Below are 230686 nucleotides of genomic sequence, written 5' to 3' on the forward strand. Positions count from 1 at the left end.
TCGAACCGGCGTCAGGCTTGGCGTCCGACGAGGAATCACCCTCAGAGGACCCGTAGAAAGAGTCCTCCTCTCCGGAAGGCCGCTCGTCACCCTTCGAGCCGGCGTCCTCGTAGGACCCGTAGGGGGAATCCCCGTCCCTGGGAGACCGCTCGTCACCCTTGGAACCGGCATCGGGCTTGGCGTCGGGACCCGAATGGCCGCCTCTCGGCGAACGCTCGTCATCCTTGGAGGCGTTGTCCGGCTTCGTGTCGGAACGCTCGTCCCCCTTGGAACCCGCGTCGTGCTTGGTGTCGGGACCCGGATGCCCGTCCCTAGGAGACCGCTCGTCACCCTTGGAACCCGTGTCGTGCTTGGCATCCGGTTTCGCGTCAGGTTTGGCCTCGGGCTTGGTGTCGGGACCCGGATGCCCGTCCCTCGGAGACCGCTCATCACCCTTGGAACCCGCGTCGGGCTTGGCGTCGGAGTCCGTACGACCACCGGAAGAGGACGAATGCCCCTCTCTGGGGGAACGTTCGTCGCCCTTGGAGCCCGCGTCGGGCTTGGGGTCGGGTTTGGTGTCGGAGCCCGAGTGTCCGTCCTTCGGTCCCGCGTCCGGCTTGTGCTTCTGGTCGTCGTCCGGCCGTACGGCGGGCTTGAGATCCTCCGCCTTGGGGGCGGCCGGCTTCGCGTGATCCTTCGCGTCGGCGCCCTTGGCGTCCGTCTCCTTGGAGGCCTCGCCCCTGGCGTCCGCGACCCCGGACGTCTTCTCCTTGTGGTCTTCGGCCTTCTCTCCGCTCGACACCGGTTGTCCCGCCGGGGAGCCGCCCTCCTGCTTGACCCTCTTCTCCAGGAGTTCGACCCGGGAGGAGACGTCGCGGACCATGATGTCGCATGACTCCGCGACCTGGACGGGACGGTGCGTGGACTGCGCGGACAGCCCCGCGGCGCTCATCATGCGAGCGACCCGGCCCTCCGTCGTCCGCATGCGCTCCGCCGCCTGTCGGACCTCGGACAGCAGATCACGGACCAGCTTGGGGTCCATTCCGTCTAACTTGCCCATGGACGTCTCCCGGAAGTGTCGGCCACCTCAAGGTACCGGCGGGGCAGCCCGGCGTCACGATCATAATCAGACTGTATGGATCACGATATGGAGCGCGGATCCACCGTTCAGTCGCGGGAATCCGGCTTCGCCTCGGCCCCGGCTTCGGGCTTCGCCTCCGGCTCCGGGTCTGGCTTGACCTCCGGCTTCGGTGCCGCGTCCGGCTCGGAGTCCGGCTCAGGGTCCCCGTCCGTGGCCACGTAGCCGACCACGCCGCGCAGCCGTCCCACCGGGATGGCGCCCCTGCGCAGCAGCCTGGGCACCGCCGTGGTCAGGTCGAGGATCGTGGAGGGGATGTTGTCCTCGGTCGGGCCGCCGTCGAGGTAGACCCCGACGGAGTCGCCCAGCTGCGCCTCGGCCTCGGCGGCCGTGGTCGCCGCGGGGGCTCCGGAGCGGTTGGCGCTGGAGACCGCGAGCGGACCGGTCTGCTTGAGGAGTTCGAGGGCCAGGGGGTGCTGCGGCATCCTGATGGCCACGGTGCCCTTGGTGTCGCCCAGGTCCCAGGAAAGGGACCGGTTGGCGCGGCAGATCAGCGTGAGCGGGCCGGGCCAGAAGGCGTCGATGAGGTCCTGGCCGTACGGGCCGAGGCTGTCCACCAGGGCCGTGGCCGCGCGCACGGTTCCGACCAGCACCGGCGGGGGCATGTCGCGCCCGCGCCCCTTCGCCTCCAGCAGCTTCGTGACGGCCGGCGGGATGAAGGCGTCAACCCCGACCCCGTAGACGGTGTCGGTCGGGAAGACTATGAGCTCGTACTTCGGGATGGCTATTACCGCGTCGGCCAGCCCCATAGCCCGCTGATCAGGGTCTGAGCAGTCATAACGTCGACTCACGGCAAACCATCCTATTCTTGCCTATTCTTGGCCGAAACGGGCGGTAACGAAGCGGTCCCTGCGGGTCAGGTCTTGGCGGCTACGCACATCACGCCAGCCGTTGTCCTCGGGGAAGAGCAGATATACCGCGGTTCCCTGCTCGTCGGCGTGCTCGACGGCGACGAACCCGCCGGGACGCAGCAGCCGCCTCGCGGTCCGCTCGACGGCCCTGACCTCGTCGAGGCCGTCGCTGCCCGAGCCGTACAGCGCGCGGCGCGGGTCGTAGTCACGCACCTCGGGATCCCTGGGGATCGCACCCGGCGGAATGTACGGCGGGTTGGAGATGACCAGGTCGACCTGCCCGTTGAGTTCGGGCAGCGCGTCGGCCAGGTCTTCGGGGTGCAGGTGGACCCGGCCCTGGCCGTGTTCGAGGATGTTGCGCTTGGCCCAGCGGTAGGCGTCGGGATCGACCTCGACGGCGTGCACGATGGCCAGCGCGATCTCCTGCGCGATGGACAGCGCAATGGCGCCGGAGCCCGTGCCGAGGTCGACGACCACCGGCGAGGCGACGTCCATCTCCCGCAGCCGCTCGATCGCCCATCCCGCGACGACCTCGGTCTCCGGACGCGGGACGAACACCCCGGGCCCCACTTCAAGGGACAGGTAGCGGAAGTAGGCGCGGCCGGTGATGTGCTGGAGTGGCTCGCGGGCCTCACGCCGGGCGATGCCCTCCCAGAACAGCGCGTCGAAATCCGCGTCGGTCACGTTGTGCAGCTCGCTGCGCCGTACTCCGTGGACAAAGGCGGCGATCTCCTCGGCGTCCGTGCGTGGCGACGGCACACCTGCCTCGGCGAGCCGGGCGGTGGCGAGGGCGATCTCGTCCAGCAGAAAGGTCATGGGCGCGTTCTATGAGTGGTCTGCGAGCTTCTCCGCCATCTCGGCGTCGAGCAGGGACTGAATCACAGCCGTGAGGTCGCCGTCCAGCACCTGGTCGAGGTTGTAAGCCTTGAAACCGACGCGGTGATCGGAGATGCGGTTCTCGGGGAAGTTGTAGGTGCGGATGCGCTCGGAGCGGTCGACGGTACGGATCTGGGACTTGCGCTCGGCCATGGCGGCGGCGTTGGCCTCCTCCTCCGCGATGGCCTGGAGACGGGCACGCAGGATGCGCATGGCCGACTCCTTGTTCTGCAGCTGGCTCTTCTCGTTCTGGCAGGAGGCGACCACACCGGTCGGGATGTGCGTGATCCGTACGGCGGAGTCGGTGGTGTTGACGCTCTGGCCGCCGGGGCCGCTGGAACGGTAGACGTCGATCCTGAGGTCGTTCGGGTCGACCTGCACGTCGACCTCCTCGGCCTCCGGGTAGACGAGGACGCCCGCGGCGCTGGTGTGGATGCGCCCCTGCGACTCGGTCACCGGCACCCGCTGGACCCGGTGCACGCCGCCCTCGAACTTCAGCTTCGACCACACGCCGTCGTCGCCCCTGGCCTTGACCGCCACGGTGACGTCCTTGTATCCGCCCAGGTCGGAATGGGTGGCGTCGATCAGCTCGGTCTTCCAGCCGACCCGCTCCGCGTACCTGAGGTACATCCGCAGGAGGTCTCCGGCGAACAGCGCCGACTCCTCACCGCCCTCGCCCGCCTTGATCTCCATGATGATGTCCTTGTCATCGTTGGGATCACGCGGGATCAGCAGGTGCCTGAGCTTCTCCTCAAGCTCGGGGACACGGGCCTCAAGCTCCTTGGCCTCCTCGGCGAACGCCTCGTCCTCCGAGGCCAGCTCCCTGGCGGTCTCCAGGTCGTTGTGGACCCCCTGGAGCTCACGGTAGGTGTTGATGATGGGAGTCAGCTCGGCGTAGCGCCTGCCGAACGTACGCGCCTGCGTGGGGTTGGCGTGCACGGTGGGATCGGCGAGCTTGAGTTCCAGCTCGGCGTACTCACTGAGCAGCTCGTCGAGATTCACCGTGCGTCCTCCTCGAAGTCCTGACGAAACCTGCCTCATCACCACGAACGCCGACCCGGGGTACTCCTCGCGGGCGAGGAGCGTTCCGGGCCGGCGTCGGGATGAGAGCTACTGGCCCGTGGTCTTCTTGCCGAAGCGCTTCTCGAAGCGCGCCACCCGGCCGCCGGTGTCCAGGATCTTCTGCTTGCCCGTGTAGAACGGGTGGCAGGCGGAGCACACGTCGGCGTGGATCACGCCGGACTTCGCGGTGCTGCGGGTGGTGAAGGTGTTACCACAGGTGCAGGTCACCTCGGTGGTGACGTACTCCGGGTGAATGTCGGGCTTCATGTCCTTCGGTTCCTCTCCAATGCGCGGTCGCCGGGTCGCCACTGTCTTTCGCCTGTTCGAGGCTTACGCGCTGTAGCACACCGAGGTGCGCGCGGGCGGGAACCGGAACCGCTGCGGTTCGGCTACCAGTGTGCCAGATGCTCCAACCATCCCAGGCCACGGGACATTCCCGGAGACCATGATCGGGTTCGTATGGACGGGTCCCATTCGTACCACTAGGCTCCGGTGCCCAAACCGTAACTTTTATCACTATCTTCACCCAAGTTGGGGGCCCAAAGATGAGGAACGGAATGCGGTTGCTTCTGGCCACCGCGACGGGGGCAGCCGTCTTCGCCAACGGTACGGTCACAGCCCTCGCCTCCCAGTCCAGCGCCCGCGCGGACACCCGCTGCTCCGGCTCCGCCGAGTTCTCCAAGGTGGAGTGGACCGAGGCGTTCGTCCCCCTCAAGGACAACAACGACGTCACCGTCACGGCCACCCTCAAGAACCCCTTCAAGAAGGGCGCCGACGGGAAGTGGGCGAAGGATCCGGACAACAAGGCTGTACGGGACATCACCGCCCTCGGCGGGGAGATCGTCAAGGCCGGGGCGACCACCGGCGCGAAGGTTGAGCTCGACCTTCCCGCCACTCCCACCATCACCGCGGACAACGAGCAGTCGGCCACCCTCGGCGAGGCCAAGGTGACCGGTAAGTTCACCGTCACCAAGGACGACAAGGACGGCAAGTGGCTGCTCAAGCTCAACCCCGTCCGCGGTAGCGCGCAGCCGTGTGTCGAGGAGATCGCGGTCGGCCCGCAGCTCAAGCTCGCGGGTGCCTCGGTGACCGACCCGGTCGTCGTCACCACGAACGACGACACCAAGGTCGCCGTCAAGGCCACCGTCCTCGGCGGCGCCACCTCGGTCTCGGCCCACCTCTACAGCAACGACGGCAACGACTCCGTCGACCTCAACCTCGACAAGGGCAACTCCGCCAACTCGTGGTACCAGGACACCTGGTTCGACAGCGACTTCAACACCGGCTCCTGGACCCTCGACGTGACCGTCACGCGCGGCAACGAGAGCATCAAGTACGAGCGGGCCGACGTCTTCACCGTCCAGCTCAAGAAGGCCAAGAAGAAGAAGGCCAAGACCAAGGTCTCCTTCGACGTCAACGCGAACAAGGTCCGCAAGGGCAAGACGGTCCGCTTCTACGGCGCCGCCTACCGGGGCAGCTCGGCCTACTCCGGCAAGGGCGTCGAGCTCTACTACCGCAAGAAGGGCTCCACCAAGTGGGTGTTCTTCGCCATCGCCAAGGCCAACCGCAGCGGTAAGTACAGCAAGGTCGTCAAGCCCAAGGCCGACGCCTACTGGCGCGCCGTGGTCACCGGCAACAGCACCACCTCCGGGTCGACCTCCGGTTACGAGTTCGTGGACGTCCGCTGATCACGAGCCCCACGTCACCTGTACCGCTCGCGTCCCCAACCCCGGGCGCAAGCCGTACAGAGGACTGACCGACCGACGAGGACCGGGAGCGCCCGGCGGCACGGACCGCCGGGCGCTTCGCCGTTCCCGGCCGGGAGCACCTCACAACCCCAGATACGCCAGTACGGCCAGCACCCTGCGGTGGTCGCCGGGGGCGGGGTCGAGGCCGAGCTTGGCGAAGATGCCGGAGACGTGCTTCTCGACAGCCCCCGCCGTGACCGCCAGCCGGACGGCTATCGCCGAGTTCGAGCGGCCCTGCGCCATCAGGGCCAGCACCTCGCGCTCCCGCCCGCTCAGGGAGCCCAGCGGACCGCCCGTGTGGTGGCGGTCGAGGAGCCGGTCGATCACCTCGGGGTCGAGGACCGTCCCTCCTGCCGCGACCCGGCGCACGGCGTCGAGGAAGTCGGTCACATCCGCTACCCGCTCCTTGAGCAGGTAGCCGAACGGTGCGGCTCCCCCACCGGCCAGTTCGGCCGCGTAACGCTCCTCGACGTACTGCGACAGCACCAGGACCGGCAGGGCCGGCTTCAGCGCACGGGCTTGGAGGGCCGCGCGCAGTCCCTCGTCCCGATGGGTCGGCGGCATCCGCACGTCCACGATCGCCAGGTCGGGATCGTGCTCGGCGACCGCGGCCACCAGCGACGGGCCGTCGCCGACCGCCGCGACGGTCTCGATCCCGCCGTCATCGAGGAGCCTGGCCAGGCCCTCCCGGAGCAACACCGAGTCCTCGGCGATCACCACGCGCATGGTCCAAGTGTTCACCAGTCACAGGGAAGTTCGGCGCGGATCACGGTCGGGCCGCCCGGTGGGCTGTCCACCCCGAGGACGCCGTCAACGGTCGCCGCCCGGTCCGCCAGGCCCGCCAGCCCTCCTCCCGGACGGGCGAGCGCGCCGCCGGAACCGTTGTCGCGGACCTCGACGGACACCCGCCGGTCGCGCAGGCCGACCCGGACCGAGGCCTCGGTCGCCCCCGAATGCTTGGCCATGTTGGTCAGCGCCTCGGCCACCACGAAGTAGGCGACGCTCTCCACGGCCGCCGGAGGCCGTTCGGCCAGTTCCACCGAAACGGCGACCCGCACGGGTGCCCTGGCCGCCAGCGCGGACAGGGCGGCGTCGAGGCCCCGGTCGGTGAGGATCGCCGGGTGGATGCCCCGCGCCAGATCGCGCAGTTCGGCGATTGCGGCCTTGGCCCCCTCGTGGGCCTGGGCGAGCAGCCGCCTGGCGGTCTCCGGGTCGCTGTCCAGTTTGACCTGGGCGCGCCCCAGATCCATGGCCACCGACAGCAGCCGCTGCTGGGCGCCGTCGTGCAGGTCACGCTCGATCCTGCGCCGTTCGGCCTCGGCCGCGTCCGCCCCGCGCGCCCTGCTGGCGCGCAGCCGGGCCGATCCGGCGATCTTCTCCCCCGGGCCGAGCAGCGCCATGGCCAGCTGCCCGTGCAGCCGCGCCATCCCCCGCGTCGCGTACAGCGCCGCGACGAGCACCCCGAGCCCCGCCGGGACACACGCCAGCGCCCCGGCCGGGCCGTCGACCGTCAGCTCGCCGACGATCCGCACCTCCGTCACCCCGGACAGCACCAGCGGCGGCGTGACGAGCAGGGCGAGCGCGACGGCCCACAGGGCGGCCGAGACGACGAACTCCACCAGGCCGACCAGCGGTAACAGCAGCAGGTACAGCAGATCCTTCCAGGTCGCGGGGTCGGCGAGTGCCCCTCCGCAGCGCAGCAGCGGGTTGCCGCCCCCACCCGGCCGGTAGGGGTCGGGGATCCTGACGCCGAAGGCCAGCCCGACGAGACGGCGTTCGAGCATCGCCGCGCCACGCCAGGCCACCATGGTCAAAGCGAGCAGCGGCGCCCCCACCCAGGCGACCGCCAGGGTCAGCGAGAACGGGATCACCGAGACCAGCACGGCGAAACAGACCAGGCCGTGGAACACGCTCCCCAGGAGGTACGGCAACGCCCGCCAGGTCATCGGGTCGACGAACATGCCCAGTGGACCGTTGGGACCCAGAGGGACGCGCAGTCTCAGCGGTGTCCGCGCCACGGGCGCCGTCCCGGCCGTCATGCGCGCCTCCCACGCCCTGTCCGCTGTGCCCTGTAAGTGCCCTCGACGGGTCTTCCCGAGGTATGGATATCCCGGGGAGGCGGATCTCACAAGGGCCGGACAACGGCGAACGCCCCGGCCGTGAGGGCCGGGGCGTTCACCGTACGGGACGGGTGGGTCAGTCGCGATCGGAGCTGACGGTCGTCGTCCTGACCTGGAGGAGGAACTCCGCGTTGGACTTGGTCTCCTTCATCTTCTCCAGGAGAAGCTCCAGAGCCTGCTGCATGTCCAGCGCGTGCAGCACACGCCGCAGCTTCCAGATGATCTGGAGCTCGTCCTTGCCCAGGAGGATCTCCTCCTTGCGGGTGCCGGACGCGTCGACGTCAACCGCGGGGAAGATGCGCTTGTCCGCGAGCTGACGGTTGAGCTTGAGCTCCAGGTTTCCTGTGCCCTTGAACTCCTCGAAGATGACCTCGTCCATCTTGGAGCCGGTCTCGACCAGCGCCGTGGCGAGGATCGTCAGCGAGCCGCCGTTCTCGATGTTGCGGGCGGCACCGAAGAAGCGCTTCGGCGGGTAGAGCGCGGTCGAGTCGACACCACCGGACAGGATGCGTCCCGAGGCCGGGGCCGCCAGGTTGTAGGCGCGGCCGAGGCGGGTGATGGAGTCGAGGAGCACGACGACGTCGTGACCCAGCTCGACCAGGCGCTTGGCCCGCTCGATGGCGAGTTCGGCGACCGTGGTGTGGTCCTCAGCGGGACGGTCGAAGGTCGAGTGGATGACCTCGCCCTTCACCGACCGCTGCATGTCGGTGACCTCTTCGGGACGCTCGTCGACCAGGACGACCATCAGGTGGCACTCGGGGTTGTTCCTGGTGATCGCGTTGGCGATGGCCTGCAGGACCATGGTCTTGCCCGCCTTGGGCGGGGAGACGATGAGACCGCGCTGGCCCTTGCCGATCGGGGCGACCAGGTCGATGATCCTGGTGGTCAGGATGTTCGGCTCGGTCTCCAGGCGCAGCCGCTCCTGCGGGTAGAGCGGGATGAGCTTGTTGAAGTCGGGCCGCTGCCGCGCCTGCTCCGGGTCCATGCCGTTGACGGTGTCGAGGCGGACGAGGGCGTTGAACTTCTCGCGGCGCTCGCCGTCGCGGGGCTGACGCACCGCGCCGGTGATGACGTCACCCTTGCGCAGGCCGTTGCGGCGGATCTGGGCGAGTGAGACGTAGACGTCGTTGGCGCCCGGCAGGTAGCCGCTGGTCCGCACGAAGGCGTAGTTGTCGAGGATGTCCAGGATGCCGGCGATCGGGATCAGGACGTCGTCGTCACCGACCACGGGCTCGTTGCCGTCGAAGCGGTCGCGCCCACGGCGGTTGCGCTCCCTGAACCGGCCGCGACGCCCGCGACGGTCGTCGTCGTCGCCCACACCGTGCTGGTCGTTGCGGTCCTGCGGGCCGCGGTTCTGCTGGTTCCTGTCGTTGCGGTCACCGCGGTCGTTCGACCGCTCGCCCCGGTCGTTACCGCGGTCGTTGCGGTCGTTCGACCGCTCCCCGCGGCTCTGGCCCGCGTCGGCGGCGCGCTGGTCGGGACGGCCCTCGCCGCGCTCACGCCTGTCGTTGCCGCGCTCGCCGCGCTCACCGCGGTCGCCGTTGCGGCGGCGGTCGCCGCGCTCACGGCGGCTCTCGCCGCGCTCGGGACGCGTCTCCGCCTGAACCGGCTCGGCCTGCTGCTCAACGACGGGAGCCGCGACGGGCTCGGCGGCGACGGGAGCGGGGGCCTGCTGGACGACGGGAGCGGGCTGCGCCTGCTCGGCGACCGGCTCCGCGGCCACCGGGGCGGCGGCGCGGGAACGTTCCCTCCGGCTGCGGGCCGGACGCTCGGCGACCGGCTCGGCCACGGGGGCCGCAGCGGCGGCGGGAGCGGGAGCCGCAGAGGCCTCCTTGGCCGCGACGGGAGCCGGGGCGCTCTCTGTGGCTACGCCCTGCTTCTCCTGGATCGCCGCGATGAGTTGGCTCTTGCGCATCCGCCCGGTCCCGCTGATGCCGAGGCCGGACGCGATGGCCTGCAGCTCAGGCAGCACCATGGCGGACAGGCCGGTGCCGGAGCGACGGCGCGGCTTGGCCGCGGCGCGGGTGGGGGTGTCGCCGGCCGTCGGCGATGCGCCGGCGGCGTCGGAGAGGAGTTCGGTGGTGTCGCTCACTAATGGGTCCTTCCCAGGGGTCGGGCGTGGCCATGATCAGCCAATCGTCCCGGTGGTGCGATCGACCCGGTGGGACAGACCGGGTCGGGTTGCACGTCGCGATCCTCGACGGCCCTTGGGGACCGCCGCCACTGTCGGGGAAGGGCACATCCATGCCGTCACCATCGAGATTCGCCGACGGTGGGGCTTGGAGGACACCCCCCGGATTGCTACCGGCAACCAGATGTCGAGGTAGTTCGAACGCGCATGTCCCCTCAAACGCCGCCTCTCGTTGCCCCAACCGAATGTGGAGCATTCGGAGGCGACGGATTCGGGGAGGCCACTGCGGCCCTCATGCCCCACGGTGTGGGAAATGAGACAGCGATGTGTGGCTGACAAGCACGCACCCAACAAGGGGGCACCTGGTGCGGCTACCAGCCTAACATCACCAGCGCACACAGCTATTCCCTGAAGGTCGAAGAGGTATCAGCGTGTCTCGGGAGAGACAACACGGGCACCGCGGGTTTCGACATCCAGTGGCTGGATGAGCCAATCCGTACCCACTTCCGGTGCGATCAAATCCTGCGTATCCACTGTGGAAAACGCAAGAATTGTGGGACCCGCTCCCGAGACCACGGCGGGGACCCCGATGCCGCGCAGACGTTGTACCAGATCCGCCGTACGTGGCATCGCAGGCGCGCGGTAGTCCTGGTGCAGCCGGTCCTCGGTCGCGGCGAGCAGCAGCTCCCGCTCGGGCCTGACGGTCAGCGCCGCCACGAGAAGCGCGGCCCGCCCCGCGTTCGCGGACGCGTCCGCGTGCGGCACGTTCTCGGGGAGGAGTCCCCGCGCGACCTCCGTCGAGAGGCGTTGTCGGGGAACGATGGCCACGGGCCGGATGTCGGCGTGCGGAACCAGTTTCAGCATATGCGGCGTGTTCGACCGGTCCGTCCAGGCGACGGTCAGGCCGCCCGCCAGGCAGGGGGCCACGTTGTCGGGGTGTCCCTCGATCTCGGTGGCCAGGGCGAAGACGTCGTCGTCGCCGAGCGAGGACGTGCCCGCGAGCGCCCTGGCGGCCAGGACGCCCGCGCAGATCGCCGCGGAGGAGGAGCCCAGGCCCCGGGCGTGCGGAATGCGGTTGAGACAGTTCAGCCGGATGCCGTGTGGCTGCGGCAGGCCCATCCGCTCGAAGGTCGTGCGCATCGTCCTGACGATGAGGTGCCCCTCACCCTGGTCCAGCTCGCCGGCGCCCTCTCCCGAGACGGCGATCTCCACCGTCCCGGTATGGGAACCGTCCGGGGTGAACAGGCTCGCCTCGACCTCGTCGTAGAGGCCGAGGGCGAGTCCCAGGGTGTCGAACCCGGGCCCGAGGTTGGCCGATGTCGCCGGGACCCGGACGGTGACCTTGGTGCGTTCGGTCATCGAGAATCTGGGGCGCGAGCCCCTGGCGTGGCCATGGGCGTGGAAGGCCCCTCCTCCTATCTGCCTGCTGTCCGCCTGACGCGGGACGGTCTGCCTGATGCTTCGGGAGTGCGCGCGAAGAGCCGCGGCGGCGGGGCCGCCGCGGCACGCGGGTCGGGGAGGTGCCCTGCGGACGGACGGTTCAGGCGAGTTCCAGTGCCTGGGCCGCGGCGTGGGCGTCGACCGAGATCGTCAGCGGGGTCGGCGCCCCGGAGATCGCCCAGTCGGGGTCCTTGAGGCCGTTGCCGGTGACCGTGCAGACGATCCGCTGGCCGGGGTCGACCAGGCCCTGGGAGTGGGCCTGCAGCAGGCCCGCGACGCTGGCGGCGGAGGCCAGTTCGACGAAGACGCCCTCCTCCTGGGCCAGCAGCTTGTAGGCGGCGGCGATCTGACGGTCGGTCACGGCCTGAATGACGCCGCCCGAGTCGTCACGGGCCGCCTCGGCCAGCTGCCAGGAGGCGGGGTTGCCGATGCGGATCGCGGTGGCGATCGTGTGCGGGTGGGGCACCGGGGCGCCGTTGACGATCGGCGCGGAGCCGCTGGCCTGGAAGCCGAACATGCGCGGGCTCCTGGTCGCGACGCCGTCCTTGGCGTACTCGGTGTAGCCCATCCAGTAGGCCGAGATGTTGCCTGCGTTGCCCACGGGGATGCAGTGGATGTCCGGGGCGTCGCCGAGGGCGTCCACGATCTCGAAGGCGGCGGTCTTCTGGCCCTGGAGCCGGAACGGGTTGACCGAGTTGACCAGCGCGATCGGGTAGCTCTCGGAGAGCTTCCTGGTCATGTCGAGACAGTCGTCGAAGGAGCCCTCGACCTGGATCAGCTTGGCCCCGTGGACGAGCGCCTGCGCCAGCTTGCCCATCGCGATCTTGCCGCGGGGCACGAGCACGGCGCAGGTCAGGCCCGCGCGGACGGCGTAGGCGGCGGCCGAGGCGCTGGTGTTGCCCGTCGAGGCGCAGATGACGGCCTTCGCGCCCTCCTCGACGGCCTTGCTGATGGCCATGGTCATGCCACGGTCCTTGAAGCTGCCGGTCGGGTTGGCCCCCTCGACCTTGAGGTAGACGTCGCAGCCGGTCAGCGCCGAGACCCGGTGCGCCGGAACGAGCGGTGTGCCGCCCTCCAGCAGCGTGACGACGGGCGTCGCCGTGGTCACCGGAAGTCGGTCACGGTACTCCTCGATGAGGCCACGCCACGCCCTGCTCATCATTGCTCCTCCCGCGCGTTCCCAGCACGCGCGTTCTACCTGCGGTGTTAGGCAGCAAGTCTACGGGTAATGGGATCTGAACCGGGATCTGCCGTCCACCAACTGGACACCTCAAGCGTCTCCCCAGGAAACGCTCAGGAAGCGTGGGTAGTGTCATCGGGTCCTGAGAAGCGGGAACGCAGACAAGGAGCGGCGGAACATGGCGGGCGGAGTGGCGACCAGACGGCCCCCGATCCGGCACAACGACTACTCCCCTCTCGATCCGCCGCCACTGGGCGACTGGGCTCCCTCCCTGTCGGTCAGCGTGGTCGTCCCCGCGTACGGCGGGCAGCACGCGCTCGACCTCACCCTCGCCTCCCTGGCCGCGCAGACCTATCCCGGTCACCTCATGGAGGTGATCGTGGTCGACGACGGCAGCGATCCACCGCTGCGCCTGCCGGACATCGCCCCCGAGGGCGCCAGGATCGTTTCCTCCGCCTCGGACGGCTGGGGCATCGCGCACGCGCTCAACACCGGTGCCGCCGTGGCCGAGGGGCGGATCATCCAGCGGCTCGACGCCGACATGGTCGTCTGGCCCGAGCACATCGAGGCGCTGGCCCGCTGGCACCACCTGAGCGACTACCTGGTCACCATCGGCGCCAAGAGGTTCGTCGAGGAGCCGCCCCCGGACCTCTCCCCCGAGGGGCTCTACGAGCACGCGCGCGCCGGCTCCCTCGGCGAGGTCCTCGACCTGTCGAACGCGCTGGCCAGTTCGACGGAGCAGACGATCTCCCGGACCGACGGCCTGCGCAGCAGCCGCAACCCCTACCACGTGTGCACGGGGCCGACGGTCTCGATGCGGCGGGAGACCTTCCACGCCGTGGGCGGGGTCGATCCCGGCGTGCTCAGGGGTGAGGACACCGAGTTCGCCTACCGGCTGGCCACCCACGGGGTGGTCTTCGTCCCGGACATGGCGGCCAGGGCCGCGCACCTGGGGCTTCCCGCGCAGCGGGTCGACCGGGACCGGACGGTCAGGGCCGTCGCCCCCTACCTGGCCCACCGGGTTCCGCTCCGCCGTGACCTGCGCAAGGACGGGGGCAGACGGTGGCTGGTGCCGTACGTGGAGGTGGTCCTCCATGTCGACGGGGACGAGAGGCAGGTGCGGGCCGCGGTGAGCGCCGCGCTTGAGGGTTCGGTCTCCGACGTCCGGGTCACCCTGGTCGCGCCCTGGTCGCGTCTGTCGCCCGGACGGCACTCGGTGCTCGGCGACCCGTCGTTCGAGCTTCGCGTGATGCGGGAGCACTTCGCCCACGACGAGCGGATCAGGCTGGCCGACGAGGTCGTCCCGACGCCGGGGCCGACGCCGTTCCGCTACACGGGGCCGGTCTCGGTCCCGCTCGGCAGGGAGACGCTGGAGCGGATGATCGCCGCGGTCCAGGAGGACCGGTCGGGCATGCTCGTCGTCGATCTCGGTGAGGACGGGTCGGCGACGCTGGAACGGGCGGAGGCGCTGGGCAGGGCCAGGCTGCTCGGCGCGGACGACGTCGTCACCTCGATCAAGGCCACCCACGGGGTACGGCACGGCACGAAGGCGGAGTTCTGGCCCGCTCCCCGGCGTCAGGCACCCAGGCCGGCCCCGGCCAAGGCCGCCAAGCCCTGCGCGAACCAGTCCTCCGCCTCCAGGGCGACCCGGTCCCTGCGTTCCAGGCTGGGGGCGGCCTTCAGGGAACTGCGGGCCTGACGGCGGGGGTCTCGCCCTGCTCCTGCTGCGGGCGGGGAACGACGCGCCGCCGTACGACCAGGCCGAAGGCGACGACGAGCAGGCCCGCGACGCCCGCGACAGCGAACGGCGCCGCGGGCCGCCAGGAGCCGAAGAGCGTCCCGCCGACCGCGGAGATGACGAGGATGCCCACGGCGCCGCAGAGCGTCTGCACGCCGTAGGCGGAGGCGCGCACCGCCGGGGGGACCTGCTGGGCCAGCAGCGGACCCGCGCTGACGATGGCGGCGATCTCGCCGAGGCCGATGAGCGCGGCCACGGCCATCATGCCCGGGCCGAGCGGGTCGTCGACCAGCAGCGTGGACAGGTAGGCGACGGCGGCCAGGGCCTGGGCGACCAGGACGGCGTCCTGGCGGCGCAGCCGGTCGCCGAGCCAGCCGAACAGCGGGGCCCCGAGGGTGGCGACCGTCTGCGCGACACCGACCACGGCTCCGCCTCTGGCCACGGCCTCGACGGGGGACAGGCCGCCCTCCCTGACGCCGTGGACGACGACCCACAGCGGCAGGAACGCCGCGACGATGGACAGGTCGGCGCGGGCCACGAAGGAGGCCGCGTACGACAGCGCGACCCCGGGGTCGCGGGCGAGCGCGAACCCCTCCCTGACCAGGCGGACCAGCGGGATGCGCGCCGAGGCGGCGTCCACCCTGATCCTGGAGATGGTGACCCACATCAGCGCGGCGACGGCCAGGACGATCACGGCGACGATCAGGAACGAGTAGCGGGCCGCGTCGACCGTGGCCGCCCTGCCTCCGTCCCCGCCGAGGTTCCTCTCGATGATCGCGGGCAGGCGGACCAGGCCGAGGACGGCCACCATGGCGCCCAGCCCGCTGAACAGGCCGATCAGTCCGTATGACTTGCCGCGTGAGCGGTCGCGGACGTAGTCGATGGCGACCGTGGCGAGCATCCCGTTGAGGGCCGCCACACCCAGGGCGAAGACGACCCTGAGCGCGACGAGCACGGTCACGTTGCCCGCGTAGGGGAACAGCAGGGTGGACAGGCCGCACAGCGCGAACCCGGTCACCACGACGGGCCGCCTGCCGAAGCGGTCGGCGAGCGCGCCGTACCAGGGGAGGCTGAGGATCATCGCGATCTCGGCGGCGGCGGCCAGCAGGGCGACCACCCTGCCCTGGTCGGCTCCCTGGCCGTCGAGCACACCGAGCAGCAGGAGCGGCTGGGCGGCGGGCAGGAATGTGATGATCATGGTCGCCGCGAACGCCATGATCATGGACGCCACCAGGTTGCCTGGGCTGATGCCGTCGGACAGGTGAAGCCCGGCGAAACGACGCGGGGGAAGGGCGGCCATGCGGCGATCTTGCCAGCCGCCTGATCACTTCTCCAGCGTTACCGCTCGATATGATCACGACAATTCCGGAAATATTTCTACCGGGGAGCAGCACGTGACCGATCAGGCACTAAAAGGCATCAACACCCAGATACCTAACGTTGCACGCATGTACGACTACTATCTGGGCGGCAAGGACAACTTTCCCGCTGACCGGGAGGCGGCGGAACGGGCCCTGACGGTCGTCCCCGAGATCAGGCACAGCGCCAGGTCGAACCGCGCCTTCCTGCGCCGCACGGTCGACTTCGTCGCCAGGACGGGCATCGACCAGTTCCTCGACCTCGGAGCCGGGCTGCCCACCCAGAACAACGTCCACCAGGTCGCCCCCGGCGCCAAGGTCGTCTACGTCGACAACGACCCGACCGTGCTGGTCCACGGCAGGGCGATCCTCGGCAAGAACGAGAACGTGACCATCGTCGAGGGGGACATGCGCCGCCCCCGCGAGATCCTGGAGCACCCGGACGTCCGCGCGGCGATCGACTTCGACAGGCCGGTCGGTGTCCTGCTCCTGGCGATCATGCACTTCGTGCCCGACGAGGACGACCCCTGCGGGATCCTCGCGACGTTCCGCGAGGCCATGGCCCCCGGCAGCCACCTGGTCATGTCACACGTCGCCATCGACGCCAGGCCCGCGGCGGCCGACGGGGTCACCAAGGTCTACGACCGGGCCTCCTCACCGTTCGTGGCCAGGACCAGCAAGGAGATCGTCCGGCTGTTCGAGGGCTTCGACCTGGTCGAGCCCGGCATCGTCAACCTGCCCGAGTGGCGCCCCGCCCCCGGGGACACCGTGCCGTACAAGGGGATCGGGTCCTACTTCCTGGGCGGGGTCGGAGTGGTCAACGGCGACGGGTGATCGCCCGCTTCACCGAGGACAGCAGACCGTACTGGACGACCTTCCTGGCCGCGGCCAGTTCCTTGCGCAGGGTGCCGACCTCGCGCCGCAGCTCGACGGCGCTCCTGCGCCAGCGGCCCGCCTCCTCGCGCCACCGGGTCACCTGGCCGCGCAACCGCTCGGCCTCCTTGGTGAGGCGGGCGATCTCGGCCTGTGCCTCCGCCCTGGCCCGGTAGGCCCCCCTGCGCCCGGCCGGGGTCCTGGCCTCCCGCAGGAAGCCGTAGGTCTCCCCGTCCGCCCAGAAGGTGCCGAAGGTGTCCTGGACCGCGTCGTCGAGCGGCTCGCCGTCGGCGGCCACGATGGCCGCGCGGGCGAAGGCCGCGGTCCGCTCCAGCCTGGCGACGATGAGTCCCCGCTCCGCGTCTTCCGCCAGGAGCACACTGACCAGGCCGTATCCTCCGTCCGTCGCCAGGTCGAGCAGTCTGGCGAGGGTGTCCTCCCCCGGCGTCCATCCGGCGGGCAGCCGAAGCCGGTACGGCACCGCCCCCCACGACGACTCCCCCGGCCGTCCCGCCTGTCCCGGGGTCGACGAGGTGAACCGCACCCGGCCCTCGTGCGCGTAGTGGCCGAGGATCAGCGTCAGGTCGAGGTGGGGGTCGCGCAGCGGGGCACGTCCCTCGACGCCCGCGTGCTCCCAGGGGCCGGGGACGGTGACCGCGACGTCGGGCACGGTGCCCGCGAGCACGGCGTCCACACTCGCCCTGACCTCGTCGTAGCCGGGGTCGCCGTCGCTCTCGACGACCACCTCCAGGTAGGGCACCTTCCACTGCCGCGCCGGGTGGGAACGCAGCCAGCGGTAGGCCGGGATCCGGTCGGCGACGAAGGCGTGACTGACCCGGTCGATCGGCGCCTTGTCACGCATCCGCATGGTCGGCCCCAGGTGGAAGGCGCGGGCCAGCGGCTCGGGCACGAAGACCGCGCCCGCCTGGGCGAGCCGGTAGCCCATCTCGGTGTCCTGACCGAGGACGAGATCGGTGTCCATGGGGCCCGCCTCGGCCAGCAACGCGGCGTTGACCGAGGTCGCGCCGCCGACGTGCAGGCTGAAGGCCCGGCTGCGGCCGTCGGTCAGGCCCGAGGTGCGTTCGATGAGGTCGACCAGCCAGGCGTGCGGCTCGGCGGGCTCGAACAGCTCGGCCAGGTCCGGCGCCTCGGCCACCTCCCGCGCCGTGGGCAGCGGCGCGGGCGTGAAACGCAGCCGCCCCGTCACCACGAGGTACGGCGCCGCGTGGTGCCAGCGCATGTGCGCCTCGACGGCCTGCCGGTCCAGGACCACGTCCGAGTCGAGCCAGTGGACCACGTCGCCGGTCGCGGCCCGCAGCCCGGCGTTTCGCGCGTGCGCCCTGCCCGGGACCGGGCAGGCGACCAGCCGGGTGCCCGCGGGCCTCAGCTCGGGCAGGCGCAGCGGCGGGTCGCTGCCGTTGTCGACCACGATGACCTCGGTCAGGTCCTCGGGGTAGGTCTGGCCCGCGAGCCCGGCGAGCACCAGGTCGAGCTTGTCCTGGCCGCCGTAGGCCGGCACGACCACGCTGACCCGCAGCGACGGGGTCCAGGCCCCCGGCTCCGGCGGGGTGAGGCTGCGGTAGTCGTTGCCCACGACCCGCGCGATCACGAGGCCTCCAGGATCAGGCTCGGCGCGAAGCCGTACCACTGGTACGACGCGACACGCAGGAAGTGGGCCAGCGGCAGCCGCCAGGTGTGCTCGGCGCTCACCGAGCGTCGCAGCATGTAGCCGAGGCCGTGGGTGCGGTAGATCCGTGCCCCCTCGGCGTGTGCGGCCTTCAGGAAGGCCGCGTCGACCCCGCGCGGCAGGGCGGGGAAACCCCCGGTCCGCGTGAACAGGTCTCTGCCGCTCAGGATCGTGCCGCCCGCGACGTGGTCGGACCAGATCTCGCTGGTGTAGTCGGTGCGGCGGACCGTGACGCCCAGGGGCTCCAGGTGGAAGAACTCGGCGGCGGTGCCCACGATGTCGGCGCCCGAGTACGCCCTGGCCAGCAGGAGGTCGGCCAGGTGCTCGGGACCGTACCAGTCGTCGTCGTCCCACTTGGCGACGTACTCTCCCGACGCTCCGGCCGCCGCCAGGTTGAGCACCTCGCCGAAGGGCACGGCCGCGGGCGCCTCGGTCACCCTGACCGGCAGGCCGCTGTCCTCGACCGCGCGCCGTACCTCGGGGTGGTCGGCCGGGACGCCATGCAGGCCGAGCAGGACCTCGGTCTCGACCCGGCGCTGGGCGGCGATCTGGGCGAGCGCCCCGCCGAGCAGGTGCGGGCGCATGGTGGACATCACGACGCTGACGGACGGGGTGCCCCGGGGAGGGACGCCCAGCAGGGACAGGCCGTGGCGGCGCAGCCGTACGCTGTGCTCCTCCCTGCGCAGGGCGGTCACCGAGTGCGGCGGCGGGTTCTCCTCCGGCTCTCCGGGGGTCCAGGCCGCCAGCAGGCGGGCCAGGCCGGGCTCGGCCCAGCCGGGCGAGGCGGCGGCGCGCAGCGGGACTCCGGCGGCGGCGAGCGCGGTGAGCGCGCCCGTGGGGACCTCCTGATCCGGCCAGCCGACGTTCAGGCCGAGCAGCGGCCTGAGCCTGTCGATCTCGGCGGCCTCCGGGCGCTCCCCGACTGGCTCACCCGCCGCGAGCCATCCGGAGCCGGACCACGTCAGCTCGGCCATCCCCTCCTTCGCCGTCCGCAGGAAGCCCGCCGGGGTCGCGGAAAGGGCCGGAACGGGCCCTGATGGGGGCGGGGACGTGGGCGGTGACGCGGAAAGAGCGGGGGAGGGCACCGACGCAGGATATCGAGGCCGGGAGATCACTTCCCAGCGCGTTCCAGGGTTGACACGGGCACTCACCGACAGTCACTCACAGCATTCACCCAGGTCACAAAAACCTTGAGGTTTACCGTTTATCGCTATATCCACTCATGTGGAGTGGATAGCCTCGAACACTCCCCCCGACAGAACAGGCAACGAACGACAGAGCGGCACGGAAGGTAAGCGCGGATGTCCACGCCCCGAAAATTGACGCTACTGACGACGATCGCGGCCCCGCTGGTCGTCATCGCGCTGACCCTGCTCACGGTCCTCGGCGCCGTCCCGGTCGTGGGCGCCCTCGGGCTCGCCGCGGCCGTGGCCGTGCTGGCCGCCCAGGCGCTGACCCTCGTCACCCTGCGCAGGACCGACGGGAAGGCCCAGCGTGTCGACAACCGGGTCAAGCGGCAGGAGGCGGAGCTGGCCAAGGTCAGGACGGCCGTCGAACGGCTGGACGGACGGCTCGACGAGATCGTCTCCCTGCTCAGGCAGGAGAGCGGCAGGCACGAGGAGGACCTGCGGGCGATCCTGGTCTCCCTGGGCGAGGACCGGCTGACGGCCGTTCCCCGGCGCAGGGAGATGGAGGAGTTGGTCAGCGAGCTGCTCCCCAAGCTCGCCGCGGCCGAGGCCAGGCCCTGGCGGGCCAGGCCGGAGGGCGCGGCGTGAATGAGGCCCGAGAGCGCCGGGAGGCGGGTTCCGGTACGGCCGGCCCGTCCCTGGACGGAGAGGACGGCGCGCTCAGGACGGGCGGGGAGGACGGCACGGGACAGGTCGCCGTTCCCCCCGCCCGGAACACCGGAGGGGTTGCGCGGGTCAGGCACAACGACTACGGTTCGCTGACCCCGCCGAAACCCGGCCACTGGGAGCCCCGGCTCGGGGTGAGCGTGGTGATCGCCGCCTACGACTGCCAGGAGTCCCTCGACCGCACGCTCGCCTCCCTGGCCGCCCAGACCTACCCGGCCCATCTCACGGAGGTGGTCGTCGCCGACGACGGCAGTGAACCGCCGTTGCGGATCGACGGCCCCGCCCCGGCCGGAACCCGGATCGTCCGGGTGCCCGAGGGCCGCTGGGGACGCGGCTGGGCGCGCCAGACCGGTGCCGCCTCGGCGACCGGCGACGTCCTGCTCTGGGTGGACGCCGACGTGGTCCTCGACCGGGAGCACGTGGAGGCGCACATGCGCTGGCACCACCTGGCCCCGTACGCGGTCGTGCTCGGCGACATCCGCTTCACCCCCGAGCCGTCCGGGGACGCGCCGGGACCCGAAGAGGTCCTCGCGGCCGTACGGCGGGGGCGTGCCGAGGACCTCTTCCCCGTCTCCGCCCCGCACGCCTGGCGGGCCGAGCGGTTCGCCGAGACCCGGCGGCTGCGGGAGGCCGGTTCCCGGGCCCACCTGCTCCACTCGGGGGCGGCGACCTCGGTCCCGCTGGCGCTGCTGCGCGCCGCGGGAGGGGTGAACACCGCGCTGAACATGGGTGAGGACACCGACCTGGGCTTCCGGCTGGCACAGGCGGGGGCGGTCTTCGTCCCCGACCCGCGCGCCACGGCCTGGCACCTCGGCCCCTCGACGGTCATGACCAGGGAGAAGGAGGTGCACCGGCACAACTGGTCGGTGCTGCCCGACCTCATCCCCGACCTGCGCTGGCTGCGCGCCCACTCGCGCAGGACCTGGCTGGTGCCGTACGTGCGCGTCGTCGTGGACGCGGCCGGGGCCACCTACGAGGAGGTCAGGACGAGTGTGGACGCCGCGCTCGCGGGCACCCTCGCCGACGTCGCCGTCACCGTGACCGGACCGTGGTCGGCCCTGCCCCGGGGACGTCGTTCCTCCCTCGACGAGCCGCTGCTCGACCTTCGCCTGGTGCGCAACCTGTACGGCGGCGAGCCGCGCGTCTCCTTCGCCGAGACCGTCCCCGACGCGGCCCCCGCCCCCTTTCGCCTCACCTGCCCCGCCGGATGGGCCCTCGGCCCCGACACCCTCGCCAGGCTGGTCGAACACGCGGAGAGCGAGGGGTACGGCCTGCTGAGCGTGGTGCTCGACGAGCGGGAGAACGGGGTCACCGCGGCCAGGCTCGAACGCACCTCGGCCTTCGCCAGGGCGGCGCTCGTCGCCGGGGACGACCGGGACGACCTGGTGCACGAGATGTTCGGCTCCCTGTGGGTGGGCGGGGAGGAGTTCGGCTTCACCCCCGCGGACCGGTCCCAGCCCGTCGCCGGGGACACCGCCAGGTGGCGGGCGGAGGCGGCCAGGTGGCGGCGCGAGGCCGAACGCCTTGAGGACGAGGTGCGGAGCCTGCGCCGGGAGGCGCAGGAGGCGCGCGAGCGGGCCGAACAGGCCGGGGCCGAACGGCGGCGCGGCCCGATCGGCGAGATCATCGCGACCGTCCGGCACAGGAGGGCGGGCTGATGTCGTTCCTGACCGACCTGCTCGGCGGCCGGGACACGCGGGGCCTGCTGGTCTGCCACGCCGGGTTCGACACCCTCGAAAACCTGGAGCCGTACCGGGTGACGGACCTCGACGGCGACCTCAGCGGGCTGCCCGGAGCCCAGGACGGCGTGACGGAGGTCCTCGTCGTCGCCAGGACGCCGACCGACGTCCGCAGGGCCGCGGCGCTGCAGTCCCTGCTCCCCTCGGCCTCACGGGTCACGGTCGCCGTCGAGGAGGCCCCGTACTGGTACACCGCGCCGGTGATCTCCCCCGTCCCCGCGCACCGCTGGCGGTCCCTGACCGAACTGCGGGTGCACCGTCCCGCGAAGGACGCCTGGGCGGTCGAGGCGAGGTTCGCCAAGCCCACGCCCGCGGGCCGTACGCTCGCCGCGACCGCCAGGGCGTTCGGCGGGCACGGGATGGACGCGGTCGCGGCCCCGGTGGCCGGGCTGGCGGGCCCCGGAGCCGCCCACTGGCGTCCCGGCGACCCCAACGCCGCCCCCGCCGAGGTGACGGGCCCGGTCCCCGAGCGGTTCGGTGCCGCGGGAGCCGACCTGGTCCTGCGCGTCACCGACGAGGAGCCGCCCTCCTGGGAGGGCGCGGAGACCCCGATCGACCGCCCCGCCGCCGCGCTGATGAGCTGGGAACGGCTCGGCCGTCCAGGAGGGGCGGGCATCCTGCGCAGCGGCCTGGGAGACCTGTCGGAGCCCAGGACCATCCCGCCGGTCGACGACCGTTCGGTCAACCCGACGGGCTTCGTCACCGTACCGTCGCTCGGCATGGCCGACCTGTCCGTCGAGTCGGGCCGCTGGGCGATCACCTGTGAGGGGCGCACGCTCACCGTCCTCGGCGCCTCCGGCTGCGTGACCGACGTGGACGTCACCAGGATCAGGCAGGTCAGAGGGGTGCGCGTGGACTGGCGGCGGGGCCACAGCGGGCCGGTCGCCGCGCTGCGGGTCGTCACCGGGCTCGCCGCGGCCGGGGTTCCGCTGGTCTGCGAGACCGTGCCCCCGTGGGCGGGCGCGCTCGGCCGGGACCTCGCCGAGTTGGTCACCTCCGCCGACGAGACCGCGCTCGCCGACGACCTGACACGTGAGGAGTACAGCGTACGGCTGCGCAGGCGGGCGCTGCGCGTCCACGGCGTACGGGCCCGCTGGGAGCAGCTCGGCGCCCCCGCCGCCCCCGTCCCCCTGGTCTCGGTGCTGCTGGCGACCCGGCGTCCCGAGATGGTGCGCTTCGCGTTCGAGCAGCTGTCCAGGCAGCGCGGCGCCGAGTTCGAGGTGATCCTCGCCCTGCACGGCATCACCGCCGGACATCCGGACGTGGCGGAGGCGACGGCGTCCTTCGACCGGCCGCTCACCGTGTTCGAGGCGGACCGGGCGAGCGTGTTCGGCACGGTGCTCAACGAGGCCGCGGCCAGGGCGTCGGGGGCGTTCCTGCTGAAGATGGACGACGACGACTGGTACGGCCCCGACTTCGTCTCCGACCTGCTGCTGGCCCACTCCTACTCGGGGGCCGAGGTGGTCGGCATGGTGCCCGAGTTCGTCTACCTCGCCTCGATCGGGGTGACCGTCCACCGGGAACAGGTCACCGAGCAGATCACCAACTTCATCGCGGGAGGGACCATCCTCACCGAGCGTTCGGCCTTCCACGCGGTGGGGGGCTTCCGCCCGCTTCCCGGCACGATCGACGCCCAGTTCCAGCACGCCGTGCAGGGCGCGGGCGGGCGGATCTACCGCACCCAGGGGCTGGGATACGTGCTGCGGCGCGGCAACGCCGCGGGGCACACCTGGCGGGAGCCCATCGGCACGTTCCTGCGCAGGAACAAACGCCAGTGGCGCGGCTTCCGGCCGAGCGCGCTGATGGAGCTGCCCGTGGAGGCGGGATGACCGCGCGGATCCCCGGCAACGACTACGGGGTGCTGGAGCCGCCCGCGCCCGGCACGTGGCGGCCCCGCATGGCGGTGAGCGTGGTGATCCCCGCCAGGGGCGGGCAGGACAGGCTCGACCTCACCCTGGCCGCCCTGGCCGCCCAGACCTACCCCGCCCACCTGCTTGAGGTGGTCGTCGTGGACGACGGAAGCGTTCCCCCGCTCCGTGTCCCCGGGATCGCCCCGGAACGCACCAGGATCGTCCGCTCCCCCCAGGGCAGGCGGGGCATCGCGAGCGCCATGGAGACCGGTACGGCCGCCGCCGACGGCGAGGTGATCCACAGGATGGACGCCGACATCGTCCCCTACCGCGACCACGTCGAGGCGCACATGCGCTGGCACCATCTGGCCGACTACCTGGTGGTGCTCGGGAGGCTGCGCTTCACCGCCGCGGCGGGCCCCCTCCCGGCCCCGGCCCAGGTCAGCGGGGTCGTCGCGGACGGCGACGCCCACGGCCTCTTCGCGGAGGACCCCGAGCACGGGCACGACTGGATCGACGAGCTCGTCGCGGCCCATCGCGGCCTGCGCGACGCGCCAAGCCCCCTGCTGCACCGCGTCCACGTGGGGGCGACGGTCTCCTCACCCGCCGCCCTGCTGAAGGAGGCCGGCGGCCTGGACACCTCCCTGGTGCTCGGCGAGGACACCGAGCTGGGCTACCGGCTCACCCAGACCGGCGCGGTCTTCGTCCCCGACGCCGAGGCGGTGTGCTGGCACCTGGGCACCACGACGGCGATGCGCAGGCCCGCCGAGGTCAGACGGCACAACGGGCCGTTCATCGCCGACCGCGTGCCGTACCGGCGCAATCTGCGCTCCGACCCGGGCCGCCAGTGGCTGGTGCCGTACGTCGAGGTGGTCGTGGACGCGGCGGACGCCTCCTTCGAGGACGTCAGGGCGAGCGTGGACGGCGCGCTGGCGAGCACCCTGTCCGACGTGAGCGTGGTGCTGACCGGCCCGTGGGCCCTGCTCGACGCGCGTCCGCCCGGTGAGGAGGGCCGGACGCCGCTGGACGACCCGCTGCTCGACCTGAGGCTGGTGCGCGGGCAGTACGCGGGCGACGGCCGGGTGCGCCTGGCCGAGCGCGTCCCCGCGACCTCCTTTCCCGCTCCCTTCAGGCTCACCTGCCCGCCGGGGTGGGTGCCGGGGGCCGAGAGCCTGGCCATGTTGGTCGAGCAGGCCGACGGGGACGACGAGGGACTGCTGCTCGTCGCGCTCGACGAGAACGAGACCGGCGTCGTCACCGCGCGTCTCGAACGGACCTCGGCCGTCGCCAGGGCGCTGCGCGTCGCGGCCGAGGGCGAGTCCCTGGACGACGTGATCGCCGACCTGTACGGCGCGACCTGGCTGGACGCCGAGACCTGGCGGTTCCGGCCCGCCTCACGCGCCTATCCGGCCTGGGCCTCGGCCCGCAACAGGGAGGCCGTGCGCTGGCGCGCGGAGGCGGAGAGACACGGGCGGGAGGCTGAGCGCGCCAGGCAGCGGGTCGCCGCGCTCAAGGCCGAGCTGCGTGAACTGCGCGCCCAGGCGGCCAAGGGCGACCGCGCCGCCGCCCGGTGGAAGGAGAAGGCCGAGCAGCGCCGCCTCGAAGCCGTGGCCCTGCGCAGGGAACGGGACCGTTCCCTGCTGCGCCGTGCGGCCCGCAGGTTGCGGGGTCTCGCCGAGGGCGGCCGCTGACCCGCGCCTTCCCCTGCTTTCCCCGCTTTCCCCTTGACACGCCTGGCTTTCCTCCTGGCATGCCCGGAACGGCGCCATGGTGACACCACCGCGGACTTGCCATGGCGCCATCGTGGCGTCATAGTGGCGTCATGGACCTGACGCCCTACGTCGATCACCTGCGCCGCGAGCTCACGGTCGTCGCGGAGACAGGCGGCGAGGAGGTGCGCGCCGCCGCCAGGCAGCTCACCTCCGCCCTTGAGTCGACCACCAGGCTCGTCCTGCTTGAGGCGCTGTCCACCGCCGCCGACGAGATCAGCCGCGACCTCGCCCCCGGCTCCGTCGAGGTACGGCTGCGCAGACGCGACCCCGACTTCGTGGTGACGCCTCCTCCGGCGGCCAGGCCGTTCGAGGAGGGCTTCGAGGCCGGGGCGCCCACCGCCCAGGGCCCCGCCCCCACCTCGCCCGAGGCGGAGGACGGCGGCACGACACGCCTGTCCCTGCGGGTCCCCGAGCACCTCAAGCCGCGCATCGAGGAGGCGGCGGGCAAGGAGGGGCTTTCGGTCAACGCCTGGCTGGTCCGCGCCGTCTCCGCCGCCCTGGAGGCCGGGGCCCGCCCCTCGCCGCCTCCCCGGGTCTCCCAGCGGGGCGAACGGCGCTACACCGGCTGGGTGCGGTAGCCGACCGTCAGGAAGAGAGCGCCATGCCCACCTTCGACACCCCGGAACCGATCTTCGTCGTCATCGACATCGGGGCGGGCCACATCCGGCTCAACGCCGCCGAACGCGCGGACACGGTCGTCGACGTGCAGCCCGCCGACGAGCACGGCGGCGCCGACATCAGGGCCGCCGAGCAGACCCGGGTCGAGTACGACCAGGGCAGGCTCCTGGTCAAGGCCCCCAAGACCAGGATCGGCTCGCTGCTCGGGTGGGACGGCTCGGTCAGGGTCGTCATCGACCTGCCCGAGGGCTCCCGCGTCGACGTCAGCGCCATGGCCGACCTCCACTGCGAGGGGCGGCTCGGCGAGTCCACGCTGCGCACGGTCTCCGGCGACATCTGGCTCGGCCAGACCGGCGAACTGCGGCTGAACACCGCCGACGGCGACATCACGGTGATCCGCTCCGTCGGGCGCACCGAGGTCACCACCTCCAACGGTGAGATCAGGATCGGCGAGATCGACGGCCCCGCGATGGTCAGGACCGCCAACGGCGGCATCACCATCGGCGAGGTCACCGGCGACCTGCGGCTGAACACGGCCTACGGCGACATCACCGTGGGCCGCGCGCTGGCCGGCGTCGACGCCAGGACGGTCTCCGGAGACATCCGCATCGGTGAGGCCGTACGCGGGTCGGTGGTCCTGGAGACCTCCTACGGCAAGCTGAAGGTCGGCATCCGGGAGGGAACCGCCGCCTGGCTCGACCTGAGCACGCCCTACGGCAGCGTGCGCAACACCCTGGAGGCCGTGGACGGCCCCTCCCCCTCTGACGAGACCGTCGAGGTGCGTGCCCGCACCCACTACGGCGACGTCGTGATCCACCGTTCCTGAAGTCCTGAAAGGCGAAACGAGGGACAGAATGCACAATTTCGCGATCTCGGCGTCCGGGCTGCGCATGTCGTTCGGCGACAGGACCGTCCTGGACGGCGTCGACCTTGAGGTCCCCTCGGGGACGGTCTTCGCGCTGCTCGGCGCCGAGGGCTCGGGCAAGACCACGGTGATCCGGATCCTGTCCGGGGTGACCGGGGCCGACGAAGGCCTGGTGCGGATCACCGGGGAGCACGTGGGCCGCCGCTCCCCCCTGGACGACTCGCTCACCGGTGAGGACAACCTGCTCGCGGTCGCACGGCGGCGCGGGCTCGACCACGCTGAGGCCGCGCGGTGCGCCGCCGACCTGCTCGGCCGCCTCGGTCTCACAGAGGTCTCAGGAATGGCCTCAGGAATACCGGTCGCCGCCTACTCCGGCGGCATGCGGCACCGGCTCGGCATCGCGACGGCCCTGGTCGGCTCCCCCGAGGTGGTCCTCCTCGACGAGCCGACCGGCGGGCTCGACCCGAGTGGCCGCCGTGCCGTACGGCGGGTCCTGCGCGATCTCGCCGCGGAGGGCGTCACGGTCTTCCTGACGACGCGGCACCCACGGGACGCGGGCGAGCTGGCCGACCGGGTCGCGGTCCTGTCCCAGGGCAGGATCGTCGCCGAGGGGACCCCGCGGGAGCTGGGGCGCCTGGCCTCCTGCGGCCACGCCCACCTGCGTTTCGCCGACGCCGAGGAGCTCGAATGGGCCGTGCGCGTCCTGGGCGGCGTGCCCGGCGACGACGAGGCGTTCACCCTGCGGGTCCCGAACGACGGCAGCGTCGGCTCCCTGCGTGCCCTTCTCGACAGGATCGACCACCAGTTGCTCGCCGTGGACGGGCTCTCGATCCACGCCCCCGACCCCGACGACGTCTTCCTCACGCTCACCGCCCGCCCCGTGACGGGCTGACAGGCCCGCCGTGACGGTCCACAGTACGGTCAGCCGCGGGCGCCGACCGCGTCCCGCAGCGTCATGACGACCGTGCCACGGCGTTCGCGGGCCGCCAGCCATGCCAGGAAGCCGTCCAGAACCTTCGGCGGCACCGAGTAGAGGCCGCAGTCGTCGCAGACCCGGTGGAACACCAGCGGAAGGACGCCGCCACCGGCCCGTTCCGCGTTGAGGACCAGCTGTCTCAGCTGCCGCAGCGAGGTGTCCTCACGGACGGAGCCCGGGGTGCGGATGCCGTACCGGTCCCGGGGGCGCCGGGGTTCGGTCTCCGGGCAGCCGGAGCAGCTCCACTGCCGCAGGCCGCCGACCGTGCGGGCGGCGTCGTAGCCGCATCCCCGCGCGACCTTCTTGGCCTGGGCGTCGACCGCGCCGAAGGGGTAGGCGAGGGTGACGGGACGCAGCCCCCAGGCGAGCAGCCTCCTGCGGTCGTCACAGATCTGCCCGCGCTGCTCGGCACGGGTCAGCTCGTCCAGCCGGACGTGGGTCAGGGTGTGGCCGCCGACCTCGTGCCCCGCCCGGGCCAGCGCGACGACCTGCTTGCGGGTCAGCTTGCCCGCGCGTCCGGCGGTCGCGGAGTTGACGTAGAACGTTCCCCGCATCCCTCTGCGCTCCAGCAGACGCGCCGCCGCCACGTGGGTGGCGTCCCCGTCGTCGAAGGTCAGCGAGACGACGGTCCTGACCTTCCCGGCGGTCTCGGCGGTCTCGGCTCTGGCGGGAAGTGCCCCGGCCAGTACGGCCAGCGCGACCGCCGGCGCGCCCAGCCGGTATGCGATCCTCACGACGGCCCGCCCTCCCCTACGACGCAGGCGCCCTCCCCGTCGCCGGGAAGGGCGCTCTTCGGCCTCGTCAGGAGGCGTCCTCACCCTCGACGCGCATGACGCTCACCACGTCACGGACGATGTCCATCTCCCGCAGGCCCTCGATGGTCGCCGAGAGGGCCGCGTCGCTGGCCCGGTGGGTGACCAGGACGAGCTGTGCGTCGTCGCCGTGCCCCTCCTGCCGGACGGTCTGGATGGAGACGTCCTGCTTGGCGAACATGTCGGCGACCCGGGCGAGGACACCCGGCTTGTCGGCGACGTCCAGGGAGACGTGGTAGCGCGTGACGGTCTCGCCCATCGCGTGCGCGCCCAGGTCGGCGTAGGTGGACTCCTCCGGGCCCCTGGTCCCGGCCAGGCGGTTACGCCCGACGGCCACGAGGTCGCCGAGCACCGCGCTCGCGGTGGGGGCCCCACCGGCGCCCGCGCCGTAGAACATCAGCTGCCCCGCCGAGCGCGCCTCGACGAAGACCGCGTTGTAGGCCTCGCGCACCCCGGCCAGCGGGTGCGTCCTGGGGATCATGGCCGGGTGCACCCGGACGCCGAAGGAACGCCCGTCGTCGGAACGGGAGCAGATCGCCAGCAGCTTGATGACGTAGCCCATGGCCTTGGCGCTGGCCACGTCGGCCGCGGTGATCTCGGTGATGCCCTCGCGGTGCACGTCGGCGGCCGTCACCCGGCTGTGGAAGGCGATCCCGGCCAGAATGGCGGCCTTGGCCGCGGCGTCGAAGCCCTCCACGTCGGCCGTGGGGTCGGCCTCGGCGTAACCGAGCGCCTGGGCCTCCTCAAGCGCGTCGGAGAAGGAGGCGCCCGAGGAGTCCATCTTGTCGAGGATGTAGTTCGTCGTGCCGTTGACGATGCCCAGCACCCGGTGCACGTGGTCACCGGCGAGCGACTCGCGCAACGGCCTGAGCAGCGGGATCGCGCCCGCGACGGCCGCCTCGTAGTACAGGTCGGCGTTGTTGGCCTTGGCCGCGGCGTGGATGGTCGCGCCGTCTTCGGCCAGCAGGGCCTTGTTCGCCGAGACGACCGACTTGCCGCTGTTCATCGCGGCCAGGATGAGCGATCTGGCCGGTTCGATGCCGCCGATCACCTCGACCACGATGTCCACGTCGTCCCGGGTGACCAGGGCCTCGGCGTCGGTGGTGAACAGCGCGGGGTCCACGTCGGTGTCCCGCCTGCGGCCCATGCGCCGTACGGCGACGCCCGCCACCTCAAGCGGTGCCCCGATACGTGCGGCCAGGTCGTCGGCCTGCTCGTGCATCAGCCGGATCACCTGGGAACCGACGACGCCGCATCCGAGGAGGGCAACTTTCAGAGCCATACGGCCGCACTCCTCTTCTCGTTTCCGGATCGTTTCACGCTTGTCCCCTCAGGAGGTCGTCCTCGGTCTCGCGGCGGACGATCACGCGGGACTCCCCGTCCCTGACCGCGGCGACGGCGGGCTTGGGGAGGTAGTTGTAGTTGTTGGCGAGCGAGCGGCAGTAGGCGCCGGTGCCCGCGACGGCGATCAGGTCTCCGGTGGCCAGGTCTCCCGGCAGCCACAGGTCACGCACGACCATGTCACCGCTCTCGCAGTGCTTGCCGACCAGGCGGGAGAGCATCGGCTCGGCCGTGCTCTCGCGCGAGGCGAGCCGCGCGGTGTACTCCGCCCCGTAGAGCGCGGTGCGGATGTTGTCGCTCATACCGCCGTCGACGCTGACGTAGGTCCGCAGCCCCTCGACGTCCTTGATCGTGCCGACCTCGTAGAGGGTCACGCCCGCCCGGCCCGCGATGGCGCGGCCGGGCTCGACGGTCAGCTTGGGGACGGGCAGCCCCGCGGCCTGCGCGACCTTGGTCACGATCTCCCGCAGGCCGTCGGCGATCTCCTTGACGTCGGGGGCGACGTCGCCCTCGACGTAGGGGATGCCGTAGCCACCGCCGAGGTCGAGCTCGGGCAGGACGACGCCGTGCTCCTCCTTGATCTGCACCAGGAGCGTGGCCAGGCGGCGCGCGGCCACCTCGAACCCTGCGGTGTCGGTGATCTGGGACCCGATGTGGGAGTGCAGGCCGACCAGTTCGAGCTGGGGCAGGGCGAGGATGCGTCTGGCCGCCTCGGCCGCGGCTCCGCTGCTCAGCGAGAAGCCGAACTTCTGGTCGTCGTGCGCGGTGGCGATGAACTCGTGGGTGTGCGCCTCGACGCCGACGGTCACCCTGATCATGATCTGGGGACGCCTGCCGTGCTTGTCGGCGAGGAAGCCGAGGCGGGCGATCTCCTCGAAGGAGTCGGCCACGATGTGCCCGACGCCGACCTCGACGGCCTTCTCCAGCTCGGCCGGGGACTTGTTGTTGCCGTGCATCGTGATCCGCTCGGGCGGGAAGCCGACGCTCAGCGCGACGGCCAGCTCACCGGCGCTGCACACGTCGAGGCCGAGGCCCTCCTGCATGATCCAGCGGGCGACCTCGCGGCACAGGAACGCCTTGCCCGCGTAGTGGACCTCGCCTCCGGCGAACGCCTCCCGGTAGTCGCGGCAGCGGGAGCGGAAGTCCTCCTCGTCCACCACGTAGAGCGGGCTGCCGTGCCGTGCCACCAGATCCCTGACGTCCGCGCCGCCGATCGTCACCGAACCGTCGACGCGGCCGGCCGTTCGCGGCCAGATCGTGGGGTCGAGCGTGTTCAGGTCGGCGGGTACGTGGGGAGGGCGGTCCTCGGGCAGCACTTCGGCGTGCCGGTCACCGGCGGGATGGGCGAATCGACTCACCCTATCGAGGCTATCGGACCCGGTGATCCCCATGGGACGCGTGCCCACGTATCGAGACGTGATCATCCTAAAAACCGCGTATTTTTCACGGTTTCTAGGGGTATAGGAGGATATTTTTGTGCTCGTGGACGGTTCCGCCGTCAGGAGACCTGTCTGGCGGGGGCGACCCAGGTGTCACAGGAGGCCACCGTTCCCTGGCGTTCTCCCCGCTTTATCCAGGCGGCGTTGTGCGCCCAGGAGCCGTGCGTGCGCAGGATCGCCGCCGTCTCCTCGGCCTTCCCGGGCTCCACCTTCGACCCGATGGCCGCCGTGTACGCCTTCCGCATGAATTCCAGCTCCTCCGGCAGCGCGGTGCGCAGCGTCACCGCGGCCAGGCAACTGGCCTGCAGTTCGGAGCGACGCACGATGTCATCATCGCGAGGCCGCGTCATCCACCTGTCGGTGATCGCGCCGATGAACTGCGCGTGATGGGCGTACTCGTGCGCGAGCGTGAACCAGGAGGTCGAATCCCCGTCCGTGATCATCACGTTGATCACGTTCTTCCCCGGGCAGTAGATCCCGCCCCACTCGAAGGCGAGCGACGCGCAGGCCGCCTCCTCCTGGGTGTGGACCAGACGCACCTCGGGTTTGACGTAGTCGACCCCCACCTTCGCCAGCGTGTCCGCCCACATGCGGTCGAGGCAGAGCGCCAGGGCCCGCAGCGCCGGTTCGGGCTCGGTGCCGAGCATCAGGGAGTCCCTCAGCGGCCCCGGCAGGTCGCACGAGGCGTCCATTGGACCGAGTCCCCGGTAGGACTTGTGGGAGACCCGCAACCACGCGGGCTTGGTCGGCGTGGGCGTTGGGGACGCCGTGGACGCCATGGGTACCGCCGCCGCCCGTACGGGCTCGGCCGGTTTCTCCAGGTTGTTGATGATGTAGACGGCACCGGCGACGATCACCAGGACGATGAGGACCACCGGCACCCACCCGACGATGCCCCGGCGCCGTAATCCGGTTCCCACCCGTCCCCCTTATGGTCTTCCTGAACTACCGGATTTATCACAATCTGTCGGGAACTGTCTCACCAACTGCGGCCAACGCCTCGGTCAGCACCTCTCGTACGGCCTGCGCCAGCCGTACCCGGGCCGTGTGCAGCGCCGTGGGCTCCTCGTCCCCGGCGGGCAACGCCGGGGCGTGCTCGAAGGCGTCGTGGTAGGCCAGGGCGAGCTGCTCGGCGTAGGCGGCCCAGCCGGCGTCACGGCTGCCGCGCCTGCCGTACAGCTCGGCGAGCAACCTGAGCACCGCCCTGTCCTGCCGCCCGTCCAGCAGCTCGGGCAGGAACGGACCCCCGACCCCCAGCTCGTCCGCCCAACGCTGTACGGCCGCCGCCCTGACGCAGGCGTATCTGACCGTGAACCCCGGGTTCCGCCACGTCCTGGGGAAGTCGGGCCACGGCGACCCCGTTCCCGGGGAGGGAGCCACCGTCCCGGCGGCCCCGATCTCGGTCAGCAGTTCCCCGGGGACCGTGACCACGATCTCCAGGAAGCCGCCGGGCCGTACCCGGACCTCGGCGACCCCCGGCAGGGCCCGCACCCGCGCCGCCAGCGCCTCGGGCTCCTCCCGCCCTCGAAGCGCAGCCGCCGAGACGTACAGCGCCTCCTTCTCCCACGTCCCACGCGGGACCGGCGGCGTACCGAGGACCTCGTCCAGCTGACCCGGCGTCATGCACGGCAGCCTAGTAAGGCCGTGACTCGCGGGGGCCGCGCGGTGGCGTGTGGACTCCCGTGCCGACGTCCGTCTCCCGGCCTGAGGCCGTGACGCGAAGGCACCGGGGAACGCGACCACCGCGGATTCGGTGACGGCCATGCGTGACCGGCGCCGCCTGTGACAGCGACCCGCATCACCAGGGGATCTCCTCTTTTTCGATGAGATGCCGTACACCGCGTCGCGTCCACGGCCCGCGAAACCAGGTTGAAAAAGCTCATCGTCGTCCGCACCCTGGAGCAGGACGCCCCGCGAGACACACAGGAAATGCGACAGGAGTCCAGATGAGCCGGCTTCCTTATATGGCGATCCTGGTTTTCGAGGTCATCGTGAAGGACGGCCGCACTCCTTCTGAGTACACCGAGGACTTCGTCGTCCTGTACGAGGAGTCGGACGAGAAGGCCCACGCGGCCGCCGAGGCGATGGGCCGCGAGGAGGAGACGTCGTACAGGAACCAGTACGGAGAGACCGTGGAATGGAAATTCCTCGGAACCGCGGACGTTCGGGCCGCCCTGTATGACGATCTGTCCTCGGAGACAAGTCTTTACACAAGAGGCTTCAGCGATATCTCACGTTACAGAGATCTCTTCTCCGTTTCTTTGCCGGACGACGGAAAAGAGGACCGGCGTCCTGGTTGAAATTCGCACGGTGACCGAAACGCAGAGCGCCGCCCGCTCCCATGCCCCCGGGCACGGGCGGCGCCCCGAGCTGACCAACCGTCACGCCCGGCAGCCTAAGGCCCCGAACGGCTCACGGCCGGACGACCACCCGGCGGAACGGCAGGACCAGCAGGAGCGCGGTCGCGACCAGGGCGCCGCTGACCCAGACGGGGCCCGTTCCTGCGGAGCCGGTTGCCAGGGTGGCCGCGGCGAGGGCCGGACCGGCGACGGCTCCGACGTTGAGGGCGGCGGTGGCGTAGGACCCCGCCATGGTGGGTGCCCCCGGAGCCTCGTGGAGCACACGTGCGATCAGCGTGCTCCCGAGGCCGAAGGAGAGCGCCCCCTGGACGAGGGCCAGGACCAGCAGGGCGGCCGGATGGACGGCGGTGAGTCCGAGGACGACCCAGCCGCAGAGCAGCGACGGCCCGGCAACCGCGACGACCAGGCCGGGCCTCCGGTCGGACAGCCTCCCGGCGACGGTGACTCCGATGAAGGAACCAAGGCCGAACAGCACCAGCACGACGGGGACCCACAGCGGGTCGAGCCCGGCGACACCGGTGACGATCGGGGCCAGGAAGGTGAAGGTGCCGAAGGTCGCGGCGTTGACCAGCGCGCCCAGCGACAGGACCAGCACCAGCCTGGGGCGCCGCAGCTCGGCGAGCTCTCGGCACAGGTCGGGAACCGGTCCGTCGGGCCGCGCCGTACCCGGGGGGACGCCGAGCACCACACCGAGCGCCGAGGGCACGCACAGCGCCGCGACCACCCAGAAGGTGGCGCGCCAGCCGAGCAGCGTCCCCAGCAGGGCGCCTCCCGGAACCCCGGCCACGGTGGCGATCGTGACGCCGCCCAGCAGGACGGCCAGGGCCCGGCCCCTCCGGTCGGCGGGCACCATCCCGGTGGCCGTGGTGAGCGCGACCGCCAGGAAGCCCGCGTTGGCGAGCGCCGCGAGGAACCGGGTGACGAACAGGACCGTGAAATCGCCGGTGAGGGCACCGGCGACGTGCGTGACCAGGAACAGGCCGAGGAGGCCCAGCAGGCCGGCCCGCCGTGGCCGGCGGCGTGCGAGTCCCGCCGTGAGCGGGGCGCCCACCACCATCCCGGCGGCGAAGGCCGGGGTGAGCAGCCCCGCCGTCGCGACCGGGACACCGAGGTCGGCGGCGATGTCCGGCAGCAGACCGGCGAGCATGAATTCGGACGTGCCCATGGCGAAGATCGCCATGGAGAGCAGGTAGACGGGCAGAGGCATCGAGAGACCCCGGGGTGATGAGAGATCGGATGGGACGTCTCGTCACCGCGGTCAGCGGCCCGGCCGCTCCTGTCGCCACCGCCGTACGGCGGGACAGGGTCTTGAGTGGTTCAGGGGGCTGACGGGTGACCGAAAGCCCCCGTCCTGGATGCCTCAGGGCTCGACATGAAAGGCACGATACCCGAGCACACCGGTTCCATCCCCGCGAGAACCCGTCGGGCGCTCAACGACGTGTCGCCGCCGAAGCCCCGTCACCGTCAACCTGTACGGCGGCCACGGGGCGTGTCGAGCACCATGGACGGGTCGCCGAAGTCTGCAACGATCTTGAGCTGTACGTCACCCCAAGCGCGCCCGACGACTCAAAGTATTCGAACAGCCACGATCCCCTCTCGGGACGACGCCAGGCCGTACGGTTCAGGCCAGGGCGTGGGGCTCCGGGGGGCCGTAGTCGACGAGCTGGGCGGAGCCGAGGAGCCAGCGGTCACGGTCACGCATGCGGACGTAGCCGAAGCGGTCGGCGGAGAAGACCTTCACCCCGTCCGTACGGCACTGCCGCATCAGCACCTCGTCCCACCCCTCGGAGACGTCGGCGAACCCGATCCCGCGCAGTACGGCCCGGCGGGCCAGCAGGGTGGCTCCCGCGACCTCGGGCAGGTAGGAGTACTCGGCGGACGGCTGGCGCAACACCGTCGCGGCGACGTCACGCAGGTGGGCGTAGTAGGCGGCCTTGCCGACGATGTCGGCGGTGGTGAACAGGAAGGCGCGGGCCAGGTCGGTCAGGTAGTGCTCGCCGTACACGTCCTGGGCGTCCATGACCGCGACCAGGTCGCCCTGGCACAGGTCGAGGGCCCGGTTCAGCATGGTGCCCGTGGTCAGCTCGGGGTCGCCGGGACGGACCACGACCTCGACCCCGGTGGGCATGGCGTCGCGGGCCCGCTTCAGGGCGTCCTCGGCGTCGGAGAGCAGGACGAGCTGGATGACGCCCTTCTGCGGCACGACCTGGGCGAGGGTGTGGTCGAGGTCGCCCCTGTCGATCATGATCACCGAGATGTTCAGGGTGGCGCGCGCGCTGGGCAGGCCGACCACGCCGAGCAGGTCGTCCACCTTCTGGCTCATCGTGCCCGAGGCGTAGGCCTGGCGCAGCGCCGCGTGCGCCCTGCGGGCCTCGGCGCCGGTGTCGGGTGTGGCGCCGAGCGGGAGGGGCTCGGCGGGCTGCGCGGGCGCCGCCAAGGGCGAGGCGGCGATCGGCGTGCCGCAGGCGGCCAGCTCGGCCATCCGCCACGGGTCGGTGCCCGGCGGGCAGTCGACGGCCTTCGGCCAGCGGTAGGAGGTGAGCACGTCGGGATAGGACAGGTGTGCCGGGAGCAGCTCCTCCAGGGTCAGCACCCGGTCGAAGCGGTCTCCGGCCAGCGGCAGCGGGTTGTGCACGCGGGGCTGCACGGCGAAGGGCAGCAGCCCGAGTGAGGGGGTGCGACGGCCCGGTTCCGGCTCGCAGGAGGCCAGGGCCGCCCCCCATTCGCCCACGCTCCTGGGCAGCGCGGTGACGATGTGCTCGAACAGCGAGGCGGCGGCGGAGAAGGCGGCCACCTCGCCTCCGGTGTGCCAGAAGACGGTGCGGATGCCCCGTTCGGCGCACCAGGCCAGCAGCGCGCGCAGCCCCTCACCGGCCCCCGCGAGCTCCTCGGCCCAGGGGCCGGTGATGACCGACTCGACCAGCAGCAGGTGCGGCACCTCTGCGGCCAGCACCCTGGCGAAGTCGCGCGGGGTGAAGCCGGTGCTCTGGCGCCACTCGTAGCGCAGCAGCGCCTCGGCGTGCGGCTCGGCCACGACGGCGACGGTCAGGTGCGGTCGGGTGTTCGGGCCCGTCGGCACGCGGAAGGGCTTGAGCTTGACCGAGGCGCCACCGACCGTCCTGGTCGAGGTGGTCGCCTGGAAGGAGGCGCCGGGGACCGGCTTGCCGGTGGCCCGCTGCGGGATCGGCTGCCGTTTGGGCGCCGCGGGGCGCTTGGCGGGTTTCGCGGCTCCGCGCAGCCCGCGGGCCAGCCGTACCGGGTTGCTCTTGCCGGTCCTGATCGCGTCGCCGAGCCTGGACCAGCGGGCCACCTGCACCGAGGACAGCTTCCACTTGGCCACCTCGGCCTGGTAGCGCTGCTCGGCAAGGTCCTTGCGGAGCTTCTCCTCGGCCGCCTGGACCTTCTGGAGCCGTTCCTCGGCCTCCTCCAGCCGCTCCTGGAGACCTCGCAGCTCGGCCGTCGCGTCCTGTGCCTCGGCCAGCCTGGCCTCCGCCGCGGCGAGCAGCCTGGCCAGCTCAGCGGCCCGCTCTCCTTGGGCCATGGCCTCCCGCAACGCCAGCCGGGTGCTTTCCAATTGCTCGTCCGCCACGCCGTCCTCCGTTTTCTGAGCCGGGCAAAGGATACCCTTTGCTCAATCGCGACACAGAGGAGTCAGCACGGTGCAGTGGCCGACGTTCAATGTGAGGCCGTACGTCTGCGGCGGCATCGGTCACCTCGACGAGGCCGCCCTTGAGACGCTGCGGAGCGCGGGACCGCGGGTCAGGCCCGCTCTGCGGACGCCGGAGGCCGCGCTGTTCAGCTCGGCGCCGCTGCCGCCGTACCGGCGGGACGAGCGGACGTGGGCCTTCGCCTGGGGCGAGCGCAGACCGGTCGGGGCGGGGTCGTGGATCTCCGTGGCCGAGGAGTTCGAGACGCCCGGGCTGATGGACGACGGCGAGCGGATCGTCCTGCACGCGGGCGGGCTCGGGCTGGTCGACGTCTACTACGTCATGCGCGGGGACGCGGTCTACTTCTCCTCGCTGCTCGAACCGCTGCTGTCGCTGGCGCGCACGCCGTACGAGGTGAACTGGGACGCCTGGGCCTCGATCATCAAGCTGACCTTCCCGCTGCGGGACGACACCCCCTACGCCGAGGTCAGGCGGCTGGCCGGGGCCGGCGCGCTGGTCTTCGAGCGGGCCACGGGGCGGATCTCGACCCGCAGGGAGCTGCCCAGGTGGCTGCGGGAGGAGCCGCTGGACGCCGGGCACACGGCCGGGGAGATCCTGGAGATCCTGCACGACGTCTACAAGGAGTTCGACGGGCGGCCCCTGCTGGTGCCGGTCAGCGGCGGCTACGACTCGCGGCTGCTGTGCTCGGTGGCGGTGACCAGGGGCGCCGACGTCGAGTCGTGGACGACCAGCCCGGACGACGGCACCGACACCGACATCCCCTTCGCCCAGGCGATCACCCGTGAGCTGGGCGTGCCGCACCGGGTGATCGAGCAGGACCCCGCCGCCTACCCCGGTGACGCGCTGGCGGTCGCGCGGCGCCTTGAGTTCCTCACCCCGCACCACGCCTGGTACTCCCCCTTCGCCAGGGAGGTGCACCGGGCGGGGCGCACCCTGGTCGACGGGCTCGCCGGAGGCCCGCTGCTGAAGAACTTCATGGTCAGCGGGGCCGCTCTGGAGGCCTCCTCGCAGGCCGAGCGCAAGGCCGCGCTGCTCGGTTCGCTGGCGCTGGGCACCCCGTCGGTGCCGTTCCTGGCCGAGGAGGCCGCGGACTGGATCGCCTCCTCGGTCGGGGCCGCGTTCACCCAGGCGACCTCGATGCTGAACGGCCACCGGGCGGAGCTGCCGCTGTCCGTCCTGCACACCAGGACGGCGCGGGGCATCGCCCGTTCCCCGGTCAACCTGGTCGGCCCCGAGGTCTCCTTCGTGGCGCCGTTCATGCACCCGGCCTTCTTCGACGCCGCGCTCTCGGTCGGCGTGGCCCGCAAGGCCCGGGGCGCCTTCTACCGGGAGCTGCTGCACGCGGCCAACCCCCGGGTCGCCGCCCTGCCCTCGACCAACGTGGTCAAGCAGCCGCTGCGCCGGGTGCCGCTGCGTTCGGCCGCCGCCCCCGCCAGGGAGTACGGCCACCGCATGCTGGGCCGGGTCGCGGAGCTGGTGCCCACGCTGCTGTCGGAGCAGTTGCACGCCGTGGTCGCCGAGGGGCCGGACGCCCTGGCCCGGTTCAACGGGTGGAACGACCGGTTCTGGGTGCGGAGCCTGGTGCTGTTCGGAGCGTGGCTGGGCGACTACGAGAACCGGCTGACCGAACTCACCCCGCCCTGGTCTTGATCCCCTTTATGTAGATTTTACGGCTTCTTGTGTTTTTAAGGTAAAAATTCATGCCTTTTGATGGCATATCCAGGCGAGGGGATCGTCCGACCTTTACATGACTCTCGGTGAGCGTCCGAATCCACCACCGGATCGGGGTGCGGGAGGGGACAGAAGCCGGTTTTCACCCTCGGAAACCCGGCGTGCAAGGGCATGCGGCACCTCCAGCGGGGCCGTACCGAGCGCGAGTCGTCCACCGAGGTCAGGGCCCTGATCATCGCGTTCTTCGCGCCGAAGGACACTGGGTGAGCGGACGATTACGCGCCGACGACGCTAAGTTGACGGGATTCCGTGTCCCCTCGGGGAGAGGTACCTCTTTGGGAGGGCTTCGCAGCACTCACACGGCTGGTAGTCTTCGGCCCAGAAAGCGCCACAACGGATGGCACCGAACCACGAATTCGGTCCGCCGGGGGCATGGAGCACGTGGGGATGACGGCTCCTCCCAGCGCAGTCATCAAACATCATGAGCCGGACACTCCGGTGACTTCGTCCTGCCCTTTCTCACTGTGAGCGAGAACACGATGAATGCATCCCCCTGCCCGGATTCCGTGCCCGAGGATTTCGTCTCGGCCGATCCGCAGTGGTACAAGCGAGCGGTCTTCTACGAGGTGCTCGTCCGTGGGTTCAAGGACTCCAACGGCGACGGCACCGGGGACCTGCGTGGCTTGATCGAGAAACTGGACTACCTCCAGTGGCTCGGCGTGGACTGTTTGTGGCTGCTGCCTCTCTACGAGTCGCCGCTGCGCGACGGGGGCTATGACATCTCCGACTACATGAAGATCCTTCCGGACTTCGGGGACCTCGGAGACTTCATCCAGCTCATCGAGGAGGCGCACCGGCGCGGGCTGCGCATCATCACCGACCTGGTGATGAACCACACCAGTGACAAGCACCCCTGGTTCCAGGCCTCACGCCACGACCCGGAGGGGCCCTACGGGGACTTCTACGTCTGGGCCGACGAGCCGACCGGCTACCCCGACGCGCCGATCATCTTCATCGGCGCCGAGGAGTCCAACTGGACCTACGACCCGGTCCGCAAGCAGTACTACTGGCACCGGTTCTTCCACCACCAGCCCGACCTGAACTACGACAACCCCGCGGTTCAGGAGGCCATGCTGGAGGTGCTGCGCTTCTGGCTCGACCTGGGCATCGACGGCTTCCGGCTGGACGCGGTGCCGTACCTGTTCGAGCGCGAGGGCACCACCTGTTCCGGGCTGCCGGAAACCCACGCCTACCTGAAGAAGGTCCGCGCCGAGGTCGACCGGCTCTTCCCCGACCGGGTGCTGCTGGCCGAGGCCAACGGCTGGCCGGAGGACGTCGTCGAGTACTTCGGCGACCCCTCGGTCGGCGGTGACGAGTGCCACATGGCCTTCCACTTCCCGCTCATGCCGCGCATCTTCATGGCCGTACGGCGCGGCAGCCGCGAGCCGATCTCCGAGATCATGTCCAGGACCCCGAAGCTCCCCGACACCGCGCAGTGGGGCATCTTCCTGCGCAACCACGACGAGCTCACCCTGGAGACGGTCACCGAGGAGGAGCGCGACTACATGCACGCCGAGTACGCCAAGGACCCGCGGATGCGGGCCTACCTCGGCATCCGGCGCCGCCTGGCCCCGCTCCTGGAGAACCACAGGGACCAGATCGAGCTGTTCACCGCGCTGCTGCTGTCGCTGCCCGGCTCCCCCGTCATGTACTACGGCGACGAGATCGGCATGGGCGACAACATCTGGCTTGAGGACCGTGACGCGGTCCGCACCCCGATGCAGTGGAGCCCCGACCGCAACGCGGGCTTCTCGACCGCCGACCCGGGACGGCTCTACCTGCCCGCCGTCATGGACCCGATCTACGGCTACCAGGCGGTCAACGTCGAGGCGCAGCAGAACAACCCCGCCTCCCTGCTGCACTTCACCAAGCGGATGCTGGAGATCCGCCGTAACCACCCGGTCTTCGGCACCGGCGTCTACAACGAGCTGTGGTCCAGCAACCCCGCGGTGCTGTCCTACGTTCGCGAGGACGGTGACGACGTCATGCTGTGCGTCAACAACCTGTCGAAGTACCCCCAGCCGGTCGAGCTTGATCTGCGTCGTTTCGAGGGCATGACGCCGGTCGAGGCCAGGGGCGGCGTGCCGTTCCCCGTCGTCGGGGAGCTCCCCTACCTGCTGACCCTGCCGGGCCACGGGTTCTACTGGTTCTCCCTGCAGGGGTGACCCCGCGTACCGACGCCCGCCGTCCGGTGATCCCGGGCGGCGGGCGTCGGCGTGTCAGCGGGCCGTGACGGGCACCCGGGCGCGGGCCGCTCTTCTCGCGGGGATCAGCGCGACGAGCAGCGCCGCCCCGATCGCGGCCAGCACCGCCAGGACCAGGGTGAGCGCGGAGGGCGTACGGCCGATGCCCGCCCCGACACCGCTGCTGTGCCCCTGAAGGTCGATCAGGCCGCCGACGACCGAGACCCCGGCGGCGGTTCCCGTGACGACGCCCAGCACGACGAGCAGGCCGGTTCCGGTGACCAGGGTCGCGGCGACCTGCCTCGGGGTCAGGCCCATCGCCTTGAGGACCGCCAGGTCGAACGCGTGGTCGCGCAGGCCCAGGGCGCTGGCGGTCAGCAGGTTGGCCAGGCCGAGCAGCGCGAGCACGGCGATCAGCGCCACGATCACCCCGCGGATGACCGAGAGCCGCTCGGCGGGGTTGACCACCCGCCGCGCCTCCAGCGCCTCGCCCGAGGCCGCGATCAGCCGTGCCCTGACCGTCGCCGGGTCGGCCCCTTCCCTCAGCACCAGGCTGTGGAACTGCGGTGGCACGGCGTCCTTCGCCGCCAGGCTGTCCAGCCCCAGGGAGAGCACCTCGCCGTCCTGCTCGGGCTCGATCACCCGGCCGACGATGTGCACGATCAGCGGGGTGCCGCCGACGGTCATCCTGACGCGGTCGCCGATGCGCACCCCCATCAGGTCGAGCAGCCCCTGCCCGGCCACGGCCTCGCCCCTGGCGGTGAACATCCGCCCCTCGACCACGGAGAAGGGGTACGGCTGCGCCGAGGTACCGACGGCACGCACGAGCACGCTCCTGGTCTGCTCGGGTTCGAGGGCGGCGACCTCGCTGCCCGGATAGACGGCCGCGACGTCCGGGTCGGCCCTGGCCAGCCTGGCCACGTCCTCGGCCGGCAGCCGGTCCGAACGGACGGTGAGGGCCGCGGCCTGGCCGACCCGCTCCGGGTGGCTCAGGAAGTCGTCCAGGGTGGCCCAGCAGCCGAGCCCGACCACGATCATCATCATCGGGACCGCGAGGCCGAAGATGCTCAGGAACGCGGGCGCCCGCCTGCTGAAGGCGTCCCGGGTGCCGAGCACCAGGGCGGGCGGCAGCCGTACGAGGAGGGCGAGTCTGGCCATGCGCGACAGGTGGCCCCGCAGCGGCGCGGCCGGGGCGGCGGGGATGGGCGCGGTACGGCCGCCGCGCCAGGCGGGCAGGGCCACCGCGACGAGGACGACCACGGCGGTGCCCGAGGTGATGGCCAGCAGCGGCATCGGGGAGAGCGGCAGGATCGGCACGCCCCGCAGCGCGAAGGAGGAGGCGAGCTGCCCGCAGACGAGCCCGGCGGCGATGCCGATCATGCCGAGGGCGCCGTGCTCGGCCATGAGCAGGCCGAAGATCTGGCCCCTGGTGTAACCGAGGGACTTGAGGGTGGCCAGGTCGCGGATCTGGCCGAGCACCCGGCCGCCGGCGGCGTTGGCGATGGCCAGGGCGGCGGCGACCATGCCGACGCCGCCGAACAGCGCCAGCAGCAGGCCGAGCAGCCGGTTGTCCAGCTCCATCGAGGCGCGCACCTCGCGCCAGGTGGACATGCGCTGGATCTGCCCGCCCAGCAAGGTGACCGCGCCGTGCACGACCGGCAGGGTGTCCTCGCCGTCGGCGAGCCTGAGCCCGGTGACCATCTCGCTGCGGCCGGGCGCGGGCTCGATCTTGACGAGGGTCGTGCCGAGGGTCCAGGCGAGGCCGGGCGTCGTCTCCGGGTAGAAGCCCTGGTCGGCCGTGTCCGCCAGGCCGACCACGTTCAGCGGGTGCAGCGCGCCGTTGAGGGCCGTCACGGTGAACGAGGAGCCGACCCGCAGGCCGAGCGCCTCGGCGAAGGACCGTTCGACGACCACCCCGTCGTCGTCCCCCTGGCGCAGCCACCGTCCGGCGCGGACCAGCGGCACGGCCACGTCCGGCGGCCTGGCCTCCATCCCGCGCAGCGTGACCGGCGTCCGCCTGCCGTTCATGGTGAGCATCACCGGCGCCGCCCGGTACGGCCCGGCGACCCTGACCACCCCCTGGAGGCGTGCCAGCGCCGCCACCTGGGGGGCGTCCCTGGTGTGGATCCACACGTGGGCGCCCTTGGACTCGGTGAACAGGCCCCGCCAGGGGTTGGTCCCGTCCTCAAGGAGGGTCGCCGCGGTGATCAGGGCGGTGACGATCCCGGCGACGGCGAGCACGGTCAGCAGCGCCTGCCCCCGTCGTGCCCTCAGGTCGGCCCTGACCCATCTGACCGAGGCCCGCAGGGTGCTCACGTGGCCGCTCCGCTCGGGGGTGTGTTCGGGAACAACGCGGGCTATCCCCGCAGCTCGACGACGTCGCCCGCCGTGCCCCTCGGGCGGCGGCGGGCGGTTCCCAGGGCTCCGTCGTCGACGATCTCGCCGTCGAGCAGGGTGATCACCCGGTCGGCCAGGCTGGCGACCCGGGCGTCGTGGGTGACCAGGACGATGGTCTGCCCGTCGCGGTGGACCTGGCCGAGCAGGCGCAGGACGTCACGGGTGTTGCGGCTGTCGAGGTTGCCGGTCGGCTCGTCGGCCAGCAGCAGGCTCGGCTTGTTGGCCAGCGCGCGGGCCAGCGCGACCCGCTGCTGCTCACCGCCGGCGAGCTGGGCGGGCGAGGCGTCGGCGCGGCCGGTCAGCCCGAGCTCGCCGAGCAGGTGCTCCCTGCGCTCCCTGGCGTCGCGGGCCGAGGCCCCGGCCAGCAGCGCGGGCAGCTCGACGTTGTCGGCCACGGTCATGTTGGCGACCAGGTTGAAGAACTGGAAGACGAAGCCGATCTTCCGGCGTCTGAGCAGCGCCCACGCGCTCTCGCTCATGGTGTCCGCCCGCTTGCCGTCCAGCCAGATCTCCCCGCTGGTGCGGGGGTCGAGGCCGCCGAGCATGTGCACCAGGGTCGACTTGCCCGAGCCGGAGGGGCCGGTGATCGCGACGAACTGTCCCGGCTCGACCACCAGGTCGACCCCGCGCACCGCGGGCACCGGCACGGCGCCGTTCTGGTAGATCTTGACCAGATTGACCGTACGGACGACCGGGGGGTGACTCACGAAAGGTCCTCCTGACATCGTTCGAGCCAGTCGAGGTCGGCCTGCAGATGCAGCATGGCCCCCTCGATCAGCAGGAGTGCGACGTAGTCCTCCCGGTCTGTCCGGTCGGCGAGTTCGTTGAGGTCGCGCATGAGCCCGAGATAGTGGCGGCGCTGGCGGTTGATCAGCGCCATCCGGTCGGCGATGCCGGTCATGGGGGCCAGGACGAGCTTCATGAAGAACTCGTCGCGGACCCTGGGGCCCTCGGTCGGCTCCTCCACCCACGCGTCCAGGGCGTCCCGGCCCGCGGCGGTCAGATAGTACACCTTCTTGTTCGGCCGGTTCGACTGCTCGACGTCCACGGCGCGGATCAGGCCGTCCTTCTCAAGACGGCCCAGCGTGACGTAGATCTGCCCGATGTTCGGTGACGGGTAGGCCCGGCCGAAGATCTGCTCAAGCGCCTGTTTCAGCTCGTATCCGTGGGCAGGTTCCTTCGCGAGGAGCGCCAGCAGCGACTGTCTCACCCCCCACCTCCTCGACATGCTCGTTACCTGAGCGTTACGGGACTATCCGTTGACGTCCACATTAACGCTGTGCATAACATGCATGCATCTACCTAACATGTATGTAGCCGCCAGGAAACAGGGAGGCAATCGTGCGCCACCTCCTTCTCGTCACTCTCGTCGTCGTTCTGGTGACGGGGTGTTCGGGAGTGGTCGCGCGGGACGCCGACCGCTCCGGCGGCAGCGGTCCGTTCACCTTCGTGACGGGCCGTGACACCACCGGTTATCTGCGACCGCTGATCGACCGGTGGAACCAGACACACCCGGCGGAGCAGGCGACGCTCCTTGAGCTTCCCGAGGCCGCCGACGAGCAACGCGCGCAGATGGTCGCCAACCTGCAGGCCAAGAGCGACCGCTACGACGTGCTCGGCCTGGACGTGGTCTGGACGGCGGAGTTCGCCGACGCCGGCTGGATCGTGCCGCTCGAACGCGGCATGTTCCCGCTGGACAGGTTCCTGCCGTCCGTCACGGACACCGCCGTCCACCGGGGCAAGCTCTGGGCCGTGCCGTACACCAGCAACGCCGGGCTGCTCTACTACCGCAAGGACCTGCTGGCCAAGGAGGGCTTCACGCCGCCCACGACCTGGGCGGAGCTGCGCAGGCAGGCCCGTGCGCTGCACGACAGGTACGGCATCGGCGGCTACGCCGGGCAGTTCCTCGCCTACGAGGGGCTGACCGTCAACTTCGCCGAGGCCGTGCAGTCGGCGGGCGGGCAGATCCTCAACCGCGACGGCACCCAGGTCACGATGGACACCGCCAAGGCCACGACCGGGCTCGACTTCCTGGTCAACGGTCTTCGTGAGGGCTGGATCCCCCGCGAGTCCCTCTCCTACAAGGAGGAGGAGTCACGGCTGGCCTTCCAGGAGGGCCGCCTGGCCTTCTCCCGCAACTGGCCCCACGCCTACGGCCCGGCGACGACCTCGCCGATCGGCCGCAGGTTCGGGGTGACCCGGCTGCCCGGCCTCAACGGGCCCGGCTCCAGCTCGCTGGGCGGGATCAACCTCGCCATCAGCGCCTACTCCAAGCGGCAGAAGTCCGCCCTGGAGTTCATCCGCTACTTCACCGGGCTTGAGAACGAACGCCGGGTGCTCGCCGACGGGTCCTTCCCCCCCGTCTGGGCCGAGCTCTACGACGACCCCGCTCTGATCAAGCGCTTCCCCTACCTGCCGGTGCTCAAGGACAGCCTGCTGTCCGCGCGGCCCAGGCCGACGAGCGCCAACTACAACCAGCTGAGCCTGGTGATCGCCAGTGCGGTCTCCAACGCGCTCACCCCGCCCTTCGACGAGGACAGCGGCGACGTCGTCACCTCGATGAAGGGTCAGCTCGACGAGATCATCCGGGCTCGATGACGGGGGTCACCCCTCCGTTCCGCGAGTCGTCATCCCTTCCCTTCCCCTTGTTTCTGTCTCTTTCCGTCTCTCTCCGTTCTCGGCGGACGCCCGTGGGCATCCCCACCGCGCGGCGTCCGCCGTACCTCACGCCTCACCTCACCACCCCAGGACCGGGGACAGGCGGTCCCCCCGCACCGATCGCCTGTCCCCCCATCTCCGTTCCGTCAGCACAGGAGGTTCGCCAGAATGCGTAAGACCATCGCCACGGTGACGTTGACGGGCCTGGCGCTCGCGCTCGCCGCGTGCGGCAGCCAGGACAACGCGTCCTCGACGCCCGCCCCGGGCGACAGCGCCCCGGCCTCCTCGGCCGCCGCGGGAGCCAAGACCCTGGACGGCGTGACCATCGAGGTCGCCGCCAAGTGGACGGGCCAGGAGCAGGAGAACTTCCAGCAGGTGCTCAAGGCGTTCGAGGCCAAGACCGGTGCCAAGGTCACCTACGCCTCGACCGGTGAGGACACCGGCGCCTACCTCGGCCCGCGCATCCAGGGCGGCAGCCCGCCGGACATCGCGATCCTGCCCCAGCCCGGCCTCGTCCAGCAGTACGCCAAGGAGAAGGCCCTCAAGCCGCTCACCGCCGAGGTCCAGAAGCAGATCGACGACAACTACACCCCGTACTGGAAGGAGCTCGGCTCCGCCGACGGCCAGGTCTACGGCGTGCTGGTCAAGGCCGCGCACAAGTCGCTCGTCTGGTACCGCGACCAGGCGTTCCAGGACGCGGGCGCCCAGCCCCCCGCCACCTGGGACGACCTCATCAAGACGGCCCAGACCGTCGCCGACTCCGGCACCGCCCCGTTCGCCCTCTGCGGCGCCTCCGGCTGGACGCTGACCGACCTGTTCGAGAACGTCTACCTCTCGACCGCCGGGCCGGACAACTACACCAAGCTCTCCAAGCACGAGATCCCGTGGACCGACGCGACCGTGACCACCGCGCTTGAGAAGATCGCGCAGATCGTCGGCAAGAAGGAGTTCCTGCTCGGCGGCCCCTCCGGCGCCCTGCAGACCGACTTCCCGACCTGCGCGACCCAGGTGTACGGCCAGGACAAGGCGGCGATGGTCATCGAGGCCGACTTCGTGGCCACCTCCGCCGAGCAGTCGGGCGCCAAGCTGGGCGAGGAGGCCAAGTACTTCCCCTTCCCCAAGGCCGGTGACACCGAGCCGGTCGTGCTCGGCGGCGACATCGCCGTGGCGCTGAAGGACTCCAAGGGAGGCATGGCCCTGCTTGAGTTCCTCGCCTCGAAGGAGGGCGGCGAGATCTGGGCCAAGCTGCCCGGCTACCTTTCGCCCAACCGCAACGTCTCGCCGGACAACTACCCGGCCGAGCTGACCAAGAAGCTCGCCCAGACGATCATCTCCGCCGGTGAGGCGGTCCGCTACGACATGTCCGACCTCGCGCCGAGCGCGTTCGGCGGCACCGAGGGCAAGGGCGAGTGGAAGCTCCTGCAGGACTTCGTCCGCGACCCCTCCGACGTCAAGGGGACCCAGACCAAGCTTGAGGACGAGGCCAAGAAGGCCTGGAAGTAGGGGGACCGGCCGTGACCAACCGGTTGGACGGCCCGCAGGGCCCGAGGGAGGGCGAGGGCGCCTCCCCCGGGCCCGGGCCCGGCCCCGCGACCCCGCAGGGCCAAGCGGACGATCCCCCGCCGTCCGCCACCGCGCCGGAGACGGCCGGGGCGACAGCGGAGGCCACGACGGCGGGAGCCGCGGCCCGGGGGTCTGCGGCTCCCGCTCCTCCCCCGAATCCCTCGAATCCCTCGGGCCGCCGGGGAAGGCTCGGCCCCTCCCCGACGCTGGCGCTGGTTTTCCTGCTGCCCGCCGCGGTCGTCCTCGGCGCGCTGGTGATCTACCCGATCGTCTACTCGATCTTCCGCAGCCTCTTCGACGCCACCGGGGACACCTTCGTCGGCGCCGGGAACTACGCCGCGATCTTCAGTGACTCCTCGACGCTGACCACGATCAGGAACAACCTGATCTGGGTCGTGTTCGCCCCCGCCATGGTCACCGCGATCGGCCTGATCTTCGCGGTGCTGACCGAGCGGATCCGCTGGGCCACCGCGTTCAAGCTGGTCGTCTTCATGCCGATGGCCGTCTCCCTGATGGCCTCCGGCGTCATCTTCAGGCTCGTCTACGAGCAGGACCCCGACCGGGGCGTGGCCAACGCCGTGATCACCTCGGTCCAGGGGATCTTCGGCCCCTCCCACGGCTATCCCGACGCCAGGCCGAGGGAGAACGACGCGGCGCCGGTCGTCCCACGCGACGGCGCGGTCGTGACCAGGCAGACCGTCAAGCCGGGCCAGGCCGTACAGGTGCCGCTGGTGGGCGTCAAGCCCGCGACGCTCGCCTCCGCCTCCGCGGCCAAGGCGGCGCAGCCGGTGCCCGGCGAGCTGACCGGCACCGTGTGGGTCGACTTCACCCAGGGCGGCGGCGGCACGCTCAACCAGGTCGACGGCACGGAGAAGGCGCTGGCCGGGGTGACGGTCGAGGCGGTGCGCGGCGACGCGGTCGCGGCGACGGCGACCACCGAGGCCGACGGGACCTTCCGCTTCGCCGGTCTGCCCCAGGGCGACTATCTCCTGCGGCTGCCGCCGTCGAACTTCCAGGAGCCCTTCAACGGCGTCTCCTGGCTCGGGCCGACCCTGATCACCCCGGCCATCATCGGGGCGTTCATCTGGGTGTGGGCCGGGTTCGCCATGGTGCTGATCGCGGCCGGGCTCGCGTCCATCCCGCGTGACGCGCTTGAGGCGGCCCGCATCGACGGGGCGACCGAGTGGCAGGTGTTCCGCAAGATCACCGTCCCGTTGCTCTCCCCCGTGCTGCTGGTCGTGTTCGTCACCATGATCATCAATACGCTCAAGGTCTTCGACCTGGTCTTCGTGATCGCCCCGGGCTCCGTGCAGCCGCAGGCGAACGTGATCGCGCTTGAGATGTGGCGGGTCTCCTTCGGCGGCGGAGGCAACCAGGGGCTGGGCAGCGCGCTGGCCATCTTCCTGCTGATCCTGGTCCTGCCGTTCATGATCATCAATATCCGCCGGTTCAGAAGGGACAACCAGTGACGACCCCCGCGCTGGGCGCGCCGAGTCGCGGCCCCCTCGGCAGGGCCGTCGACCGGATCGGCGGCGGCCTGCTCCAGGCCCTGATGGTGGTGATCGGCCTGTTCTGGCTGGTTCCCACACTCGGCCTGTTCGTGGTCTCGATCAGGAACGAGACCGCCAACAACTCCACCGGCTGGTGGACGGCCCTGACCAGGCCGGCCGAGCTGACCCTCAGGAACTACTCGGACCTGCTGGCGACCGGCTTCACCTCCTCGTTCTGGAACACCGTCCTCATCACCGTCCCGACGACCGTCCTGGTGATCGGCATCGCCGCCATGGCGGCCTACGCCTTCGCCTGGATGGAGTTCCGGGGCAGGGACACCCTGTTCCTGGTGGTGGTCGGCCTGCTGGTCGTACCGGTCCAGATCGCACTGATCCCGATCGCGAAGCTGTACGGCACGCTCGGGATCTTCGGCTCCATCGCCGGGGTCGTGCTCTTCCACACGGCCTTCGGCCTGCCGTTCGCGATCTTCCTGCTGCGCAACTTCTTCGCGGGCATCCCGCGCTCGCTGCTAGAGGCGGCGCGGATGGACGGCGCGGGCGAGTGGAAGATCTTCTCGACCGTGGTGTTCCCGCTGGCCAAGCCCGCGGTGGCCTCGCTGGGGATCTTCCAGTTCCTCTGGGTGTGGAACGACCTGCTCGTCGCCCTGGTCTTCGCCGACACCGGCAACCAGCCGATGACCAAGGCCCTGCAGTCTCAGATGCGGCAGTTCGGCACCAATATCGACATCCTTGCCCCCGGCGCCTTTTTGTCGCTGATAATCCCATTAATCCTGTTCTTCGCATTCCAGCGGTATTTCGTGCAGGGCATGATGGCGGGCTCCGTGAAATAACGACAGGGGCAGGTCAGGTACGGCTCGCGTGATTCGTCACGCGAGCCGTACCTGGTCGCAAAACTCGATAGGGTTTTCGGCATGGCCGCACGTCCTTTGAACGAAGTCGTGGAAGCCGGGTGGGCGCAGGCCCTGGAACCCGTCGCTGACAAGATCGCCGAGCTGGGTGACTTCCTCCGTCAGGAGGTCGCGGAAGGCAGGCAGTACCTCCCCGCGGGAGCCAACGTGCTCCGCGCCTTCCAGCAGCCCTTCGACCAGGTGAAGGTGCTTATCGTCGGGCAGGACCCCTACCCGACCCCGGGACACCCGATCGGCCTGAGCTTCTCGGTCGCCGCCGACGTGCGCCCGATCCCCGGCAGCCTCCGCAACATCTACAAGGAGCTGACCGAGGACCTCGGCCTGCCGATGCCGAGCAACGGCGACCTGACCCCCTGGACCGACCAGGGCGTCCTGCTGCTCAACAGGGTCCTCACCGTCATGCCCGGCAAGCCCGCCTCGCACCGCGGCAAGGGCTGGGAGGAGGTCACCGAGCAGGCCATCAAGGCCCTCGTCGCCCGCGACCAGCCCCTGGTCTCGATCCTGTGGGGCCGCGACGCCCGCTCCCTGCGCCCGATGCTCGGCTCGACCCCGGCCATCGAGTCGGCCCACCCGAGCCCGCTGTCGGCCCGCAGCGGCTTCTTCGGCTCCCGCCCCTTCAGCCGCGCCAACGACCTGCTGCAGCAGCAGGGCGCGGCACCGGTCGAATGGAAGCTGCCGTAGTCTGATCGTCCCTTGTCGGGGCACTAGGATTCCACCATGAGTGATGAATCGGGCACCGAACGCTATCTGCGTCTGACGATCGAGCTGACCGTTGAGGTGCAGGACCTCGCCGGGCTCCAGGAAGCCGCGCTGAAGGAGATCAACCACCCCGACGCCGACCTGGACGACGACGAGCGCAGGGAACAGGCGGAGATGGTCTCCGCCGACGAGACGGGGGCCACGGCCCTGCAGTGGCTCATCGAGCCGGACCACGTTCTGGGCCTGATCGAGCACGTGGAGCAGGTCGAGCCCCGCGAGGCCGTGCTGGGGGTCGAACCCTCAGACGGCCCCTCGGACGAGGAAGACGACCACGACCACCACGGCCACGACCACTGAGATCAGTCGTCGGCCTCGAAGCCGTCCCCGAAGGCCCAGAGCTGGCCCTCCAGATCGAAGGCCATGTAGATCCTGGTGCCCTCGGGGGTGGTCTCGGGCTCGACCACGATCTCGGCGCCCCGCGCCACGGCCTGCTCGTAGTGGGCCTCAAGATCCTCGACAACGACGAACACGCCCTGGCTGACCGCGGGCAGGTCGAGGGCGCTGCGCAGGTAGGGCTCGCCGGGCCGTACCGAGGCGAGCACGATCACCGCGTCCCCCAGAGTGAGCCGGGCGTACCCCACTCCCCCGTGAGAGCCGGGCACCGTGACCGACGGCCGGAAGCCGAAGACCTTGCCCAGCCATTCGATGGCGCCCGGGGCGTCCTGGTAACGAAGGAACGGAACCACACTGGGGTTCGACATGCGGCCCTCCACCGAGACGATGCGATGTCTTAAGCCCAGAGCTTGTCACCGTTGGCCGATCACGTCAGCATGTCCGCCACACCTTCCGTTCCGGCCGTCCGGTCCGTCCTCTCTCAGCCCGCGAGGAGCTCCTCCCTGCGGGCGATGAGCAGGTCACGCTGACGTGCCAGCTCGGCGTGGTTGGTGGTCAGGGTCGCGACCGTCTCCTGCACCCATTGGGCGATCTCGGCGACCGCCTCGCCGGTGCGGGAGATCTTCTGGTGCTTGATCGCGTCCACGATGATGTTGTCGAAGAACATGTCGGCGAACCAGCGGGTGTCCACCTCGGGCATCTGGGGGTTGACGTGCACCCCGACGTCGGCCAGCTCCCTGGAGAAGACGTCCAGCGCCCGCTGCGCGTGCCAGGCCGCCTCGTCGGCGTTGCGCAGGTGGCCGTTCTCCACCATGTCGGCGAAGCCCCCGCCGCCGCTCAGCATGTCCCAGCGGGAGGCGCCCCGGGCGCTGCCGAGACTGTGCAGGACCTGGCCAACGGCCTGGACCGCGCCGACCCCCGCCTGGCGCGCCTCCTCATGCTCGCGCAGCCCGGCGTCGGTGTCGGCGAGCCGCCGGGAGATGTCGGTGAGCTCCCTGCCCTTCGGGTCGCCCGACTCGACCAGCATGCGCTCCTTGCGTTCGAGCAGCGCCGCGTACTCCTCGCGCGCCGTGCCCACCTCGGCGAGGCCGCTCTCCACGGCCGCCATGTCCGTCTCCAGCCACCCCAGGCGGCCGCGCTGCCCGTCAAGGCGCTGCCGTACGGCCTGCGCCTCGGCCCGCTCCTTGGCGAGCCGCTCCTCCTTCGAACCGGCGAGCCCCGCAAGGAACGCCGTGAAGCCGCCCGCCTCCAGCCGAGAGACGTCCTTCTCCTCCTCGGCGAGCCGTTCCTCAAGTTCCGCGAGCAGCCGCCCGACCTCGTCGAGTTGCAGGGCCAGTCCCTGACGCTGGGCCGTCAGCCGCTCAAGACGCCGTACCCGCTCACGGGCCGCGCGCAGGTCGTCGTCGATGCCGTCGAAGATCATCACATCAGTGCGACGTACGGCACAGGCGAATTGTTCCGCTCCCGACATATCAACACTTGCGGTCAGGGCCGAAACACGGCCCGCGACCTCACTCCATGGTCACCAGGGGTGGCGGGTAGCCCTCGACCCCGCCGGGCAGGCGCCAGGGCCGGTGAACCGCCCTGTCCGGTACGGCCCGCAGCTCGGGCACGTGACGACGGACGTACTCCCCCGTCGGGTCGAACCGTCTCGCCTGCCTCAGCGGGTTGACGACCCGGTTGGGCCTGGTGTCGTTGCCCGTCCCCGCGACCCACTGCCAGTTGCCGTAGTTGTCGGGCACGTCCCCGTCGAGCAGCAGCGAGAAGAAGTGCTCCGCGCCCACCCTCCAGTCCACGCCCAGCCTCCTGACCAGGAAGGACGCGGTGACCATCCGGGCGCGGCCGTGCATCCAGCCCTCGGCGAGCAGCTGCCGCATGCCCGCGTCCACGATCGGCACACCGGTCCTGCCCTCCCGCCAGGCCCGCGCGGCCTCCTCGTCGTGGCGCCAACGGTGTCCGCGCGGCCGGTAGTCGTCCCGCGTGATGCCCGGGAAGGCCCGCGTGACCTGGTGGAAGAAGTCGCGCCAGCAGAGCTGTCTGACGAGGTCGTCACCGGGCCGCCGTGATTCGAGCTCAAGGGGCGACAGGCAGCCGAAACGCAGGTAGGGGCTGAGCCGTGAGGTACGGTCGCCCGCGAGGTCGTCGCGCCTGTCGGCGTAGTTCTCCGCGTCGTACCTGAGCCAGGTGTTCATCCGCTCCCTGGCGGCCCGCTCACCGCCGGGGAAAGGCCCTCCGGGGCCGGGCTCGGGCAGGGTGCCGGCGTCGAGTCCCTCGGGCAGGACGACCTCGCGCGGGGCGTCCAGCAGCCGCCTGCGGCCGTGCTCCGCCCAGACCCGCCAGTAGGGCGTGAACACCCGGTAGTGGTCACCGCCGCCGGAGGGCCGCAGGGCGCCGGGAGGCACGATCGTGACACCGGGGAAGGTCAGGAAGGCCGTCCGCGCGCGCTCGCACTCCTCGGCGAGCCTCCGCTGCCTGCGCGAGGCCAGGACACTGACGTCCTCGCTGACATGCACGGCCCGGGCACCGACCTGACGGGCCAGACGCATCGTCTCGGTGACCGTGTCGCCCCGGCGGACCAACAGGTCGCCCCCTCGTTCGCGCAGGGACCGGCGCAGGTCGGCCAGGCTCTCGGCGAGGAAGGCCGCCCTGCCGTACGGCCGGACGGCGGGGTCGAGCACGAACAGCGGCACCACCCGGCGCGCCCCCGCGCACGCCTCGGTCAGCGCCGGATGGTCATGGACCCGCAGGTCACGGGTGAAGAGGACGATGACGGTCTCGGTCACACGGGGACCTTCGTGCCCGCGCTCCGCGTGGTTGCATCCGGCCGGGGCCGGGTGTCCGAAGGGATCGTCAGGGGGACGAGACTGGCAGGCTGTAGACCGTACGGGAGGGGCCCGTGAATGGGGTGAGACGGTGACGGACGAGCAGGAGCCGGGATATGGCATCGGGGCCGTCGCCCGCAGGCTCGGGGTGCCCGCCCCGACCCTGCGCACCTGGAATCTGCGCTACGGCCTCGGCCCGAGCCGCCGCAGCCCCGGTGGGCACCGCCGCTACGACTCCGCCGATCTGCGCCGCCTTGAGGAGATGAACCGGCTGATCAGGCAGGGGGTTCCGGCGGCCGACGCCGCCAGGCGGGTCCTGCGGCCCGGCGCCCTGCCCCTCCAGACGCCGGAGCCCGCGCCGGTCCCTGTCCCTGCCTCGGGTTCGGGCTCGGTCCCTGGCTCAGGTTCGGGCTCGGGTTCGGAAGGGGAGGCCGCGATCCCGACGGTGGCGATGCTGGCACGGGCCGCGACCGCGCTGGACAGCGGGGGTGTCTCCGACTGGATCGACGCGGCGCTGGCCAGGCACGGCGTCGAGTGGACCTGGCACACCCTGGTGCTGCCGGTCTTCGAGGCCATCTGCAGGCGTCAGGCGGAGACCGGAGCGGGCATCGAGATCGAGCACCTGTTCTCCGAACGGCTGCTCGGCGCGCTGACCCGGATAGGCCGTCCCCCCGCCCTGCCGGTCAACGACCGTCCCGTGCTGCTGGCCTGCGCGGAGAACGAGCTGCACAGCATGCCGGTCCACGCGCTGGCCGCCGCGCTGTCCCTGGAGGGCGTCCAGACGCGGGTGCTCGGCGCGCGGACGCCGTACCCGGCGCTGGGGGACGCGATGCGTCGTCTCGGCCCTGCGGTGGTCTTCGTCTGGTCCCAGATCCCCGAGACAGGGGATCCCGCGCCGCTCGCCTCGCTGCCTCCGCTGCGCCCGCCGAGCCGCCTCATCGTGGGCGGCGAGGGCTGGCGGGAGGGGTTGCCCGCCTCGGTTCTGCGGGTCTCCTCCTTCACCGAGGCGCTCACCGGCGTCCACGCCGCACTGCGCTGACCTGCGCGAGTCGCTTGCCTTCATGCACGCCGGAGAGTATGAATAAGTTTTGAGTAGCTTTTTTCGGCAAGGGGGGCACCATGACAGACACCCTGAACGTCCGGTTCGCCGAGGGTGACGACGCGGCCCTGGCCGAGTGCCTCCACACACACGGCTCGCTCGTGCGCTCCTACCTGCGGCGCTTCGTCGCCTTCCAGGACGTCGAGGACCTCCAGCAGGTCGTGTTCACCGAGGTCTGGCGGTCACGGCACCGCTTCGACCCGGCCCGCAGCCTTCCCGCCTGGCTGCTCGGCATCGCGCACAACCGGGCGGTCGACCACCTGCGGGTGCGCACGTTGCGGACGGTCCCGCTCGACGCGGTCGCCGACCCCGCGGGTCAGGACGGCAGGGCCCACGGGGAGGCCCTGGCCGAACGCGACGAGGTACGGCGGGCGCTGGCCGAACTGCCCGCCCCGCAGCGCCAGGCCATCGAGCTGGCCTACTACGGCGACCTCACCCAGCGGGAGATCGCCGAACGGCTGAGCGTTCCGCTCGGCACCGTCAAGGCTCGCACGGCCCGCGGCCTGCGCCGCCTTTCGGCCCTGCTCACCCCCATGGCGGCGTGACCGTCAGCGGGTCTCGGGCCAGCGGCCGGTGGCCTTGGCGGCCTCGATCGCGGCGTGGCCCGCCGGGCGCATCCGGCCCTCGGCCGTCAGCGCCTCGGCCTTGGCGACGTTGATCTCCGACCAGGGGCTGCGGCGCGCGCGCGGTGAGTAACGCTGCAGGTAGTAGTCGCCGTCGAACGCCCTGCGGTGGCTGTCGATCCATCCGTGGCACAACGCCTCGTCCAGGGCCTCGTCCAGAGTGACGGTGGTGGCGTTGCCGTTCTTCTTGGCGATCATCAGCCAGACGTCGCGGGCGCTGTCGTGGTGCTCGGCCAGCCAGGCCTTCCAGGCGGCGGCATCGTCCAGGATCAGGGCGTTCTCGGTCATCGTGGTCAGCCCTTCCGGCTCGCGAGCACGTTCATGTAGTGGTTGTTGATCATGATGCCGAGGATGTTGCCGAACGGGTCGCGCACCGAGGCGGTGACGAACCCGGGGCCGCGCTCGGTCGGCTTGTCGAACGGGACGGCCCCCATCTCCAGCAGCCGCTCCCAGGCCGCCTCCAGATCGTCCACCGCCCAGTAGACGATCGCCCCGCCGCTCTCGGCGCTCCAGCCCTGCGGGGCGAAGCGCGCGTCGATGACGCCCAGCTCGTGCTGGTAGTCACCCACCCGGAACTCCACATAGACCGGATCGCCCTGCTCGGGCCGCTGGAAGTAGGCCTCCATCCCGAGAAGCTCGGCGTACCAGTCACGGGCGGCGGCGACGTCGTGCGCGTAGAAGCTGATGGTGGTGAGTCCGCGAAGCATGTCCTGCTGCCTTCCGCTCGGTGGCTTGTGAGATCGATCCTGTCAGCCAAAGTGCTCACCGAATGAGCACTTTTACCGGCGACATGAGTTCAGCCGGCGTCGAGGAGGGCCCTGATGTCGCTCTCGCGGTAACGGCGCTGCCTGCTGGGGGTTCGCACCGAGGGGATGCGGCCGGTCAGCGCCCAGCGGTTGACGGTCTTTGGGTCGACGCCGAAGATCCGGGCCACCTCACCGGGGGTGAGGAGCCTGTCGGTGGTGTCCGGGCCGGTGGTGAAGGTGCCGTCCGGGGCGACGGCCTTGAGTGGGGACATGGAGGGCTCCAGAAGGGTCAGTGGCGGCTGCGGTGGAGGATCTCGTCGTGGTGGGCCAGCGCGCCGGCCAGCCGGTGGAGGGTGGTACGGCCGAGCACGTCCCTGGCTCCGGCCGCGCGCTGGTCGGGCCGGAGCGGCTTGTAGCGGATGGCCCACCATCGGGGCAGGCCGGGCAGGTGGAGGTGTTCGTACCGCCAGCCGGGGTGGGCGCTGGTGAGGAGGTCGATCAACCGGCGTTCGTACTCGGTCATGGTCGTCCCTGGTTCCGGGAGTCGTTCCGGGGTGTGCCGAAGGTCTCCCGGGAGTCGTTCCGAGGGCGTTCCGAGAACATTCCGGGAGCGTTCCGGGGCGGGTGCCCGGCCCCGAGCCGGGGAGCACGACGGCCGGGCACCCTGGAGGAGGACCGGCCCCACATGAGGCCGGTGCGCCAGACGACTCCCTCTTCCCCAGCACGCTCGGCGCGCGTGAGAGCCGTCCTGCGAGGGTGTGCGGCCCAGGTCCCTCCTATCTGAGCCGCACGTTCACGGAGGGACGCACGGCCCAGCCCCCCGTCCGAACCGCACGTTCATGAAGGGACGCACGGCCCGGACCCCTCCCGCCCGAGCCGCGCATTCATGAGGTGAGGGGGTGCGGCCCAGGCCCCTCCCACCTGAGCCGCACGCTGAGGAGGTACGGCAGGGCGGCGGGTGGGATGAATGTCCACCGCCCGCCGTACCGGCTTCACGAGCGCAGAAGTCTGCGCAGCGCCGTAGACCGACCAGACACGTCGGCCTGACCAGGGCATACGGCTGGGGAGGTCCGGGCGGGCTGCCTGAACCGGGCGCTCCGGAGGGCGCGGGCGACGGCGACGGCCCGGATACTCGGCGGCACCGCCGGGGACGACTGGGCGGCCAGTTCGCGGTCCAGTTCCTCGGCCGACCCGGCCCGCACCAGCAGCACGTCCCCGGAGCGGGGCCTGCCGGACAGGACGCTTCGGTAGGCGCTCCACAGGCCGGTCGCCGAGTTGTGGAACACCAGCCAGTCAGGGTGAGCCCGCTGTACGGCGTCGCAGCTCTGACGCGCGGTATCCGACGTCACGCCGCCCTCCCACCCGGCGGACGCCGCCCTCCGACACCACCCGGCGAAGGCCGTACCCCGGCGGGTGCCGTTTTCTCGTCTGGTGAGCGTCGTTCTCCGCCGGTCTCCTCGTTCCGCGACCCGGAGGGCGGGCGACCGGAGCCGCCACCCCTTCTGCGCCGAACCGGTGCCGGGGAGAGCCGAGACGCGGGCGTCGAACGAATCGCCCTGATCATCTCCGCCTCCCGCATCCGTTCCTCCAGCCCCTCACCCGTGGAGTCCTCAACGATCACCGGACGAGGGCCGTCCCAGGCGGCCACGGCGTAGAAGCGGCGGCGACCCAGGCTGTAGAGCACCGTCCAGCCCGCCCAGGCCTGGTCGATCCGCTCGGCCTGCGCCCGTGCCGGGCCGTCCCAGACCCGCCTATACACCGGGGCGTACGGCAGGCCCGCACGGTGCCGTCCGGTCACGACGCCACCCCCTTGGCGATCTCCTCCTGCTCGGCCACGGCCGCCCGGACCTCGTCGAAGGTGTCGGCGTCCACGGCCGACTGGGCCCCGGCCCGTACGGCGGTGCGGGGGAAGACGTGGGCGCGGAAGGCCCAGAAGCGGCCCGCGTCACTGATGATCAACCGCCAGCCCGGGATCACCTGGGCCGTGGGGATGCCATGCATGATCTGGACCTCCCGGGTCCGTCCTGTTGGAGAAGCGGCCGGTACGCGGATGGCGGGAAACCCTGCAATAACAGGCAAAAGGGACTTCGGTCGGCTATTTCCCAGATGGCGAGTGTTCGCGCTTATCACCGAAACAACCATCTTCATTACCATACCAATACCCTTAATACCCCTTTTCTGATTGACTTCCGCACCTCCACAGGGAGTTGTGAAGTTGACGGTACCCACCCGGGAGGAAAGTCCGCCCCGAATGCCGTGAGCTGCGGAATACCGATTTCCGCACCCGCGTCGTCGTGAGTGTTCCCTCATGTTCACCATCCCCTCGTCCGCGCCTAGGGTGCCGCTTCGGCTCGTCACCGAGAATCCCAGACACGACGGCCACAGAGCAGCCTGTAATGGCGCACGGTTCCCACACACTTCTTGTGAAGTACTGGCGACCCGGCCCATGAGGATGTAAAGGATTACCCATGGACGTCTCCCAGGAATACGACTCCTCGAAGTCGCCGCGAACCTACTTCGCCCAAGAACTCCGCAGAATTCGCACCGGCAAAGGAATCACCCAATTGCGACTTGCCGACATAATTGGGTGGTCGGAGAGCCAGATCAGCATGGTCGAGCAGGGGCACAGGAAGCCCACGAGGCCCTTCACCGTGGCCGTGGACGCGGCCATGCGCCTCGAAGGACGGCTCATCGAGCTCTACGACATGTTCGACAGCATGGCCGCCCAGTCACCCGAGTGGTTCCGCCCCTGGATCGAGGTCGAGCGCGAGGCGCAGACGCTGCGGGCATGGGAGCCACTGATCGTTCCCGGACTGCTCCAGGTGGAGGGCTACGCTCGGGCGCAGCTGAGCGGTGAGCCGGGGGTCTCGAAGGAGCGGACCGAGGAGCTGGTGCGAGCCCGGCTCGACCGGCAGAACATCTTCGCCCGGCCCGACCCGCCGCGCTTCTGGGTGGTGCTGGACGAGGGCGTGCTGGCCCGGCCCGTGGGCAGCCCCGAGATCATGGCGGCCCAGATCGCCCACCTGCTGGAAGTGGCAGAGGAGGGGCACATCTCCATCCAGATTCTCCCGCACAGCGCCTACAACGTTGTGGGACTGCTGGGCAGCTTTGTGGTCGCCGAGCTTTCCGGTGCGGCCGCGGACATGGTCTACGTGGAATCACAGGGCACCGAAGGGCGAGTGAACGATCGAGTAAAGGAGGTCGAACGTCTACGATTCAAGCACGACGCGATTCGCGCCGACGCCATGTCGCGGCGCGAGTCGCTGAACGCGATCAAGGAGATGATGCGGCGATGGACAGCCTGACCAGGGAACTCGTTTCTGCGGCCTGGCGCAAATCCTCTCTCTCTGGCAGCGACGGCGGTAACTGCGTCGAAGTCGCCCGTCTCGGCGGAGGACACATCGGCGTTCGCGACAGCAAGAACATCACCGGTCCGGCACTGGCCTTCACCGCCTCCGGCTGGGAATCTTTCGTGAAGGGCGTGAAGAACGGCACGTTCGACGCCCTCTGATTCACCCTCGTCGCCCGCCGGAGAGGAAACCATCATGAACACCTGGCGTAAATCCAGCCTCTCCGGCAGCGACGGCGGCGACTGCGTCGAAGTCGCCCACCTCAACGGTCTGACAGCCATCAGAGACAGCAAGAACCCCACCGGCCCGACACTGACCCTCACCCCCGCCCAGTGGCGTTCGTTCATCGGCCATCTGAAGGCCGACGCCTGAGCGCGCTCAATGTCACGGCAGTGAGCGGGTGAGCCACACCACCTCACCGTTTTCCTCCGTGGACAGGCGGTCCCGCTCGAACCCGAGTTTCTCCAGGACGCGGAGCGAGGGCGTGTTCCACGAGCCGACGGTCGACCAGAGCCGTTTCCGCCCGGTCGCCACCGCCGCGTCGAGCACCGCGCGGGCCGCCTCGGTCGCGTACCCGCGCCCGTGCACACGCTGGAACAGCTCATACGCGATCTCGGGCTCCTCGACGGTGCAACGACCGACGATCAGCCCGCAGTAGCCGATGAAGTCGCCTTCCACCCGGCGCCGGACGGGCAGCAGCGCGATCCCCGTGGCCGCCGTCGCGGTGAGCTGCTTCGCGATGATCGCCCGGACGTGCTCAATCGTGGGCGTCCCCTTGCCACGTTCGGCATGCAGGTCCCGAAGCTCGCCGGCGTCCGACTCGGCCCACGGCCGCATCGTCAACCGCTCGGTCTCCAGATGAAACGCCATCGTCTCGTACGCGGCCATGACCCCACTCTGCCTCCCGCGACCATCGGACACCAAACGTGCCCGGCCCTAGGAATCGATCTCCCAGATGAGTGCGCCCTCTTCCTCCAGACCGGCGAGGGTCTTCACCAGAGGGCCCGGGTCGGTGCCTGGAGGGAGATCGACGGAGAGGTAGGTGCCCTGCAACCACTCGTGAGCCAGCCCAGCGGTCACCGCTTCGCCATGAAGAAGCTCGTGGAACCGGTCACGGTGAGGGTGCTGCCGGACCAGGGCGGCCCGCAAAGTGCTGTGACCCGACTTCTCGACCACGGCCGACACCAGGTGCCGGTCGTCGATGGTCACGACGTCGCGATGGCAGATGCCGTAGGTGAAAAACGGCAGACACGTGATCTCGAACCGGTCCGGGGCCACTCGGCGGGTCCACAGCTGTTCGCGCCAGCCGTCCACGCGCTCGGAAAGGTCCGCGTGGATCAGGTAGTCGCTGAGGTCACGGCCGATCGGATCGTCGTGCGCGATGACGGTGATGACGCACCTTCCAGGTGAGAGCCGTTGATGTCAGATGTCGGCCGCAGGGTCACTCAGCCCCGGACGACTGGAGTACAGCCAGCGATCGGGCGGGCAGGAACAGGTCCGGGCCGGTCAGGGTGGTGGTCGGGTCGAGGGCCAGGAGGATGTGGCCGGGGCCGGTCGGCAGGGTGAGGGGGACGGGGCCGAGGTTGGCCGCGATCCGCAGGGCGCCGCGCCGTACGAGAAGCCAGTCGTCGCCGTGGGAGACGGCGGTCCGGTCGAGCCGGGGGTCGGTCAGCTCGGGGTGGGCACGGCGCAGCGCGATCAGGGCCCGGTACCAGTCGAGATGGGCCCGGTGGGCGTCGTCGTCGAGTTCGCTCCAGTCGAGTTTGGAGCGCAGGAACGTCAGCTCCTCGCCGGGGTCGGGGGCCTTGTCCGCCCAGTCGTCGTAGCCGTGGCCGACGAACTCCCGGCGCCGCCGTTCCCCCTCGCCCTCGCGCAGCTGAGGCTCGACGTGGTCGGTGAAGAACAGGAACGGGGTGCGGGCCCCCCACTCCTCGCCCATGAACAGCATCGGGGTGAACGGGGAGGTCAGCAGCAGCCCGGCGGCCAGCCGCAGCGCCTCCGGCGGCATCCGGTCGCCCGTAGCGCGGTTGCCGATCTGGTCGTGGTTCTGCGCCGAGCAGACGAAGCGGTGGGCGGGCACGTGCCCGGCCGGGCGGCCGTGGGAGCGGCCCCTGAAGGAGGAGTAGGTGCCGTCGTGGTAGTAACCCGAGGTCAGCACCTTGGCCAACGTCGCCGTGACGCCACCGGTGGCGTCTCCGGCTGTGACCCCGGTGGCGTCTCCGCCCGTGCTTCCGCTGGTGTCTCCGGCCGTGACCCCGGCTACGGCCCTGGCTTCGGCCCCAACCACGGCCCCGGCGGCTCCGGCCCCGGCTCCGGCTTCGGCACCGGCGAAGTCGGCGTAGTAGCCGTGCCGTTCCCCGGTGACCGCCACGTGTAGCGCGTGGTGGACGTCGTCGTTCCAGGCCGCGGCCAGGCCGTACCCTCCCGCCTCGCGGGGGGTCATCAGCCGGGGGTCGTTGAGGTCGGACTCGGCGATCAGCGTCAGCGGCCTGCCGACGGCCGTGGAGAGGGCCTCGACCTCGACGGCCATCTCCTCAAGCAGGTGCACGGCCCGGGAGTCGTGCAGGGCGTGCACGGCGTCCAGGCGCAGGCCGTCCACGTGGTAGTCGCGCAGCCACTGCAGGGCGTTGCCCACGAAGTAGCGGCGCACCTCGTCGGAGCCGGGGCCGTCCAGGTTGACCGCCTGCCCCCAGAAGGAGGCGGCCGAGGGGTTGAAGTAGGGGCCGAAGGGGGCCAGGAAGTTGCCCGAGGGCCCCAGGTGGTTGTGAACGACGTCCAGGATCACCCCGAGTCCCCGCCGGTGGCAGGCGTCGACGAAGCGCTTGAACCCGTCGGGGCCGCCGTAGTTCTCGGTCACGGCCCACAGGTCGACCCCGTCGTAGCCCCAGTTGCGCGTGCCGGGCACCGGAGGGACCGGCATGACCTCGACGAAGTCGACGCCGAGTTCGGCCAGGTGCGGGAGCCTGTCGATCGCCGCGTCGAAGGTCCCCTCCGGGGTGAAGGCCCCGACGTGCAGCTCGTAGATCACCGAACCGGGCAGGGCGCGCCCGCGCCACAGGTCGTCGTTCCACGCGAACCTGTCGTGCTCGTAGACCCGGCTCGGCCCGAAGATCCCCTCCGGCTGCCTGCGTGACCTCGGGTCGGGCAGCCCGGGACCGCCGTCGAGGCTGAAGCGGTAGTCGGTGCCGTGGCCCGCGCCCGGCACCCGGGCAGACCACCAGCCGCCCGCGCCCAGGGCCATCGGGTGGCGCACTCCGTCGATCTCCACGTCCACCGAGGACGCCTGCGGCGCCCAGACCTCGAACACGGGCTACTCCCTCTCAAGAAGCGCGACCGGGAAGACGGAAAGCAGGTGGGCCAGCGGGACACGCCCGGTGTGGCGGGCGCCGGACAGCAGGTCGAGCCATCTGCCGTGCGGCAGGGTGATCGTCTCACCGCCCCAGCCGCCGCGCGCGGCCAGGCCGACCGGCAGCCGGGTCGCGACCGCCACCGCCCTGTCCCCCCGGGCGAAGGCGACGGCGTGCTCCCCCGTCTCGACCGGCAGGTACGGCAGCGCCGGGTCGAGGCGTTTGCGCAGCCGCAGCGCCTGGGTGGTGACCAGCAGCTTGTCCTCGTCCCACGAGCCGCTCCTGGGCCCGCTCCCGGTCACGGCCAGCAGCGCGCGACGGCGGGCGAAGTCGACCGGGCGGCGGTTGTCCGGATCGACCAGCGAGAAGTCGGTGATCTCGTTGCCCCAGTAGAGGTCGGGCACGCCGGGCAGCATGAGCTGCACGAGCTTCTGGCCGAGGGAGTTGGACCTGGCGTACGGCTCGATCATGGCGGTGAACTCGGCGACCGAGGGGCCGCACTCGTCGACGGCCCGCATGACGAAGTCACGGACGCCCCGCTCGTAGGCGGGGTCCGGGGCCGCCCACGAGATCGCCGTCTTGGCCTCGCGGGCCGCCTTGAGCAGGTAGTCGAAGAACCTGCCCGGCTCGATCGGCCAGGCGGCCATCAGGTTCTGCCAGGCGAGATAGTCGAGCGCCGGGTCGAAGGAGACCTTCGCCGACCACTCCCCCACCGCCCGCGCCCACTCCTGCGGCATCTCGGAGAGTACGGCCAGCCGCGCCCGCACGTCCTCGGAGCGTTTGGTGTCGTGGGTGGACAACGTCGTCATGGTCCCCGGGGACATCTCCCCGCAGAAGGCGTGGAAGTCCCCGACGTCTCCGCCGAACCGGTCGGGCTCGCCGCCGACCTCGTTCAGGCAGGCCAGCGGGTACCACCGATAGAGCGCGGTGTCCTCGACGCCCTTGGCCATCACGGGGCCGCAGGTCTGCTGGAAGCGGACGACGGCGTCGGCGGGGCCGTACAGGACCCTGTCCACGACCTCGGCGACCGGGGCGCCCTCGGGCAGCCTGGCGGCGGCGGCCCGCCCCGCCGCCTCGACGATCGCCACCGACCGCTCGGGGACCGGCTCACCCGGCACGGCGTAGGCCCGGTAGACCGGCATCGCGACGAGCAGTTCGGCCAGCGCCGTACGGTCGGAGCCGACGACCGCGTGCAGCCGGTCGAGTTCGGCGCCCAGGAACAGGTCGATGACCTCCCGTTTCGCACGGCCGACCACGGCGGCGTACTCGCGGGGCATGCCGGTGCGCTCGACGAACAGGTCGGTCAGCGGCTCCTGCCCTGCCGGGTCGACGAACAGGCCGGTGATCCGGTTGAGCACCTCGTAACCGGTCGTGCCGTCGCAGTCCCAGTCGGCGGGCAGCCGTTCCTCCCCCACCAGGATCTTCTCGGCGACCGTCCACACCCCGCAGGCCTCGCGGAGCCTGGCGAGGTAGCCGCGCGGGTCGGCCAGGCCGTCCGGGTGGTCGACCCGCAGCCCGTGGACGATCCCGTCGCGGACCAGCCCGACGATCACCTCGTGGGTGGCGTCGAAGACCTTCTCGTCCTCGACCCGCAGCCCGATCAGCGAGGAGACGTCGAAGAAGCGCCGGTAGCCGGGGCCGCGACGCCAGTCGACCAGCCGGTAGTGGGTGTCGGGCAGCGGGAACTCGTGGTCGTGGTAGCGCAGCACGGGGCCGTCGGCGTGCGGCTCGACCTCATCGCCGAGGACCGGCATGTCCACCCGGCCGCCGCCGCCCGCCCAGTCGATGTCGAACCACCGCGCGTACGGCGAGGCCGGGCCGTCCCTGAGCACCGACCACAGCTGCCGGTTGCCCGACTCGGGGACCGGGACCGTCATGTGGTTGGGCACGATGTCGACCACGACGCCCAGGCCGTGCGCGGTCAGCCGCTCCGACAGCGCCCGCAGCCCCTCAAGGCCGCCGAACTCCTCCCTGATCCGGGAGTGGTCGGTCACGTCGTAGCCGTGGCGGGAGCGCGAGGTCGCCTGCAGGATCGGGGAGAGGTAGACGTGGCTCACCCCCAGGTCGCGCAGGTAGGGGGCCAGCTCGGCGACCTCGGCGAAGCCGAAGTCGGGGGTGAGCTGGAGCCGGTAGGTGGACAGCGGCGGTCCGAAGTCCCGCCCCGCGTTCTCCCTTCGCCCGTCAGACACGCCGCAACACCCGTACCGACCTGCCGGTCACCGGCACCTCCTCACCCGCTCTGCAGACCCTGGTGTCGACGATGATGGGCATCGCCGTGTCGATCTCCGTCACCCACATGTCGCCGTGGTCCTTGGGGATCGTGAACTCGATGACGTCGTGGTGGGCGTTGAACAGCAGCAGGAACGAGTCGTCGACGATCCGCCGTCCCCTGCGGTCCGGCTCGGTGATCGCGTCGCCGTTCAGGAAGACCGCCAGCGACTTGGCGTAGCCCACGTTCCAGTCGGCGTCGGTCATCCGTTCCCCTCTCGGGGTGAACCAGGCGATGTCGCTGAGGTTGTCGCCGGAGCCCCGTACCGGGCGGCCGTAGAAGAAGCGGCGCCTGCGGAAGACGGGGTGCCCGGCGCGGAGCCTGGCCAGGCGCCGGGTGAACTCCAGCAGCAGCCAGTTCTCCCTGACGTCGGACCAGTCGACCCAGCTCAGCTCGTTGTCCTGGCAGTAGACGTTGTTGTTGCCCAGCTGGGTACGGCCGAGCTCGTCACCGTGGGAGATCATCGGCACGCCCTGGGACAGGAACAGCGTCGTCAGGAAGTTGCGTTTCTGCTGCTCGCGCAGCGACTCGATCGCCAGCGAGGCGGGCCCCTCCGTGCCGCAGTTCCACGAACGGTTGTCGTCGGTGCCGTCCCGGTTGTCCTCGCCGTTGGCCTCGTTGTGCTTGCGGTCGTAGGAGACGAGGTCCTGCATGGTGAAGCCGTCGTGGCAGGTGACGAAGTTGATCGAGGCGGCGGGCCTGCGGCTGTCGTCCTGGTAGAGGTCGCTGGAGCCGGTCAGCCGGGAGGCGAACTCCGGCAGGGAGGCGGGCTCGCCGCGCCACAGGTCGCGGATCGTGTCGCGGTACATGCCGTTCCACTCGGTCCACCTGGCGGGGAAGTTGCCCACCTGGTAGCCGCCCGGGCCGACGTCCCAGGGTTCGGCGATCAGCTTGACCTGCGAGAGCACCGGGTCCTGCTGGACGAGGTCGAAGAAGGCGCTCAGCCGGTCGACCTCGTGCAGTTCCCTGGCCAGGGTGGCCGCCAGGTCGAACCTGAAGCCGTCCACGTGCATCTCGATGACCCAGTACCGCAGCGAGTCCATGATCATCTGGAGGACGTGCGGGGAGCGCATGAACAGGCTGTTGCCGGTCCCCGTCGTGTCCATGTAGTAGCGCCTGTCGTCGTCCACCAGCCGGTAGTAGCCGGGGTTGTCGATCCCCCGCATGCTCAGCGTCGGCCCCAGGTGGTTGCCCTCGGCGGTGTGGTTGTAGACCACGTCGAGGATGACCTCGATGTTCGCCTCGTGCAGCGCCTTGACCATGGCCTTGAACTCCAGCACCTGCCCGCCGCGCTGCCCGGTGCTCGAATAGGCGTTGTGCGGGGCGAAGAACCCGATGCTGTTGTAACCCCAGTAGTTCGTCAGGCCACGCTCGGCCAGGACGTGGTCGGTGACGAACTGGTGGACCGGCATCAGCTCGATCGCCGTGACGCCGAGGGAGGTCAGATGGTCGATGATCTCCGGGTGGCCGATGGCCGCGTAGGTGCCCCGGATCCGCTCGGGGATCTTCGGGTGGTTCACGGTCAGGCCCTTGACGTGCGCCTCGTAGATGACCGTGTCGTGGTACGGCGTCGCGGGCGGCCGGTCGTGTCCCCACCCGAAGAACGGGTTGATCACGATGGACCGGGGGACGAACGGGGCCGAGTCCGCGTCGTTGCGCAGGTCGGGGTCCCCGAAGCGGTAGCCGTACACGGCCTCGTCCCAGCGCATCTCCCCCTCGATGGCCTTGGCGTAGGGGTCGAGCAGCAGCTTGGCGGGGTTACAGCGCACGCCCCTGGCGGGGTCGTAGGGGCCGTGCACGCGGTAGCCGTACCGCTGGCCCGGGCCGACGCCCGGCAGGTAGCCGTGCCAGACGTAGCCCTCGCACTCGGTGAAGGGGACCCGCGTCTCGTTGTCCTCCTCGTCGAACAGGCACAGTTCGACCCGCTCGGCGACCTCGGTGAAGAGCGCGAAGTTTGTCCCCGCGCCGTCGTAGGTGGCCCCGAGGGGATAGGGGTCACCGGGCCAGATCTCGATCATCACACCGCCCTTCAGCGGTGGGAAGACATGCCCCATGTTTCCCCTGTCATGCGTGGCGGTGCCCCGGCGTGAGCCTCGGCGCGGCGAAACCGGCATGACATGGGAGTATTCCTGGCCCTCAGGCGGGAGGACAGGACCGCGCCCGGCGATTCGCGGCCCGTCGGCGGGCCCGCCCGCCTACCGGCCCGTCCTCGCCTCCCCCACCGGCTCGGCCAGCCTGTCCTCCAGGTCGCGCAGCGCGGGCTCGTAGCGGGTCAGCCGGGCGCGGGTGACCAGGTCACGCGCCGCCCCCAGGTGGTCGTGGGCGCCCCGGACGTCGCCGTCGAGCAGGGCCAGCCGCCCCAGGCACAGGTCCGTCACCGACCAGCCGAGCAGCCTGCCCGCGTTGGGGGCGAGCAGGCCGTACAGGACACGTCCTGCCGCCCGCTCGCCCAGCGCGGCGCAGGCCTCGCTGAGGGCGTCGGGGACGAACCGGTAGGCCAGGTCGGGTCCGGCGGCCGCGAAGCCGTCCTCGGCGAGGACCGCGAAGACGGCGCGTGCCCGCTCGGTCTCGCCCAGGTCGATCAGGGCCAGGCAGCGCAGGGCGAGCCAGGGCCGCTGCCCCGGGCGCAGGGCGAGCATCTCGTCGGCGACGGCGAGTGCCCCGGCCGCGTCCCCGTCCGCCCGCAGCGTCAGGAAGCGGAACACCCCGCGCCGCAGCCCGGCGTCGTCCCTGCCCAGCGCCCCCTCCGGGTAGGCGGCGGCGGACTCCTCGGCCGCGGTGAGGGCCGCCTCCGCGTGCCCGCACAGCCAGGCGTGCACGGCCCGCTGCCAGGCGGCCAGGCTCACCATCGAGGGGAGCCTGAGGCGTTCGGCCGTCTCGGTGAGCCAGGCCAGCAGTTCGGGGGCCCGTTCGGTCCTGCCCTGGGCGAGCAGCTCGACGTAGGCGGTCTCCCTGCCGACCCACTCGACGGCCAGGTCGCCGATGCGGTGGCCGATCTCGGTGATCTCGTCGATGACCGCCTGCCTGCGGTCGTGGTCGTGTTCGGTCCGGGACAGCAGCTCCTGGACGATCAACGTCCTGGCCAGCGTCCTGTCGTCACCGAGCCTGCGGGCCAGCCGTACGGCCTGCAGCGCGGTCCGCGTGCTCTCCTCGACGGGCCTGGTCGTCGCGCCGGTCAGCGCGGCGGCGGCCAGGAGCTGGGCCCGCCAGGGCGAGTCGGCGGCCAGCCCGGAGGCCAGGACCCGCTCGATCCGCTCGGTGAGCCGGTCGATGCCGGTCGTCTCCTCGTACATGGCCAGGGAGATCGGGTCGGTGAACCCCAGCACCGCCCTGGCCAGCCTGCTGTCGTCGCCGAGTCCCTCGGCGATCTCCGCCGCCGCCTCAAGGGAGGCGTGGGCCGCCACGCTCATCCCGGCGGCGCCCTGCGCCTCGGCCAGGTCGAGCAGCAGGTCGCAGCGGAGCGCGTCGTCGGACCTGGGCAGGGCGCCGACCAGCGTGATCGCCTGCTCCAGGTTCTCCACCGCGTCCTCGTGGGCGAACTGCGCCGTGGCCTGCGCCGCGGCGCGCCGGGTGTAGCCGATCGCCTTGCCGGTCGTGGCGGCGGTGAGCAGACTCTGCCGGTAGTGGTGGGCGATCTCGGTCAGGCGCGCCCCGCCACGGGCCTCCAGCACCTCGGCGATCCGGGCGTGCAGGCGCCTGCGGCGCAGCGGGGGCAGCGCCTCGCGCAGCACGTCGCGGACGATGTCGTGGACGAAGCGGCAGGCGGGTCCCCGCCCCTCGGTCAGCAGCCCCGCGCCGACGGCGGCGTCCACGATGTCGAGCACCCGCTCGACGGACAGCCCGGTCACCTGGGTCAGGACGTCGGCGACCACCTGATCGCCGAGCAGCGCCGCGGTGGTCAGCACCTCCTCCGTCTCCGGAGGCAGGCCCGTCATCCGGCCGCGCACGACGTCGGAGAGCGCCGCCGGGGTCTCCCCGAGCCGCAGGACCTCCCCCAGGAAGAACGGGTTGCCCGCGGTCAGCCTGCCCATCTCCCCGGCCAGCCCGGGGTCGGCGCCGGCCCGCCCGAGGTACTCGCCGATCTCCGCCTCGCCGAGCCCCCGCAGCGGGAGCCTGCGCACGTACGGCAGCCGCGCAAGGGCGGCCAGGGCGTGTTCGAGCGCGCCGCCGGGCCGTACCTCGGTGTCGCGGTAGGTGGCGACCACGGTCAGCTTGGGGCACAGCCGGGTCGAGGCGAGGAATTCGAGCAGCCGCAGCGAGGAGGCGTCGGCCCACTGGAGGTCGTCGAGGACGACCAGGACCCTGCCGTGCTCGTTGAACAGCTCGGCGAAGGCCTCGTAGAGCTCGAAGCGGTCGCCTCCCGAGGGACCGGCCTTGCCGCCCTGCCCGCCGGTCAGCTCCTGCGCGGCCTGCGTCCAGGGCCAGAAGGGCGGCGCTCCCGTGCCGTCCCAGCAACGGCCCCACACCACCCGGTTCCCCTCGGCCCGCGCGGTCCGCGCCGCCTGTTCGGCCAGGCTCGTCTTGCCGATGCCCGGCTCCCCGGCCAGCAGCACCACCCGGTACGGCCCGCCTGTGACCGCGGCGTCGAGCACCTCCGCCTCGGCGTCCCTGCCGATGAGCCGGGTCTCCCGAGGGTCCTCCGCGGGCCGGGGCGGAGCCGGTGTGGCCTGGACGCGGGGGGTCAGGGACGGGTCCTGGGCGAGGATGCGCCGTTCCATCTCCCTTGAGCGGGGGTCGGGGTCGAGGCCCAGCTCGTCGGCCAGTGTGTCGCGTCCCCTGGCCAGCACGGCGAGCGCGTCGGCCTGCCGTCCCGCCTGGTAGAGGGCGTGCGCGCCGAGCACGTGCAGGCGTTCCCTGAACGGGTTGGCGGCGACCAGCCGCGTCAGGGTGCCCGTCAGCTCCGCCCCCAGGCCGAGCGCGAGTTCGCACTCGGCGAGGTCCTCCTGCAGGGTCAGCCGCTGTTCGCCCAGGTGGGCGGCCTCCCGCGTGGCCCACGAGGCCTCGGCGAAGTCGGCCAGCGGCTCCCCGCGCCACTCGGCCAGTGCCAGCCGCAGCCGTCCCGCCGCGGCCTCGTGCTCGCCCGCGGCGGCCAGGCGCCTGCCCTCGGCCGCGTACCCCCGCACCCTGGTCAGGTCGAGGTCCCGTGCCGGGATGTCGAGGGCGTAGCCGCCCGGCTTGCTGACCAGGACCGTGGGCCGCGTGGCACGGCTCCTGCCGGGTTCGAGAGCCCGGCGGAGCTTGGAGACGTAGGCCTGGAGGGTGTTGAGCGCCCTGGGCGGCGGCTCGCCCTCCCAGAGCTCCTCCATCATCGTGGCCGCCCCGACGGGCCTGGGCGCGGCCAGCATGCACAGCGCCAGGACCGCACGCTGCTGGTGGGGACCGATGTCCAGCGGCGTCCCGTCACCGGTGATCACGCTGACCGGTCCCAGCACACGAAAGTCCATCAGGCACCTCGCTCACGAATTCGGCAGATGGTAACCCACCATGGACCCGGACCGTAAAGTCGTGGTCGTGCGAACGTCATCGCTCAGTTACTCTCCGGGGCGGGCTTCGCGGTAGGCTCGGCGTCCACACGAGTGGAGGACGCACGGAATGACCGGATTCAAGAAGTTCCTGATGAGGGGCAACCTCGTCGAGCTCGCCGTGGCCGTGGTCATCGGCGCGACGTTCAGCGGCCTGGTCCAGGCCCTGGTCAAGGACCTCATCACCCCGCTGATCGCGGCGGTCACCGGCGGCAACGAGCCGGACTTCTCCGACTACGTCTTCACGGTCAACGGCGCCAAGTTCATGTACGGCGACTTCGTCAACCAGCTGCTGAGCTTCCTGATCATCGCCTCGGTCGTCTACTGGCTGGTCGTGCTGCCGATGAGCAGGGTCGTCGCCTACTTCGACAGGAACAAGGAGTCGACGGAGAAGAAGTGCCCCGAGTGCCTCAGCGACATCCCCGTCGCGGCCAGGCGCTGCGCGTTCTGCACGGCGGTGCTGGAGGACTCCGGAGCCACGGCCGCCTCCTGAGCGCCCTCCCCGTCGTCCGCGAGACGATGGGGTCATGAGTTTCGAACTGGCCGTCTGGCACGAACCCGAGCCGATCACCGCCGAGCGCGCGGCCGAGGTCCTGCGGGCGCTGCGCGAGGGCGACACCCGGGCCGTACGGCCTCATCCCGGGGTGACCGAGTTCACCGCCGCGTTCCCCGAGGCCGTGTCCTTCGGCGACTCCCCGGCTTACGCCCTGCTCACCGTGGACCTCGAACGCTCCGACGAGGTCGCGGGCGAGGCCTTCGCCCTGGCCCGTGAGTGCGGGCTGGTCTGTTACGACCCGCAACGCGGACTGGTGCACAACCTGGCCCCGCTGGGCGCCTATCCCGGCATGCAGCTGCGCACCGGGGACGGCATGATCGTCGTCGATCCCGACCTGCGGCTCGTCGGGGACGCGGTCGCCACGATGTCGCCGCAGAACCCGTTCACGGCGCTGGTCGTCTTCGGTGAGCACTTCGTCCAGTCGTCTCCGGAGATCACCGGATACGAGCTGGAGTACAAGGACAGCGCGCGGGACGTGATGGTCCGCACGCACGTCCCGGAGATCGGCGCGGTGCGGGAGGCCTTCGTCGAGTACGCCGAGGGGGGCCGTTCCTTCCTGGAACGCCACGACTGGCGCCGGGTCTAGGGCCTGGCGGGGCCGTACGGGGAGAGGGGCTGTGCACGGGCCGCCCCGGGGATGCGGGGGACGCCGGAAAACCGGCCGCGGGCTCATCGTCCACCACCCTCACCAGCCTTTTCACGACATAGACGACGCCAGACGGAAAAAGGCGACAACACGGTGATGGCGGGGAAAAACAGTGATTTGTAAGCTGTGTCAGTAATATCGGTAAACCTCGGAGAATCCGAGAGGACACCGGCGGGAGCACCACGACCCAACCTTCCAGGAGCCCCCCGTGACCATCAAACGAGCCGCCTCGTACGCCCTGCTCGCCGCACTGACCGTCACCTCCTCGGTCGCCACGGCCGCCCCGTCGAGCGCGAACACGGCCGGCCACGCCGCGTTCGCCCTGACCAGCGCCGCCTTCACCGAGGGCGGGACGATCCCGAAGGTCCACGAGTGCACCAGCGGCGGCAACGACCCGCGCCAGCACAACGAGTCCCCGCCGCTGACGTGGGCGGGCGCGCCCACCGCCGCGCGCAGCTACGCGCTCGTCATGCGCGACCTCGACAACAACAACCTCATCCACTGGGTCATCTACGACATCCCGGTGAGCGTGACCTCGCTCCCGCAGAACGTCGATCACGCCTACCGGCCCACGGTCCCCTCGGGGGCCAGGCAGGTCTACTACCGCGGCAGCGCCAGCCTGTACGGCTACCAGGGCCCCTGCTCGCCCAGGACCGTCAACACCTACGAGTTCGTGGTCTACGCGCTCAACAGGGCGAGCCTGACCGAGCTGACCACGAGTTCCTCGACGCAGACCGCGGCCAGGGTCATCGCCAACGCGTCGCTGGGGTCGGCCAGGCTGACCGGGGAGTCCTGAGCGCTCCGTCAGCAGCCGCAGTCGCAACCGCAGCCGTCGCCGCAGCACCCGTCGCCGCCACAGCAGTCACAGCAGCTTCCGCAGTCGCCGCAGTTCCCGCAGCAGTCGCAGCCGCTGGCGTCGCACCGCTCACCGCATGACTTGTACCGGTCCTCATCCCACGGGGGCCGGTACAGGCCACAGGTGCAGCAGGCCATCGCCGCGCACATCATCGACAGCAGGCCGCCGGGGTCGGGCTTGAGCCGCGGGTCGCGGGGCCGGTCGTGGTGCGGGGTCTTGGGGTCCTTGTGACCCGGTCTCCCCCGCTGCCCGGCCAGGGCGAAGGTCCGTTCGACGGAGCGGGCGGTCTCCCTGACCAGCAGCGCCCTGACCAGGGTCCGCCGTTCCAGGTCGAGTTCGGCGACCGCGAGGCGCAGCCCGAGCAGCGCGTCGTCACAGTGGCGCCGGGCCTCGGTCAGGCCGGTCCCCGAGGCGATCAGCGGGTTGTAGGCGCCCCGGGCACGGTCCTCGGTCAGGTCCTCGACCGCGTCGAGCAGGTGGGCCAGGCGGCCGAAGTGGCGCCCCGCCTCCCGCAGCGCCTCCTGGTTGTGCGGCTTGCCGGTGAGCAGGGCGGTGTGCCCGAAGGCGGCGGCGACGGCCTCCTCGGTCGGGGCGGTCAGTTCGAGCAGCCGCAGCCCCGGCACGCCCTCCAGCCTGGTCTGCTCCGCCACCGCCCTGACCAGGACCTCGGGGTCGAAGCCGACCGCGACGGCCGTACCCGAGCCCGCCGCGGACCAGCGGGTGGCGACCCGGCCCGCGACGGCCGCGACCGGCCTGCGCGCGTAGGCGCCGTCCCCGTCCGCGACGTGGTCCCCGATCTTGCCCGCGGCCAGGATCAGCGAGACCGCCGCCGCGAGCCGTACCCCCTGCTGGGCCTCGACGACGTCGGCGCCCTTGAAGCCGCGCAGCGCGCACGCCGCGGCCCTGCGGTGCGGGGAGGAGGAGACGGCCTGGGCCTCGGTGAGCACCGAGACGAGCAGGCCGTCGTAGTTGGTGACCAGCCGGGAGAGGTGGCCGTGCTCGTCACGCAGCGCCAGGCAGAGCCCGCACAGGTGCGCCATCCACTCCTTGAACAACCCGTTGCACATCCCGTGGCGGCACGGACGGACGATTCCGAACATCTGCTTCCCTCTGTCACACGGCCGCCGTCGCACGGCACGCGAGCCACCGCCCTACCCCCCCGGTGGACAGGCGCTCCGGCGATAAGGATGCCCCATTTGGCCGTCTTGTGGGGATATATCGCACTAGGCGCGGACAGTGTCGCCCATTCTCCGATAAGCGGCGCGACAGAGGGCCCCTACGCCCGCCTCCAGCGGCCTTCAGCGGCCCCGGCGCGCCCGATGTGATCCATCGAGACCCGGGGCCGTTTCGGCGGCTCGTAGGGCGGCTCAGCCCCGGGTGTCGGCGAGCAGGGCCTTGAGCACGAGGTTCGGGTGGTCGCGCAGCACGCCGCGCATGCGCCACTCGTCGCTGAACAGCGCGAGCAGCTCTCCGTCGATCGCCCGGGTGAGGACCTCGACACCCCGCTGACGGGCCAGGATGGGCGCGGACTCGGCGTCGGTGATCCTGGCCAGGCTGTAGTCGAGCCTGTCCATGACGATCTCGGTGTTGAACTCCCCCGCCAGGCGGTGCTTGACCACGTCGAACTGCATCGGGCCGACGGCGGCGAGCACCGGCGACTGGTCTCCTCTGATGTCGGAGCGCAGGACCTGGACGACGCCCTCGGCCTCCATCTGGTCGATGCCCTTGCGGAACTGCTTGGCCCTGCTCGAATCACGGCACCGGGCGGTCCAGAAGTGCTCGGGCGCGAAGCTGGGGATCTTGGGGAACTCCACGGGGACGCCGTCGTAGAGCGTGTCCCCCGGGCGCAGGGCGGTGGCGTTCACCAGGCCGACCACGTCGCCGGGGAAGGCCTCGTCGATGGTGGCGCGCTCCTGGCCGAAGACCGACTGGGCGTACTTGGTCGCGAAGGGACGGCCCGTCGCCGCGTGGGTCAGCACCATGCCGCGCTCGAAGCGCCCCGAGCAGACCCGGACGAAGGCGATCCGGTCGCGGTGCGAGGGGTCCATGTTGGCCTGCACCTTGAAGACCAGGCCGGAGAACGGCTTGTCGAGCGGGCGGGGGTCGTCCTTGACGTCAGGGCGGGGCGCCGGGGCCGGGGCGATGTCCACCATGGCGTCGAGCAGGCGGCCGACGCCGAAGTTGTTCAGCGCGGCGCCGAACAGCACCGGGGTCGACTCGTGGGCCTCGAAGGCCTTCTGGTCGTGGTCGGAGCCGATCGCCGACAGCAGGTCGGCCTCGTCCCTGGCCCGCTCCCAGTCCTCGCCGAGCTCGGCCGTGGCCAGCTCGGGGGTCAGCAGGGTCTCGATGGCCTTGGTCGCCCCACCGGGGGTCCGGGTGTAGCGGACCGCCTGCTCGGCGACGCGGTCGATCACCCCGTGGAAGAAGCCACCGGTGCCGATCGGCCAGGTGATCGGGGTCGGCCGCAGGCCGGTCTTCTCCTGGATCTCGTCGAGCAGCTCAAGGGCCTCCCTGCCGGGACGGTCCCACTTGTTGACGAACGTGATGACCGGGATGCGCCGGTGGCGGCAGACCTCGAACAGCTTCAGGGTCTGCGGCTCCATGCCCTTGGCCGCGTCGAGCAGCATGACCGCGCAGTCGACGGCGGCCAGCACCCGGTAGGTGTCCTCGGAGAAGTCGGCGTGGCCCGGGGTGTCGACCAGGTTGAACATGTGGCCGCGGTACTCGAACCGCAGGGCCGCCGAGGTGATGGAGATGCCCCTGGCCTTCTCCATGTCCATCCAGTCGGAGGTGACGCCACGCCTGCCGGCCTTGCCGTGCACGGCACCGGCCTCACTGATCGCCGAGGCGTGCAGCGCGAGCGCCTCCGTCATCGTGGACTTTCCCGCGTCGGGGTGGCTGATCACCGCGAACGTACGGCGCCGCCCCGCCTCCTGCGTGACCGCGGTCATTTCCTCAGCTCCTCGCCGTCCGGGGTGGTGGGGCTCCCGGCAACGTGTGCGGGGAGCCGAAACAGCTTACGCGCCACGGTGACCCCCAAAGGATGTGACGACACTTCCACAGGCCGCTTGCGCCACCATGGTGTTAAGTGGATTGTGGAACATCTCGGTTCGACCGTGCCGATTCCACCGCCCGAAAGCGACCCGCTCGTGCAACTCGACCTTCCAGTGGTGTGCAGATGATCACGCTCCGCTACGCAGCCGGTTCCGACGTCGGCCGTGTCCGCCAGGGCAACGAGGACGCCGGGTACGCCGGCGCCCGGCTGCTCGCCGTCGCCGACGGCATGGGCGGCCACGTGGGCGGGGAGGTCGCCAGTTCGGCGGCGATCGCCGCGGTCGCCTACCTGGACCACGAGTGTTCCGCCGACCTGGCGGCCGCGGCCGAGGCCGGGATACGCAGGGCCAACCAGCGCCTGCGCGAGCTCGTCGAGCAGGACCCGTCCCTCACCGGGATGGGCACGACGCTGACGATGATGCTCTGGGACGGCCCCCGGGTGGCCCTGGCCCACATCGGCGACTCCCGCGCCTACCTGCTGCGCAACGGCGACCTCTACCAGATCACCTACGACCACACCCTGGTGCAGACGCTGCTCGACGACGGCCGGATCACCCCGGAGGAGGCCGCCAGGCACCCGCACCGGTCGATCCTGCTGCAGGTCCTCGACGGCGGAGACAACGCCGACCCCGACCTGTCGCTGCGGGACGCCGAGGTCGGCGACCGCTACCTGCTGTGCTCGGACGGCCTGTCCGGGGTCGTCGAGGCCGAGCGGCTGCGCCACGTGCTGGCCGAGGTCGACGACCTCTCCGAGGTGACGCGGCAGCTCATCGACCTGGCCTGCGAGGCGGGCGGCCCGGACAACATCACCTGTGTGGTGGCCGAGGTCGTCGAGGGACCCGGCTCCGAGGAACCGGTCGTCGTCGGCTCGGCGATTCCCTCCTGAGACCCCTCCTGACGGCCTTCCGAGGGTTCTGGTCGCGGCGCGGGGCAGGCGCTATCGTCGGTGCTCAGCGTTCCCGCAACGATCGTCACCCTCGAAGGGATGCCCGTCGTGTACAAGGAGTTCGCCATCGAGGCGATCGTGTGGCTCATCCCCGTCGTGATCCTCGTCGGGCTGGCCATCATGATCACGCGGCCCGCCTGAGGCCCCGAGGCCGGGGCGCGCAAGGCCCGCCGCCCCGGTTCTCACCCCTGCGACTACGCTGTTGGTGCCGATCAGCCTCCCACCGGGCCGGGCGGACACGTGTCAACCAGCGGGCGGTGCCGCCATCGCGGCCATCGTGCCGAGCGATCTCAGGGGATTAGGGAACAGTGAAGCTTCTCCACTCAGGGAAGGTCCGCGACGTCTACGAGGACCGGGGCGACATCATCCTGGTCGCCTCCGACCGGGTCTCGGTCTACGACGTGATCCTGCCCACGCCCATCCCCGACAAGGGAAGGATCCTCACCCAGCTCTCGCTGTGGTGGTTCGAGCAGCTCGCCGACGTCGTGCCCAACCACGTCATCTCCGCCACCGAGGTGCCCGACGAGTTCGAGGGCCGGGCCGTACGGTGCAGGCGGCTGGAGATGGTGCAGGTCGAGTGCATCGCCAGGGGTTACCTCACCGGCTCGGGCCTGAAGGAGTACCAGGCGACCGGCGCGGTCTCCGGGGTCGAGCTGCCGCCCGGCCTGGTCGAGGGCTCCAGGCTCCCCGAGCCGATCTTCACGCCGACCACGAAGGCGCCGCTCGGGCAGCACGACGAGTTCATCACCTTCGACGAGGTGGTGGCCCGGGAGGGCGCGGAGACCGCGCAGGAGCTGCGCCGGATCACCCTTGAGGTCTACCGGCGCGGCGCGGAGCTGGCACGCGAGCGCGGTGTGATCATCGCGGACACGAAGATCGAGCTCGGCCGGGACGCCGAGGGCACGCTGGTGCTCGGCGACGAGGTGCTCACCTCGGACTCCTCGCGGTTCTGGCCCGCCGACCAGTGGGAGCCGGGACGCCCGCAGTTCTCCTACGACAAGCAGTTCGTCCGCGACTGGGCGGCGAACAGCGGCTGGGACAAGAAGGGGCCCGCCCCCGAGGTGCCCGAGGAGGTCGTCGAGATCACCAGGGCCCGCTACATCGAGGCCTACGAGCGCATCACCGGCAGGACCTGGTAGTGCCAGGTCCGGTACGGCGGGCCGGCCTCCGATCCGCCCGCCGTACCGGTCACAGGGACAGTCTTCGCTCCGCCGCGGCGCCGACGACGAACCGGTTCGCGGAGGCGGGGTGGGCGCCGAAGTCGGCCACGACACAGGTGATGTTGTCGGGCCCGCCACCCCGGTTGGCCAGGTCGATGAGCCATCTGGCCGCCTCGTCGGGGTCGCCGATGTCGGTCAGCGTGTTGAACAGGGTCTCCGGGCCGACCACGGCGGTCAGGCCGTCCGAGCACAGCAGGTAGCGGTCGCCGACCTTGGCCTCGCGCAACGACAGGTCGAGCTCGCCGTCCCCGGTGCCCTCAAGGACCCGTAGCACCATGGAGCGGCGTGGGTGCTCGGCCGCCTGCTCCGGAGTGATCCGCCCGTCGTCGACCAGCGACTGGACCAGGGTGTGGTCGTGGGTGATCTGGTAGAGGGCGCCCTCGCGCAGCATGTAGGCGCGGGAGTCGCCGACGTGGGCCAGCGCGAAGGAGGCGCCGTCCCAGAGCATGGCGGTGAATGTGGTTCCCATCCCCCGCAGGGTGGGGTCCTGCTCGCTCCTCTCCCTCAGCGCGTGGTTGACGTCCCGCGCGGTGTTCTTGATGGTGGTCACCAGATCGACGCCACCCTGCGGGAGACTGTCGTCCAGTGCCGCCAGGGCCGTGACGGCCAGGGAGCTGGCGACCTCCCCGCCGGCGTGACCGCCCATGCCGTCCGCTATGGCCAGCAGGCGCGCGCTCGCGTAGCCCGAGTCCTCGTTCGCCTCACGGCGGACGCCGACATCCGAGCGGGCGGCATAGCGCAGTGCCGGTGCTTCGTTCAGTGCCATGAAGGCAGTAAATCATTGGTTGAAGCACTTCACAAGCAAAGCTGTTGTAGACCGCTGCGGCACAGTGAACTACTCTGGCCCAGTATGGAGGAGAGCCAGGAGATCACGGTGAACGCGGGCGACATCGCCCGGCTCGCCTCCGTCGGCCGTGCCGCGGTCAGCAACTGGCGCCGCCGCCACGACGACTTCCCCCAGCCGGTCGGCGGAACCACCTCCAGCCCGCTCTACTCCCTGCCCGAGATCGCCGCTTGGTTGCGCCGTAACGGCAAGACCTTCGAGGTCTCCCTCGGTGACCTGGTCTGGCAGCGGCTGCGCACCTCGGCCGACGACCTGCGCCTCGGCGACCTGGTCGGCGGCGCCGGGGCCTTCCTGTTGTTCCTGCACCGTGAGCCTCGGGCCTGGCGTGAGCAGGGCAGACGCGCTTTGTCCCGGATCGCCGAGGTGACCGCCGACCTGCCCGGCACCCCGGCACGCGTCGACGACCCCGCGCTGCTGCGCCTGGTCGCCGAGCTGGCCGCCGAGCTCGGGCCGCTGCCCGCCTTCGAGTTCCTCTGCGAGCGCTACGTCGAGGCCCACTCCCGCAGGCTCTCGGTCACCAGGGACGACGTCGCCGCGCTCATGCACCGGCTGGCCGTGCAGGACGGCGGAACGGTGCTGGACCCGGCCTGCGGGGTCGGGACCCTTCTGCTGCATGCGGAGAACGCCCTCGGCCAGGAGATCAACGAGACGAACGCGCTGCTCACCGCGGTCAGGCTGCTGCTGCGGGGGACGAGGGCGCGGATCGTCGCGGGTGACTCGCTCCGCGAGGACGGCCTGTCGGACGAGCCCGCCGACGCCGTGGTCTGCGACCCGCCGTTCAACGAGCGCGCCTGGGGTTACGAGGAGCTCACCGGCGACCCCCGCTGGGAGTACGGCCTGCCGCCGCGCGGGGAGTCCGAGCTGGCCTGGGTGCAGCACTGCCTCGCCCGCGTACGGCCCGGCGGCCTGGTGGCGATCCTGATGCCCGCCGCCGCGGCGAGCCGCCGTCCCGGCAAGCGGATCAGGGGCAACCTGCTGCGCGCCGGGGCGCTGCGTGCGGTGGTCACGCTGGGCGCGGGCGGCCCCGACCTGTGGCTGCTGCGCCGTCCCGACGGGGAGAGGCCCCCCTCCCAGCTCCTGGTGGTCGACGCCAGTGAGAACCTGTCGGTCGTCGAACCCGCCTGGCGGGCCTACTGCGACGACCCAGAGGCCGAGATGACCGGCGAGAGCCGTACGGTGCGGATCATCGACCTGCTGGACGACGAGGTGGACCTCAGCCTGGCGCGCGTCCGCCCCCAGCAGGGCGGCCCCGACTTCCTGCGTGACTTCACCGGGGCGCTCGACCGCTTCAGGGGCACCTCGGCGAGGCTCTCCGGCGCGCCCTTCGCCCTCGAACCGCTCACCGAACGGCAGGACCTGCCGACGACCACCGTGGGCGAGCTGGTCAAGGCGGGCCTGATCACGATCCTGCAGGCCCCGCCGAAGATGTCCGTCGAGAAGGGCCCGCTGCCGGTGCTGACCGCGGAGGACGCCGCTCTGGGCACCGCCCCCTCCGGCAGGACGACCCCTGACCCGGCGCCGGTCATGGTCACGCCCGGAGACGTCGTGACGACCGTCATGGGCGCGGTGCGGGTGGTCACGCACGGCGGGGCCGCGCTCGGCCCGCAGCTCACGCTCTACCGGGTCGATCCCGGGCGGCTCGACGCGGACTTCCTCGCCGGTTTCCTCCGTTCGGCGGACGCGGCGCGAATCCATCCCAGCTCAAGCCGCCTCGACGTACGGCGAGCCAGGGTGCCGATGCTTCCCCTGGTTGAGCAGCGCCGTTACGGCGCCGCCTTCCGTGAGCTGTTCGCCCTTGAGGACAGATTGCGCGAGACGGCGGCGCTGGGGGAAACCTTGATCCGGTTAGGCTTTGACGGACTGGTCGACGGTCATCTGCGGCCGTGCGACCAAGGAGTGTGATGTTCCGCGGGCTTGGAGGACCGGATGGTCATCGGCGACCGGTACGTGCTCGACGACCTCCCGCTCGGCCAGGGCGGCATGAGCGCCGTCTACGCGGGGCACGACAGGCATCTCGACCGCAGGGTCGCCGTGAAGTTCCTGCGGCTCGTCACGGGGCCCGACGAGGAGATGAAGCGGCGCTTCCTGCGTGAGGCGCGCATCCTGGCCAGGCTGGAGCATCCCGGCGCGCCCGTCCTGTACGACTTCGGCACCTTCGACCACCGGCTGTTCCAGGTGATGCAGTTCATCGCGGGCGTCACCGTGGCCGACCTGCTCAGCGAGCACGGCCCGCTGCCGGTTCCCTGGGCCGCCACGATAGCCGCGCAGGCCTGCGCGGTGCTGGTCGCGGCCCACGCGCTGAGCATCTACCACCGCGACCTCAAGCCGACCAATCTGATGCTCTGCCCCGACGGCAGCGTCAAGGTGCTGGACTTCGGGCTGGCCGTGCTCCGTGAGACCGGTTCGGCCCAGTTCACCCGGGTTGGGCAGATCCTCGGGACGCCCGCCTACATGGCCCCCGAGCAGATCCAGAGCGGGATCGTCGGGCCCCGCAGCGACCTGTACGCCCTGGGCTGTGTGATCCACGAGATGCTGACGGGCGAGCAGTTGTTCACCGGCCCGACGGAGTACGCCGTGTTCGAGCGCCAGGTGAAGGAGCGCCCGCCCCCCGTCGGCGGCGTCCCCGCCGAGCTGAACCGGCTGATCCAGGACCTGCTGGAGAAGGACCCCGAACGGCGCCCCCCAGGGGCCGACGTCCTCTACGAACGGCTGCAGCCCTTCGCCGTGAACCCGCCGATGCTTCCCGGCTTCCTCAACCCGCCCTCGGCGCCCAGCCCGGGGCGGATGTACGCCCGGATGGTCGGCCGCGTGCTGGCCTGACGTTCAGGGGGCCGCGTCGACCGGCCTGCGGCACACGTACGCGATCCCCGGCGGGATGTTCCGCCAGACGGGCCCGGTGATCAGCACCTCGTCGAAGACCGCGCGCAGCCGCCGGCGCAGCGCCCTCGCCCCGGCCAGCGGCAGCGCGTGCAGGTAGGTCACGGTCGTGAACGCCCCGCCCGGGGCGAGGGCCCCGCTGATCTGGCCGAGGATGCGCTCCTGCACGTCACCGGGGAAGAACGACCACGGCAGCGTGCTGACGACCGCGTCCACCCGCTCGACCCCCGCCTTGGCCAGCAGGGTGCCCAGGTCGGCGGCGTCGCCGTACAGGGTCTCCATCCACGGCCTGGTCCTGCGCAGGTGCGCGGCGAGGTCGGGGTCGATCTCGACGGCCAGGTGGCGGGAGCCGGGGGCCAGCCGCGCGTGGATGACCTCGCTGATCGGGCCGGTGCCGGGGCCGAGCTCGACCACGACCGACGCGTTCCCCGTGGGGACCACCGCGCTGAGCGCCCTGCCCAGGACGGGGGAACTCGGCGCGATCGCGCCGACGACGTGCTGTCTGCGCAGCGCGGCCGACATGAAGGCCCGCAGGTCCGGGCGTACGGCTGTCTGGTTCATGGCCCCCATGACACCGTCGCCGGGGTCGTGGACACAGGACGCCAAAGCCTAGTTTTCCGGGTATATCTGGCTATACCCCTATAAGTGGGGTTGCTCTCCTGGGGGCCTCCGCTCCGGGGACGTAGTGTCGTCGGATGCAGTCATCGGCGGCGTGGCGGGCCCTCACCCGGTGGGACCTGGTGCTGACCTCCTGGCCGTGGCGTTCGCTCGCCTACCTGGTCACCGGCGTGCTCGTCGGCGAGGTCGTCCTGGTGGTCTTCCTGCTGGGCCTGTTCACCGGGACCGTCCTGGCCGCGGTGCTGATCGGCGTGCCGCTGCTGCTCGTGCTCGTCCTCGGCGGCATACCCGTGGCCGCGCTCGAACGCCGCAGGCTGCGGATCATCGACCCGGACCCGGCCCCGACCCCGCACCGCGCCGCGGAGTCCTCGGGGGTCGTCGCGTGGCTGCGGTTGCGGCTGCGGGAACAGGCCACCTGGCGGGAGCTCGGCTACCTGGTCCTGATGGTCACGGTGCTGTGGCCGATCGAGCTGCTGGCGGTGACCTTCGGCCTGGGCATGCCCGCCACGATGGTCCTGACCCCCGCCCTGCGCTCGCAGACGGGAGACGTCAGGGTGCTGAGGTTCTGGCTGGTCGACAACGACCTGTCAGCGATGGCCGCGCTCGCCATCGGCTCGCTCTGGCTCCTGCTGGCCCTGTACCCGCTGACGCTGCTCGCCCTGGCCCACGGCGCGCTGGCCAGGGCGATGCTGTCGCCGAAGGAGATCGACGCGGGACGGCGGCTCGCCGAGATCACCCGGTCGAGGACCCGGCTGGTCGCGGCCTTCGAGTCGGAGCGGCGCCGGATCGAACGCGACCTGCACGACGGCGCGCAGCAACGGCTGGTCGCGCTGACCATGACGCTCGGCATGGCCAGGCTGACGGAGGGCGAGGAGACCGCCGAGCTGGTCGCACGGGCCCACGGCCAGGCGAAACTGGCCCTGGCCGAGATCCGCGACCTGATCAGGGGCATCCATCCGCAGATCCTCACCGACCGGGGCCTGCCCGCCGCCGTCGCCGACGTGGCCGACCGGTCGCCGATACCCGTCGACGTCTCGGTCACGCTGCCGCGCCTGCCCGAGGCCGTCGAGTCGGTCGCCTACTTCGTGGTCTCCGAGGCGCTGGCCAACGTGGCCAGGCACAGCGGCGCCGCCCACGCCCGGGTCGAGGGCCGTCTCGACGGCGGCCTCCTGGTGGTCGAGGTCGTCGACGACGGCCGGGGCGGCGCCGACCCCGCCAGGGGCAGCGGCCTGGCCGGTCTGGCCGACCGCGTCTCCGTCGTCGACGGCAGGCTCATGCTCTCCAGCCCCGCCGGGGGCCCTACCCTGCTACGTGTGGAGATCCCTTGCGTACCGACCGACCCCTCGACATAGTCCTCGCCGAGGACGGCGTCCTGCTGCGTGAGGGGCTCGCCGGGCTGCTGACCCGCTTCGGGCACCGGGTGGTCGCCTCGGTCGGCGACGCCGACGGCCTCGTCGAGGCGGTACGGGCGCACACCCCTGACGTCGTGGTCACCGACGTGCGGATGCCACCCGGCTTCACCGACGAGGGACTGCGGGCCGCGGTCGCGCTGCGCGCCGCCGACCCCCGCCTGCCCGTCCTGGTGCTGAGCCAGTACGTCGAGCAGACCTACGCCAGCGAGCTGCTCGACTCCGGCGACGGGACCGGGGTCGGCTATCTCCTCAAGGACCGGGTCGGCGACGTCGAGGAGTTCGTGGACGCGCTGCACGGCGTCGCCTCCGGCGGCACGGTCGTCGACCCCGAGGTGGTCAGGCAGTTGCTGCGCCGCCGCCGTGACCCGCTCGGCAGGCTCTCCCCGCGTGAGCGGGAGGTGCTGGCCCTGATGGCGGAGGGCCGTTCCAACGCGGCCATCGCCAGGGGGCTGGTGATCTCCGAGGCCGCCGTCGGCAAGCACATCGGGAGCATCCTGACCAAGCTCGACCTGCCGCCCGCCGAGGACGACCACCGCAGAGTCCTGGCCGTGGTGACCTACCTGCGCGGCTGACCTCCATGGCCCGTGGACAAGCAGGCATATAAAGAATGAATTTTCCAGTTAAGGCCGGACTTTAAGGGTCATTGCTGCCTAAAAGGTCAATACAGCTGTTATGGACTCCAACACCGTACTGCTGGGAGTCGTGGTGGCCACCGCCCTGGCCTTCGACTTCACCAACGGATTCCACGACACGGCCAACGCGATGGCGACCTCCATCGCCACCGGCGCCCTGCGCCCCAAGATCGCCGTCGCGCTCTCGGCGATCCTCAACTTCCTCGGCGCCTTCCTCTCCCTGGCCGTCGCGGCGACCATCGCGACCGGCATCGTCGAGGCCGGAGCCATCACCCTCACCGTCGTCTTCGCCGGACTCGTGGGCGGTCTGGCCTGGAACCTCCTCACCTGGTACTTCGGCATCCCCTCCAGTTCCTCCCACGCGCTGATCGGCGGAGTCGTCGGGGCGACGCTGATCGCCGCGGGCCCCTCGGCCGTGAAGGCGGTCGGCATCGTCTCCAAGGTGCTGATCCCCGCCGTCCTGGCGCCGCTGGCCGCCATCCTGGTCGCGACCATCGGTACCTTCCTGGTCTACGTCATCACCAGGAACGTTCCCGAGGACATCCGCGGCAGAGGGTTCAGGATCGGCCAGATCGGGTCGGCCTCACTCGTCTCGCTCGCCCACGGCACCAACGACGCCCAGAAGACCATGGGCATCATCACCCTCGCCCTGATCGCCAACGGCACCCTCGGCAAGGACGCGGGACCGCCGCTGTGGGTGATCGTCTGCAGTGCGAGCGCCATCGCCCTGGGCACCTACCTCGGCGGCTGGCGGATCATCCGTACCCTCGGCAAGGGGCTCACCGAGATCGAGACGCCGCAGGGCTTCGCCGCGGAGGGGTCCTCGGCGGCGGTCATCTTCGCCTCCTCCCACTTCGGCTTCCCGCTGTCCACGACGCACGTGTGCGCCGGGTCGGTGATCGGCTCCGGCCTCGGCAAGCGGCTGGCCGAGGTGCGCTGGAACGTGGCCGGTCAGATGGCCACCGCGTGGCTGCTGACGCTGCCCGCCGCCGCCCTGGTCGGCGCCGTCGCGTGGAAGGGCGCCGACCTCATCGGCGGGGCGGGCGGGGTGACCGTCGTCTTCCTGCTCGCGCTGCTCGGCGGCCTCGGCCTCTACCTCGCCTCCCGCCGCAGCACGGTGAACGCCGCCAACGTCAACGACGAGTGGACCGGACGCACCCCCGCCCCGGTCAAGGAGGCCGTGTGATGAACGCCTACCTCGACCCCGACGCCCTGTGGCGGGTCCTGGTCGCCGCCCTGGCCGGTGGCGCGGGGCTCGTCGCGGTCTTCTCCGTCGCCCTGGCCGGTCTGGCCGCCGCCCGGCCCACCTCGGCCGGAGGCGGCGGACGTCCCCTCGGCTGGGTCGTCGCGGTGGCCGGTTTCCTGGTCGTCGTGAGCGGTGTCGCCCTCGGCATCTGGGTGATGCTGCACAAATGAGCCTCCCGTACGGCCCGGCCGCGCGGGCCGTACGGGAGAATGCCGTCCGTGGAGGGACATTGGATCGAGGTCGCCGACCGGGTGCTGGTGCGGCGGCACAGTGAGCTCGACCTGTCCGTCGGGCTGGTCCTCGGCGACGGTGGCTGCCTGGTGGTCGACACGCGGGGCGACGCCCGGCAGGGCGCAGAACTGGCCGCCGAGGTACGGAGGATCACCCCGGATCCGTGGACGGTGGTGATCACCCACTCGCACTTCGACCACAGCTTCGGCACGGGCGCCTTCCTCGACTGCCCCGTCTGGGCGCACGAGGCCTGCCGTGGCGACCTGGTGGCGAACGGTTGCGCGGCCAGGGACACCTGGGCGCGGTGGTACCGCGACCAGGGGCGGGACGACATCGCCGACGACATCGCGGGCACGGAGATCGCGCTGCCCGACCGCCTGGTGAGCTCGGGGGGCGAACTCGTCGCCGGAGGCAGGAGGGTCGTGCTGGCCCACTTCGGTCCCGGCCACTCCGGCAACGACCTCGTGGTCCACGTGCCGGACGCGGACGTGGTCTTCGCCGGTGACCTGGTGGAGAACGGCGCGCCGCCCGACTACGAGGACGCCGCTCCCCTGGCATGGCCCGCCGCCCTCGACGGACTGCTCGGGCTGCCCGGGACCACGGCGGCGACGACGGTCGTTCCCGGCCACGGCGACCCGGTCGGGCGCGGGTTCGTCGTCGCCCAGCGCGCGGAGATCGCCGCCGTCGCCGACCTCTGCCGCCGGGTCGCCTCGGGCGAGCTGGACCGGGAGCACGCCGTACGGCTGTCGCCCTATCCGCGCGAGACGACCCTCACCGCCCTTGACCGTGTGTCATGAGGGCACGAAGCTGGGGGCCTCCCCGCTGAACTCGCTGTGCACGCGCTCACCGCGCACCCCCATGGCCAGCAGCCGCGCGGTCGTGTGACGCACCATCTCCGGCGAGCCGCACACGTAGACGTCCCCGTCGGGGATGACCCGGTGGTATTCGAGGGCGTCGACCGCGGTGTGCCTCGGCCAGTGCTCGGGTTCGTCGGAGACGGCCTGGATGATCCGCAGACGCTTGTGCTGCGCCCGCAGGCGCCGCAGGTCGTGCATGTCGTAGGCCTCGGAGCTGTGCCGTACGCCGTGGAAGAGGTCGATGGAGGGACGCTCCGGCGACCACGCCGACTCTTCGACGAGCGCCTTGAGCGGGGCGAGGCCGGTGCCGCCCGCCAGGAACACCAGGTGCGGGGTGCGCGCGTCGTTCAGCGAGAACGTCCCCCTCGGCGGGCCGATCAGGACGATGTCGCCGGGCTGGGTGTGCCGGACCAGCGCCGTGCTGACCCATCCGCCCGGCACGGCCCGCACGTGGAAGGACAGGCGGTTGTCGTGCCTGGGCGCGTTGGCGATCGAGTACGGCCGCCACACCTTGGGCCACTGCCCGGTCTGCAGGGTGGCGTACTGACCCGCCCTGAAGGGGTAGGGCTGGTCGGGCTCGACGTTGATCACGGCGATGTCCCGGGTGCGCATCTCGTGCGAGACGACCGTGCCGATCCAGGAGGGCGGCGCGTGGACGGCGTCCTGTTCCGCGGCCTGGATCATCACCTCGGCGACGTAACGGTAGGCGTTCATCCACGCCTCGTCGTAGGCGGGCAGCCAGGCGCCGTGGGCGTTGGCCCGCATCGCGGCCACCAGGCAGTGGCCCAGCGCGGGGTAGTGCTCGGGGCGCACGCCGTACTTGCGGTGGTCCCTGGCGAGCTGGCCGAGGTAGTCGTCGAGCGGCTCACCGTTCTCCAGGCTGAGCACCACCTGGGTCAGCGCCTTGAGCAGCCGGTCGCGCTGCACGTCCATCGCGGGCGGGAACATCTCTCTCACCTGCGGATACTCGGAGAAGAGCCTGCCGTAGAAGTGCATGGTGACCTTCTCGGCCACGGGGGCGACGAGCAGCCAGCTGTGGCGGATCAGCCCGATGTCGATCATCATGTCGTCACCCGGCCGGCTTCCCCGCCTTTTCCCTTTCCCTCTCGGCGGGCCACTCCCTCTCGGCGGGCAGCCCTCTGTCGACGGATCTCTCCCTTTCGACGGGCCGCTCCCCACGGCGGCCGACGCCGAAGTGGTCCTCCCCCGCCGGTCTGCGCCGCGCTCCGTGCCGGCCTCCGCGTTCCTGCCTGGCCAGCAGCGGGATGTGCTTCGAGCAGTGGATGTAGGCCTCCTCGACCTCGATCCTGACCCAGCGCTCGGCCCTGCGGCCCGGGGCCGTCATGTCCTCGTCGGCCAGGCCGTGACGGCGGGCCGCGTCGTAGGCGGTGACGATGGTCGCCGAACCGTTGACGTGCAGCCCGACGAGTTCCTCGAAGAAGTCGACGAACAACAGGCTGAGGTGCGGATTCTCCATGATGTTGCCGAGGCTGGCGAGCACGCCGTTGCCGCGGAACTCCGGGTAGGCGAGCGTGGTCTCGTCGAGGACCCTGACGAATCCGGGAGGGCCGGCGCGGAAGGTCGTGTCGCAGTTTCCCGAGGCGTCGGCCGTACCCACGAAGACCATCTCCTGGCGGGCCACGAACTCCCTCATCCGCGGCGTCAGCCGGTCGGTGACCTGGCGTTCGTAGAACCTCTTCGCCCTGTCGCGGGTGGCGAACAGGAGCTGGAGCACGTGTTCCCCCCTCGAACCGGGGAGGTGGTCCCCGTCGTCCAGGCCGCCGCGCGGCGTGTACTGGTCCATCAACTCGACATCGCTCCCATCCATCGCGGGCCCGTGGTCCGCGACGCGATCTGTGACATGGGCACGCGCCGGTCCTGCCTCCGGCGGGAGCCGCCGGAGGAGGTCTGTGCCCGCTCTGTGCCCGCTCCTTGCCCACACAGGCGTTGGAGCCTAGACCACAAATCGTGCATGTCTTGAATGTTTACGAAACTTTCCTTCGGCTGTCACATCGGCCACTTCAGCCACAGCCGTCCCCGGTACCCGATGCCCGTGTGACCAAACACGGCTTCGCCAACTTCTTGTGACGGCCCCGCCCCGAGCCCGGTCGTCACACGTGTTTCGCCGAAATTAACAAAAAACACAGGAGAGAAAAAACAAACAGCTTCTCGACTGCCGGTGACGACTCGGCTACTCTTACTCGCATGACGAAGCGACAGGCCCTGACGCGGCGGCGGCACGTCGATCTCGCCCGCGTCTCCAGCGCCATCTGTCGTCCCCAGTCCTGAGAGCCCTTCCCCCTCTCACCCCCTCCCACCAGGTGTTTCCCTCTTTCTCTGCCCGGCGTTCACAGCGTCGCCCCTCTTCCCAACCGCCTTCGGAATTCCCCTTCCAAGCGGTACGGCATCGCATGTGAATTCGCCATGCCAATTTCCCGATCCTCTTTTCCCGTCCGTCGTGAACGGTATTTCCCCATGCCGTGAACGACGACCACCCGGTTTTCTCCGTCATGCCCTCCCTCCATGTGCCGGGAGCCTTTCGATGTCCGCACCACCCTCCACAGAACCCGTGCGATTCGCCTACTGGGTGCCGAACGTCAGCGGCGGCCTGGTCACCAGCCGGATCGAACAACGCACCGACTGGAGCTACGAGTACAACCGTGACCTGGCCGTCCTCGCCGAGGAGAACGGCTTCGACTACGCCCTGAGCCAGGTCCGCTACATCGCCGGCTACGGCGCCGAGTACCAGCACGAGTCGACCGGATTCAGCCTGGCCCTACTGCTGGCCACCCGGCGGCTGAAGGTCATCGCCGCGGTCCACCCCGGCCTGTGGCATCCGGGGGTGCTGGCCAAGTTCGGCGCGACCGCCGACCACCTCTCCGGCGGCCGGTTCGCGGTGAACGTCGTCAGCGGCTGGTTCAAGGGCGAGTTCACCGCCCTCGGCGAGCCGTGGCTCGAACACGACGAGCGTTACCGCCGCTCAGAGGAGTTCATCCGCGCCCTGCGCGCCATCTGGACCGAGGACCACGCCGAGCTGGCCGGGGACTTCTACCGGATCCGCGACTTCTCCCTCAAGCCGAAGCCGCTGAGTTCCGCGGGCCGTCCGCACCCGGAGATCTTCCAGGGCGGCAACTCCACCGCCGCCCGCGCCATGGCGGGCCGGGTCTCCGACTGGTACTTCAGCAACGGCAGGGACTTCGACGGCGTCGCCGAGCAGCTCGCGGACGTGCGCGCCGCCGCCGAGGGCGTGGGGCGCCGCCCGCCCCGCTTCGGTCTCAACGGCTTCCTCATCGCCCGCGACACCGAGGCCGAGGCCCGCGAGACCCTCAGGGAGATCGTCGCCAAGGCCGACACCGAGGCCGTGCGCGACTTCGGCGACGCCGTCAGGCAGGCGGGCCGTTCGACCGCCGACGGCAGGGGGATGTGGCAGGACTCGACCTTCGAGGACCTGGTCCAGTACAACGACGGGTTCCGCACCGGCCTGATCGGCACCCCCGAGCAGGTCGCCGAGCGCATCGTCGCCTACCGGCGGCTCGGCGTCGACCTCCTGCTGCTCGGCTTCCTGCACTACCACGAGGAGGTCGAGTACTTCGGCAGGCGGGTGCTGCCGCTCGTGCGCGAGCTGGAGTCCCGGCTGCCCGGGAAGGAGAGCGAGCCCGCCACGCTCGGCTCCTGACCGCACCACCAGCCCCCCGGAACAGCGAACCCACGACCGTCAGCCCGAACGAGAGGTCCGTCATGACCGCCGTCACTCCTTCCGCCTGGCAGACAGAGCCCTTCCCCGACAGTCCGCAGGGCTGGATCGACCGGGCCGCCGAGGTGGCCGCCGTGCTCTCGACCGACGCCGCCGCCCGTGACAAGGCCGCGGCGACGCCGTACGCCGAGGTCCGGTTGCTGAAGGACTCCGGGCTCGTCACCCTGCTCGGGCCCGTCGAGCACGGGGGCGGGGGCCAGAACTGGCCGACCGCCTACCGCGTCGTCCGTGAGATCTCCAAGGCGGACGGCTCCGTCGGCCAGTTGCTCGGCTACCACTACCTGTGGAACTGGGCGGCCAGGCTGGTCGGCACCCGTGAGCAGTGGGAGCACGTCGAGGCGGAGGCCGCGCGCAACCGGTGGTTCTTCGGCGGCGCGGTCAACCCACGCGACAACGACGTCGTCGTCACCGAGGACGGCGACGACCTGGTCTTCACCGGGCGCAAGTCCTTCTCGACGGGCAGCAAGGTCTCCGACGTGACCGTCCTGGAAGGGGTGCTCGACGGGACGCAGACGCACATCTTCGCGATCGTGCCCTCCGACAGCCCGGGGCTGACCTTCCACGACGACTGGGACAACATCGGCCAGCGGCTCACCGAGAGCGGCAGCGTCACCCTCGACGGCGTCCGGACCCCATGGGCCTCGGCGGCCGGTTTCGTGGACCGGGTGTTCCAGCCCCGCGTCTACAACACCCTCAACGTCCCGACGATCCAGCTCGTCTTCGTCAACCTCTACCTCGGCATAGCGGCGGGCGCCCTGGAGACGGCCGCGACATACACCAGGACCAGGTCCCGTTCCTGGCTGCACGGCGGACACGACAACGCGGTGGACGAGCCGTACGTCATCGACGCCTACGGCGAACTGACCTCCAGGCTCTGGGCGGCCGAGGCGCTGGCCGACCGGATCGCCGAGGAGGGTGAGAGGCTGCACGGCGACCCGGACGCGGTGACCGAGGCGGCGCGCGGGGAGTTCGAGGTGCGGGTCGCGGCGGCCAAGGCCGTGGCGACCGAGGTCTCCCTTGAGGTGACCGGCCGGATCTTCGAGGTCACCGGCGCGCGGGCGACCACGAGCGCCGAGGGCCTGGACCGGTTCTGGCGCAACGTCCGCACCCACACCCTGCACGACCCGGTCGCCTACAAGCGCCGGGAGGTCGGGCGTTTCGTCCTGACGGGCGAGATTCCCGAGCCGACCTGGTACTCCTGACCCCTCCGCGCCGGTGACCGCGGGCCCGGTCGTGGCCGACACGGACGGCCACGACCGGGCACGCCCCGGTTCTCCCTGTACCGACCCCCTGGAGATCCCGCCGTGACCGCTCATGTGATCACCGACGACGCCGAGGCGCTGGAGACGGCCGGGAGGCTGGCCGCCGAGTTCCGCGCGGGCGCCTCCGAGCGGGACTCGGCGAGGAAGCTCCCGCACGCCGAGGTGGAGCGGCTCTCGGCGAGCGGGCTGCTCGGCGTCACCGTTCCCGCCGACCACGGTGGCGCCGACATCCGCCACGAGACACTGGCCGAGGTCTTCCGGCTGCTGGCCTCCGGCGATCCGAGCCTGGCGCAGATCCCGCAGAGCCACTTCGTCTACGTCAACGTCCTGCGCCGCCAGGGCACCCCGGCGCAGCGGGAGTTCTTCTTCGCCGAGGTGCTGGCGGGACGCAGGTTCGGCAACGCCCAGTCGGAGGCGGGCACCAGGCACGTCCAGGACATCCGTACCAGGCTCGTCCCGGCGCCGGACGGCTCGTTCCTGCTCAGCGGCGTCAAGCACTACTCGACCGGGGCGCTGTTCGCGCACTGGATCCCGGTGCTCGCCCGTGCCGAGGACGACACGCTCCACGTCGCCTACGTGCCGCGCGAGGCGCGGGGGCTGACCGTCGTCGACGACTGGGACGGCATGGGCCAGCGCACCACGGCGAGCGGGACCGTCAAGCTCGACCGGGTCGAGGTGCCCGCGGACCGGGTGGTGCCGCACCACCTGACCTTCCAGGGGCCGCAGCTGCACGGCGCGGTCGCCCAGCTGCTGCACACCGCCATCGACGTGGGGATCGCCGCCGCGGCCCTGGCCGAGGCCGCCGAGTTCGTCCGCACCAGGAGCAGGCCCTGGTTCGAGAGCGGTCACGAGAGCGCGGCCGACGACCCGCTGCTCATCCAGCGCTTCGGTGAGCTGGGCGTTCAGCTGCGCGCGGCCGAGGCGCTGCTGGCGACGGCCGCCAGGACCGTGGACGCCGCGGGCACGCCGGGGGCCGGGCTCACCGAGGAAAGCGCGGCCGAGGCGTCCATCGCGGTGGCCGCCGCCAAGGCCTTCGCCGCGAGCGCCGCGGTCGACATCGGCGGCGCCCTGTTCGAGCTGGCCGGAACCCGCTCCGCGCTGGACGGCCTCAACCTGCACCGTTTCTGGCGGGACGCCAGGACCCACACCCTGCACGACCCGGCCAGGTGGAAGGTGCAGCACATCGGGCGTTACCTGCTCAACGGCACCCTGCCGCCCCGGCACGGCCTGCTCTGACCTTCTCCGGCGCGCCCTCTCTGGACCGTCCTCCGCGGTCGCGCGCCGTACGGGATCTTCGTGGCCCGTAATCCCCGGTGTCCGGATGGATATGTCCGGACATATAGAAAAACCGAGGGTTGACGGTGTATGTCAGCGCGAGTAGCTTCCCGAATTAAATAAGAAGGTTTCTTGTTTGTTGCTTCCCTGACGAGCGGATTCACCCGCCCGCCGGGAAGGTCACACGCGCGCGAACTATCTCGGGGGACACCTTTTTAGCTGCTTCGCCAGAGAGGAAGCACGATGTCCCGTCTCCGTTCATGGAGAGCAGTCGCCGTTGCGGTCATGTACGCGGCCGCAACGGCGGGAATGGCCGCGGTCGGTGCGCCCGCCGCGCACGCCGCGGCATCGCTGACCGCCAAGTTCTCCGCCTCCGACCGCGGTACCTGGTGGCAAGGAACGTACGAGGTGAAGAACGCCGGCGACTCGGCGGCGACCACCTGGACCCTCGAATTCGACCTCAACTCCGGCCAGTCCATCGGCAACTGGTGGAACGGCACGCCGACCATCAGCGGCAGCCACGTGACCGTCAAGCCCGGCAGCGGCAACGCCAACGTTCCCGCGGGCGGAAGCACGGGCGGCAACAGCTTCGGCTTCGTCGGCATGGGGCCGACCACCCCGCCGGCCAACTGCAAGATCAACGGCAACCCGTGTGAGGGCGGCCCGCCGCCGGACACCCCGCCGACCGCGCCGGGCAAGCCCGTCGCGACGCCGACGACCAACAGCGTCGCCCTGACCTGGGCCGCCTCGACCGACGACAAGGGCGTCGCGGGCTACGACGTCTACCAGGGCACCTCCAAGGTCACCTCGGTGGCGACCACCTCCGCGACGGTGAACGGCCTCACGCCCGACACCGAGTACACCTTCTCCGTCAAGGCGAAGGACACCGCGGGCCAGGAGTCGGCCTCCTCCCCCTCGACCACCGTCCGCACCCTCAAGGACGACACCCCCGACACCGAGGCGCCGACCACCCCCGGCACGCCGACCGTGAGCGGCAGGACGACCACCAGCATCACCCTGCAGTGGGGTGCCTCGACCGACAACAGGGGCGTCACCGCCTACGAGGTCTACAACGGTGACTCGTCGGCTTCCACTGTGACGGGGACGCCGCCGAACACGACCACCACGATCAACGGGCTGAGCGCCGACACCGAGTACACCTTCAAGGTCCGCGCCAAGGACGGAGCGGGCAACCAGTCCGGCTTCTCCGGGACCGTCACCGCCCGCACCGACAAGCCGGACACCGAGGCGCCGACCACCCCCGGCACGCCGACCGTGACCGGCAAGACGAACACCAGCATCACCCTGCAGTGGGGCGCCTCGACCGACAACAAGGGCGTCGTCTCCTACGAGGTCTACAACGGCAACTCCTCCGCGACCGTCGTGACCGGGACCCCGCCGGGTACGACCGCGACCGTCAGCGGCCTGACCGAGGACACCGAGTACACCTTCAAGGTCCGGGCGAAGGACGCCGTCGGCAACCAGTCCGACTTCTCCGGAACGGTCACCGGCCGCACCGACAAGCTGCCCACCGACCAGTCGGCCTGCCGTCCCGACGGCCTCTACCAGTCTCCCGGCGTGACCGGCGTGCCGTACTGCACGGTCTACGACAACAACGGGCGCGAGAAGATGGGCGCCGACCACCCGCGCCGCGTGGTGGGCTACTTCACCAGCTGGCGCACCGGCAAGGACGGTTCCCCGTCCTACCTCGCCAAGGACATCCCCTGGGACAAGATCACCCACATCAACTACGCCTTCGCCCACATCGACGGGCAGGGCAAGGTCTCCGTGGGCTCCCCCAGCGCGAACAACCCCTCCATCGGCATGGAGTGGCCGGGCGTCGCCGGGGCCGAGATGGACCCGGCCTACTCCTACAAGGGCCACTTCAACCAGCTCAACAAGTTCAAGAAGCAGCACCCCAACGTCAAGACGATCCTGTCGATCGGCGGCTGGGCCGAGACCGGTGGCTACATCGACGACAACGGCGTCCGGCAGGCCTCCGGCGGCTTCTACACGATGGCCAGCTCGCAGTCGAGCATCAACACCTTCGCCGACTCGGCCGTGAAGTTCATGAAGGACTACGGCTTCGACGGTGTGGACATCGACTACGAGTACGCGACCTCCGCCCCCAACGCCGGTAACCCCGACGACTTCAGCTTCTCCAACCCGCGCCGGGCGACGCTGATGGCGGGCTACGTCAACCTGATGAAGACCCTGCGGCAGAAGCTGGACGCCGCCGCCGCGGCCGACGGCAAGTACTACCTGCTCACCGCGGCGACCACCGCCTCCGGCTGGATCCTGCGCGGCAGCGAGACCTACCAGGTCACCCCGTACCTCGACTACGCCAACATGATGACCTACGACCTGCACGGGGCGTGGAACCACTTCGTCGGCCCGCTGCAGGCCCTCTACGACGACGGCAGCGACGCCGAGATGAAGTACTGGAACGTCTACGGCACCTACAGCGGCATCGGCTACATGAACGGCGACTGGGCCTTCCACCACCTGCGAGGCGCGATGCAGGCGGGTCGGATCAACCTGGGCGTCGGCTACTACAGCCGGGGATGGCAGCGCGTCACCGGAGGCACGGACGGCCTCTGGGGCACCTCCGACCTGCCGGACCAGAACAACTGCCCCGAGGGCACCGGCGGCAAGATCGGTTCCAAGGTGCCGTGTGGTGACGGCGCCATCGGCATCGACAACCTCTGGCACGACCTGGACAAGGCGGGCAAGGAAGTCCCGGCCGGCGTCAACCCGGTCTGGCACTTCAAGAACCTGCAGGAGGGCAAGCAGGGCAGCTACATCACCCAGTACGGCCTCACCCCGGACACCGACCCGACCGACCGCATCTCGGGCACCTACGTCCGCAAGTACTCCTCCTCCATGGTCGCCCCCTGGCTGTGGAACAACGACAAGAAGGTCTACCTGTCCACCGAGGACGACCAGTCCATCCAGGCCAAGGCCGACTACGTGGCCGACAAGGGCATGGGCGGCATCATGATCTGGGAGCTGGCCGGCGACTACAAGTACTACCCCGAGCGCGACGGCGGCAAGGGCGAGTACTTCATCGGCGACACCCTCACCACCAAGATCTACAACACCTTCAAGACGGCCGCGCCGTACGGGAACCTGAAGGCCGGCACCAGGACGATGCCGACCGAGACCCTCAACGTCCAGGCCGAGCTGTACGGCTTCGCGGTCGGCGACGCCAACTACCCGATCTCCCCCAAGTTCAAGTTCACCAACAACTCGACGACCACGATCCCCGGCGGCGCCACGATCGAGTTCGACTACGGCACCTCCGCCCCGGCGACCATGACCCAGCAGACGGGCTGGACGCTCTCGGTGGTCTCGACCGGGCACACCGGGCCGAACGTCGGCGGCCTCAAGGGCGACTTCCATCGGATACGGCTGACCGTTCCGACCTGGGAGAGCATCGCCCCGGGGCAGTCGAAGGAGGTCCAGCTCAGATACGACCTGCCCATCGCGACGCCGTCCAACTTCGTCGTGACCTTCGGCGGGAAGTCCTACCGGATGGCCGCCGACAACCCGCGGTCATCTCTCCGGTGATCTCCCGGTGATCCGGGAACCGCACCTTCGCTGACACGTTCCGCCCGGCCACACGGCCGGGCGGAATGTTTTTCCGCCCTTATCCAGCATTATCCAGATTGCTTACCTGTTGGGTCGGCAGCCAATAAGACCGTCCCACAACCCACATTGCATGCGCACTCAAAAACACGGTTCACGGTGATATTGACCGAGCTTTACAACATGAGTGGCAATCTGGTATTAGTTAAAATATTGTTCCGCCTGTTCATATCAGGGAGGACGTGTTGGCTGGGCGCCCAGGTGCAACGAAAGGCGCGACCCGGATCCAACCGAAAAGGAATTCCATCGGAGAAAAGAATCATCACAGGGGTTCCGACGACGCCTACGGAGGCGTCCAGGTGACCCCCGTCGGTCTTCGCATCCCAGCGGAGTTGCCCTACGAACTCTGGGAGAAGGCCGGTTTCCGGATTTCCGCGGTCGCCAACTCTTCCACATGGTGTCTCGGCGACTGGCTCGCCTACGGCCGGTCCCGCTACACCGACAGATACCGAAAAGCCATCGAGGCCATCGGCCTCGACTACCAGACACTTCGCAACTACGCCTGGGTCTCCAGGAGGGTCGACCTCTCCCGCAGACGCGACGGGCTGAGCTTCCAGCACCACGCGGAGGTGGCGTCACTGCCTCCCGAGGAGCAGGACCACTGGCTCGACCAGGCGCAGCGGAACGGATGGACACGTAACCGGTTGAGGCGGAACCTCGCCGCCCTCCGCCAGGAGAAACCAGAGGCCGAAGGAAAGCGGGTCTCACTCGAACTCAGGCTGGGCGCCGACCGCATCGCCCGTTACCAGGAGGTCGCGGGCCAGTCGCAGACCAGCCTCGAATCCTGGATCGTCGAACAACTCGACACCGCGGCCGCCGCGTTTCTCGGCTGAACGGACCATCCGGGCGGACGACGCCGTCCGTAAATCTCAACAGGGGGCGAACGGCCTTCCCCTCTCGTTTTCCGGCCCGGCGCTCCCGTCATGTCCACGGTCTCTCCAGGCCCGACCGAGCGCGAAAGGACATCGGAAATGAGATCAACGCCGGAAGGAACGACCGGCGAACTCGACTGGGAGGTCTCCGAGGGGAAACCGGTGTCCGCGTGGCTCACCGGCCCCGACGACATCGCCGGGACCTGTGACCGGCTGAGCGCCCTCCTGCCCGAGTTGCGCGCGGCCCTGGCCGAACACGGTGCCGTCCACCTCCGGGGCCTGCCGCTGAAGGGCGTCGAGGACTTCGCGAGGGTGCGGGACGTGCTCATCCCCAGGCACACGCCGTACCGGGAGAAGGCGACGCCGCGCAGCGACCTCGGCAGCGGGGTCTTCTCCTCGACCGACCTTCCCCCCTCGCAGCCGATCATGATGCACAACGAGAACAGCTACACCCTGACCTTCCCCGGGCTGCTGCTGTTCGCCTGCCTGACCGCGCCGGAGGAGGGCGGGGCCACGCCGGTCGCCGACTGCAGGAAGGTTCTGCGGAACGTCCCCGCGCCCCTGGCCGAGAAGGTCCGGGCCTCCGGCTGGCTGCTGAGACGCGGCTACTCCGAGCACATCTCGACCGACTGGCGCACCGCCTTCTCCGCACAGGACAGGGGCGACGTCGAGCGCTACTGCGCCGACAACCTCATCGGCCACCGGTGGCAGGACGACGGGAACCTGCGCACCAGCCAGCTGCGCCCCGGCGTCATCAGGCACCCGCGCAGCGGGGAGGAGGTCTGGTTCAACCACCTGGCCTTCTGGAACGAGTGGTCCCTGGACGAGGAGCTCAGGGAGGTCCTCGTGGCGGAGTTCGGGCGGGACGGCCTGCCGTTCAACACCGCCTTCGGCGACGGCGAACCCCTGACGCGGGACGACCTGGAGGACCTGCGGGCCGCCTACGAGGCGGCGACCTTACGCGAACGGTGGCGCCCCGGTGACCTGCTCATCGTCGACAACGTCCTGACGGCGCACGGCAGGGACCCCTTCCGCGGCGACCGCAGGATCGTGGTGGCGATGGGCGAGCCCGTCGACCTCCTCGACTGCGCGCCGACCGTCCAGCCCGCGGCCGGTCAGCTGTGAGCGGGCAGGAGCGGGACCTGCTGAGCCGTTTCTCCGCCACGGTCCGGCACGCGCCCGACCGGCCCGCGGTGCGCCACGGGGAGACCGTGCTCGACTTCGCCGAACTCGACGCCCGTACGGCCCGGCTCGCGGCGGCGCTGCGCGACCTGGGCGCCGGGCCGGGCCACCGGGTCGGGGTGAGCCTGCCCAGGGGCGCCGACCTGGTCGTGGCGCTGCTGGCGGTGTGGCGGGCGGGCGCGGCCTACGTCCCGCTCGATCCCGTCTACCCCGCCGACCGGCTCGCGTTCATGGCCGAGGACGCGGAGACGCGGATTCTGCTCCACACCGGTGAACGTCCCTCGTGGGCGGGTGGAGCGCGTTGCCTCACCCCGGATGCGACCTCGGGCAACGACGGGGCCTTGGACCTTCCGTCCGCCTCGGCCCCGGCGTACGTCATCCACACCTCGGGCTCGACCGGCAGGCCGAAGGGGGTCGAGGTGTCCCGGAGCTCCGTGGCCTCCATGGTCACCGCGCTCGAACGCTTCGGCGCCTACGCCGACCGTCCCCGGGTGGTCGCTTGGAACGCCAGCGTCTCCTTCGACGCCTCCGTGCAGCAGTGGGTCAGGGTGTGCCGGGGAGACACCCTGGTCGTGCTCGGCGAGCAGGACCGCACCGACCCGGCCCGGCTGCGCGCCCTGCTCGACGAGCACGCGGTGACCGACCTCGACCTGACCCCCTCACACTGGGAGACCCTGCGCGAGGAACTGCTCACCCCCCGCCCCGACGGACGTGTGCTGCGGCTGTTCCTCGGCGGCGAGGCCGTACCCGAACGGACCTGGCGGGAGATCGCAGGCTCGGAGCACGTGGAGGGGCTGAACCTGTACGGCCCAACGGAGTGCACGGTCAACGTCACCACCGCCTGGATCACCGGCGCCGGGCCGCACATCGGACGGCCGCTGTCCGGCTGCCACGTCCACGTGCTCGACGACGCCCTGCGCCCGGTGCCGCCCGGCGTGACCGGGGAGCTGTACGTCGCGGGCCCCCGCCTTGCCCTCGGTTACGTCGGCAGGCCCGCCCTCACCGCGGAGCGGTTCGTCGCCGACCCGTTCTCCGCGCCCGGCGCCCGGATGTACCGCACCGGCGACCTGGCCTCCCGCGCAGAGGACGGCACGCTGCGGTTCGCAGGGCGGGCCGACGGCCAGGTGAAGGTCCGCGGCTTCCGGATCGAGCCCGGCGAGATCGAGCACGCCCTCGGTGCCCACCCTGACGTGGCACGCGCCGTCGTCACGCTCCGCGGCGACCGGCTGGTGGCCCACGTGGTGCCCGTGGAAGGCCGCGAACCCTCCCCGGAACGGCTGCGGGAACACCTGGCCGCCGGGCTGCCGGAGTTCATGGTGCCCTCCGCCTTCGCCCTCGTCGAACGCCTCCCGCTCACCCCGAACGGCAAGCTCGACGTGGCCGCCCTCCCCGAGCCCGTATGGGCCGCGGAACCCGGGGAAGCGCCGCGGGGCGAGTTCGAGGAGCTGATCGCGGGCGTGTGGGCGGAGGTCCTCGGCCGGGACGGGATCGGCCCCGACGATGACTTCTTCGCCCTCGGCGGCCACTCGCTGATGGCCATCCGGGTGGTCGCGCGGCTACGCAGGAACCTCGGCGTCGTCGTGCCGACCCGGCAGGTGTACCGGCATCCGCGCCTGCGCGACCTGGCCGGCTACGTCGAGTCGCTGCACCGCAACGGCTGAGGACCACGAGAGAGGAAAAGCGTGGACACCATCGTGGTGCGCCCCCGGCACCGGCCCGAGGCGACGCGGGCACTCGTCTGCCTGGGTTTCTGCGGCGGCGGCGCGGGCCCCTACCTGGGGTGGGCCGACGTCGTGCCGCAGGATGTGTCCCTGGCCGCGATCTGCTACCCCGGCAGGGAGGGCCGTTTCGCCGAGGCGTTCGCCACCGACTGGGACGAACTGGCCGAGGACGCGACCGCCGCCGTGCTCGCCGCCGCCGACCGGCCGTACGTCCTGTTCGGGCACAGCATGGGCGGCTGGATGGCCTTCGACGTCGCCTCCCGGCTCGAACGGCACGGCGGCAGGCCCCCCGAGGCGCTCGTCATCTCCTCGACGAACGCGCCGAGCGGCGGCCTGCGCCCCAGGGACATGTTCCCCGCCCAGGAGGAGACCGACGAGCAGTTGCTGCACTGGATGAGCGTCAACGGCCTGCTGCCCGCGCACGTGCTCGACGACCCTGACCTGAGCGAGATGGCGGTCGAGCTGATGCGCGCCGACATCAAGGTCCGCGACTCCTTCCGTCACCGGGCCGGGACACGCGCCCGGGTTCCCCTGCAGGTGCTCACCGGCGCCGCCGACGACGTCATCGAGCCCGAGGCGACCGAAAGGTGGCGGGAGCTGGCCGAGAGCGCCTTCCGGCACGACAGGCTGCCCGGTGGCCACTTCTACACCCCGGACGTCTGGGCGAGGCTGCCCGCGTTCATGGCACCGTTCGCCGGGGATCCGCCCGGGGTGTGAGCGGTCAGAGCAGGACGGTGCCCAGGGTCCGGGCGGCGGAGAGGTCGGCGCAGCCCGTCAGCAGCATGGCCTCACGCAGCTCGGCGCGCAGCAGGTCGAGCACCAGCCCGGCCCCCGCCTCGCCGTCCATCGCCAGCCCCCACAGCAGGGGACGGCCGAGCAGCACGCCGGCCGCGCCGTACGCCAGCGCGCGCAGCACGTCGGTGCCGCTCCTGACCCCGCTGTCGAACAGCACCTCGCACCGCCCGGCGACCGCCTCGACGACCCCCGGCAGCGCCACGATGGACGGTACGGCCCCGGCCAGCTGACGACCGCCGTGGTTGGAGACGACCACGGCGCTCACCCCGGCCTCCACGGCCCGTACGGCGTCGCCCGGGTCGAGGACTCCCTTGAGCACGACGGGCAGGCCGGTGTGCCCGCGCAGCCAGGCCAGGTCGTCCCAGCCGAGCGTGTTCTCGAACATGATCCCGGTGTGGGAGGCGACGGCCGACTCGTGCGGCATGGGGACGTGCGCGGCCGACCCCGTCCCCTCGGGGAGGTTGGCGGCGACGACCGAGGCGGGCAGCGTGAACCCGTTGCGCATGTCGCGCGGTCGCCGCGCGGGCACCGGCACGTCCACGGTCAGCACCAGCGCCGTGCAGCCCGCCCGTTCCGCCCTGGCCAGCAGGTCGAGCACGAGCCCCCGGTCACGCAGCCAGTAGAGCTGGAACCACAGTGTCCCGGCGACCGCCGCGATCTCCTCGATCGGGACGCTGCTCAGCGTGGCGGCCGTGAACGGGACGCCCGCCTTCCCGGCGGCGCGGGCCATGGCGAGCTCGCCGTCAGGATGGCACAGCCGCTGGTAGGCCATGGGGGCGACGGCGACCGGCATCGCCGCCGTGCCGTGCAGCAGCCGTCCCGCCGTGTCGGCCCCGTCCGCCGAGGTCAGCACCCTGGGCACCAGGCGCACCCGGTCGAGGCAGGCGCGGTTGGCCGCCTGGGCGGACTCGTCGCCGCCTCCCCCGGCGACGAAGTCCCGGATGTCCGGCGGCAGGAGATCTCCGGCGAGCCGTTCGACGTCCGCGACGCACACCGCCGCGTCCGCGGCGTTCACCGGGCCTGCCTGTTGCGCTGGATCTCCACCGCGGTGTAGAGGGCGTTGATGTTGCCGCTGCCGAAGGTACGCGCCCCGGCCCGTTCGATCACCTCGAAGAAGAGGGTGCCGCGCGGGTGGACGCTCCTGGAGAAGATCTGCAGCAGCTGGCCGTCCTGGTCCTGGTCGACGAGGATGCTCAGCGCGCGCAGCTCGCCGAGGGAGTGCCTGGCCAGCCGCAGCCGCTCCGGCACCAGGTCGTAGTAGGCGCCGGGGGTGCCCAGGAACTCGATGCCGTTCTCCCGCAGCGTGCCCACCGCCCTGACGATGTCGCCGGTGGTGAAGGCGACGTGCTGGATGCCCGCCCCACCGTGGTCCTTGACGAACTGGTCGATCTGGCCGGGGTCGCGTGACACGTCGGGTTCGATCAGGGTGAGCGTCACCGCGCCGGAACGGCTCTGCACCACCTTCGAGTCCATGGCCTGGCGTCCGACGACGATGCGCTGGGTGAACACCATCTCGAAGTCGAGGGCCGTCTCGTAGAACTCAACCGTGGGGTCGAGCTGCCCGGCCTCCAGGCAGACGGCGAAGTGGTCGACCGTGCCGAGCCCGGCGTGTCCCGCCGGGTGCCGTTCCCCGGTGGCCGGGAACAGTCCGGGCAGGACACGCGGGTCGGTCGTGGGCGGGCGCTGGACGAAGGTGTGCAGGACGTCCGCGAAGCCGACGATCGAGGCGGTGACCACCCCGTCCCGTACGGCCGGTGGTGTCACGGGCCGGGCGCCGCGCCGTACGGCCTCGGTGTAGGCCGCCTCGGCGTCGCAGGTGCGCAGGGCGATGTCGGAGACCCCGTCGCCGTGCCGTTCCACGTAGGCGGCGGCCGGGTGGTCGGCGTCGCCCGCCTGGGTCAGCACCAGCCTGATGTCCTGGCAGCCGAGGGCGACGGTGAGGGCGCCCCCGGTCTCGGGGGGTTCCTCGGATCGGGCGTAGACGGTGAAGCCGTAGCGGTCGACGAAGAGTCTGGTCGTCTCCGCCAGATCGGCGACGGAGAATCCGACGTGGTCGACGGACAGCTCCTCGAAAACTGTCATCTCTTGCCTCCCTATGGGGCCTCACAACGCCGGGCGACGAAGCGCGCCAGCCGGTCGAGGCCGATGGTGATCTCGCCGGGCGTCAGATGGCTGAACGACAGCCGGATCTGCGGTCGTGGCAGGCCGTCGCCGTAGAAGTGGTGCATGGGCGTCCACAGGACGCGGTGCTCGCGGGCCGAGTGTTCGAGCAGTTCGTCGTCGGCGGGGAACGGGACGTCGAGGACGACGAAGAAGCCGCCCTCCGGGGTGTTCCAGCTGACGCGGCTCTCCGATGGGAAGCGTTCGCGCAGCCCGTCGAGCATGTGCCGGAGGTTGCCCTGGTAGACCCGGGTCTCCCTGGCGTTCGCCGCGCGCAGGCTGCACCCGTTGGCGAGCAGTTTGCCGCCGATGACGGCCTGGGCGATGGGTGAGGTGTTGACCGTCAGCATGCTCTTGATCTTCGCCAGCTGGTCGGCGAGCAGCCCGTTCCCGGCGCGCTGGTCGGCCACGACGTAGCCGACCCTGGCACCGGGGATGCCGGTCTTGGCGAACGAACCGAGGTAGACCACCCGCCCGCCGGGGTCGAGGGCCTTGAGCGTCGGCGCCCGCTCCTCCTCGCCGTGGAAGAGGCCGTACGGATTGTCCTCAAGGATCAGCAGGTCGAGCTCCCCTGCCAGGGCGAGCAGGCGCTCACGGGTGGCGCGGCCGAGGCTGACGCCGGAGGGGTTGGCGAAGTCGGCGACCACGTACAGCGCGCGCGGCCGCATCCCGTCGGCCCTGGCCCGATGGACGACCGCGACGAGGTCGTCCAGGTCGATCCCCTCCGGGGAGCCGGCGACGGGCAGCAACGGCATGTCGGCCAGCGCCGCGGCGCCCGCCACCCCGACGTAGCACGGGAAGACGCTCAGCAGGGCGTCCCGCCCGTCGCGGCGCAGCGCCCGCACCGTGAGGTAGAGGGCCTCCTGGCAGCCAACCGTGACGACGATCGACTCGGGGTCGACGTCGATGCCCTCGTCCAGCAGGAGGTTCCTGGCCACGAGGTCGTGGATGACGCCCTTGGTGCGGCCGTACTGGAGCATGGTGCGCCTGACCAGGACCTCGTCCCCCAGCCGTTCCATCAGGTGGTCACGGTAGACGCGCAGGTAGCGGTGGACCTCCTCGATGTCGAAGAAGCCCTCGTAGGGCCGTCCCGCGGCGAAGGAGACCGCGTCGGGGAAGCGGCTGGAGACCTCGTTGAGGAAGTTCATCGACTCGATGACGGGAGAGCCGAGCGAGCCGTGCAGGCCGAGGAGATCCAGGACGACCGTGTCGGCGAGGCCGGTGTCACGCGTCATGGGAGCCCGCCAGACCGCGGGGCCGCATGTCGGTCCAGTGCTCCTCCACGTAGGCGACGCAGTCGTCCCGGCGCGCGTCGTCGAGCCGCACCAGCCACCCGCCGGGTACGGCGGTGCCCGCGGGCCACAGTGAGTACTGGCCCTCGTCGTTGACCAGGACCTTGAACAGCCCCGTCTCCTCGTCGAACGGTCCGGGCATCTCAGCCTCCGCTTTCTCTCCCCGCCCCTCGCGGAGAGTCCGTCGTCATGTGGCCGTACCGGTGGGTCGCGCGGCGAGCATGAACCCCGCGCCGAGCACGGCGACCACCCCGCACAGCGCCCAGTGGCCGGCGGCGGTGTGCCCGTACAGGAAGCCGCCCGCGGCGGGGCCCGCCGTCTGGGCGACGGTCACCGCGACGCCCTCCGCGCCCTGGTAGCGCCCCCTGAGGTGGCCGGGCGCCAGCAGGCCCGGATAGGCCGTGGCCACCGGCGTGTAGACCATCTCGCCGAGCGTCCACAGCGCCACGGTCGCCACGAGCGCGGCCCGCTCGTCCGCGACCCCGGTCAGCGCGACCCCGGCGCCCAGCAGGACCACCCCGGCCGCGATCACGTACCGGGGCTGGCGGCGCTCGGTGAACCGGACGAGCGGCAGCTCGAACAGCACGATCAGCAGCGCGTTCACCCCGAGCAGCAGGCCGTAGAACTCTGTGCCGAGCCCCTGGTTCCTGACGTGCAGCGGGAGTGTCGCGATCGTCTGCGTGTAGACGTAGGTGGCGGCGGTCATCGACAGCAGGTACAGCACCATCGCCCGGTCGCGGAACACGGTCCGGTAGCCGCCGCGTGCCCCGGCGCCCTCGTGCTCGGGCGGGGCGGGCCTGGTCTCCGGCAGCAGCGTCAGCACCAGCAGCCCGAACAACAGGCACGTCACCGCGTTGCCGACGAACAGGTAGGTGTAGGACAGCACGCTGAGCAGGCCGCCGACCACGCCGCCGACGGCCATCCCGAGGTTCATGGCCAGGCGCAGCAGGGAGACCGCGGCGATCAGGTCGCGGGCGGGCACGGTGTCGACGAGGATCGCGCCCGCCGCCGGGCGGTAGAGCTGCGCGAGGAATCCGACGGCCAGCGACAGCGCGACGATGACGCCGATGGTGTCGGCCAGCGGGACGAGCAGGGTGAAGACCGCGGTGCCGAACATCGAGGCGACGATCGTCCACCGTCTGCCGATCAGGTCCGCGATGCTTCCGCCGACCGCGTTGCCGAGGAAGCCGCCGAAGCCGACCGCGCCGAGCGCGAGCCCGGCCAGGAAGGCGGAGTACCCCCGGTGGGTGAGGTACAGGACCAGGAAGACGTTGAGGAAGGCGCCGAACTTGTTGACGAACATGCCCGCGCAGATGACCCAGGCCTCCCTGGGCAGGCCCATGATCCGCCGGGTGAGCGAGGTGGTGGTCGCGGTCATCGCGCGGAGCCACCGAGCGCGCGGAGCCCGTCCGTGCTTCCGTCCGTGCTTCCGTCCGTGCCTCCTTCGGTGTTCCCGTCCGTGCCCGCGTCTGTGTTCCCGCGTTGAGGGCCGCTCCGGTGGTCCGGGTCGGCGACGGCCTGGCGCAGCCTTGTGACGAACCCCTCGACCAGCCGCAGCGCGCTCTCCCGGTCGAACAGGTCGGTGGCGAACTCCGCGTAGCCGTCGAGCGCGCCGGGCGTGCCGTCCGCCTCCCGCCGGGCGATCAGGTCGAAGGTCAGGTCGAACCTGGCCGCCCCGGTCCTGGCCAGCGTCCACTCACCGCGCTCCGGCGTTCCGGGGGCCTGCGGATTCGTTCCGGGGGTCTCCGGCGTTTCGGGGGGCTCCGGAGTTCCGGGGGGCTCCGGCGTGAGGTCGAGGGCGAGGTCCGGGGCGTCGAGCAGGCCGAGCGTGACCTGGAAGACCGGGTGGCGGGACAGCCCGCGTGCCGGGTTGACCCGTTCGACCACCAGCTCGAAGGGGACGTCCTGGTTGGCCGAGGCGGGCAGCCAGCCGTCGCGCACCCGGCCGAGCAGCTCACGGAAGGTCGGGTCGCCCGAGGTGTCGGTCCGCAGCGCGACCATGTTGACGAAGAAGCCGACCAGCTCGTCGAGCGCCTCGGCCGTACGGCCCGCGGTCGGGCTGCCCACCACGATGTCGTGCCCGCAGCCCAGGTCGGTGAGCAGGTCCGCCAGCGCGGCGTGCAGCGTCATGAACAGCGTGGCCCGGCAGGAGCGCGCGAGGTCCTCAAGCCCCCGGCGCAGCTCGGCGGGGACGGTGAAGGCGACGGCGTCCCCCCGGTTGCCCGAGATCGGCGGCCGGGGCCGGTCCGGCGGCGGCGAGACCTCGTCGGGCAGGCCCGCGAGCCGCCGTTCCCAGTAGCGGAGCTGGGACGACAGCCTGCTGCCCGGGTCTCCGGCGTCGCCGAGCAGCTCACGGTGCCAGGCGGCGTAGTCGGCGTACTGCAGCGGCAGCGGGACGAACTCCGGGACCGTACCCGCCAGCCTGGCCCGGTAGGCCAGGGACAGGTCGCGGCAGAGCGACGTCAGCGACCAGCCGTCGGCCGCGATGTGGTGCAGCACCAGCAGCAGTGTCGTCCCCCGCCCCTGGGACGGGCGCAGCAGCGCGCCGCGCAGCGGCAGGTCCTCGGTGATGTCGAACGGCCTGCGGACCTCGGCCGCGAGCAGCTCCTCCATCTCCGCCTCGGCGCAGACGGTGACCGTCAGCTCGGGGTCGCGCTCCCCGGGGTCCAGGACGCGCTGCCAGGGCCCCTCGTCGTCGTCATAGTCGTCGGGGAAGACCGTGCGCAGGCTCTCGTGCCTGGTGACGACGTCGGCCATGGCCAGGCGCAGCGCGTCGGCGTCCACCTCGTACGGCAGGCGGAAGACCAGCGGGATGTGGTAGCCGGGGTCGCCCTCCTCCTGGAGCTGGTCGACGAACCACAGCCTGCGCTGGGCGTGGGACAGCGCGATCCGCTCCGGGCGCGGCTTAGGAACGGGCGGAAGGCAGAGACCCGCGGCGCGGGCTGGTGAGGTGAGGAGGCGTACGGCCAGCTCGGCGACCGTCGGCGCCTCGAAGACCTCCCCCGCCTCGACCCGGAGGCCGAGGGCGGCCTCGGCCCTGGCCGCCAGCCGGGTCGCCGCCAGCGAGTGGCCGCCCAGGTCGAAGAAGCCGTCGTTCACCCCGACCCGTTCGACGCCGAGCACGTCGGCGAACAGGTGGCACAGCACCTTCTCCGTCTCCGACGCGGGCTCCGCGCCACCCGCCGCGCGCGCCGGGGCGGGCAGCGCCCGTATGTCGAGCTTGCCGTTGTTGTTCAGCGGCAGCTCCCCGAGCACGACCAGCGCCGAGGGCACCATGTACGGCGGCAGCCGTTCGCGCAGGTGGTCCAGCAGGACGTCCGCCCAGGCGTCCCCGGTCTCCCCGGCGTCTCCGGCGTACCCTGCGGGGACGACGTAGGCGGTCAGGGTCGTGTCGCCGTGCCGGTCGGCGGTGGCGACGACGGCGGCCCGGGCCACGTCCTCCCTGCGGGAGAGCTGGTTCTCGATCTCGCCGAGCTCGATCCTGAAGCCACGGACCTTGACCTGGCCGTCGTGCCTGCCGACGAACTCCAGCAGGCCGTCGGGGCGGCGCCGTACGATGTCGCCGGTCCGGTACATCCGGGCGCCGTCACCCGCGAAGGGGTCGGCGACGAACTTCTGGGCGGTGAGGCCCGGTCTCGCCCAGTAACCCCGGGCGACGCCCCGTCCGCCGAGGCACAGCTCACCCTCGGCGCCGTCGGGGACCGGGCGCAGGTGCTCGTCGAGGACGTGGACGGTGACGTCCCGCATGGGCGAGCCGATCGGCACCGGGCTCGGCACGGGTTCCTCGACCGGGTGGTAGGTGGCGAAGACCGTGGCCTCGGTCGGGCCGTAGACGTTGACGACGGAGCCCGGCCCCGAGGCACGCAGGGTGCGCTCGACCGCCACCGGGGAGGCGGCCTCGCCGCCCATCCACACCTGGCAGCCGCCGGCGAAGGCGTCCGGGTGTTGCTCGGTGAGCACGTTGAAGAAGGAAGTGGTCATGAAGGTGCAGGTGACGGCCTCCTCCGCGATCGTCCGCGCCAGCGCGCGGGCCTCGACGGGGCCGGGCGGGGCGAGCACGACCGTGCCGCCGCGCAGCAGGGGGACCCACATCTGGAACACCGAGGCGTCGAACTCAAGCGGGGAGTGCAGCAGGACCCGTCCCTCAAGGCCGGTCCAGCAGGGGTCGGCGGCGAAGGCGACCAGGTCGCGGTGGCAGATCGCCACGCCCTTCGGCGTCCCCGTCGAACCCGAGGTGTAGACGACGTAGGCGAGCTGCCCGGGGACGACCTGTTTCCGAGCCGTTCGCGGGCCGGGTCCCGACAGGTCGAGATCCTCACCGACGACGGCCACCCGGGTGCCCGGCTCGCAGAAGCCCCGGACGAAGGCCGCGCGCTCCGCCGAGTCGGTGATCACGACGCGGATGCCGCACTCGGTGAGGATCAACCGCAGCCGGGCGGCCGGTGAGCGGGTGTCGAGCGGGACGTAGGCGGCGCCCGACTTCACCGTCCCGACGATCGCCGCGACCACGTCGGGGCCGCGTTCCATGAGGATGCCGATCCGCTGCTCGGAACGAATATCACAGCGTTCCAGAAAATCAACGAAAATGTCGGAGATCTCATCCAATCTGCGGTATGAGAGAACGGTCCCACCCTGCTTGACAGCGGGCCTGTCGCTGTTCTCCTGGACTTGTTCGGCGAAAGCGCCGACTATGGTGCGCGACTCGCCAGACACCGGAGAATCCCCCTTCTCTCACACGCCCGCCATTGAAACACGATGCCGCGCGTTCATGTCAACGCGCCGCCGGGGCGGGTCCGCGCGCCGCCACGATGTCCCGCCGGCGGGACATCGGCCCTCACCGGAGGCACTCGCTTGACGTCCACCGGCCATCTGGTTCAATCGGTCGAAAGTAACGTGGCAGATAACTCATACAAAAGCTATGCAGGATCACACGGGGAGTGATTTATCCATCCCTCGGCGTACGCATACCGGCCGCGAACACAAAGGGAAAAGGAACTGCATTGCTGAATGACATTCACGTTCACCGATTCCCCGGGGGAACCGTTTCCTCCGGGTTCGAGGAACTTCTTTCCGCGCGCAGAAAGCGCCTCTCCGAGGACCTCGCGCTCGGGCGTCTTCCGCACCGGAACTTCCCGGTGCTGGCCGTGCTCGCGCCCGTCATGACGCAGGCGGAGGGCGAGATCACCTACCCCGGCGACCCGATGTGCCTGTACGCGGCCCTCTCGGTCGCGGTGCGCAACGCCGTACGGGACGCCGGGCACTACAACGACCTGGCTCCGGGGTGGACCCGGTTTCCCGACCTCTCCTACCGCATGTCGGTCGGCGAGGACGGCTACCGGCCGTACACCGACTCGCCGAACACCGACGAGACCGTCTTCGACCCGCGCGTCTGGGACCGGGCGGCACGGGAACGCTGGATCGGCCTGCTGCGCGAGACCCGGCCGAGGATCGTGCTGATCAGCAGCGTCTCACCGGCCCACCGCTACGCCCTGGACATCGCGGGGCTGGCCAAGGCCGAGATACCCGGTGTCTATGTGATCCTGGGCGGGCGGCACGTCGACGAGACGACCACCTGCGTCCCCGGCGCCGACACGCTCATGATCGCGCCGAGCAGCACGCTCGCGGTCATGGACGACGGCAGGGTGCCGCACGTGGTCGACGCGACCGTCTCCGGCGAGGCCTACCACTCACTCGACCTGCTGATGCGCGCCGTCGCGCTCTCCGTCGACCTGGACACCGGGTGGGTCGCCCCTTCGGCCGTCCGCCCCCGCCTTGAGGACCTGCTGCGACGGGACGGCCCTGCCCCGGGGCGCTCCCTGATCACGCTGACCGGCCAGGACGCCGTGCACGCCTACCCCCAGGAAGGGCCCAGGCTCGACCTGACCACACTGCCCTCGCCGTACGAGGCGTTCGCGATCCGGTCCCGGTTCCCGATCTTCACCGACGGCGCGACCGGCGAGATCCAGCGGACCGCGCACGTGATGGTGTCCAACGCCTGCCCCTACCAGTGCAACTTCTGCTCGGAGACGGCCAAACTCGCGGGCGGCCTGAAGAAGTTCAGCCAGACACACGCCGGAGTCGAACGCGTGTGCGAATATGTGGGCTACGGCGCCGAGGCCCTGTTCTTCGACGACTCGGTCTTCTGGAGCGGCACCTTCCGGGACATCGCCGAGTTCTGCGCCGAGCTCGGCGGCGTCCGCCGCGCCGCCGCCGGGGAGCTGGACGAGGGCCTGCTGCGCTCGCTCGGCGGCGAGGACGGCCTGGCCCGCCTGCGCCGCCTGCAGTGGGGCGCGCAGCTGACCGTGGACGTGCTGGTCGGCCTGCACAGGCCCGAGGAGAGCGCGACGATCCTCGACCTGATGCGCGAGGCGGGATGCACCTACGTCTACATCGGCATCGAGAGCATGTCCACGCAGGTGATGGACCGCATCCACAAGAACCTCCGCCGCGTCGAGGGACGCGACTGGGCGCAGAAGGTGCGCGAGGCGACGTCACTGGTGAAGTCACACGGCCTGCGGGTCGGCACGTCCGTCCTGTTCGGCCTCGACGGGGAGACCCGCGCCAGCATCGACGAGACGATCACGGGGGTGAGCGAGCTGATCGACGAAAGGATCATCGACCTCGCCAGCCCGAACATCCTGACCTACCACCCGGCCACCCCGATCACCCGCATCCACGGCATGACCGACAAGCTCGACTACCACTCCCCGTGGGTCGACAACCGCAAGCCGTACATCTACTTCGAGGAGGCCTTTCCCGGCGTCGTGTCCGTCACACTGACGGAGGACGACCTCTGGTACATCCACAACGAGACGGAAAGACGCTGGGGCGCCATCCGTAACGACAGCGCGCCGGTGCCGCTCGAACAGGACCCCCGACAGGCTAGGTGACACATCGATGACCCTGGACGCCCTCGACCTCGCCACTCTCTCCCTGCGTGACGGGGAGAAATGGGCGTCCGCCCCGGCCGGGGTGCTGCCCGCGTGGGTCGCGGACATGGACTTCCCCATCTCGCCCGCCGTACGGCGCGCCCTGGTCGAGCGGATCGACACCGACCTCGGCTACCCCGCGTGGTACGACGAGTCGCGCGGCGGGCCGCTGGGAGAGGCGTTCGCCGGGCGCATGCTCGGCCGGTTCGGTTTCGCCGCCGACCCCGCGCACGTCAGACTGTTCACCGACATCAACCAGGCGATGCAGGTCGCGCTGCACTTCGGCACCTCACCCGGTGACCCGGTCGCGCTGCACTCCCCGGTCTGTCCCCCGTTCACCGAGATGCTGACCAAGCTGGGCCGCCCGCCGAGGCCCGTGCCGATCCGCTGGCGCGCCGGTGACTGGGACCTCGACCTCGACCGGGTCTCCGAGGAGGTCGGCGGCCGTCACGGGACCCCGTGCCGCGCGCTGTTCCTGGTGAACCCGCACAACCCGACCGGACGTGTCTTCCGGCGCGACGAGCTTGAGGCCCTGGCCGCGCTCGCCGCCGAACACGACCTGCTGGTGATCTCCGACGAGGCCCACGCCGAGCTGGCCTACGACGGATACCGGCACATCCCGTTCGCCGCGGTCTCCGAGGAGGCCGCGGCGCGCACGGTGACGATCACCTCGGGCAGCAAGGCCTTCAACCTGGCCGGGGTCCGCTGCGCCGTCGCGCACATCGGCGCCAAGGAGGTCCGCGACGCCGTGGACGCGCACCGCGGCATCCTGTTCGGCCAGGTGAGCGCCCTCGGGGTGGACGCGCTCAGGGCCGCGTGGACCGAAGGGGACCCCTGGCTGAAGACCGTGCGGGACCTGCTGGCGCGCAACCGGCTGCGGGTCGCGGAACGGCTGCCCGAGGGAGTGGTCTACCGGCTTCCCGAGGCCACCTACCTCGCCTGGCTCGACTGCCGCGCCCTGGGCCTCGGTGACGACCCGTCGGCGTTCTTTCTCGAACGGGCCAGGGTCATGCTCTTCAGGGGTCCGGACTTCGGCCCGGAGGGCAGGGGGTTCGCCCGGCTGAACTTCGCCACCTCACCCGCGGTACTCGACGAGATGCTCGACCGGATGCGCGCCGCCGTACCCGGCTGACCGACCTGAGACGAGAAGGGCACCGATGCACGACACCCCCGGTACGGCGCGGCCCCACGACCTCGGCGCTCCGCGTGACTCCCGTGGCCCACAGGACTCTCACGGCTCTCACGAACTCGACGAGCCTCGTGACGCCCATGGCTTCCATGATTCGCATGTTCTCCACGGCCCGCGTGGCTCGCGCGGTCCTTGTGGTCCCCGTGGTCCCCGTGGTCCCCGGGAGGAGATCATGTGCGGGCTGTTCGCCGAGGTGCTGGGGGTGACGGACGTCGGTCCCGAGGACAACTTCTTCAGCCTGGGCGGGCAGTCGCTGCTGGCCACCCGGCTGGTCAAACGGGTCCGTACGGCGCTCGGCGCCTCGGTCGGTGTGCGCGCCCTCTTCCAGGCACCGACACCGAGAGGGCTGCTCGGCCGTCTCGGCGGACGGGAACGGCCCGCCGTCACGGCGGTCTCCCCCCGTCCCATGACGGTGCCCGCCTCACCGGGGCAGCGGCGTCTGTGGTTCCTCGACCGGCTCGCGGGACCGAGCCCCACCTACAACATGCCGGTCGCCACCGTGGTCCACGGCACGCTCGACCCGGCGACGCTGGCCGCCGCGCTGCGGGACGTCGCGCTCAGGCACGAGAGCCTGCGGACGGTCTTCGCCGAGGAGGGGGGCGAGCCCGTCCAGCGGATCCTGCCCGAGCCCAGGACCGAGGTGGTGCTCACCGAGTGCCCGCCCGCCGAACGCGCGGCGGCGGTGGCCAGGGCGTGTGCCCACGTGTTCGACCTCACGACGGACTCGCCGTTGTACGCCGAGGTGATCAGGTCGAAGCCCGGCGAGTGCGTGCTCGTGCTGGTGCTGCACCACATCGCGGGCGACGGCTGGTCGATCGACCGGCTGGGGGCCGACCTGTCACACGCGTACGCGGCGCGGCTGACCGGGCAGGCACCCGGCTGGGAACCGCTACCGGTGCAGTACGCCGACTACGCCCTCTGGCAGCACGAAGCGCTCGCCAGGCAAGGCCCGAGTCGCAGGGTGGAGGGCGAGGCCGCCTCCCTCGTGGAGCAGGCCCCACGGCACCTGGCGGAGGGCGGAGTGCATGACCGAGCCGTCTCCCACCGGACGGAAGGCGGCTCGCACCACTGGGTGGAGAGGCTGCACGGCCTGCCGGAGGAGCTGACGCTGCCCACCGACCGGCCCCGCCCTCCCCGGGCCGACCACCGGTGCGGACGCGTGCTCGTCCCGATCGACGCCGAACTCGTCCGAGGACTGCACGAACTCGCCCGGCGTCGTCACGCCACGGTCTTCATGGTGGTTCACGCCGCGCTGGCGGGTCTGCTGACCCGTCTCGGCGCGGGCACCGACATCCCGCTGGGCACGGTCGTCGCCGGACGCGGCGACGAGGCGCTCGACGACCTGATCGGATTCTTCGTCAACACCCTGGTGCTCCGCGTCGGCACCTCGGGCGACCCGGCGTTCACCGAACTGCTCGACCGGGTCAGGGAGGCGGACCTGGCCGCCTACGCCGACCAGGACGTCCCGTTCGACCACGTCGTCGAGGCCCTCAACCCGAACCGCTCCCCCGCCCGTCACCCGCTGTTCCAGGTGGCGCTGTCCTGGGCCGACAGCGGCGTCCTCACCCTCGACCTGCCGGGAGCGCGCTGCCTGCCGGGCACCGCGGTCGCCCAGGGGGCCAAGTTCGACCTGGACTTCGCCTTCGAACGGCGGGGCCGGGACGTCGAGCTCACGACCACCTACGCGAGTGCCCTGTTCGACGAGCCGACGGTCGCCACGATGGCCGAACGGTTCGTCCGTGTCCTGCGTCAGATCGTCGCGGAGCCCGAGACCCGGCTGAGCGCCCTGGAGGTGCTGTCCTCCCGGGAACGCGAACTGATCCTGACCGGCTGGAACGACACCGCCGCGCCCCGCCGCACCGCCTCGGTCGTCGAGGTGTTCGGCGAACGCGCCACCGCGACCCCCGACGCGCCAGCCGTCGTCGCCGGCCGTACCCAGCTCACCTATGACGAACTGGACGAACGCGCGGGACGCCTGGCCGCGGCGCTGGTCACGGCCGGGGTCGGCACCGGCACGACGGTGCCGGTGCTGATGGAGCGTTCCGCAGGACTGGTCGTCGCACTACTGGCCGTACTGCGGACCGGGGCGGCCTACCTGCCGGTCCACACCGCCTATCCGGTGGCCAGGATGCGGGCCGTCGTCGAGGAGAGCGGCAGCCCGGTGCTGCTGACCGACCAGGTGTACGGCGCGCACGAACTCACCACGGGCTTGCGGACACTGACGGTGCACCCGGACGGCGGCCTCTCTCCTTTCCCCGCGAGCCTCTCGGAGAGCGGCCTTGACGAGGCACGGCCTGAGGACCTCGCCTACGTCATGTACACCTCCGGCTCGACCGGTGAACCGAAGGGCATCGGCGTGACCCATCAGGGCGTCGTGGACCTCGCCCTCGACCCGATGTGGGAGGTCGGCCCGCAGGACCGGGTGCTGTTCCACGCCCCGCACGCCTTCGACGCCTCCACCTACGAGATCTGGGTGCCGCTGCTCACCGGGGGCACCGTGGTCGTCGCGCCGCCCGGCGACCTCGACGCCCCGGTGCTCGAACGGCTGATCCGTGAGCACGGTGTGTCCCACGTGCACCTCACCGCAGGACTGTTCCGGGTCGTCGCCGAGGATCTCGCCGACTGTCTCACCGGTGTCCGCGAGGTTCTCACCGGCGGAGACGTCGTCTCTCCACAGGCCGTGGCCTCGGTGCTCGACGCCTGCCCCGAGACGACCGTGCGGACGCTGTACGGCCCCACCGAGATCACCCTGTGCGCCACCTGGTCGCGCTGGCGGGCCGGGGACGGGCCGGGGACGACCGTCCCCATCGGACGTCCGATGGCCAACACCCGCGCCTACGTGCTGGACGACGCCCTGCGCCCGGTGCCGCCCCACGTGCCGGGTGAGCTGTACCTCGCCGGGGCCGGGCTGGCCCGCGGATACGTCGGGCGTCCCGGCCTGACCTCGGCGCGGTTCGTCGCCTGCCCGTTCGGCGCGGCCGGAGAACGGATGTACCGCACCGGCGACGTCGTCCGCTGGGACGAGCAGGGGCGTCTGTTCTTCCTCGGACGTGCCGACGACCAGGTGAAGATCCGTGGCTTCCGCGTCGAACCCGGCGAGGTCGAGGCCGCGCTGGCGAGCGTCCCCGGCGTCAGACAGGCCGTGGTGGTCGTCAGGGAGGACGCCCCCGGCGAGAAACACCTGGTCGGCTACGTCGTGACCTCCCCCTCCGGCACGCCCCCGGGCCACGAACCGCAGGAGACCGCACCGGACGGCGTGCCGGCCGGGCCCCTGTCCGGGCAACGCAGCCCGACGGACACCACCCTGATCGACGCCGGCCTGGCCCCGGAACAACCGGGCACCGCACCCGAAGGCCAACCGCCCCGGCCGAACGCGGCCACGACCGGCACCGGAGGCCTGGGCGTGGCGGACGCCGAGTGGTGTCGTGAGCACGTGGCCGGGTTGCTGCCGGAATACATGGTGCCGTCCGCGGTGGTCGCGCTTGAGGCGTTCCCGGTGACCGCGAACGGGAAGCTGGACCGGCACGCCCTCCCGGCTCCCGTACGGCGGGCGTCGTCGGGCGGTTCCGCGGGCAACCCTCGTGAGGCGGCCCTGCGTGAGCTGTTCGCCGAGGTGCTCGGGGTGCCCGAGGTCGGCGTGCGCGACAACTTCTTCGACCTGGGCGGACACTCCCTGCTCGCCGTCCGCCTCGTCAGCCGCGTCCGTTCCGTACTCGGCGCCGAGGTCGGCGTCTCCGCGCTGTTCGCCGACCCGACCGTCACGGGACTCGCGGAACGCCTCGGCGAGGAGAGCGGTGCCGTACCCGCCGTCCTGTCCTACCGCCCCCGTGGTGAGCTGTGCCCGATCTTCCTGATCCCCGCGGCGAACGGACTCGGGTGGTGCTATTCGGCGCTGCCCAGGCACATCCCCCGGGGGCATCCGGTGCACGCCCTTCAGGACCCCCGCCTCGCCGTCGGACCGGTGCGCCCGATGTCGGTGCCCGAGCTGGCGGCCGTCTACGCCGAGCGGATGCGCGAGATCCGGCCTGCCGGGCCGTACGTCCTGGCGGGCTGGTCCTTCGGGGGTACGGTCGCCCAGCAGATCGCCGTCGACCTGACCGCCACGGGTGAGCAGGTCGCGCTGCTCGTCCTGCTGGACGCCTATCCCGGTGACGTCAGAGGACGCGCGTCCCGCCGCGGATTCGGGGCGAGAACCCCGGACCAGGCCTTTGAGGGTTCTCACAAGGAGTCCCCCGCGGAGGCCTCTGATGAGGCCCCTGCCGAGGTCGTTGAAGAGACCCTTGAGGAGGAGGTCGTCCGTACCGCCCTGGACGGTGTCGCCGCACCCAGGGGCTCGCGACGGGAGGCACTGCGACAGGCGGGAAGCCCACTCGCCGCCCTGGACGAGGCCACAGTCGACGACCTGGTGTCGATCACCGGGGAGAACACCCACGCGATGGCCGCACACTCCCCCGTGCCCTTCACCGGCCCCACCCTCTGCTTCGACGCCTCCCTCCAGGACATCCACGCCTCGGACACCTGGCGCCCCTTCCTGCCCGCCCTGACCGTCCACACCGTGACCTGCGACCACACCTCCATCGTCAAGCCCGAAGCCCTGTCCGAGATCTCCCCCATCCTGGCGAAACACCTGCTCGCCTCCGGGTGAGAGCCCGTCGCGCCCCGCTCGTCGAACGTGCTCGTGACCACTCCGGCCGGAGCGGACGGTCCAGGCGTACGGATCACGCGTTCGACGCGCCGCCGATCTCGCCGACCATGTGGGCCGTCTCGAACCTCGGGTCCGGGACGGCTCTCCCCACGGCGGTCTCCTCGTCGGACCGACGAAAGCGCTGGGCGTCCAGCGCGCTACGCGTCTCCGCCTGTCCAGGGGCTCCCACGCTGGTCATGTACCGTCCTCCTCCACCTCAGGGCCCCCACACCCGTCGTATACGAGCGCGCTGCGCATTCCTCGCACCCAAGGTCTCCGGTCAGCGGCCTGGCGGCGGGAACACAACCGCCGTGTGCCCTCCCGGTCCATGAGTCACTGGGCCGTGGCGTCCCAGGCCATCCGGTAGACGGTCATGGTCATCCCTCGCGGAACTCCCTGAGGAGTCCGGGAAGCCCGGTGACCGAATCGATCGTGTGGTCGGCTCCCCCGGCAAGGCCGTCCGCCCGCTGGTCGGCGTACTTGCCCGTGCGCACCTGGACGGTCCTCGCACCTGCGGCGTTCCCTCCGGCGACGTCGGTGGTCGCGTCGTCTCCGACGACCAGACACTCGGTGACCTCGACGCCGAGCGTCGCGGCGGCGAGGGCGAAGAAGTCGGTGGACGGCTTACCGAGCACACGGGCCTGGACACCCGCCGCGTACTCCAGCCCCGCCACGACCGCCCCGGTGTCCAGATGGTCGCCGTCCGCCCGCTTGAAATAGCGTCCGCGTTGCAGCGCCAGTAGCGCCGCGCCGGAGCGCAGAGCACGGAAGGCCCCGTCCAGCAGGGGGTAGCTCAACGTGTCCCGGCAGTCGCCCACCAGTACGTGGGTGAAGGGGGGCTCGTCGACGAGGCAGGGGAAGGACTCCCGCAGGGCCTGCGAGACCACCGCGTACACCCGGGCGTTTGGAGTGGCCGCCACCAGGGACTCGGCGGCCACCACCGGGGTGAACAACTCCTCCTGGCCGATCGGGAGACCGTAACCGGCCAGCCGGGCGAGAGTCCGCCCAGCGGGCTCGGAGTCGGTGTTGGTCAGGAACCGGAGCGCGAGCCCCTGTTCCCGTAGCTCGGTCAGGGCGGCGACGGCACCGGGAATCATCTCCCCGTTGGCGTAAAGCGTCCCTTCCAGGTCGAACAGGACGGCGCGCACCGGATACTGCGATCTCATCTCATCTCCATGGGGAGTTCGGGTCGCGCGGCCACCGCGTCCTTGAGGAAGGCCCTCCGGGAGGGGTGACCCCGTACTCACCTCGTGAGGTCTGGGTCCACAACTGGTGGGCGTCAATGAGAACGGGCGAGGCTCCGTAAGACTGGAGACCCGCCCGTTCCTGTGCTGTTTCCCCTTTTCAGCGAACAGATCGCCGATGAGGAGTTGGTGCCCCCTGCAAGATTCGAACTTGCGCTCCCGGCTCCGGAGGCCGGTGCTCTATCCCCTGAGCTAAGGGGGCCAACGAGTGAATAGGCTACCAGCATCCTGGAGGGAACCGACACTCGAAACCCGAAGCGGGTGATCTAGAGGGCAGACAGGCGGGAAGCCCTGGGTGGGCGGCTTGGGACCGGGGTGGAGATCGGACAGGCCGGGGAGAAGATCGCTCTGGGGTGAGGTCAGCCTGCGGGGCGAACGGCGCCCCGGTAACGGGCACGGTAGTAGGGCGAGGTGGCGAAGCTCGTTGTCTTGACGACGTCACCACGTCGTGGGGCGTGAATCATGCGGCCACCACCGACATAGAGCCCCACATGGGCGGGATCTCCGCTGCCTCCCCCGAAGAAGACCAGGTCTCCGGGGCGAAGGCGGGAGAACGGCACCCTCCTGCCCTGCCTGAACTGACTGCCGGTGTAGTGGGTGAGCCGGACCCCCGCCCTCGCCCAGGCGTGCAAGGTGAGCCCCGAGCAGTCGAAGCCGCCGCGGGTCGGCCCTGTGCTCGAACCACCTCCCCAGACATAGGGCCTGCCGATCTGGCGTAAGGCCGCGGTCACGGCCATCCGGCCAGGGGACAACGCGACAGCCGTCCTCGCCGGGGATAAACGGCTCGACCATCGCAAGGCGATCCTGCCGGCCGCCTCGCTACGACCTGTGGTCGTCCCGGATCCGCGCGGTTCAGGACCGCTTGGCTCCGGGCTCGCCATCTCGACGATCTCACCGTCTCCCCTGGCCATGTCGTTCTCGTCGGCATGGTGACCTGTCCTGTCGCCGACCTGACCGCCCTTTACTGCGGCGTCGCTCGTCTCGTCGACGCCAGCGAGCCCGTCCGAAGCCCTCAGGGAAGGTGGAGCAGGCGGGGAGCCGACCGGACTCCAGGCGTGAGGTCCGGGATCCGTGGACGGAGGATTCGCTTTCACGGGGGTCATGGGGTGAGCGGCCTGCCCGCGGATGGACGTATCGGACCCGGCCGGCCCTGCGGAAGCCTCCTGCGGGGTGTCGCGGCTCGTAGCGGGCTCCGGTGTCAAGGCGGCCGCCCCTGGTGAAGGCACGGCTCCGGCCGTCTCCGCATGGCAGGCGTCCTGTTCGCCCCCGGACAGGCCCTCAAGGAGGCCTGGCGGACCGCCCATGATGAGCCACCTCGTCCAGCTGTCGGCGGCCTCACGACAGGGTCGGGTCACGGATATCCGGGGGGTGACCACGAGTGCCGCCACAAGAACGGTGACGGTGACAAGGGTCGTGATCATGTGTGGCCTCCTGGGGTCGGTGAACGGTCGAGGCCCAGGATCGAAGGAACGGCGGGGTCGCCAAGCGACCGAACGCGGTTCTGTGGATAACTCAAGTTATCCACAGAACCGCGTTCGGTAACCGCTTCCGCGCGCCTCCGGGCTGAAGATGTTCTCCGACGCCCCGAACGACCACCTGAGGGAGAACCCCGATGATCGACGCCATCCGTGGAACGCACGACGGTGACAGCCATCCTGGAGGTGGGAAACCTGACGAAAAACGTCTTCCTGGCCGGTCTCCGCCTGCGGGAACCTGTCGCCCATGAACAGCTCTGTGTACACATCCATCGAAAACCGCGCGGGACACCTCTTCGAGGAGTTAGCCTCACGGCCGTGGGCGAGCCTCTGGGAAAAGTGTTGGTGGTGGATGACGACGAGGTCATCCGACAGCTCATCGCGGTCAATCTCACCTTGGAGGGGTTCCAGGTCGAGACGGCCTCCGATGGGCAGGACTGCCTCGATCGGGTGCTGGACGTGCGGCCCGATGTCATCACGCTCGACGTCATGATGCCCAGGCTCGACGGCTGGATGACGGCGACAAGGCTGCGCGGCGACGAGGAGACGAGCCACATCAAGGTGGTGCTGATCACCGCACGGGCACAGGAGGACGACAAGCGGCGTGGGCTGGGGATCGGTGTCGACGCCTATCTCACCAAGCCGTTCGACCCGTCCGAGCTCATTCAGGTCGTCCGCGACCTGGCCCTGGCCGCCCACAACGGCTGAACCCGCTCCCCGAACGGCACAAGCCTGCCTGTCGTGGCCGTCCCAGCCGGGCGGCACGACCGATAACGGCCGCCCAGCACGCCGAGCAAGATCACATACCTCCGGACTCCGGACAGACGCCCGCCCGGGAACGCCCCAAGAACCCGCCGTTCACTCAGAAGCCTCGGCCTCCCGAACGAAGATCATCTTCGGCGTCGAACTCGAAAACCTCGATGCCGCTCCTTTGAAACCTCCGCGTTCCGGAACCTCGGCGCCGAATCCAAGTAAGCGAACACCTCAGGAAAAGACTCGAAGACGCCACGGGCTCTCTTGACCCACTCCATCCATGGCGTATTCTCCGGGCGGAACGCCTCCCGGATGAGAACGTTCCCTTTCAATGAAATGAAGAAGTCGCACATGAGCTCCGGGAATCACCGCGATATCCGGTTCTGGCGTGCTCTTCTTGTCACCGCGATCGCCGTTCCCACAGGACCGCTGACGACGATTCCCGCCGCACACGCGGACGGCGGCCACACCGGCTCCGACGGGACCCGACACGAGATCTCCCCGGCGCTGGGCTGGAGCATCCTGGCCGGCGACCGCACAGGCCAGGGAGACGGCGGATCAGCCCAGGTCACGATCACCTCCGGCCCCTACGCCGGGACCTAATCCCGCCACGTGGTGAAACGGCCCGCCTACCCTGCTGAGTGCGAGTCGCCACTGAGTCCTGCGCCGTGTCTACAACAAGACAGGTTCACAACAAAGGCGGGCCCACCTATCGAAGCCCATCAAAACCCTCGAATCCCTGTTCCCGCCGGGTGATATCACTAAAGGAAAACCAAGGACAGATCTCAGAGAAGGCCCCGCTTACGCGCGAGAGCGGCGGCATGCGTTCGAGAGGAGACACCGAGTTTGCCAAGAATGTTGGAGACGTGCACACTCACGGTCTTCTGGGCGATGAACAGCCGTTCGCCGATCTCGCGGTTGGGCAGGCCCTCGGCGACCAGGGCCAGCACCTCCTGTTCGCGGCTGGTGAGCAGGCTCTGCTGGGCGGTGACGAACCTGGCGCGTTGTCCCAGTTCGGCCAGAGCCTTGGCCAGAGGTTTGGCACCCAGGGAGTCGGCGGTCTCGACAGCGAGTCGCCACTCCTCAAGCGCGGCGGCGCGATCTCCTGAGGCAAGCAACGCCTCGGCCAGCCGCCACCGCGCGCGTGCGGTCTCGTAGACAAAGGCGGGGTCGAAGATCTCGACGACCCGACGCCAGGCCTGGACGTCGAAACGGCCGTTCGCGCGGTGCCACTCGGCCTCGGCGCGTGCCATCCATCCGTGTCCCTCGGTGCCCATCCCTGCCCTGACCGCACCACGGGCGCGGGCGAGCAGTTCGTCGGCCCCTTCGGTGCGGCCAAGGTCGGCCAGTGCCCACAGCGCGACGGCGCTGATACGGATCACCCCGAGGTCAGCGGGGTAGATCGTGTCCAGTACAGCGGTGGCATGCTCCAGGGCGAGTTCGGGGTCGCCCTGCCAGAGGGCGTGCTCGGCGGCCAGGCCGCGTGACATGTAAGCGACAAGGGGGTCGGACCAGAACGGCCTGAGCCAGGCGAGACGCTGCTCAACCTGAGGCGCCCCTGAGGCGACCTCCACGAACAACGCGAAGGAGGACAACACGGCTTCGGCGACCCTGCCGACCCTGGCGCCGAACCCGGCGGCCATCTCCGCGGCGCGGGTCCACTCTCCTGACGAGTAGTGGACGAGCAGCCACAGGAACCGCAGGTCGGTGCCGTAGGTGCTCCACGACAGTCCGGTGCGTTCGGCCAGCCGTACACCACGCTCGGCTGTCTCGGCCGCACTCGCCATGAATCCGCGCTCGTATCGCGTCCGGGCGTGGTGGAACAGGGCGCGCAGGTCCATGGCCAGGTCGCCGGAGTCTCGCAGGACGACGGAGTCGAGCAGCTTCTCGGCTTCTTCGACGTCCCCCTCGTATTCGGCGCAGAGGGCGAGAACGAGGATCGCTCCCTTCTCGGCGTCGCTCGTCCCGGTGGCCCTGGCCACCCCGAGCGCGCGTTCGGCCAGCACCTTGACCTCGGCCGGCCGTGGTGGCCAGGCGAGTGTGCGGGAGAGCGTGGCCAGTGCCCTGGCCAGGTCAGGGCTGTCCGGAGGTGCCGCATCGACGGCCGCCCTGGCGGCGGCGACCGCGCCCTCGACGTCGTCGGAGTCGTAGAGGTAGTAGGCGAGCCGCTCGTAGATCTCCGCCGAGGGGGTGAGAGAACGCAACTGGGCTATGGCCCGGTGGTTGTCGCCCATGTCGGCCGCGACGGCGGCGGTGCGCAGTGTGAGCCGTACGCGATCGGTCCCGGCGCGCTGTTCGGCGTCCGGGACGCGGTCCCACAGGCTGAGCGCCTGCTCGAAGTGGCGGTGGGCCTCCGCGGGGGCGCCCAGACGTTCGGCCCTGCGTCCCGCCTCCACCGACGCGGACAGGCCTTCGGCGAGGTCGTGGCCCGCGAGGTAGTGGTAGGCGAGTTCGGCCGCCGCTCCCTGACGGGCCGTGAGCAGGCGGGCGAACTCGGAGTGCAGTCTGATCCGCTCACCGGGCAGCAGGTCGGTGTAGACGGCCTCCTGGAGCAGGGCGTGCCGGAAGGCGTAGCCGTACTCGCCGTCGGGGCGGAGCAGCCCACGCGAGACGATCTCCCGCATGGCCTCGTCGAAGGCCAGGTCAGGCAGGCCGGAGGCCTCCTGGAGGAGGTCGTGGTCGACCCGCCTTCCCGCGACGGCGGCGCCGCGCAGCACCCGCTGGGCCTCGTCGGAGAGCACTTCGGCCCTGGACAGCAACAGGCCCGCGAGGTCGTCGGTCATCGAGGAGCCCTCGGTCACGGCTTCGAGCAGCTCGGCGCCGTAGAACGGGTTGCCCTCGGCTCGTTCGGCGACCTCGTCCATGACCCGGGCGTCGGTGCCGCCGAGGGCCGCGAGATAGTCGGCCATCTCGGCCTGGTCGAGCGGGGTCAGTTCGACGGAGGTCACCGAGGGCAGGAGTCTGAGCTCGGCGAGGACCCGGCGCAGTGGGTGGCGTCGATGCAGGTCGTCGGTCCGGTAGGTGCCGACCAGCAGCACACGTTCGGTCTGCAGCATCCGGCTGAGGAAGACCAGCAGGTCACGGGTCGAACGGTCGGCCCAGTGCAGGTCTTCGAGCACCAGCAGCATGGGCCGTACGGCCAGGAAGCCGAGCATCGACCCGAACAGCCGCTGCTGGGTGAGGCCGGAGGCGCTCTCGGTGCCCGGGTCGGTGCCTCCCGGCAGCAGCCTCCCCAGGACGGGACGGGCGTCGATCTCCGTACGCAGCTCGGCTGGGGCCCCGCGCAGGGCGTCGGCCAGCGGGAGGTACGGCAGCGCGTCACCCAGTTCGGCGCACTGACCGACCAGTACGGCGAAGCCGTCCCGTCTGGCCTGCTCGGCGAGCTCCGTGACGAGACGTGTCTTGCCGATGCCCGCGTCACCGCCGACCAGGGCGACACCCGCGAGGCCCTCGGAGGCCGCGCGGAGCAGCGCGGCGAGCCTGCCCAGCTCGGACGACCGTCCGATCAGGACTCCGCTCGAAGCGGTGCCCGAAGTGGCGCCCAGAACACCGTTCGAAGCTCTCTGTCCCACCTGGTGAGTATGCCACCGTGCGTCGACAAAGTTGATGGCCCGTTCCATAGGACCGAAACGCTCTTATGGTTGGGGCATGGTCTCGATGTCCACGTTCCTGGTCTTCGTGGTCGCATCCTCGGCGCTCGTCCTGATTCCGGGGCCGAACCACCTGTACATCGCCGCCCGGAGCATCGCCCAGGGCAGGTCCGGCGGGATCGCGAGCGTGTTCGGCGTCGGGACGGGCACGCTGGTGCACATCGCCGCCGCGGCCGCGGGACTGTCCTATGTGATCGCCAGGTCCGCAACGCTCTTCAACGTGATCAAGTGGGCCGGGGTGGCCTACCTGGCCTATCTCGGGCTCAGGGCGTTGGTCCGCAGGCACGAGGAGGCCTCCTACGAGGCCCGGCCCCAGCCGCTTCGCGCGATCTTCCTGGAGGGCATGGTGGTCAACCTGCTCAATCCCAAGGTGATCCTGTTCTTCCTGGCCTTCCTTCCACAGTTCGTGCACCCCGAGGCGGGGTCGGTCCCGTTGCAGGTCGTGGTCCTGGGTGTCACCCTCCTGCTTCTCGGCATGGTCTCGGACATGGTCTACGCGCTGGGGGCGGGAATGCTCGGCTCCAGGCTGCGTGGCCGTTCGAACACGGTCGGGCGCCTCAGCGGAGTGGTCTACCTGGGCCTGGGGGTCGCGACGGCGCTCGCCGGACGCTCGGTCTGAGAGATCAGGCTCTGCCTGAGAGACCGGACGTCCATCTGAAACCGAACCCTCAACCGGGAAACCAAACACACAGCCTGAGAGGCCGGACGTCCATCTGAGAAACCGAACACGCGACCAGAGAAACCAGGCCCTCGACCCGGGAAACCCGACACACGGCCAGACGCCCGATCAGGAAGCGGACGCACGGCCTGAGGGATCGGCTCAGCCCGGGAAACCATCCGGGCCGGAGGCACAACCCGGCTCGGACCAGCCGCCCGGACCCACCGGGGAGCACGGCTCGACCTGGGAGCACAGGTCGTCGACGAGGCGGGCCAGGGAGCCTGGAGCCGCCAGTACACCCAGGTGGCCACGCCCGGGGATCAGGATGAGCCTGCCGTTCCGGCAGGCACGCAGGAAGTCGCGCTCGTCGGCCCTGAACGGATCGCGGGAGCCGTTCACCAGCCACACACGACCGGGGTATGCGGCCAGTGCGGTGAGCTGATCGTGCGCGGCGACGGCCTCGACCACCTGGGGCAGCACCTCGCACGACAGTCCCCCGGCGATCATCGCGGCGGCTGAGGGGGCGGGCAGGAGGCGGCGGAAGCCGTACTCGCTGATCCGGTTGGCCCGGGCGGGGTTCCTCGCGGCGAGCCTGGCGGCGAACCGGTAGACCCCGAGCATCGACCGGCTGCGGGACGTGCAGCCCATGGCCACCAGGCCCGCGACCTTGTCGGGGAAGCGCTCGGCGGTCGCCATGCCGACGTAGCCGCCCAGGGACAGGCCCGCCACGACGGCTCTGCCGCCGAGTGCGTCGATCGCGGCGGACACCGCGGAGACCGCGTCGTCCATGGAGAACGGCTCTCCCGCGCGGGTGCCGTGGCCCGGCAGGTCGACGGCCTTCGCGGGGCGGTCGAGGTGGTCGATGACGGGGTCCCACATGGTCGCGCTGACCCGGATGCCGTGCAGGAAGACGATTGGCCGCATGGGAGATCTCCAGACATGTCGGACGAACAACCCCATTGAAACACAACGCACCGTTGCGTTGCTATGGTTGGCGCATGGCACCGCGCAAGGAGCAGCAGATCTTCCAGGCGACGCTCGAACTGCTCACCGTGAGGGGATACGAGGGACTGACCATCGAGGGGGTGGCCGAGCGGTCCGGAGTCAACAAGACCACCATCTACCGCTGGTGGCCCTCCAAGGCGGCCCTGCTCGCCGCCGCGCTGACCCAGGCCGACCTGCTCCTGTTCGACCCTCCGGACACCGGCACCCTCAGGGGAGACCTGGAGGAGCTGGTGCGAGGGATGGCCACACTCCTGACCACCTCCCCCAGTTCGGACGTGGCGGTGGCGACGCTGGGCGCGGCCGTGAACCATCCCGAGCTGGCCACGGCGGTCCGGCGGTTCTTCACCGACCGGTTCGCCAGGGAGGAGGCGGTCTTCGACCGTGCCCGGCGGCGCGGCGAGCTTCCGGAGACGGCCGATCCGCTGCTGATCGTGGATCTGCTCGGGGGCGCGGTGTGGATTCGGACGATCTTCCGTGGCCTCCCTCTCGACGACGACTTCGCCACCCAGGCGGTGTCCGTCGTCCTTGACGGAGTGCGCTAGAGGCCGAGGTCCCCGGCGATGCCGTCCAGCATCCAGCGCAGGCCTTGCTCGAAGTCCTCGTCCGCCGCGGCGGGGCCGGAGGCGATCTCGTTCACCAGTGGCGCGAGATTGGGGAACTCGCCGCTTTCGAGAAGCTCACGTAGGTATGGCCGCATGAGGGCCTCGCGCTCCTGCGGTGTCCAGGTGTATCCGCTGCGCCCCTCCCCCCGCAGCGTCTCCCTGATCACGAACCCCAGCGCGTAGTCGTCGACCGCGGCGATGATCCGCCACTTCTGCTCGGGCGGGATCGGCAGTCCGGAGAGCGCGGCCAGTGACTGCTCCCCGTGCCGCAGGCCGTTCGGGCCGACCTGGGGACGGCTGGCGACAAGATCGACCAGCCAGGGATGGCGCCGGATCGTCTCCCGCGTGCGCCGTACGACGGCTGAGATCGCCTCGCGCCAGTCGTCGGGCAGTTCCCCCTCGACCAGGATCTCCGCGTTCGTCTCGTCGGCCATGAGGTCGAGCAGGTCCTCCTTGCGCTCGATATGGGTGTAGAGGCTCATCGCCCGCGCCCCGAGCTCGGTGGCGATCCTGCGGATGGAGACGGCGTCGAGCCCTTCGGCGTCGGCGACCTCGATCGCGGTCCTCACGATCGCCTCGCGGGTCAGTTTCGGACGGCGCCCGGCCGTCTCACGTGCCCAGACCGGCCCCTGCGCCTGTTCGGTTCCCATCCGAAGAGTGTACGGCGTAGCGCAGGAGCGATACAGTGTACGTAAAACCGATACACTGTACGGAATGGTGATCTGGATGACCGTCACCCAAGCCCGATCCGACCCCGCGCTGCGCGCCGTCTCCATCACCGTGGTGCTCGGCACGATCATGACCATGCTGGACGCGACCATCGTCAACGTCGCGATCGACGTTCTCGGCCGTGACCTGCGTGTCCCGCTCAGCACCGTCCAGTGGACGGTCACCGGCTATGTGCTCGCCCTGTCCATGACGATCCCGGTGACCGGATGGGCCATCGGGCGCTTCGGCGCCAAGACGACCTGGATCGCCTCGCTCGCGATCTTCGGAGCCGGATCGGTCCTGTGCGGGGCCGCCTGGTCCGTGGGCGCCCTGATCGCCTTCCGCGTGCTCCAGGGGATCGGCGGCGGGCTGCTCATGCCGATCGCGCAGACCCTGCTCGCCCGCGCCGCGGGCCCCGAACGGCTGGGCCGGGTGATGGCCGTGATCTCGGTCCCGTCGATGCTCGCGCCGGTACTCGGGCCGCTGCTCGGCGGGGTGCTCGTCGACCACCTGAGCTGGCGGTGGATGTTCTACGTCAACGTCCCGGTGTGCGTGGTCGCGTTGCTGCTGGCCGTACGGCTGCTGCCCGGTGACCGGGAGCGCGACGCCGGGCGGCTGGACCTGCTCGGTCTGGTGCTGCTGTCCCCCGGGCTGGCCGCGCTGGTCTACGGACTGTCACAGTTCGGTGAGGCGGGGGGCGGTACGCGGGCGGTCCTGGGACTCGGCCTCGGCGCCGCGCTCGTCGCGGTCTTCGTCACGCACTCGCTGCGCCGGGGCACCGGCGCCCTGATCGACGTGGGTCTCTTCCGCGACAGAGGGCTGACCACCTCCGCGGCGTCCCTGTTCTTCTACTCCGTCGGGGTCTTCGGTGTGCTGCTGCTGGTGCCGCTGTACTCGCAGAGCGTCCCGGGAACGGGCGTGCTGGACGCGGGCCTCCTGATCGCCCCGATGGGCGTGGGCGCGATCGTCACCATGCCGCTGGCCGGACGGCTCACCGACCGGCTCGGCGCCCGGCTGCCCGGGGTGGCGGGCATCGTGACCGTGCTCGCCGGGACCCTCGCCTGCGCCGTGATCGGCCCGTCGGCCGCCGCGCTCTTCGTGATCGGCCTCGGGCACGGTCTCGTCACCCCGTCGATCATGGCCTCGGCCTACCGCACCCTGCCCAGGGCGGCCGTTCCGGGTGCCGCGACCGCCTCGCAGATCGTGATCAGGGTGGGCAGCGCGCTCGGCGCCGCCGTGACCGCGGTCGTCCTGCAGGCACTGACCCGTTCGTACGGCACCGCCGCCTTCGCCGGTGGCTTCACCTGGACTCTGGTGATCATCGCCGTGGCCCTGGTGCCCGCCCTGGTGATCCCCCGCCACCGACCGGCGTGACAGTTCCGTGAACGGTCAGCCGGACAGGGCCCCGGGGATGCGGTCGAGGATGGGGTACGGCATGAGCCCGTAGGCGTAGAAGTCGACCGCGTCCGCCCCGGCGACCTTGGCGGCCCTGACCTTGGCGGCCAGCCGTTCCTCCGAGTCGGTGTCCGGCATTCCGGGCCGGAGCACCGCCCGCAGCTCCTTGCCCGTGGAACGACGGTAGGCGACCAGGTCGTCCGCGACGCGCTCGGCGTCGCGGGCGTAGGCGAGCACTCCGAGCGAGGGGACCAGGTCACCCAGGGCGACCAGGTCGACGCCGAGCTGCCAGGAGTCGTGCGCGGACAGCCCGGAAGGGGGGAGGCCGTCCATGTAGCCCTTCGCCGCGCCGGTCGCGTCGAGGAAGACGAACCTGGTGCCCTCCGCGGTGACCGCGGCGGAGACCTCGGAGACCAGTGAGGTCACCACCTCGGAGCGGGCCCGCGCGTAGGAGACGACCTCGGGCCCCGCGTAGGCGGTCAGCGCCGCCCTGGTCACCTCGCCCTGCGCGGGCGGGTCGCCGTCGAGGACACCGCCCACGATCCTGGCGCACTCCTCCCTGGCGACCTCCGCGTTGACACCGAGGTCCGCTGCGCGGCGGATGCAGAAGTCGCAGAAGCACAGGCCCAGAAGGAAGACGTCCATCGGCCCGAGCGGCACGAAGCAGCGGTCGTTGTGGTAGCCGCAGCCGAAGGTGCCGAAGTGCAGCGCCTCGGCGACCACACTGTCCACCCCCTGCCTGGCCACGGCCCTGCCGAGCGCCACCGCGTAGCGGCGCACGTCGGGGTTGGAGGGGCACAGCTCGGCGGGCGAACCCCGGTCACCGAAGCAGTTGCGCACGGTGACGTCGGGGTTGGCCAGGCCGAGTGTGGTGTTCTCCAGGAAGACGGTCCAGCCGTGCAGCTTCAGGCCCCGCTCCGCGGTGGCCAGACGCAACGCGGTCAGGGGCTCCTCCTCGGCACCCGCCTGCACAGGCGGGACGAGGCGGAGCCCGTCGAACAGGTCGGCCGGCGGAAGGAAGTGGACGCCGTCGTCACGCACGGTCACCCGGGGGCGGCCGTGCGGGGTGACGTCGCGAGCGCGGTGATAGGCGGCGGCGACGGTCACGCCCGCCACGCCGTACCCGGTGACCCGGTCGAGGACCGCCTCAAGGCCCTCACCCCGCACGTCCTCGACGTAGACGTATAGCGAGCTGTCCAAACCGCCGCCTTCCCACGCAGTCGGTCAGACTCTAACGTGCCTTGTAAGCGACGAAGTCGATCTCGACGAGGATGTCCATCAAGTCGGAGCCGACGGTCGTACGGACCGGGTACGGCTGGGTGAAATACGACTTGTACACCTCGTTGTAGGCGGCGAAGTCCCGCTTCAGGTGCTGAAGGTGGACGGTCGACTTGACCACGTCGTCGAACCCGAGACCGTGGGCCGCCAGGATCGCGCCGAGGTTGCGCATCACCTGGTGGGTCTGCTCGGCCACGTCGGTGCCGACGACCTCACCGGTCTTGGGGTCGAGCGGGCCCGCGCCGGAGGTGTAGACGAAGTCACCGACCACGAGGCCCTGTGAGTACGCCCCGACCGGCGCGGCGCCCTCGTCCGTCCGCAGTTCCTGCTTGCCACTCATGTCACAACTCCTTAGGAGACTCTCTACGACAACGACAGAACGTCAGAAATAGGTCGTGATCAGATCGACGACCGTGTGGTCGTCGTCCACGACCGGGATGACCCGCCACTTGTCGAAGGCGGTGCATGGGTGGGAGATGCCGAAGGAGACCAGGTCTCCGGGCTTCACCGTCGAGTCCGGCGTGAGCCGCAGGATCGCGTGCTGGTCCTGGACCTTGAGCACGGTCGCGCCCTCGACGGCCCCCTTGGGCACCGGCAGCCCCTCGTCGAAGGGGGCGTCCCGCTTGCCGAAGCCCACCACGGCCAGACCGGGTTCGGGCACACTCAGCACGTACGCCCACACCTCAAGCGCCGCCCGCAGTTCCCCCTCGATCCGGTTGTACGGCGTGCGCTCGCGGTAGTAGCCGTCGTCGTGGGAGACGTAGGCGCCGCTGCGCAGCACGACCCTGGCCTGGCAGGTGGCCAGCTCCCTGCCGATCACGTCGAACCACTGGCTGCCGCCGACCGACAGGATCGGGTCGCGCACCCGCAGGTGCTCCAGCGCCTCGACCAGCCTGCCGAGGTAGGCGCGCACCTCCTGCGCGTTCCCCAGCCCGCCCTCGTAGCCCGCGACGCCCACCAGTTCGACGCCGGACGCCTCCTGGGCCGCCGTGGCGACCTCAAGGAAGTCGGAGAGCGTACGGCAGCCCGCCCTGCCGCCCTCGTGTCCCAGCTCGACCAGCACCTGGAACGGCCTGCCGCCCGCGTGCCGGGAGAGTGTCTCGACACCGGCGACCGAGTCCGCGAAGCAGAGGAACTCGAACGACGGGTCCTGGTCCAGCTGGGCGGCGATCGCGTCGAGGCCCGCGGGGTCGAAGACCTGGTTGGCGATGAGGACGCGTGACACGCCGAACTCGCGCAGGGTCAACGCCTGGCTCGGGGTCGCGACCGCCAGCCCCCACGCGCCCGCCTCAAGCTGGGCTCTGACCAGCTCCGGCGACATGGTCGTCTTGGCGTGCGGGGCGAGGAGCAACCCGTGGTCGGCGGCGAATCCCGCGAGTGTGGCGATGTTGTGTTCGAGCGCGTCACGGTTGGCCACCATCACGGGGAAGCTGAAGGCCCCCCCGAACAGTGAGGACCCGACCGCCCGACTGGGATCGACGATCCCCTTCACGTGTTACCCCCTTCGCTTCCCTTGCTGGACCCTATCCGTCAGGGTCTGATCGCCCTTCCGGGGGTGGCCCCGGTGAGCGTTCCTCCGGCGAGCACCGCGACTCCGGAGACGAGGACGTCGTCGACACCGGCCGCGGGGACGCGGGGGTCGGCGTAGGTGGCCAGGTCCTGGACGCGGGCGGCGTCGAGAACGACGACGTCGGCCACCTGACCCGCGCGGATCAGGCCCCTGCCGGCCAGGCCGAAACGCCGGGCGGGGTGGGAGGCGAGATGGACGGCGGCCTGCTCCAGGGTCAGGTCACCGGTGTCGCGGACGTGGTGGCCGAGCATGCGGGCGAAGGCCCCGTAGCCCCTGGGGTGCGGATGCCCTCCGACGTAGATGCCGTCGGAACCACCGGTGTGGGCGGGATGCCGCAGGATCGCACGGACCGACTCCTCCCCTTCCGGTCCCTCGTCGGGGCGGGCCATCACGCACCCGGCCTCAAGGCGGGTCGCGACCAGGATCGCGCGGCAGAACTCACCCGGTTCCGCGCCGGCCCGCTCCGCCGCCTCGGGCAGCGTCAGCCCCTCCGCCCACTCGGCCCCCGGGACGTGCGAGAGGGTGATCCTCGGCCAGATCGTCTCGTCCCACTCGATCCGCTCGGACTCCAGCAGACTGAGCGCCCTGTCCGTGTCGGCGGCCGGAATCCACGACGGCAGCGCGACCATCGCCAGGATCGTGCTGCCCCGCAGGTAGGGATAGGTGTCGAAGGTGACGTCGAGACCTTCGTCGCGCGCCCGATCGACCATCGGCAGCAGGGTCGCCGCCGGACCGTGGTAGTGCGAGACGTGCACGGCGGCGCCCGAGCGCCTGGCGATGTCGGTCACCTCGGTCATCCCGGTCGTGGCATTGGCGCCGTAGCCGCGCATGTGCGTGACGTACGGCAGAGCGCCGAGGGGCGCGCAGAGCGCGGCCAGCTCGGCGGCGTCCGCGTAGCGTCCCGGGGCGTACTCCAGGCCCGTGGAGAACCCGGCCGCCCCCTCGGACAGGCCGCGCTCGACCCGGGCGAGCATGGCGGCGAGCTCGTCGGCCGACGCCGCCCGTTCCGCGGCGCCCATCACGTCGTAGCGGATCGTGCCGTGCGGCAGCAGGTAGACGGTGTTGAGCGCGCTCGCCCCGTCGTAGCCCGCCAGCAGCTCCGCCACGCTCAGCGGGCCGTCCGCGTGGGGGTGGGCGCCGTTGACCGCGGCGAAGTAGCGGGTGGCGTAGGCGAAGGCCTCGGGGGTCGAGGTGGGGGCGAAGGACAGGCCGTCCTGACCGAGGACGAAGGTCGTCACGCCCTGGCGCAGCGCGGCGAGCTGCACCTCCGAGTCGAAGACGAGGGCGTCGCCGTGGACGTGGCAGTCGATCAGACCGGGCATGACGTGGCGCCCAGAGGCGTCGATCACCGTCGCGGCCTCCGCCCCCGTCAGTCTGCCGACCGCGGTGATCTCGCTCCCGGTGATCCCGACGTCCGCCAGAAAGGCCGGGGCGCCGGTTCCGTCCAACACCCAGCCGTCTCTGATCAACACATCAAAGGACATGCTCGGATTCAATCATTGAAGAGGGATTCCGTGCATCTTCGAGCGTTCCAGCCGTCCGGGGGTGACTCGCCGTGACGCCGGAGGCGGTCGGCGAGTCCCCGCCGGAATCAGTCGTACGGCCCCCGGGAGGAGGTGGTCGCGCACTCAGGGCCGGAGAGCACCGGGCGTTCGGCCAGCAGATCCCTGGCCCGCTGGCGGGCGAGGTTCCATCCGTTCCACGGGTCGGGGGCCGCGAGGTCGTTGGCGGCGACCACGTCCCGCAGCACACAGCTGCGCATCGGCTCGGGCAACCGGTCGAGCGCGGGTACGGCCTCCGCCCCGAGGTCGCCCAGGTAGGCCTGGTCGAGCCGTTCGACACCCCGGATGGCGACCTGGGTCTCGGCGACCCGCAGGTCGGGGTTCCACACGGCGAACGCCAGCAGCGCGACCCCGGTCATCATCACCATCGCCCTGGGCAGCCATCCCGCGTGGCCACGCCGGGTGAGCCGTACCGCCCCCGCGGCCAGGACCAGCACGAAGACGGCGCCCAGCCACCAGATCGCCGCCTCGACCGAGGCCCGCAGCCGGGAGAAGCCGTAGGCGTCGACGTAGAGGTCGAGACGGTGCAGCGCGGAGGCCAGGACCACCAGGGTCAGCGCGCAGAGCAGGCCGAGCAGGCCGGCCATCAGCCACCTCTCACGCCCCCCGAGATCGACCAGGACCGAGGCCGCCGCCACGATGGCCAGCACGAACACGCTGACGATGACGAGCTGGAAGAACCCTGACCTGGCGTACTCGGCGTAGGTCAGCCCCACGGCGGAGACCACCCACCGGGTGCTGCCGAACAGCACGGTCAGCTGCATCCCCACGAACACGGCGAACAGCAGGTTGAGAGCGACCAGCGGAGGCACCCACAGGCTCCGGCCGACCGTGAGCCGCAGCGTGGGAACCCTCGGTTCGGCCACGGGACGCAGGCCGACCAGCACCGCCGCGGCGACCAGCACCCCGAAGACCGCGAACAGCACGATCCGCACCGGCATCGACGCCGCCCAGTCCTGCGCCAGCAGAATCCGTTCGACGGCGTCGGCGAAGACCGCGTCCGCCGAGACGAACAGCCCGCCGAACAGCAGTACGAGCACCAGGCTCAGCCCGACCCCGACCAGCGCGGGCACCACTCGTCTGCGCAGGGACGCCCCCTTGACCGACTCCGCGAGGAACCACGGCACGGGCGGTAGCGCGATCAGCACTGAGGCGGCGCCCCTGACCACCCCGAGCCAGCCGCGTCCCACCCCCGACAGGGCGAGGGCGGCCAGCAGGAACCCGGCCAGCAGGAGCGAGGCGACCAGCCAGTCCGAGTCCCTGAACACCGCGACCGTGACGAGTCCGTACGCGACCACCCCCAGCCCTGCCGACCACGGTGTGATCCGGTGCCGGGCGACCGGCAGAACCGCCACACCCATGGCGACGGCGACGAGCACGAACCCCAGCCCGATCCGGCTGTACGGCAGGGCCAGCGCCGCGACGAGGCCGACACAGGCGCCGGCGGCGAGCATCCAGCGGGGGGTGGCGGGCAGCTCGGGCCTGGGGAACAACGGCGGGGCCACATATCCCCCCGGCGGCCCTCCCGAGCCCTTTCCCGAAGGACCCCCGAAGGGGCTTCCCGGAGAACTTTCCGACGTCCCTGCCGGGAGGCCTTCCAGCGTGCCGTCCGGGGAGCCTCCCGAGGAGCCCGTCCCCCGCTCGCCACCGGTGGTTTCCCGCGTGGCGCCGGTCGCTCGCGCACCCCACGGCCCGCTGCCGTGCCCCGCCGGCCTCGGTATGACGGGACGCTCCGGGAGGCTTCCCGCAGCCCTGGCGTAGGAGTCGGTGATCCCGAGCACCGTGCCGACGAACCCGCCGCCCAGCGTGATCAGGAAACCGGCCAGCGCCCCCAGCAGCGGGCTCATCGAGGCGATGATCAACCCCGTGACCACCCCGCAGACCAGTCCGGCGATCCCGCCGCCGAAGAGTCCGGCGAACGCCCCCGCCCAGTTGCGAGGCGGCCGGGACCGACGTGGGGCCCCCGGCATCGGCCCCCACGCGGCGGACCGATACGACCCGCCCACCGCGGGTCTCCGCTCGGAGGACAGATGCGACTCGCCTGCCCTCGGCTGCTCACGCGCTGAGGACTCACCCGCCACCGGCCCGTTCGCCGAGGACGAGTACGGCCCGCCCACCGGCCCCCGCTCTGAGGACAGCCGTGACTCACCCGCCACCGGCCCGTTCGCCGAGGACGGGTGCGGTTCACCCGGGGCCGACGGCTCCACCGCCCCGGGCTCGGTCCTCCGGGGAGGTTCACCGTCTCCTTCGGCGTACCGCGCGAATCCGGCTGCGCCGGCACTTTCCCTGGGTCCGGCCAGACCACCCTCGACGGCATCGGAGAGCTTCGCGTTCTCACCGGTTCCCCCGGCCCGGTGGGCGAGCCCGGCGGACTTGCCGGATTCCGTGATCTCCGGCGACCCCGTCCCCTCGGAGGAAGGCACGGCTTTCCCGGCCTCGTCCGAATCGCCGTGTTCCCGAAGCGCCTCAACCCCCGAGTCCCCGGTGGATTCCGCCGTCTCAGGGAGCCGTGGGCCTTCCCCTCGCGCCTTGGCGGGGTTGCCGGGCGTTTCGGATCCCGCGATCTCCCGAAAACCAGATCCCTCGACGGGCGCCTCGTCCTGGGAGAGCCGGGCGCCCCCCGTGGCACCGGTACGGCCGGTGGCGTCAGCCGGTCCGCGCGACGCCCGGGTGAGGGTCGAGGCCGAAGAACTTTCCGGAAGGTCGACCACGACACGGCAGCCCCCGCCGTCCTCGACGTGGATGCAGCCGCCGTGCAGCTCGACGATCTCCTTGACGATGGCCAGCCCGAGGCCTGCGCCGCCCACGTCCGCCGCCCGCCCGGCGTCCAGCCGGGAGAAGCGCTCGAACGCCCGAGCCCGGTCCTCCTGCGGGATGCCCGGCCCCTGGTCGGTCACGCGCAGCCGTACGCCGTTCTCCCGTGGGGCGGCTCCGAGCACCACGACCCCGCCCGCGGGGCTGTGCCGTACCGCGTTGTCCAGCAGGTTCGCCAGCACCTGCGCCAGCAGGTCGGGGTCGGCGTGGGCGCTCAGGCCCGCGGGCACCTCACAGCGGGCGGTGACGCCCTCCCTGGCGAGTACGGCTTCGCGCAGCGCCTGTTCGCACAGCGGCCGGAGCTCGACCTCCTCAAGCTCGATCGGCCTGGCCCCGGAGTCGAGACGGGACAGGTCGAGAAGCTGGGCGACCAGTCTGCCGAGCCGCTCCGTCTGGGACAGGGCGGTTCCCAGCGTGACGGGGTCGGGCGTCGAGACGCCGTCGACCACGTTCTCCAGGACCGCCCTGAGCGCGGTGATCGGTGTGCGCAACTCGTGGCTGACGTTGGCGACCAGCTCGCGCCGCTGCCGGTCGACCTCGCCGAGGTCGGCCGCCATCGCGTTGAAGGCACGGGCGAGTTCGCCGACCTCGTCACGTGAGGTGGCGGCGACGCGCAGACCGTAGCGGCCCTTGGCGATGGTCTGCGCGGCGGCGGCCATCTCACGCAGCGGTTTGGTCATCCCCCGGGCGAGCAACTGCATCATGACCAGGGCGAACGCGACGGCGACCGCGACGCGGACGTTGCGCGGATATCCGGCGTTGATGCCGACCTCGTTGGCGACGAACGCCGCGGCGACGGCCAGCAGCATGACCATGCCGATCTTGACCTTGATCCTGCCGAGGAAGTCGAGGGGTCTCAATGGGGCCCGTCCGTTGGTCGAGTGGTGGCGGTTCGGAGGATTTCCGGTACTGAAAGAGGAGCGGGTCAGTTACGGACGAGGGCGTAGCCCACTCCGTGGACGGTCCTGACCACGCCGGGGCCGAGTTTGCGGCGCAGCGCGCGCACGTGGCTGTCGACCGTCCGGGTGGCGGCCGCCTCGGAGAACCCCCAGATGTCGGCGAGCAGCCGTTCACGTTCGTACACCTGGCCCGGCCGCTCGGCGAGACGGCACAGCAGGTCGAACTCGGTCCTGGTGAGCTGCGCCTCCGCTCCCCGCACGTAGACCCGCCGCTCCGCGGTGTCGATCTCGACGTCACCGACCCGGATGACCGTGTCCTCGACGGCGAGCTGGGAGGCCCGCTCCACCCGGCGCAGCAGCGCGTGCACCCGCGCGACCAGTTCGCGCATGCTGAACGGCTTGGCCATGTAGTCGTCCGCGCCGACCCCGAGGCCGACGAGCAGGTCGGTCTCCTCACCCAGTGCGGTCAGCATGAGCACGGGCACCGGCCTGGCGGCCTGCATCCTGCGGCAGACCTCCAGGCCGTCGAGACCGGGCAGCAGCCGGTCGAGCACGACCACGTCGGCACCGGCCCTGGCGTAGGCCGTGAGCGCCCCCTCCCCGTCACCCACGACCTGGACGTCGAAGCCCTCGGCCGTCAGCCGGTGCCCCACGGCCCGCGCGATCGTCTCGTCGTCCTCCACCACGAGGACACGTCGTTGTTGGGGGGATGTCATGCCTCGCAGCGTAAGGGGGCCGCGTGCAGATCACCTGTGATGAATTGTGAAGGTTTCGCGCACTCCGCCCGGCCCCCTGACCGACTTCCGGCGCCCCGAGCGTCTCGGATATCTCTGACATCTCCGACATCACGGCCAGAGGGCGCGGGCGTGGCCGGAACTACATGAGCACCATCCGGTGGCCGGTGACGCGGTAACCCAGCCGGGCGAACGAGGCGGCCATGGGGACGTTGCCCAGGTCGGTGTTGTCGTAGACCTGGGGCTCGCCCTCCGCGGCGAAGATGTGCAGCGCCTCGGTGACCAGATCGCCGGAGTAGCCGTGGCCACGGTGCGCGGGATCGACCCCGACGTAGCCGACCGTCGCCGAGCTGTCGTTGCTGGTCGGCATCACGACGCCGACCAGCGCTCCGGACGCGTCGTGAGCCAGGCGCCAGCGGGAGCGCCCGCCGGGATACCCCGCGAGCGCCGTGAGGGTCTCCCTCGCCGTCGCCTCGGCCCCCTTCTCGGCGCTGGTGCGCCGGTCCCAGGAGTCGAGACTGTCCCCGGCGACCCTGGCGAGCAGGCCGAGCACGGTCTCGTCGTCGTCTGCCGGGGTGAAGGTGAGACGGACCGACCTGGGTGGCAGACCGTACTCGGGAAGCCAGCGCAGGTTGAGCCGTTCGACGGTCCTGCGCCAGCCCAACCGCTCGGCGGCGTCGATCCGGTCGGTCGCGTCCGCCAGCGCGTCCGGCTGCTCCTGCCAGCCGACGGGCAGGAACAGGTGGTACTCGGGCCGGGTGTCCCCTTCGGGAAACAGCCCCGTAAGGGCGGCCTCCAGCAGGGCGGCGCCCGTCTCGACCCGGTCGTCACCGTGGCCGGGGTCGAACCAGTCGAGAAAGGCCGGACGGTCGGAACCCTCAGGGGCCCAGAAGGCCGCACGCGCGACCACCTCGTCGCCACGCGAGGCGACCCAGACCCACCCCGACCGGTAGCCGAGCTCCTCGAAGGGCCGGGGACGCAGGCCGACTCCCGATGCGGGCACCGGACCGTAGCGGTGGAACAGGGGGAACTCGTCCGCCTGGAGCGGACGGAACAGCAGATCGGACATGTGAAACTCCAGAAAGCATGTGCGCCTCCCGGATCTCAGGTGGTCTGCCACCCAAGACGGGGACGCGTGATCAGATCGGTGGGCATCTGTTCCTCACTCCTTTCTTTCCAGGGCCGGCCTCCTGAGGACCGGCGGGCAGACGTTAACCGGCCGAGCGACCCGCGCTCAACCGGATAAACCGGCCTCCGAGCGGGGCGCAGCCGCCTCCCCGGAACCGTCACCGTGGGCATCACGCCGACAGGATGGCCCGATCCGGGAACGGCCGTCGGCACCGAATCCCGTTCTGTGGATAACTCCGCACCCCGTGCGCGGCCACCTTTCGTTTCAGCAAGTCCTCATTCATTGGTTCATATGGCGCTAAGTGGCTATGTTGCTGTCCGCGATGGGACGGCGAACGGGGTGGGTGGGATCGACACTCAAGTGCTAGCGGGCCGCTATCGGCTGCTCAACCCCCTCGCCGAGGGCGACACGGGGGCGGTCTGGCTCGCCGCTGACGAGATGCTCCGCCGTGACGTGGCGGTCAAGGAGGTACGGCTCCCGCCGGGCCTCGACCCCGTCCGGCGGCAGGAGGCGTGCGCCTCCGTTCTCAGGGAGGCCAACCTGGCCGCCCGCCTCAAGCACCCCTCGATCGTGACCGTCCACGACGTGGTGATCGAGCACGAGCGTCCCTGGCTCGTCATGGAGCTGTTGTCCGGAGCCTCCCTTGAGGAGACCGTCAGCAGACGGCAGCCGCTGCCTGTGCACCAGGTCGCCAGGGTCGGCGTGGGAATCCTCAGCGCGCTGGCCGCCGCGCACGCCGCCGGGGTCGTGCACCGGGACGTCAAGCCGGGCAACGTCTTCCTCACCCGCACCGGGCGGGCCGTACTGACCGACTTCGGCTTCGCGGCGGTCGAGGGAGAGGAGACGGCCGGACGCACCGGCCAGCTGATCGGCTCCCCCAACTACATCGCCCCGGAACGCCTGCGCGGCGAACGCGGCGGCCCCGCCTCCGACCTGTGGTCGCTGGGCGCGACACTCTACTTCGCCGTCGAGGGAACACCCCCGCACCCGGCGGAGAGCCCCGTGGCGGCGATCGGCCGGGTGCTGACCGACCCCGCCAGACCTCCCGAGCGGGCGGGGCATCTCGGCCCGCTGCTCATGCGGATGCTCGCCCCCAGGGCCGAGGAACGGCCCTCCTTCGAGGAGGCCGCCCGCATCCTGCAGGAGATCGCCCTCGGCCGCCCCGGCGCCGAGGTGGCCGTCGTCTCCCCCTCCCCCGAGTCCCTCCCCCCGGCGGAACCCGAGGCGGCGCCCGTCCCCGCGGGCAACCGCGGGCGCACCCTCGTGTGGGCGGCCGTCGAGGTCACGGCGGTCGTCGCGGTCATCGCGGCGACCACGGGGGTGGCCCACTTCGCCTTCGGCCGTACGGTCCAGCAGGGGCCGCCCAGGCTCAGCGAGAAGCCGGGCGCCTTCACCGTCCCGGTGGACCTGTGCGAGCTGATCTCCGCGGCCGACGTCAAGAAGCTCCTGCCCGCCGTGAAGACCCCGGGCAAGCCGACCAACCAGGGAGGCTGTGAGTGGATGAGCCCCGGAATCGGCCTTGACGTCCAGCCCGCTCCCCCCGGCAAACAGTGGGGCAAGAGCCCACGCCAGGCCCACGAACTCTTCGTCAACCAGCGCAACGGCACACTGCCCAGCGGGCAGATCGGGTGGGGCTGGTCCGAGATCGGGGCGGCCATGCACTCGGCCAGGACCACGGGGCCTCTCACGGTCAAACCCGTGGGGGACGAGGCGTTCGGCTACGACCTGTACGACAACAGGAAGACCGGCAGGCTCGAACAGAGCCACGTGGTCCTCCGCGTCGACAACCTGGTCCTCGACGTCACCTACACGGTGGTCAACGGTTCCAAGGACGGTCCCGCGATCCAGGCGGGCGCCCACACCGCAGCGACCTGGGTCGCGCAGGCACTGAACAAGCAGAAAGCGAGAGGATGAACCGTCCAGACGTCCCGGACTCGCAGGGCAGGCGCTCGGGCAGGCACGCGGTGAACGCGCCCGGTTCCGCGGTGCTCGAACAGTCCTCACTGGAGCAGGTGGTCGAGCGGGCCGGACCGTTGACCCCTCAGCAGGCCGCCACCATCGGCCTGGCCGTACTGGACCAGCTCGTGGCCGTGCACAACCGGGGGATGCTCCACGGTGACGTGCGTCCGGGTTCGGTGCTGATCGGCCCCCGCGACCATGTCACCCTCGCGACGCCCACCCTGCGTTCCCCGGCGTTCACCGCCCCCGAGGGGGTGACGGGCCCCGCGGCCGACCTGTGGTCGCTCGGCGCGACCCTCTACACCGCCGTCGAGGGGCGCGCTCCCTCGCCCGGCGGGTCCCTGGACAACGCGGGGATGCTGGGCTCGGTGCTGTTCGCGCTGCTCTCCGGCGACCCCGCCCAGCGGCCCGAGCCCGGGGTGCTGCGCAACACCCTGCTCGACCTGTCCCGCAACGGCGGCCACACCCCGTTGCCGCCGGTCCGCGCGGACGCGGTGCCTCCGCCGTCCCCCTGGGCGGCCTCCACGCCCTTCCCCGCGGATCTCCCGACGGTCCCCCCGGCCTCCTCCTACCCCTCGGACCCGTTCTCCTCCGGCCCCCTCTCCTCCGGGGCGTTCACCTCGGGGCCCTCGGAATCCTTCACCTCGGGCCCTTCGAGGGCGTTCACCTCAGGCCCCTCGGAGGCGTTCACCTCGGGACCGTCGGAGGCGTTCACCTCGGGACCGTCGGAGGCGTTCACCTCGGGACCGTCGGAGGCGTTCACCTCAGGCCCCTTCACCTCGGGCCCGTTCAGCTCGGACCCGTTCTCGTCAGGACCGTCAGGGCCGCCGGGACCGCCGCGCTCTCCAGGGGCGTCGGGAGCCCAGGGAACACTGGAACTAACAGGGCAATCAGGACCGTCCAGTCCCCAAGAAAACTCCCAGAACGGCCCTGAGAACAGCCGTCAGGCCGAGACACGACCCGGGCCCCAGCCTGAGCCGCTGTCTGAGCCCCAGCCCGAGTCGCTGTCTGAGCCGCTGCCCGAACCACCGACCGGAGCTGTACGCGAAGCAGTGCCCGGAGCACCGTCGAAACCGCTGGCCGAACTGCTGGCCGGGCCGCCGCCGGAGTCACCGCCGCAGTTCGAAGGGGCCATCCCCACCTCGCCCTTCCCGAACCAGCCCCAGAACCCGCATCCCCAGCCGCAGACCCCGGCACCGCGGCCCCCTGCGCCCCAGGCTCAGCAGGTCCAGGCCCAGCAGATCCAGGTTCAGCAGCCCCAGCAGGCCCCCGCCCCGCGCGAGCCGGTTCCGGTGTCTCCGATCCAGGAGAGCGCGACGCGACCGCCCACGTCGGCGCGGCGTTCCTCCGGGGTGCTCGTGCCCCGCCCGATCGTCGGACTGACCGGCGGGTTGCTCCTGGCCATGGCGGTCACCATCGGTGTCCTGCTCTCCCAGCGGATCGGCGCCCCCGTCGAGGCCGAGGCCCGCGCCCCCGGTCCCGGCGGCGCTCTTTTCGCCTCCGCGCCCAGGGCGTGCAGCCTGCTGGACGACAAGCAGGCCGCCGAGGTCGTGCCCGGCTTCCGTAGCTCCGAGGTCGAGCCCTCCTCCTGCGACTGGCTCGCCTCGCTCGACCTGCACAAGCCGGGCGTCGAGAAGTTCGACCTCAGCGTACGGCTGGTCGCCCAGAAGCAGGACGCCTCCGGGGTGGCGCGCGCCAAGCAGTACCTGTCCGGAAAGCGGCAGGACATCCTGGAGAAGATCAAGGTGCTCACCCCCAAGCCCACGACGCCGAAGGCCCTCCAGGGAGTCGGTGAGGAGGCCTTCAGCACCGGGGTCTTCAACCAGTACAACCTGTACGGCGGGGCGTACCGGGTCACCGTGGTCCTCCGGATCAGCAATCTGGTAGCGGAGATCGACTACAGCCGGTACGGCGTCAAGAACGACTCGGACGGCCAGATCGCGGCGGGCGCGGAGAAGGTCGCCCGCTGGCTCAGCACCTCTCTGAAGACCAATGGCTGACCAGGCGCCGCCCGTGCTCGCGGGCCGTTACCGTGCGCTCGACCGGCTGGGCGCGGGCGGGATGGGGGTGGTCTGGCGGGCCAGGGACGAGTTGCTGCACCGCGAGGTCGCGATCAAGGAGGTGCTGCTCAATCGGAACCTGACCGAGGCCGAGCGGGTGGAGGCGTACGAACGCACCCTCCGCGAGGCCAGGGCGGCGGCCCGGCTGAGCCACCCGTCCATCGTGGCGGTGCACGACGTCATCGCCCAGCAGGGGCGCCCCTGGATCGTGATGGACCTCGTCCGGGGCCGTTCCCTCGACCGGGTGATCCGCGCCGAGGGACCGCTGCCGCCCCGGCGGGTGGCCGCGATCGGGGTGGCGGTGCTCGACGCGCTGACCATGGCGCACGGCAGGGGCATCATGCACCGCGACGTGAAACCGGCCAACATCATGCTCGCCGACGACGGCGGGGTGCTGCTGACCGACTTCGGCATCGCGACGGTCGAGGGGGACGCCCAGCTGACCTCGGCGGACTCGCTGGTCGGCTCCCCCGGGTACATCGCCCCCGAACGGCTGCGCGGCGACGACAGCCCCGCCGCCGACCTGTGGTCCCTGGGCGCCGCGCTCTACGCCGCCGTCGAGGGGCGGGGGCCGTTCCAGCGGGGTGTCCCGGTGGCGACCCTGGGCGCGGTGCTGACCGAGCCGACCCCGTTCCCCGCCCGCGCGGGGGACCTGGCTCCGGTGCTGCTGGCCGTACTGGAGAAGGATCCCCGGCTGCGGCCCGGTGCGGCGATGCTCCGTACGGCGTTGCAGCGGGTGGCGCAGGGGATGCCCGCGGGCCCGCTGACCCCCGCCGAGCCGGTCACCGAACCCGGTGGAGCCTCGCGGCGGGCGGGGCGGATCAGGGCCGGGTGGCTCGTCGGAGGCGGGACCGCGGTCGTGGCGGCCGGGGTGACGACCGCCGTGCTGCTGGCCACCGGGGGCACGGCGACGCCCTCCCCCTCGCCGTCCCCGTCCGGGACGACGGCGGAGGCGGGCGCGGGGCGGTTCTCGGCTGATCCCGACCCGTGCTCCATGCTCGAACCCGCCCAGGTCCGCACCCTCGGCCCCACCTCGGCCCCGTTCTTCGTCAAGGCCAAGGGGGACGAGGAAGCGTACTGCAGCTGGTCCGACCCCTCGGACGGCCCCGCGCTCAGGGTACGGTTCGCCCGTAAGACCCCGGTCTCCGGGAAAACGGCGCCGGAGGTCGCCCACGCGTTCTTCGTCGCCGAACGCGTCAAGTCCAAGGCCGACGAGGGGACCTCCCCCGCCGGCTGGGTCGGCCCGCTGCGCGATGTGAACCGGGTCGGCGCCGAGGCGTTCGCCTACGACATGGGCGTCCTCGACCAGGCGCACGCCGTGATCCGCTTCCGGATCAGCAACCTGCTGGTCGAGGTCAGCCTGTCGGAGAAGGCCAAGCGGGTGAGCCCCGAACTGCGCGCGCGGAGTCTTCGCGCCGCCAGATTCGCCGCCGAGGAGCTGAACAGCCGTGACTGACGTGTCCCCCGATCCCGGTCTGCTGGCCGGGCGTTACCGGCTGCTCGAACGCCGTGACCACACCGGCACTTCGTGGCGGGCCCGCGACGAGCTGCTCGGCAGGGAGGTCACGATCGCCGAGGTACGGCTGCCGCCTCCCGGCCCCGTCCGTGACCGGCTCCTCGCCCAGATCCGCGCGGCGGCCGACCTCAGGCACCCCGGGGTCACCACCCTGCACGACGTGATCTCGGCCCCCGACCGGATGTGGCTGGTCGCCGAGGCGGTGACGGGCCGTTCGCTGGTCCAGATCGTCAGGCACGAGGGTCCGCTTCCCCCCGAGCGGGCGGCCGAGGTGGGCCTGCGCGTGCTGGACGCGCTGAACGCCGCCCACGAGCGGGGCGTCAACCTGGCCGCGACCCCCGACACGGTGGTGCTCGCCGCGGACGGCCGGGTCGTGCTGACCGGCATCCTGAACCCTTCCGGCGCCGACGAGATGCGGGATCTGGGCACCACCCTGTTCACCGCCATGGAGGGCAGGGCGCCGAGCACCGGGTCGGTGACCGTCCCCAGGATGGCGGACGGCTCGCCGCTCGCCGCCCCCTCCGACCTCACCGGCGGGGTGACCACGGGCTCGGGCGTGCTGGCGCCGATCGTCGAGGGCCTGCTCGCGGCCGACCCTTCCCAGCGTCCCGACGCGACCTCGGTCCGTCTCGCGCTCGAACAGGTCTCCCCCAAGCCCGCGAGGTCGCCTCTCCGGTCCCCGCTCGTCATCGCGGCCGTCGCGGCCGTGGTGCTCGCGGTCGCCGGAGGGGTCGTCTGGGGTCTGACCCGCTCCTCCGCGCCCGTGGTCGAGGTGGCGCCGTACGTGGACCCCGGGCCCTTCGCCGGGAAACCCGCCGCGAAGGGGCTCTTCACCGCCGAGCAGCTCGGGCAGCTCGGTGTGAGGACCGATCCGACCGGCCCCGACGATCACCTCATCTGGGGTACGGCGAACGACAACGATCCGGGGAACCTCAAGCGTCAGCTCGCCGTCGAGGAGAAGCTGTATCCGTCGGCGGCCGAGGCCTCCGAGGCACTCGCTCGCCGCGTGGCCACGGCCGCCAAGAAGCGGACGAACGACTACGGAAGCGCGCAGACTCCTCTGAGGCCCGTCGGTGGGCTGGGCAACGAGGCCGTCGTGGGCGAGGTCTCCGGGGGTGGTTACTCGGTGACCGTGATCGTCCGGGTCAACAACCTGCTGCTCTTCGTCCAGTACCAGAACTCCGCCGGTCCGGCCGATGAGGAGATCATGCGCAACGCCCTCACCGCGGCCAGGTGGGGGGTCGAGTCACTCACCCGGGACCACTGATCCCGGCCGGGTTAACACGATATATCTCGGATGGAACCCGGGAGGGCGCCCACGCGTTGGACAGGAGACGCACAATGAACGACAGGCGGGGCGAGCGCTCCGCGTTCGGAGGATGTTGACGATGTCGCCGGTCCAGAAGTACCTGCTCGGCGCAGGCGCGGTGGTGTTCCTGTCGTGGCTGTTCCTGCCCGGTCTGCTGTTCACGCTCGTGGTCCTGGGCGTCATCGCCGCCCCGATCGTGGGCTACCTGATGCTCGACCCGTCGCAGCGCGCCAGGCTCAAGCGCGCCCGCAAGCGCGGCCTCGGACGATAGCCGGCGGACGGGCCGCGGCACCCCCGCGGCCCCGCCCGTCCATCAGGGCCGGCCATGAGAGGCCGGTCAGGCCGCCGCGAGCTCGGCCTCGACCCGCCGGGTGACCTTGCGCTCGAAGACGAACGACAGCAGCGGGACGGTGCCCGCGAGCATCACGCCCACGATGTACGGCCACGACCAGCGGGCCTTCATGCCCAGGTTCATCGCGGCCACGAGATAGAGCATGTAGAGGAACCCGTGGATCGGGGAGACGACCCTCGACGGCCCGGCGATGTCGAAGCCGTACCTGAGCACGATGCACGTGACCAGGACGAGCAGCATCACGCCGACGACGTACGCCAGGATGCGAAAGGGCTTGAGGGCGGATTCCACGTCATCTACCTCGGTCTGGGAGTTCGGGACACTAAACGATATGTCGGCTTCCGCGGGCCCTAGGCCGCGGCGGGCTCGGGTTCCTGCTCCCGCTCCGCCGTACGGCTTCGCACCATGTCACGCAGGAAGTGCCACCACATGAAGACCGCGAAGAGACCGAAGATCCACCACTGGGCGGCGTAGGCGAGGTTGCGCCAGGAGAAGCCACCGGGCTCGGTCGGCGGGGCGACGGCGACCGGCTTGACCGCCACGGCCGGGGCCGGGCTGTGGGCGGTCGCGATCACGAACCCGTCCCGCAGTCTCACCCCGCGCCACAGGTTGACCAGCTCCGCCGACGAGACGGTGAGCACCTGCCCCTCGGGCAGCCTCTCACCCCCGCGCCGCACGCTGTCGGTCGCCTCCGAGGGCTTCAGGCGCCCCGTCACGGTCACCGTCCCCGACGGTACGGCTCCCGCCCCGGCGGCGGGGTCCGTGGCCCCGGGCACCCAGCCGCGCACGACCGGGACGGAGGTGCCGTCGCCGAGGTCGAGGGGGGTGAGCAGCCACGCCCCGCCGTCCCGTCCGGCGACCAGCAGCTGCCTGGAGGCGTCGTAGGTCCCCGAGGCGGTGACCCTGCGGCTGACCGCCTCGCTTGTCATGTGCCTGCCGGGCTGGGTGAGGGTCGCGACGGCGACCGGTGCGGGGTCCTGCGCCGCCTGTGGCCTGCCCGAGTCCTCGAACACCCCCAGCTGCCAGCGGCCGAGCAGCCCGCACACGACGAGCGCTCCGATCGCGAGCAGGTGGAGCACCAGCGCGCGAGGAGAGAACAGGGTCCGGAGCATGACACCACGCTATCCGCCCGACCCGGTGGTCCTGTCTTCAGCATCGCCCACCGAATACCCAAGCACCATGGATGCCTACGAAAGTGACATGAACCGGTAGTGACGCGGTCATGGATGTCGCTAGAGTCAGCCCCATGTCTGAACCTCAGATGGACCCTGCGGGCAACACCCAGCAGTTCAAGGCGTTCGCCCAGCGTAACGAGCCCGAGGCCGCGCCCGCCGGGCGGTCGCTGCTCACCCCGATCCTGATCGTGGTCGGAGTCCTGATCGTGGCGGTCCTGGCCTTCCTCCTGTTCCGCTAGGGCCGCTCCCCCCGGGGCCACCCTGACAGAACGCAGCGCCGACGGCATTCGCCATCGGCGCGTTTCGCGTTCTCCGGGGCCGGGAGGCCGTCAGCGGCGCCCGCTCACCACCAGCGCGCTGCCGCCCCCTCGCCTGACCGGCTCGGCGACGACCTGGACCCTGCCGCCGCCGAGGAACTCAAGACCGGTCGCCGCGCCGATCTCCGGGTTCAGCACGAGGCTGTGACCCCTGGCCGTCAGTTCGGGGCCGTAGCGGTCGATGAAGCCCTGCTCCGCCTGGGTCTGCGCGGTGTTGCGCTGGGTGGCGCGCGGCGCGGCCAGCGCCTGGGGCAGCGTCATGCCGAAGTCCCAGCGGTTGACCAGGATCTGCAGCACGGTGGTGATGATCGTCGAACCGCCGGGCGAACCGACCGCCAGCAGCGGCTCACCGTTCCTCAGCACGATCGTCGGGGCCATCGAGGAGCGGGGCCGCTTGCCGGGACCCGGCAGGTTGGGGTCGCCGGGGGCCGGGCCGAAGGTGAAGTCGGTCAGCTCGTTGTTGAGCAGGAACCCCCGTCCCGGGACGACGATGCCGTTGCCGCCGGTGGACTCGATGGTGATGTTGTAGGCCACGACGTTCCCCCACCGGTCGGCCACCACCAGGTGGGTGGTCTCCGGCCCCTCCGCGGGAATCGGCTTCGCGCTCTCCTGCGGTACGGCCCGGCACGCCCCGTAGGAGCCGTCCGGGTCACCGGGCGCGGCCGGGGCGGGGATCGCCCGCTCCCCGATCAGGCAGGCGCGCTCCTTGGCGAACCCCTCCGACAGCAGTTGCCCAAGCGGCACCCCGGGGATGTCGCCGACGTACTTCCCCCGGTCGGCGAAGGCCAGCTTGGAGGCCTCCAGATACTCGTGCGCCCCGACCCCGGGCAGGGCCTGCAGGATGTTGAGCGCCTCACCGACCGTCGAGCCTCCCGAGGAGGAGGGCGCCATGCCGTAGACGTCCATGCCCTTGTAGGTGACCTTGGTCGGCCGACGTTCCACCGCCCGGTAGGCGGCCAGGTCGGACAGTTCCATCAGGCCGGGCCGTACGGTCCTGGTCGAGCCGGGGGTGACCGGCGGCCGTTTGACCGTGGCCACGATCTCGGCGCCGAGACGCCCGCCGTACAGCCAGGAGCCGCCGCGCCTGCCGAGCTGCCGGTAGGTCTCGGCCAGCTCCGGGTTGCGGAAGGTCGAGCCGACCGCGGGTGGCGCGCCCCCGGGGAGGTACAGCCTGGCGGTCGAGGTGAAGTCCTTGAACCGGGCGGCGTTCGACGCCGTCTGGTCGTGGAAGGTCTGGTCGACCGTGAACCCCCGTGAGGCGACCTCGATCGCGGGCCTGAGCGCCTGACCGAGCGAGAGCGTGCCGAACCGCCTCAGGGCCAGCTCCCACTGCGCGACGCTGCCCGGGACCCCGGCGGACAGGCCGCTGGTCACCGCGTCGTCGAACGGGACGCCCTCCAGCGAGGAGGACCGCATCGCCCTCGGCGCCGTCTCCCTGCCGTCGATGGTGTGCACCCTGCCGTGGCGGGCGTCGTAGTAGACGATGTAGCCGCCCCCGGCGAGCCCGGCCGAGTACGGCTCGGTGACGCCGAGCGTGGCCGCGCCCGCGACCGCGGCGTCGATCGCGTTTCCGCCCCTGCGCAGCACGCCGAGCGCGGCTCTGCTGGCGTCCAGGTCCACGGTCGCGACCGCGCCGCCGTACCCCTCGGCGACGGGTTGTTTCTCCTGCTGCGGGGCCGCGGTGGCGGGCCGTACGAGCAGGACGGAGCTTCCCGCCAGAATCGCGGCGGCGAGCACGGTTGAGCCTCGACTGATCATGTTGGCCTCCCGCAGCCCAGCTTGACTCAGTTGACCGCCCATGTCAGCCCCCCTCCTACGCCCGGCGGTGTAGTGCCGTCTGCCGCCGGGGGCGGACGCGCAGGTCAGGGCCGGGACGTAAAGTGCTCACCGTGCGCGTCACCCGCCTTCCCCTTCCGCTGCTGCCGTTCCTGGTGGCCGTCGTCCAGGTCGCGGGCAGCACCGGGGCCCAGTGGAACCAGCTGCACAGCGCCGGGCTGATGCGGGTCCCGCTGGACGCCGTGGGATACGCGCTGCTGCTGACCGGCCCCCTCGCCCTGACCGTACGGCACCGCAACCCCGTCGTCAGCCTGGCCGTGACCCAGGTCGCGACCTGGGCGTACGTCGTCCTCGGATACTCCTACGGCCCCGTCTTCGCCAGCCCGGCCATCGCGCTCTACTGCGCCGTCTCCGCCGGGCACCGCAGGGCCGCCTGGCTGACCGGCGGGCTGATGTACGCCTTCCTCCTGTCCTACGCGACCTGGGCCGCCAACCTGCCGATCCCCTCCTGGTACCACAACCTGGCCGTGGCGGCCTTCATCGGCGTGGTGCTGGCGGCCGGCGAGTACACCAGGGCCAGGCGCGAGCGGATCACCGAACGGAGGCGGGTCGAGGCCGAGGAGTCCCGGCGGCAGGCCAGCGAGGAGCGCCTGACCATGGCCCAGGAGCTGCACGACGTGCTGGCGCACAACATCTCCCTCATCCACGTGCAGGCCTCGACCGCCCTGCATCTCATCGACGACCACCCCGAGCAGGCCCGCACCGCGCTCACCACGATCAAACAGGCCTCCAAGGACGTGCTGACCGAGATGCGCTCGGTGATCAACGTGCTCCGCGAGGGCGCCCCCCGCTCCCCCACGGCCGGGCTCGACCGCCTCGACGAGCTCACCGGACGTGCCGAGCACGGCGGCCTGACGATCGAACGGCAGGTCGAGGGCCGGGTCAGGGCGCTGCCCCCGGGGACCGACCGGGCCGGGTACCGCATCGTCCAGGAGGCCCTGACCAACGCCGCCCGGCACGCTCCGGGCTCGACCGTCACCGTGCTCCTGCGGTACGGCCCGCGCGAGCTGCTGATCCGGGTCACCGACACCGGCGGCGTCGGCGCGGCCGAGCCCCTGGGCGGCGGCAACGGCATCCCCGGCATGCGCGAACGCGCCACGGCCCTCGGCGGCACCCTGACCTCGGGCCCGCACGGACGGGGTTTCCGCGTCGAGGCCCGGCTGCCGATCCCGGAGGAACCCGCATGATCAAGATCGTTCTCGCCGACGACCAGGCGCTGGTCAGGGCCGGGTTCCGCGCCCTGCTCGACGCCCAGCCCGGGATGACCGTCGTGGCCGAGGCCTCCGACGGCGCCCAGGCGCTGCGCCTTGCCGCCGAGCACCGGCCCGACGTGGTGCTGATGGACATCAGGATGCCCGGCATGGACGGCCTGACCGCGACCAGGGAGATGCCCCCGGGGCCGCGGATCATCATCCTGACCACCTTCGAACTCGACGAGTACGTCTTCGAGGCGCTGCGCAACGGCGCCAGCGGGTTCCTCGTCAAGGACACCGAGCCGGCCGAGCTCATCCAGGCCGTCCGCGTCGTCGCCGCCGGGGACGCGCTGCTGTCCCCCGGGGTGACCCGCCGTCTGATCGCCGAGTACGCCAGCCGGGCCAAGGCGCCGCATCCCTCCCAGGACCTCTCCCTGCTCACCGAGCGTGAACGGGAGGTCCTCACCCTGGTCGGCACCGGCATGACCAACGACGAGATCGCCCAGCGGCTCTTCATGAGCCCCGCGACCGCCAAGACGCACGTGAGCCGGACCATGATGAAACTGCACGCCCGCGACCGCGCCCAGCTCGTCGTCATCGCCTACGAGTCCGGCCTGGTCCGCCCCGGCTGGCTGTGATCGTTTTCAGGGAAAACCCATGCCCGCACGGCATGTCGGCGATACCCTGCGTGTTCCCAAGGACACGAAGGGAAACAATCGTGCTCATGATGTCACGACGGCGCCCCGCCACTCTGAGGCCCACTCCCGAAACCGCGTCCCACCCCCTGCCCGGGACGCCACGCGAACTGTTCGAGGCCCTCCCCCAGCTTCCCGGGCTTCGCACCGAGATCATCGACGGGAGACTCATAGTGAGCCCGGTGGGCACCCCCGAACACGCCAGGATCGCGATGCGCCTGTACGGCGCGCTTCTTCCTCTCATCGAGGAGAAGGGTTGGGACGGCTTCAGCGGAAACGTCGACGTCTGTATCGACGGGCCTCGCGACCCTGTGGAGCCCGACTTCGTGCTCGCCCCGCCCGACTGCCCCCGCTGGGGAGAGCGGGAGCTGCTGTCGTCCGGTCTCATCATGGTGGCCGAGATCGTCTCGCCCGGCAGTATCGCCGACGACCGTGACAGGAAGCCCGGCGTCTACGCCCTCGGCGAGATTCCGGTGATGGTCATCATCGACCCCGTGGCCACCCCGGCGACCGTGACGGTCCTCAGCGACCCCAAGGAGGGGGCCTACCTGACCTCGACCCGGGTCGCGATGGGCTCGCCCGTGCACCTGCCGGAACCGGTCGGCTTCACGCTGGACACCTCGGTCTTCGTGCGCTCCTGAGCGGGTCGTATCCACCCCGGCCCCGGATACGCCCGGCGCCGTACGCCGTGATGGGACCTGGGGGCGATTGCCCGTCACGTCCCGCACGGGAGGGTGGGAGACGTCGAAGGAGGTAGAAGATGAACGTTCTCGCCGTGGGTCACGAGGTCGTCGCGGCGGCTCCGCCGTGGGGGTGGCACGTGCCCTGGTGGCCGGTCTTCCCGGTGTTCTGGGTGCTGGTGTGGGCCGGGGTCGCGACGCTGGTGGTGCGGGCCCGGCGCCGGGGTCTGGGGCCGTGGCGGCGTCCTGAGGTCCAGACGCCCCAGGAGGGCACGACGGCGGCGGCCGAGCGGATTCTCGCCGAGCGGTACGCCAGGGGCGAGCTCGGTGCCGAGGAGTATTTCGAGCGGATGTCGGTGCTCAGAAGCGGCGCTCTCTGAGAAGCGCTGGCACCTGGGGACAACCCGGCCGTGACATTCCGCCGTTCGAACTCGGCACTATATGCGGAGAATTGGCGGCCGAAAACGGCTTTCCCGCGCGGAACCGAAGCGCGGGGCCGTACGCGGAGAGAGGGGGGCCGTGTCCCGCGCGCCGGGAGCGCGGGGCACGGTCACGGTGTGGAACGGTCAGTCGGCGATGACCTGCGAGACCGGGGTGTACGGCAGGCCGAGGGACTGGGCGACCTGGTCGTTGGTGAGCAGGCCCGCGTGGGTGTTGAGGCCCGGCGCCAGGCCCGCGTCCTGCTGCAGGGCCGACTTCCACCCGAGGCCCGCGAGCTTGACCGCGTAGGGCAGCGTCGCGTTGGTCAGGGCGTAGGTGGAGGTGTTGGCCACCGAACCGGGCATGTTGGCCACGCAGTAGAAGACCGAGTTGTGGACCTGGTAGGTCGGGTCGGCGTGGGTGGTCGGCCTGGAGTCCTCGAAGCAACCGCCCTGGTCGATGGCGATGTCCACCAGGACCGAACCCGGCTTCATCCTGGAGACCAGCTCGTTGGAGACGAGGGTCGGCGCCTTGGCCCCGGGGATCAGCACGGCGCCGATGACCAGGTCGGCCTCAAGGACCTCCTTCTCGATGGCGTAGGAGGTCGAGACGAGGGTCTTCAGCCGCCCCTGGTAGACGGCGTCGATGAAGCGCAGCCGGTCGACGTTGAGGTCGAGGACGGTGACGTCCGCCCCCATGCCGACCGCGATCTGCGCGGCGTTGAGACCGGAGACGCCGCCGCCGATGACGACGACCTTGGCCGGGGCCACACCGGGCACGCCGCCGGGCAGCACGCCCCTGCCGCCGTTGAAGCGCATCAGGTTGTAGGCGCCGACCTGCGGGGCCAGGCGGCCCGCGACCTCCGACATCGGGGCGAGCAGCGGCAGGGTGCCGCCGACCTGCACGGTCTCGTAGGCGATACCGGTGACCTGCTGCCTTAACAGGGCCTCGGTGCACTCGGGGCCCGCGGCCAGGTGCAGGTAGGTGAAGAGCACCTGCCCCTGACGCATGCGGTGGTACTCCTCGGCGATCGGCTCCTTGACCTTGAGGATCATGTCCGCCTCACCCCACACCTCGTCAGCGGTGTCGAGGATCTTGGCTCCGGCGAACAGGTACTCCTCGTCGGTCAGGTGCGAGCCGAGACCCGCGCCGCGCTGGACGTAGACGTCGTGGCCGTGTCGTACCAGCTCGTGGACGCCCGCCGGAGTAGCGGCGACGCGGTACTCGTGGTTCTTGACCTCGGCAGGCACGCCGATCTTCATAATCGGTCCTTTCAGCTTCCAAAGGATGTCACCGCATGGCCCGCTGAACGTGGTGACGTTTCAGCGAATGCCGTGACGATTGGGTGAGATCCATTGTGCTGCTGCCAGGGTGAAGTCAGAGCCGATTCCACGCTTCTGTCAGAACCGACCGCAGAATCGACTCGATCTCGTCGAACTCCTTGGGGCCGCAGATGAGCGGCGGGGCGAGCTGGATGACCGGGTCGCCCCGGTCATCGGCCCGGCAGTACAGCCCGGCCTCGTACAGGGCCGAGGACAGATAGCCCCGGATGAGGCGTTCCGACTCCTCCAGGTCGAAGGTCTGCTTGGTCGTCCTGTCCTTGACCAGTTCGATGCCCCAGAAGTAGCCGGACCCGCGCACGTCGCCGACGATCGGCAGGTCCCGCAGACGTTCCAGGGTGGCGCGGAAGACCGGCTCGTTGCGGGTCACGTGGCCGAGCAGGTCCTCGCGCTCGAACAGGTCGAGGTTGGCCAGGGCCACGGCGGCGGAGACCGGGTGGCCGCCGAAGGTGTAACCGTGGGCGAACATCTCGGTGCCGTCCTTGAACGGCTCGAAGAGGCGCTCCGAGGCGATCATGGCGCCGATCGGTGAGTAGCCGCTGGTCATGCCCTTGGCGCAGGTGATGATGTCGGGGACGTAGTCGAACTTCTGCCCGCCGAACATGGTGCCGAGGCGGCCGAAGGCGCAGATGACCTCGTCGGAGACGAGCAGGACGTCGTACTCGTCGCAGATCTCGCGCAGGCGCTGGAAGTATCCGGGCGGGGGCGGGAAACAGCCGCCCGCGTTCTGCACCGGCTCGACGAAGACGGCGGCCACGGTGTCGGGGCCCTCCATCTCGATGGCCCTGGCGACGCGTTCCGCGGCCCAGTGGCCGTACTGCTCGGGGGTCATGCCGGGCACGCCGGTGATCTCGTCGGCGCGGTAGTGGTTGGTGTTCGGCACCCGGATCGAGCCGGGGACCAGGGGCTCGAACATCTGCTTGAAGGCCGGGATGCCGGTGATCGACAGGGCGCCCTGGGGGGTGCCGTGGTAGGCGATCTGGCGGCTGATGACCTTGTGCTTGAGCGGCCTTCCGGTGATCTTGAAGTACTGCTTGGCGAGCTTCCAGGCGGTCTCGACGGCCTCGCCGCCGCCGGTGGTGAAGAAGACCCGGTTGAGGTCGCCCGGGGTCTGCTCGGCCAGCCGCTGCGCCAGTTCCGCGGCCTTGGGGTGGGCGTAGGACCACAGCGGGAAGAAGGCCATCTCCTGCGCCTGCTTGGCCGCGGCCTCGGCCAGTTCGCTGCGGCCGTGACCCGCCTGGACCACGAACAGCCCGGCCAGGCCGTCGAGGTAGCGCTTGCCGTGGATGTCGTAGACGTAGCTGCCCTCGCCTCGCACGATCATCGGCATCTCCGCGTCCCGATAGGAGCCGTGCCGGGTGAAGTGCAGCCACAGGTTGTCCTGCGCGGCCTTCATGATCGAGGCGACGTCGGTGTTTTCGGGGTGGTTCATGGCGATCTTCCCTCGATGAGCTGGGCTCCCCACAGTCTGCACGCCGAACATCACCTTGCCAAGTGAAAACGTGGCAACGGACTGCAATGACATCGGAATCCGCAATGACATCCCACGACATCAACGAAATCCGCGAGCGCAGCCCATACCGCTCCGGTCTCCGGGTTCCGTCCCACGGAATGAGACGCGAAACCATTGGACGATGGAAACGGACACCAATGACGAAGGGTCGTCCACTCGTTGTGATCCAATAGGACGGACCAGATGTTGAGATGCGAGGGAACGTTGTGACTCCTGACGAGATCGAGGGCGCCGTCGCCGCGGGACTGCCCCAGGCGGTCGAGGACCTCAAGCGCCTCGTCGCCATCCCCTCCGTGGCCTTCCCCGGCCACCCGGAGGAGCCGGTGTTCGCCGCCGCCGCGGTGACCGAGGAACTGCTGCGCAGTACGGGATTGCCGCACGTCCAGCAGGTACCGGTCCCAGGGAGCTTCCCCGCCGTCTACGCCGAGGCTCCCGCTCCGCCCGGCGCGCCGACCGTCCTGCTGTACGCGCACTACGACGTGCAGCCCGCGGGCGACCCCGCGCTGTGGCGCACCCCGGCCTTCGAGCCGACCGAGATCAACGGCGCCATCCACGGACGCGGCGCCGCCGACGACAAGTCCGGCGTCATCACGCACGTCGCCGCGCTGCGCGCCTTCAGGGGCCGTTTCCCGGTGGGCGTCAAGGTGATCGTCGAGGGCCAGGAGGAGTACGCCGGGGAGCGCCTTGAGTCCTTCATCGAGCACAACCCCGAACTGGTCCGCGCGGACGCGATCGTGGTCGCCGACACCGGCAACCCCCGCGTCGGCGACCCGGCGGTGACCACCTCGCTGCGCGGCATGGCCGCCTTCACCGTCGAGGTGCGCACGCTGCGCGAGTCGCTGCACAGCGGCTCGTTCGGCGGTGCCGCCCCCGACGCGCTGGCCGCGCTGATCCGGATGCTCGCCTCCCTGCACGACGACCACGGTGACATCCGCGTCCCCGGCCTGCCCCGTGGCACCTTCCTGGGCGCCGGCCCCTCCGAGGAGGACTTCAGGGCGACGGCGGGCGTGCTCGACGACGTCTCCCTGGTCGGCTCGGGCTCGCTGGCCGACCGGCTGTGGGCCTCCTACGCCATCACGGTCACCGGCCTGGACGTGCCGACCGTCTCCGGCGCCATCAGCGCCGTCCAGCCCGTCGCCAGGGCGCGGGTGACCGTACGGGTGCCCCCGGCGGGCGACCCGAAGGCCACGACCGAGGCCGTGCTCGACTTCCTGCGGCAGGTCGCCCCCTGGGGGGTCAGGGTGAGTTTCAGCGACCACGTGCTCGGCTCCGGCTTCCTCGCCGACACCGGCGGCGTCGCCCGCTCCGCGCTGAACCGGGCCATGGAGCGCGCCTACGGCAGGCCGCCGCGCGACGTCGGGGCGGGCGGTTCGATCCCGCTGGTCTCCACGCTCGTCAGGCAGTTCCCCGCCGCCTCGATCCTGCTCTTCGGCGCCGAGGACGACGACGCCTCGATCCACGCGCCCAACGAGCGTGTCGTCATCGAGGAGCTGCGCCGTACGATCGCCACGGAGGCGCTCTTCCTCCAGGAGTACGGCTCCGCACCCTTCTGACCTGCGGTGACGCGAAAGGCCCCGCCCGGGAACGGGCGGGGTTTTTCGTTGTGTTAGTTTTTGTACTGACTGGTCAGTTTGAAACGTGGAGGCGAGATGTTCACCGGGGTGGCGGTGCGCGCCGACGACCTTTCCCTCAGGGGCGGGCACGGCTGGGTCTACCGCGAGGTCACCGCCGAGGCCGCCCCCGGCGCGCTCACGGCCGTCGCCGGGCAGGCGGGCAGCGGGCGTACCAGCCTCCTGCTGACCCTGGCCGGCCGGATGAAACCCACCGCGGGCACACTCACGGTCGCCGGAAGGCACACGCCCAGGACCATCAGGCGGGTGGCCGCGCTCGGCCTGGTCGACGGGGTCAACGACCTGGATCCCGCGCTGTCGGTCGCCGAGCACCTGCGTGAGCGGGCACGGGGTCCTCTGGGGTCACGGCGCGGCGGCCGGCAGGAGACACGGGCGGGCGTCGCGCTCGAACTGGCCGGCCTCGAACGCTCCCCCGGTGACAGGACCCTGGTGCGCGCCCTGGACCGCGAACAGCGTGTACGGCTCGGCCTCGCCCTCGCCCTGCTCGACGAACCGGGACTGCTCGTCCTCGACAACGTGGACACCGGGCTCGACGCGGTACGGCGCGCGGCGCTCTGGGCGACACTCACCGAACTGGCCGCGCTGGGGCTGACCGTCTTCGCCGCGTGCACCGAACCCCCCGAGCCCCCGCAGGCCGGTGGAACCCTCGAAACCACCACGACCCCCGGGGCCGCCAAGGCGCGCCCGGTTGGGACGCTGCGCCTGCCGGGCCAGGAGGAACGATGAGATCACTTCGGCTGGGCGACCTGGAGCTACGGCGTTTCACCCGGTCACGGCTGACCAGGGCGGCACTGGCAGGGGTCGTGATGCTGCCGCTGCTGTACGCCGGGCTGTACCTGTGGTCGTTCTGGGACCCGCAGGGCAACCTCGGTGACATCCCGGTCGCGCTGGTCGTCGAGGACCGGCCCGCGACCGTGGACGGGAAGACGGTCGACGCGGGCCGGGAGCTGGCCGACAGGCTGCGTGAGCGCGAGGTCTTCGACTGGCACACGACCGACGCGCGGCAGGCTCTGGACGGCGTCAACGACGGCCGTTTCTACCTGTCGCTGACCATCCCCGCCGACTTCAGCGCCAGGCTCGCCTCCCCCTCAGGGGAGGGCGCGCCCACCCCGGCCGAGCTGGGCGTGCGGGTGGACACCGGCCGCAGCTACGTCATGCGCACGATCTCCGACGCGGTGTTCGCCGAGGTCAGGGAGTCCGCGGGCCGTACGGCGCTGAAGGACTACTGGGACCGGGTCTTCGTCTCCTTCGGAGAGCTGCACGAGGCGACGGCCAAGGCCGCCGACGGCGCGGGCGAGCTGCGCGACGGCGCGGCCAAGGCGGGCGAGGGCGCCTCCGCCCTGGACACCGGTCTCGACAAGGCCAAGGACGGCACCGGCAGGCTCGTCACCGGCCTGAGCGGCGCGAACGCGGCGACCGGCAAGCTCTCCTCGGGGGCGGCCGAACTTGCGGGCGGGCTGGGCAGGGCACGCGACGGCGCTCGTGAGCTCGGCCGGGGCCTGGACAGGCTCGGCGACGGCGCGAAACGGGTCGCGGCGGGCAACGCCAAGGTCCACCGGCAGGTCCGCGCCCAGATCGCGGCGCTCGACAGGGCGGCAGGCGAGCTGACCAGGCTGCTCGACGCCAACGGCGCGCGGCTGCGGTCCCTGGCCCAGGCCGTCGAGCGGGACGCGGCTCTGCTCGCGGACGGCTCGGGCGGGTCGGGCGGGCGGGTCTCCGGCCAGGCCGCGCAGCAGGCACGACGGCTGCAGAACTGGATCGCCGCCAACCCTGAGGCCGACTCCGCGCTGCGCGGCATCGCCGACCGGCTCTCCGCCTCGACCCAGGCGGGCGAGCCCTCGGGCCCCGCACGTGACGGACAGGCCGCGGCCAGGCTGCGGCGGGACGCGCGGCGCGTCTCCGAACTCGCGGGCCGCGCCGCCGAGATCGCCCCCTCTGCGGGCGCCCGCCTCGAACGGGCCAGGAAGGCCGTGAAACAGCTGGAGGCGGGCCTCGGCGAACTGGCCGCGGGCTCGGCCAAGGTCAGCGCCGGACTCGGCAAGGCGGGTACGGCAGGTGGCCGGCTCGCCTCCGGCCTGACGAGGCTCGGCACCGGAGCCGACCGCCTCAGCCAGGGCCTGTCCCGGCTCGACGGCGGCATCGTCAGGCTGAGCGACGGCGCGACCAGGGTGGACAGCGGCGTCGGCAGGCTGAGCCGGGGCGCCGGAGAGCTGAGCGACGGCCTCGGCAAGCTGGCCGACGGGTCGAAGGAGCTGAGCGACAAACTCGGCGAGGGCGCGGCCCGCATCCCCGACTACGACGGGGACGAGCGCGCGCGGCGCGCCGACATGATGAGCGAACCGGTCAGGCTGGCCAGCCAGGTCCTCAACCGGGTGCCGAACTACGGCACCGGCTTCGCGCCCTTCTTCGTCCCGCTGGCACTGTGGGTCGGCGCGATGGTGAGCTACATGGTGCTGCGCCCGCTCAACCCGCGCCTGCTCGCCGGTACGGCTCCCGCCTGGCGGATCGCCCTCGCGGGCTGGCTTCCCGGGGTCGCCCTGGGCACGGCGCAGGTCGGCGTGCTGCTGGCCGTGATCAGGTTCGGGCTCGGCATGGAGGCCGCGCACTGGGCCGGGGTCGTGGGCGTCCTGCTGCTGACCACGGCGGCGTTCCTGGCGATCGTGCAGGCGGTCAACGCCCTGCTCGGGCCACCGGGACGGGTCGCGGTGCTGGCGCTGCTGATGCTCCAGCTCACCTCGGCCGCGGGAACCTACCCCATCGAGACCTCACCGGGTTTCTTCAGGGCGATCTCGCCGTGGCTGCCGATGAGCTGGGTGGTCAGCGCGCTGCGCAGGCTGATCAGCGGCGGTGACCTGACCGTCGCCTGGCAGGCCTGCGGGGTGCTGGCCCTGTTCACCGTCCTGGGCCTGGCCCTGAGCGTCTACGCGGTGCACCGGGGCCGTACCTGGACCATGCGCCGCCTGCACCCGGAGCTGGCGCTGTGACTACGGTTGGCGCATGACGAGACAGCGGGCCGCGGGCGGGGAGGACGGCCGCAGGGCCGCGACACGGCTTCGGCTGTTCGGCGCGGCGGTCGAGGTGATCGCCGAGGACGGCTACGCGGCGGCGACCGTCGAGGCGATCGCCGAACGGGCCGGGGTGGCCAAGGGCACGGTCTTCTACAACTTCGGCAGCAAGGACGGGCTCTTCACCGCCCTGCTCGAACACGGCATCCGGCAACTGGCGGAGACGATGACCCGGGCGGCCCAGGCCCAGGAGAGCCCGCTGGAGGCGCTGGACGCGGTGATCATGGCGCAGCTGCGCTTCTTCGAGGAGTACGCGGCCTTCGCCCGGGTGCTGCTGACCGAGATGTGGCGTACGGCCTGGCAGGAGACGATCGCCACGCTCAGGCGGGAGGTGCTGGGCGTCTACGCGGACACGCTGCGCGAGGCGGTCATCCGGGGAACGGTCCGCGCTGACCTGGACGTGGAGACCGCGGCGACCGCGCTGTTCGGCATGGTCCTGACCACCTCGATCGAGCGCAGGGCGCTGCATCCCACCCGCCCGGTCGAACAGTTGCACGCCACCCTCGTCGACCTCGTCCACGGACGGGTAGCCGATCACCTCTTGTCCGAGTAAAACGGTTCTTCCTACGATCGTCTGACGATGCACCGGCTCTTCGCCCTTGATCGCGGATCACGGTTCCCGCCGGGGCGGTGGCGAACTCCGCGTCGGACAGACACCACCATCCTCAGGAGGCCGGGTGCAGCAGCCGCAGCGACGACGCAGGAACGTCGCCCCGTTCGTCATCGCGATCCTCGTCGCCGGCAGTCTGATCGTCGGCCTGCGGCTGTTCATCGGAGCCCGGGACGACGAGGGCGGCGGAGGCGGCGAATCCCGGAAGGGCACCGAAACCGCGGCGGCCTGCGACGGCGAGGGGATACGGCTGACCGTGGCCGCCTCCCTTGAGAAGGCCGAGCTGCTGAGGAAGATGGCGGCCGGCTACAGCGGCAGGAAGGTCGGCGGCCGGTGCGCCGAGATCGCCGTGACCAGGTCGAGCGGCGGCCTGATCCAGGCGCTCGCCAGAGGCTGGGACGAGGGACGGGACGGCCCGCGCCCCGACGTCTGGTCTCCGGCGAGCAGCAGCTGGATCGCCCTGCTCAGGCAGCGCGCCGCCGCGGCGGACACCGCCTCCCCCGTCGCCGACGACAACCCGTCGATCGCCAAGACGCCGCTGGTCATCGCGATGCCCAAGCCGATGGCCGAGGCGCTCGGCTGGCCGGGCAAGAAACTCGGCTGGTCCGACCTGCTCGAACTGTCGAAGAGCTCGTGGGCCAAGTACGGCCATCCCGAGTGGGGCGCCTTCCGGCTGGGCAAGACCAACCCCAACTTCTCGACCAGTGGCCTGAACGCCACCATCGGCACCTACTTCGCGGCCACCGGCCTGTCGGGCGACCTGTCCGAGCACAACGTGGCCGACCCCGCGGCGCGGGAGTTCGTGCGGGGGGTCGAGCACTCGATCGTGCACTACGGCGACACGACGCTGACGTTCCTGTCGAACCTGCAGCGGGCCGACGACGCCGGGACCGGCCTGAGCTACATCTCCGCCGTGGCCGTCGAGGAGAAGTCCGTCTGGGACTACAACGAGGGCAACCCGACCGGCGACCCCACGACGCTCGGCGAGCACGGCAAACCCAAGGTGCCGCTGGTCGCGATCTACCCCAAGGAGGGCACCCTCTACTCGGACAACCCGTACGCGGTGCTGACCACGCCGTGGGTGGACGACGCCAAGCGCGCCGTGGCCGCCGACTTCCTGGCCTACCTCCAGGCGGCGCCGCAGCAGAAGCAGTTCACCGACCACGCCTTCAGGTCGCACGACGGCAAGCCCGGCGGGCTCATCACCCAGGCGAACGGGCTGCTGCCCGCCGAACCGGGGAACACGCTCAGCCCGCCCGCTCCCAACGTGCTCGACAAGGTGCTGTCCAGCTGGGCCGAGTTGCGCAAGCCCGCCAACGTGCTCATGGTGATCGACGTCTCCGGCTCGATGGGCGCCCAGGTGCCCGGCACGGGCAGGAGCAAGCTCGAACTCGCCAAGCAGGCGGCCGTCAACGCGCTGCCCCAGTTCGGGCCGCACGACCAGGTCGGCCTGTGGATGTTCTCGACCGAGCGGGACGGCGCCAAGGACCATCTGGAGCTGGCCCCGATGGCGACCGTCGACGACGCCCAGCGCAAGCGGCTGCGGGCCAGGCTCGGCGGGCTGACCCCGGACGGCGGGACCGGCCTGTACGACACGGCGATGGCCGCCTACCAGCACGTGCGCGGGCGGCACAGCGGTGACGCGATCAACGCGGTCGTCTTCCTCACCGACGGCAGGAACGAGGACAACAACAGTCTCTCCTTGGACAAACTGCTGGCCGGGCTGCGCACCGAGCCGTCCGGGGAGTCGGTGCGGATGTTCACCATCGCCTACGGCCAGGACGCCGACCTCGGCGTGCTCAGGCAGATCTCCCAGATGACGAACGCCGCCGCCTACGACTCCAGGGAGCCGGGGAGCATCGACCAGGTGTTCACCGCGGTGGTGTCCAACTTCTGATGTCCCGGCTCGGTGAGGAACTACGCGACCCGTGGGGGCTGCTGCTCGGTGTGACCGCGGCGGGCGCCGCCTGGGCCGTGAACGTGCCCCCGGCGGCCGCCGTTTTCGTCGGGGCCGCCGTCTGGCTGACCAAGGTGGGCAGCGCCGTCCTGCAGGGCCGGGGCGGCGGCCGTACGGCGACCGTCACCTCGGGCAGCCAGGAGGAGCGGTGGCTGCGGCGGGCGGAGGAGGCGACGCGGAGCTTCGACGAACTGGGCGCCTCGATGGGGGACGGCCCGCTGGCCGGGCGGGTCGCGCTGATGCGTCCCCAGGTGGACGACGCGATGGCCGCCCTGCGGCGGCTGGCCCAGCAGGCGTCGCTGGCCTGTGCCGCGCTGGACAGGTTCGACCTCGACCAGCTCATGCGGGAGCGCCTCCGGCTGACCGGCGCCAGGGAGCAGGCCAGGAAGGAGGTCGTCGAGGACATCGACCGCGCGCTCTCCTCGCTGGCCACCCAGCTTGAGGTGGTCGACCGGCTCGCGGAGACCAGGGACCGGGCGCTCGCCCGGATGGAGTCGAGCACGATCAGCATCGAGGGGCTCCTGGCGCGGGTGGTCGAGCTGGCGGCGACGTCGGCCACCGGGGTCCTGGACCCGGCACGGGTGCTCGACGAGCTGGCCGCCGGGCTCGAAGGGGTCCGCGTGGGCCTGCGTGAAACCGAACAGATCACTCGCGACGCGCTGGACCGGCAGCCCCCTCCGGAGCGGTAATCGGTAAGGAGTCCCCATGTTCGCACTCGTCCGCAGGGCCTGGCGCTATCTCGTCTTCGCCCTGTCCGGCAGGCTCTCCGAGCTGTCCGACCCCCGGGTCCAGATCGAGCAGGCCGTACAGGAGGCAAGGGAACGGCACCGGGTGCTGACCCAGCGGGCGGCCTCGGTCATCGGCAACGAGCACGAACTTGAGCTGCGGCTCACCCGCGCGACGGAGGAGACGGACCGTCTCCAGGAGAACGCCCGCCAGGCGGTCCTGCTGGCCGAGGGGTCCAGGGCCGCGGGGGAGGAGGCCAAGGCCCGTTCCTACGAGGAGTCGGCCCGCGCCTTCGCCTCCCGGCTCGTCGCCGCTGAGGACTCGCTGCGGGACACCCGGCTCATGTACGAGCGCGCGCGGCAGGCCTCCGACCAGGCCCGCGCGGCCGTCGACACCAACGCCGCCGCCCTGCAGCGCACGCTCGCCGAACGGATGCGCCTGCTGTCGCAGCTCGACCAGGCCGAGATGCAGGAACAGCTCAACAGGGCCATGGGTGAGCTGTCCGGGCTCGGCCCCGCCGGGGAGACCCCGACCCTCGGGGAGGTCAGGGAGAGGATCGACAAACGGTACGCCCGTGCCCTCGGTGAGGCGGAGCTGACCACGGGCTCCGTCGAGGCCAGGATGCTGGAGGTCGAGCGCGCCACCCTCGACGTCGAGGGCGCCGCCCGCCTTGAGGACATCAGGCGCGGTCTCGGCCTCGGCCGGGAGGAGGGGCCGGAGGATCAGCCGACCGGCAGGTCATAGGCACGGCATGGCCGTACCAATGCATAACGTCCAGTGCCTGTCTTTCCGCTGATTCATCGATAACTTTGATACATGCTCGACGTCGTACGGCTTCGTGTCCTGGCCGCCGTCGCACGGCACGGCTCGGTGACCGCCGCCGCCAGGGAACTGCACTACTCCCAGCCCTCCGTCAGCCACCATCTCGCCCGGCTCGAAGCCGAGACCGGGGCCAAACTGATCCAGCGGGCGGGCCGGGGCATCCGGCTCACCGAGGCGGGGCGCCTGCTGGCCGAACGGGCCGCCGAGATCGTCGGCCGCATCGACTCCGCCGCCGCCGAGCTCTCCGCGCATGTCGGCCTGCGCGCGGGCCGGGTCAGGCTGGCCGCCTTCCCCGCGGCGCTCGGCACGTTCGTGCCCGGGGCGGTCTCGCGGCTCGCCAGGGAGCATCCGGGACTCGAACTGCGCCTGACCGAGACCGAACCGCACGAGGCGCTGCGGATGCTCCGCGCCGGCCACGTGGACGTGGCGGTCGTCTTCCACCACTCCGGCACCGGCGCCGAGGCCGAGGGCGTCCGGCTGACCCACCTGATGGACGACCCCGGCTACCTGGTCACCTCGGGTGTGCCCGGCGACCTGTCCGCGCACCGGGACTCCCCGTGGATCGGGGGTTGCGACCGGTGCCGCGGCCCCCTGCTGCGGTTGTGCGCGCGTGCGGGCTTCGCTCCGGACATCTCCTTCACCACCGACGACGTCGTCGCCGCCCAGGCCCTCGTGGCCGCCGGGATGGGGGTGACGCTCCTGCCGGGCCTGGCCCTGCGCGCGCACCGCAACCCGGGGGTCAACGCGGTGGAGGTGCCCGGCTCGACCCGGCACATCCACGCCGCCACGTACGGCGAGCCGCCCCCTCCCCCGGCGACGGCCGCCCTGCTGACCGCCCTGACCGCCGCGGCCCGCGCGACCGACGTCCCCTGAGGCGGAGCCGTACGGTTCCGGCTGCGGCTCCGGGCGGGGCCGTACGGTGGAAAAACCTGAGGCGAACGGCCAGGTCACCCTTCTACGATCCGGATATGCCGGACCTGACGACGCTCGCTCTCTTCGCCGCCGCGACCCTCGCCCTGCTGCTCGTGCCGGGCCCCGCGGTCCTGTACATCGTGACCCGCAGCGTCGCCCAGGGCCGTACCGCGGGCATGTTGTCGGTGATGGGCATCCACCTGGGCTCCGTGGTCCACGTCGTCGCCGCCGCCCTGGGCATCAGCGCGCTGCTGGCCGCCTCCGCGACCGCGTTCACCGTGGTGAAGTACCTGGGCGCGGCCTACCTGGCCTGGCTCGGCGTCCGCAAGCTGATGGCGGCCCGCACCGAGGGCGACGCCCCCGCCGAGCTCGGGACCGCCTCCAGGTCGCGGCTGTTCTGGGAGGGCTTCGTGGTCAACGTGCTGAACCCGAAGACCGCGATCTTCTTCCTGGCCTTCCTCCCGCACTTCACCGACCCCGCGCGGGGCCCGATCGCGCCGCAGATCGTGGTGCTCGGCCTGATCTGGATCGTGCTGGGCCTCACGAGCGACGGGGCCTTCGCCCTGCTCTCCTCCGCGCTGGCCGGGCGCCTGCGCGGCTCCGCCCGTGCCCGGCGCCGCCTGAACGTCACCAGCGGCGTCGTCTATCTCGGTCTGGGAGCCGTCGCGGCGTTCACCGGCGAGAGCGCCCAGGCCGCCAGGGCCTGAGCGCGGGTCTCTCAACGGGTCTCTGCGGGCGTTCGCCGCCGAGGCGGTCGCGGCCGGGTCAGGAAGCCCGCCACGACGACCTTGCGGACGACCACCGTGAGCGCCGCCAGGGCGATCGCCGTCCACGTCTGGGCCCGCGAAAGGCGCAACAGACCCGCCGCGACGAGGAAGTCGAGCAGCACCGCCATCGCGCCCCCGGGTCCGCCGCCACGCGCCAGCACGGCGAACGAGGCGGCCAGTCCCATGGTGACGATCAGGACGACGGCTGTCCCGAGGAGGTCAGCCATCGCCGATCATGCTCCTCTCCCGATCGATCTCCCTGCTCAGGAAGAAGTTCAGCGCGGTCCTGATCGTCGCGATCGCCGCCAGTTGCCCGATCTGGGCGAAGCTCGGTGAGACAGCCGTCCGCAGCACGTCACCGGCCAGCTGGAACTCCAGCCCCAGCGCGAGGAATCTGCCCAGGAACAGCCGGACGGTGACGAACCCGTCGCCGTCCCCGCGCACGGCGGCCAGCAGGAACCGCGCGAAGGCCGTGACCGCCCCGGCGAAGATGACGATCGCGCCCGCCGCCTCGACGAGACGGACGAGCAGGTTGACGACCTCCCCGAGGCTCTCCTCCGGCAGGAGATCAGGCATGTGGTGCTGGTACCCGCTGACCCGCGGGCCAAGCGACCCCGCCCCCGGGCGACCTCAGCGGGCGGGCCTCAGCGGGCCGGGCCTCAGGGGCGGGCCTCAGCGGGCCGGGCCTCAGGGGCGGGCCTCAGCGGGCCGGGCCGAACCAGGTGGTGAGGGCGGCGCGCAGAGCAGCCTTCTCACCTTCGGAGGAGGCCCCGGCGACCCAGGCGACGTGGCCGTCCGGGCGCACGAGCAACGCCCGGGGGGCGGGAACCTCCCCGGCGCCCGGCACGGTCCACACCCGCTCCGCGCAGCCCGCCTCGACCAGGTCGACCCGGCCGTCCCATCCCTTGACGACCTCCCCCGCCTCCCCTGCCTGCCCGAGATCGAGCAGCACCGGCCTGGCCGTGTGCAGCAGGCCGTACAGCCTGACCGGGCCGTCCGGGGTCAGCAGGTCGAGGTCGGGGACCCGGCGGCCGAGCAGCGGGTGGTCCCCGCCCAGCGGATACCGGACGTCCAGCGCGGTGATCATGCCGCTGAGCAGCCGGTTCACCTCGTCCACCTCGATGAGGCGGCCGAACGTCTCGCGCAGCGCGGTCATCTGCTCTCCGGGGCGCCCCAGCACCGTCTGCGCCCGTGTGTTGCGCAGCACCTCCTCGGCGACCGGGTGCCGTTCGGCGTGGTAGCTGTCCAGCAGTTCCTCCGGCGCGGTGCCGTCGACCACCAGGGCGAGCTTCCAGCCGAGGTTGAACGCGTCCTGCACGCCCGTGTTCAGCCCCTGGCCGCCCGCGGGGAAGTGGATGTGCGCCGCGTCCCCGGCGAGCAGCACCCGGCCCTCGCGGTAGCGCTCGGCCTGCCGGGCGGCGTCGCCGTATCGGGAGACCCAGCGGGGATCGTGCATGCCGTAGTCGGTCCCGGCGATCCTGACCAGCGTCTCCCGCAGCGTCTCGAAGGTCACCGGGGCGTCCCGGTCGGCCACGTGGTCGTACTCGTTGGTCATCACCCGGTACCAGTCCTGGTCGAAGGGCAGCACCGTGAAGGAGCCGTGCTCCCTGCGCTCCTGGAAGATCACCTCCTTGGGCGGGTCGGCGAGCGACACGTCGCCGAGCAGCGCGGTCATCGTCGCCGGGGTTCCGGGGAAGCCGATCCCGGCGAGCTTGCGGACCGTGCTGCGCCCGCCGTCGCAGCCGACCAGGTAGGACGCGCGCAGCCTGCCGCCGCCTTCGGTCTCGACCTCGACGCCGGTCGCGTCCTGGCGCAGGTCCGTCACCCCGGACGACCAGCGCACCCGCACACCGAGCTGGGCGGCGCGCTCCTCAAGCAGCCGTTCGATGGTCGTCTGCAGGACCATGAGCAGGAAGGGATACCTGGTCGCGAGGCCGCTGAAGTCCAGTGGCAGCGCGGAGAAGTGCCCCGCCTGCAGTCGCCGTCCGACGTCGAGGAAACCGCCGAGAAGGCCCCGCTGGTCGAGAACCTCCATGGTGCGCGCGTGGATGCCCCCCGCCCGTGACTCCCGGCCGCGCTCGGCGAGCCGGTCGAGCACGACGACCTCGACGCCCGCCAGCCTCAGCTCGCACGCGAGCATCAGCCCGGTCGGCCCGCCGCCCACGACCACCACGTCCGTCTTCTCCATGATCGCCCCCCTTAACGCCGTTAAATTTAACTGCGTTAAGGATTAATTGAACGATGTTAAGCTGTCAAGGGCACAGGACGGAGAACGGGATGAAGATCACTGCCGAGGAGATCGCGCGGACCTCACTGCGACTCCTCAACGAGGTCGGCCTCGACGGGCTCACCATGCGCCTGGTGGCCAGGGAGCTCGGCGTGCAGGCCCCCGCCCTCTACTGGCACGTCAAGAACAAGCAGGAGCTGCTCGACGTCATGACCGGGATCGTGTTCGCCGAGAGCACCGTGGGGCTTGAGCTGCCCGGACGCGGCACCCCCTGGGACGAGTGGCTCGCCGACAGGTTCCGGCTGCTGCGCCGTACGATGCTGTGCTACCGCGACGGAGCGCGGATGATGGCGGGCACCCATGTCACCGACCCGACCATCTTCCGGACCACCGAACTGGCCCTGCGGACCCTGGGGGACGCGGGCTTCCCCCTCGACGTGGCCGCCCGCTCCCTGCCCACGCTCCTGCACTACACGATCGGCTTCACCATCGAGGAGCAGGCCCGCACCGGCGAGGCGTACGGCGAGGCGGGCAACCCCTACCAGGAAGGACTGCTGGCCGCCTCCCTCGACCCCGGGCGTTTCCCCCTCACCCTGCGGGCCCTCCACCACCTCTTCGACGACGACGGGGACGCGAGCTTCGAGTACGGCCTGCGGATCATCCTCGACGGCATGCGCGCCCTCCTGAAGGAGGACTAACGGGGCATCCTCCGCCACACGGCGCGAGGCAGGACACGCATCACCGCGAACATCGCGCGCAGCGCGCCGGGCACCCACACCACCTCGGCGCCGGAGCGCAGCCCGGCGACCACCGCGTCGGCGACCTGGCCGGGGGTCGAGGACAGCGGCGCCGGGGACATGCCCTTGGTCATCCTGCCGATCACGAAGCCCGGCCGGACGACCATCACCCGGGCGCCCGAGCCGTGCAGCGCGTCACCCAGCCCCTGGGCGAAGCCGTCCAGGCCCGCCTTGGCCGAGCCGTACACGAAGTTGGCCCTGCGCACCCGGATTCCCGCGACCGACGACAGGACGACCAGCGTGCCGTGGCCCTGCTCGCGCAGCCGCCGGGCCGCGAAGAGCCCCGCGGAGACGTGCCCGCCGTAGTTGACGGCGACCGCCCGCGCGGCGGCCACCGGGTCGGCGTCGTAGACCTCCTGGCTGCCCAGCACCCCGAAGGCGGGGATGATCACGTCGAGGTCGCCGACCAGCTTCACCGCGGCCTCGATCACCTCCCCGTGCGTCTCCGGCGCCGAGGCGTCGAACTCAAGCAGGTGCACCTCGGCGGTGCCGATCGCCGGGGGCGTCCCACCGGGGTCCCGCGAGGCCAGCACGACCTTGCGGGCACCGTCGCGGACCAGCCGTTGGACGATCTCCAGACCGATCTCGCTGCGCCCGCCGAGCAGCAGCACGGTGTCCACCGAGCCCAGGGCGTTCTTCATCGGACGAGCCTCCCACAACCTGTCGTCTTCACAGCCCGAGTCTCCTGGCCAGGTCGGAGCGGAAGACCCCGGCGGGGTCGGCCTCCTCGCGGATCTTGCGCCACTCGTCGAGCCTGGGGTACATCGCGGCCAGGGACCGCGCCGACATGCGGGAGTCCTTGGCCAGGTAGAGCCGTCCGCCCGCCTCCATGACCCACCCGTCGAACTCCCGCAGCAGCCGGGCGAGACCCGCGCGGCCCGCCGGGATGTCCAGGGCGAGGGTCCAGCCGGGCATCGGGAACGACAGCATCCCCGGCGTGCCGGGACCGAACCGCTTGAGCACGGTCAGGAAGGACACCACGCCCTCGGCCGAGAGCCTGGAGACGATCCGCCGCAGCGTCGCCTCCTCGCCGAAGGGCACCACGAACTGGTACTGGACGAAACCGTTCGACCCGTAGACCCGGTTCCAGCCCTCGACGAAGTCCAACGGGTGGAAGAACGGCCCGATCTCCTGGATCAGCCCCGTCGCCGGACGCGACTTCCGGTACCAGGCCTCGTTGAAGGCCCGCACGGTCAGCGGGTTGAGCATGCCGTTCGGCGCCCACGGCGGTGCCTTCAGCCGCGTCCTCGGCGCGAAGGCCAGCGGCTCGGTCCCCCTGGGCAGCTCGGCGCGGCTCGCGTGGTCGCCCCGGGTGAGCACGCTGCGGCCCATCCTGGCCCCCGAGGCGAGCAGGTCGATCCAGGCGACCGTGTAGCGGTAACGGTCGTCGGTCGCGGTCATCGTCTCAAGCGTGTGCTCCAGGTCACGGGTGCGTTCGACGTCCACCCGGACCCGCGAGGTCTCGATCGGCACACATTGGAAGACCGCCTCGACGATCACCCCGGTGAGCCCCATCCCGCCGACCGTCGCCCAGAACAGCTCGTCGGCCGGTGTCACCGTACGGCTGCCGCCGTCCGCGGCGACCAGCGTCAGGGAGCGCACGTGGGCGCCGAAGGAGGAGTCCACGTGGTGGTTCTTGCCGTGCACGTCCGCCGCGACGGCCCCGCCGACCGTCACGTGCCTGGTGCCCGGTGTGACGGGGACGAACCAGCCCTTGGGCACCAGGGCCGTCATCAGGTCGTGCAGGCTGAGCCCGGCGCCCGCGGTGACCAGCCCGGTGGACTCGTCGAGGGACCACGAGGTCAGCGAGGTGCAGTCGAGGACGAGTCCTCCGGCGTTCTGCGCGGCGTCGCCGTAGGCCCGGCCGAGTCCTCTGGGGGCGACGCCCCGGTCCGAGGCCCGCCGTACGAGGTCGGCGACCTCCTGCGGTGAACGAGGCCTGGCCACTCGCGCGACGGTCGGCGCGGTACGGCCCCAGCCGGTCAGCAGGGTCATGTGAGGTAGATCCCGATCAGGAGCGGAAGAAGGAGAAGGGCGACGAAGAGCTGGGTGGGCCGGTCACGCAGGGCGAGTTCCTCGGGCTCCTCGCCGACGCCCCGGTCGACCAGCAGGTTGTGCCGCAGGACGATCAGCACGAAGGGGACGATGCTGATCGGGTAGAAGGGCCCCGAGTGCTCGTTCAGCGCCCACAGGCAGTAGGTCACGATCATGGCTCCCGAGGCCATCATCCTGACCCCGGCCAGATAGCCGGGCGTGTAGGCGGCCAGGATGGCCCGGGTCGCGTTGCCGGTCTCGTTGCCCATCGCGGCGCGCAGCTCGGTCTCGCGCTTGCCCGCGACGAGCTGCAGCGAGCCGAGCGAGATGACCACGAGGAACCAGCTCGTCACCGGCACCTGTACGGCGATCGCCCCGGCGAAGGCCCGGATGACGTGGCATCCCGCGACCGCGACGAGGTCGACCACCTCCTGGTGCTTGAGGTAGTAGGTGTAGGAGAAGGTCAGCGACAGGTAGCCCGCCACGACGAGCGGCAGCCGCCAGCCACCGGACAGCGCGGCGATCGCGGGGGCCAGCAGCACGAACGCGGTCCCGACCGCCCAGGCGAGCCGTATCGGGACCAGGCCCGCGGCGATCGGGCGGTGGCGTTTGCGCGGGTGGCGGCGGTCCGCCTCGACGTCGGAGGCGTCGTTGAGCAGGTAGGCCCCGCTGGCCGCGACGCAGAAGGCGGCGAAGGCGATCAGCGCGTCCAGCATTCCCTGCACGGTGAACAGCACACCCGCCGCGGCGGGGGCCGCGAAGATCAGGCCGTTCTTGAGCCACTGGCGGGGCCGACAGGCGCGCAGGAGGGCGACCGGCGAGAACCTCCGCACCGGCTCGACGTCCACGGGTGGCTCAGGCTCGGCCTGCGGCGGTCCGAGCACCGTCTCATCGCTCGTCGCCTCACGGCTGGAACCGCTCATCGCTTCACGACTGGGACGGGGCCCGAAGGAGGCGTGGGGGGAATTGTCACCTTGGGCATGGTGATCTGATTCTTGCCTTCCTGTGGCGTCGTCCACAAGGTCATTGACGATGGGAAAAGTCATCCAGGCCGAAACCGTACAGTAGCGGCGCGAATCACCTGCCGGGTTCCGGGTCGCGGGGCAGGCCGAGCAGCCGTTCACCGATGATGTTCAGCTGGACCTCGGTGGTACCACCGTAGATCGTCATGGCCCGGGTAGCCAGGATGGCGCGGTTCCAGTGGCCCGCGTCGCCGAGCGTACGGTCGGCGGCGGTCACCGCCGCGGAGCCCAGCAGGCCGACCGCGCACTCGGCGACGTGCTGGGCGTGTGAGGTGGACAGCAGCTTGCGGACCGAGGCGTCGCCGCCGGGTTCGGCGCCGCTCAGCTGCCGCAGCGTCACCCGCAGGCCGAGCGCGTCGATCGAGTGGCCCTCGCAGAGCACCTCCGCCAGGTCCTGGCGTTCGACGGCGGTCAGCTCGCGGCCGAGCCTGCCCACGAACCCGAGCAGGTCGCGGATCGAGGAGCCGGTGCCGCCCGTCCCCGAGGAGAGCAGGACCCGCTCGTTGGACAGAGTGTTGCGGGCGACCCGCCAGCCGTCGCCGACCTGGCCGACGACCAGCTCGTCGGGGACGAAGACGTCGTCGAGGAAGACCTGGTTGAACATGCTCTCCCCGGTCATCTCGGTCAGCGGCCTGACCGTGACGCCCGGGGTCTTCATGTCCACCAGGAAGTAGGTGATGCCCTCGTGCTTGGAGCCGGTCGAGGAGGTGCGGGCGAGGCAGATGGCCCATTCGGCGATGTGCGCGATCGAGGTCCAGACCTTCTGGCCGTTGAGCCGCCAGCCTCCCTCAACCCGTTCCGCCCTCGTCTGGAGGGAGGCCAGGTCGGAGCCCGCGCCCGGCTCCGAGAACAGCTGGCACCAGACCGTCTCCCCGCTGAGGGTGCGGGGCAGGAAGCGTTCCTGCTGCTCGGCGGTGCCGTAGGCGACGATCGACGGCACGACCCACGCGCCGATGATCATCTGGGGTGGCCTGACCCGGGCCGCCCGCAGCTCCTGGAGGATGAGCACCTGTTCGAGGGGGGTGGCCTCGCGCCCCCACGGCCTGGGCAGGTGCGGCATGACGTAACCGGCCTCGGCCAGCGCCCGCCGCTGCCGCCGGCCTTCGAGCCCGGCGAACCCGGCGACCTCGGCGCGGACGCGTTCACGGAGCCCGGCGGCCTCCTCGGGCAGGTCGATCTCCATCTGCGGGCGCACGCCGTCCAGCGCCAGCCCGGCGACCTTGTCGGCCCACCCGGCGGAGGGACCGAGCAGCGCGCGCAGGCTCAGCGCGCGGCGGTAGTAGAGGTGGACGTCGTGCTCGTAGGTGTAGCCGATGCCGCCGAAGATCTGGATCGCGTCCCTGGCGCACCCGACGGCGGCGTCCGGCGCGACCACCCCGGCGACCGCGGCGGCGTAGGCCGCCTCCCTGACGGCCTCCCCGGTCGCCCGCGCGGCATCGTCCTCTTCAAGGGTCCGTACGGCCGTGCCCTCCCCGGCCTCCTGTGCGATGTCACCCCCGGCCGTCCGTGCGACGCCGTCCTCCTCGGCGGTCCGCGCGGCCCGGACGGCGTCCCACACGGTCGCGCGGGCCTGTTCGAGCGCGACGAGCATCCGGGCCGCCTTGTGCTTGACCCCCTGGAACTGCCCGATGGGACGGCCGAACTGCACGCGGCCCCTGGCGTACTCGGAGGCGGCGCGCACGCACCAGGCGGCCACGCCCGCGGCCTCGGCCCCGAGCAGGATCGCCGCCAGGTCGTGGACGCGCTCCGAGCTCAGGCCGTCGAGGACCCGCCCCGGCGGCACCTCGACCGACTCGGCCTCGACCCTGGCCACTCCCCGGGTGAGGTCCAGCGCCTGGATCGGTGTCACGGTCACCGTTGAGGCGTCCACCACGACCCACACCCGCTCCTGCCGCGTGGCGACGGGGAGCACCAGGACGTCGGCGAGGGTGCCACCCAGGACCGGTTCGACGACGCCGCCGACGGTCAGTGTGCCGTCCTCGCCGCGGGTGCCCGTCAGGGAACCGGCCGGAGGGCGGGTCAGCGCGACCGCGCCGGTCAGCGTGCCGTCGGCGAGCCCGGGGAGCAGTTCGGCACGGGCCTTGCCGTCCGAGGCCAGGATCACCGCGCTCGCCAGGACGGTCGGCAGGAGGGGGCCGGGGGCGACCCGCTCCCCCAGCGCCTCGACGGCCACGGCCGTCTCCAGCAGGCCGTATCCGCTGCCGCCGTACTCCTCGGGAAGGTGGAGGCCGAGGAGCCCCTGGGCGGCGAGGCTCGTCCAGAACGCCGGACGGGTCTCCTGCGGGGCCTGCACGGCGGCCCGCAGGACCTCGGGCGGGATGTTCCGCGCCGCCCAGCCGATCACCGAATCGCGAAGCTCCCGGTGCTCCTCCCCCAACCCGATCGCCATGACAGAGCCTCCAGACAGGGTTCAGTGACAGAAGCAGATTCTAGAATGTGTTTCCGTCAGAGCGCCCGGGCACTTGCCACCAACGGCGCGATATCAGCCCAGAGTTCCTTGCGGGTGTCCGGAACGGTGACGAAGAGGATGGCCGGTTTGCGGCGGCCGATGTCCAGCAGCGTGAGCGCCGCCTGCGAGGTGTGCCGCTTGCCCTTCACCGTGTAGGTCACCCGGTAGCCGAGCGTCCATCCCTTGCCCGTGGCCGGTTTCTGCGACGCCGTCCAGGCCACCTTGGCGCCCGCCGGATAGTGGTTGGCGACCGTCCACCTCACCGCGCCGGCCGCCGCCTTGCGGAACTCGGCGTCGGTCTTCAGGTCTGCCTGGGGAGAGGCGCCGGGGAGCAGGCCCGAGACGACCATCGTGCCCGGCTGCCGTGCCGTACCGACCTGCTGGCCCGCGGAGAAGGAGGGAATGTCGGCCACCTGCCACGGCTTGCCCAGCTTGGCGTAGGTGATCGCCGCCCTGCTGTCGGTGACCGCGCCGAGCACCGGGCTCGGCGTGCCGGGCAGCGCCCGCAACTTCGTCGTCGGGGGCAGGCCGGGCAGGGCGACCGCGGACGGTGACGGTGCGGGCGAGACGACGGCGGCTCCCGATCCGGCCCCGCTGCCCGACTGGTCGATCCTGTGGGGCCTGTCGCCGGAGAACAGCATGAAGATCAGGAAGACCGCCAGGGCCGTGACGAGCGCGGCGCCGACGCTGTAGACGAACCGGACGGGGATGTCCCCGATCCGGGTCAGCAGGCCCTCCTTGCGCCGCTTCGCCGGGGGCGCGAAAAGCGCAGGCGGCGGGCCGGGCACGAGGGACGGCGTCGGCCTGACCGCGGGTTCCTCGGCCGGAGCGGGCGTCCAGACGGGCTTCGAGGGGGAGTCTCCGGCCGCGTTCCTGGCCGCGGCCTCCCAGGCCCAGACCCCGGACAGGCCGCCGGAGGGCGACTCGGCCGGCTCCGGCGCCTCGGGGGCGTGCTCCCTCTCGTCCGTTTCGAGCCCGGGAAAGCCCGCCATGGGGAAGAGCCAGACGGACTCCTGCTCCTCGGCCGCCTCAGGCTCCGGCTCGGGAGACGGCTCAGCGGGCAGCTCGGGCCTGGGGACCAGCACGGTCTCCTCGCCGTCGCCGATGGGGAACCGGCGCGGCACCCGAGGGTTGATCAGCGTGCCGTCCTCGGCGCGGATGGCGGGAATGGGCGCCGTGGGCGCGTCGTAGGACGGGATGTATCCATCGTGAGGGCCCCCGGAGGAGTCGCCGCCAACATCCGCCATGAGCGCCAGGCTATGCCACCTCACCTGATGGACGAAACGCATACCATCACGCTTCGGCCACGAGACACCGGGGAAGGGGCCGGTCCGTCGCTCCCCGTCAAGAGCATCTTCCGCGCTGAGCTGGGAAGATACTCCCGCATGCAGGGATGGAGTTCACGGGCCGCGCTGTCCGTCGCCGTCGTCATGACGCTCGCGGGATGCGGTCAGAGCGCGAGACCACCGGCGGCGGGCCCCGAGCCCTCACAACCGGGCACGACGGTCGCCACGCCACCGCGGGCCTCGGCGGACGGCGCCTCCCCCGGCGCCCCCATCGGCCCACCGCCGGGCGGCTCCCCTGTCGGACCCGAGGCCCTGGAGACCAAGTACGAGCAGGTCATCGCCACGGTGCTGCCGTCCATCGTGCAGATCACCACGAAGAGCGGCCTCGGCTCCGGTGTCATCTACGACACACAGGGACACATCATCACCAACGCCCACGTCATCGGACGTTCCACAACCTTCGAGGTGACACTGGCCAGCGGCGGCAAACCCCGCGCCGCACGGCTCGTCAAGGCGTACGGGCTCGGCGACCTGGCCGTGATCAAGGTTGACGACCCCACGGGGCTGAAGCCCGCCAGGTTCGGCGATTCGAGCAAGCTCCGGGTCGGGCAGCTCGTCCTCGCCATGGGCAACCCCCTGGGCCTGTCCGGCAGCGTCACCAACGGCATCATCTCGGCGCTCGGCCGTACGGTCAGCGAACCGCAGGAGGAGGGCGGCCCCGGGGCGACGATCACCGGGGCCGTCCAGACCTCCGCCGCGATCAACCCCGGCAACAGCGGCGGCGCCCTGGTGAACCTCTCCAACGAGGTCATCGGCATCCCGACCCTGACGGCCGTCAACCCGGAGCTCGGCGGCGGTCAGGCCCCCGGCATCGGGTTCGCGATCCCCTCGAACACCGCGACCGACATCGCCAACCAGATCATCAGGCACGGCAAGGTCACCAACACCCACCGGGCGGCCCTCGGGATCACCGTGCAGACGGTGATCGGCTCCGACGGCAGGCCCGCGGGTGTCGGCGTCGTACGAGTCGCCCCCGGCGGCAGCGGCGCGAAGGCGGGCATCAGGCGTGGCGACGTGATCCTGTCGATCAACGGCGCCCCCACCCTGGACACCCAGGCCCTGGCCGAGGCCATGGCGGGCCTCAACCCCGGCGACCGCGCCCAGGTCCAGCTCCTGCGCGCCGACGCGTCGAGGGCGACGGTCACCGTGACGCTGGGCCAGCTGCCGAGCGACTGACCGGCCCTCTCAGCCGCCCAGGATCGCGTTGAGCCTGCCGTAATCCAGGGCGCCCTCAAGAGGCGTGTAGGTGCCCGAGGCGAGGACCTCCCGGGTGGCCTCCCAGATCACGGCGTAGGCGGCTCCCACGATCGAGGAGCCCAGGCTGACCCGGGCGACACCGAGCTCGGCCAGCTCGGCGACCGTGGGGGCCCCGGGCCCCACCAGGATGTTCAACGGAGCCGCCACGGCCCCTGTGAGCGCGGCGACGGTCTCCGGATCGACGACCCCGGGCACGAAGACGCCGCTGGCCCCGGCCGCGAGATAGGCCTCGGCGCGCTCGACCGCCGCCTCGAACCGCTCCTGCGGCGTCTCGCCGACCTGACGCAGGTAGACGTCGGTCCGCGCGTTGACGTAGAGGGGGATCCCCGCCTCCTCGGCCGCCCGCCTGGCGGCGGCCAGCCGCTCGCACTGCTCCTCGACGGGACGCAGCGGCGTGTCCCCGCCGTGCAGGGCGTCCTCGATGTTGACTCCGACGGCACCGGCCGCGATCACCCGCCCGACCGTCTCGGCGACCCCCTCCGGGGTGTCCGCGAAGCCGCTCTCGATGTCGGCGGTGACGGGCAGGTCGACGGCGGCGGCGATCCTGGCGATCAGGTCGATCGCACGGTCACGGTCGAGCCGGTCACCGTCGGGGGCGCCGAGACTCCAGGCGACCCCGGCGCTGGTCGTCGCGACCGCCCCGGCCCCGGCCTCCTCCACGAGACGCGCGCCGGCGACGTCCCAGACGTTGGCGAGCACCAGCGGCGTGCCGCCCCGGTGCAACGAGTGGAACAGCTCTGCTCTCTCACGAAGGGTCGTCATGGCGAACAGTAAACCAGTTCGATCCTCTTCCAGGAGGGGAAAACCCGTTCGAGTCGCGACTTCGGAAAAACGCCGAGGGCGGCCGCGCGGACTCGGGTCCGTGCGACCGCCCTCAGACGATCTGCTCCGTGCGCGGGGCACGGAACGGGGGTGGAGGTGGCGGGAATCGAACCCGCGTCCTTCAACTCCAAGACAGGGCTTCTCCGGGTGCAGCCTGCTTTGCTTTTCTCAGCCCCGGCGATCACACAGGCAAGACGCCGACGGGCTCAGCCACTGTTTGGTTTCCCGATCTTCCCCGTGGCCGGGTCGATCGGTTGAGCCTCCTAGCGATGCCGGATCCGGGCCGGAGGCGCTCCCGGGCCGGCAGAAGTCACTCGCTGCTTAGGCGGCGAGCGCCAGGCGAGCCTGGCTGACTTCGGAGTGCGTCTTATTGGCACTTGTTGGTTGCGGTCACAGTGTTAACGAGGTTATGTCCGCAGTCCTCGACCCGCTTCTCCTGGCTTGCAAAGCCAAAGTCGAAACCAGTCACCCCCCTGTTGAATTGTCAACCCGGTCCTGGGACCGAGGATCCGAAGATACCCGGTACAACACCGGTAACGCCAACTCGATTCCCGGTGAACGGCTCGTTCCCCGGCGACCGGCGGGGCCGGCCGGTCATGACGGGACCGAGGCCTCCCCCGAGACGAGGCCCCGGTCCCATCGAGGCGACCGGGTCCGCAACCCCCCAAGCGGTGCCCGGTCATCTGGGAAGACGCAGGCCGGGCACCCGATGGTTGCTCAGGGCGAGGAGAAAATCTCAGACCGTCACGACTCGGTGTGCAACTTCTGGAAGAAACGGCCCGCGACGGTCGCCCCCGCGGTCGAGTCGGCGCTCTCCATCAGCACGGCCACCGCGATGTCGCCCTGCCAGCCGACGAACCAGGCCAGCGGCTTACGGCTCTGCGTGGCGGCGGCCGTGACACCGTGCACCGGGTCGCCCGGCGCCGCGGCGGACCTGGCGGAGCCCGCGACCACTCCCGACCGCATGAGGGTGCGGAGCGTGGCGATGGCCTTGTCGTCGATCTTGATCGGACTCGGCGGTTTCGGCGGTTCCGCCTCCGCCGCGGGGTCCGGGCTGTGCGGGTCGGTGACCAGGACCGGCGGACGCCAGGTGCCCGAGGCGACCGCCCCGGCGACCAGGGCCATGGACAGCGGGCTGACCAGCACGTTCTGCCCGGCGATGGCCCTGGCGGTGGCCGCGTCCGTACGCAGGGGGCCGACCGAGCCGCTGAAGGACTTCAGCGGCAGTGTCCACGGCGACTCGATGCCGAACCTGGCGGCGCTGGCCGTCAGCTCGGCGCCGTCGATCCTGCGGGCCAGCGCGGTCAGCGCGGTCACGCACCCGCTGGCGAAGTCACCCTGGATGCTCGGCGCCGTCCCGCCCGGCGGGTCCGCCTGGTGGAAACGGGCGCCGCCGACACTGCGTTCCACGGGGCAGGCGAGCCGCTGCTTGGTGCTGATCCCCGCCTTGAGCAGCCCCTCGACCGTCATGATCGAGAACGTGGTGCCCGCGGGGAACCTGCCCGCCAGGGCGTCCTTCTCCTGGTTGTACTCCTTGGTGCTGCCGACCGCGCGGATCTCACCGGTCGAGGCCTGGACCGCCACCAGCATGCCGGGGGTGCCGCCGAAGAGCGCGGCGTCGGCCGCCTTCTGGGCCGGGCCGTCGAGCGTGGTGCGCACCGGCGAGGTCGAGCGGCTGGGCCGCCACTTGCGCAGCTCGGCCACCTGCTGGTTCGTCTTCAGGTCGACCGTGATGACCCGTGTCTCCGTCGAACCGGTCAGGTGCTCCTGGTAGGCCTTCTGCAGCCCGGTCCTGCCGACGGTGTCGCCCGCCCGCTGCGGACCGCCGAGCTGCTGCTCGGTCTCCGGGGTCACCGCGGTGACGGTGCCGACGATCTGGGCGGGCGAGTCGGGGGCGACCGGCTGCTTCTGCGGCGAGACGACGATGCCGGGAACGGCCGCCAGCTTGTCGCTGAGCTGGGCGTACTTGGCGCGTCCGAAGGTCACCAGCGGCACCTGGACATTGGGCCTGGCCGACCTGATCCGGCTCAGCAGCCGGTCCTGGGGGAAGCCGGTGATCTTCGAAAGCTGCTCGCAGACCGCCACCGGATCCTTCAGCGACGCCGGAACGACGTTCGCCACGTACAGCGTGGCCTCCTGCTGGAGCGGGTCGCCGTTGCGGTCGAGGATCGGCTTACGCCCCTCGGGGATGACGTCGACCGCGAAGCGCTGCCCCTCGTGCAGGTCGGGATGGAGCACGCTGGGCGACCAGCGCACCTTCCAGCGGCCGTCCACCAGGTGCAGGGGGAGCTTTCCTGTGTACTGCCACAGGGGGTTGTTCTCCCCCAGGTCGACCTCCGCGTCGAAGTCGGCCTCCGTCTCGTCCCCCGTACGGCGCATGCCCTTGACCTTGAAACGGAAGGACGCGGCGTCAAGCTGGACCTTGGCGTTCTCCAGGGCCTTGCTGACCGTCCGCTCGTCCCCGTCGGTACGCCTGGCCGCCGCGACGTAGTCGCCCGTCTGCCAGCCGACCAGGAAGTCACGCACCGCCTCGTGGGCCGAAGGCTCCTCGAAGCAGGCCGACAGCATGGGGACCGTCACCGCCAGCGTCAGTGCCGCGGCGACGGTCCGCCGAGCCTTCCCCGTCACAATTACCTGTTCCTGTGCCTGAGAGCGCGAGCCATCTCACGCTTGGCCTGCTTCTCCGCGAGGGTCTGCCGCTTGTCCCAGTCCTTCTTACCCTTGGCGAGGCCGATCTCGATCTTGGCCTTGCCGTCCTTGAAGTAGATCGCGAGCGGGATCAGCGTCAGGCCGCTCTCCTTGGTCTTCGCGACCAGCTTGTCGATCTCCTTGCGGTGGAGCAGAAGCTTACGGGTGCGACGCGCCGCGTGGTTGGTCCACGTCCCCATGGTGTATTCGGGGATGTGGACGTTGATCAGCCAAGCCTCGCCGTCCTTGAGGAGGGCGTATCCGTCGAGCAGAGAGGCCCTGCCCAGGCGGAGTGACTTGACCTCGGTGCCCTGGAGCACGAGACCAGCCTCGTAGGTTTCCTCGATGTGGTAGTCGTGCCAGGCACGCTTGTTCTGGGCGATGACCTTCCGCCCGGTCTCACGTGGCATGCCCCCGAGCCTACCGGGGACCGGGACGGCCGGCCGCGTCCCGAGGCGGGAGCGCGCCCGGCGGGCGCGCTCCCGGGCGCTCACACCCGCAGGTAGCGGCGGAGCGTGACGAACGAGGCGAGCACACAGATGAGCACGCCGATGACCATCGTGAGGCTGATCGTCGAGGCGACGGTCTCCCACGTGAGCGGGCTGGTGTTGGCCAGGTAGATCTGCACGCCGTCGAAGAGGAACACCTTGCTGACGATCAGCATCACCGCGGCGACCACACCTCCGATCAGGCCCGCGATGACCCCCTCCATGACGAAGGGAAGCTGGATGTAGAGGTTCGAGGCGCCGACGAGCCGCATGATGCCGGTCTCACGTCTGCGGTTGTACGCCGACAGACGCACCGTGTTGCCGATCAGCAGGGTGGCCGCGAAGACCAGGACGATGGCCACGACCAGGGCGGCCCAGCGCAGCCTCTCCAGCAGCCCGAAGAACTTGTCCAGGATCTCCTGCTGGTTGACCACGTAGGAGACGCCGCCCGCGCCCTTGACCTGCTCGATGACGGCCGGGTAGTCGGCGGGGTTCTTGAGCTTCACCCTGAACGACTCGGGCATGTCAGACACCTGCAGCACCGAGAGCAGGACGTTGTTGTCCTTGTACTGCTCGCGGAAGTTCGCGTAGGCCTGGGCCGCGTTCTCGAACTCCACCCGTTCGACCTGGGGCATGGACTCGATCTGCGCCTTGAGGGCGGCCTGCTCCTGGGCGTTGACGCCACCGCTGCCCTTGCACTGCGGGAAGGCGTCGTTCTTCTTGCACAGGAAGACAGAGATCTCGACCTTGTCCACCCAGAAGTCACGCATGGTGGAGATCTGAGAGTTGATCATCAAGCCGACGCCCAGCAACGCCATGCCGATCGCCACGGTCACGATGACCGCGATCGTCATCGTGAGGTTGCGGCGGAGGCCGATCCAGACCTCGGAGAAGATGAAGTTTGCCCGCATGCTCTTCCTGTCGCTTCGCTTCCTTGAGGTCCTGGGTCAGTACGCCTGGCCGTACACGCCACGCGACTGGTCACGGACGATCTTGCCGTCCTCCAGTTCCACTACGCGCTTGCGCATGGAGTCGACGATGGCGGCGTCGTGCGTGGCCATGACGACGGTGGTACCGGTCCTGTTGATCCGGTCGAGCACCTTCATGATGCCGATGCTGGTCGCCGGGTCGATGTTTCCCGTCGGCTCGTCGGCCAGCAGGATCATAGGGCGGTTGACGAAGGCACGGGCCATGGCGACCCGCTGCTGCTCGCCACCGGACAGCTCGTCGGGCATCCGGTGGGCCTTGCCCTCAAGGCCGACCAGTTCGACGACCTCGGGCACGACCTTGCGGATGAACCGGCGTGGCTTGCCGATGACCTCCAGGGCGAACGCCACGTTCTCGTAGACGTTCTTGTTCGGCAGCAGCCGGAAGTCCTGGAAGACGCAGCCGATACGGCGGCGCAGGTGGGGGATCTTGAAGTTGGACAGTCGGGCGAGGTCCTTGCCGGCCACGTGGATCGCCCCGGAGTCGGGACGCTCCTCCTTCAGGACCAGGCGGAGGAAGGTCGACTTCCCGGACCCCGAGGGGCCGACGAGGAACACGAACTCGCCCTTGTCGACATCGACGCTGACGTGGTCCAACGCGGGCCGCTTCTGGTTCGCGTAGACCTTGGTGACATTATCAAAATGGATCACGGGCGCATCACGGCATGCCAGTCTAGGGGTTAGGACAGTCGCGGTGGTGGCAGAGGTTCACTTCCGCCTCTCGCCGGCCGGGGGGCGCCGCTCTTTGCTAACGATCGACGTTCCGGTTGGCCGGAGCCCAGTCTAGGGGGAAGACTGGCATGGAACGTCCATAACGGAAACAAAACGATTCGGCGCCCGGTAACGACCACATAAAGTAGTTCTGACCTAGGAGACGGAGGCTCTCATGAGCTGTGAAGACCTCGTCTGCGCCCGATGCGCCCACCCTGTGGCGGAGGGCCGCTGCGCCCAGTGCCGCGCCTACCGCGACCGGATGCACCACGGCTTCGGCGGGCTGACGCCCGCCACGGTCGCGCTGCTGTTGATCGTGCTGTTCTTCCTCACCGTGGCCCTGCGGCACCTGGCGGGCCTGTGACGGCCCGCCACCGGGCGGGCCGTCACGAAAAGCCTTACCCCTCGACGCCGGACTCCTGACGGCGGGTCCAGCGGATCTCCGCCTCGATGAACTCGTCGAGGTCTCCGTCGAGGACCGAGCTCGGGTTGCCCGCCTCCGTGCCCGTCCGCAGGTCCTTGACGATCTGGTACGGGTGCAGCACGTAGTTGCGGATCTGCGTGCCCCACGAGGTGGTCGACTCGCCCCTGATCTCGTTGAGCGCCGCGGCCTCCTCCTGCCGCTTGCGCTCCAGCAGCTTGGACTGCAGGACCGCCATCGCGGTCGCCTTGTTCTGCAGCTGCGAACGCTCGTTCTGGCAGGAGACCACGATGCCGGTCGGCAGGTGGGTCAGGCGGACCGCCGAGTCGGTGGTGTTGACGCCCTGGCCACCGGGGCCCGAGGAGCGGTACACGTCGACCCGCAGGTCGTCCTCGTTGATGTCGATGTGGTCGGTCGTCTCGACCACCGGCACCACGTCGACCCCGGCGAAGGAGGTCTGGCGGCGGCCCTGGTTGTCGAACGGGCTGATCCGCACCAGGCGGTGGGTGCCGTGCTCGCCGCGCAGCGTGCCGTACGCGTAGGGCGCCTTGACCGTGAAGGTGGCCGACTTGATGCCCGCCTCCTCGGCGTAGGAGGTCTCGTAGACCTCCGTCGGGTAGCCCTTGCGCTCGGCCCAGCGCAGGTACATCCGCAGGAGCATCTGCGCCCAGTCGGCCGCGTCGACGCCACCGGCCTGGGAGTTGATCGTGACGACCGCCTCACGGGCGTCGTACTCGCCCGACAGCAGGGTGCGTACCTCAAGGGCGCCGACCTCGCTCCTGAGGGCGGCCAGCTCGCGGTCGGCCTCCTCGCGGGTGTCCTCGTCCTCCTCGGCCGCGGCCAGCTCGTACAGGACGGACAGGTCGTCGAGGCGCCGTTCGAGCCCCTCGATCCTGTTGACCTCACCCTGCAGGTAGGAGAGCTTGCTGGTGACCTTCTGGGCCCGCTCCTGGTCGTTCCACAGGTCGGGCGCCGCGGCCTGCTCTTCGAGCTCCTCGATCTGCTTGCGTATCGCGCCGAGGTCGAGCACGTCCTGGATGTTCTTCAGCGTGCCGATGAGCTCGTTGATCTCTTCTACCGGATCGATGAGTGCCACGTCTGTAAAGGGTACGCGACCGACGCACCCCGTTGTGTACGGCCGGGCCCGCGCGCTGGCTAGCATGGGGCGCCGGAGACCGTGAGGAGGCGGACGTGCGGGGACGTGGTGGACGGGGGCTGCTCGTGTTCACCCTGGCCCTGATGACCGCGACCGCGGCCTGTGCGGACCAGGGCGGCGGCTCACGCGAGCAGGGCGCACAGGGAGCTCAGGGGGCCCAGACCTCGGGTCCCGCCTCAAGCCCGGTCCCGGCCGCGTTGCGGGAGCCTCCCGTCACGCTGGCCGAGGCGGGCAGGGCGCTGTCGAGCGTGCTCGGCGCGCAGGCGGTGCTCGAAAGCGCGACACCACACCTGGAGGCCGACCGCAGGAACCTCCTGGAGCAGACCCGCGACTCCCAGGAGGCGCTCACCATGGCCGCCTTCAACAGCACGCCGGGCCCGCTGCCGCACTACACCTGGGGCAGGCCGGAGCTGCTGGTGCCCAGGGTCCAGCGGGCCCCCTTCTGGTTCGCCGCGGTCGTCGAGCGCGAGGACAGCGCGGGCGAGCGGCGCCCCGCCGTCCTGGTCCTGACCAAGTACGGCGGGCACGAGTGGTATCTCAGCTCGACCTCGCTGCTCGACCCCGGGGAAAGGATCCCGGAGATCGCCAAGGACGCCGGGGGCTACGCGACCGAGCTCGACGACGACGACCCGACCACGGCGATCAGTCCCCGTCTCATGGCGCCGCTGCACGCGACCTCGGCCGAGGAGGGCAGCGCGGGCTTCGCCGCGGGCCTGATCGAGAAGGGCCCGCACACCACGGACTACGCCGAGGAGATCGAGGGCAAGCGGCCGAAGTACAAGAGCGACTGTCTCGGCTACGACTCGATCTTCGGCGCGAGCAACTACCCGGTCCACGCCCTGCGCACCGCGGACGGGGGTTCCATGATCATGTACTCGCTGATCAGGACCACGACCGTGACGGCCAAGATCGAGCCGTGCGCCGACATCAGGGTTCCGCCGAACGCCGAACGGCTGGCCTCGGCGACGGGCGCGCGCAAGGAACTGCGCACGGTCGAGACGCACCAGTACGTGAGCACGGTGCCCGCCAAGACGGGCAAGGGCCTCGCCCGGGTGATCGGCTACCTGGGCGGGGTCACCAAGGTCTCCGCCAACTGACGCCCGCCCCGCCGCGTCGTACGGCCGGCGTGGCCGTACGCGGCGGCGGTGCCGTCAGGACTCGCCGAGCGGCAGGCTCGTCGAGGCGACCAGCGTGCGGATGGCGCGCAGCGCGACCGACAGCGTCGCCAGGTCGAAGTTGTCGCTCTCCCAGATCTCCGACAGGGTCTGCCGGGCCCTGGAGACGGCGGCCGAGTTGGCCTCCGTCCAGCGGGCCAGGCGCTCCTCCGGGGTCAGTCCGGGCGTGTTGTGGGCCAGGACGTCCCGGGTGAGCGAGGCGTGGGCGGCGTAGAGGTCGTCGCGGAGGGCGGCCCGCGCCATGGAGTTCCAGCGGCTGTCGCGCGGCAGCCCGATCACCCGTTCGCGCAGCCTGGCCAGCTGGAGCCGGTCGGCCAGGTCGAAGTAGACCTCGGCGACCTCGTTGACCGGACGGTTCGCCTGCACGGCCACCTCGACCAGGTCGAAGGTGGAGTAGGCCGGGACCATCGAGGCGACCCGCTCGGCCAGCTCGTTCGGCACCCCCCTGGCGACGAAGGAGTCGCGCCGCTCCTCGAAGCCCGCCAGGTCGGAGCCGGTGAGCAGCTTGGGCAGGTGGGGCAGCAGGCCGTTCATCCCCTTGGCGAAGAAGGTCACCGTCGAGGCCAGGTCGAGCGGCGTGCGCCGGTTGCCGAGCAGCCAGCGGGTGCCGCGCTCGGCGAGCTTGCGGGACTCCAGGAGCATGGCGATCTGGGTGGAGGTGTCCACCTTGTTGTCCAGCTCCTCGACCTGACGCCAGAAGCTCGGCAGGTCGAAGACCTCGCGGGTGACCAGGTAGGCGCGGGCGATGTCCGGCGCCGAGGCGCCGCTCTCCTCACCCAGGCGGAACATGAAGGTGGTGCCGCCCGAGTTGACCAGGTCGTTCACCACGCCGGTCGTGATGATCTCCCGGCGCAGCGGGTGGGTGTCCATGTGCTCCCGCATGCGCTCGCGCAGCGCCGAGGGGAAGTAGGACACCAGCCAGGAGGCCAGGTAGGGATCGTCCGGCAGGTCGGAGGCGAGGATCTCGGCGTCGGTGACCAGCTTGGTGTAGGCCAGCAGCACCGAGAACTCCGGCGCGGTCAGCCCGAGCCCGGCCTGGCGCCGTTCGGCGAGGGCCTTGTCCGAGGGCAGGAACTCCAGCTCCCGGTTGACCAGCCCGGCCCGTTCGAGCCTGCGCAGCTGGCGGGCGTGGATGTGCAGCATGTCCGACGCCTGGGCGCGGGCGGCGGCCAGCACCACGTTCTGGTCGTGGTTGTCCCGCAGGACCAGTTCGCCGACCTCGCCGGTCATGTCGAGGAAGAGCTCGTTGCGCTGCCTGTCGGTCAGCTCGCCGTCCCGGACCGCGCGGTCCAGCAGGATCTTGATGTTCACCTCGTGGTCGGAGGTGTCGACCCCGGCGGAGTTGTCGATGAAGTCGGTGTTGACGAGGCCGCCCTCGCGGGCGAACTCGATCCTGGCGAGCTGGGTGAAGCCCAGGTTGCCGCCCTCGCCGACCACCTTGCAGCGCAGCTCGGAGCCGTTGACCCGCAGGCCGTCGTTGGCCTTGTCGCCCACGTCGGCGTTGGACTCGCTCGACGCCTTGGCGTAGGTGCCGATGCCGCCGTTCCACAGCAGGTCGACCGGGGCCCGCAGGATGGCGCTGATCAGGTCGTTCGGTGCCAGCGAGGTCACCCCGTCGGCGATGCCGAGCGCGGCGCGCGCCTGCGGGGAGACCGGGATCGACTTGGCCGTGCGCGGCCAGACGCCGCCGCCCTGCCCGATGAGGGCGGGGTCGTAGTCGGCCCAGGAGCTGCGCGGCAGCGCGAAGAGCCTGGCCCGCTCGGCGTAGCTCCTGGCGGCGTCGGGGTCGGGGTCGATGAAGATGTGCCGGTGGTCGAAGGCCGCGACCAGCCTGATGTGCTGGGACAGCAGCATGCCGTTGCCGAAGACGTCGCCGGACATGTCGCCGATTCCGACCACGGTGAAGTCGGTGGTCTGGATGTCGACGCCGGTGGTGCGGAAGTGGTACTTGACGGACTCCCAGGCGCCGCGGGCGGTGATGCCCATGGCCTTGTGGTCGTAGCCGATCGAGCCGCCGGAGGCGAAGGCGTCCCCGAGCCAGAAGCCGTACTCCTTGGCCACCGCGTTGGCGATGTCGGAGAAGGTGGCGGTGCCCTTGTCCGCGGCGACCACGAGGTAGGTGTCGTCCCCGTCGTGCCTGACCACGTCGGCGGGCGGGACGACCACGCCGTCGACGAGGTTGTCGGTGACGTCGAGCAGGCCGGAGATGAACATCCGGTAGCAGGCGACGCCCTCGGCCAGCAGGTCCTCACGGGTGCCGGACTTCGGCGGGTTCTTCACCACGAAGCCACCCTTTGAGCCGGTGGGGACGATGACGGTGTTCTTCACCATCTGCGCCTTCACCAGGCCGAGGACCTCGGTGCGGAAGTCCTCCCTGCGGTCCGACCAGCGCAGGCCGCCTCGCGCGACCTTGCCGAAGCGCAGGTGCACGCCCTCGACCCGCGGCGAGTAGACGAAGATCTCGAACTTCGGCCTCGGCAGCGGCAGCACGCCGATCGACGGCGAGTCGAGCTTCAGGCTGACGTACGGCTTGCGCGCCCCGTCCACGGTCTGGAAGTAGTTCGTCCGCAGCGTGGCGTCGATCATCTCCAGGTAGGCCCGCAGGATGCGGTCCTCGTCCAGGGAGGCCACGTCGTCGAGGGCGCCGAGGATCTCCTCGTGCAGCGCCTCGGACAGGTCGGAGCGGACCTCCTCCTCGCGCCTGGGGTCGTGCCTGGCCTCGAACAGGCGCACCAGCAGGCGGGCGAGCCGTACGTTGTCCAGCAGGACCCGCTCGATGTAGTCCTGGCTGAAGGTGGTGCCCGCCTGGCGCAGGTACTTGGCGTAGACCCGCAGGATCTCGGCCTGCTCCCAGGTCAGCCCGGCCGCCAGGACCAGGGCGTTGAAGCCGTCGCTCTCGACCCTGCCCCGCCACAGGGCGTCGAAGGCGTCCTGGAAGAGCCGCTTGAACTCGTCCCTGTCCACCTCGGGCGACAGGTCGTAGCGCAGCCCGAAGTCGTAGATCCAGGCGTCCTTGGTCGCCGGGTCCCGGTCGCGGTCGATCTCGTAGGGACGCTCGTCGACGACCTCGACGCCCAGGCGCTGCAGCAGCGGCAGCACGTGCGACAGGGAGATGGACGCGCCGATCCGGTAGAGCTTGAAGCGGCGCTCCCCCTCGGGGGCGTCGTAGGGCTCGTAGAGGTTCATCCCGATCTCGTCGGGCGGCGAGTCGGCGAGCGCCTCAAGGCGGCGCAGGTCGGCGACGGCCAGCCTGGGCGGGAAGTCGGCCTTGTAGCCCTCGGGGAAGGCCGTGGCGTAGCGCCGGACGAGGCGGGGCGCCTCCTCCTCCGAGCTCAGCTCGGTGATCGCGGTGGCCAGGTCGTCGTCCCAGGAGCGGGTGGCCGCGGCCAGCCTGCCCTCAAGCTCCTCGACGTCCAGCTCCTGCGCGTTCAGCGGCCTGCCGCGCTCGCCGCGCACGACCACGTGCAGCCGGGCGAGGGCGGACTCGCCGATCATCGCGCTGTAGTCGCAGGAGGTGCCGCCGACCGCCTTGAGCAGGAGGTCCTGCATCTTGATGCGGATCTGGGTGGTGTAGCGGTCACGCGGGAGGTAGATCAGGAAGGAGATGTAGCGGCCGTAGTCGTCGGGGCGCAGGAAGACCTTGACCTGCTTGCGCTCGCGCAGCCTGAGCACGCCGAGCGCGATCGGCAGCAGCTGCTCGACCGAGGTCTGGAACAGCTCGTCCCTGGGGAAGGTCTCCAGGATCTCGATGAGGTCCTTGCCGTCGTGGCTGTCGGCGGCGAGCCCGGCCAGGTCGAGGACCTCGGCCAGCTTGCGGCGCAGCACCGGGATGCGGGAGATCGACTCGCTGTAGGCCACGTGGGTGAACAGGCCGAGGAAGCGGCGCTCGCCGACGACCTCTCCCGCGTCGTCGAACAGCTTGACGCCCACGTAGTCGAGGTAGGCGGGGCGGTGCACGGTCGCCCTGGCGTTGGCCTTGGTGATGATCAGCATCTGCTGCTTCTCACGGGCCTTGGCGCGCAGCTCGGGCGAGAGCGCGGCGAAGCTCTCCGAGCCCGCCTTGTCGTGGCGCAGGATGCCCAGGCCCGTCCCCGGGACCTGGCGCAGCGCGTCGCCCTGCTCGCCCTCCTCAAGGCGGTACTCGCGGTAGCCGAGGAAGGTGAAGTGGCCGTCGGCCAGCCAGCGCATCAGCTCCAGGCTGTCCTCGACGCCCGCGAGGTCGAGCGGGGGCGGGTTGACCGAGACGTCCTCGGCCGTCTGCAGGGCCAGCGCCCGCATCTTGGCGAAGTCCTCGACGGCGTAGCGGACGTCCTCAAGGACCCGCTGCAGGTCGGTCTCCAGCTGCTTGAGCACGGCCGGGTCGTTCTGCCGGTCGATCTCGAAGTGCATCCAGGACTCGGTGATCTCCTGCCCGGCGGCCTGGTCGCGGTCCCCGCCGAGCAGCTTGCCGGTCACGTCCCTGCGCACCCGCATCTGCGGGTGGACGACCAGGTGGGTGGTGACGCCGTGCCGGTCGAGCTCCATGGTCACGGAGTCGACCAGGAAGGGCATGTCGTCGGTCACCACCTCGATGACCGAGCGGCCGGGGTCCCAGCCGTGCTCCTCCAGGCTGGGGGTGTAGGCGCGCACCAGCGCCCGGCCCTGGGGACGCTTGTCGGCGAGCTGACGCTGGGCCGTCGCGGGGCCGTACACGTCGACCGGGTTGCGGTCCAGCAGGTCCTCTGGCGCGACATGCCGGTAGTAGAGCCTGAGGAAGTCGAGTGCCTCCTCGTCACTCCCGTGGTCGCCGCCGGGTGTGTGCCCGCAGATCTCGGCGGCACTCCTCAGCAGCTCATCCTTCGCCTCGTCGAGCGGCATGTCGCTCTCACTCCTTTGTGAGGGATTTTTCGTATTAGAAGAGGGATCTTCGATCAATGTCGTAGTTCCCGAGTAGGAGGGAAGTAATGCGGCATATGCCGCCTACCGAGAGAGACGTCGCTTTAGGTCGTCTCTGCCCGGTCCTACGTGGATCTGTCACCCGGCCACCGCGTGGACGGCCCGCCGTGAGGCGGGCTCATGACGCGCCGGTTCCCGGACGTGCGCGACAGGACTTGACCGCCCATCGCCCACCCCTCCGACTCCCCGTCCAGCGGGCACGGCCCGTGGCACAACACCTCCAGCGGCCACCCGCCCCGGTCTCCGTTGACCTGAGCATGCCGCCGCTCTGATACCACCCGAAAAGCCGTGAAACGTCAATGTGACGGACGGCCAACATCAGGGGAAGTGGAGCGCTCCATCCGGGATCGGTCGAGGGTCGGGAAGCCCTCGGAAGCCCGGGATCCCCGTCGCCTCACCGGCGGCGCAAACCCGGACCGACCGCACCCGATTGGTTCCCCAGTCTCCCACGGCCGGCCGCGCCGCGTCCCCGTCTCGGCCCTCCGCCCCAAGATTATGCTTCCGCGATCCACGGCACCCTCGCCACGCCGACATCCCCCGCGGCTCCCCACCGCGATCACCACACACACCGACAAAGGCCCCATTAACCGCGACGTGATGTGAATGTAACCAACCAGACCGTAGGCGCGGCCGTCTCACCGGACAGACGACCAGCACCCAACGGGGAGAACAACCATGCAGCCCGCTCCGGACAGGCGGACGTTCCTTAGGCTCGGTGGTATGGCCGCGCTCACCATCGGAGCCGCTTCCCCCTCCTCCTCGCCACGTCCGACCCCGGCGGAGTGGACCGCCCTCGGCCGGGGTCTCGACGGCACCCTCGTACGGCCCGGCGACGCCTCCTACGACGCCGCCCGCCGCCTGTTCAACACCGCCTTCGACGCGGTACGGCCCGCGGGCGTGGCCTACTGCGCCAACCCCTCCGACGTGGCCGAGTGCGTGACCTTCGCCAGGAGGATGGGGGTGCCGCTGGCCGTACGGTCGGGCGGGCACTCCTACGCGGGCTGGTCGAGCGGCCCCGGGCTGGTCCTCGACGTCTCCCGGATGAGCAAGGTCTCCTACTCGGGCGGACGGGCCGTCGTCGGGGCGGGCGCCAAGCTGGTCGACGTCTACGACAGGCTCGCCGCGCACGGGGTGAGCATCCCGGCGGGCAGCTGCCCCACGGTCGGCGTCAGCGGTCTGACGCTCGGCGGCGGGATCGGCGTGGTGTCCAGGAAGTACGGCCTGACGTGCGACGTCATGGAGTCCGTCCAGGTCGTCACGGCCGACGGGCGGCTGCTGACGTGCGACGCCCATCACGAGCCCGACCTCTACTGGGCCTGCCGGGGCGGGGGCGGCGGCAACCTCGGGGTCGCGGTCTCCTTCGGCTTCAGGACCCACCCGACCCGCGAGGTCACGGTGTTCTTCCTGCACTGGCCGTGGGCCAGGGCCGCCAAGGCGCTCAAGGCCTGGCAGTCGTGGTCGCGGGCCGTACCCGACGAGCTGTGGTCCACGATGCACCTGAGCAGCGACGGCGGGATGGACGTGCAGATCGGCGGCCTCCACCTGGGCGGCAGAGCGGAGTGCGAGCGGCTGCTCGACCGGCTGACGAGCGCGATCGGCCCGGTCTCCTCCTCCTTCGTCAAGCAGACGTCCTACAGCCACGCCATGATGATCATGGGGGGCTGCTCGACGCTCACGGTCTCCCAGTGCCACCGGCAGGGCTCGCTTCCCGGACAGACCCGCGACGGAAGGCTGCCGCGCGACTCCTTCAGCGGCAGGTCGCACATGGCCTACGCCCCGCTGTCCGAGGCCGGGATCAGGACCCTGGTGGCCCAGGTCGCCAGGCCCGGCAGCCACACGGTGCTGCTGGACGCCCTCGGCGGAGCCGTGGGGCGGGTACGGCCCGACGCGACGGCCTTCCCGCACCGGGCGGCGCTCTACAGCGTCCAGTACTATGCCCACCGCGCGGGCGCGGCCTCCTGGACCGCGAACGCCAGAAACGCCATGCGCCCCCACTTCGGCGACCACGCCTACGTCAACTACGTCGATCCCGGGCTGGCCGGCTGGCGCTCGGCCTACTACGGCGCGAACGCCACCAGGCTCGCCCGGGTCAAGGCCTCCTACGACCCCGGTCGTCTCTTCCGGATACCCCAGGGGTTCTGACCCGGGTGTCCTGGGACACCGGCCCTCCTGAACCAGGACAGAACACCGGTACGGTGTGGCGACCGGCTCGGAAGGCTTTCGGGAGACACGATGACCGTGCGCCTCGCGTGGGCCTGCTGCGCCCTGACGTCGCTGCTGGTCGTGGCCGCCGCCGTACTGGCCACGCGTAACGGGGTCGGCCCGCTCGGGCTCGGTCACCTGGTCTTCGTGGCCGCCTGCGCGCTCGCCGGCGGCCTGATCGGCTCGCGGCGCCCCGAGCACCCGGTCGGCCGGGCGCTGGCGCTCGGCGGCCTGTGCTTCGCCCTGATGGAGGCCTGCGGCCAGTACGCCATCCTCGGTCTGGTCACCGGTCCCCCGCTGCCGCTCGCCCGGGCCGCCGCCTGGCCGCAGACCTGGCTGTGGGTCCCGGCGAACCTGTCGATCACCCTGATCCCGATGATCTTCCCGGGCGGGACGCTCTCCTCCCCCGGCCTGCGGCGCCTGGTCCGTCTGACGCTCGCCGCCGCCGTACCGGTCATGCTGCTCAGCGCGCTCAGACCTGGTGAGAACAACCAGGTCGGCACCGGCTCCGGCACCGGGGTGGTCAACCCGCTCGGGGTCGAGGCGCTGGCCGGTCCCGCGCCGGTGGCGGAGACCGCGATGACGGCCCTCATGGCGGTGGTCTTCGTCGTCGGCGGCGCCGACCTGGTCCGCAGGGCGCTGCGCAGCTCCGGGGTGGAACGCCGCCAGATCATGTGGCTGGCCTACGCGGTCGGCGTCGAGATGCTGGTCGTCGCCGCCCGCCTGGCCGCCGGGCTGACCGACGCGGTCCCCGGGCGCATCTGGCCCGCGACCGACACCCTCTGGGAGCTCGGCTCGGCAACCACGGCGCTGCTCCCGGCCGCCGTCTGCGTCGCGATCCTGCGTCACCGGCTCTTCGACATCGACCTGGTGGTCAACAGAACCCTGGTGTACACGCTGCTGTCCGGCTGCGTGAGCGCCGGATACGTGGCCGTCGCGGCCTATCTGGGCGCGGTCTTCCCCGGCGGGGACCTGTCCGTCTCCGTGCTGGCCGCCGGGCTCGTCGCCTTCGCCTTCGCGCCGCTGCGCGGGCGGCTGCAGGGCTGGGTGAACCTGCTGATGTACGGCGAGCGGGACGACCCCTACGCGGCCCTCACCCGTCTGGGCAGACGCCTGGAGAACAGCGGGGAGCCGGACGGCGTGCTGCCCGGGGTGGCGCGCTCGGTGGCCGAGGCGCTGCGGCTGCCCTACGCGGCGGTGGAGACCTCGGCGGGCACCCGGCACGCCTTCGGCACCCCCTCCGGCACCCTGGTACGGCTGCCGCTGACCCACAACGGCGAGCGGGCGGGCGACCTCGTCCTGTCGCCCAGGCCAGGGGAGAGCGGCTTCGGCCCCCGTGACCTGCGGGTGCTGACCGACCTGGCCAGGCAGGTCGCGATCGCGGCGCACGCCGCCCGGCTGACCGCCGACCTGCGGCGCTCGCGGGAGAGGCTCGTGATGGCCAGGGAGGAGGAGCGCCGCAGGCTCAGGCGCGACCTGCACGACGGGCTCGGCCCCACGCTGGCCGCGCTGACCATGCGGGCCGAGGCCGCGTGCGACCTGGTCGAGGACGGGCCCGCCCGGCGGCTGCTCACCGAGATCGTCGCCGACGCCGAGGCCGCGGTCGCCGACGTGCGGACCCTGGTCGACGGGCTGCGCCCGCCCGCGCTCGACACCCTCGGCCTGCTCGGCGCCCTGCGCGCCCACGCCGTACGGCAGCCGCCCGGCCTGCGGGTGACCGTACGGGCCCCGGACGGGCTCGGGCCGCTGCCCGCGGCGACCGAGGTGGCCGCCTACCGCGTCGCGGCCGAGGCGCTGGCCAACGTGCGCAGGCACGCCGGGGCGTCCCAGGCGTGGCTGCGGGTCGAGGTGTCCGAGGGCACGCTCATGCTTGAGGTGTCCGACGACGGCGACGGGCTGCGGGCCGTACCCTCCGGACCTTCGGGGCCCTCCGGAACGGACGGGGTGGGGCTGGCGTCGATGCGTGAGCGGGCGCTCGAACTCGGCGGCACGTTCGCGGCCGAGGACCGTCCAGGGGGCGGGACCCTGGTCAGGGTCACGCTTCCCGCACGTGAGGGAGGGGATCACGATGATCCGGGTCCTGCTCGTTGACGACCACGCCGGGTTCCGCGCCGGGCTGCGCACACTGCTGTCCACCGCGGAGGGCATCGAGGTCGCCGACGAGGTGTCCAGCGGGGAGCAGGCGCTGGCGGTGGTCGGGCGGCTGCAGCCGGACGTGGTGCTGATGGACCTGACGATGCCCGGCATGGGCGGGGTCGCGGCGACCGGGCGGCTCGTCCGCGACCACCCGCACATCCGGGTGGTCGTGCTCAGCATGTCGGACGACGACGACTCGGTGTTCGCCGCCGTACGGGCCGGGGCCCGCGGTTACGTGCTCAAGGGCGCGCGCAGGGCGGAACTGGTCAGGGCGGTGCAGGCGGCGGCCGACGGCGAGGCCATCTTCGGCCCCGCCATCGCGGCCAGACTGGTCGGCTACTTCACCGAGCGGGAGCGCGCGTCCACCGGCCAGGGACCCGCGCTGCCCGAGCTGACCCGGCGGGAACGGGAGGTGCTCGGCCTGATGACCGAACGCCTGACGAACCCGCAGATCGCGGCCAGGCTCGGGCTGAGCCACAAGACGGTTCGCAACCACGTCTCCGCCGTCTTCACCAAGCTCCAGGTGAACGACCGGGCCGAGGCGATCACACGGGCGAGGCGGGCGGGGCTGTGAGGCCCGCCCGCCACGCGCTGTCCGAGGCCCGCAGCACCCGCAGCGCGACCCAGCCGTAGGCGAGCAGGTGGAACAGCGCGCCGAGCGCCTGTACGGCGGGTGCCCGATCCTGGGTCAGGAACGGCGTGAGGGTTCCGACAAGTGCGGTGACCGGCACCCACCAGGGGACGATCCTGACGGTGAGCAGGCCGACGAGCAGGACGAACAGCCCGATGTGCGTCAGGAAGCCGGGCAGCAGCATGCCGTACAGGAAGCCCCACAGCTCGCCTGCCCGGGCCGTGACCGCCTCGGCCTGCGCGTCCGGCAGGGTCTGGGCCAGGGCCAGGTCGTAGAAGTCGGTGGTGAAGAGCGTGAGCGCGTGCCCGGCGCCGAGCAGTCCCAGCGCGGCGCCGATGTTCCCGGCCATCGGAGCCCGGCGGCGGAGCAGGTGGGCCAGGCCGAGGACGACCGGGACGAGGGCCAGCGTCGCCCAGAGGAACAGCAGGCCGCTGACCTGGACGAGGTCGGGATGTTCCCGGAAGACGGCGGGGTCGTGGGTCGCGGAGGGGGGTGAGGTCAGGAAGGCGAGGAATTCGAGGACGGGCCAGGCGAGGAGGGCGGTTCCGGCGACCACCCGACGGAACGAATCCGGATTTTTCAGCATTTGCCCATCGAATCCAGGGGGTGTCCCGGGGCACATGAGCCCTCTGTCCCGGGCGACCGGGAGGAATCCCGGGCCTCGGGCCGGGCGGGGCTGCGGGTTCCAAAACGACTGGACCCGCGTGTGGCGGAACGGCAGCATCGGGGGATGCGCAACTGGCCCCTCACCGGACTACGGGTGACCACCCCACGTCTCGAACTCCGCCTGCCCTCCCTCGACGACCTCGACCGGCTCGCCGACCGCGCCGCCGAGGGGGTTCACGACCAGGGCACGATGCCCTTCATCGTGCCCTGGAGCGACGCCGAGCCGCAGGAGCGGGCTCGCAGGACCATCCAGTACCACTTCTCCCTGTGGGGCGCCTGGACCCCCGCCGAGTGGACCTGCGCGTTCGCCGTGGTCTTCGAGGGGGAGGTCGTCGGCACCCAGGCGATAGCGGCCACCGACTTCGCCGTCACCCGCGAGGTCACGAGCGGCTCCTGGCTGGGCAGGCGCTTCCACGGCAGGGGCATCGGCACCGAGATGCGCGCGGCCGTACTGCACCTGGCCTTCGAGGGCCTCGGCGCCCGCTACGCCACCTCGGGCGCGTTCGCCGACAACCACGCCTCCCTGGCGGTCTCCCGCAAGTTCGGCTACGCCGACGACGGCGTCCAGATCCACAACAGGCAGGGTGAGCCCGTGACGACCCTGCGCCTGCGCCTGGCCCGCGAGGACTGGGCAGGCGGGCTCGGGGTCGGGATCCACGGTCTCGAACCCTGCCTGCCGCTGTTCGGCGCGGCCCCTACTTCCCCGGATCGGTGACCGGGACGAAGTAGGACAGGATCTCCGGGTTGGCCATGGCGTCGAGGTTGGCCGCCTTCTCCGGGGGGACGCCGAGGAGGATCTTGCGGATCGGGACCTCCAGCTTCTTGCCGCTGAGCGTGCGGGGGATGCCGGGGACCTCGACGATCTCGTTGGGCACGTGCCTGGGGGACAGCTCCTCCTTGATCGCCCGGCGCAGCCGCATGATCAGCGAGTCGGACAGGCTCGCCCCCTCGGCCACCGTGACGTAGAGCAGCAGACGCCCCTCCTGGCCGAGCTGCCCGGTGTCGATCACCAGGCTGTCGGCGATCTCCTCGAAGCGCTCGACCACCCGGTAGAACTCGCTGGTCCCCATCCGCACTCCACCCCGGTTGAGGGTGGAGTCGGAACGGCCGTAGATCACGCATCCGCCGTCAGACAGGATCTTGATCCAGTCGCCGTGCCGCCACACCCCGGGATAGTCGGCGAAGTAGCTCTCCCGGTATCTCGTCCCGTCGGGGTCGTTCCAGAACATGACGGGCATCGACGGCATCGGCGCGGTCAGCACCAGCTCCCCGACCTCGCCGGTCACCGGACTACCTGACGGGTCGAAGGACTCGACCCTGGCCCCCAGGCACCGGCACGGGATGACCCCGGCCCTGACCGGCAGCAGCGGGACCGCCCCGACGAAGCCGGTGCACACGTCGGTGCCGCCGGAGAACGAGCCGAGCTGCACCTCGGGCATCGTGTCGTGCACCCAGGCGAAGCCCTCCGGCGGCAGCGGCGAGCCGGTCGAGCCGACCCCCCGCAGCGCCCCGAGCCCCGAGGGGCGCAGGTTCGCCTTCATGGACGCCACGATGTACGGCGCTCCCGTGCCGAAGTAGGTGACACCCTCCTCGGCGGCCAGCCGCCACAGCGCGTCCGTCCCCGGGTGGGTGGCCGAGCCGTCGTACAGCACGATCGTCGAACCGGCCAGCAGGCCGCCGACGAGGTAGTTCCACATCATCCAGCCGGTCGTGGTGTACCAGAAGAAGACGTCGCCCTCCCCCAGGTCCTGGTGGAAGGAGAGCGCCTTGAGGTGTTCGAGCACCACGCCGCCGTGCCCGTGCACGATCGGCTTCGGCAGCCCCGTGGTGCCCGAGGAGTAGACGATCCACAGCGGGTGGGCGAAGGGCACCGGCTCGAAGCCGAGCGGCCCCTCCACGGCCCGCAGCTCTGACCACTCGACCGTACGGTGCCCGGCCTCCCGGCTCTCCCCGGCTTCCCGGGGCGGCGCGCCGTACAGGGGCATCCGTACCCGGGCGGCCAGGGTCGGCAGTTTGGCCGCGATGTCCTCGACCACCTGGGAGCGGTCGAACCACCTGCCGTTGTAGGCGTAGCCGTCGATCGCGACCAGCACCTTCGGCTCGATCTGGGTGAAGCGGTCGATCACGCTTGAGGCGCCGAAGTCCGGGGAGCACGAGGACCACACGGCCCCGAGGGAGGCGGTGGCGAGGAAGGCGACCAGCGTCTCGGGCACGTTCGGCGCGTAGGCGGCGACCCGGTCTCCCCGCCCGACGCCCAGCGCGGCCAGCCCGGCGCGGACCCGCGCGACCTCCCCGGCCAGCTCGCCCAGCGTGAGCGTACGGCGTGACCCCGACTCGTCGCGGAAGACCACCGCGAGCCGCCCAGGGTCGGCCTCCGCCCCGCGCAGCGCGTTCTCGGCGTAGTTCAGCGTCGATCCGGCGAACCACTCGGCCCCGGGCATCGTCCCGGACAGGACGGGCCCCGCGCCTCGCTCCCCGACCACGCCGAAGTAGTCCCAGAGCGACGCCCAGAACTCAGCCGGCGAGTCGACCGACCACTGCCACAGATCCTGGTAGTCACCGGATCTGCCGAGCCACTCCATGTAACGGGCGACCTTGGCGTCCCGCACGGTCTGGGGGGTGGGTTCCCAAAGGAGCGTACCTTCCTCAACCATGCCCCCATCCTCCCGACGGCCCACCGGAATGTCATCCCCCTCGGGCACACACTCCCCCGGCACACGGTGTGGCCCGCCCCCACGTGCCCGCCGTACCGGAGACGGTCTCAGCGGGCGGCGCGGTGACGGCGGGGCCTGCGGAACAGGAGGAAGGCGCCGACCAGGCAGAGCAGCCCGACACCGAGTCCCGTTCCGCCGATGACGAGGTAGTCGGAGTCGACGGGCGGGTGATCGACGGGCGAGCCGACCGGGCCACCGCCGAGATACCTCTTGCCGGTGTAGGCGACGGCCTTCGCCGCCGGGGGTGGTGAGTCCACGGCCTGGACCGCCGCCGCGGCGTCGACGATCCCGTGGCCGAGATACAGGGTGTAGCCCGCGGGGGGCTTCATCGCGGTCCTGGTCAGGATCTCGCGGACCTGCCTGATGGTCAGCCTGGGGTTGCGCGACAGCATCAGGGCGACCGTGCCCGAGGTCAGCGCCGCCGCCGGTGAGGTGCCGCTGCCCGACTCGTAGCCGCCCAGGTTGCGGGCGGCGTAGATGTCGACACCGGGTGCGGCGATCGTGGTGTAGGTGTGCACCTGGGAGAACTCCGCCCGCGCGCCGTCGGGGCCCGCCGCGGCGACCCCGATCACACTGGGAAAGGCCGCCGGGTAGGACACCCTGTTGTTGGCGTCGAGGTCCATGGCGTCGGTCGATCCGCCGTTGCCCGAACTGGCCACCACCACGACGCCCTTACTGGAGGCGTAGTCGACGGCGGCGGCGGTGTCCTCCTCGTATCCCGCCCACGACCACTCGTCGGTGCCGAGGGACATCGAGATGACCTTGGCGTCGTGGTCCACCGCGTAGCGGATGCCCTTGGCCACGGCGCCGGCCCACTTGCGGCTCTCCTCCTGTCCGACCTTCTTGCTCTTCTTCGCCGACTCCTCCGCTCGCTTGCGCGCGGGGTCCTCCCGGTCCCAGATGACCCGCACGGACAGCACGCGCGCCTGCGGGGCGACAGCGAGGACGCTCGACGCCATGGCGGTGCCGTGCGCGCCCCAGTACGACCGGCCTGGCCTGGCGCCGCCGCCGACGAAGTCGGGACCGGAGGTCACGCGCCCCCTGAAGGCCGGATGGTTCGCCATCACCCCGGTGTCCAGCACGGCGACCGTGACCCCCTTGCCCTGGGCCAGGGTCTGCGCCTGCCGTACCTTCATGACCTGGAGCTCCCAGCCGTGCGGCGCCTCGGCCAGCGCGGGCGCCGCCGTACCCGCGAGGAGGGCGGCGCCGAGCAGGGCGGCGGTCAACGTCCGGCGGATCATGGTCGCACCTTCTCCGCCTCGGTCTTCAGGCGCGTGGACAGCGTCTGGGCGAGACCGTACGCCGTCATCTTCCACGGCTCGCGGTCCTCCTGTTGCTTGAACTGCCCCTTCCCCCAGGGCTGCGGCACATGTCCGGCCACCCGGCCGTCGACCGGGCCCGAGGTGACCACCACGAACAACGTGGCGTAGGGGGCGAAGACGCTGATTCCTCCGCTTCCCGCCCGGGCGCCGTCCTCCCACCGCACGCCCGGAACGCCGAGGGCGTGCACCGCCTGCTCGGCCCCGCCCTCGTCGTCCTGGGTCCGGGTGAGCACGTCGGTGAGATCACTGCGGTCGTTCTCGTTGGGAAGGGCCAGGACGACGGCCGTGGCCGCGGTCCCGCCACCGGGGTCGAGGTAGGTGGCCCGCAGCGCCGCCACGCAGCCGTGTCTGGTCGCCGCCGCCGCGAACCGCCCGGAGAGCGCCGCCTTGCAGGAGGTGTCCTGCGAGATCGCGGCCCTGGTCCAGCCCTTCTCCACACTGACGGTCGCGTCGGGGTCGCGCACCCCGATGGAGGCGGGGAAGACCGTCTCGACGGGCACGTTGCGCCACAGGTTGCGCATGTACTCCTTGCTGATGATCTTCTGCTCGCTGTTGGCGACCGCACGGGCAACGATCGTGCCGCCGCCCAGCGCCATCACCAGCCCGATCCCGGCGACGAGGGTCCCCGCGACGATCCGCCCGATCCCCCGCCTCGGCGCGGCCTGGGACTCCTGGGGTCCCGGCGGGTACGGCGCCTGCCCGTTCTGCGGGGGCGGCGCCGACGGCTGGGAGCCCTGGTACGGCGTACCCGGCTGTCCCTGGGGTGGGTACATCTGGGGTGCCCGCCCCTGCTGCGGATACGCCTGGTACGGATACGGCTGGGGCGTCGGCGCCTGCGGCTGCGGGGGCTGCTGAGGCCGCCCGTAGGGCTCCCCCTGCGGGGGGTACGCCGGCCACGGTGTGCCCGGCGGTGGGTACGGCCCCGACCCCTGTCCCCCCGCGGGAGGCCGATTAGCGGGTGGGGGATGGCTCATCGTCGCTCCCGATCACGCGTGCTGCATTCCAGGAGGGGGAAACGCCCGTTCCAACACCGCAGTTCCCACTACACCATTTATCCAAATAACCCCATACGTCGCATCCGTCACTCTGAGACATCCCCAGAGGGTGGACGGTGATCCCGCCGTGGAGCCCCGGTCCGGCCGACATTCCCGGGGCACCGACCCCTCACTCCAGGTCAGAGATGGAAGCGGTCCGTGACCACCGGGCGAGCCCCGAGAAACCGGCGCAAGGGCCCGGGCACGTCACCCGGCACCCACCGGTCCCCGGACGGACCGAACCGCCGCTCTCCCGCCGGGCACACCGTTCATGGGAACGAAGGCGGTCAGGCGCTGTGGACCGGGGTCGTCAGGCTCTCGACGGCGGCCACCACCGCTGAGGGGTCGGACAGGTCGGGGAGAACGACGTCGGCGCCCGCCTCCCGGAGCTCGGCCGGGAGGGAGCGGCCGGTGGCCACGGCGACCATGGAGGCTCCGGCGATCTTGGCGGCCTGGACGTCCCTGGCCGAGTCGCCGATCAGCACCGTGTTGGTCCCGTCGAACGCCGCGCCGTACTTCTGCCTGGCCCTGCCCTGGGCGACCTGGAGCAGGGTGGCCTTGGGGTAGACCTCCTCGCCGTAGCCGCCGACCTCGAAGTCGACGTACCTGTCCAGCTTGAAGGCCTTCAGCTTGTGTACGGCGTTGCTCCTGATGGTGCCGGTCAGCACCGACTGGACCGTGCCGCCGAGTCCGCCCACGGCCCTGAGCGTCTCGGCCGCGCCCCGCATCATCCGCCCCTCCCTGGCCAGCCGCCCCCGCCTGGCCGCGAACGCCTCGGCCAGGGCGTCGAGGAACCTGGGCAGGTGGGCGTCCTCGGCGACGATGTCGTTGATGGCCAGCGTCTCGAAGATGATCTCGGAGTCGGGACGGCCGTTGTGCTGGGTGAGCTTGACCAGGGGCCGTCCGGTGACCTGGCGGAAGGCGTCGGCGTACGCCTCACGGGTGAGGATGGACACGTCGACCAGGGTGAGGTCGACGTTCCAGAGAACGAGACGGCTAATCGTGGCCTCCGGGGTGGGGGTGAGGACCCGTCGGGCCCCAGAGTACGGCCGTCGCCCGCCTCACGATCACCGAACCGCCCCGCCGGGCACCCGCACGCACGAAACCGACGCTCAGGCGTGGTCGAGGGCGTCGGTGAGGGTGTCCACGACGGGGACGCCGAGGGCGTGCAGGTCGGCCCGGCTGGTCATGCCACCGGTGTAGAGGACGGCACGCGCCCCGACGTGCTGGGCCGCGTGGGCGTCGTCCACGCTGTCACCGATGACGAGCACGTTCGCCGGGTCGACGCCGAGCGCCTCGATGTGGGCCGCCATCGAGGCGGCCTTGTGCCCTCCCATGGCCGGGGGCGCTCCCGAGTCGGTGCGCAGCCCGTCGATCCGGCTGAAGTGGTGGTCGATGCCGAACTCGGCGACCTTCGGCCCCAGCCGGTCGTGCGTCCACATGGACAACAGCGACTGACGGTTGCCCGTGGCGCTCCACGCCTCAAGCGCGCCCACGGCGTCGGCCGTCAGGCCGCACTCCAGCATCAGCCGGTGGTAGTGGTCGTGGAAGCCCGCGTCGAGGCGTTCCCACTCGCCGTCGTCGAGGGGGCGGCCCAGCATGCGCTCGTAGGCCGTCCAGATCGGGCGCATGTAGACCGCCCGGAAACCGTCCGCGTCGTAGGCGGCTATCCCGTACGGCTCGAACACGATGTTCGTGGCGCCGACAACGGCGTCGATGTCGTGAAAAAGTGTGCCGTTCCAGTCCCAAACGATGTGTCTCATATCGTTCTCCAGGATAACCGCCCAGAACTCAGCCGATCAGGTCGGGAATCTCCTGGGTGGCGTACCACAGCAGTTCGTTGGCCTCGGCGCCGTCCACGGTGAAGCGGGCGTCGTCGTCACCGAGGTCCGCGGCGGGCAGCGCGGAGACGGCGGCCTCGACGTCGGGCGTCGCGGCCTCCTCGTCCACGTGGACCGCGGCGATCCTGCTGAGGGGGACCGCGGTCGACAGCCGTACCCGGGCGCGTTCCTCCAGGTCGGCCCCGCCGTTCACCTCGTCGTCGGGGACCTCGGCGGCGATCACCACGCGGCGGGCGGGCGCCTTGACGCCGTCGGCCCTGTCCTCGGCGATCATCCGCAGGGAGGCCCTGGCCGCCTCGGTCAGGGCGACGTACTCCAGTTCCTCGGTGTCACCCGAGGCGTACCATTCGACCAGCGCGGGGGTCACCGCGTAACCGGTCAGCGGGGCCGGGCCGAGCTCCCCGACCGTGGCCACACGGGCCAGCGCCGGGAGCGTGCACGGCAGGTAGACGCGCATCGATGCCTCGATCTGTTCTTCCGACGTGGCGCCGTCCGGCGCCGATCACCCATCGAGTGTGACAGCTCCGCCGCCCGGCCCGCGAGGTACGGCGCACCACCGGTCAGCGCAGTGGCGTCCCGAGCAGCCTTTCCAGCTCGGAGATGGTCGGCTCCGGGTCCCTGTGGTGGAGGCCGACGATACCGAGGGCCCGGGCGGCGGCGACGTTGACCTCGGCGTCGTCGACGAACACGCACTCGGGACCGGTCAGGTTCAGCGCGCCCAGGGCGTGCTCGAAGATCCCGGGCTCCGGCTTCCGCATGCCGACCTCCCCCGAGATCACCACCGCGTCGAAGACCTCCTCCCAGCCCTCACGGGGGTACTCGTTGGCCCAGGAGTTGGACAGCAGGCAGGTGCGCACTCCCGCGGCACGGGCCTCACGCAGCATGCCGTACATGGACTCGACCCGGCGGAACCCGGCGAACATCCTGGTCAGCAGGCCCTCGGCGACCGGTGGGACGCCGTCGAGTGTGACGAGCAGGGCGGCCAGGCGCCGTTCGAAGTCCGGTCCGGAGATCTCGCCGCGTTCCAGGGCGTGGACGAGGTTCTCCTCGCTGTCACGGACACCGTCGTAGGCGCGTGCGACCAGCTCGCGCATCACCTCGTGGTAGTGGTCCGCGTCGATGCGGTCCACGGTGATCCACTCCGTGATCGCCTCGGTCATGTTCACGGTGAGCACGCCGCCCCAGTCGATCAGTACGCCTCTGAGCATTCGGCCTCCTTCGTGGAACCCGTTCCAGGTTAGGTCCGCCCTGTGCGGAGCACCGGCGAAGGGGGGTGCCAAACTGACCGCCATGGACTTCGCGCTCAGCACGAAGGCGGAGGAGTACCTCGCCGACCTGACCGATTTCATGGTGTCGTATGTCTACCCGGCCGAGCCGGTCTACCACGCCTGGCGGCAGGCCGCCGGACACGGGGACCACCGTCTGCCCCCGGTCGTCGAGGACCTCAAGGCGGAGGCCCGTTCGCGTGGCCTGTGGAACCTGTTCCTGCCCTCGGAGTCGGGGATGTCCGTTCTCGACCACGCCAGTCTCGCCGAGGTCACCGGCCGCTCCCCCGACCTGGCCTCCGAGGCGCTGAACTGCGCCGCCCCCGACACGGGCAACATGGAGTTGCTGCACACCTTCGGCTCGCCCGAGCAGCGGGCCCGCTGGCTCACCCCGCTGCTCGCGGGCGGCATCCGCTCGGCGTTCGCGATGAGCGAGCCCGCCGTGGCGTCGAGCGACGCGACGAACCTCACGACCTCCATCGTCCGCGACGGCGACGACTACGTGGTCAACGGCCGCAAGTGGTTCGTCAGCGGTGCCGCCGACCCGCGCTGCCGGGTCGTGATCGTGCTCGGCAACACCGACCCGGAGGCCCCCGCGCACCGCAGGCAGTCGACGGTGCTGGTCCCGATGGACACCCCAGGCGTCGAGGTCGTCCGCCACCTGCCGGTGTTCGGCTACCAGGAGCAACGCGGCTACTCCGAGCTCGTCCTGTCCGACGTGCGGGTGCCCGTGGCGAACCTCCTCGGTGAGGAAGGCGACGGCCTGCGTATCGCGCGGACCCGTCTCGGTCCCGGGCGTGTCCACCACTGCATGCGCGCGATCGGCATGGCCGAGCGTGCCCTTGAGCTGCTGTGCGCCCGCGCCGCGAACCGGGTGGCCTTCGGCGTGACCCTGGCCCAGCAGGGCGTCGTGCAGCAGCAGATCGCCGAGTCGCGGCTGGCCGTCGACCAGGCCAGGCTGCTGGGGCTGCGGGCCGCCTGGATGATCGACACCGTGGGTGCGAAGGCCGCCTCCGCCGAGATCTCCGCCGTCAAGGCCGTCGCCCCCAGGGTGGCCTGTGAGGTGATCGACCGGGCCATCCAGGTCCACGGCGCCCTGGGGGTCTCCGACGACGTCCCGCTGGCCTCGATGTACGTCCACGCCCGCGCGATGCGCATTCTCGGCGGTCCCGACGAGGTACATCTGCGGGCCGTCGCCCGCCGTGAGCTCAAGCCTCACCTTTCCTGACATCACCACCCTTCCCTCCTTAATGTCCGATTCTTGGAACGCGACCGCGTTTCGGAGACCTGGGGTGAGGAAGGCTAAAAGAACGCCCCAGTGCCGAATAACCGCACGTGAGAGGTGTCGCCGCCGCTCGCGGGCACCATGTTGGAACGATGTTGGAACGATCCCTCGACTCCTTTGGGGAGGGGCCATGACCGTAAGTCAGACAGGTGGCACGACGCGGAGCCGTACGGCTTCGAAGTCAAGCCCATCCGCCACGCGGAAACCGGCCGCGAGGAAGAGCACCGCGACATCCTCGGCGGCGAAGACGACCACCCGGCCGAGCACCACGCAGCGGTCCTCGGCGGGCACCTCGGCCAAGACACCGACCAGAACCTCGGCCAGAACCTCGGCCAGGACCCCGGCGACGAAGGCCTCGACCACCAGGGCCTCGACCACCAGGGCTTCGACCGCCAAGGCACCGACCACCGGGACCACGGCGACCAGGGCATCGGCCAAGTCACCCGCCAAGTCCCGCGCCAAGACTCCGGCGAAGACCTCGACCGGCGCCTCGACCAGGTCCCCGGCGACGTCTTCGGCGGCCAAGCCCTCGACGACCTCGACGACCTCGACCGCCAAGCCCCGGGCCAGGTCTCTGGCCAAGACCTCGACCAGGGCCTCAACGAGGACATCGGCCAGGGCCTCGACAACGGGGACCACCGCGCAGCGCAGGAACACCGCCCAGCAGGCCACGACGCAGGGCTCGGCGGGAACCTCGACGCACCGGGCGAACGGCAGCGGCGGCAAGCGCGGGCTCACGGTGAACCTGCCCATGATGACCGTGAAGTTCCACGCCCCGCACCTCCACATGCCGCACGTCGGCCTGCCGCACGTCAACCGCCAGGAGGCGGGCCAGGCCGTGGACGCCGCCAAGTCGTTCCTGCCGCCGCCCGAGCGCATGGTCTACTACGGCGGGCTCGGCGCGCTGGCCGTCGCGGGCCTGATCGAGTGGCCGGTCGCCGCGGCCATCGGGGTCGGCACGGTGATCGCCCAGCGCGCCCGTGGGATGAGCCGTTCGGGGCGGGCCAGAGCCTCCGCGCGGTGACACGGCTGCTCCGGCGTGTTCCCGTGACCTGACCGCCAGGAAAGCACCATCCGCCGTCCGGCCCGCCCGCGCGGGCCGTACGGCTCCGTCATGGCCGTCAGGCCCGAGTGACCCGTCTGGAGAGCCGAATGTTGCTGTCACGTGTGCTCACGCTTTCCGCCGAGACGCTGTGGGAGGCCGTACCCGACGCCGTGCGCAGGGCGTTGCCTCGTCCCCGCGCGGTACGGGCGGCCCCGGGCGGCTTCCACGTGGACCTGCGCGCGATCGGCGGCCCCGGCACGGAACGGCTCGCCCGGCGGCTTGAGACGCTGTTGCTCGCGCTCGACGGGGTCGAGCGGGCCGAGGTCAACGGGGTGCTGGGCACCGTCTTCGTCGGCGGCGACGAAGGAGTCGTCGACCTGAAGAGGCTGCTGTCGATCGTCGCGGAACTCGACGACGAGGACGAGTGGGAGCAGGAGGAGGACGAGGAGGCGCGGGAGGCGGGGGGCGCAGCGGAGGGCACGGCGGGGCGGGGCCCCGGACCGGCCCTGGCCAGAGTGGTCGAGCAGCGCACCCGGGCGGGCATCAGGCTGGGCGCGAGCGCCCTCGGAACGGGGCTCGCGGTCGCCGGGCGGCTTGCGCACCTTCCGCCGCTGTCCCCGGTCGTCCCCGCCCTGCTGCACCTGGCCGAGTCCACCCCGGCGATCCGGACGAGACTGACCCGCCATCTCGGCCACCAGGCCACCTCCGCCCTGTTCACGACGGCGAACGTGGTCACGGGCACGCTCGCGCTCCAGCCCGTCGGGCTGCTGGTGCAGGCGGTCTCCGCCGCCGAGCGTTACGTGGAGGCCCGTGAGGCACGGCGGGCCTGGGACTCGCGTGCGCGGGAACTGGCCTCCGACGAGGGCGCCTACCGGCACGTCCGCAGGCGCAGGAGGACCAGGACCACGCCGCTTGAGCACAGTCCCGTCGAGCGGTTCGAACGACTGGCGAGCCCGGCGGCGCTCGGTGTCTCGGTGCTGACCCACGTCGTCAGCGGCAGCCGTGACCGCGGTCTCGCCATGATGATCGCCGCGACGCCCAGTGCCGCGAAGGCCGGGCGGGAGGCGTTCTCCAGCGCGGTCGGGCGCACCCTGGCCAAACGTGGCGCGGTCGTCCTCGACAGTCACGCGCTGCGCCGGATGGACGGCCTCGACACGGTCGTGCTCGACGCCGCCCTGTTCCTGACCGGCTCGTGGACGGTCGAGCGCGTCGTGCCCCTGGCCGAGGGCATCGACCCCGCCGAGCTGAACGCCCTGCTGCCCGGCCTGCTCGACGCGACCGATCCCGGCGCGCGCCGTGAGCGCGGCCACTGGGCGGCCGAACCCGCCAGGCTTCCCGCCGCCGAGGGGCGCGAGTGGCGTTCCCTGGGGTTGCGGCCGGTCCGGGTGACCAGGCGGGGCGTGCCGGTCGCCCTGGCCGGTCTGGCGCCCGAACTCGTGTCCATCGCGGACGCGCTGGTCACCGCCCCCCAGGGCTGCTCGGTGCTGCTGGCGGGTGAGGGTGCCCGCGAGGTGGTCAGGCGGCTCGCCGTGGGAGGCGGAGGCGGGGACGGCACGCCGCCGAAGACCCTCCCGGGAGGCCACCGGCTGACGACGCGGATCCGCGCGCTCCAGGCGGAGGGCCACGGGGTCGCGGTGGTCTCCAGGCGGTCGACGTCCGCGATGGCCCAGGCCGATCTGAGCGTCGGCGTGCTCGGTGGTCCCGACGGCGTGCCGTGGGAGGCGGACGTGCTGGGCGACCTGGAGACGGCCCACCTGCTGCTGAGCTGCCTGGCCCCGGCCAGACGGGCCGGTGAGCGGTGCGTACGGCTCAGCCTGGCGACGGCGGCGGCGGGCGCGGCGCTCGCGGGCACCGGCCCCAGGACCGCCTCCGTGAGCAGGGCCCGCCTGGTCAGTGACGGTACGGCGCTGGCCGCGATCGTCGTGGGCGAGTGGACGGCCCGTGAACTGGGCAACGCGGCGCCCGCCGAGCGCGCCGACCCGACCCCCTGGCACGCCCTGCCGGTCGACACCGTGCTGTCCAGGCTCGGTTCCTCCCTCGACGGCCTGCCCAAGTCCGAGGCCGTACGGCGCAGGCCTCCGCCGCCGCCGGGAGAGCCGGACGGCACCGACTCGCTGCTGCGCGCCTCCCTTGAGGAACTGGCCAACCCGCTGACCCCGGTGCTGGCGGCCGGGGCGGGCCTGTCCGCGATGGTGGGCTCCGTCCTGGACGGCGTGCTGATCGGCGGCGTCATGATCGTGGACGCGCTCATCGGCGGCGGGCAGCGAACATCGGCCAACCGGGCCGTGCACCGCCTGACCGAGTCCGTCGCCGACCACGTACGGCTGCGCCGTCCCTTCTCCAAAGACGTCAAGGACCTCAAAGAGCCCAAGAAGGGCAAGAAGGCCAAAAAACCTGAGAGAGGCTCGGCGCACACGACCGAGGTGGCGACGGCGGACACGCTCGTGCCGGGAGACGTCATCGAACTGCGCGCGGGCGACGCCGTACCGGCCGACTGCCGGATCCTGTCGTCGATCGGCCTGGAGATCGACGAGGCGGGACTGACCGGTGAGTCCCTGCTGGTCCCGAAGGCGCCCGCCCCGGTGGACGCCTCCGCGGTCGCCGACCGCAGCTCGATGGTCTACCAGGGCACGACGGTCGCCGCGGGGCACGGGCTGGCCGTGGTCGTGGCGTCGGGTGAGGAGACGGAGGCGGCGCGCACCGCGCGGCTCTCGGCCGACGAGCGCCCGCAGAGCGGGGTCCACCTGCGGCTGCGGACGCTGAGCCGCAGGATCCTGCCGGTCGCGATCGGCTCCGGTGTCGTCGTGCTGGTCGCGGACCTGCTGCGGGGGCGGTCGATGCCGCAGGCGCTCGCCCTGGCGGTGAGCCTCGCGGTCGCCTCGGTGCCCGAGGGGCTGCCCTTCATCGCCTCGGCCGCCGAACTGGCCGCGGCCAGGCGATTGTCGAGCCGCGAGACCCTGGTGCCCAACCCCTCGACGATCGAGGCCCTCGGCCGGGTGAACGTGCTCTGCTTCGACAAGACGGGGACCCTGACCGAGGGGCGCATCAGCCTGCGGGTGGTCTCCGACGGGCGTTCCGAGCACTCGACGGAGCGGCTGGACGAGGAGCTACGGCGGATCGTGGCCGCCGGGTTGCGCGCGAGCCCCCGCTACGAGGACGGCAAGCCCATCGCCCACCCGACGGACCGCGCGGTGGTCGAGGGGGCGCGGCGGCTCGACGTGACGCCGCAGGAGGGGCTGGGCGTCTGGAGCCGGGTCGAGGAGCTGCCCTTCGAGCCGGGACGCGGCTACCACGCGGTGCTCGGCCTCGGCCCCTCCGGGCACGTGCTGAGCGTCAAGGGCGCCCCCGAGATCGTGCTCACCGGCTGCGCGCACCTGCTGCGCGACGGCCGTACGGTCCGCATGACCGCCGCGGCGAGGAAGGGGCTTGAGGAGGAGGTCGACCGGCTCGCCCTGCAGGGTTACCGGGTGCTCGCGGTGGCCGAACGGCCCGCCTCCGACCGCCGTGACCTGGACGACTCCCGGGTCGACGAGCTGACCTTCCTGGGGTTCCTGTGCCTGGCCGACCCGGTCAGGCCTACGGCGGCCGAGAGCGTCGGCCGCCTGACGAGGGCGGGCGTCAGGATCGTCATGATCACCGGTGACCATCCGAGCACCGCGGCGGAGATCGCCGCCGAGCTCTACCTGCTGGACGGCGGGCGGGTGATGACCGGCCCCGAGCTGGACGAGATGGACGACGCGACCCTGGTCGAGCGGCTTCCCGGGGTTGCGGTCTTCGCCAGGACGACCCCCGCGCACAAGGTCAGGATCGTCAGCTGCCTGCGCCGGGCGGGGAAGGTCGTCGCGGTGACCGGAGACGGGGCCAACGACGCCCCGGCCATCCGCGCCGCCGACGTCGGGATCGCCCTGGGCTCCCGCGCCACCCCGGCGGCCAGGACCGCGGCCGACGTCGTGGTGACCGACGACCGCATCGAGACGATCGTGGACGCGTTCATCGAGGGCAGGGCCATGTGGAGCTCGGTCCGCGACGCCCTGAGCATCCTGCTCGGCGGCAACGTCGGGGAGATCGTCTTCGCGGTCGGCTCGAACCTGCTCACCGGCGGCAGCGTGCTGAACGCCCGCCAGTTGCTGCTGGTCAACCTGCTGACCGACATGCTGCCCGCGATGGCGGTCGCGGTCAGGCCTCCGGCGGCGACCAGCCCGGAGCGGCTGCTGGCCGAGGGTCCTGAGGCGTCCCTGGGCGCCTCGCTGACCCGGGACATCTACCTGCGCGCCACGACGACGGCCGGGGCGGCGTCGATGGCCTGGCTGATCGGGCGGGTGACGGGCACGCGGGGACGGGCGAACACGATCGCGCTGGTCGCCCTGATCTCCACACAGCTGTTCCAGACCCTGGCCAGCGGCGGCCGGGACCGGGTGGTCCTGCTGGCCGTGATCGCCTCGATGGGCGTCCTGGCGGCCAGTGTCTCCGTCCCCGTGATCTGCCTGTTCTTCGGCTGCCGGCCGCTGGGGCCCGTGGGATGGGGCATCGCCCTGGGCAGCTCCCTGGCGGCCACGCTGGCCGGAACGGCGTTCGAGCGGTGGACCCGCGATCCGTCACCGTCTGTTCATTAAAAGGAAACCTCAAAGTATTGATTTGTGACGCTATGTCGGCAATTATCCCCGAAGTAGTGTTTCAGTGATTTGAGGTAGACATGTCCGGATTCTTGAGCTCGGTCGTCGCCAAGGCCGTGGCTCTTCTGCTCGAAGCCCTCATCATGCGCATCGTGCAGTCGCTCACCCTCGCCATGATCCGTCGTGGCGGCCTCCTGCCCGTCTGACCCCGATCTTCACGGACCCGCCGGCGGGCCCCTCAGGGGACCCTCAGCGGGCCCGGCTGTTGATGAGCCGGGCGACCTTGCGGTGCTCGGGTGAACGCAGCACCCGCTCGGCCTCGTCCGGGTCGGCGACCGGCGCCTTCACCAGCAGGCCCCGGTTGAACTTCAGCTTCAGCAGCCGCCGTACCGACTGGTCGAGCCGCGCCCTGGAGATCTTCCCCGACTTCACCGCGGTCAGCACCCCGTCGTAGGCCGCCGAGTAGTTGGGCGGCATCAGAAGCAGGTCCGCCCCCGCCTGTACGGCCCGCACCGCCACCTGGGCGTCGCCGTACTTCTTGCGCACCCCGGCCATGTCCAGCGCGTCGGTCGAGACGACGCCGTCGAAGCCGAGCTTGTCACGCAGCAGGCCGGTCAGGATCGGCTTGGACAGGGTGGCCGGGTCGCCCGACGGGTCGAGCTTGGGCATGACCACGTGGGCGCTCATGATCGCGTCGACGTCCGCACCGATCGCGGCGGCGAACGGCGGGGCGTCCAGCTTCTCCCACTGGGCCCGGGAGTGCTGGATGACCGGCAGCCCGGTGTGGCTGTCCACGTTGGTGTCGCCGTGCCCGGGGAAGTGCTTGGCCGTCGAGGCGACGCCCGCGTCGTGGAAGCCCTGGACCGCGGCGGCGACCATGGGCGAGACCTTCTTCGGGTCCGAGCCGTAGGCGCGGTTACCGATCACCGGGTTGCGCGGGTTGATGTTCACGTCGGCGACCGGGGCGAAGTCGAGGTTGATGCCCAGCGCCTTCAGCTCGGCGCCGGTCACCTTGGCGGCCCTGCGCGCCAGCGACGGGTCGCCGGTCGAGCCGATGACCGAGGCCCCCGGCATGTCGGTGACCAGCGGCGCCAGGCGGGACACCCGGCCGTTCTCCTGGTCGGCGCCGACGAGCAGCGGAATCCTCGGGGAGGCCTTCTGCAGCCCGTTGGTGAGCGCGACGACCTGCCGGACGCCCTTGACGTTGTTCGCCCAGGGGAACAGGATCACCCCGCCGGGACGGTACTTCTCGATCACCTTCGCCGGGGTGTCCACCCCGTAGCGGGCGCGGTTCTCCGGCGAGGAGGTGTCGGCGGCCGGGCCGTACAGAACCGGCATGAAGAGCTGGCCGACCTTCTCCTCCAGGCTCATCTTCCGCAGCACGGCCTCGACCTGGGCGGGAGAGCCCGCAGGAGGGGCCGTGGACGGCTCAGGCGAGGACGCGGAGGGAGATGCCACCGAGGGTGAGGCCGCCTGGGCCGAGGCGCTCCCGGCCTGGCTCTCCGCCGCCCTGACAGGCGCCGAGGCCCCCGTCGCGGCACATCCGGCCACCATCGTCGCGATCACTGCGAGACCAGTCGTGCGAATACACCGAACCATGGGTTCCACGCTATCCGCGTCACGGACTCCGACACGCCGCGCCTCCCCGTTACGGAAAAGACCTCAGAGGGCGAGTCCGGCCAGTTCCGGCAGGTGGGCGCGGGCCGCGGCCCTGGCGTCCGACGGACTGGAGGCCGCCAGCGCGGCCTGCGCGGCCAGCACGCACCGCTCCCGCGTGTGCAGCGACAGAGCCGCCCGTACGGCGGGCAGCGCGGTCGGCGCCATCGACAGTGAGGTGACGCCCATCCCGACCAGCACACAGGCCAGGGCCGGGTCCCCGGCGGCCTCTCCGCAGACCCCGCAGGACCTGCCGCGCTCGGCGGCGCCGTTGACGGCCGCGAGGACCAGGTCGAGCAGCGCGGGCTGCCAGGGGTCGTGCAGCATGCCGAGTCCCCCGACCTCCCGGTCCGCGGCCAGGGTGTACTGGGCAAGGTCGTTGGTGCCGATGGAGAAGAAGTCCGCCTCGGCCGCCAGGTCACCGGAGCGCAGGGCCGCCGAGGGGATCTCGATCATCACCCCGGCCGAGGCGATCCCGGCCTCCTTGCACGCCGCCACGTACCAGGCGGCCTCCTGCCTGGTCGCCACCATCGGGGCCATCACCTGGAGCTTGGCCGAAGACCGCGCGGCCGCCCTGGCCAGCGCCCTGAGCTGGGTCTCCATGATCTCCGGGTACCGCTGGAAGAGCCGCAGACCGCGCTGGCCCAGCGCCGGGTTGGGCTCCTTGCCGGGCGGCGGCAGGAAGGCCAGCGGCTTGTCCGCCCCCGCGTCGAGTGTGCGCACCACGACCCGCCCGCCGGGGAAGGCGTCGAGCACCCCGAGATAGGCGGCGACCTGCTCCTCCTCGGAGGGCGGCGCCGTCCTGTTGAGGAAGAGGAACTCGGTGCGGTAGAGGCCGACCCCCTCGGCGCCGTGCCGCAACGCCCCCTCCACGTCACGCGGCCCGCCGACGTTGGCCAGCAGCGGCACCGGATGACCGTCCGCGGTGGCCCCGGGGCCGGTGGCCGCCGCGAGCACGGCCTGCCTCGCCGCCGCGGCCCTCGCCACGGTCTCCACCTCCTCCGGGGAGGGGTCGAGCCGTACGAGGCCGGAGAAGCCGTCGACGAGCACCTCGGTCCCCGCGGCGACGGAGGCCGCCCCCGGGCAGGCGACCACGGCCGGCACCCCCATGGCCCTGGCGAGGATCGCGGTGTGGCTGGTCGGCCCGCCCTGCTCGGTGACGAACGCCGCGACCACCTCCCTGGACAGCGCCGCCGTGTCCGCGGGCGCCAGATCACGGGCCAGCAGCACGTACGGCCGGACACCGGGCGCGGGCAGCCCCGGGGCGGGCAGTCCCTCAAGGAGGGCGACGACCCTGTCCCGCACGTCGTCCAGGTCGGCCGCGCGCTCACCGAGGTATCCCCCGGCGCCGACGATCATCTCGCGGTATCCGCCGAACCCCTCGTAGACGGCCCTCGACGCGTTCATCCCGGCGTCGATCAGCCCGGCGACCCCGACGGCCAGCCCCGGGTCGCGCGCCATCAGCGCCTGGGCCTTGAGGATCTCCTGGGCCTGGCCCCCCGCCCTGGCCCCCCGCTCCTCCAGGTCGGCGGCGACCCGTTCGAGGGCGCGGGCGGCCCTGGCGCGCTCGGCCTCGGCGTCACCGTCGTGACGGGCGTCGGCGTCCGGCACGGGGACCTCGCGTGAAAGGACGTATCCGGGCCCGGATCCGACACCCGGGCTCACGCCGACCCCCGTGAGCGCGTTCATGGAGCCGATGCGATGAGTGCGAGCTCGTCCAGCAGCTCGTCGGCCCCCTCGCCCTCCGCCTCGATCACCACGGTGTCCCCCTGCCGGACGTCGAGGGAGAGGACCGCGAGAATGCTCTTGGCGTTCACCGGCTCCCCGCCCTTCTTGGCGACGGTCACCTCAAGGGACGCCTTGGCCGCGGTCTGCACGAACGTCGCGGCGGGGCGGGCGTGCAGGCCGACCTCGGACTCAACGGTGACTTGGCGCTGGGCCACGTGCTCCTCCTGCAGGGTCGACCGGGCGGTCTAGACCGCCCGGATCATCGAATGGTGGATGGAGGCCAGTCGACCGTCGTCAGGTCGGTGACCACAAGGTCCGCCTCGGCCAGCTCGGAGCCCTCGTGGGTCGTCGCTATCCCCACGCATGTCATACCCGCCGCCTTGGCCGCCGCAATCCCCGCGATCGAATCCTCGAAGACGACGCACCGCGCGGGTTCGACGGCCAGCCGCTCCGCGGCCAGCAGGAACCCCTCGGGGTCGGGTTTGCCGACGGTCACGTCCCGGGAGGAGACGACGGTCAGCACGAGGTCGCTCACCCCGGCCTCGGCGAGCCTCTTGTCCGCCCAGTCCGGGTGGGCCGAGGTGACAACGGCGATCCGCGCGCCGTACTCGGCGGCCCTGCGCATCAGGTCGGCGGCGCCGGGAACCTGGGTGACCTCGGGCAGTCCCGGGTGGTCGTGGAAGGAGCGGACCTCGGCGAGCAGGTCGTCGATCGCGACGCCGGGGAAGAGATCGGTCCGCTCGGCCAGGACGTCACGCCCCCGCCGCCCGATGAATCCGCGTAACGCGTCGCGGTCGTGGCCGACCCCGTGCCTGTCGAACAACATGGCCCACATGGCCTGGCTCCGCCGCTCGGAGTTGATGAGCGTGCCGTCCAGGTCGAACAACGCAGCATCCATGGTCGTCCCCGCTAGAGATCGTCGTGGTCTTCGCGGGCCCCACTGCCGCGCGAAGGGCTCACACCCCGGGGAAGGGCTCACGTCCACACGAAGAGCTCGTCTCCTGTGCGCACCGGACCGTCGGCGATCCTGGTGACGGCCTCCGTGACGGCGTCCAGCGCCACGACGGGGCAGACCGGACAGCGTCCGCCCGCCTCGACCTCAGCGGGGTTCCAGGCGACCACGGGCTGCCCCGCCTCCACCCTGTCACCCTCCGACGCGAGCACCTCGAAACCCTCACCTCTGAGCTGGACGGTGTCGATACCCAGATGGACCAGGACCCCTCTGCCGTCGTCGCCGACGACGACGAAGGCGTGCGGGTGGAGCTTCACGATCTTACCGGCGATGGGAGCGACCGCCCGGCCCGGCTCCCTCAACGGCTCGATCGCCAGCCCGGGCCCGACGAGGCCCTGCGAGAACACCGGGTCGGGTACGGCCCGCAGAGCGAGAGCCGCTCCCGCGACCGGGGCAAGCACGGTGGTCATCACACCCCCTTGGCGCCCCACGCCGTCCCCCCACCGGTGAGGGTGAGAGGACGGCCCGGCGTCTCCTAGCCGATGATGTCCTCGATGTCGCTGGCGATGGTGTCGGCCTCGGGGCCGACCACCACCTGGACGATGTTGCCCGCGGCCATCACTCCGTGCGCGCCCGCCGCCCGCAGAGCCGCCTGGTCGACCTTGGCGGCGTCGTGCACCTCGGTGCGCAGGCGGGTGATGCACGGCTCGATCTCGATGATGTTCTCCGCGCCACCCAGTCCCGCGATGATCGCGTGGGCGTCAGCCGCCATGTCGTCCTCCAGTCGTCATCGGTCTCTGACCAGGCTAAACGACCCGAGACGATCAGTCCGTCTGGGTCACCTTGTTGAGACCCCTGGGGGCGTCGGGGTCGATGCCGAGCCTGCGCGCCAGGGCCTCGGTCAGCAGCTGGCCGGGGACGATGAGGCCGAGGGGGGCGACCCACTCGGGGAGGTCGGGGCCGTTGAGCGCGGCGGTGCCGGCCGCGGCGAGCGCGGTGCCGCCGCCGACGGTGAAGGCGGAGGCGCCCGCCCCGGTGACCCGCTCGGCGAGCGCGACGGTCCCGGCCAGGGTGGGGCCCTCGCCCGCGGCGACCAGGAGGGCGGGGGTGTCCTCGTCGACCACGGCGATCGGGCCGTGCAGCAGGTCGGCGTACGACAGGCCCATGGCGTGCAGGTAGCAGGCCTCCTTGAGCTTCAGGGCCAGTTCGAGGGCGGTGGAGAAGGCCAGGCCCCGGCCGGAGACCACGACGCCGGGCTTGTCCGCCAGGCCCTCGACGATCGCGTCCAGGTCGCCGGGCTCGGCGATCAGCTTCTCCACCGCGTCCGGGACCCGCTGCAGGTCGGCGGCGTCGACGTCGGCGCCGAGACCGAGTCCGAGCACGGCCAGCGCGGCGAGCTGGGTGGTGTAGGTCTTGGTCGCCGGGACGGCCTTCTCCTCACCGGCGAGCGTGCACAGGGCCAGGTCGGCGGCCTGGGCGAGGGGGCTCTGCTCGCCGCCGTTGGTGATGGCCACGGTGCTGGCACCGCAGTCCTTGGCCCAGGCGAGGGTCTCGACGATCTCCTCGGTCCTGCCGGACTGGGAGAGGGCGACCGCGAGCACCCCGTCGAGGTCGAGCTTGCGCCGGTAGGTGGTGGCGATCGACGGCGCGGCGAGGGTCGACAGGCGGCCCGCGTGCGCCTCGGCGAGGTAACGGCCGTAGACTGCGGCATTGTCGGAGGTACCGCGGGCGATGAACAGCAGCTGGCGAGTCTGTCCCGCGAGCCGTTCCACCTCCTCGACCCTGGGGAGGAGGGCGTCCAGCGTGGCTCGCAAAGCGGCGGGCTGCTCAGCGATCTCGCTGCGCATCTTGGTCGTCATCTCGCGCTCATCCTTCGGTCGGACGGACGGAGATCGGGCCGTTATCGATCCGTCGCCGGTCCGCACATTGACACCCTTTTCCGGCCTGTGGTCTAGTCCGGACTAGACCAGTACGAACCATAACTCATCCGTACTTCTCAGATCGAGAGGGGAGGATCTCGTGGCCCAGATCGATCCGGACAGCCCTGTCCCCAAGTACTTCCAGCTTCGCGAGATCCTGCTTGACCTGATCGAGAACAACGAGCTGCCGATCGGCGCGGCGATCCCGTCCGAACGCGAGCTCTGCCAGCGCTTCGAGCTGTCCCGCATGACCGTACGGCAGGCGGTCGACCACCTGGTCTCCGAGGGCAGGCTGCAGCGCGTCGCGGGCAAGGGCACCTTCGTCGCCCGCCCCAAGATCGAGATGGCCCTCAGACTGACCTCCTTCAGCGACGAGATGCGCGCCCGCGGCATGGAACCGGGATCACGCGACCTCGACCGCAGGATCGTCAGGGCCAGCGCGCACCTGGCCAGGGAACTCGGCATCCACCCCGGAGACGAGGTCCACTTCATCGAGCGGCTGCGCACCGCGGCCGACGAGCCCATGTGCATCGAGCGGGCCCACATCCCGGTGTCCCTCGCCCCCGACCTCGACGCCCACGACCTGACGGGCCGGTCCCTGTACGCCTTGCTCGAAAGCCGGTACGGTCTGATCCTCGACGCGGGTGAGCTGACCATCGACGGCGGAATCGCCGACCCGGGAGACGCCGACCTGCTGAAACTGCCACGTGGCGGCGCCGTGCTGCTGCTCCAGCGGCGTTCCTTCGCCGGGAACGTCTGCGCCGAGCTCGGGGTCTCCACCTACCGAGCCGACCGCTACCAGCTCCGCACGGTCCTGGAGACCCCGGCACGCCGCACCTGACCTCCTCGCGATCCCCACCCCCCTGGAGGAAAGTCCGATGAGTTCCCCCTCAACGGACGCGGGACGCCCTCCCGCCCCGCCCTCGGCCGGGTCCGCCGTGATGAGCGTGCTCCAGCGCCTGGGACGCTCCCTCATGCTGCCGATCGCGATCCTGCCCGCCGCGGGACTGCTGCAACGGCTCGGCTACGACGACCTCATCGGCCGTACGGACAACGTCCTGCTCGACGACATCGCCCACGTGATCGGCACCGCGGGCCAGACCCTCTTCGACAACCTGGCGCTGCTGTTCGCCGTCGGCGTGGCGATCGGGTTCGCCCGCAAGGCCGACGGCTCGACCGCGCTCGCCGCGCTCGTCGGCTACCTCGTCTTCCACGCGGTCAGCATGACCATCTTCTTCGACCTGTTCGACCCCGCCCTGAAGGACACGATCTCCAAGAAGCTCTTCAACCCGGCCCATCCGGGCGTCCCCGACGTGGTGCTCAACCTCGGCGCGGAGAACCCGACCCGGGTGCTCGGCGGCATCGTGATGGGCCTGGTCTCGGCGACGCTGTGGCAGCGGTTCTACCGGACCAAACTGCCGACCTGGCTGGCCTTCTTCAGCGGGCGCCGCCTGGTGCCGATCATCACCGCCTTCGCCGGTCTGATCATCGGTGTCCTGTTCGGCTTCGTCTGGCCGGTCATCGGCAACCTGATGAGCGTGTTCGGCAACTGGCTCGCCGCCCACAGCGTCGCGGGCGCCGGGATCTACGGCATGTTCAACCGGGCGCTGCTGCCCCTCGGGCTGCACCACATCGTCAACAACGTGGTCTGGACGCAGGTCCCCGACTGCGTGGTCAACGGCAAGCGGCTCGCCGGGGACCTGATCTGCTTCAACAACGGCGCCCCGGGCTTCGGCGGCTTCGAGGCGGGCCTGTACCCGGTGCTGATGTTCGGCCTGCCCGCCGCGGCCCTGGCCATCTGGCGGGCCGCACCGCCGCACCGCCGCAACGCGGTCGGCTCGATCATGGTCTCCGCGGCCCTCACCGCCTTCCTGACCGGGATCACCGAGCCGATCGAGTTCGCCTTCGTCTTCGTCGCCCCGGTCCTGTTCGTGGTCCACATCGTCCTGACCGGCATCTCCCTGGCGGTCGCCTCGGCCCTGGGCGCCAAGCTCGCCTTCAGCTTCTCCTCCGGCCTGATCGACCTCGTCCTGTACGGCACCGCCCCCAACGCCGAGGGCATCCCGATCATCATCGTGATGGGCCTGGTCTACGCGGTGATCTACTACGTCGTGTTCAGCTTCCTGATCAGGAAGCTGAACATCATGACGCCGGGCCGGGAGCCGGAGGCCGACACCGAGTCCGGCTCCCCCGCGGCGGCCGAGCAACTCCCCGAACCCGCTGAGCCCCCCGCTGAGACCCCCGAGCCCGCCGAGGCCGTACCCCGCAGAACGGAAGGCTGAGCGGCCCTGAGGCCGTGTATCCGCCGCGCCCGGTGGTAGATACCAGACATCCCCCGCCATCGACAGGCAGGGGGACCGGCAATGGGCACGGCGGCCGTGGAGCGCGGCCCTTCGGGGTGGGCGTCGGCTCTGGCGATCCTGCAGCGCGTCGGGCGCTCGCTCATGATGCCCATCGCGGTGCTGCCCGCCGCCGGACTGCTGTTCAGGTTCGGCCAGGAGGACATGCTCGGGCGGACGGACAACCTCTTCCTCGACCAGGTCGCGGCCGTCTTCGCGGCGGCCGGTGGCGCGCTGTTCGACAACCTGCCGCTGCTGTTCGCGATCGGCGTGGCGATCGGGTTCGCCCGCAAGGCCGACGGCTCGACCGCGCTCGCCGCGCTCGTCGGCTACCTCGTCTTCGACCGGGTCAGCAGGACGCTGTTCTTCACCTCGGCCCCGGCCTCCCAGGTCTACAAGAAGGTGGCGCTGACCGTCGTGGGCCCTGACGGACGGCCCGTGCCCGCGCTCAACCTCGGCGTCCAGAACCCGACCGGGGTCCTGGGGGGCATCGTCATCGGCATCGTCGCCGCCCTGCTCTGGGAGCGGTACTACCGGATCAAACTGCCCGCCTGGCTCGCCTTCTTCGGCGGACGCAGGTTCGTCCCCATCGTCACCGCCGTCTCCGCGCTCGTCCTCGGCGTCGTCTTCGGCCTGCTCTGGCGGCCCGTGGGCGACTGGCTCGCGGGCGTGGGCGACTGGCTCGCCGCCCACGGCACCGCGGGCGCCGGACTGTACGGCGTGGCCAACCGGCTGCTCATCCCGATCGGCCTGCACCACTTCCTGAACACGATCGTCTGGTTCACCCTGCCCGAGTGCCACGCCGGGGTCCAGGGCGCGACCAAGAACGCCGCGGGCGACCTGAACTGCTACTTCGCGGGCGAGCAGGGCGCCGGGATCTTCATGACCGGCTTCTTCCCGGTCATGATGTTCGGCCTGCTCGGCGCGGCCATCGCGATGTGGCGCGCGGCCCCGAAGGAGAAGCGGGGCGTCGTGGGCGGCATCATGCTCTCGGCCGGTCTCACCTCGTTCGTGACCGGCATCACCGAACCGCTCGAATTCGCCTTCATCTTCGTCGCTCCCACGCTGTTCGCGGTGCACGCGGTGCTCACCGGGATCTCGATGGCCCTGATGGCCGAGTTCGGGGCCAGGCTGGGGTTCACCTTCTCCGGCGGCGCCATCGACATGCTTCTCAACGCGGGCAAGTCCAACACCCACGAACTCGCCCTGATCATCGGCTTCGGCCTGGTCTACTTCGTCGTCTACTACCTGCTGTTCACCGTGCTGATCAGAAGACTGAACCTGGCGACCCCTGGCCGTGAGCCCGAGGAGGCCCCCGCCGCCTCGCCGTGACCCGTTCCGGTCGTCCGTGGAAGGAACGGCCCGGACGCCGGAACCGCAGGGCACCGCTCCAGCTTCGGGTGATTCGCCACGCCCTTTCCGGGCCCTTCACGGAGGAAACACCACCGGACGCCGGAAAGCTGGCGTGCCACGTATTCGGCGGCAGGACCGGAAACTCCTAGCTGTGTCAGCCCCTCGCAGGAGAAACCGGAGCCAGCATGCCGCGCCCCTCGCACCTCCCCCGCGTCGCGTCCTCCTCCACCGTGGAGCCGCTCTACGACGACGAGCGGCCCTCCCCGAAGGCCGCCGCCGCGCCGCCGTACGTCCAGGGCGCGCTCGCCCTCGCCCTCGACCACGAGACGGGAACGGCCGGGCCACCGGGGCCACCACCCGCGGTCCCCGAGGGGAGGCGGCTGCGGGCCCTGTGCCAGGCCGTCGCCGAGGTCCTGGCGGGCCTGAGGCCCCCCTCCAGCGTCGCCTCCCACCTCACCGGCAGGGCCGGCAACGAACTGGCGCGCAGCGGGAGGGTCATGCGGTGCGCGCGGCCCCCGCGGACCGGTGTCCCCCACGTGTCCCAGCCGCGTGACGGGGTGGTGGAGATGTGCGTCCTGGTGCACTGCGGTGACCGGTCACGGGTGCTGGCGCTGCGGCTTGAGCGCGTGGGCGCCCGCTGGCTGTGCACGGACGTCGAGACGGCCCCCTGAGAGCCCCGGAGAGCCGCCTGCCGCCCTCGCGGCCCTTCTCCAGGGAGAAAGCCCACAGGGCCCGTACGGGATCGTACGGGCCCTGTGAAGCGGATGGATCAGACCTCGGCGTTCCTGGGGTCGCCGTGGCAGCGCTTGTACTTCTTGCCGGAGCCACAGGGGCAGGGGGCGTTGCGCTCGACGTTGCCGTAGGCGTCGCGCTCGGCCTTGGTGCTGACCCTGGTGTGCTCGACGTCGCCGCTCTCGCCGGGCGCGGAGTATTCGAGCTCTGCCGGGCGCTGCGGACCACGCAGGCCCCGGGCGATGATGGAGCGGGTCTCGGCGATCGCCTCGTCCTCGTGCTCCTCCTGCTCCTCGACGATCGGGTTGGTCTGGACCTCGACCTCAAGGTTGAACAGGTAACCGACCGACTCCTCCTTGATGCCGTCGAGCATCTGGGAGAACATCTCGAAGCCCTCGCGCTGGTACTCGATCAGCGGGTCGCGCTGGGCCATCGCGCGCAGGCCGATGCCCTCCTGGAGATAGTCCATCTCGTAGAGGTGCTCACGCCACTTGCGGTCGAGGACCGACAGGATGACCCTGCGCTCCAGCTCCCGCATGGTCTCGGCGCCGAGCTCCTCCTCGCGGCGGTCGTAGGCCGCCGTCGCGTCGGCCTTGACCTTCTCGGCGAGGACTTCCGCGGTGAGCTCCTCACGGCCGCCGACCTCCTCAAGGAGGTCGTCCAGGCCGAGGGTGATCGGGTAGAGCTGGCCGAGCGCCTTCCACAGCTTGTCGAGGTCCCACTCCTCGGCGAAGCCCTCCGCGGTCGCGCCGCCGACGTACTCATCGATCACGTCGTTGACGAAGGTGCGGATCTGCTCCTGAAGGTCGGCGCCCTCAAGCACGCGGCGACGCTCGGCGTAGATCACCTTGCGCTGCCGGTTCATGACCTCGTCGTACTTCAGAACGTTCTTGCGGATCTCGAAGTTCTGCTGCTCGACCTGGTGCTGGGCGGAGGCGATGGCCTTGGAGACGATGCCCGACTCGATCGGGACGTCGTCCGGGATGTTCAGCCGCGTCATGATCATCTCGACCCTGGCCGAGTTGAACAGGCGCATGAGGTCGTCCTCAAGCGAGAGGTAGAAGCGCGACTCGCCCGGGTCGCCCTGACGGCCGGAACGACCGCGCAGCTGGTTGTCGATACGCCGCGACTCGTGGCGCTCGGTGCCCAGCACGTAGAGGCCGCCGAGCCCGGTGACCTCCTCGTGCTCGGCCTGGACGGCCTCCTTGGCCTTCTCCAGCGCCTCGCCCCAGGCCTTGTCGTACTCCTCCGGAGTCTCGACGGGGTCCAGGCCCCGGCCGCGCAGCTCCAGGTCGGCGCGGAAGTCGGGGTTGCCGCCGAGCATGATGTCGGTGCCTCGACCGGCCATGTTGGTCGCGACGGTCACGGCGTGCTTGCGGCCCGCCTCCGCGACGATCGACGCCTCACGCGCGTGGTTCTTGGCGTTGAGGACCTCGTGCTTGACGCCCTTGCGCTTGAGCTCCCTGGACAGGCGCTCGGACTTGGCGACGCTGGTGGTGCCGACGAGGACCGGCTGGCCGCGCTCGTAGCGCTCCTTGATGTCCTCGACACAGGCCAGGAACTTGGCGTCCTCGGTCTTGTAGACCACGTCGGCCTGGTCCTTGCGGATCATCGGCCGGTTCGTCGGGATCGGGACGACGCCGAGCTTGTAGGTCTGGTGGAACTCGTTGGCCTCGGTGGTCGCCGTTCCGGTCATGCCGGACAGCGTGGCGTAGAGGCGGAAGTAGTTCTGGAGCGTGATCGTGGCGAGAGTCTGGTTCTCGTCCTTGATCTTCACGCCCTCCTTGGCCTCGATGGCCTGGTGCATGCCCTCGTTGTAGCGGCGGCCGTGCAGGACTCGACCGGTGAACTCGTCGACGATCAGGACCTCGCCGTCGACGACGATGTAGTCCTTGTCCTTCTTGTAGAGCTCCTTGGCCTTCAACGCGTTGTTGAGGAAGCCGACCAGGTGGGTGTGCTCGGGCTTGTAGAGGTTGTCGATGCCGAGCCAGTCCTCGACCTTCTCCACACCGGACTCGAAGATGCCGACGGTGCGCTTCTTCTCGTCGACGGAGTAGTCGCCGGTGTTCTCCTCGCCGTCCTTGCCCTCGGTGCCCCTGCGGAGCCTGGGCACGATCTTGGCGAACTCGGAGTACCACTTGCCCGACTGCTCACCGGGACCCGAGATGATCAGCGGCGTCCTGGCCTCGTCGATGAGGATCGAGTCGACCTCGTCGACGATGGCGAAGTTGTGGCCGCGCTGGACGCACTCCTCCAGCGACCAGGCCATGTTGTCGCGCAGGTAGTCGAAGCCGAACTCGTTGTTCGTCCCGTAGGTGATGTCGCAGTTGTACTGCTTGCGGCGCTCATCCGGCGGCATGTTCGCCAGGATCACCCCGACCTCAAGACCGAGGAAGCGGTGGATGCGCCCCATCTCGTCGGCGTCACGCTTGGCCAGGTAGTCGTTGACCGTGATGACGTGGACGCCCTTGCCCGAGATGGCGTTGAGGTACGCCGGGAGCGTACAGGTCAGGGTCTTGCCCTCACCGGTGCGCATCTCGGAGATGTTGCCCATGTGCAGGTTGGCCCCGCCCATGATCTGCACGTCGAAGTGGCGCTTGCCCAGGACACGCTTGGAGGCCTCGCGAACGGTGGCGAAGGCCTCGGGCAGCAGGTCGTCGAGGGACTCGCCGTCGGCGTGACGCTGCTTGTACTCCGCGGTGAGGGCGCGCAGCTCCGCATCGCTCAGGCCGATGAAGTCGTCCTCGATGGAGTTGACCTGGTCGGCGATCCGCTTGAGCTTACGCAGAAGCTTGCCTTCGCCTGCGCGAAGAATCTTATCGAGAAAGGCTGGCACTTTAGGTAAGGCTCCTCGCAGGTCTTCCGTGGCCGGACGGCTCCGGATGAGGACGAGTCATGGTTCTCCGCTGCCATCGTAGGCGGTTCCACCACCCGACACAGCCACCTGAAAGACGCTCTTCGTGTCCGCGGAGTTCCCGGCACCCTATTCATAGAGGCTAGTGCTCACTTTAAAGGGTATGTCGCTTTGCAGAGTTGTATGACGATGAGTCAGGCCGTACGGCGCGTCGCGCCCGGGCCCCGAAGTCCCTGATGACACCGGCGTAGCATTTTCGTCGGTGTGGCGCGCTAGCCTCTGGGCCATGCTGACGTGTTCTCTCCCCGCCATCCGGCCATGACGCTCACCCTCTCCCCGGACGAGGCCCGCCGGATCATCCTGCACGCCCAGGGGTTCCTGGGGGCCGACGCCCGGCGCGCGGGCGTCGCCGCCACCCTGCGCCGCCTCGGCGCGGTCCAGCTCGACACGATCTCCGTCCTGGCCCGCTCCCACGAGCTGATCGCCTACGCCCGTCTCGGCGCCGTCGGCAGGGCGGAGATCGAGCGGGCCTACTGGGACGAGCCCGCCCGCGCCTTCGAGTACTGGTGCCACGCCGCCTGCGTCCTGCCGATCGAGGACTGGCCGCTGTACGCCTTCCGCAGGAGGCACATGCGCTCCTGGAAGCACCGCAGGGACGACATTCCCGCGACCATGGACAAGGTGCTCGACCAGGTCCGTGAGGCCGGCCCCGTCACCGTCGCCGACATCGGCGGCAGCAGGAAGGGCGGCGGCTGGTGGGACCGGTCGGACACAAAGATCGCCATCGAGTGGCTGCTCAACGTGGGCGAGGTCGTGTGCACCCGCCGTACCGGATGGCGGCGTGTCTACGAGCTGGCCGAGCGGGCGGTGCCCGCCCACCTGCTGGCCGAGGACCTCTCCGACGCCGAGTGCGTCACCCGTCTCGCCACGGTCGCGGGCCGCGCGCTGGGGGTGGCGACCCGCGCCGACCTGGTTGACTTCCTCCGGCTTCGTGCCCCGGAGGCGGCGCTGCTCGACGCCGCGCTGCTCGACGGCTCGGCGGGGCTCACGCCCGTGCGCGTCCCCGGCTGGCCCGAGCGCTCGGTGAACGCGTGGGCCGACCCCGTGGCCCTGGAGACCGAGCCGAAGGGACGCCACCGCACGGCTCCGCTCTCGCCGTTCGACTCCCTCGTCTGGGACCGCGCCCGCACCGCCAGGGTCTTCGGCTTCAACCACCGGCTTGAGGCCTACGTCCCCAAGGACAAGCGCGTCCACGGTTACTTCACCATGCCGGTGCTCTCCGGCGGCCGTCTGATCGGCAGGATCGACCCGGCCCGCCAGGGGACGACGCTGGTCGCGCGGCAGGTCGGCGTCGAGGAGGGCGTCAGCCCACGCAGGGCCGCCCAGGGGATGGCCGAGGCCCTGTGGGAGGCCGCGAGCTGGGTCGGCTGCGACGACGTGCGGGTCGACCGTGTCGATCCCCGGCTCGCCGCGCCGTTGTTCGAGGCCCTGATGCGCTGAGCGCTCGGGCCGGGGTTCCGGCCGGTTCCCGTGGGACCCGGCCGGAACCGGCCGTCAGGTGATCTCCAGCATCCGTTCTCGGACCGCGTAGACCACGGCCTCCATCCTGGAGTGGAGTTGCAACTTGTCCAGGATGTTGCGGACGTGGTTCTTCACGGTGTTCTCCGAGATGAACAACTGCTTGGCGATCTCGCGGTTGTTCATGCCCTTCGCGACCAGGCGGAGCACCTCCATCTCCCGGTCCGTCAGCCTCGGGACCGGGAGTTGGGGGGGACGCTCCGCCTCCTTGCGGCTCATGTTGGCGAACTCGGTGATCAGCTTCGCGGCCATGGCCGGATTGATCAGCGACTGCCCTTCGTGAACGCCGCGCACGGCCTCGGGGACCTCGTCGAGCTGCACGTTCTTCAGCAGGTAGCCGGTGGCACCCGCCTTGATCGCGTCGAAGAGGTCCTCCTCCTCGTCGCTCACCGTGAGCATGATGATCCGCGTGCTCGGCACCGAGGCCTTGATCTCACGGGCGGCCTCGATACCGCTCCTGCGCGGCATACGGACGTCCATGAGCATGACGTCCGGGGTGAGACGGTCGGCGAGCTCGATCGCCTCCTGCCCGTCGCTCGCCTCACCCACCACCTCGATGTCCGTCTCCGCGCTCAGCGCCATCTCCAGACTTCGGCGGATCAGCGCGTGATCGTCGACGATCAGCACGCGGATCGGGTCGCCTCGCCTGGCAGGGCGGGTCGCTTCGTCGGGTTCCGTCACGCCTCCTCCTCGGGGGGCCAGAGCCGTTGGACCGCCATGATTACACGGGTTTCAGGTCCTAGGGTTGGTCGGAGAGGATCTTCGAACGCGACCGTCAGGATTCGACGAGCCGCAGCACGCCGTAGTTGTAGCCTTGCCGGAGGTACACGACGCTCGGCTGCCCGCTCTCCTTGTCACGGAACAGGTAGAAGTCGTGTCCGACCAGCTCCATCTCCAGGAGGGCCTGGTCGACGGTCATCGGCTCGGCCTGGTGGTGCTTCTCCCGCACCACCAGCGGGCCGTCGCCGTCCATCTCGATCGGGACGATGGCCTTGTCCTCGGAGTGATCGGCGTCGTCCTCACGCCTGCGGGTCCCGTTGAGGGAACCGGTGTCCGCCCGCACGGTGTCGGCCTCGGCGGACTCCGCGAGCGCGGTGGCGGTCGCGGTCAGCTCGGCGACGGAGGGAGGGCAGTGGTTGCCGTGGTGGACCTTGCGTCGGTCGGCCAGGCGCCTGAGCCTTCCCTCAAGCTTGCCGATGGCGATGTCGAGGGCGGCGAAGCGGTCGTCTGCGGCGGCCTCGGCGCGGACGGCCGGGCCCCGCGAGTGGATGGTCAGCTCGACCCGCTCGCGCGATCCGTTGATCCGCTCGTTGGTCTCCCTGGTCACCTCCACATCAACGCTGATGAGCTTGTGGTCCAGACGCTCGATCTTGGCCAGCTTGGTTGTCACGTGGTCTCGGAATCGGTCACTCACTCCGGTGTGCCGACCCTTGACGATGATTTCCATGCACAGCCCCCCTTCGAACCTCGACGGTGGTACAGCGGCACCCGCTCGGCCGACCTGGTCTTCGTCCCCACATCCGCCTGCTGAGGGTTTCGCAGCTCTTTGCCACTACATGCCCTTCTCTTCTGGCGAGGAACATCTGGCTCCTCGGGAAGGCAGGACTTACCTCTAAGCCGCACCGTGATCGACCGACGAAAAGTCGTCTTACGTGGACCGTTTAGCCTGCGGCTGGCATCGGCTAGCCAGGCCGGCCCCCCGGAGGGAGTCGGTCCGGCGCAACCACGGACCCGAGCGGGTGCCATGGCACAGACGCTATCCGCATCGGGGCCGAATGTCAGCCTGGGAGACCGCCCGAACCTCACGTTGTGTGATCTCCAGGGAAGGTCTCCCGTCGGAGGGTCCCGCAGGATCAGGCGATATACCCATATATGGACACTTCCCATATCCATCCATCAGCGGCGAACTTCCGCCTGGGACAGGGAGATCCGACGCCGTGGTGACAGGCCCGTTCCCCTGCCCGCTCACCCTCGGTGACGATCGCGGGGTCGCTCCCACCGGCGTGTCGCGGCGACCGTCGCGGCCAGACGCGCCGTGATCCCGGCCGCGCCCAGCGCCCTGGCGGCCTCCGCCAGGGTCGCTCCGGTGGTGACGATGTCGTCGACCAGCACAACCGCCCCTGGGCCACCCCAGAATCCCGGCACAGGGCCGTTCCGGCCGGCCGCAACCCTGAATGCCCCGGAGAGGTTCGCGGCCCTCTGCGACGAACTCAGCCCCGCCTGGTCGGCGACACGGCGGCGTTGCAGGAGCAGTCTCTCCACCGTCGCGGGCCACCCCGCCGAGCGGAGGTAGGCCGCCGCCAGCGTGGCGAGCCGGTTCACCGGATCGTGCCCGCGCCGCCTGCCCGCCGAGCGCGCGCTGGGCACCGGGACGAGGACGACGGGCCGCCCGCCCGCCCCCGCGGCGACCGCCAGCGCCAGTGCGCCCGCGAGCGGGGCGGCCAGCGCCGTACGGCCGTGCTCCTTGTAGGCGAGCAGGGCGCGCCGGACGGCCCCGGAGTAGTCGGCGGCCGACCAGCACTCGGGCAGGCCGGGCGGAGACGGGTCGGGTGTCCTGCGCTCGGGCTCGCCGTGCAGCAGCGCGGCGCAGCGGGGACACACGAGGGCGTCCGCCGCGCCGCATCCGGCACAGCGCGCGGGCAGGACCAGGTCGAGCAGAGCGGTCGGCACGGAACCAACCGTGCCAGGCACCACCGACAAACCACCGACAAACCACCGACGAGCCGCGCCTCAGTCCAGGGGGTAGGCGGGGAAGGCCGGTCCCTGCTCGGCGAAGTCCGTCCTGCCGTTCTCGTTCTTGACCCGGGGCTCCCACTTGGAGGAGGTCCAGTAGAGGATCTGCCGCTTGCCGTCGTCGTCAACCGCTCCGGCCAGCAGGGAGCCGTCCAGGGCGGTGATGTTCTGGATGCCCGTGTTGGAGGGCAGCGACTTCGACTCTCCGGTGAGCGAGACCTCAAGCAGGTCGGACTTGTCGGTCAGGACGTAGAGGGTCTTGCCGTCCTTCCAGGCGATGTCCCTGATCTTCTGCTTGTCCTCGACCGGCACCACGACCTGCAGGTTCGTGATGCGGGTCGCGCCGCCCCTGCCGATCACCGTGCCGACCTTGACCTGCTCGCCGGTGCCGTCCCGCACGACGACCGCGACGTGCACGCCGTCCCGCGCGACCTTGAGCAGGCTGACGTGGACGGTGTCCAGGTCGGGGGCCGAGACCGCGTACCGCTGCCCGTCGCGGATGCGGATGACCCGGGAGGTGTGGTCGTCGGGGCGCTCGACCGTCCACAGCGTCTGGTAGCGGTCCCAGCACGGCGGGGCCAGCGAGCGCCCCGTCGCCCACTGCCGCCACTCGCCACCGGTGGCCAGCGGCGCGACCGACAGCGCCGTGCCGTTGTGGGAGAGGGCCGCCACCTGGGCGTGGGCACTGATCGCCATGTCGGTTCTCGTGCCGTCCTTCTCCCCCGCCTTGCCCAGCACGGGCTGACCGGTGTTGTCCTTGCCCAGCAGCCACAGCGCGTCGTCGGCCACGTAGTAGGGGTAGATCTCGCCGGGCGCCATCCAGGGGTCGAACCTCGTCTGCTCCTGGGCGTCGACGGTGAGCGGGTTGTCGGTGTAGTACGGCTCGCCCCTGACCCTGACCTCGAAGCCCCAGCCGCCCTTGGTCAGCGCGGCGAGCGTCCCGGCGAGTTGGGCCGTCATCGGCCCGACGAGGTCGGGGGCGACCCGGTTGGTCAGGTCGACCACGACTCGGTTGTCCTCGGTGGTGACGTCGATGAGCCTGGTGCCGTCGAACGCCGAGCGCACCGCGCCCTTGAGTGAACTGCTCGGTCCCTGCAGCAGCCGTTCCACGGTCGTCTTCGCGAAGTTGGAGGCGGGGTCGATCGGCACCCTGACCTGGTCGATCACCAGGCCTTTCTCCTCGGCGTCGA

Annotated in this window: 194 protein-coding genes, 1 tRNA gene and 1 other RNA gene (2 of these 196 running past the window's edge); 89 read left to right on the plus strand and 107 right to left on the minus strand. The window is 71.0% G+C overall.

Annotation, left to right across the window (positions count from 1 at the left end):
* The 5 genes from ACFOYY_RS26545 to rpmE all read right to left on the minus strand — a co-directional run.
* A protein-coding gene (locus tag ACFOYY_RS26545; RefSeq protein WP_386193021.1) for a hypothetical protein crosses the window boundary here: on the minus strand, positions 1-1039 show its beginning. It extends 1139 nt beyond the left edge of the window; only the first 1039 of its 2178 coding nucleotides appear in the window; its start codon is at positions 1037-1039; its stop codon lies beyond the left edge, outside the window.
* Positions 1040-1146: 107 nt separating this feature from the next.
* A complete protein-coding gene (locus tag ACFOYY_RS26550) occupies positions 1147-1908 on the minus strand; it encodes an L-threonylcarbamoyladenylate synthase (RefSeq protein ID WP_386193024.1) in 762 nt (253 codons plus the stop codon).
* 21 nt (positions 1909-1929) lie between these two features.
* Complete coding sequence (prmC, locus tag ACFOYY_RS26555) at positions 1930-2784, minus strand: peptide chain release factor N(5)-glutamine methyltransferase (RefSeq protein ID WP_352009663.1); 855 nt, start codon at positions 2782-2784, stop codon at positions 1930-1932.
* Between the two features lie 9 nt (positions 2785-2793).
* Positions 2794-3846, minus strand: coding sequence for a peptide chain release factor 1 (gene prfA, locus ACFOYY_RS26560; protein WP_352009664.1), 1053 nt, complete (start codon positions 3844-3846; stop codon positions 2794-2796).
* 108 nt (positions 3847-3954) lie between these two features.
* Positions 3955-4173 carry a 50S ribosomal protein L31 gene (gene rpmE / locus ACFOYY_RS26565; RefSeq protein WP_352009665.1) on the minus strand — a complete coding sequence of 73 codons (219 nt, stop codon included), beginning with the start codon at positions 4171-4173 and terminating at the stop codon, positions 3955-3957.
* Positions 4174-4463: 290 nt separating this feature from the next.
* Here rpmE and ACFOYY_RS26570 point away from each other — a divergent pair, with 290 nt between their 5' ends.
* Positions 4464-5594, plus strand: coding sequence for a hypothetical protein (locus ACFOYY_RS26570; protein ID WP_386193027.1), 1131 nt, complete (start codon positions 4464-4466; stop codon positions 5592-5594).
* Positions 5595-5735: 141 nt separating this feature from the next.
* On the opposite strand, the gene ACFOYY_RS26575 is transcribed toward ACFOYY_RS26570, so the two are convergent.
* The 5 genes from ACFOYY_RS26575 to thrC all read right to left on the minus strand — a co-directional run bounded on the left by ACFOYY_RS26575 (position 5736) and on the right by thrC (position 12504).
* Positions 5736-6380, minus strand: a complete 645-nt coding sequence (locus tag ACFOYY_RS26575) for a response regulator transcription factor (protein WP_386193030.1) — start codon at positions 6378-6380, stop codon at positions 5736-5738.
* A gap of 11 nt (positions 6381-6391) precedes the next feature.
* The gene (locus tag ACFOYY_RS26580) at positions 6392-7693 is read right to left on the minus strand and encodes a sensor histidine kinase (protein ID WP_362909862.1); all 1302 of its coding nucleotides are present in this window, start codon (positions 7691-7693) and stop codon (positions 6392-6394) included.
* A gap of 157 nt (positions 7694-7850) precedes the next feature.
* On the minus strand, positions 7851-9866 hold the full coding sequence (rho, locus tag ACFOYY_RS26585; RefSeq protein ID WP_362777108.1) for a transcription termination factor Rho: 2016 nt from the start codon (positions 9864-9866) through the stop codon (positions 7851-7853).
* Positions 9867-10331: 465 nt separating this feature from the next.
* The gene (gene thrB, locus ACFOYY_RS26590) at positions 10332-11264 is read right to left on the minus strand and encodes a homoserine kinase (RefSeq protein WP_386193033.1); all 933 of its coding nucleotides are present in this window, start codon (positions 11262-11264) and stop codon (positions 10332-10334) included.
* Between the two features lie 181 nt (positions 11265-11445).
* Positions 11446-12504: a threonine synthase gene (gene thrC, locus ACFOYY_RS26595; RefSeq protein WP_352010164.1), complete on the minus strand. Its 1059-nt coding sequence runs from the start codon at positions 12502-12504 to the stop codon at positions 11446-11448.
* A gap of 199 nt (positions 12505-12703) precedes the next feature.
* On the opposite strand from thrC, the gene ACFOYY_RS26600 reads away from it, so the two are divergent.
* Positions 12704-14224, plus strand: a complete 1521-nt coding sequence (locus ACFOYY_RS26600; RefSeq protein WP_362777111.1) for a glycosyltransferase — start codon at positions 12704-12706, stop codon at positions 14222-14224.
* Here ACFOYY_RS26600 and ACFOYY_RS26605 read toward each other — a convergent pair.
* On the minus strand, positions 14205-15563 hold the full coding sequence (locus ACFOYY_RS26605; RefSeq protein WP_386193037.1) for an MFS transporter: 1359 nt from the start codon (positions 15561-15563) through the stop codon (positions 14205-14207). The two genes, ACFOYY_RS26600 and ACFOYY_RS26605, sit on opposite strands and share 20 nt — an antisense overlap.
* 94 nt (positions 15564-15657) lie before the next feature.
* Here ACFOYY_RS26605 and ACFOYY_RS26610 point away from each other — a divergent pair, with 94 nt between their 5' ends.
* Positions 15658-16455, plus strand: coding sequence for an SAM-dependent methyltransferase (locus ACFOYY_RS26610; protein ID WP_352009672.1), 798 nt, complete (start codon positions 15658-15660; stop codon positions 16453-16455).
* On the opposite strand, the gene ACFOYY_RS26615 is transcribed toward ACFOYY_RS26610, so the two are convergent.
* A complete protein-coding gene (locus ACFOYY_RS26615; protein WP_386193040.1) occupies positions 16439-18103 on the minus strand; it encodes a glycosyltransferase family 2 protein in 1665 nt (554 codons plus the stop codon). The two genes, ACFOYY_RS26610 and ACFOYY_RS26615, sit on opposite strands and share 17 nt — an antisense overlap.
* The gene (locus tag ACFOYY_RS26620) at positions 18100-19155 is read right to left on the minus strand and encodes a glycosyltransferase (protein WP_386193043.1); all 1056 of its coding nucleotides are present in this window, start codon (positions 19153-19155) and stop codon (positions 18100-18102) included. The genes ACFOYY_RS26615 and ACFOYY_RS26620 overlap by 4 nt, the downstream gene beginning before the upstream one ends.
* Positions 19156-19500: 345 nt before the next feature.
* Between ACFOYY_RS26620 and ACFOYY_RS26625 the strand changes: the two genes are divergently transcribed.
* From ACFOYY_RS26625 to ACFOYY_RS26655, 7 genes are all read left to right on the plus strand, one after another.
* Complete coding sequence (locus ACFOYY_RS26625; RefSeq protein WP_362777122.1) at positions 19501-19956, plus strand: hypothetical protein; 456 nt, start codon at positions 19501-19503, stop codon at positions 19954-19956.
* The gene (locus ACFOYY_RS26630) at positions 19953-21692 is read left to right on the plus strand and encodes a glycosyltransferase (RefSeq protein ID WP_386193046.1); all 1740 of its coding nucleotides are present in this window, start codon (positions 19953-19955) and stop codon (positions 21690-21692) included. Before ACFOYY_RS26625 ends, ACFOYY_RS26630 begins: the two co-directional genes overlap by 4 nt.
* Positions 21692-23602: a glycosyltransferase gene (locus ACFOYY_RS26635; RefSeq protein ID WP_386193048.1), complete on the plus strand. Its 1911-nt coding sequence runs from the start codon at positions 21692-21694 to the stop codon at positions 23600-23602. Before ACFOYY_RS26630 ends, ACFOYY_RS26635 begins: the two co-directional genes overlap by 1 nt.
* Complete coding sequence (locus ACFOYY_RS26640) at positions 23599-25314, plus strand: glycosyltransferase (protein WP_386193051.1); 1716 nt, start codon at positions 23599-23601, stop codon at positions 25312-25314. Before ACFOYY_RS26635 ends, ACFOYY_RS26640 begins: the two co-directional genes overlap by 4 nt.
* 131 nt (positions 25315-25445) lie before the next feature.
* Positions 25446-25973, plus strand: a complete 528-nt coding sequence (locus tag ACFOYY_RS26645; RefSeq protein ID WP_362777131.1) for a toxin-antitoxin system HicB family antitoxin — start codon at positions 25446-25448, stop codon at positions 25971-25973.
* Positions 25974-25996: 23 nt separating this feature from the next.
* Positions 25997-26839, plus strand: coding sequence for a DUF4097 family beta strand repeat-containing protein (locus tag ACFOYY_RS26650; protein ID WP_352009680.1), 843 nt, complete (start codon positions 25997-25999; stop codon positions 26837-26839).
* A 28-nt stretch (positions 26840-26867) separates the two neighbouring features.
* Positions 26868-27770, plus strand: a complete 903-nt coding sequence (locus ACFOYY_RS26655) for an ABC transporter ATP-binding protein (RefSeq protein ID WP_386193056.1) — start codon at positions 26868-26870, stop codon at positions 27768-27770.
* A gap of 29 nt (positions 27771-27799) precedes the next feature.
* On the opposite strand, the gene ACFOYY_RS26660 is transcribed toward ACFOYY_RS26655, so the two are convergent.
* The 5 genes from ACFOYY_RS26660 to ACFOYY_RS26680 all read right to left on the minus strand — a co-directional run bounded on the left by ACFOYY_RS26660 (position 27800) and on the right by ACFOYY_RS26680 (position 33069).
* Positions 27800-28588, minus strand: coding sequence for a polysaccharide deacetylase family protein (locus tag ACFOYY_RS26660; protein WP_352009682.1), 789 nt, complete (start codon positions 28586-28588; stop codon positions 27800-27802).
* 67 nt (positions 28589-28655) lie between these two features.
* Entirely contained in the window at positions 28656-29948 is a 1293-nt protein-coding gene (locus ACFOYY_RS26665) for a homoserine dehydrogenase (protein ID WP_352009683.1), read from the minus strand.
* Positions 29949-29982: 34 nt separating this feature from the next.
* Complete coding sequence (gene lysA / locus ACFOYY_RS26670; RefSeq protein ID WP_352009684.1) at positions 29983-31365, minus strand: diaminopimelate decarboxylase; 1383 nt, start codon at positions 31363-31365, stop codon at positions 29983-29985.
* A 140-nt stretch (positions 31366-31505) separates the two neighbouring features.
* The gene (locus tag ACFOYY_RS26675; RefSeq protein WP_386193060.1) at positions 31506-32366 is read right to left on the minus strand and encodes a neutral zinc metallopeptidase; all 861 of its coding nucleotides are present in this window, start codon (positions 32364-32366) and stop codon (positions 31506-31508) included.
* Positions 32367-32403: 37 nt separating this feature from the next.
* The gene (locus ACFOYY_RS26680) at positions 32404-33069 is read right to left on the minus strand and encodes a DALR anticodon-binding domain-containing protein (RefSeq protein WP_386193063.1); all 666 of its coding nucleotides are present in this window, start codon (positions 33067-33069) and stop codon (positions 32404-32406) included.
* 341 nt (positions 33070-33410) lie between these two features.
* Here ACFOYY_RS26680 and ACFOYY_RS26685 point away from each other — a divergent pair, with 341 nt between their 5' ends.
* Positions 33411-33746, plus strand: coding sequence for a DUF4288 domain-containing protein (locus ACFOYY_RS26685; RefSeq protein WP_386193066.1), 336 nt, complete (start codon positions 33411-33413; stop codon positions 33744-33746).
* A gap of 112 nt (positions 33747-33858) precedes the next feature.
* On the opposite strand, the gene ACFOYY_RS26690 is transcribed toward ACFOYY_RS26685, so the two are convergent.
* Complete coding sequence (locus ACFOYY_RS26690) at positions 33859-35013, minus strand: Cmx/CmrA family chloramphenicol efflux MFS transporter (RefSeq protein ID WP_386193068.1); 1155 nt, start codon at positions 35011-35013, stop codon at positions 33859-33861.
* Between the two features lie 414 nt (positions 35014-35427).
* Complete coding sequence (locus ACFOYY_RS26695) at positions 35428-37395, minus strand: glycosyltransferase (protein ID WP_386193071.1); 1968 nt, start codon at positions 37393-37395, stop codon at positions 35428-35430.
* Positions 37396-37465: 70 nt separating this feature from the next.
* Here ACFOYY_RS26695 and ACFOYY_RS26700 point away from each other — a divergent pair, with 70 nt between their 5' ends.
* Both ACFOYY_RS26700 and treS read left to right on the plus strand, forming a co-directional pair.
* The gene (locus tag ACFOYY_RS26700) at positions 37466-39124 is read left to right on the plus strand and encodes an asparagine synthetase B family protein (protein ID WP_362777152.1); all 1659 of its coding nucleotides are present in this window, start codon (positions 37466-37468) and stop codon (positions 39122-39124) included.
* A gap of 560 nt (positions 39125-39684) precedes the next feature.
* Positions 39685-41370 carry a maltose alpha-D-glucosyltransferase gene (gene treS, locus ACFOYY_RS26705; RefSeq protein ID WP_352009691.1) on the plus strand — a complete coding sequence of 562 codons (1686 nt, stop codon included), beginning with the start codon at positions 39685-39687 and terminating at the stop codon, positions 41368-41370.
* A gap of 54 nt (positions 41371-41424) precedes the next feature.
* Here the strand turns inward: treS and ACFOYY_RS26710 are convergent, their stop codons facing one another.
* Genes ACFOYY_RS26710 through ACFOYY_RS26720 form a run of 3 tightly spaced genes read right to left on the minus strand, consistent with a single transcriptional unit; the run spans position 41425 to position 44995 of the window.
* The gene (locus ACFOYY_RS26710) at positions 41425-43704 is read right to left on the minus strand and encodes an FtsX-like permease family protein (protein ID WP_386193075.1); all 2280 of its coding nucleotides are present in this window, start codon (positions 43702-43704) and stop codon (positions 41425-41427) included.
* A 41-nt stretch (positions 43705-43745) separates the two neighbouring features.
* Positions 43746-44510, minus strand: a complete 765-nt coding sequence (locus ACFOYY_RS26715) for an ABC transporter ATP-binding protein (RefSeq protein WP_386193077.1) — start codon at positions 44508-44510, stop codon at positions 43746-43748.
* Positions 44489-44995, minus strand: a complete 507-nt coding sequence (locus ACFOYY_RS26720) for a PadR family transcriptional regulator (RefSeq protein WP_352009694.1) — start codon at positions 44993-44995, stop codon at positions 44489-44491. The genes ACFOYY_RS26715 and ACFOYY_RS26720 overlap by 22 nt, the downstream gene beginning before the upstream one ends.
* 131 nt (positions 44996-45126) lie before the next feature.
* Between ACFOYY_RS26720 and ACFOYY_RS26725 the strand changes: the two genes are divergently transcribed.
* From ACFOYY_RS26725 to ACFOYY_RS26750, 6 genes are all read left to right on the plus strand, one after another.
* Positions 45127-46383 (plus strand): ABC transporter substrate-binding protein, encoded by a 1257-nt coding sequence (locus tag ACFOYY_RS26725; RefSeq protein ID WP_386193080.1) that lies wholly within the window; start codon positions 45127-45129, stop codon positions 46381-46383.
* 228 nt (positions 46384-46611) lie between these two features.
* Positions 46612-47946 (plus strand): ABC transporter substrate-binding protein, encoded by a 1335-nt coding sequence (locus ACFOYY_RS26730; RefSeq protein WP_352009696.1) that lies wholly within the window; start codon positions 46612-46614, stop codon positions 47944-47946.
* An 11-nt stretch (positions 47947-47957) separates the two neighbouring features.
* Complete coding sequence (locus tag ACFOYY_RS26735; protein ID WP_386193085.1) at positions 47958-49475, plus strand: carbohydrate ABC transporter permease; 1518 nt, start codon at positions 47958-47960, stop codon at positions 49473-49475.
* The gene (locus ACFOYY_RS26740; RefSeq protein WP_352009698.1) at positions 49472-50347 is read left to right on the plus strand and encodes a carbohydrate ABC transporter permease; all 876 of its coding nucleotides are present in this window, start codon (positions 49472-49474) and stop codon (positions 50345-50347) included. Before ACFOYY_RS26735 ends, ACFOYY_RS26740 begins: the two co-directional genes overlap by 4 nt.
* A gap of 81 nt (positions 50348-50428) precedes the next feature.
* The gene (locus ACFOYY_RS26745) at positions 50429-51106 is read left to right on the plus strand and encodes a uracil-DNA glycosylase (protein WP_352009699.1); all 678 of its coding nucleotides are present in this window, start codon (positions 50429-50431) and stop codon (positions 51104-51106) included.
* Between the two features lie 36 nt (positions 51107-51142).
* Entirely contained in the window at positions 51143-51481 is a 339-nt protein-coding gene (locus tag ACFOYY_RS26750) for a hypothetical protein (protein WP_352009700.1), read from the plus strand.
* A gap of 2 nt (positions 51482-51483) precedes the next feature.
* On the opposite strand, the gene ACFOYY_RS26755 is transcribed toward ACFOYY_RS26750, so the two are convergent.
* The 3 genes from ACFOYY_RS26755 to ACFOYY_RS26765 form a co-directional block, all read right to left on the minus strand.
* Positions 51484-51885, minus strand: a complete 402-nt coding sequence (locus tag ACFOYY_RS26755) for a VOC family protein (protein WP_352009701.1) — start codon at positions 51883-51885, stop codon at positions 51484-51486.
* A 113-nt stretch (positions 51886-51998) separates the two neighbouring features.
* The gene (locus tag ACFOYY_RS26760) at positions 51999-52940 is read right to left on the minus strand and encodes a hypothetical protein (RefSeq protein ID WP_352009702.1); all 942 of its coding nucleotides are present in this window, start codon (positions 52938-52940) and stop codon (positions 51999-52001) included.
* An 88-nt stretch (positions 52941-53028) separates the two neighbouring features.
* Positions 53029-54300 (minus strand): cryptochrome/photolyase family protein, encoded by a 1272-nt coding sequence (locus ACFOYY_RS26765; RefSeq protein WP_386193090.1) that lies wholly within the window; start codon positions 54298-54300, stop codon positions 53029-53031.
* Positions 54301-54430: 130 nt separating this feature from the next.
* On the opposite strand from ACFOYY_RS26765, the gene ACFOYY_RS26770 reads away from it, so the two are divergent.
* Positions 54431-55378, plus strand: coding sequence for a MerR family transcriptional regulator (locus tag ACFOYY_RS26770; protein WP_386193093.1), 948 nt, complete (start codon positions 54431-54433; stop codon positions 55376-55378).
* An 80-nt stretch (positions 55379-55458) separates the two neighbouring features.
* On the plus strand, positions 55459-55983 hold the full coding sequence (locus ACFOYY_RS26775; RefSeq protein ID WP_352009705.1) for an RNA polymerase sigma factor: 525 nt from the start codon (positions 55459-55461) through the stop codon (positions 55981-55983).
* Between the two features lie 3 nt (positions 55984-55986).
* On the opposite strand, the gene ACFOYY_RS26780 is transcribed toward ACFOYY_RS26775, so the two are convergent.
* From ACFOYY_RS26780 to ACFOYY_RS26810, 7 genes are all read right to left on the minus strand, one after another.
* A complete protein-coding gene (locus tag ACFOYY_RS26780; protein WP_362777169.1) occupies positions 55987-56349 on the minus strand; it encodes a YdeI/OmpD-associated family protein in 363 nt (120 codons plus the stop codon).
* Positions 56350-56354: 5 nt separating this feature from the next.
* Complete coding sequence (locus ACFOYY_RS26785) at positions 56355-56768, minus strand: VOC family protein (RefSeq protein WP_386193097.1); 414 nt, start codon at positions 56766-56768, stop codon at positions 56355-56357.
* 89 nt (positions 56769-56857) lie between these two features.
* Complete coding sequence (locus tag ACFOYY_RS26790) at positions 56858-57079, minus strand: BldC family transcriptional regulator (protein ID WP_352009708.1); 222 nt, start codon at positions 57077-57079, stop codon at positions 56858-56860.
* 17 nt (positions 57080-57096) lie between these two features.
* Complete coding sequence (locus ACFOYY_RS26795; RefSeq protein WP_386193100.1) at positions 57097-57330, minus strand: hypothetical protein; 234 nt, start codon at positions 57328-57330, stop codon at positions 57097-57099.
* A 469-nt stretch (positions 57331-57799) separates the two neighbouring features.
* Positions 57800-58156, minus strand: coding sequence for a hypothetical protein (locus ACFOYY_RS26800; RefSeq protein ID WP_386193103.1), 357 nt, complete (start codon positions 58154-58156; stop codon positions 57800-57802).
* On the minus strand, positions 58153-58605 hold the full coding sequence (locus ACFOYY_RS26805; RefSeq protein WP_386193105.1) for a hypothetical protein: 453 nt from the start codon (positions 58603-58605) through the stop codon (positions 58153-58155). The genes ACFOYY_RS26800 and ACFOYY_RS26805 overlap by 4 nt, the downstream gene beginning before the upstream one ends.
* On the minus strand, positions 58602-58808 hold the full coding sequence (locus ACFOYY_RS26810; protein WP_386193108.1) for a hypothetical protein: 207 nt from the start codon (positions 58806-58808) through the stop codon (positions 58602-58604). Before ACFOYY_RS26810 ends, ACFOYY_RS26805 begins: the two co-directional genes overlap by 4 nt.
* A gap of 467 nt (positions 58809-59275) precedes the next feature.
* Between ACFOYY_RS26810 and ACFOYY_RS26815 the strand changes: the two genes are divergently transcribed.
* The 3 genes from ACFOYY_RS26815 to ACFOYY_RS26825 are packed head-to-tail and all read left to right on the plus strand — an operon-like array spanning position 59276 to position 60529.
* Positions 59276-60112: a helix-turn-helix domain-containing protein gene (locus ACFOYY_RS26815; protein ID WP_352009714.1), complete on the plus strand. Its 837-nt coding sequence runs from the start codon at positions 59276-59278 to the stop codon at positions 60110-60112.
* A complete protein-coding gene (locus ACFOYY_RS26820; RefSeq protein WP_352009715.1) occupies positions 60100-60318 on the plus strand; it encodes a DUF397 domain-containing protein in 219 nt (72 codons plus the stop codon). The genes ACFOYY_RS26815 and ACFOYY_RS26820 overlap by 13 nt, the downstream gene beginning before the upstream one ends.
* A gap of 34 nt (positions 60319-60352) precedes the next feature.
* Positions 60353-60529 carry a DUF397 domain-containing protein gene (locus ACFOYY_RS26825; protein ID WP_352009716.1) on the plus strand — a complete coding sequence of 59 codons (177 nt, stop codon included), beginning with the start codon at positions 60353-60355 and terminating at the stop codon, positions 60527-60529.
* A gap of 12 nt (positions 60530-60541) precedes the next feature.
* On the opposite strand, the gene ACFOYY_RS26830 is transcribed toward ACFOYY_RS26825, so the two are convergent.
* From ACFOYY_RS26830 to ACFOYY_RS26855, 6 genes are all read right to left on the minus strand, one after another.
* Positions 60542-61045 carry a GNAT family N-acetyltransferase gene (locus ACFOYY_RS26830; protein ID WP_386193112.1) on the minus strand — a complete coding sequence of 168 codons (504 nt, stop codon included), beginning with the start codon at positions 61043-61045 and terminating at the stop codon, positions 60542-60544.
* A 48-nt stretch (positions 61046-61093) separates the two neighbouring features.
* On the minus strand, positions 61094-61471 hold the full coding sequence (locus ACFOYY_RS26835; RefSeq protein ID WP_386193115.1) for a DUF4265 domain-containing protein: 378 nt from the start codon (positions 61469-61471) through the stop codon (positions 61094-61096).
* 127 nt (positions 61472-61598) lie between these two features.
* The gene (locus ACFOYY_RS26840) at positions 61599-63464 is read right to left on the minus strand and encodes a malto-oligosyltrehalose trehalohydrolase (protein WP_386193117.1); all 1866 of its coding nucleotides are present in this window, start codon (positions 63462-63464) and stop codon (positions 61599-61601) included.
* A gap of 3 nt (positions 63465-63467) precedes the next feature.
* Positions 63468-65693: a malto-oligosyltrehalose synthase gene (gene treY, locus ACFOYY_RS26845; RefSeq protein ID WP_386193119.1), complete on the minus strand. Its 2226-nt coding sequence runs from the start codon at positions 65691-65693 to the stop codon at positions 63468-63470.
* Positions 65686-67791: a glycogen debranching protein GlgX gene (gene glgX, locus ACFOYY_RS26850; RefSeq protein ID WP_352010166.1), complete on the minus strand. Its 2106-nt coding sequence runs from the start codon at positions 67789-67791 to the stop codon at positions 65686-65688. Before glgX ends, treY begins: the two co-directional genes overlap by 8 nt.
* 177 nt (positions 67792-67968) lie before the next feature.
* Positions 67969-71217, minus strand: a complete 3249-nt coding sequence (locus ACFOYY_RS26855) for a BTAD domain-containing putative transcriptional regulator (RefSeq protein ID WP_386193123.1) — start codon at positions 71215-71217, stop codon at positions 67969-67971.
* Positions 71218-71365: 148 nt separating this feature from the next.
* On the opposite strand from ACFOYY_RS26855, the gene mscL reads away from it, so the two are divergent.
* From mscL to ACFOYY_RS26870, 3 genes are all read left to right on the plus strand, one after another.
* Complete coding sequence (gene mscL / locus ACFOYY_RS26860) at positions 71366-71788, plus strand: large conductance mechanosensitive channel protein MscL (protein ID WP_352009724.1); 423 nt, start codon at positions 71366-71368, stop codon at positions 71786-71788.
* Positions 71789-71822: 34 nt separating this feature from the next.
* Positions 71823-72437 carry a hypothetical protein gene (locus ACFOYY_RS26865; protein ID WP_352009725.1) on the plus strand — a complete coding sequence of 205 codons (615 nt, stop codon included), beginning with the start codon at positions 71823-71825 and terminating at the stop codon, positions 72435-72437.
* A 268-nt stretch (positions 72438-72705) separates the two neighbouring features.
* Positions 72706-73293, plus strand: a complete 588-nt coding sequence (locus ACFOYY_RS26870; RefSeq protein WP_386193126.1) for a YbhB/YbcL family Raf kinase inhibitor-like protein — start codon at positions 72706-72708, stop codon at positions 73291-73293.
* A gap of 8 nt (positions 73294-73301) precedes the next feature.
* Here the strand turns inward: ACFOYY_RS26870 and ACFOYY_RS26875 are convergent, their stop codons facing one another.
* Positions 73302-74453 carry a DUF5685 family protein gene (locus ACFOYY_RS26875; RefSeq protein WP_386193129.1) on the minus strand — a complete coding sequence of 384 codons (1152 nt, stop codon included), beginning with the start codon at positions 74451-74453 and terminating at the stop codon, positions 73302-73304.
* Positions 74454-74720: 267 nt separating this feature from the next.
* Entirely contained in the window at positions 74721-76304 is a 1584-nt protein-coding gene (locus ACFOYY_RS26880) for a peptide chain release factor 3 (protein ID WP_352009728.1), read from the minus strand.
* A 227-nt stretch (positions 76305-76531) separates the two neighbouring features.
* Here ACFOYY_RS26880 and ACFOYY_RS26885 point away from each other — a divergent pair, with 227 nt between their 5' ends.
* The gene (locus tag ACFOYY_RS26885; protein WP_352009729.1) at positions 76532-77293 is read left to right on the plus strand and encodes a PP2C family protein-serine/threonine phosphatase; all 762 of its coding nucleotides are present in this window, start codon (positions 76532-76534) and stop codon (positions 77291-77293) included.
* A 368-nt stretch (positions 77294-77661) separates the two neighbouring features.
* On the plus strand, positions 77662-78492 hold the full coding sequence (locus tag ACFOYY_RS26890; RefSeq protein ID WP_352009730.1) for a phosphoribosylaminoimidazolesuccinocarboxamide synthase: 831 nt from the start codon (positions 77662-77664) through the stop codon (positions 78490-78492).
* 49 nt (positions 78493-78541) lie between these two features.
* Here ACFOYY_RS26890 and ACFOYY_RS26895 read toward each other — a convergent pair whose 3' ends face one another.
* Complete coding sequence (locus ACFOYY_RS26895) at positions 78542-79339, minus strand: PP2C family protein-serine/threonine phosphatase (protein WP_386193133.1); 798 nt, start codon at positions 79337-79339, stop codon at positions 78542-78544.
* 84 nt (positions 79340-79423) lie between these two features.
* On the opposite strand from ACFOYY_RS26895, the gene ACFOYY_RS26900 reads away from it, so the two are divergent.
* Both ACFOYY_RS26900 and ACFOYY_RS26905 read left to right on the plus strand, forming a co-directional pair.
* Positions 79424-81319, plus strand: coding sequence for an N-6 DNA methylase (locus ACFOYY_RS26900; RefSeq protein WP_386193136.1), 1896 nt, complete (start codon positions 79424-79426; stop codon positions 81317-81319).
* A gap of 24 nt (positions 81320-81343) precedes the next feature.
* Complete coding sequence (locus tag ACFOYY_RS26905) at positions 81344-82237, plus strand: serine/threonine-protein kinase (RefSeq protein WP_352009733.1); 894 nt, start codon at positions 81344-81346, stop codon at positions 82235-82237.
* A gap of 3 nt (positions 82238-82240) precedes the next feature.
* On the opposite strand, the gene ACFOYY_RS26910 is transcribed toward ACFOYY_RS26905, so the two are convergent.
* Positions 82241-82855 carry a class I SAM-dependent methyltransferase gene (locus tag ACFOYY_RS26910; RefSeq protein WP_352009734.1) on the minus strand — a complete coding sequence of 205 codons (615 nt, stop codon included), beginning with the start codon at positions 82853-82855 and terminating at the stop codon, positions 82241-82243.
* Between the two features lie 134 nt (positions 82856-82989).
* Here ACFOYY_RS26910 and ACFOYY_RS26915 point away from each other — a divergent pair, with 134 nt between their 5' ends.
* From ACFOYY_RS26915 to ACFOYY_RS26935, 5 genes are all read left to right on the plus strand, one after another.
* Positions 82990-84264: a sensor histidine kinase gene (locus tag ACFOYY_RS26915; protein WP_386193140.1), complete on the plus strand. Its 1275-nt coding sequence runs from the start codon at positions 82990-82992 to the stop codon at positions 84262-84264.
* A complete protein-coding gene (locus tag ACFOYY_RS26920) occupies positions 84237-84896 on the plus strand; it encodes a response regulator transcription factor (RefSeq protein WP_362777202.1) in 660 nt (219 codons plus the stop codon). Before ACFOYY_RS26915 ends, ACFOYY_RS26920 begins: the two co-directional genes overlap by 28 nt.
* Positions 84897-84996: 100 nt before the next feature.
* Positions 84997-86142 (plus strand): inorganic phosphate transporter, encoded by a 1146-nt coding sequence (locus ACFOYY_RS26925; RefSeq protein WP_362909943.1) that lies wholly within the window; start codon positions 84997-84999, stop codon positions 86140-86142.
* Entirely contained in the window at positions 86142-86372 is a 231-nt protein-coding gene (locus ACFOYY_RS26930; protein WP_386193144.1) for a hypothetical protein, read from the plus strand. The genes ACFOYY_RS26925 and ACFOYY_RS26930 overlap by 1 nt, the downstream gene beginning before the upstream one ends.
* A 39-nt stretch (positions 86373-86411) precedes the next feature.
* Positions 86412-87230 carry an MBL fold metallo-hydrolase gene (locus ACFOYY_RS26935; RefSeq protein ID WP_386193146.1) on the plus strand — a complete coding sequence of 273 codons (819 nt, stop codon included), beginning with the start codon at positions 86412-86414 and terminating at the stop codon, positions 87228-87230.
* Here the strand turns inward: ACFOYY_RS26935 and ACFOYY_RS26940 are convergent.
* Both ACFOYY_RS26940 and ACFOYY_RS26945 read right to left on the minus strand, forming a co-directional pair.
* The gene (locus ACFOYY_RS26940) at positions 87225-88355 is read right to left on the minus strand and encodes a globin domain-containing protein (RefSeq protein ID WP_352009740.1); all 1131 of its coding nucleotides are present in this window, start codon (positions 88353-88355) and stop codon (positions 87225-87227) included. The genes ACFOYY_RS26935 and ACFOYY_RS26940 overlap by 6 nt on opposite strands.
* A 4-nt stretch (positions 88356-88359) precedes the next feature.
* Complete coding sequence (locus ACFOYY_RS26945) at positions 88360-89094, minus strand: pyridoxamine 5'-phosphate oxidase family protein (protein WP_386194072.1); 735 nt, start codon at positions 89092-89094, stop codon at positions 88360-88362.
* Between the two features lie 401 nt (positions 89095-89495).
* Here ACFOYY_RS26945 and ACFOYY_RS26950 point away from each other — a divergent pair, with 401 nt between their 5' ends.
* From ACFOYY_RS26950 to ACFOYY_RS26990, 9 genes are all read left to right on the plus strand, one after another.
* Positions 89496-89579: a putative leader peptide gene (locus ACFOYY_RS26950; RefSeq protein ID WP_352001415.1), complete on the plus strand. Its 84-nt coding sequence runs from the start codon at positions 89496-89498 to the stop codon at positions 89577-89579.
* A gap of 253 nt (positions 89580-89832) precedes the next feature.
* On the plus strand, positions 89833-90966 hold the full coding sequence (sfnG, locus tag ACFOYY_RS26955; protein WP_352009742.1) for a dimethylsulfone monooxygenase SfnG: 1134 nt from the start codon (positions 89833-89835) through the stop codon (positions 90964-90966).
* A 62-nt stretch (positions 90967-91028) separates the two neighbouring features.
* A complete protein-coding gene (locus ACFOYY_RS26960) occupies positions 91029-92246 on the plus strand; it encodes an acyl-CoA dehydrogenase family protein (RefSeq protein ID WP_362777213.1) in 1218 nt (405 codons plus the stop codon).
* Between the two features lie 102 nt (positions 92247-92348).
* Positions 92349-93542 (plus strand): SfnB family sulfur acquisition oxidoreductase, encoded by a 1194-nt coding sequence (locus tag ACFOYY_RS26965; RefSeq protein WP_386193151.1) that lies wholly within the window; start codon positions 92349-92351, stop codon positions 93540-93542.
* A gap of 324 nt (positions 93543-93866) precedes the next feature.
* Positions 93867-97151 (plus strand): chitinase C-terminal domain-containing protein, encoded by a 3285-nt coding sequence (locus ACFOYY_RS26970; RefSeq protein ID WP_386193154.1) that lies wholly within the window; start codon positions 93867-93869, stop codon positions 97149-97151.
* Between the two features lie 377 nt (positions 97152-97528).
* Positions 97529-98062 carry an LmbU family transcriptional regulator gene (locus ACFOYY_RS26975; protein ID WP_352009746.1) on the plus strand — a complete coding sequence of 178 codons (534 nt, stop codon included), beginning with the start codon at positions 97529-97531 and terminating at the stop codon, positions 98060-98062.
* A 138-nt stretch (positions 98063-98200) separates the two neighbouring features.
* Positions 98201-99226, plus strand: a complete 1026-nt coding sequence (locus ACFOYY_RS26980) for a TauD/TfdA family dioxygenase (protein WP_386193159.1) — start codon at positions 98201-98203, stop codon at positions 99224-99226.
* Positions 99223-100944 (plus strand): non-ribosomal peptide synthetase, encoded by a 1722-nt coding sequence (locus tag ACFOYY_RS26985; RefSeq protein ID WP_386193161.1) that lies wholly within the window; start codon positions 99223-99225, stop codon positions 100942-100944. The genes ACFOYY_RS26980 and ACFOYY_RS26985 overlap by 4 nt, the downstream gene beginning before the upstream one ends.
* Positions 100945-100965: 21 nt before the next feature.
* Positions 100966-101721, plus strand: a complete 756-nt coding sequence (locus tag ACFOYY_RS26990; RefSeq protein ID WP_386193163.1) for a thioesterase II family protein — start codon at positions 100966-100968, stop codon at positions 101719-101721.
* 4 nt (positions 101722-101725) lie between these two features.
* On the opposite strand, the gene ACFOYY_RS26995 is transcribed toward ACFOYY_RS26990, so the two are convergent.
* Genes ACFOYY_RS26995 through ACFOYY_RS27020 form a run of 6 tightly spaced genes read right to left on the minus strand, consistent with a single transcriptional unit; the run spans position 101726 to position 109964 of the window.
* Positions 101726-102814 carry an alpha-hydroxy acid oxidase gene (locus tag ACFOYY_RS26995; RefSeq protein ID WP_386193166.1) on the minus strand — a complete coding sequence of 363 codons (1089 nt, stop codon included), beginning with the start codon at positions 102812-102814 and terminating at the stop codon, positions 101726-101728.
* A complete protein-coding gene (gene hppD / locus ACFOYY_RS27000; protein WP_352009751.1) occupies positions 102811-103881 on the minus strand; it encodes a 4-hydroxyphenylpyruvate dioxygenase in 1071 nt (356 codons plus the stop codon). The genes ACFOYY_RS26995 and hppD overlap by 4 nt, the downstream gene beginning before the upstream one ends.
* A gap of 11 nt (positions 103882-103892) precedes the next feature.
* Positions 103893-105194 carry an aminotransferase-like domain-containing protein gene (locus ACFOYY_RS27005; RefSeq protein ID WP_386193170.1) on the minus strand — a complete coding sequence of 434 codons (1302 nt, stop codon included), beginning with the start codon at positions 105192-105194 and terminating at the stop codon, positions 103893-103895.
* Entirely contained in the window at positions 105184-105393 is a 210-nt protein-coding gene (locus ACFOYY_RS27010; RefSeq protein WP_352009753.1) for an MbtH family protein, read from the minus strand. The genes ACFOYY_RS27005 and ACFOYY_RS27010 overlap by 11 nt, the downstream gene beginning before the upstream one ends.
* A gap of 45 nt (positions 105394-105438) precedes the next feature.
* A complete protein-coding gene (locus ACFOYY_RS27015) occupies positions 105439-106629 on the minus strand; it encodes an MDR family MFS transporter (RefSeq protein WP_386193174.1) in 1191 nt (396 codons plus the stop codon).
* Complete coding sequence (locus tag ACFOYY_RS27020) at positions 106626-109964, minus strand: amino acid adenylation domain-containing protein (RefSeq protein WP_386193177.1); 3339 nt, start codon at positions 109962-109964, stop codon at positions 106626-106628. The genes ACFOYY_RS27015 and ACFOYY_RS27020 overlap by 4 nt, the downstream gene beginning before the upstream one ends.
* 287 nt (positions 109965-110251) lie before the next feature.
* On the opposite strand from ACFOYY_RS27020, the gene ACFOYY_RS27025 reads away from it, so the two are divergent.
* From ACFOYY_RS27025 to ACFOYY_RS27035, 3 genes are all read left to right on the plus strand, one after another.
* Positions 110252-112141, plus strand: a complete 1890-nt coding sequence (locus ACFOYY_RS27025; protein ID WP_386193180.1) for a B12-binding domain-containing radical SAM protein — start codon at positions 110252-110254, stop codon at positions 112139-112141.
* A gap of 7 nt (positions 112142-112148) precedes the next feature.
* Complete coding sequence (locus ACFOYY_RS27030; protein ID WP_386193183.1) at positions 112149-113312, plus strand: MalY/PatB family protein; 1164 nt, start codon at positions 112149-112151, stop codon at positions 113310-113312.
* Positions 113313-113541: 229 nt separating this feature from the next.
* The gene (locus ACFOYY_RS27035; protein ID WP_386193186.1) at positions 113542-118014 is read left to right on the plus strand and encodes a non-ribosomal peptide synthetase; all 4473 of its coding nucleotides are present in this window, start codon (positions 113542-113544) and stop codon (positions 118012-118014) included.
* Between the two features lie 73 nt (positions 118015-118087).
* On the opposite strand, the gene ACFOYY_RS27040 is transcribed toward ACFOYY_RS27035, so the two are convergent.
* The 4 genes from ACFOYY_RS27040 to ACFOYY_RS27055 form a co-directional block, all read right to left on the minus strand.
* Entirely contained in the window at positions 118088-118252 is a 165-nt protein-coding gene (locus ACFOYY_RS27040) for a hypothetical protein (RefSeq protein WP_362777238.1), read from the minus strand.
* A 178-nt stretch (positions 118253-118430) separates the two neighbouring features.
* Positions 118431-119219, minus strand: coding sequence for an HAD-IIA family hydrolase (locus tag ACFOYY_RS27045; RefSeq protein ID WP_362777240.1), 789 nt, complete (start codon positions 119217-119219; stop codon positions 118431-118433).
* Positions 119220-119424: 205 nt separating this feature from the next.
* Positions 119425-119499 (minus strand) — tRNA-Arg (locus tag ACFOYY_RS27050).
* A 157-nt stretch (positions 119500-119656) separates the two neighbouring features.
* Complete coding sequence (locus ACFOYY_RS27055) at positions 119657-120034, minus strand: C40 family peptidase (RefSeq protein WP_352009761.1); 378 nt, start codon at positions 120032-120034, stop codon at positions 119657-119659.
* Between the two features lie 1077 nt (positions 120035-121111).
* On the opposite strand from ACFOYY_RS27055, the gene ACFOYY_RS27060 reads away from it, so the two are divergent.
* Positions 121112-121480 (plus strand): response regulator transcription factor, encoded by a 369-nt coding sequence (locus tag ACFOYY_RS27060; RefSeq protein WP_184713476.1) that lies wholly within the window; start codon positions 121112-121114, stop codon positions 121478-121480.
* Between the two features lie 396 nt (positions 121481-121876).
* The gene (locus tag ACFOYY_RS27065; protein WP_386193190.1) at positions 121877-122128 is read left to right on the plus strand and encodes a hypothetical protein; all 252 of its coding nucleotides are present in this window, start codon (positions 121877-121879) and stop codon (positions 122126-122128) included.
* Positions 122129-122310: 182 nt separating this feature from the next.
* On the opposite strand, the gene ACFOYY_RS27070 is transcribed toward ACFOYY_RS27065, so the two are convergent.
* Positions 122311-125097, minus strand: a complete 2787-nt coding sequence (locus ACFOYY_RS27070) for a helix-turn-helix transcriptional regulator (protein ID WP_386193193.1) — start codon at positions 125095-125097, stop codon at positions 122311-122313.
* A 76-nt stretch (positions 125098-125173) separates the two neighbouring features.
* Here ACFOYY_RS27070 and ACFOYY_RS27075 point away from each other — a divergent pair, with 76 nt between their 5' ends.
* Positions 125174-125794 carry a LysE family translocator gene (locus ACFOYY_RS27075; protein WP_362909983.1) on the plus strand — a complete coding sequence of 207 codons (621 nt, stop codon included), beginning with the start codon at positions 125174-125176 and terminating at the stop codon, positions 125792-125794.
* A 201-nt stretch (positions 125795-125995) separates the two neighbouring features.
* Here the strand turns inward: ACFOYY_RS27075 and ACFOYY_RS27080 are convergent, their stop codons facing one another.
* A complete protein-coding gene (locus ACFOYY_RS27080) occupies positions 125996-126757 on the minus strand; it encodes an alpha/beta fold hydrolase (RefSeq protein ID WP_386193196.1) in 762 nt (253 codons plus the stop codon).
* A 74-nt stretch (positions 126758-126831) separates the two neighbouring features.
* Here ACFOYY_RS27080 and ACFOYY_RS27085 point away from each other — a divergent pair, with 74 nt between their 5' ends.
* Positions 126832-127380, plus strand: coding sequence for a TetR/AcrR family transcriptional regulator (locus tag ACFOYY_RS27085; RefSeq protein ID WP_352009766.1), 549 nt, complete (start codon positions 126832-126834; stop codon positions 127378-127380).
* Here the strand turns inward: ACFOYY_RS27085 and ACFOYY_RS27090 are convergent.
* Entirely contained in the window at positions 127377-128090 is a 714-nt protein-coding gene (locus tag ACFOYY_RS27090; RefSeq protein ID WP_386193200.1) for a TetR/AcrR family transcriptional regulator C-terminal domain-containing protein, read from the minus strand. The two genes, ACFOYY_RS27085 and ACFOYY_RS27090, sit on opposite strands and share 4 nt — an antisense overlap.
* Positions 128091-128154: 64 nt before the next feature.
* On the opposite strand from ACFOYY_RS27090, the gene ACFOYY_RS27095 reads away from it, so the two are divergent.
* Positions 128155-129522, plus strand: coding sequence for a DHA2 family efflux MFS transporter permease subunit (locus ACFOYY_RS27095; protein WP_386193202.1), 1368 nt, complete (start codon positions 128155-128157; stop codon positions 129520-129522).
* A 15-nt stretch (positions 129523-129537) separates the two neighbouring features.
* On the opposite strand, the gene ACFOYY_RS27100 is transcribed toward ACFOYY_RS27095, so the two are convergent.
* The 7 genes from ACFOYY_RS27100 to ACFOYY_RS27130 form a co-directional block, all read right to left on the minus strand.
* Positions 129538-130743: a hypothetical protein gene (locus ACFOYY_RS27100; protein ID WP_386193205.1), complete on the minus strand. Its 1206-nt coding sequence runs from the start codon at positions 130741-130743 to the stop codon at positions 129538-129540.
* Between the two features lie 31 nt (positions 130744-130774).
* A complete protein-coding gene (locus ACFOYY_RS27105; protein ID WP_352009770.1) occupies positions 130775-131161 on the minus strand; it encodes a Rid family detoxifying hydrolase in 387 nt (128 codons plus the stop codon).
* A 42-nt stretch (positions 131162-131203) separates the two neighbouring features.
* Positions 131204-132313, minus strand: a complete 1110-nt coding sequence (locus ACFOYY_RS27110) for an alanine racemase (protein ID WP_386193209.1) — start codon at positions 132311-132313, stop codon at positions 131204-131206.
* Between the two features lie 38 nt (positions 132314-132351).
* A complete protein-coding gene (locus ACFOYY_RS27115) occupies positions 132352-133875 on the minus strand; it encodes an N-acyl-D-amino-acid deacylase family protein (RefSeq protein WP_386193211.1) in 1524 nt (507 codons plus the stop codon).
* A 107-nt stretch (positions 133876-133982) separates the two neighbouring features.
* Positions 133983-137627 carry a DUF4153 domain-containing protein gene (locus tag ACFOYY_RS27120; RefSeq protein ID WP_386193214.1) on the minus strand — a complete coding sequence of 1215 codons (3645 nt, stop codon included), beginning with the start codon at positions 137625-137627 and terminating at the stop codon, positions 133983-133985.
* Positions 137628-137692: 65 nt separating this feature from the next.
* Positions 137693-138382 carry a response regulator transcription factor gene (locus ACFOYY_RS27125; protein ID WP_352009774.1) on the minus strand — a complete coding sequence of 230 codons (690 nt, stop codon included), beginning with the start codon at positions 138380-138382 and terminating at the stop codon, positions 137693-137695.
* Between the two features lie 160 nt (positions 138383-138542).
* Entirely contained in the window at positions 138543-139469 is a 927-nt protein-coding gene (locus ACFOYY_RS27130) for a GNAT family N-acetyltransferase (protein WP_386193217.1), read from the minus strand.
* 420 nt (positions 139470-139889) lie between these two features.
* Between ACFOYY_RS27130 and ACFOYY_RS27135 the strand changes: the two genes are divergently transcribed.
* From ACFOYY_RS27135 to ACFOYY_RS27155, 5 genes are all read left to right on the plus strand, one after another.
* Positions 139890-141443, plus strand: a complete 1554-nt coding sequence (locus ACFOYY_RS27135; protein ID WP_386193220.1) for a serine/threonine-protein kinase — start codon at positions 139890-139892, stop codon at positions 141441-141443.
* Positions 141440-143488, plus strand: coding sequence for a hypothetical protein (locus ACFOYY_RS27140; protein ID WP_386193223.1), 2049 nt, complete (start codon positions 141440-141442; stop codon positions 143486-143488). The genes ACFOYY_RS27135 and ACFOYY_RS27140 overlap by 4 nt, the downstream gene beginning before the upstream one ends.
* The gene (locus ACFOYY_RS27145) at positions 143481-145004 is read left to right on the plus strand and encodes a serine/threonine-protein kinase (RefSeq protein WP_386193225.1); all 1524 of its coding nucleotides are present in this window, start codon (positions 143481-143483) and stop codon (positions 145002-145004) included. Before ACFOYY_RS27140 ends, ACFOYY_RS27145 begins: the two co-directional genes overlap by 8 nt.
* Positions 144997-146331 (plus strand): protein kinase domain-containing protein, encoded by a 1335-nt coding sequence (locus ACFOYY_RS27150; RefSeq protein ID WP_352009779.1) that lies wholly within the window; start codon positions 144997-144999, stop codon positions 146329-146331. The genes ACFOYY_RS27145 and ACFOYY_RS27150 overlap by 8 nt, the downstream gene beginning before the upstream one ends.
* A 121-nt stretch (positions 146332-146452) precedes the next feature.
* A complete protein-coding gene (locus tag ACFOYY_RS27155) occupies positions 146453-146644 on the plus strand; it encodes a hypothetical protein (protein ID WP_352009780.1) in 192 nt (63 codons plus the stop codon).
* Positions 146645-146710: 66 nt separating this feature from the next.
* On the opposite strand, the gene ACFOYY_RS27160 is transcribed toward ACFOYY_RS27155, so the two are convergent.
* A complete protein-coding gene (locus ACFOYY_RS27160; protein WP_352009781.1) occupies positions 146711-147016 on the minus strand; it encodes a DUF3817 domain-containing protein in 306 nt (101 codons plus the stop codon).
* Positions 147017-147075: 59 nt separating this feature from the next.
* Positions 147076-147837 carry an SURF1 family protein gene (locus ACFOYY_RS27165; protein WP_352009782.1) on the minus strand — a complete coding sequence of 254 codons (762 nt, stop codon included), beginning with the start codon at positions 147835-147837 and terminating at the stop codon, positions 147076-147078.
* Positions 147838-147971: 134 nt separating this feature from the next.
* On the opposite strand from ACFOYY_RS27165, the gene ACFOYY_RS27170 reads away from it, so the two are divergent.
* Positions 147972-148139 (plus strand): hypothetical protein, encoded by a 168-nt coding sequence (locus tag ACFOYY_RS27170; protein WP_352009783.1) that lies wholly within the window; start codon positions 147972-147974, stop codon positions 148137-148139.
* 90 nt (positions 148140-148229) lie between these two features.
* Here ACFOYY_RS27170 and ACFOYY_RS27175 read toward each other — a convergent pair whose 3' ends face one another.
* A complete protein-coding gene (locus ACFOYY_RS27175) occupies positions 148230-149975 on the minus strand; it encodes a gamma-glutamyltransferase family protein (protein ID WP_386193230.1) in 1746 nt (581 codons plus the stop codon).
* A 131-nt stretch (positions 149976-150106) separates the two neighbouring features.
* On the opposite strand from ACFOYY_RS27175, the gene ACFOYY_RS27180 reads away from it, so the two are divergent.
* From ACFOYY_RS27180 to ACFOYY_RS27195, 4 genes are all read left to right on the plus strand, one after another.
* A complete protein-coding gene (locus ACFOYY_RS27180) occupies positions 150107-151240 on the plus strand; it encodes a sensor histidine kinase (protein ID WP_386193232.1) in 1134 nt (377 codons plus the stop codon).
* Positions 151237-151884: a response regulator transcription factor gene (locus ACFOYY_RS27185; protein ID WP_362772291.1), complete on the plus strand. Its 648-nt coding sequence runs from the start codon at positions 151237-151239 to the stop codon at positions 151882-151884. The genes ACFOYY_RS27180 and ACFOYY_RS27185 overlap by 4 nt, the downstream gene beginning before the upstream one ends.
* 86 nt (positions 151885-151970) lie before the next feature.
* Positions 151971-152582 (plus strand): Uma2 family endonuclease, encoded by a 612-nt coding sequence (locus tag ACFOYY_RS27190; RefSeq protein WP_362910013.1) that lies wholly within the window; start codon positions 151971-151973, stop codon positions 152580-152582.
* Between the two features lie 119 nt (positions 152583-152701).
* Complete coding sequence (locus tag ACFOYY_RS27195) at positions 152702-153001, plus strand: SHOCT domain-containing protein (RefSeq protein ID WP_352009788.1); 300 nt, start codon at positions 152702-152704, stop codon at positions 152999-153001.
* Between the two features lie 186 nt (positions 153002-153187).
* On the opposite strand, the gene ald is transcribed toward ACFOYY_RS27195, so the two are convergent.
* Together ald and ACFOYY_RS27205 are read right to left on the minus strand one after the other, a co-directional pair.
* Positions 153188-154303: an alanine dehydrogenase gene (gene ald, locus ACFOYY_RS27200; protein WP_352009789.1), complete on the minus strand. Its 1116-nt coding sequence runs from the start codon at positions 154301-154303 to the stop codon at positions 153188-153190.
* A gap of 115 nt (positions 154304-154418) precedes the next feature.
* A complete protein-coding gene (locus ACFOYY_RS27205; RefSeq protein WP_352009790.1) occupies positions 154419-155813 on the minus strand; it encodes an aspartate aminotransferase family protein in 1395 nt (464 codons plus the stop codon).
* Positions 155814-156100: 287 nt separating this feature from the next.
* On the opposite strand from ACFOYY_RS27205, the gene ACFOYY_RS27210 reads away from it, so the two are divergent.
* The 9 genes from ACFOYY_RS27210 to ACFOYY_RS27250 all read left to right on the plus strand — a co-directional run bounded on the left by ACFOYY_RS27210 (position 156101) and on the right by ACFOYY_RS27250 (position 166324).
* On the plus strand, positions 156101-157447 hold the full coding sequence (locus tag ACFOYY_RS27210; protein ID WP_362910019.1) for a M20/M25/M40 family metallo-hydrolase: 1347 nt from the start codon (positions 156101-156103) through the stop codon (positions 157445-157447).
* 96 nt (positions 157448-157543) lie between these two features.
* Positions 157544-158251, plus strand: coding sequence for an ATP-binding cassette domain-containing protein (locus ACFOYY_RS27215; RefSeq protein WP_386193238.1), 708 nt, complete (start codon positions 157544-157546; stop codon positions 158249-158251).
* Complete coding sequence (locus ACFOYY_RS27220) at positions 158248-160509, plus strand: YhgE/Pip domain-containing protein (RefSeq protein ID WP_386193241.1); 2262 nt, start codon at positions 158248-158250, stop codon at positions 160507-160509. The genes ACFOYY_RS27215 and ACFOYY_RS27220 overlap by 4 nt, the downstream gene beginning before the upstream one ends.
* A gap of 13 nt (positions 160510-160522) precedes the next feature.
* Positions 160523-161143 (plus strand): TetR/AcrR family transcriptional regulator, encoded by a 621-nt coding sequence (locus ACFOYY_RS27225; protein WP_352009794.1) that lies wholly within the window; start codon positions 160523-160525, stop codon positions 161141-161143.
* A gap of 124 nt (positions 161144-161267) precedes the next feature.
* On the plus strand, positions 161268-163097 hold the full coding sequence (locus ACFOYY_RS27230) for a substrate-binding and VWA domain-containing protein (protein WP_362772303.1): 1830 nt from the start codon (positions 161268-161270) through the stop codon (positions 163095-163097).
* Positions 163097-163846 (plus strand): hypothetical protein, encoded by a 750-nt coding sequence (locus tag ACFOYY_RS27235; protein ID WP_386193245.1) that lies wholly within the window; start codon positions 163097-163099, stop codon positions 163844-163846. The genes ACFOYY_RS27230 and ACFOYY_RS27235 overlap by 1 nt, the downstream gene beginning before the upstream one ends.
* Positions 163847-163862: 16 nt before the next feature.
* A complete protein-coding gene (locus ACFOYY_RS27240) occupies positions 163863-164627 on the plus strand; it encodes a PspA/IM30 family protein (RefSeq protein WP_386193248.1) in 765 nt (254 codons plus the stop codon).
* Between the two features lie 72 nt (positions 164628-164699).
* Positions 164700-165578, plus strand: a complete 879-nt coding sequence (locus ACFOYY_RS27245) for a LysR family transcriptional regulator (protein WP_386193251.1) — start codon at positions 164700-164702, stop codon at positions 165576-165578.
* 95 nt (positions 165579-165673) lie between these two features.
* Positions 165674-166324 (plus strand): LysE family translocator, encoded by a 651-nt coding sequence (locus ACFOYY_RS27250; RefSeq protein ID WP_386193253.1) that lies wholly within the window; start codon positions 165674-165676, stop codon positions 166322-166324.
* 11 nt (positions 166325-166335) lie between these two features.
* Here the strand turns inward: ACFOYY_RS27250 and ACFOYY_RS27255 are convergent, their stop codons facing one another.
* The 3 genes from ACFOYY_RS27255 to ACFOYY_RS27265 all read right to left on the minus strand — a co-directional run bounded on the left by ACFOYY_RS27255 (position 166336) and on the right by ACFOYY_RS27265 (position 168572).
* On the minus strand, positions 166336-166611 hold the full coding sequence (locus ACFOYY_RS27255; RefSeq protein WP_362910032.1) for a hypothetical protein: 276 nt from the start codon (positions 166609-166611) through the stop codon (positions 166336-166338).
* The gene (locus ACFOYY_RS27260) at positions 166604-166960 is read right to left on the minus strand and encodes a DUF1622 domain-containing protein (protein ID WP_386193256.1); all 357 of its coding nucleotides are present in this window, start codon (positions 166958-166960) and stop codon (positions 166604-166606) included. Before ACFOYY_RS27260 ends, ACFOYY_RS27255 begins: the two co-directional genes overlap by 8 nt.
* 124 nt (positions 166961-167084) lie before the next feature.
* Positions 167085-168572 carry an FAD-dependent monooxygenase gene (locus ACFOYY_RS27265; RefSeq protein ID WP_386193258.1) on the minus strand — a complete coding sequence of 496 codons (1488 nt, stop codon included), beginning with the start codon at positions 168570-168572 and terminating at the stop codon, positions 167085-167087.
* An 89-nt stretch (positions 168573-168661) separates the two neighbouring features.
* On the opposite strand from ACFOYY_RS27265, the gene ACFOYY_RS27270 reads away from it, so the two are divergent.
* A complete protein-coding gene (locus ACFOYY_RS27270) occupies positions 168662-169309 on the plus strand; it encodes a TetR/AcrR family transcriptional regulator C-terminal domain-containing protein (protein ID WP_386193261.1) in 648 nt (215 codons plus the stop codon).
* Here ACFOYY_RS27270 and ACFOYY_RS27275 read toward each other — a convergent pair.
* From ACFOYY_RS27275 to ACFOYY_RS27295, 5 genes are all read right to left on the minus strand, one after another.
* Complete coding sequence (locus tag ACFOYY_RS27275; RefSeq protein WP_362772324.1) at positions 169306-170049, minus strand: SDR family NAD(P)-dependent oxidoreductase; 744 nt, start codon at positions 170047-170049, stop codon at positions 169306-169308. The two genes, ACFOYY_RS27270 and ACFOYY_RS27275, sit on opposite strands and share 4 nt — an antisense overlap.
* A 28-nt stretch (positions 170050-170077) precedes the next feature.
* Positions 170078-171403: an FAD-binding oxidoreductase gene (locus tag ACFOYY_RS27280; protein ID WP_386193265.1), complete on the minus strand. Its 1326-nt coding sequence runs from the start codon at positions 171401-171403 to the stop codon at positions 170078-170080.
* Positions 171400-172365, minus strand: coding sequence for a decaprenyl-phosphate phosphoribosyltransferase (locus ACFOYY_RS27285; RefSeq protein ID WP_386193268.1), 966 nt, complete (start codon positions 172363-172365; stop codon positions 171400-171402). Before ACFOYY_RS27285 ends, ACFOYY_RS27280 begins: the two co-directional genes overlap by 4 nt.
* 154 nt (positions 172366-172519) lie before the next feature.
* Positions 172520-174853 carry an acyl-CoA dehydrogenase gene (locus ACFOYY_RS27290; RefSeq protein WP_386193270.1) on the minus strand — a complete coding sequence of 778 codons (2334 nt, stop codon included), beginning with the start codon at positions 174851-174853 and terminating at the stop codon, positions 172520-172522.
* 56 nt (positions 174854-174909) lie between these two features.
* Positions 174910-176160 carry a hypothetical protein gene (locus ACFOYY_RS27295; RefSeq protein WP_386193273.1) on the minus strand — a complete coding sequence of 417 codons (1251 nt, stop codon included), beginning with the start codon at positions 176158-176160 and terminating at the stop codon, positions 174910-174912.
* A gap of 138 nt (positions 176161-176298) precedes the next feature.
* Between ACFOYY_RS27295 and ACFOYY_RS27300 the strand changes: the two genes are divergently transcribed.
* Positions 176299-177435 (plus strand): S1C family serine protease, encoded by a 1137-nt coding sequence (locus ACFOYY_RS27300; protein ID WP_352009809.1) that lies wholly within the window; start codon positions 176299-176301, stop codon positions 177433-177435.
* A 9-nt stretch (positions 177436-177444) separates the two neighbouring features.
* Here the strand turns inward: ACFOYY_RS27300 and ACFOYY_RS27305 are convergent, their stop codons facing one another.
* From ACFOYY_RS27305 to ftsE, 6 genes are all read right to left on the minus strand, one after another.
* The gene (locus ACFOYY_RS27305; RefSeq protein WP_386193277.1) at positions 177445-178278 is read right to left on the minus strand and encodes an isocitrate lyase/PEP mutase family protein; all 834 of its coding nucleotides are present in this window, start codon (positions 178276-178278) and stop codon (positions 177445-177447) included.
* 148 nt (positions 178279-178426) lie between these two features.
* Positions 178427-178811, minus strand: a transfer-messenger RNA (tmRNA) gene (gene ssrA / locus ACFOYY_RS27310).
* 271 nt (positions 178812-179082) lie between these two features.
* Positions 179083-180966 (minus strand): penicillin-binding transpeptidase domain-containing protein, encoded by a 1884-nt coding sequence (locus ACFOYY_RS27315; RefSeq protein ID WP_362772338.1) that lies wholly within the window; start codon positions 180964-180966, stop codon positions 179083-179085.
* Between the two features lie 2 nt (positions 180967-180968).
* Positions 180969-181436: an SsrA-binding protein SmpB gene (smpB, locus tag ACFOYY_RS27320; protein WP_352009812.1), complete on the minus strand. Its 468-nt coding sequence runs from the start codon at positions 181434-181436 to the stop codon at positions 180969-180971.
* An 80-nt stretch (positions 181437-181516) separates the two neighbouring features.
* The gene (gene ftsX / locus ACFOYY_RS27325; RefSeq protein WP_352009813.1) at positions 181517-182425 is read right to left on the minus strand and encodes a permease-like cell division protein FtsX; all 909 of its coding nucleotides are present in this window, start codon (positions 182423-182425) and stop codon (positions 181517-181519) included.
* A gap of 36 nt (positions 182426-182461) precedes the next feature.
* Positions 182462-183151, minus strand: a complete 690-nt coding sequence (gene ftsE, locus ACFOYY_RS27330) for a cell division ATP-binding protein FtsE (protein ID WP_184713049.1) — start codon at positions 183149-183151, stop codon at positions 182462-182464.
* A 235-nt stretch (positions 183152-183386) separates the two neighbouring features.
* Between ftsE and ACFOYY_RS27335 the strand changes: the two genes are divergently transcribed.
* Positions 183387-183575, plus strand: a complete 189-nt coding sequence (locus ACFOYY_RS27335) for a hypothetical protein (RefSeq protein ID WP_352009814.1) — start codon at positions 183387-183389, stop codon at positions 183573-183575.
* Between the two features lie 34 nt (positions 183576-183609).
* On the opposite strand, the gene prfB is transcribed toward ACFOYY_RS27335, so the two are convergent.
* Entirely contained in the window at positions 183610-184728 is a 1119-nt protein-coding gene (gene prfB / locus ACFOYY_RS27340; RefSeq protein WP_352009815.1) for a peptide chain release factor 2, read from the minus strand.
* Positions 184729-184823: 95 nt separating this feature from the next.
* On the opposite strand from prfB, the gene ACFOYY_RS27345 reads away from it, so the two are divergent.
* Positions 184824-185885 (plus strand): hypothetical protein, encoded by a 1062-nt coding sequence (locus ACFOYY_RS27345; RefSeq protein WP_386193283.1) that lies wholly within the window; start codon positions 184824-184826, stop codon positions 185883-185885.
* 54 nt (positions 185886-185939) lie between these two features.
* On the opposite strand, the gene ACFOYY_RS27350 is transcribed toward ACFOYY_RS27345, so the two are convergent.
* Positions 185940-190820: an NAD-glutamate dehydrogenase gene (locus ACFOYY_RS27350; protein ID WP_386193286.1), complete on the minus strand. Its 4881-nt coding sequence runs from the start codon at positions 190818-190820 to the stop codon at positions 185940-185942.
* 798 nt (positions 190821-191618) lie between these two features.
* Here ACFOYY_RS27350 and ACFOYY_RS27355 point away from each other — a divergent pair.
* The 3 genes from ACFOYY_RS27355 to ACFOYY_RS27365 all read left to right on the plus strand — a co-directional run bounded on the left by ACFOYY_RS27355 (position 191619) and on the right by ACFOYY_RS27365 (position 195810).
* Complete coding sequence (locus ACFOYY_RS27355) at positions 191619-193040, plus strand: FAD-binding oxidoreductase (protein WP_386193288.1); 1422 nt, start codon at positions 191619-191621, stop codon at positions 193038-193040.
* Between the two features lie 90 nt (positions 193041-193130).
* Complete coding sequence (locus ACFOYY_RS27360; RefSeq protein ID WP_386193290.1) at positions 193131-195191, plus strand: sensor histidine kinase; 2061 nt, start codon at positions 193131-193133, stop codon at positions 195189-195191.
* Positions 195169-195810: a response regulator gene (locus ACFOYY_RS27365; protein WP_386193293.1), complete on the plus strand. Its 642-nt coding sequence runs from the start codon at positions 195169-195171 to the stop codon at positions 195808-195810. The genes ACFOYY_RS27360 and ACFOYY_RS27365 overlap by 23 nt, the downstream gene beginning before the upstream one ends.
* Here the strand turns inward: ACFOYY_RS27365 and ACFOYY_RS27370 are convergent.
* A complete protein-coding gene (locus ACFOYY_RS27370; RefSeq protein WP_386193295.1) occupies positions 195782-196423 on the minus strand; it encodes a hypothetical protein in 642 nt (213 codons plus the stop codon). The two genes, ACFOYY_RS27365 and ACFOYY_RS27370, sit on opposite strands and share 29 nt — an antisense overlap.
* A gap of 174 nt (positions 196424-196597) precedes the next feature.
* Between ACFOYY_RS27370 and ACFOYY_RS27375 the strand changes: the two genes are divergently transcribed.
* On the plus strand, positions 196598-197248 hold the full coding sequence (locus ACFOYY_RS27375; RefSeq protein ID WP_362910059.1) for a GNAT family N-acetyltransferase: 651 nt from the start codon (positions 196598-196600) through the stop codon (positions 197246-197248).
* Here ACFOYY_RS27375 and ACFOYY_RS27380 read toward each other — a convergent pair.
* From ACFOYY_RS27380 to ACFOYY_RS27410, 7 genes are all read right to left on the minus strand, one after another.
* Positions 197229-199187: an acetoacetate--CoA ligase gene (locus ACFOYY_RS27380; RefSeq protein ID WP_386193298.1), complete on the minus strand. Its 1959-nt coding sequence runs from the start codon at positions 199185-199187 to the stop codon at positions 197229-197231. The two genes, ACFOYY_RS27375 and ACFOYY_RS27380, sit on opposite strands and share 20 nt — an antisense overlap.
* A gap of 107 nt (positions 199188-199294) precedes the next feature.
* Positions 199295-200488 carry a S8 family peptidase gene (locus tag ACFOYY_RS27385; RefSeq protein ID WP_386193301.1) on the minus strand — a complete coding sequence of 398 codons (1194 nt, stop codon included), beginning with the start codon at positions 200486-200488 and terminating at the stop codon, positions 199295-199297.
* On the minus strand, positions 200485-201342 hold the full coding sequence (locus ACFOYY_RS27390) for a hypothetical protein (RefSeq protein ID WP_386193304.1): 858 nt from the start codon (positions 201340-201342) through the stop codon (positions 200485-200487). Before ACFOYY_RS27390 ends, ACFOYY_RS27385 begins: the two co-directional genes overlap by 4 nt.
* A 548-nt stretch (positions 201343-201890) precedes the next feature.
* Positions 201891-202604, minus strand: a complete 714-nt coding sequence (locus ACFOYY_RS27395) for an HAD family hydrolase (RefSeq protein ID WP_362773267.1) — start codon at positions 202602-202604, stop codon at positions 201891-201893.
* Positions 202605-202715: 111 nt separating this feature from the next.
* Positions 202716-203366, minus strand: coding sequence for an HAD family hydrolase (locus ACFOYY_RS27400; RefSeq protein WP_362910067.1), 651 nt, complete (start codon positions 203364-203366; stop codon positions 202716-202718).
* 28 nt (positions 203367-203394) lie between these two features.
* Entirely contained in the window at positions 203395-203901 is a 507-nt protein-coding gene (locus ACFOYY_RS27405; RefSeq protein ID WP_352009827.1) for a DUF6912 family protein, read from the minus strand.
* A gap of 103 nt (positions 203902-204004) precedes the next feature.
* Complete coding sequence (locus tag ACFOYY_RS27410) at positions 204005-204652, minus strand: HAD family hydrolase (protein WP_386193307.1); 648 nt, start codon at positions 204650-204652, stop codon at positions 204005-204007.
* An 82-nt stretch (positions 204653-204734) separates the two neighbouring features.
* Here ACFOYY_RS27410 and ACFOYY_RS27415 point away from each other — a divergent pair, with 82 nt between their 5' ends.
* Positions 204735-205937, plus strand: coding sequence for an acyl-CoA dehydrogenase family protein (locus ACFOYY_RS27415; protein WP_386193310.1), 1203 nt, complete (start codon positions 204735-204737; stop codon positions 205935-205937).
* Between the two features lie 198 nt (positions 205938-206135).
* Here ACFOYY_RS27415 and ACFOYY_RS27420 read toward each other — a convergent pair whose 3' ends face one another.
* Positions 206136-206747: a hypothetical protein gene (locus ACFOYY_RS27420; protein ID WP_386193312.1), complete on the minus strand. Its 612-nt coding sequence runs from the start codon at positions 206745-206747 to the stop codon at positions 206136-206138.
* Position 206748: 1 nt separating this feature from the next.
* Here ACFOYY_RS27420 and ACFOYY_RS27425 point away from each other — a divergent pair, with 1 nt between their 5' ends.
* From ACFOYY_RS27425 to ACFOYY_RS27435, 3 genes are all read left to right on the plus strand, one after another.
* Positions 206749-207018 carry a hypothetical protein gene (locus ACFOYY_RS27425; protein ID WP_352009831.1) on the plus strand — a complete coding sequence of 90 codons (270 nt, stop codon included), beginning with the start codon at positions 206749-206751 and terminating at the stop codon, positions 207016-207018.
* Between the two features lie 128 nt (positions 207019-207146).
* Positions 207147-211652: a cation-translocating P-type ATPase gene (locus ACFOYY_RS27430; RefSeq protein WP_386193315.1), complete on the plus strand. Its 4506-nt coding sequence runs from the start codon at positions 207147-207149 to the stop codon at positions 211650-211652.
* An 80-nt stretch (positions 211653-211732) separates the two neighbouring features.
* Positions 211733-211858, plus strand: coding sequence for a hypothetical protein (locus ACFOYY_RS27435; protein WP_352009833.1), 126 nt, complete (start codon positions 211733-211735; stop codon positions 211856-211858).
* 43 nt (positions 211859-211901) lie between these two features.
* On the opposite strand, the gene ACFOYY_RS27440 is transcribed toward ACFOYY_RS27435, so the two are convergent.
* The 7 genes from ACFOYY_RS27440 to ACFOYY_RS27470 all read right to left on the minus strand — a co-directional run bounded on the left by ACFOYY_RS27440 (position 211902) and on the right by ACFOYY_RS27470 (position 217847).
* Complete coding sequence (locus tag ACFOYY_RS27440; protein ID WP_352009834.1) at positions 211902-213218, minus strand: glycoside hydrolase family 3 protein; 1317 nt, start codon at positions 213216-213218, stop codon at positions 211902-211904.
* Between the two features lie 96 nt (positions 213219-213314).
* Positions 213315-214997, minus strand: coding sequence for a phosphoenolpyruvate--protein phosphotransferase (gene ptsP / locus ACFOYY_RS27445; RefSeq protein ID WP_386193320.1), 1683 nt, complete (start codon positions 214995-214997; stop codon positions 213315-213317).
* Positions 214994-215251: an HPr family phosphocarrier protein gene (locus ACFOYY_RS27450; protein WP_352009836.1), complete on the minus strand. Its 258-nt coding sequence runs from the start codon at positions 215249-215251 to the stop codon at positions 214994-214996. The genes ptsP and ACFOYY_RS27450 overlap by 4 nt, the downstream gene beginning before the upstream one ends.
* A 44-nt stretch (positions 215252-215295) precedes the next feature.
* Positions 215296-215934, minus strand: a complete 639-nt coding sequence (locus tag ACFOYY_RS27455) for an HAD family hydrolase (RefSeq protein WP_352009837.1) — start codon at positions 215932-215934, stop codon at positions 215296-215298.
* A 77-nt stretch (positions 215935-216011) separates the two neighbouring features.
* The gene (locus ACFOYY_RS27460; RefSeq protein ID WP_352009838.1) at positions 216012-216458 is read right to left on the minus strand and encodes a PTS sugar transporter subunit IIA; all 447 of its coding nucleotides are present in this window, start codon (positions 216456-216458) and stop codon (positions 216012-216014) included.
* A 65-nt stretch (positions 216459-216523) separates the two neighbouring features.
* Positions 216524-216760: a PTS glucose/sucrose transporter subunit IIB gene (locus ACFOYY_RS27465; RefSeq protein ID WP_352009839.1), complete on the minus strand. Its 237-nt coding sequence runs from the start codon at positions 216758-216760 to the stop codon at positions 216524-216526.
* A gap of 52 nt (positions 216761-216812) precedes the next feature.
* On the minus strand, positions 216813-217847 hold the full coding sequence (locus ACFOYY_RS27470) for an SIS domain-containing protein (RefSeq protein WP_352009840.1): 1035 nt from the start codon (positions 217845-217847) through the stop codon (positions 216813-216815).
* Between the two features lie 160 nt (positions 217848-218007).
* Between ACFOYY_RS27470 and ACFOYY_RS27475 the strand changes: the two genes are divergently transcribed.
* The 4 genes from ACFOYY_RS27475 to ACFOYY_RS27490 all read left to right on the plus strand — a co-directional run bounded on the left by ACFOYY_RS27475 (position 218008) and on the right by ACFOYY_RS27490 (position 222270).
* Complete coding sequence (locus tag ACFOYY_RS27475; RefSeq protein ID WP_352009841.1) at positions 218008-218748, plus strand: GntR family transcriptional regulator; 741 nt, start codon at positions 218008-218010, stop codon at positions 218746-218748.
* 37 nt (positions 218749-218785) lie between these two features.
* A complete protein-coding gene (locus ACFOYY_RS27480) occupies positions 218786-220189 on the plus strand; it encodes a PTS transporter subunit EIIC (protein ID WP_386193326.1) in 1404 nt (467 codons plus the stop codon).
* A gap of 81 nt (positions 220190-220270) precedes the next feature.
* Positions 220271-221578 carry a PTS transporter subunit EIIC gene (locus ACFOYY_RS27485; RefSeq protein WP_386193329.1) on the plus strand — a complete coding sequence of 436 codons (1308 nt, stop codon included), beginning with the start codon at positions 220271-220273 and terminating at the stop codon, positions 221576-221578.
* A gap of 206 nt (positions 221579-221784) precedes the next feature.
* Positions 221785-222270 carry an Rv3235 family protein gene (locus ACFOYY_RS27490; RefSeq protein WP_352009844.1) on the plus strand — a complete coding sequence of 162 codons (486 nt, stop codon included), beginning with the start codon at positions 221785-221787 and terminating at the stop codon, positions 222268-222270.
* Positions 222271-222368: 98 nt separating this feature from the next.
* Here ACFOYY_RS27490 and secA read toward each other — a convergent pair whose 3' ends face one another.
* Entirely contained in the window at positions 222369-225167 is a 2799-nt protein-coding gene (gene secA, locus ACFOYY_RS27495; protein ID WP_352009845.1) for a preprotein translocase subunit SecA, read from the minus strand.
* Between the two features lie 336 nt (positions 225168-225503).
* Between secA and ACFOYY_RS27500 the strand changes: the two genes are divergently transcribed.
* The gene (locus ACFOYY_RS27500) at positions 225504-226685 is read left to right on the plus strand and encodes a winged helix-turn-helix domain-containing protein (RefSeq protein ID WP_352009846.1); all 1182 of its coding nucleotides are present in this window, start codon (positions 225504-225506) and stop codon (positions 226683-226685) included.
* A gap of 54 nt (positions 226686-226739) precedes the next feature.
* Here the strand turns inward: ACFOYY_RS27500 and ACFOYY_RS27505 are convergent, their stop codons facing one another.
* The 4 genes from ACFOYY_RS27505 to ACFOYY_RS27520 all read right to left on the minus strand — a co-directional run.
* The gene (locus ACFOYY_RS27505) at positions 226740-227444 is read right to left on the minus strand and encodes a response regulator (protein ID WP_184713016.1); all 705 of its coding nucleotides are present in this window, start codon (positions 227442-227444) and stop codon (positions 226740-226742) included.
* 94 nt (positions 227445-227538) lie between these two features.
* Positions 227539-228210, minus strand: coding sequence for a ribosome hibernation-promoting factor, HPF/YfiA family (gene hpf, locus ACFOYY_RS27510; protein WP_352009847.1), 672 nt, complete (start codon positions 228208-228210; stop codon positions 227539-227541).
* Between the two features lie 518 nt (positions 228211-228728).
* On the minus strand, positions 228729-229433 hold the full coding sequence (locus ACFOYY_RS27515; RefSeq protein WP_362772407.1) for a ComF family protein: 705 nt from the start codon (positions 229431-229433) through the stop codon (positions 228729-228731).
* A gap of 60 nt (positions 229434-229493) precedes the next feature.
* Positions 229494-230686, minus strand: the 3' portion of a protein-coding gene (locus ACFOYY_RS27520; protein ID WP_386193337.1) for an LpqB family beta-propeller domain-containing protein. The gene runs 571 nt beyond the window's last position; the window shows 1193 of its 1764 coding nt (coding positions 572-1764); its start codon lies off the right edge, out of view; its stop codon occupies positions 229494-229496.

It is taken from the genome of Streptosporangium jomthongense (assembly GCF_042650425.1).
Lineage (GTDB): Bacteria > Actinomycetota > Actinomycetes > Streptosporangiales > Streptosporangiaceae > Streptosporangium.

What these genes read in the sequence shown, in the direction of transcription:
- prmC (WP_352009663.1), bottom strand. Translation starts at nt 2,784, where the DNA reads ATGACCTTTCTGCTGGACGAGATCGCCCTCGCCACCGCCCGGCTCGCC.
- rpmE (WP_352009665.1), bottom strand. Translation starts at nt 4,173, where the DNA reads ATGAAGCCCGACATTCACCCGGAGTACGTCACCACCGAGGTGACCTGC.
- ACFOYY_RS26570 (WP_386193027.1), top strand. Translation starts at nt 4,464, where the DNA reads ATGCGGTTGCTTCTGGCCACCGCGACGGGGGCAGCCGTCTTCGCCAAC.
- ACFOYY_RS26575 (WP_386193030.1), bottom strand. Translation starts at nt 6,380, where the DNA reads ATGCGCGTGGTGATCGCCGAGGACTCGGTGTTGCTCCGGGAGGGCCTG.
- ACFOYY_RS26580 (WP_362909862.1), bottom strand. Translation starts at nt 7,693, where the DNA reads ATGACGGCCGGGACGGCGCCCGTGGCGCGGACACCGCTGAGACTGCGC.
- thrB (WP_386193033.1), bottom strand. Translation starts at nt 11,264, where the DNA reads ATGACCGAACGCACCAAGGTCACCGTCCGGGTCCCGGCGACATCGGCC.
- thrC (WP_352010164.1), bottom strand. Translation starts at nt 12,504, where the DNA reads ATGAGCAGGGCGTGGCGTGGCCTCATCGAGGAGTACCGTGACCGACTT.
- ACFOYY_RS26600 (WP_362777111.1), top strand. Translation starts at nt 12,704, where the DNA reads ATGGCGGGCGGAGTGGCGACCAGACGGCCCCCGATCCGGCACAACGAC.
- ACFOYY_RS26605 (WP_386193037.1), bottom strand. Translation starts at nt 15,563, where the DNA reads ATGGCCGCCCTTCCCCCGCGTCGTTTCGCCGGGCTTCACCTGTCCGAC.
- ACFOYY_RS26620 (WP_386193043.1), bottom strand. Translation starts at nt 19,155, where the DNA reads ATGGCCGAGCTGACGTGGTCCGGCTCCGGATGGCTCGCGGCGGGTGAG.
- ACFOYY_RS26635 (WP_386193048.1), top strand. Translation starts at nt 21,692, where the DNA reads ATGTCGTTCCTGACCGACCTGCTCGGCGGCCGGGACACGCGGGGCCTG.
- ACFOYY_RS26640 (WP_386193051.1), top strand. Translation starts at nt 23,599, where the DNA reads ATGACCGCGCGGATCCCCGGCAACGACTACGGGGTGCTGGAGCCGCCC.
- ACFOYY_RS26645 (WP_362777131.1), top strand. Translation starts at nt 25,446, where the DNA reads ATGGACCTGACGCCCTACGTCGATCACCTGCGCCGCGAGCTCACGGTC.
- ACFOYY_RS26650 (WP_352009680.1), top strand. Translation starts at nt 25,997, where the DNA reads ATGCCCACCTTCGACACCCCGGAACCGATCTTCGTCGTCATCGACATC.
- ACFOYY_RS26655 (WP_386193056.1), top strand. Translation starts at nt 26,868, where the DNA reads ATGCACAATTTCGCGATCTCGGCGTCCGGGCTGCGCATGTCGTTCGGC.
- ACFOYY_RS26665 (WP_352009683.1), bottom strand. Translation starts at nt 29,948, where the DNA reads ATGGCTCTGAAAGTTGCCCTCCTCGGATGCGGCGTCGTCGGTTCCCAG.
- ACFOYY_RS26680 (WP_386193063.1), bottom strand. Translation starts at nt 33,069, where the DNA reads ATGACGCCGGGTCAGCTGGACGAGGTCCTCGGTACGCCGCCGGTCCCG.
- ACFOYY_RS26685 (WP_386193066.1), top strand. Translation starts at nt 33,411, where the DNA reads ATGGCGATCCTGGTTTTCGAGGTCATCGTGAAGGACGGCCGCACTCCT.
- ACFOYY_RS26690 (WP_386193068.1), bottom strand. Translation starts at nt 35,013, where the DNA reads ATGCCTCTGCCCGTCTACCTGCTCTCCATGGCGATCTTCGCCATGGGC.
- treS (WP_352009691.1), top strand. Translation starts at nt 39,685, where the DNA reads ATGAATGCATCCCCCTGCCCGGATTCCGTGCCCGAGGATTTCGTCTCG.
- ACFOYY_RS26715 (WP_386193077.1), bottom strand. Translation starts at nt 44,510, where the DNA reads ATGTCAGGAGGACCTTTCGTGAGTCACCCCCCGGTCGTCCGTACGGTC.
- ACFOYY_RS26730 (WP_352009696.1), top strand. Translation starts at nt 46,612, where the DNA reads ATGCGTAAGACCATCGCCACGGTGACGTTGACGGGCCTGGCGCTCGCG.
- ACFOYY_RS26745 (WP_352009699.1), top strand. Translation starts at nt 50,429, where the DNA reads ATGGCCGCACGTCCTTTGAACGAAGTCGTGGAAGCCGGGTGGGCGCAG.
- ACFOYY_RS26750 (WP_352009700.1), top strand. Translation starts at nt 51,143, where the DNA reads ATGAGTGATGAATCGGGCACCGAACGCTATCTGCGTCTGACGATCGAG.
- ACFOYY_RS26755 (WP_352009701.1), bottom strand. Translation starts at nt 51,885, where the DNA reads ATGTCGAACCCCAGTGTGGTTCCGTTCCTTCGTTACCAGGACGCCCCG.
- ACFOYY_RS26760 (WP_352009702.1), bottom strand. Translation starts at nt 52,940, where the DNA reads ATGATCTTCGACGGCATCGACGACGACCTGCGCGCGGCCCGTGAGCGG.
- ACFOYY_RS26775 (WP_352009705.1), top strand. Translation starts at nt 55,459, where the DNA reads ATGACAGACACCCTGAACGTCCGGTTCGCCGAGGGTGACGACGCGGCC.
- ACFOYY_RS26780 (WP_362777169.1), bottom strand. Translation starts at nt 56,349, where the DNA reads ATGACCGAGAACGCCCTGATCCTGGACGATGCCGCCGCCTGGAAGGCC.
- ACFOYY_RS26785 (WP_386193097.1), bottom strand. Translation starts at nt 56,768, where the DNA reads ATGCTTCGCGGACTCACCACCATCAGCTTCTACGCGCACGACGTCGCC.
- ACFOYY_RS26790 (WP_352009708.1), bottom strand. Translation starts at nt 57,079, where the DNA reads ATGTCCCCACTCAAGGCCGTCGCCCCGGACGGCACCTTCACCACCGGC.
- ACFOYY_RS26795 (WP_386193100.1), bottom strand. Translation starts at nt 57,330, where the DNA reads ATGACCGAGTACGAACGCCGGTTGATCGACCTCCTCACCAGCGCCCAC.
- ACFOYY_RS26810 (WP_386193108.1), bottom strand. Translation starts at nt 58,808, where the DNA reads ATGCATGGCATCCCCACGGCCCAGGTGATCCCGGGCTGGCGGTTGATC.
- ACFOYY_RS26815 (WP_352009714.1), top strand. Translation starts at nt 59,276, where the DNA reads ATGGACGTCTCCCAGGAATACGACTCCTCGAAGTCGCCGCGAACCTAC.
- ACFOYY_RS26820 (WP_352009715.1), top strand. Translation starts at nt 60,100, where the DNA reads ATGGACAGCCTGACCAGGGAACTCGTTTCTGCGGCCTGGCGCAAATCC.
- ACFOYY_RS26825 (WP_352009716.1), top strand. Translation starts at nt 60,353, where the DNA reads ATGAACACCTGGCGTAAATCCAGCCTCTCCGGCAGCGACGGCGGCGAC.
- ACFOYY_RS26830 (WP_386193112.1), bottom strand. Translation starts at nt 61,045, where the DNA reads ATGGCCGCGTACGAGACGATGGCGTTTCATCTGGAGACCGAGCGGTTG.
- glgX (WP_352010166.1), bottom strand. Translation starts at nt 67,791, where the DNA reads ATGATCGAGATCTGGCCCGGTGACCCCTATCCCCTCGGGGCCACCTAC.
- ACFOYY_RS26855 (WP_386193123.1), bottom strand. Translation starts at nt 71,217, where the DNA reads ATGGACTTTCGTGTGCTGGGACCGGTCAGCGTGATCACCGGTGACGGG.
- mscL (WP_352009724.1), top strand. Translation starts at nt 71,366, where the DNA reads ATGACCGGATTCAAGAAGTTCCTGATGAGGGGCAACCTCGTCGAGCTC.
- ACFOYY_RS26865 (WP_352009725.1), top strand. Translation starts at nt 71,823, where the DNA reads ATGAGTTTCGAACTGGCCGTCTGGCACGAACCCGAGCCGATCACCGCC.
- ACFOYY_RS26875 (WP_386193129.1), bottom strand. Translation starts at nt 74,453, where the DNA reads ATGTTCGGAATCGTCCGTCCGTGCCGCCACGGGATGTGCAACGGGTTG.
- ACFOYY_RS26880 (WP_352009728.1), bottom strand. Translation starts at nt 76,304, where the DNA reads ATGACCGCGGTCACGCAGGAGGCGGGGCGGCGCCGTACGTTCGCGGTG.
- ACFOYY_RS26885 (WP_352009729.1), top strand. Translation starts at nt 76,532, where the DNA reads ATGATCACGCTCCGCTACGCAGCCGGTTCCGACGTCGGCCGTGTCCGC.
- ACFOYY_RS26895 (WP_386193133.1), bottom strand. Translation starts at nt 79,339, where the DNA reads ATGGCACTGAACGAAGCACCGGCACTGCGCTATGCCGCCCGCTCGGAT.
- ACFOYY_RS26900 (WP_386193136.1), top strand. Translation starts at nt 79,424, where the DNA reads ATGGAGGAGAGCCAGGAGATCACGGTGAACGCGGGCGACATCGCCCGG.
- ACFOYY_RS26905 (WP_352009733.1), top strand. Translation starts at nt 81,344, where the DNA reads ATGGTCATCGGCGACCGGTACGTGCTCGACGACCTCCCGCTCGGCCAG.
- ACFOYY_RS26910 (WP_352009734.1), bottom strand. Translation starts at nt 82,855, where the DNA reads ATGAACCAGACAGCCGTACGCCCGGACCTGCGGGCCTTCATGTCGGCC.
- ACFOYY_RS26915 (WP_386193140.1), top strand. Translation starts at nt 82,990, where the DNA reads ATGCAGTCATCGGCGGCGTGGCGGGCCCTCACCCGGTGGGACCTGGTG.
- ACFOYY_RS26925 (WP_362909943.1), top strand. Translation starts at nt 84,997, where the DNA reads ATGGACTCCAACACCGTACTGCTGGGAGTCGTGGTGGCCACCGCCCTG.
- ACFOYY_RS26930 (WP_386193144.1), top strand. Translation starts at nt 86,142, where the DNA reads ATGAACGCCTACCTCGACCCCGACGCCCTGTGGCGGGTCCTGGTCGCC.
- ACFOYY_RS26935 (WP_386193146.1), top strand. Translation starts at nt 86,412, where the DNA reads ATGCCGTCCGTGGAGGGACATTGGATCGAGGTCGCCGACCGGGTGCTG.
- ACFOYY_RS26940 (WP_352009740.1), bottom strand. Translation starts at nt 88,355, where the DNA reads ATGATGATCGACATCGGGCTGATCCGCCACAGCTGGCTGCTCGTCGCC.
- ACFOYY_RS26945 (WP_386194072.1), bottom strand. Translation starts at nt 89,094, where the DNA reads ATGGACCAGTACACGCCGCGCGGCGGCCTGGACGACGGGGACCACCTC.
- ACFOYY_RS26950 (WP_352001415.1), top strand. Translation starts at nt 89,496, where the DNA reads ATGACGAAGCGACAGGCCCTGACGCGGCGGCGGCACGTCGATCTCGCC.
- sfnG (WP_352009742.1), top strand. Translation starts at nt 89,833, where the DNA reads ATGTCCGCACCACCCTCCACAGAACCCGTGCGATTCGCCTACTGGGTG.
- ACFOYY_RS26960 (WP_362777213.1), top strand. Translation starts at nt 91,029, where the DNA reads ATGACCGCCGTCACTCCTTCCGCCTGGCAGACAGAGCCCTTCCCCGAC.
- ACFOYY_RS26970 (WP_386193154.1), top strand. Translation starts at nt 93,867, where the DNA reads ATGTACGCGGCCGCAACGGCGGGAATGGCCGCGGTCGGTGCGCCCGCC.
- ACFOYY_RS26980 (WP_386193159.1), top strand. Translation starts at nt 98,201, where the DNA reads ATGAGATCAACGCCGGAAGGAACGACCGGCGAACTCGACTGGGAGGTC.
- hppD (WP_352009751.1), bottom strand. Translation starts at nt 103,881, where the DNA reads ATGACAGTTTTCGAGGAGCTGTCCGTCGACCACGTCGGATTCTCCGTC.
- ACFOYY_RS27005 (WP_386193170.1), bottom strand. Translation starts at nt 105,194, where the DNA reads ATGACGCGTGACACCGGCCTCGCCGACACGGTCGTCCTGGATCTCCTC.
- ACFOYY_RS27010 (WP_352009753.1), bottom strand. Translation starts at nt 105,393, where the DNA reads ATGCCCGGACCGTTCGACGAGGAGACGGGGCTGTTCAAGGTCCTGGTC.
- ACFOYY_RS27015 (WP_386193174.1), bottom strand. Translation starts at nt 106,629, where the DNA reads ATGACCGCGACCACCACCTCGCTCACCCGGCGGATCATGGGCCTGCCC.
- ACFOYY_RS27030 (WP_386193183.1), top strand. Translation starts at nt 112,149, where the DNA reads ATGACCCTGGACGCCCTCGACCTCGCCACTCTCTCCCTGCGTGACGGG.
- ACFOYY_RS27035 (WP_386193186.1), top strand. Translation starts at nt 113,542, where the DNA reads ATGTGCGGGCTGTTCGCCGAGGTGCTGGGGGTGACGGACGTCGGTCCC.
- ACFOYY_RS27040 (WP_362777238.1), bottom strand. Translation starts at nt 118,252, where the DNA reads ATGACCAGCGTGGGAGCCCCTGGACAGGCGGAGACGCGTAGCGCGCTG.
- ACFOYY_RS27045 (WP_362777240.1), bottom strand. Translation starts at nt 119,219, where the DNA reads ATGAGATCGCAGTATCCGGTGCGCGCCGTCCTGTTCGACCTGGAAGGG.
- ACFOYY_RS27055 (WP_352009761.1), bottom strand. Translation starts at nt 120,034, where the DNA reads ATGGCCGTGACCGCGGCCTTACGCCAGATCGGCAGGCCCTATGTCTGG.
- ACFOYY_RS27065 (WP_386193190.1), top strand. Translation starts at nt 121,877, where the DNA reads ATGAGCTCCGGGAATCACCGCGATATCCGGTTCTGGCGTGCTCTTCTT.
- ACFOYY_RS27075 (WP_362909983.1), top strand. Translation starts at nt 125,174, where the DNA reads ATGGTCTCGATGTCCACGTTCCTGGTCTTCGTGGTCGCATCCTCGGCG.
- ACFOYY_RS27080 (WP_386193196.1), bottom strand. Translation starts at nt 126,757, where the DNA reads ATGCGGCCAATCGTCTTCCTGCACGGCATCCGGGTCAGCGCGACCATG.
- ACFOYY_RS27085 (WP_352009766.1), top strand. Translation starts at nt 126,832, where the DNA reads ATGGCACCGCGCAAGGAGCAGCAGATCTTCCAGGCGACGCTCGAACTG.
- ACFOYY_RS27090 (WP_386193200.1), bottom strand. Translation starts at nt 128,090, where the DNA reads ATGGGAACCGAACAGGCGCAGGGGCCGGTCTGGGCACGTGAGACGGCC.
- ACFOYY_RS27095 (WP_386193202.1), top strand. Translation starts at nt 128,155, where the DNA reads ATGGTGATCTGGATGACCGTCACCCAAGCCCGATCCGACCCCGCGCTG.
- ACFOYY_RS27105 (WP_352009770.1), bottom strand. Translation starts at nt 131,161, where the DNA reads ATGAGTGGCAAGCAGGAACTGCGGACGGACGAGGGCGCCGCGCCGGTC.
- ACFOYY_RS27115 (WP_386193211.1), bottom strand. Translation starts at nt 133,875, where the DNA reads ATGTCCTTTGATGTGTTGATCAGAGACGGCTGGGTGTTGGACGGAACC.
- ACFOYY_RS27125 (WP_352009774.1), bottom strand. Translation starts at nt 138,382, where the DNA reads ATGACATCCCCCCAACAACGACGTGTCCTCGTGGTGGAGGACGACGAG.
- ACFOYY_RS27130 (WP_386193217.1), bottom strand. Translation starts at nt 139,469, where the DNA reads ATGTCCGATCTGCTGTTCCGTCCGCTCCAGGCGGACGAGTTCCCCCTG.
- ACFOYY_RS27140 (WP_386193223.1), top strand. Translation starts at nt 141,440, where the DNA reads ATGAACCGTCCAGACGTCCCGGACTCGCAGGGCAGGCGCTCGGGCAGG.
- ACFOYY_RS27145 (WP_386193225.1), top strand. Translation starts at nt 143,481, where the DNA reads ATGGCTGACCAGGCGCCGCCCGTGCTCGCGGGCCGTTACCGTGCGCTC.
- ACFOYY_RS27155 (WP_352009780.1), top strand. Translation starts at nt 146,453, where the DNA reads ATGTCGCCGGTCCAGAAGTACCTGCTCGGCGCAGGCGCGGTGGTGTTC.
- ACFOYY_RS27165 (WP_352009782.1), bottom strand. Translation starts at nt 147,837, where the DNA reads ATGCTCCGGACCCTGTTCTCTCCTCGCGCGCTGGTGCTCCACCTGCTC.
- ACFOYY_RS27170 (WP_352009783.1), top strand. Translation starts at nt 147,972, where the DNA reads ATGTCTGAACCTCAGATGGACCCTGCGGGCAACACCCAGCAGTTCAAG.
- ACFOYY_RS27175 (WP_386193230.1), bottom strand. Translation starts at nt 149,975, where the DNA reads ATGATCAGTCGAGGCTCAACCGTGCTCGCCGCCGCGATTCTGGCGGGA.
- ACFOYY_RS27185 (WP_362772291.1), top strand. Translation starts at nt 151,237, where the DNA reads ATGATCAAGATCGTTCTCGCCGACGACCAGGCGCTGGTCAGGGCCGGG.
- ACFOYY_RS27190 (WP_362910013.1), top strand. Translation starts at nt 151,971, where the DNA reads ATGATGTCACGACGGCGCCCCGCCACTCTGAGGCCCACTCCCGAAACC.
- ACFOYY_RS27195 (WP_352009788.1), top strand. Translation starts at nt 152,702, where the DNA reads ATGAACGTTCTCGCCGTGGGTCACGAGGTCGTCGCGGCGGCTCCGCCG.
- ald (WP_352009789.1), bottom strand. Translation starts at nt 154,303, where the DNA reads ATGAAGATCGGCGTGCCTGCCGAGGTCAAGAACCACGAGTACCGCGTC.
- ACFOYY_RS27205 (WP_352009790.1), bottom strand. Translation starts at nt 155,813, where the DNA reads ATGAACCACCCCGAAAACACCGACGTCGCCTCGATCATGAAGGCCGCG.
- ACFOYY_RS27215 (WP_386193238.1), top strand. Translation starts at nt 157,544, where the DNA reads ATGTTCACCGGGGTGGCGGTGCGCGCCGACGACCTTTCCCTCAGGGGC.
- ACFOYY_RS27220 (WP_386193241.1), top strand. Translation starts at nt 158,248, where the DNA reads ATGAGATCACTTCGGCTGGGCGACCTGGAGCTACGGCGTTTCACCCGG.
- ACFOYY_RS27225 (WP_352009794.1), top strand. Translation starts at nt 160,523, where the DNA reads ATGACGAGACAGCGGGCCGCGGGCGGGGAGGACGGCCGCAGGGCCGCG.
- ACFOYY_RS27235 (WP_386193245.1), top strand. Translation starts at nt 163,097, where the DNA reads ATGTCCCGGCTCGGTGAGGAACTACGCGACCCGTGGGGGCTGCTGCTC.
- ACFOYY_RS27240 (WP_386193248.1), top strand. Translation starts at nt 163,863, where the DNA reads ATGTTCGCACTCGTCCGCAGGGCCTGGCGCTATCTCGTCTTCGCCCTG.
- ACFOYY_RS27245 (WP_386193251.1), top strand. Translation starts at nt 164,700, where the DNA reads ATGCTCGACGTCGTACGGCTTCGTGTCCTGGCCGCCGTCGCACGGCAC.
- ACFOYY_RS27250 (WP_386193253.1), top strand. Translation starts at nt 165,674, where the DNA reads ATGCCGGACCTGACGACGCTCGCTCTCTTCGCCGCCGCGACCCTCGCC.
- ACFOYY_RS27255 (WP_362910032.1), bottom strand. Translation starts at nt 166,611, where the DNA reads ATGGCTGACCTCCTCGGGACAGCCGTCGTCCTGATCGTCACCATGGGA.
- ACFOYY_RS27260 (WP_386193256.1), bottom strand. Translation starts at nt 166,960, where the DNA reads ATGCCTGATCTCCTGCCGGAGGAGAGCCTCGGGGAGGTCGTCAACCTG.
- ACFOYY_RS27265 (WP_386193258.1), bottom strand. Translation starts at nt 168,572, where the DNA reads ATGGAGAAGACGGACGTGGTGGTCGTGGGCGGCGGGCCGACCGGGCTG.
- ACFOYY_RS27270 (WP_386193261.1), top strand. Translation starts at nt 168,662, where the DNA reads ATGAAGATCACTGCCGAGGAGATCGCGCGGACCTCACTGCGACTCCTC.
- ACFOYY_RS27275 (WP_362772324.1), bottom strand. Translation starts at nt 170,049, where the DNA reads ATGAAGAACGCCCTGGGCTCGGTGGACACCGTGCTGCTGCTCGGCGGG.
- ACFOYY_RS27280 (WP_386193265.1), bottom strand. Translation starts at nt 171,403, where the DNA reads ATGACCCTGCTGACCGGCTGGGGCCGTACCGCGCCGACCGTCGCGCGA.
- ACFOYY_RS27285 (WP_386193268.1), bottom strand. Translation starts at nt 172,365, where the DNA reads ATGAGCGGTTCCAGCCGTGAGGCGACGAGCGATGAGACGGTGCTCGGA.
- ACFOYY_RS27290 (WP_386193270.1), bottom strand. Translation starts at nt 174,853, where the DNA reads ATGGCGATCGGGTTGGGGGAGGAGCACCGGGAGCTTCGCGATTCGGTG.
- ACFOYY_RS27295 (WP_386193273.1), bottom strand. Translation starts at nt 176,160, where the DNA reads ATGGCGGATGTTGGCGGCGACTCCTCCGGGGGCCCTCACGATGGATAC.
- ACFOYY_RS27300 (WP_352009809.1), top strand. Translation starts at nt 176,299, where the DNA reads ATGCAGGGATGGAGTTCACGGGCCGCGCTGTCCGTCGCCGTCGTCATG.
- ACFOYY_RS27305 (WP_386193277.1), bottom strand. Translation starts at nt 178,278, where the DNA reads ATGACGACCCTTCGTGAGAGAGCAGAGCTGTTCCACTCGTTGCACCGG.
- smpB (WP_352009812.1), bottom strand. Translation starts at nt 181,436, where the DNA reads ATGCCACGTGAGACCGGGCGGAAGGTCATCGCCCAGAACAAGCGTGCC.
- ftsX (WP_352009813.1), bottom strand. Translation starts at nt 182,425, where the DNA reads ATGCGGGCAAACTTCATCTTCTCCGAGGTCTGGATCGGCCTCCGCCGC.
- ACFOYY_RS27335 (WP_352009814.1), top strand. Translation starts at nt 183,387, where the DNA reads ATGAGCTGTGAAGACCTCGTCTGCGCCCGATGCGCCCACCCTGTGGCG.
- ACFOYY_RS27350 (WP_386193286.1), bottom strand. Translation starts at nt 190,820, where the DNA reads ATGCCGCTCGACGAGGCGAAGGATGAGCTGCTGAGGAGTGCCGCCGAG.
- ACFOYY_RS27355 (WP_386193288.1), top strand. Translation starts at nt 191,619, where the DNA reads ATGGCCGCGCTCACCATCGGAGCCGCTTCCCCCTCCTCCTCGCCACGT.
- ACFOYY_RS27360 (WP_386193290.1), top strand. Translation starts at nt 193,131, where the DNA reads ATGACCGTGCGCCTCGCGTGGGCCTGCTGCGCCCTGACGTCGCTGCTG.
- ACFOYY_RS27365 (WP_386193293.1), top strand. Translation starts at nt 195,169, where the DNA reads ATGATCCGGGTCCTGCTCGTTGACGACCACGCCGGGTTCCGCGCCGGG.
- ACFOYY_RS27375 (WP_362910059.1), top strand. Translation starts at nt 196,598, where the DNA reads ATGCGCAACTGGCCCCTCACCGGACTACGGGTGACCACCCCACGTCTC.
- ACFOYY_RS27380 (WP_386193298.1), bottom strand. Translation starts at nt 199,187, where the DNA reads ATGGTTGAGGAAGGTACGCTCCTTTGGGAACCCACCCCCCAGACCGTG.
- ACFOYY_RS27385 (WP_386193301.1), bottom strand. Translation starts at nt 200,488, where the DNA reads ATGATCCGCCGGACGTTGACCGCCGCCCTGCTCGGCGCCGCCCTCCTC.
- ACFOYY_RS27390 (WP_386193304.1), bottom strand. Translation starts at nt 201,342, where the DNA reads ATGTACCCACCCCAGGGACAGCCGGGTACGCCGTACCAGGGCTCCCAG.
- ACFOYY_RS27400 (WP_362910067.1), bottom strand. Translation starts at nt 203,366, where the DNA reads ATGAGACACATCGTTTGGGACTGGAACGGCACACTTTTTCACGACATC.
- ACFOYY_RS27405 (WP_352009827.1), bottom strand. Translation starts at nt 203,901, where the DNA reads ATGCGCGTCTACCTGCCGTGCACGCTCCCGGCGCTGGCCCGTGTGGCC.
- ACFOYY_RS27410 (WP_386193307.1), bottom strand. Translation starts at nt 204,652, where the DNA reads ATGCTCAGAGGCGTACTGATCGACTGGGGCGGCGTGCTCACCGTGAAC.
- ACFOYY_RS27415 (WP_386193310.1), top strand. Translation starts at nt 204,735, where the DNA reads ATGGACTTCGCGCTCAGCACGAAGGCGGAGGAGTACCTCGCCGACCTG.
- ACFOYY_RS27420 (WP_386193312.1), bottom strand. Translation starts at nt 206,747, where the DNA reads ATGGGCAGGTTCACCGTGAGCCCGCGCTTGCCGCCGCTGCCGTTCGCC.
- ACFOYY_RS27425 (WP_352009831.1), top strand. Translation starts at nt 206,749, where the DNA reads ATGACCGTGAAGTTCCACGCCCCGCACCTCCACATGCCGCACGTCGGC.
- ACFOYY_RS27430 (WP_386193315.1), top strand. Translation starts at nt 207,147, where the DNA reads ATGTTGCTGTCACGTGTGCTCACGCTTTCCGCCGAGACGCTGTGGGAG.
- ACFOYY_RS27435 (WP_352009833.1), top strand. Translation starts at nt 211,733, where the DNA reads ATGTCCGGATTCTTGAGCTCGGTCGTCGCCAAGGCCGTGGCTCTTCTG.
- ptsP (WP_386193320.1), bottom strand. Translation starts at nt 214,997, where the DNA reads ATGAACGCGCTCACGGGGGTCGGCGTGAGCCCGGGTGTCGGATCCGGG.
- ACFOYY_RS27455 (WP_352009837.1), bottom strand. Translation starts at nt 215,934, where the DNA reads ATGGATGCTGCGTTGTTCGACCTGGACGGCACGCTCATCAACTCCGAG.
- ACFOYY_RS27460 (WP_352009838.1), bottom strand. Translation starts at nt 216,458, where the DNA reads ATGACCACCGTGCTTGCCCCGGTCGCGGGAGCGGCTCTCGCTCTGCGG.
- ACFOYY_RS27465 (WP_352009839.1), bottom strand. Translation starts at nt 216,760, where the DNA reads ATGGCGGCTGACGCCCACGCGATCATCGCGGGACTGGGTGGCGCGGAG.
- ACFOYY_RS27470 (WP_352009840.1), bottom strand. Translation starts at nt 217,847, where the DNA reads ATGACGACCAAGATGCGCAGCGAGATCGCTGAGCAGCCCGCCGCTTTG.
- ACFOYY_RS27480 (WP_386193326.1), top strand. Translation starts at nt 218,786, where the DNA reads ATGAGTTCCCCCTCAACGGACGCGGGACGCCCTCCCGCCCCGCCCTCG.
- ACFOYY_RS27485 (WP_386193329.1), top strand. Translation starts at nt 220,271, where the DNA reads ATGGGCACGGCGGCCGTGGAGCGCGGCCCTTCGGGGTGGGCGTCGGCT.
- ACFOYY_RS27490 (WP_352009844.1), top strand. Translation starts at nt 221,785, where the DNA reads ATGCCGCGCCCCTCGCACCTCCCCCGCGTCGCGTCCTCCTCCACCGTG.
- ACFOYY_RS27500 (WP_352009846.1), top strand. Translation starts at nt 225,504, where the DNA reads ATGACGCTCACCCTCTCCCCGGACGAGGCCCGCCGGATCATCCTGCAC.
- hpf (WP_352009847.1), bottom strand. Translation starts at nt 228,210, where the DNA reads ATGGAAATCATCGTCAAGGGTCGGCACACCGGAGTGAGTGACCGATTC.